This window comes from Pseudomonas sp. SDO5215_S409, from assembly GCF_054071325.1.
This window is the reverse complement of record NZ_JBSVWN010000003.1, coordinates 1-230,686: the sequence shown is the minus strand read 5'-3', so window position 1 is coordinate 230,686 and position 230,686 is coordinate 1. Positions and strand designations below refer to the sequence as shown.

The following is a 230,686-nucleotide window of genomic DNA, read 5'->3' as shown; positions in this document are numbered from 1 at the left end:
ACACCCTGGAGCTGGGCATCTCGGCCGCTATCCAGGGGCGCGGCGTGTCGATTGGCGACCTGGCGCTGGTGGGAGAAGAACTGGTCAAGGGCTCCCTGGTGCTGCCCTCAAATAAGGCTATCAGCACCGGCGACAGCTACTACCTGGTATGGCCCGCCCGCAGCGACAGAAACCCCACGCTGGAAAGCCTCAAGCGCTACCTGCTGGAGAACGTGCCGGTGATTGATGCGCGTGGCCTTGAATTCCTCAATTGAGCCACGCCGTGCTGTGTATGGCCCCCGCCTGCCATGAGCAGGCGGGCCTGACGGACAGGTCGCGGTTGGCCGCAACCCACTGATCCGTATCCCCCGCTTGTCCCCGCTTACCATGTCACGCCCTGCCCGCTGAATCCTCTACTTTCCCTCTCCAGCGCAGTGCCCGTCGGGCTCTGGCTGTGCCCGTATCTTTAAGAAAAAAGGGCGCCCCCGCGACACGCACTCGTTTTTCGAGCTCTTACGCGACAGCTGAAAACGGACTTTTCTCCTAACACGTATCCGACTCCCAAAGCAGGTTTCCCATGCAGTTCAGCAAACTATTGGCAGCTCTTTCCACCCACCCGATTCGCCTGCAAATGGACGCAGGCGACTTGATCATCCTGGGGGACGACGACGCGCTGGACGATGCGTTGTGGGACCAACTGGTGGCCCACAAACCGCAACTGCTTGAACTGGTTGCGCGCCACGGCGGCGACTGGCTGAGCCCGGCCTATCGCATCACCCCGGACATGCTGGCGCTGGTGTCACTCGACCAGCCGGCCATCGACCGCATCGTCGCCAGCATTCCCGGCGGGACCGCGAATGTGCAAGACATCTACCCCCTGGCGCCGCTTCAGGAGGGCATGCTTTACCATCACCTCTCGGCGCACCAGGGCGACCCCTACGTGCTGCACGCGCAGTTCGTGTTTGACAGCCGTGAGCGCCTGGACACCTTTGCCCAGGCCCTGCAATGGGTCATCGACCGGCATGACATCCTGCGCACCTCCATGGTGTGGGACCGCCTCGACGAACCGCTGCAAGTGGTGTGGCGCAAGGCAACGCTGGCCTGCGAAGAAGCACCGTTCGAGCCGGCCGCGGGCGATGCCATGGCCCAACTGCAGGCGCGTTTCGACGCGCGTGACTACCGCATGGACCTGGGCCAGGCACCGCTGCTGCGCCTGGTGTTCAGCCAGGACCGCGTCAACCAACGCGTGGTCGCCATGCTGCTGTTCCACCACACCATCCTCGACCACACCGCGCTGGACGTGGTGCGCCGCGAAATCCAGCTGCACCTTGGCGGCAGGGCCGACCAGGCCGGTGCGCCTGTGCCGTTTCGCGATTACATCGCCCAGGTGCGCCACGGCGTCAGCGAGCAGGCGCATGAGGCGTTTTTCCGCGAGATGCTGGCGGACATCGACGAGCCGACGCTGCCGTTTGGCCTGCAAGATGTGCAGGGTGACGGCCATGGCATCGAAGAAATCCGCTTGCCGGTGGACAGCGACCTGAGCCGCCGCTTGCGCGCCCAGGCGCGCCCGCTGGGCGTGAGCCCCGCCAGCCTCATGCACCTGGCGTTGGCCCAGGTGCTGGGCAAGGTGTCTGGCCGCGAAGCCGTGGTATTTGGCACCGTGATGCTCGGCCGCATGGGCGGCGGGGAGGGCGCCGACCAGGCGCTGGGCATGTTCATCAATACCCTGCCGCTACGGGTGGACGTCAACGAGCAAGGCGTGCGCGCCGGGGTCAAGGCCACCCATGCACGCCTCACCGCGCTGCTCAACCACGAGCACGCCTCGCTGGCGCTGGCGCAGCGTTGCAGCGGCGTGGCCGCGCCCACACCGTTGTTCAGCGCCATCCTCAACTACCGTCACAGTGATGCAGGCGACACCGCGGCGATCATCGAGATCGCCGAAGGCATCCAGGTGCTGGGCGCTGAAGAACGCACCAACTACCCACTGACCGTCAACGTCGATGACCTGGGTGAAGACTTTGCCCTCACCGTCATGGTGGACACGGCCATCGGCGCCCAGCGGATCGCGGCGTACTTGCACACCGCCCTGCACAGCCTGGCACAGGCTCTGGAGCATTCGCCGGACGCGCCGCTGCACAGCCTTGACGTGCTGCCCGCCGCCGAGCGTGCGCACTTGCTCGACACCGCCGTGCAGTCGTTTGCCGACGACGCCCTGATCCACCGTCAGGTCGAAGCCCACGCCGCACAACGCCCCGACGCCATCGCCGTGCGTTATGAAGACCTGCGCCTGAGTTACCGCGAACTGAACGAGCGCGCCAACCAGGTCGCTCACCACCTGCTCGCGCAGGGCGTGCGCCCCGATGATCGCGTGGCGATCTGCGTGGAGCGTGGCCCGCAAATGATTATCGGCCTGTTGGGTATCCTCAAGGCCGGTGCGGGTTACGTGCCGATTGACCCGGCGTACCCGCAAGAACGCATCGCCTACACCCTGCGCGACAGCGAACCCGTCGCAGTCCTGGTGCAAGGCAATACCCGCCACCGGGTGGGTGAGCTGGCCGCTATCGACCTCGACCACTTGCCCCAGCAGCCCCTGACCAACCCGGACGTGGCGCTTGCCCCGGCAAACCTTGCGTACGTGATCTACACCTCCGGCTCCACCGGCCTGCCCAAAGGCGTGATGATCGAGCACCGCAACGTCGCGCGTCTGTTCAGCGCCACCGAGCACTGGTTTCACTTCAATGCCAGCGACACTTGGGCGCTGTTCCACTCGTTTGCCTTCGACTTTTCCGTGTGGGAGATCTGGGGCGCACTGATGCACGGCGGGCAATTGCTGGTGGTGCCGCAACTGGTCAGCCGCTCGCCAGACGAGTGCTACGCGCTGCTCTGTGAAGCGGGCGTGAGCGTCCTCAACCAGACGCCCAGCGCGTTCCGCCAGCTGATCGCCGCACAAGCGCGCAGCGCTCAGGTGCACTCGCTGCGCCAGGTGATCTTTGGCGGCGAGGCCCTGGAGCCGGGCATTCTCAAACCCTGGTACGCCCGCGTCACCAACGGCGGCACCCAATTGGTGAACATGTACGGCATCACCGAAACTACCGTGCACGTGACCTACCGCGCGCTGCAACCGGCCGACGCACACCTGGTGGGCGTGAGCCCGATTGGCGTGCGCATTCCCGACCTGCAACTGTACGTGCTCGACCCGCGCCGCGAGCCGGTGCCCCACGGCGTGGTGGGCGAGCTGTACGTGGGTGGGGCGGGCGTCGCGCGGGGTTACCTGAACCGCGCCGAACTGACCGCCGAGCGGTTCCTGGACGACCCGGCCAGCGGCCAGCGCCTGTACAAGACCGGCGACCTTGGCCGCTTGCTGGCCGACGGCAGCGTCGAATACCTGGGGCGCAATGACGACCAGGTGAAAATCCGTGGTTTCCGTATCGAACTGGGCGAGATCGAAGCGCGCCTGGCCACCTGCGCCGGTGTGCGCGAAGCAGTCGTGATCGCCCGCGAAGACACGCCGGGCGACAAGCGCCTGGTGGCCTATGTGATTGCCGACCAGGCGATTGACGCGGCGGCGATGCGTGATCACCTGCTACTGTCGCTGGCTGAGTACATGGTGCCTGCCGCCTTTGTCCTGCTGGACCATTTCCCGTTGACCACCAACGGCAAACTCGACCGCAAGGCCCTGCCCGCACCCGACGCCGACGCCCTGGCGCGGCGCGGTTACGAGGCGCCGCAAGGCGCGGTGGAACAGGCCATTGCGGCGATTTGGCAAGACCTGCTGAACATCGAACAGGTGGGGCGCCAAGACAACTTCTTCGAGCTGGGTGGCCATTCGCTGCTGGCGGTCAAACTGATCGAGCGCATGCGCCAGGCAGAACTGAGCGCCGACGTGCGCGTGCTGTTCGGCCAGCCCACCCTGGCCGCGCTGGCCGGGGCGGTGGGCGGGCAGCGCGAGGTGCCGGTGCCGGTCAACCTGATCCACGCCGGTACTCGTCACATCAGCCCTGACATGCTGCCATTGGTCGACCTCGACCAGGCGGCCATCGACCTTGTCGTCGCAGGCGTGCCGGGTGGTGTCGGCAATGTGCAAGACATCTACGGCCTGGCGCCGTTGCAGGCCGGCATCCTGTATCACCACTTGGCGACCGCCGAGGGCGACCCCTACGTATTGCAGGTGCAGTTCGCCTTTGACGGCCAGGAGGCGGTGGACGGCTTTATCCATGCGCTGCAAAGCGTGATCGAACGCAATGACATCCTGCGCACCGGCATTGTCTGGGAAGGCCTCGACGAGCCGGTGCAAGTGGTGTGGCGCCAGGCGCCGCTGGCGGTGGAGCGGATTGACGCCTGCGCGCAAGCCGATGCGTTGGTGCAGTTGCAACAGCGTTTCGACCCGCGTCACTACCGCCTGGACCTGACCCGCGCCTCGCTGATGCGCTTCGCCTACGCCGAGCAGAACGGCCGCTACGTGGGCATGTTGCTGCTGCACCATATGCTGCTGGACCACACCGCACTGCAGGTGCTGGTGGAGGAAATGAGCGCCAGCCTTGCCGGGCACACCCATCGCTTGCAGGACGCGGTGCAGTACCGCACCTACGTGGCCCAGGCCCGCCTGGGGGTGAGCCAGGCGCAACACGAAGCGTTCTTCAGCGACATGCTCAAGGACATCGACGAACCGACCCTGGCGTTTGGGCTGCAGGACGTCAACCGCGACGGCAGCGGCGTCGAAGAGGCGCACCTGCCGCTGGAGCCGTCCCTGAGCCTGGCCCTGCGCGAGCAAGCGCGGCAACTGGGCGTGAGCACCGCCAGCCTGGTGCACCTGGCCTGGGCCCATGTACTGGGCCAGGTGTCGGGGCAGGAAGACGTGGTGTTCGGCACCGTTCTGCTGGGCCGCATGCAGGCCGGTGAGGGCGCCGACCGCGCGCTGGGCATGTTTATCAATACCTTGCCGCTGCGGGTCAACGTGGGCGCCATGGGCGTGCAGGCCGGGGTGCGCGCCACCCATGCGCGGCTGGCGCAATTGCTGGGGCACGAACATGCCTCCTTGTCGCTGGCCCAGCGATGCAGCGGGGTGTCGGGCGCGTTGCCGCTGTTCAGCACCTTGCTCAACTACCGCCACAGCGCGCCGGGCGAAGCACCGGGCGACAGCCCGTTCGCGGGCGCCGGTATCCAGATCCTCAGCTCCGAAGAGCGCAGTAACTACCCGCTGGTGCTCAACGTCGATGACCTGGGCGAAGGCTTTGCCCTGACCGTACAAGGCGTGGCCGAAGTGGACGTGCAGCGCGTGGGCCATTACATGCTCACCGCCTTGCGCAACCTGGTGAGTGCGCTGCAACAGGCGCCGACCACCGCGCTGCACAGCGTGTCGATCGTGCCAGCGGCCGAGCGCCACCAACTGCTGGTCGAATTCAACGCCACCGCCCGCGACTACCCGGCGGACAAAACCCTGCACCAGCTGTTTGAAGCCCGCGCGCAGGCCACGCCGGACGCGGTGGCGGTGGTGCATGGCCGCGACTCCCTGAGCTACCACGACCTCAACCGCCGCGCTAACCGCCTGGCCCATTACCTGATCGACCACGGTGTGAAACCGGGGGACAGCGTGGCGATTGCCTTGCCGCGCTCCATGGAACTGTTGGTCAGCCAGCTGGCGATTCTCAAGTGTGCGGCGGTCTACGTGCCGCTGGACATCAACGCGCCTGCCGAACGCCAGGCCTTCATGGTGCAAGACAGCCACGCCCGGCTGGTGCTGCGCGACCTGACGGCGTTGAACCTGGACGCGCAAACCTCGTTCAACCCGCAGTTGGCCCAGTCCAGCGAAGCGGTGGCCTACATCATGTACACCTCCGGTTCCACCGGCGCGCCCAAAGGCGTGCAGGTGCCGCACCGGGCGGTGAGCCGCCTGGTGCTCAACAACGGCTACGCCGAGTTCAACTTCCGCGACCGCGTGGCCTTTGCCTCCAACCCGGCGTTCGACGCCAGCACCCTGGACGTGTGGGCACCGTTGCTCAACGGCGGCTGCGTGGTGGTGGTCGACCACGCCACGCTGTTGTCCCAGGCGGCGTTTGCCACCCTGTTGCAGGAGCAGTCCGTCAGCGTGTTGTGGATGACCGCAGGCCTGTTCCACCAGTACGCCGACGCGATGATGCCGGTGCTGCGCCAGTTGCGTTACCTGATCGTGGGCGGCGACGTGCTCGACCCGCAGGTCATCAGCCGCGTACTGCAACACGGCGCGCCCCAGCACTTGCTCAACGGCTACGGCCCCACCGAAGCCACCACGTTCTCCACCACCTTTGAAATCAAGGCGGTGGGCGAGGGCAGCATTCCCATTGGTGGCCCTATCGGCAATGCGCGGGCCTATGTGCTCGATGCGCGCCAGCAGCCGGTGGCGCTGGGCGTGGTCGGTGAGCTGTACATCGGCGGCGCGGGCGTGGCCAAGGGGTACTTGAACCAGCCGCAACTGACCGCCGAAAAATTCATCGTCGACCCGTTCGGTGACGGCCTGCTGTACCGCACCGGCGACCTGGCCAACTGGCAGGCCGACGGCACCTTGCTGTACCAGGGGCGCAACGACCATCAGTTGAAAATCCGTGGTTTCCGTATCGAACCCGGCGAAATCGAAACCGCCCTGGCCACCTACACAGGCATCAAGGACACCGTGGTGCTGGCCCGCGAAGACGAACCCGGCGACAAGCGCCTGGTGGCCTACTACACCGCCGCCACGCCGCTGGACGCCCAAGCCCTGCGTGCGCACCTGCAAGGCCAGTTGCCGGACTACATGGTGCCCAGCGCGTATATGTGGCTGGAACTGCTGCCGTTGACCGCCAATGGCAAGCTCGACCGCAAGGGCCTGCCGGTGCCGGACCACAGCGCGTTGCTCAGCCGCGGTTTCGAGGCGCCCGAAGGCGAGGTGGAAACCCTGCTGGCGCAGATCTGGCAAGACCTGCTCAAGCTTGAGCGGGTAGGGCGCCATGATCATTTCTTTGAGTTGGGCGGGCATTCCCTGTTGGCGGTGAGCCTGATCGAGCGCATGCGTCAGGCGGGCTTGAGCGCCGATGTGCGGGTGCTGTTCAACCAGCCAAGCCTGGCGGCGCTGGCGGCTGCGGTGGGCAGCGGGCGTGAAATCCGCGTACCGGCCAATGGCATCCCGGCGGGCTGCCGGCACATCACGCCGTTGATGCTGACCCTGGTGCAACTCGACCAGCCGGCCATCGACCGCATCGTTGCCAGCGTGCCGGGCGGCGCGGCGAACGTGCAGGACATCTACCCGCTGGCGCCGTTGCAGGAAGGCATTCTTTACCACCACCTCAGCGCCGAACAGGGCGACCCGTACCTGCTGCAATCGCGCATGGCGTTTGACAGCACCGAGCGCCTGCACGCGTTCATGGGCGCGCTGCAACAGGTGGTGGCCCGTCACGATATCCTGCGCACGGGCGTGGTCTGGGAAGGCCTGGACCAGCCGGTGCAAGTGGTGTGGCGTGAGGCCGAACTGGTGGTGCAGCACGTGCCGCTGGACCCGGCTGATGGTGACATCCTCGGCCAGTTGCACGCGCGTTTCGACGCCCGTCACTACCGCCTCGACATCACCCAGGGCCCGCTGCTGCGTATGGTCTATGCCCAAGACCCGCAGCACCAGCGGGTGGTGGCGATCCTGTTGTTCCACCACCTGGCGCTGGACCACACGGCGATGGAAGTGGTGGGCCAGGAAATGCGCGCATTCTTGCTGGACGAGCACGCGCAGTTGCCGGCCGCCGCGCCGTTTCGCACCTACGTGGCCCAGGCGCGCCTGGGCGTGAGTACCCAAGAGCACGAAGCGTTCTTTCGCCAGATGCTGGCCGAGGTCGATGAACCCACGCTGCCGTTCGGCTTGCAAAACGTGCAGGGCGACGGGCGCGACATCCAAGAAGCCGAACAGCCACTGGACCCGGCGCTGGCCGCTCGGGTGCGTGAACAGGCGCGCCAACTGGGCGTGAGCGCCGCCAGCCTGATGCACCTGGCGTGGGCCCAGGTGCTGGGGCTGGTGTCGAACCGCGATGACGTGGTGTTCGGCACCGTGCTGATGGGCCGCATGCAGGCGGGCGACGGCGCCGACCGGGCGCTGGGCATGTTCATCAACACCTTGCCGTTGCGGGTCGAGCTGGGCACCCACGGGGTGCGCGCCGGGGTCAAGGCCACCCACAAACAGCTCAGTGCCTTGCTGGGGCATGAACATGCCTCGCTGGCCCTGGCCCAGCGCTGCAGCGGTGTGGCTGCGGGCACGCCGTTGTTCAGCGCCTTGCTCAATTACCGCCACAGCACCCCCGCTGAAATGGCGCGTGACGGCCAGGGCATTTGGCAAGGCGTGCAGTTGCTGGGCGGCGAAGAGCGCAGCAACTACCCGCTGACCCTGAGCGTGGATGACCTGGGCGAAGGGTTCGGGTTCACCGTGTTGGCGGTGGAGCAGATCGGCGCGCAGCGCATCTGCACCTACATGCACAGCGCCGTCGAGCAGTTGATCCAGGCCCTGGAGCAAGCGCCGGAGCAGGCGCTGAACCAACTGGCGATTCTGCCGCTGGCCGAGCGGGAGGCCTTGCTGCGTGCGGGCACTGCTCGTGCGTACCCGCAGGGCCACACCGTGCATGGCCTGTTCGAAGCCCGCGCCGAGGCCCAACCGCAGGCCATCGCCGTGGTGCAGGACGGCCAGTCACTGACCTACAGCCAACTCAACCGCCGCGCCAACCAGTTGGCCCAGCACCTGTTGCAACGCGGCGTGAAACCCGACGACCGCGTGGTGATCTGCTGCCGTCGCGGCCCGCAGATGCTTGCCGGCCTGCTGGCGATTCTCAAGGCCGGCGCCGCCTACGTGCCGGTGGACCCGGTGTACCCCGCCGAGCGCATCGCCTACCTGCTGCACGACAGTGCCCCGGTGGCGGTGCTGGCCGAGGCGAGCACCCGTGACTTGCTGGTGGGCGTGGACGCCATCGACCTGCACGGCGAGTATGCCGAGGCCACCAACCCGGTGGTCAGCGGCCTGACCCCGGCGAACCTCGCCTACGTCATCTACACCTCCGGCTCCACCGGCCAGCCCAAGGGTGTGATGGTGGAACACCACACCGTGGAAAACCTGGTGCACTGGCACAACGAAGCCTTCCACCAGCACGCGGCCAGCCACACCAGCAGCGTGGCCGGTTTCGGGTTTGATGCGATGGCCTGGGAAGTCTGGCCGGCGCTGTGCGTGGGCGCCACGCTGCACCTGCCACCCGCCGCGGTGGGCAACGAGAACATCGATGAATTGCTGAACTGGTGGCGCGCACAGCCGCTGGTCGTGAGCTTCTTGCCCACGCCGGTGGCCGAATACGCGTTCAGCCAGGCGCCGCAACACCCCACCCTGCACACCCTGCTGATCGGTGGTGACCGTCTGCGCCAGTTCACCCAGGAGCAACGCTTCCAGGTGATCAACAACTATGGCCCCACCGAGGCCACCGTGGTCGCGACCTCGGGCCGCATGCACGCCGGGCAGCCGCTGCACATCGGCCAACCCATGGCCAACGCCCGCGTGTACCTGCTGGATGCGCAACTGCGCCCGGTGCCGGTCGGCGTTTGCGGGGAGTTGTACGTAGGCGGCAGCGGCGTGGCGCGCGGTTACCTGAACCGTGCGGACCTGACGGCCGAGCGTTTCCTCGATGACCCGTTCCACCCCGGCCGCCTGTACCGCACCGGCGACCTGGCGCGCTGGCTTGGCGACGGCAACCTGGAGTACCTGGGGCGTAACGACGACCAGGTGAAGATCCGCGGCGTGCGCATCGAACTGGGCGAGATCGAAACCCGCCTGGCCGCCCTCGACGGCGTCAAGGAGGCCGTGGTGCTGGTGCGCGACGGGCGTTTGGTGGCCTGGTTCACCGAGCACCACACGCTGGACATCGAAAACCTGCGCGCCGAGCTGCAAGGCCAGCTCCCCGATGCGATGGTGCCGGTGGCCTATGTGAAGCTTGCCCAGTGGCCCCTGACCGCCAACGGCAAACTGGACCGCAAGGCGCTGCCCGCGCCAGACGCGGCCGCCTTGCTCAGCCGCGAGTACCAGGCGCCCGAAGGCGAGGTGGAAACCACCCTGGCGCGGATCTGGGCCGAGGTGTTGCAGGTGGAGCAGGTGGGCCGTCACGACCACTTCTTTGAACTGGGCGGGCACTCGTTGCTCGCCGTAAGCCTGATCGAACGCATGCGCCAGGCCGGCTTGAGCGCCGACGTGCGCGTGCTGTTCAGCCAGCCGACCCTGGCCGCCCTGGCCGCAGCGGTGGGCAGCGGGCGCGAAGTGGTGGTGCCCGCCAACGGCATTGCCGCCGCGTGCACACGCATCACCCCGGACATGCTGCCCCTGGTGACGCTGACTCAGGCGACCATTGACCAGGTGGTGGCCAAGGTTCCCGGCGGCGCGGCCAACGTGCAGGACATCTACCCGCTGGCGCCGTTGCAAGAAGGCATTCTTTACCACTACATCACCGCCGAGCAGGGCGACCCCTACCTGCTGCAAACCCACCTGGCCTTTGACAGCGTCGAGCGCCTGGAGCGCTTTGCCCAGGCCTTGCAGCAGGTGGTGGACCGTCACGACATCCTGCGCACGGGCGTGGTCTGGGAAGGCCTGACCCAACCGCTGCAAGTGGTGTGGCGCAAGGCCCGGTTGCAGGTTGAAGAGGTGCAACTGCACGGCGACGTCTTGGCCGCCCTGCATGAGCGCTTCGACCCGCGCCGTTATCGCGTGGACATCAGCCAGGCGCCGCTGATTCGCCTGATGTACGCCCAAGACCCGGCCAACCAGCGTGTGGTCGTGGTGCTCCTGTACCACCACATCGCGCTGGACCACACCGCGTTTGACGTGGTGCTGCGCGAAATGCAGGGCTACCTGCTGGGCCATCGCGAGCCGCTACCCACGCCGATGCCTTACCGCAACTACGTGGCCCAGGCCCGCCTGGGCATCAGCGAGCAGGAGCACGAAGGGTTCTTTTGCGAGATGCTCGGCGATGTCGACGAACCCACGCTGCCCTTCGGCCTACACGATGTGCAGGGTGACGGCAGCGATATCGAAGAACACAGCCTGCACCTGGACGCCGACCTGAACCGGCGCCTGCGTGCCCAGGCCCGGCTGCTGGGGGTGAGCAGCGCAAGCCTGTTCCACCTGGCGTGGGGCCAGGTGCTGGCCGCCACGGCGGGCAAGTCCAGCGTGGTGTTCGGCACCGTGCTGGTGGGCCGCATGCAAGCGGGCGAGGGGGCCGACCGGGCGCTGGGGGTGTTCATCAACACCTTGCCGCTGCGCCTGGACGTGGGCGAGCAAGGCGCGCGTGCCGCGGTGCGCACCACCCATGCCCGGCTTACGGCGTTGCTGGGGCATGAACACGCGTCCCTGGCGTTGGCCCAGCGTTGCAGCGGGGTGGCCGCGCCGTCGCCGTTGTTCAGCTCGATGCTCAACTATCGCCACCGGGGCAGCGCCACCCGCGCCCAAGAAGCACAGCAAGCCTGGGAAGGCATGCAGACCCTGGCCGCCGACGGGCGCACCAACTACCCGCTGACCTTGAACATCGATGACCTGGGCGATGGCTACGACGTTGCCGTGCTCACCCGGGCCCAGGTGGGCGCGCAGCGGGTGTGCGGCTACCTGCAAACGGCCTTGGCCGGGTTGGTGCAGGCGTTGGAGCAGGCGCCTCAACAGGCGCTCAATCGCGTGTCGATCCTGGGCGCCGAGGAGCGCCAGCAGGTGCTGTTCGACTTCAACGCCACGGCGGTGGATTACCCGCTCGACCAGACCTTGCACGGTCTGTTTGAAGCCCAGGTCCTGCGCACCCCGGATGCGGTGGCGGTGAAAGCGGGCGAGGCCCAGTTGAGCTACAACGAACTGAACGTGCGGGCCAACCAGTTGGCCCATCACCTGCGCGCGCTGGGCGTACAGCCGGATGCGCGCGTGGCGATCTGCGTCGAGCGCGGGCTGGACATGGTCGTCGGCCTGTTCGCCATCCTCAAGGCGGGCGGCGGCTACGTGCCGCTGGACCCGGCCTACCCGCAGGAGCGGCTGGCCTACATGCTGCAAGACAGCGCCCCCGCGGCGGTGCTGGTACAGGGTTCGACCCGGGCGCTGCTGGGTGACATCGGCGTGCCGGTGCTGGACCTGGACCAGCCCGACTGGCCACAACAACCCGTCACCAACCCCCAGGTGGCGGACCTCACCGCGCAGCATCAGGCCTACGTGATCTACACCTCTGGCTCCACCGGCCAGCCCAAGGGGGTGATCAACGAACACGCTGGCGTAGTCAACCGCCTGCTGTGGATGCAGGACGCATACGGCCTCACTGCGCAGGACACGGTGTTGCAGAAGACCCCGTTCAGCTTTGATGTGTCGGTGTGGGAGTTCTTCTGGCCGCTGTTCACCGGCGCCCGCCTGGTGATGGCGCGCCCCGGTGGGCACAAGGACCCGGCCTACCTCTGCCAGGTCATCGCCGCCGAACAGGTCACCACGCTGCACTTTGTGCCCTCGATGCTCGACGTGTTCCTGGCCCACGGCGACGTGAGCCAGGCGGCCGGGCTGCTGCGTGTGATGTGCAGCGGCGAAGCCTTGCCGGGCAGCCTGGTACGGCGCTTCAAGCAGCAATTGCCGGGTATCGGCCTGTACAACCTGTACGGCCCTACCGAAGCGGCGGTGGACGTGACCGCCTGGAACTGCTCGCGCCCGGACGTGCCCGACAACACCCCGATCGGCAAGCCGATTGCCAACACCCGCATGTACGTGCTGGATGCGCAGATGCAGCCGGTGCCGCTGGGCGTGGTGGGCGAGCTGTTCATCGGTGGCGTGCAAGTGGCCCGGGGTTACCTGAACCGCCCGGAACTGACCGCAGAACGTTTCCTCAAGGACCCGTTCACAGGCGGGCGGCTGTACCGCACCGGCGACGTCGGGCGCTACCTGCCCGACGGCAATATCGAATACCTGGGGCGCAACGATGACCAGGTGAAGATCCGTGGCCTGCGCATCGAGCTGGGCGAGATCCAGGCGCGCCTCACCGAATACCCGCAGGTCAAGGAAGCGGCGGTCATCGCCCGCGACGAACGCCTGGTGGCGTACTACACCGGCCCCCAGGCCGACATCGAACACTTGCGTGCGCACCTCTTGGCGCGCCTGCCGGACTTCATGGTGCCCGCGCTGTTCGTGCACCTGGAGGCGCTGCCGCTGAGCCCCAACGGCAAGCTCGACCGCAAGGCACTGCCTGCGCCGGGCCTGGACGCGGGTGTGGTGCGTGAATACGTGGCACCGGTGGGCGACACCGAGATCCTGCTGGCGCAGCTGTGGGCCGAGCTATTGAACGTGGAGCGGGTAGGGCGCTTTGACAATTTCTTCGAGCTGGGCGGGCACTCGTTGCTGGCCGTCAGCTTGATCGGGCGCTTGAGTCAGGAAGGCATGGAAGCCGATGTGCGGGGGCTGTTCGAAGAGCCGACCCTGGCCGGTTTTGCCGCAATTACCGAACGAATGGAGATCGTGTTGTGACCCTCACCGAACTGTTGGCGACACTCAAGTCCAAGGACGTGCAACTGGCGCTCAAGGGCGATCAACTCGCGGTGCAAGGCAACAAACAGGCGCTGACCGAACCGGCCTTGCTGGCCTCGCTGCGTGAGCACAAACCGGCGCTGATCGCGTTGATCAAGGCCGGTGACTACACGGCCACCCCGGCCGGCAAGCTGCAGGTGCCGGCCAACGGTATCGTGCCCGGTACGCGCCAGATCACCCCGGCCATGCTCACCTTGTCGAACTTGAGCCAGATGTCCATCGACCACATTGTGGCGACCGTGGACGGCGGCGCCGTCAATGTGCAGGACATCTACCCGCTGGCGCCGTTGCAGGAAGGCATCCTGTACCACCACGCCAGCGCCGGTCAGGGCGACCCCTACGTGATGCAGTCGCAATTCGCGTTTGACAGCCTCGAGCGTTTCGAGGGGTTTGCCCAGGCGCTGCAAACCGTGATGGACCGTCACGACATCCTGCGCACCGGCATTGTGTGGGAAGGCCTGGAAGAACCGTCGCAGGTGGTCTGGCGCGAAGCCCGCCTGCCGGTCGAGGCGCTGGACCTGGACCCGGCCGACGGTGACATCGCCGCGCAGTTGCAGGAGTTGTTCGACCCCTGCCACTACCGCCTCGACGTGACCCGGGCGCCGCTGCTGCGCCTGGTGCGTGCCGATGACCCGGCCAATGGGCGCATTGTCGCCACCCTGTTGTTTCACCACATGGCCCTGGACCACAGCGCGCTGGAGGTGGTGTGCCACGAAATGCAGGCCTGCCTGCTCGGCCACGCACACGCGCTGGGGCAGGCCGTGCCGTTTCGCAACTACGTGGCGCAGGCCCGGCTGGGCATCAGCGAGGCGGAGCACGAAGGTTTCTTCCGCCAGATGCTGGGGGACATCACCGAGCCGACGCTGCCGTTCGGCTTGCAGGATGTGCAGGGCGACGCACGCGGTATCCGCGAGCTCAACCTGACCCTCGACAGCGCCTTGAGCCGCCGCTTGCGCGGGCAGGCCCGGCAGGCGAGTGTGAGCACCGCCAGCCTGTTCCACCTGGCCTGGGGCCGGGTGTTGGGGGTGTTGGCCGGTAAGGAGCACGTGGTGTTCGGCACGGTGTTGATGGGGCGCATGCAAGGCAGCCACGACACTGACCGCGCCTTGGGGATTTTCATCAACACCTTGCCGTTTCGGGTCACGCTGGGGGCGCAGGAGGTGCGCGCTGGCGTCAAGGCCACCCATGCCCGCCTGACCACCTTGCTGCGCCATGAACACGCCGCGCTGGCCTTGGCCCAGCGCTGCAGCGGGGTGGCGGCGCCCACGCCGCTGTTCAGTGCGCTGCTCAACTACCGGCACAGCGCCTCGCGCGCCAGCGCCGAAGCCGTGTCGGCGTGGCAGGGGATCGCCGCGCTGCGCTCGGAGGAACGCACCAACTACCCGCTGACCCTGAGCGTGGACGACCTGGGTGAAGACTTCGGCCTGAGCTTGTTGGCCAGCGACCAGGTCGACCCGCAGCGCGTCTGCGACTACCTGCACACCGCCCTGGAAAACCTGGTGACGGCCCTTGAGCAAACGCCGGACACCGCGCTTGAGCAGGTGTCGATCCTGCCGGCCGCCGAGCAACAGCACCTGTTGTACGCGCTCAACGCCAGCCAGGCCGAGTTCCCTCAGGGCAGCACGTTGCACGGGCGCATCGAAGCCCGCGCCGAGCAGACGCCGGACGCTGTCGCGGCGGTGTCCCAGGGCCGTCAACTGACGTACGCCGAACTGAACCAGCAGGCCAACCTGCTGGCCCATCACCTGCTGGCGCTGGGGGTCAAACCCGACGACCGCGTGGCCATCGTTGCCCGGCGCGGGCTCGACACCCTGGCGGGCCTGTTGGCCATCCTGAAGTCCGGCGCCTGCTACGTGCCAGTCGACCCGGCGCACCCCGCCGAGCGCCTGAACTACCTGCTCACCGACAGCGCTCCGGTGGCGGTGCTCACCCAGCAGGACCTGCTGGAACGCCTGCCAGCACTGGACGTGCCGGTGATCCAGCTGGACCGCTACACCTGGCAGCACCACTCGGCGGCCAACCCGCAGGTGGCCGTGACCCCGCAGCACCTGGCGTATGTGATCTACACCTCTGGCTCCACCGGCCTGCCCAAAGGGGTGATGGTGGAGCACCACACCGTGGCCAACCTGGTGGACTGGCACTGCCGCGCCTTTGACCTGTGCGCCGGGCGCCACACCGCCAGCGTTGCAGGCTTTGGCTTTGACGCCATGGCCTGGGAAGTGTGGCCCGCGCTGTGCGCCGGTGCGACCCTGCACCTGCCGCCCGCCCACGACGGCGCCGAAGACATCGACGCGCTGCTGGCCTGGTGGTGCGCGCAGCCGTTGGACGTGTGCTTTTTGCCCACCCCGGTGGCCGAATACGCGTTCAGCCAGAACATTGAGCACCCGACCCTGCGCACGCTGCTGATCGGCGGCGACCGCCTGCGCCAGTTCACCCGTGCCCAGCGCTTTGAGGTGATCAATAACTACGGCCCCACCGAAGCCACGGTGGTGGCCACCTCGGGCCGGGTCGAGGCGGGCCAGGTGCTGCACATCGGCCGGCCCATGGCCAACGCGACGGTGTACGTGCTCGACGACCAGCAGCGCCCGGTGCCGCTGGGCGTGGCGGGCGAGCTGTATGTGGGCGGCAAGGGCGTGGCGCGCGGCTACCTGAACCGCCCGGACCTGACCGCCGAACGCTTCCTGGACGACCCCTTCAACCCGGGCCGCCTGTACCGCACCGGCGACCTGGTGCGCTGGTTGGCCGACGGCACCCTGGAGTACCTGGGGCGCAATGACGATCAGGTCAAGATCCGTGGCGTGCGCATCGAACTGGGTGAAATCGAGGCGCGCCTCAACCAGATTCCCGGCGTGCAGGAAGCCGTGGTGCTGGCCCGCGAAGACCAGCCCGGCCAACCCCGGCTGGTGGCTTATTTCATCCAGCAGCCGCAGTGGGACGCGCTGGACGTGGGCGAGCTGCGCGCCGACCTGGTGGCGCACCTGCCGGACTACATGGTGCCGGTGGCGTACGTGAAGCTCGACGCGCTGCCGCTGACCGCCAACGGCAAGCTCGACCGCAAGGCCTTGCCCAAGCCCGACCTGGCGGCGGTGTTCACCCGTGAATACGAGGCGCCCCAGGGCGAGATCGAAAGCGTGCTGGCGCAGATCTGGAGCGATGTGCTGCAGGTGGAGCGGGTCGGGCGCCAGGATCATTTCTTTGAACTGGGCGGGCACTCGTTGCTGGCCATGCGCATGGTGTCCCAGGTGCGCCAGCGCCTGGGGGTGGACCTGGCCTTGAGCGAGCTGTTCGCCAATGCCGAACTGGCCGCCGTCGCCCACGTACTGGCCCAGGCCGGGCGCAGCACCTTGCCGGACATACTGCCCGCCCCACGCGGCGAGCCGCAGCCGCTGTCGTTTGCCCAGCAGCGCCTGTGGTTCCTGGCCTTGATGGAAGGCGCCAACACCGCCTACAACATCCCCATCGGCCTGCGCCTGCGTGGGCAGCTGCACGTCGAGGCCTTGCAGCGGGCGCTGGCGCGCATCGTGGCGCGGCATGAAACACTGCGCAGCCGCTTTTACCAGGACGGCGACGATGCCCATGTGCTGATTGTCGCCCCGCAAAACGTACTGGCCCTGCAAGTGCAGGACCTGCGTCAGCACCCGCAGGCGCAGCAAGTGCTCGACGCGCTGATTCAAGGTGAGGCCTCGGCGCCGTTCGACTTGCAGCGCGGCCCGCTGCTGCGCGGGCGTCTGGTGGTGATGGCTGACGATCACCATGTGCTGCTGTTGACCCTGCACCACATCGTGTCTGACGGCTGGTCGATGGGCGTGCTCACCCGTGAGCTGATGGCGCTGTACCAAGCGTTCAGCCAGGGCCAGCCCGACCCCTTGGCGCCGCTGGCGATCCAGTACGGCGACTTTGCCGTGTGGCAGCGCCGTTGGTTGAGCGGGGAGGTGTTGCAGCGCCAGAGCCAGTTCTGGCAAGACGCGTTGGCCGGGGCCCCGGCCTTGCTGATGCTGCCCACCGACCGCCCGCGCCCGGCCGAGCAGGATTACGCCGGCAGCACCGTGCCGGTGTACCTGGATGAACGCCTGACCGCCGGGCTAAAAGCCTTGAGTCAACGCCACGGCAGCACGCTGTACATGGTGATGATGACGGCCTGGGCCTCGCTGCTGGCGCGCCTGGCCGGGCAGGAAGACGTGGTGATCGGCTCGCCGGTGGCCAACCGTCAACGCGTGGAGGTCGAAGGGCTGATCGGCCTGTTCGTCAACACCCTGGCGGTGCGCATCGACACCTCGGGCGAGCTGAGCAGCGAAGCGCTGCTGGCGCGGGTCAAGGCGCTGACGCTGGCGGCGCAGGCCCATCAGGACCTGCCGTTCGAGCAAGTGGTGGAAATCACCCGGCCGGTGCGCAGCCTGGCCCACAGCCCGGTGTTCCAGACCCTGCTGACCTGGCAGGACAGCGACGCGCCCGCGCTGGCGCTGGGCGACCTGACCCTGGAGGGCGTGGCCGAGCCGAGCCACTTTGCCAAGTTCGACCTGTCGCTGAACCTGGGCGAAAGCCGCGACGGCATTCGCGGCCATCTGGAATACGCGATCGCGTTGTTTGATGAGTCGACCCTGCGCCGGTATGTCGGCTACTTCGTGCGCGTGTTGCAGGCCATGGTCGACAACGATCAGGCGGTGCTTGCGCACGTGCCGTTGCTGGACGCGCTGGAGCGCGAGCACGTGCTGGTGGGGTTCAACGCCACCGACGTCGGCTACAACCTCGACCAGACCCTGCACGGCCTGTTTGAAGACCAGGTACGGCGCACCCCCCATGCCGTGGCGGTCAAGGCGGGCGAGGCGCAGCTGACCTACGCCGAGTTGAACACCCGGGCCAACCAGTTGGCCCACCACCTGCGCGAGCTGGGCGTACAGCCCGACGCGCGCGTGGCGATCTGTGTCGAGCGCGGGCTGGACATGGTGATTGGCCTGTTCGCCATCCTCAAGGCGGGCGGTGGTTACGTGCCACTGGACCCGGCCTACCCGCAGGAGCGCCTGGCCTATATGCTGCAAGACAGCGCCCCGGCGGCGCTGTTGGTACAGGGTTCCACACGGGCACTGCTGGGCGATGTGACGGTGCCGGTGGTGGACCTGGACCAGGTCACCTGGCAGCATCAACCCGCGAGCAACCCGCAAGTGCCGGGCTTGACCGCGCGCCATCAGGCCTACGTGATCTACACCTCCGGCTCCACCGGCCAGCCCAAGGGCGTGATCAACGAACATGCCGGTGTGGTCAACCGCCTGTTGTGGATGCAGGACGAGTACGGCCTCACCGCGCAGGACACGGTGTTGCAGAAAACCCCGTTCAGCTTTGACGTGTCGGTGTGGGAGTTTTTCTGGCCGCTGTTCACCGGCGCCCGCCTGGTCATGGCCCGCCCCGGTGGGCACAAGGAGCCCGAATACCTGTGTGAAATCATCGCGGCCGAGCGCGTCACCACGTTGCACTTTGTACCGTCGATGCTCGATGTGTTCCTGGCCCATGGCGATGTGAGCCAGGCCGCCGGGCTGGTGCGCGTGATGTGCAGCGGTGAAGCCCTGCCGGGCAGCGTGGTGCGGCGCTTCAAGCAGCAATTGCCGGGCAGCGGCCTGTTCAACCTTTACGGCCCTACCGAGGCGGCGGTGGACGTGACCGCCTGGGACTGCACCGGGCCGGTGACGCCGGACAACACGCCGATCGGCAAGGCCATCGCCAACACCCGTATGTACGTGCTGGATGCGCAGATGCAGCCGGTGCCGCTGGGCGTGGTGGGTGAGCTGTTCATCGGCGGCGTACAGGTCGCCCGTGGTTACCTGAATCGCCCGGACCTGACCGCCGAACGTTTCCTCAAGGACCCGTTCACAGGCGGGCGGATGTACCGCACTGGCGACGTCGGGCGCTTCCTGCCCGACGGCAACATCGAGTACCTGGGGCGTAACGACGACCAGGTGAAGATCCGTGGCCTGCGCATCGAGCTGGGCGAGATTCAGGCGCGGCTGATCGAGTGTGCAGCGGTCAACGAAGCGGCGGTCATCGCCCGTGACGACCGCCTGGTGGCCTACTACACCGGCACCCCGAGCGAGATCGACCACCTGCGCCAGCACCTGCTGCAACACTTGCCGGAGTTCATGGTGCCCGCGTTGTTCGTGCATTTGGACGCACTGCCGCTGAGCCCCAACGGCAAGCTCGACCGCAAGGCCTTGCCCGCCCCGGGCCTGGAGGCGGTGATCGTGCGTGAATACGCAGCGCCAGTCGGTGACACCGAAACCCTGCTGGCGGGCCTGTGGGCCGAGCTGCTCAAGGTTGCGCGCGTGGGCCGTCACGACAACTTCTTTGAACTGGGCGGGCACTCCTTGCTCGCCGCCAGCCTGATCGGGCGCATGCGCCGCGCCGGGTTGTCGGCGGATGTGAAAGTGCTGTTCGGCCAGCCAACCCTGGCCGCACTGGCCGCGGCGGTGGGCGGTGGACGCGAAGTGGCGGTGCCGGCCAATCGCATCGCCGCCGACTGCACGCACATCACCCCGGACCTGTTGCCGCTGGTGAGCCTGGAGCAAGCGGCCATCGACCGCATCGTCGCGAGCATTCCCGGCGGTGCGGCGAACGTGCAGGACATCTACCCGCTGGCGCCGTTGCAGGCGGGCATTCTTTACCACTATCGCGCGGTACAGCAGGGCGATGCCTACCTGCTGCGGGCGCAGTTTGCGTTTGCCGGTATCGAACGCCTCCAGGCGTTTGCACAGGCGTTGCAGGCGGTGATCGAGCGGCATGACATCTTGCGCTCGTCCATGCACTGGGAGGGGCTTGAGGAGCCAGTGCAAGTGGTCTGGCGCCAGGCATCGCTGCGCGTCGAGGCCGTCGACACCGGGGCGGGAGAGGTACTGGAGCAGTTGCAGCACGCGTTTGAAGACTGCCGCCTGGACCTGGGCCAGGCGCCGCTGATGCGCCTGGTGTACGCCGCGGACCCGGCCAACGAGCGGGTGGTGGCGCTGTTGCTGTTCCATCACCTGGTGATGGACCACGTCGCGCTGGACGTGCTGCAACACGAGATGCAGGCCTGCTTGCTTTCGCGCCGCGAGCAGTTGGCGGCGGCGGTGCCGTATCGCAACTATGTGGCCCAGACCCGCCTGGGGATGGGCGAAGACGAACACGCGGCGTTTTTCCGCGAGATGCTCGGTGACATCGACGAACCGAGCGAGCCGTTCGCCGGGATCGGCGAAGTACAACATGCGCGCCTGGCCCTTGACCCCCTGTTGAGCCGACGCCTGCGCAGCCAGGCCCGCGAGCGCGGCGTGAGCGCGGCGAGCCTGATGCATCTGGCATGGGCGCAGGTACTGGGCAAGGTGTCGGGGCGCGAGCAGGTGGTGTTCGGCACGGTGTTGCTGGGCCGGATGCAGGGCGGCGAGGGCGCCGAGCGGGCGCTGGGGGTGTTTATCAATACCCTGCCGCTGCGCGTCGACCTGGGCGCGCACAGCGTGCAGGCGGCGCTGCTGGCTACCCATCAGCGCCTCACCCAATTGCTCGGCCACGAGCACGCGCCGTTGGCGCTGGCCCAGCGTTGCAGCGGGTTGCCCGCGACCACGCCGCTGTTCAATGTGCTGTTCAACTACCGCCACAGTGCGCCGCAGGGCGGCGGCGTGTCCGAAGCCTGGCAGGGCATGCAACTGCTCAAGGCCCAGGAGCGCACCAACTACGGTTGGTCGCTGAGCGTGGATGACCTGGGCGAGGACTTTGCCCTGGACGCCATGGGGCCGGGCGCCCAGCGCCTGTGCGATTACCTCAACGTGGCCCTGGAGCAGGTGGTGCAGGCGCTTGAACAGGGCGGCGAAGCGCACATCGGCCAACTGCCGATTTTGCCTGCGCCTGAGCGTCAGCAGCTTCGGGGTTTCAATGCCACGGCCCGTGAATTCCCGCAGGCGCAGACGGTGCAGCAGGTGTTCGAGGCGCAGGTCGAGCGGCAACCCGACGCGGTGGCCGTGGTGCAGGGCGCCCAAGCGTTGAGCTACGCCCAATTGAACCGTCGCGCCAACCAGCTCGCCCATCACCTGTCTGGCCTGGGGGTGCAGCCGGGCGACCCGGTGGCGATCCTGCTGCCGCGTTCGGTCGACCTGCTGGTGGCCCAATTGGCCATTCTCAAGTGCGCGGCAGCCTATGTGCCGCTGGACATCAACGCGCCTGCCGAGCGCCAGGGCTTCATGGTGCAAGACAGCGGCGCCACCTGGCTGCTGACCCGCAGCGGCGCGTCGGTGAGTTACCCGGTGCGCAGCCTGGACCTGGACACCCTGGTCCTCGACGCGCAACCCGCGCACAACCCGCAGCGGGCGCAGTCGTCGGACGGCGTGGCGTACATCATGTACACCTCCGGCTCCACCGGCACGCCCAAAGGTGTGTTGGTGCCGCACCGGGGCATCCTGCGGTTGGTGATCAACAACGGTTACGCCGATTTCACCGCCCGCGACCGCGTTGTGTTTGCCTCCAACCCGGCGTTCGACGCCAGCACCATGGACGTGTGGGGCGCGTTGCTCAACGGCGGCCAAGTGCTGGTGATCGACCACGCCACCTTGCTGGAACCGGCCGCGTTCGGGCGTGCCCTGAAGGACGGCGGCGCGAGCGTGCTGTTTGTCACCACCGCGCTGTTCAACCAGTACGTGCAACTGATTCCCGACGCCCTGGCCGGGTTGCGCATCCTGCTGTGCGGCGGTGAGCGGGCCGACCCGGCGGCGTTCCGCAGCCTGTTGGCCCGCGCACCGGGCGTGCGCCTGGTGCATTGCTACGGGCCGACGGAAACCACCACCTACGCCACCACACTTGAGGTGCAAGCGGTGGCCGAGGACGCCGACAGCGTGGCGATTGGTCGACCCATCTCCAACACCCAGGTCCATGTGCTGGATGCACACTTGCAGCCGGTGCCCGTGGGCATGACCGGCGAGATCTGCATTGGCGGGCACGGGGTGGCCAACGGGTATTTGAACCGCCCTGAGCTGACGGCCGAAAAATTTGTGCGCGACCCGTTCAGCGCACAGGCAGACGCCTTGCTGTACCGCACGGGCGACTTGGGGCGCTGGTCGGCGGATGGCCTGCTGGAGTGCATCGGGCGTAATGACGACCAGGTCAAGGTCCGCGGCTTTCGCATTGAACTGGGCGAAATCGAAGCACGCCTGGCCACCTGCGCCGGGCTCAACGAAGTCATCGTGCTGGCCCGCGAAGACGAGCCGGGGGACAAGCGCCTGGTGGCGTACTACACCGGCGCAGACACGGCCAGCGAGACCCTGCGCGCGCACTTGCTGGCGCAATTGCCGGACTACATGGTGCCGTCGACGTATGTGTGGCTGGCGAACCTGCCGCTGACCGCCAACGGCAAGGTCGACCGCAAGGCCTTGCCGGTGCCGCCGCTGGAGGCCTTGGCCAGCCGAGCCTTCGAAGCCCCGGCCAACGCGCTGGAGCACACCTTGGCCGGGCTGTGGGCGCAGGTGCTGAAGCTTGCGCAGGTGGGCCGCCATGACAGCTTCTTTGAACTGGGCGGGCATTCGTTGTTGGCGATCCGCCTAGTCAACCTTTTGGAAGAGGCGGGGTTGCACGTGTCGTTGGCAGAGCTGTTCGAGCACGCCAGCGTCGCGGGAATCGCGGCGTTGCTGAGCCAGCGCACCGCTGCGCCCGAGCATAATCACGCGCTGGTGCCGGTGCGCACCCGTGGCAGTGAGCCGCCGTTGTTTTTGGTGCATGAGTTCAGCGGCATGGACGTGTACTTCCCGGCGCTCGGTCAACACCTGCCCGGCGACTACCCGATCTATGGCTTACCCGGTGTACCGCTGGGCGAAACCCAGCTGAACACCATGGAAGGGCTGGCGGCGCGGTTGGTGGGCATTATCCGTTCGGTGCAGCCGCACGGGCCGTATCGCCTGGCGGGCTGGTCGTTTGGCGGGGTGCTGGCGTATGAAGTGGCCATGCAACTGCTGGGGCTGGACGAGCCCGTGGCGTTCCTGGGCCTGATCGACAGCTACGTGCCGCGCATGACCGACCAGGGCAAGGCGCGCTGGAGCGGTGAGCACGCACTCAAGCGGCATTTGTTATTGCAATGCTCGGCGTACTGGGCAGCACAGGGAGGTGAGGATGAGTTGGCGAGCATTGCGCAACTGGATGCGCAGATTGGACAACTGGACTTTGCAGGGCTGCTGCAGCGCTGCCGCGATCGGCATCTGCTGTACACGCAAATGGCGCAGGCGTCGGACGCCGACCTGCTGAGTTTCATTGAGCGCGAAGTGGGCCACGGCCATGCGTTGGCGCACTACAGCCTGTTCCCGATGCCGGTGCCGGTGCACCTGTTCAGCGCACAGGAGCGCCCCACTGAATTGTCCGTGCGCAGCTTTGCGCTGGGCTGGGACGCCGCACTGGCGCCGGGGCAACTGCGCCAGGTTGAAGTGCCGGGCGATCACCAGAGCATGATGCAGGCCCCGCATATCCGCGCATTGGGCCAGGCGATGAGCGAGGCACTGGCGGTGTGTACGCAGGTGTCTGAGGCGCCGCACCAGCCGCTGCTGCGCATCCAGGGCGGCCTCTCCGGACAAGCGCCGGTCTTCTGCGTGCCAGGGGCGGGGGACAGCGTCACCGGCTTTATCGGCCTGACCGACGCCCTGGGCCGCGACTGGCCGGTGTACGGCCTGCAACCCCGTGGCCTGGACGGCCGTGGCGTGCCGCATGCCCGGGTCGAAGCGGCGGTGCAGTGTTACTGGCAAGCGTTGGAACAGGAATGCCCGCAAGGCCCGGTGCACCTGGTGGGCCATTCGTTTGGCGGCTGGATCGTGTTTGAACTGGCCACCCGCTTACAGGCCCAGGGCCGCGAAGTGGCCTCGTTGACCCTGATCGACAGCGAATCCCCCGGCGGCAACACCGTGATCGGCAGGCCCTACACCACCTCGGCGGCGCTGATGCGCCTGATCGAATCGATGCAAGTGGCGGCGGGCAAACCCATGGGCATCGAGCGTGCGGGGTTTGTGGCGCAAGACGAAGTGACCCAGCGGCGCGTTCTGCACGCCGGCATGGTGAGCGTTGGCCTGTTGCCGCAGCGCTCCAGCGCCGACGCCATGGACGGGCCGTCACGCACGTATGCCACGGCTTTGCGTACGGCGTATCGCCCGCAGCGACGGTATGCGGGCGTGGCGCGGTTGGTACTGGCCGATGACCCGACGCTGGACACGTCGGGGAACCAGCGGGAGCAGACGGCCATGATCGAAGGCTGGCGAGGGCATGTGGAGAACCTGCAGGTTTGGTATGGGCCGGGGAATCACTTCACCTTGCTCAAGGGGGAGAATGTGCGGCGGTTGGCGGCCTGGTGGCTTGAGGGGGTGGAGCCGTGAGGCCTGGATGGATAATGGGGAGCGCGCATATCCGTTATTTAGGTAACGGCGACTTAGGGTTCCGCTCTTACAGCGGGTCACTTTGGAAGAGCCCCAAAGTAACCAAAGGGCTCCTGCCCCACCACTCGGCGCCTCGCTCACGCTCGGCGTGCCCGAACGCAGGCATTCCTACACGGGTCGCCGCGATGGGCCATCCCTGGCCCAGCGCGGCTAAACCGGCCTCCATGCCGGTTTCCCCGCTCCGTAATACCTGCGTTCGGCCATCGTGGTTAACGGGGCAGGTAAAGCCAGAGCAAGATCAAAAGCAGCCGGCCTGGCAGCCGGCCCAAGCGGGGACGGGGGCTCAAGTTGTTTTGTTGTGTGGGCAACCGGCGTGTTCAGCCGGGCAAAGGCACTGCGTACAGACCAGGCATTCAGGCCGCCTTGCTTTTGATCTTGATCTTGATCTGCTTTTGATCTTAGCCGCCCCGTTAAACCACGCTGGCCGTAGGCCGATGTTCAATCGGGGGGTAAGCCGGCAGGACGCCGGCTTAGCCGCTCTCGGCCATGGATGGCCGATAGCGGCGGCCCCCCGATTGAATGTCGGACTACGGGCACACCGAGCGTCAGCGAGGTGCCGAGTGGTGGGGCGAAGCGCTTTTGGTTACTTTTGGCGCTCTTCCAAAAGTGACCCGCTGTAAGAGCGGAACCACCATCCGCCACAACCCAAATAACGGATATGTAAGCAACCCAATTACCCCAAACGGTCACTTATGGAAAAGTCAAAGTTTCGCAAGTTGGGCCTAGGCCTGACCCTGGCCATCGCCGCCGCCCTGATCATCTACACCGTCCAGGCCCCCGCCGACGCCCCCCAATACCTCACCGCCCCCGTCGAACGCGGTGAAATCGAAAACGCCGTCCTCGCCACCGGCCTACTCGAGGGCGTCAAACAAGTCGACGTCGGCGCCCAAGTCTCCGGCCAACTCAAATCCCTCAAGGTCAAAGTCGGCGACAAAGTCAAAAAAGGCCAATGGCTCGCCGAAATCGACCCCTTGATCCTGCAAAACACCCTGCGCAAAGCCCAGGTGGACGAAGAAGACCTGCAAGCCAAGCGCCGCGCCACCGCCGCACAACTCAAGCAAACCCAGGCCCTGTACCGCCGCTACCAGGGCCTGCAGGACGACTCGGCCGTGTCGCGCCAAGACCTCGAAACCGCCGAGTCCGACTTTGATGTGCAGCGCGCCAACCTGACGTCCCTCGACGCCCAGATCAAAAGCGCCCACATCCAGATCGACACCGCCAAAATCAACCTGGCCTACACCCGCATCGTCGCGCCCATCGACGGCGATGTGGTCGGCATCGTCACCCAGGAAGGCCAGACCGTCATCGCCAACCAGCTCGCCCCGGTGCTGCTCAAGCTGGCAGACCTGGACACTATGACCATCAAGGCCCAGGTGTCCGAGGCCGATGTGATTCACATCAGCCCCGGCCAGCAGGTGTACTTCACGATCCTGGGCGACCCGGACAAGCGCTACTACGCCACCCTGCGCGGCACGGAGCCTGCGCCGCAGAACTTCCTCGACACCCAGACCGCCGGCACGCCCAAGCAGAACACCGCGGTGTTCTACAACGCCTTGTTCGACGTGCCCAACCCCGGCCACCGCCTGCGCATCGCCATGACCGCGCAGGTGCGTATCGTGCTCGACACCGCAGACGACGCACTGATGGTGCCGGTGGCGGCGCTGGGCCCGCGCAATGACAACGGCAGTTACGCGGTGCGGGTGCTGGACGCCAAGGGCCACGCGGTGATGCGCGAGGTGCAGACCGGCATCAACAACAACGTCAAGGTGCAGGTGCTCGGCGGCTTGTCCGAAGGCGACAAAGTGGTGATCGGTGACGCTTTGCCTGCCGTGGCGGGGGGCTGACGGATGACCCAGCCACTGTTGGAACTCAAGGGCATCACCCGCAGCTTCATGGCTGGCGAGCGTGAGTTCATTGCACTCAAGGGCATCGACCTGACGATTGAAGCCGGAGAAATGGTCGCGATTATCGGTGCGTCGGGCTCGGGTAAATCCACGCTGATGAACATCCTCGGCGGGCTCGATTACGCCACGGCCGGCAGTTACAAGATCAACGGCATCGAGACGCGCTCGCTGGGCGACGAGCAATTGGCGGCGCTGCGCCGCGACTATTTTGGTTTTATCTTCCAGCGTTACCACTTGCTGGCGCACTTGAGTGCGTTGCACAACGTGGAAATGCCTGCGATCTACGCGGGCACCCCGCAAACCGAACGCCATGGCCGGGCCGGGGAATTACTGGCGCGGCTGGGCCTGTCGGGGCATACGAGCCACCGGCCCAGCCAGTTGTCTGGCGGCCAGCAGCAGCGGGTGAGTATCGCCCGGGCCTTGATGAACGGCGGCGAGGTGATCCTGGCCGACGAACCCACCGGCGCCCTCGACACCCACAGCGGCAAGGAGGTGATGCGGATCCTGGCCGAGCTGCACGCGGCCGGGCACACGGTGATCATCGTGACCCACGACCCCAAGGTGGCGGCCAATGCCCAGCGCATCGTCGAGGTGTGCGATGGCGAGATTGTCAGCGACCGCGCCAACCAGAGCGTGGGCCTGGAGCTGCCCGACGAGGCGGTGGTTGTGCCCAAGCGCAGCGGCGCACGGCGCCTGGTGGCCAGCCTCGGGTTGTTCAAGGAGGCCTTCAGCATGGCTTGGGTGGCGCTGGTGTCTCACCGCATGCGCACGTTGCTGACCATGCTGGGCATCGTGATCGGCATCACCTCGGTGGTGTCGATTTCGGCCATCGGCGAGGGCGCCAAGCGCTATGTGCTCAAGGACATCCAGGCGATTGGCAGCAACACCATCGATATTTTCTCGGGCACCAGTTTTGGCGACAGCCGCGCCTCGGCGATCCAGACGCTGTTGCCCTCCGATGTGACCGCGCTGAACCAGCTGTATTACGTGGACAGCGCCACGCCGGTGGTGGGGCGCAGCCTGTTGTTGCGTTACCGCAATATCGATGTGGACGCGCAGGTGAACGGCGTGAGCGACCGCTATTTTCAGGTCAAGGGCCTCAAGCTCGAGGCCGGGATTGCCTTCAGCGAAAGCGATGCGCGGCGCCAGGCGCAGGTGGTGGTGATCGACCACAATGCGCGCAACCGCCTGTTTGGCCCGGACGTGAACCCGCTCGGCAAGGTGATTTTGGTGGGCAGCCTGCCGTGCACGGTGATCGGGGTGACGGCCGACAACAAGAACATGTTCGCCGCCAGCAAGGCGCTGAACGTGTGGGTGCCTTACGAAACCGCAGCGGGTCGGGTGTTGGGCCAGCGTCACCTGGACAGCATCACCGTGCGGATCAAGGACGGCCAGCCGAGCAAAGTGGTGGAAGAAAACGTCAACAAACTGATGTTGCAGCGCCACGGCACCAAGGACTTTTTCACCAACAACCTGGACAGCATCATGCAGACGGTGCAGAACACCAGCCGTTCGCTGGCGTTGCTGTTGTCGCTGATTGCGGTGATTTCGCTGCTGGTGGGCGGCATCGGGGTGATGAACATCATGCTGGTGTCGGTGACCGAGCGGACCCGCGAGATTGGTATCCGTATGGCCGTGGGCGCGCGGCAGTCGGATATTCGTCAGCAGTTTCTGGTGGAGGCGGTGATGGTCTGCCTGATCGGCGGGATGATCGGGATCTCGTTGTCGTTTGCCATCGGCTATCTGTTTTCGCTGTTCATCAAGGAATGGGAAATGGTGTTTTCCATGGGCTCGATCGTGACCGCCTTTGCGTGTTCGACATTGATCGGGATCGTGTTCGGCTTTGTACCGGCGCGTAATGCGGCGCGGCTGGACCCCATCGAGGCGTTGGCGCGGGACTGAAGGGCAGGGCTTGCCACACGGCTGACGGTGGCAAGCCCGAGGCGTTAGAGGGTGTCGGCTTCCTCGGCCGAATACATCCAGCGCATCAACGAGTGGCGCCCGCTGATGCCGATCTTGATGGCGGCGCGCTTGAGGTAGCTTTCGATGGTGTTGACCTTGAGTGCCAATTGCTCGGCCTGTTCGGCGGCGGTGCGCCCAGCCAGCAGGCCGACGCACACTTCCAGCTCGCGGGTGGAGAGGATCAGGCCCGATTGCGCCAGGCGCTCTTCAAACCGTCGGCGCAGGGTTTCAAGGCCCTGGTTCTGCGCAAGGCCGGCGGGGTGTTCAGACGGCTGGATGGCGGTGATGTGTTTTTCGACCATGGGCAGCAGCAGTGACGAAAAGTCCTGGAGGATGCTGCGTTCCTGCGCCGAGAAATTCTCGCTGGGGTAGGAGCGGTACACCGAGAGCACGTAGCGAAAGTCGTCCTTGCGCCGGGTGAGGTGCAATTGCGCGGCGGCGTCTGGTTCCTCCAGGGTGGGCACGGAGTCGGTGTACACCGGGCTGAGCTTGCGTTGAGCATTGCGCCCCGGGTTCACGCGCAATTGGCTGATATGGGTCGCGTCCACGGCCAGTTGGGTGAGGATCAGGTCGTGCAGCAGGCGCGGGAAATGCCGGCTGCCGGTGCTGGCGATGACCTTGCCAATGTGGGGGAGCAGGTGTGGATTCATTATTTCATCCATGAGTTTCAAGGGAAAAGTCCGGGCTTTTTTATCGCCAAACAGCGCTGATACGAGCCGCCAATTGCATAACGGGCAGTGATGTCCATGACTGCCGGGTCCTATGCTAGTACAGGGTGCCATCTATCGGTGCATTTTTTTCGTGCCGGACGCGCGCGCTGGAGAATGCCCGGTAGGCGCCTACCGGGTGAGGGGGGCACGCCACGGTAGGCGCAGCCTTTGCGTCAGGCGTGATGGGCGCTGCGGCGCTCGGCGCGGACTTTGGGTTTTGCGCAGCTCAGGTGCAGGGCCTGGGTGATGTCGGCCAACAGGTCGGCCACGTCCTCAAGGCCCACCGACAAACGCACCAGCCCTTCGCTAATGCCGTGATGGGCACGCTCCTCGGGGGTGTAGGTGGAATGGGTCATGCTCGCCGGGTGCTGGGCCAGCGATTCGGCGTCTCCCAGGCTGACCGCGCGGGTGAACAGCTTGAGGGCGTTCATAAAGCGCCGACCACTGGCGAGGCCGCCCTTGAGTTCAAAGGCGATCATGCCACCGGGCTGTTTCATCTGGCGGCAGGCGAGCGCGTACTGGGGGAAAGAGGGCAGGCCGGGGTAAGTCACCCAGGCCACTGCCGGGTGCGCCTGCAACGCTTCGGCCACGGTTTGCGCGTTGCTGCAATGGCGGTCCATGCGCAGGGCCAGGGTCTTCAGGCCGCGCATCAGCAGGCTGGCGTCCTGTGGCGACATCACGGCGCCGGTCAGGTCCTTGAGCCCTTGCAGGCGGATGCGCTGGGCCAGTGCGTGGTTGCTCACGACGACGCCTGCGGTGATGTCGCCGTGGCCGCTCAGGTATTTGGTGGCCGAATGCACCACCACGTCGGCGCCCATTTCCAGCGGGCGTTGTAGGTAGGGGGTGCAGTAGGTGTTGTCGACCACCACGGTGATACCGGCGTGTTGGTGGGCGATGCTGGCCACGGCGGTGATGTCCGCCAGTTGCAGGGTGGGGTTGGCCGGGCTTTCAAAGTAGATCATGCGGGTGGCCGGTGAAAGGGCCTGGCGCAGGGCGGCCAGGTCGGTGAGGTCGACGTGGCGGACCTTGATGCCGAATTCAGCGATGCCGTGGTGCAGCAGGGCAAAGGTGCAGCCGTAGAGGGTCTGGCTGACGATCACTTCGTCACCGGGGCGCAGCAGGGTCCAGAACGTGGCGGCAATCGCGCCCATTCCCGAGCCGAAGGCGACCGCGGCCTCGCCGTTTTCCAGGGTGGCCATGCGGGATTCGAGCAAGGCCAGGGTGGGGTTGGAAATACGTGTGTAGAAATGCCCGTGCTCTTGCCCTGCAAAACACGCGGCGCCGTATTCGGCGGTGGGAAAGGCGAAAGTGGCCGACAGGTAGGTGGGGGGCACAAGCGCGCCGTGGTGGTCTTGCGGGTCATAGCCGTGGTGGATGGCGCGTGTAGAAAAGCCGAACGTGTTGTGTTTATTTTTCATGGCTTGACGCTCCTTATTTCCTACAATGCTATGCTTATAATCGTGGCTGAATGTTCCATAATTTGCGGCGATCTCCCGGTAAATTGGAACAAAAAACAATAAAAACGACTTTTTGAGGCACGGCATGCCTATAAATCTGGATCGGACGGACAAGGCACTGTTAAACGCCCTGCAGGGCAATGCGCGGTTGACGGTGGCGGAGTTGGCAGAGCGGGTGTCGCTCACGACCTCACCGTGCTGGCGGCGGGTCAAGCACCTGGAAGACAGCGGCGTGATCAGCGGGTATCAGGCGATTCTGTCGCCCAAGGCGTTGGGCTATGGGGTGACGGCGTTTGTCAGCATCATGATGGACAGTCATACGCAGGATATTGCGCGGGCGTTTGAGCAGCGGTTGTTGGAGATCCCGCAGATTGTGGCGTGCCATAACGTGTCGGGGCGGTATGACTTTTTGCTGGAGGTGGTGGCGAGGGACTTGGAGTCGTTTGGGGAGTTTGCGCGGGAGGTGTTGCAGACGTTGCCTTGCGTCAAGGAGATTTATTCGAGTTTTTCTTATAAGTCGGTTCGGGGGTTGCGGGTGGTTCCTTTGCCCTGCTGAGCGGGCGGTTTATCCGGTATTGGGGGATGGCGCAGAGTGGTTCCGCCCTTACGGCGGGTCACTTTTGGAGGAGCGCCAAAAGTAACCAAAAGCGCTTTGCCCCACCACTCGGCACCTCGCTGGCGCTCGGTGTGCCCTACGGCCAGCGTGGTTTAACGGGGCGTTTAAGATCAAAAGCAGATCAAAAGCAGATCAAGATCAAGAGCCGGTGGGCGGGTGGCCGGACTAAGGGCTTGCCGCTCCACCGCTTTTATCCCTCTAAAGCGATTTTGACTTCCGCGCATAACCCTCCGGCTTCGCGATTGCTCAGTGTCAGTGAGCCGCCGATGGCGATTGCCAGTTGTTGGGCGATGGCCAGTCCCAGGCCGGTGCCGCCGGTGCCGCGGTTGCGTGAGCTTTCGACGCGGTAGAAGGGTTGCATGACTTGCAGCAGTTCGTCTTCGGCAATGCCGGGGCCGCGGTCGAGGATTTTGATCGACAGGTCGCCTTCGGGGGTGGAGCCCACTTGCAGTTGGGCGGTGCCGCCGAATTTGAGGGCGTTGTCCACCAGGTTGACCAGTACGCGGCGCAAGGCATGGGGGCGGGTGTCCAGGACCACGGCGCTTTTGCCCGCCAGGCTGACTTGTTTGTTCATGTCCTGGTAGTCGAACACCAGGCTGTCCAGGAAGGCGTCGAGGTCGATGCGGTGGCTGGCTTCGGTGGCGCCGTGCACGCTGCGCGCGTAGGCCACGCCTTCGCGGACCAGGTGTTCCATCTCGCCCAGGTCGCTCCAGAGTTTTTCCTTGTCCACGGAGTCGTCCATGAATTCGGCGCGCAGTTTCATGCGGGTGATGGGGGTTTGCAGGTCGTGGGAGATGGCCGCGAGGATCTGCATGCGTTCCTTGAGGTATTCGGCGATGCGTTTTTGCATCGCGTTGAACGCCGCGGCCGCGTGGGCGATTTCGCTTGGGCCGTTTTCGTCGAGCGGGGTCGGGTGGGCGTTGGGGTCCAGGGTTTCGACGGCGCGGGCCAGGCGGGTGAGGGGGCGCAGGGCCAGGCGCACGGCGATGCCTGTGCACACCAGCAACACCACCAGTTGCAGCACCAGCACCACCGGCAGCCAGAACGCCAGCGGGATCGGCTTGGGGTACACGTCGATGGTGATCGGGTTGCCGTCGGCCAGGGTCAAGTGAGCCTGGAAGTGCTGTTGCAGGCCCGGGATGTCGCGAAACGTCAGGGTGTAGCGGTCACCCAGGGCGTCGGCAATGGACGTCGCGGCCATGGGCACGTCGTCGCTGGCCATGGGCTGGCCGGGCTCGCCCGCGTTGAGCAGGTAGCGGTAGGCGTTGCGGTTCAGGCGCCCGAGCCAGTCGGGGCGTTCGGCGGCGGGCAGGCGGTCGAGGATGGCGATGGAGGTGGACACGTCGTTTTCGAGGTTGCCCAGCATCACGGTGCGCGCGGTCATGTAGCGCTCGTAGAACTGCGCGCTGAACGACAGCGCGTTGGCACACAGCAGGCTCACGATAAAGATCAGCGACAGTTGCGCCGCCAGGGTGCGCGGGCGGCGAAGGGTGAAGGTCATACCGCGTCACCGAGGATTTCCACCGCCAGCGAAAACACATAGCCTTCGCTGCGCACGGTCTTGATATAGGCCGGCTCGCGGGCGTCGTCCAGCAGGCGTTGGCGCAGGCGGCTCACCAGCAGGTCGATGGAGCGGTCGAACAAGTCGGCGTCCCGCCCTTGGGTGAGGTTGAGCAACTGGTCGCGGCTGAGGACGCGCTGGGGGTGGTCGAGGAACACGCGCAGCAACCGGTATTCGGCGCCGCTCAAGGCGATCAGGGTGTCGTCTTCGTCGAGCAGGTGGCGGGCGGTGGTGTCCAGGCGCCAGCGGCCAAAGCGGATCAGCCGACCACTTTCGCTCACCACCAGGTTGGGCGGCAGCATCCGCGTGCGGCGTAGCACCGCGTTGATGCGTGCCAGCAGTTCGCGGGCGGCGAAGGGCTTGACCAGGTAGTCGTCGGCGCCCATTTCCAGGCCGATGATGCGGTCGGTTTCATCGTTGCGTGCGGTGAGCATGAGAATCGGCGTGGCTTTGTGCTTGCCCACCCGCAGTTCGCGGCACAGCTGCAAGCCGTCGTCGCCGGGCATCATGATGTCCAGCACGATCAGGTCTACGGGAGTGGTTTCCAGGAAACTGCGCATCTGGCGCCCATCGGCGACCACGGTGGTGCGCAGGCCGTTCTTCTTAAGGTAGTTGCCCACCAGTTCGCGGATCTCCCGGTCGTCATCGACAATCAGGATGTGATCGACGTGATCCATGCTGCCTTCCTCGTTGAAAAGTGATTGCTGCGCAGTCTAGCCACTGACGGCGGCCTTGCCTTGTGCCCTTTGTATTGCAGTGTATCTGGCGCTGCCGAGATACACACCGAGGTAAAAAAGCCTTGCCGTGTATCGCTGTGTATCCGCAGGCGTGCCGGATACGTTGGGATTTGACTGTGGCGGTTTCCGACACATTGGGGATACCTCGCGCGGTTCAAATAAGCCCCATCGAGGTGATCTGCCTCGGCCCTTTTTGAACCCCCTGAGGAACTGCCATGAAGATCAAATCCGCCCTGCTGTTGTGTGCCTTGAGTGCCTTTACCCTGGCGGCACAGGCCAACACCCCGTCGCCCGACATCCACCAGGTCGTGTCGATCAGCGAAGACGCCAGCAGCGGCCCGCTGTGCAGCATCGTCAATTCGCACCTGACCTACCTCGACGCCCAAGGCCAGAGCCATGTGCTCGACTACCGCAAATTCGCCAGCAATTGCCTGGAAGGCAGCTGAGGAGCGCGCCCATGAAACCCCTCAACAGCTTGCTCAGTGCCCTGGCTTTTTCCATGGCCGGTGTGGCGGCGGATGTGAACGCGTCCACCGCAAAGAAACTCACCGGCAGCGAAACCTGCTTCCAGCTCACACCGCTTGCCGAAAATGCCGGGCGCAAACGCGCGCCAACGCCCCAGACCTCAAGGTGACGCCATGACGCTACGCGCTTCTCTCCATCGCTGGCGAACGCTGCTGCGCCGCAGCGATCGTCGGCAAACACTCAGCGTACTGGCGGGCCTGGGCCTGGTGGTGGCGCTGCTGGCCGGTGTGCCCAAAACCGTGGACTACCTGGTCAACCAGGCACGCGCCGACGCATTCACGCAAATGCCGCCGCTGACCGGCGCCGTCGCGTGGCTCAACTCGCCGCCGCTGACACCCGAACAGCTCAAGGGCAAAGTGGTGCTGGTGGATTTCTGGACCTTTGACTGCATCAACTGCCAGCGCAGCCTGCCTTATGTCAATGACTGGGCGAAGAAGTACGCCAAGGACGGGCTGGTAGTGATCGGCGTGCACACCCCCGAATATGCCTTTGAAAAAGTCATCGGCAATGTGCGCGATCAGGTCAAGAAACTGGGCATCGACTACCCGGTGGCCATCGACAACAACTACAAGATCTGGCGCGCGTTCGACAATCAGTACTGGCCCGCGCATTACTTTTTTGATGCCACCGGCAAAGTGCGCTACAGCCATTTTGGCGAAGGGCGTTACGAGAACCAGGAAAAAGTCATCCAGGCGCTGTTGGAGGAAGCCCGCACGGGCCATGCAGCCACCTAGGGTCACCGGGCCCGATGGCCCCGCAGACGCGGGCGTCGGGCCTGTGGTGAGCTAGCGTTAGGTTATGTGCTAATGAATTTTTAATATTTCTGGTTATATGAAGGGCTGCGTAAAGTTGCGCATCGTCTTTCTATTCTTGCCGCCGGAAACCCTTGTTCATGAACCGTCCCCACGGGCAACCCACGCCTGTCCTGACCTTGCCCCAGGGCGAAAAGGACCCGCTGTCGATTCGCGCCAAGGCCTTGGTGTTTGCCGACCCGCGCTCGTTGCAGTTGCTCGAGTTTTTACAGCGCGTCGGCCCCGGCGATGTGCCGGTATTGATCAACGGCGAAACCGGCACCGGCAAGGAATTGGTCGCCCGTTACCTTCACACCGCCAGTGGGCGCACCGGTGCGTTTGTGCCGGTGAACTGCGGCGCCATCAGCGAAAGCCTTGCCGAGAGCGAGTTTTTTGGCCACGAGGCCGGCTCGTTTTCCGGTGCGTCTTCACGGCGAATCGGCTGGTTTGAAGAGGCTGACGGCGGCACCTTGTTTCTGGATGAAATCGGCGATTTGCCGCTGCCGCTGCAGGTCAAGTTGCTGCGCGTGCTGCAAGAGCAGGAAGTGGTGCGGGTGGGCTCGCGCAAGCCGGTCAAGATCAATATCCGCCTGGTGACGGCCACCAACATCGACTTGGAACAGGCGGTGGAGGCGGGCAATTTTCGCCTCGACCTGTTTTACCGGGTCAACGTCGCGCAGGTGCAGGTGCTGCCGTTGCGTGAACGCCCTCTGGACATCCTGCCGCTGGTGGAACACTTTCGTCGCCTGTACAGCGCCAAGCTCAAGATTGCCGAGCCGATGCTGTCCGAATCCGCCACCCAGGCACTGCTGGACTACCCGTGGCCGGGCAATATCCGCGAGTTGGAAAACGTTGTGCACCTGGCCTTGCTGGTGGCCGGTGACAAACCGATCATGCCTTCGCACCTCAAGTTTTCCGCAGGCTTGAGCGCTATGCACGCAAGCGCCAACAACGGCGCGCCGCGTATTCCCCAGGACGTGGTGCGCGAGCAACTGTTGCGGTTGTTCGAGGTGCCGGGGGACTCGTTGTTGCACGACATCGAAGACCTGATCGTGCGGGAGGCGTTTGCGTTTTGTGGGTTTAACCAGTTACGCGCCGCGCAGTTGCTGGGGGTGACCCGCAATGCGATGCGGACCTTGTTGGTCAATCATGGAATGCTCAAGGGGCGGGCCAAGCCCTGAGTCTGCGCCCCTTCACGCAGTAACGTTTCAATCGCCTGCCTGACGAGGGGCTGGTCGCTGTGCGCCACGTTAAAGCGCATGAAACCTGGCTGGGCGGCGGTGTAGCCAAACAACGCCCCGGGTGCCAGCACCACGCCCTGCGCGAGCCCGGCCTCGGCCAGGCGATTGGCATCCACCCCCGTCGGCAAGCGCGCCCAGATAAACATCCCGCCTTCATACCCCATCGGCAGTTCACACCCTGCGCGCCGCAACCATTGCTCCACCCGGCCGCCCGCTTGCAGCAGACGCTGCACCATGCGCTTGCGGTGCTTGGCGTAGCTGCCTTCGCTGAGCAGGCGGTAGACGACTTGCTCGAACAGCTCGGACGTCAGGCCGCCGCTCATCAGCTTCATATTGGTCAGGTTGGCGGCCAATTGGGGCGCGGCCACCACGTAGCTCACCCGCGCGTTGGCGGTGAGGGTTTTCGAAAAGCCCGACAGGTAGGTCACCTGCTCAAGCCCCGCCAGGGACGCCAGGCGGGGCGGCGGGTTGGGGTGCAGGTCGGCGTAAAGGTCGTCTTCGATGATGTGGCAGTGATACTGGCGCGTCAGTTGCAACAGGCTGAACGCCTGGCCGGGGCTGAAGGAATGGCCGGTGGGGTTATGCAACACGCTGGTGGTGAGGTACAGGCTGGGCCGGTGTTCGGCGAGCAGTTGCTCCAGCGCGCCAAGGTCGAGCCCGGTGGGGCGGCGTTCAATGGTGACCACCTTGACCCCGTGCAGTGCCAGGTTGGCGTGGAAGTTGAAGTAGCACGGCGCGTCCAGCAACACGGTGTCGCCGGGCCGGACGAGCAGGCGCATGAGCATGTCCAGGCCCTGCACGGTGTTGGGGGTGGTGATGATTTGCTCCATCGGCACCGCCAGGCCTTCGCCCCGCAGTTTGTGCTGCAAGGCCTGGCGTAGCGGCAGAAAGCCCGCCGGTGTGCCCAGTGGGGCAATGCGCAGGGTGGGTGAGCGCACCGCGCTGCGCATGGCCTGGCGCAGGGCATCGGTGTCCAGCCAGTCTTCGGGCAAGTGGCCGCCGCCGGGGCGCAAGTCGCCCTGGGCAAAGGCCATCGGGCGACGCAACACGCTGAGCAGGTCCTGGGGCAGCAGGTCGACCCAGTTGCTGGAAGACGGTTGTGTCAGGCTGCTGGCGACAAAATGCCCGCTGCCCTGGCTTGAGGTCAGCAGGTGCTGGCCGCGCAAACGGTCCAGTGCCTCATTGAGGGTGAACTTGCCGACACGCCATTGCTCGCCCAACACCCGCACCGACGGCAACTTGCTCCCGGCCGCCAGTTCGCCGCTCTCGATGGCGCGGGCCAGGGCATCAACGATTTGTTGCACCTTGGGGGCGCGGTCGTGGAAGTCGATCATGGGGATGGGCATGGGAGCGTCCTTGAAGTTTGCCGAAAACTTTGCCGGTAAAGTCTGCCGGAATATCGGTGGAGTTTACCTGCCGACGACACGATACGCCGCTCTAGACTGCGTCACCTTTTCTTTTGCGATGAAATCCCACGCCATGGCCAGCGCACTGACCCTGTCTTCGTTCCTGTATTTCCTGTTGTTATGCACCACGCTTGCGTTCAGCCCCGGCCCCATGACCTTGCTGTTGCTCAGCCTTGGCCTCAAGGACGGCTTGCTCCGCTCATTGCCGGCCCAGCTCGGCGCGAGCGTGTCCTACCTGCTCTCGATTCTGATTTTTGCCGTGGGCTTTTCTGAGTTGATCAGGGATTACCCGCTGATTAGCCGGGGCATTCAGGTGGTCGGCGTGGCCTATGTGCTTCACCTCTCCTACAAGCAGTGGACCAGCGGCGGGATGCAGATCGGCCCGGCCGACCAGGCGCCGGAAAACGCCCTTAGCCTGTTTACCAAAGGCCTGCTGACCGGCTTGTCCAACCCCAAGGCGATCATTTTGTTCAGCACGGTGTTCCCGCAATTTGTCGCGATGGGGCAGGGCAGTGCGACCAACGACATTGCGATCCTGGGCCTGACGTTCCTGCTGCTGCAGTTCGCCAGCGGCTGCCTGTACTGCTACTTCGGCCAGCGCATCAAGCATGTGCTGGAAAACCCACGGCGGCGCATTCTGTTGCAGCGGGCCACGGCGGTATTGCTGCTGGGCGTGGCATTGATGCTGGCGCGGGGCTTTTCCTGAGCGTGCCGTGCGAGGCGTCATCGAGGATCAACAAATCGGGATTTGTCAGGTAGGGTGTGCCGTTACCTACCCAACAAAAACAAGGATCGGTTCATGCTCTTCTCTTTTTCCCGCACGGTTCTGGCCGCTGCCCTGACGTTGTCCCTCACACTGCCGGCGGTTGCCGCCGAACCCCACAAACAGATCCAGGCCAGTGCCGAACAGTACAAGGCCGATGCCCTGAAACTGCTGGAGCGCCTGGTGAACATCGATTCGGGCTCGGGTTACGAGCCGGGCCTGACCCAAGTGCGGGACATTGCCATCGATGAGCTCAAGCAGCTGGGTTTCAGCATCGAACAGGTGCCCGACAGCGTGGCCAACAACAGCCATGTGGTCGCCACCCTCAAAGGCACCGGCAAAGCCAAGATCCTGCTGATGGCACACATGGACACCGTCTTCAAGGAAGGCTCGGCCGCCGAGCGCCCGTTCCATATCAAGGATGGCCGCGCCTACGGGCCCGGTGTGATGGACGACAAGGGCGGTATCGTCGCCGGTATCTATGCCCTCAAGGTCCTGAAAGACCAAGGCTTCACCGACTTTGCGCAGATCACCTTCCTGCTCGACGCCAGCGAAGAAACCGGTTCTGCGACGGCTTCGGAATTGATCCGCAACACTGCCAAAGGCCATGACGTGACCCTGAACCTGGAACCGGGCCGCCCGGCGGACGGTCTGGTGGTGTGGCGCAAAGGCAGCGCCACCGCCGTGGTCGAAGTCAAGGGCAAGTCGGCCCATGCGGGGGTCGCGCCGGAGCTGGGCCGCAACGCGGCGATGGAAGCGGCGCACCAGATCCTGCAACTGAGCCAGTTGGGCGACGAGGCGAAAAAGACCACCATCAACTTCACCGTGCTCAAGGCCGGCGACCGGGTCAACGTGATCCCGGACCAGGCCACCGCCAAGGCCGACGTGCGCGCGGCATTGCCCGAAGAGTTCGACCGCATCGAGAAAGACCTGGCGCGGGTGTCGGCGAACAAGCTGATCCCCGAAACCGAAGTGACCACCAGCCTGCACCGCGGGCTACCGCCCATGCCGCAAACGCCTGAGAGCGACAAACTGGTCGCCATCGCCCAGGGCATCTACGGCGAACTGGGCCGTAAATTGACCATTGAAGGCAGCGGCGGGGCGGCGGACGCCAGCTTGTCAGCCGGGGTAGGAACGCCGACGCTGGACGGCTTCGGCATTGTGGGCGGGGGTATTCACACAGAGGAGGAATATGCCGAGGTGGAGAGTGTCGTGCCGCGGGTTTACCTGCTGAGCCGGATGATTATGGAACTGTCGAAACGATGAGTTGAGCGGCCTCTGGCCCTTGGCGACGAGGGCCGGGGGGTGTTTGTTGCGCCTGGCGCCTTCTAACGGGCGTTAAACGCAACGTCCGTCGGCAATCCCTCGCGCTGTTTGATCAGGCGAAGGACTGCGAAGGGGACTCATCGGAAAACAGGCCAGCGTTATCCGGCAGGTTGGTAGGCTGGTTCGGTGGCGGTGGTCTTATCTTTGCCCAGCACCAAACTGCACAGCGCTGGCAAGAACAACAGCGTCAACACCGTGCCCACCAGCACCCCGCCAATCAGCACATAGGCCAGCGAAGACCAGAACACCGACAGCGTCAGCGGGATAAACGCCAGCGCTGCCGCCAGTGCGGTGAGGATGACCGGGCGTGCCCGGTGTACCGTGGCTTCGATGATCGCTTCACGGATCAACATGCCGTGTTCACGGTTCTGGCGGATCTGGTCGGTGAAGATCAGCGTGTTGCGCATCAGTATCCCGCCAATCCCGATCAGCCCCAGGATCGCGTTGAAACCGAACGGCTGGTTGAACAGCAGCAAGGTCGGCACCGCGCCGATCAACCCCAGCGGGGCGGTGGCGAAGACCATGAACATGACCCCGAAGGACCGCACCTGGAACATGATCACGGTCAAGGTCAGCAGGATCATGATCGGGAACAGCGCGCCCAGCGCGACGTTGGCCTTGACGCTTTCTTCCACCGGGCCGCCGATGTCGATGTGATAGCCCGCCGGCAACTTGGCGATCAGCGGTTGCAGGTCGGCATACACCGACATTTCCACGTCCGGTGGCTGGGTGCCGTCGATGATGTCTGCCCGCACCTCGATGGTAGGAATGCGGTTGCGCCGCTTGAGGGTCGATTCCTCCATCACTGGCTGAAAGTGTCCGACTTGCGCCAGCGGCACCGACACTCCGGCGCTGTTGGTCAGCGTCATGTTGTTCAGGTTGCCGAGGTTTTCACGCTGGCTGCCTTGGGCGCGGGCCACCACGGAGACGGTGCGGTTGCCTTCGCGCACTTCGGTGATGGGGTTGCCGCTGAGCAGGGCGTTGAGCTGGGATTTCACCTGGTCGGGGGTAAAGCCCATCAGGCGCAGCCGGTCCTGGTCCAAGACCAGGCGATACCCGCTGGTGCGCTCGCCCCATTCAAGAAACGCATCCTTGGTCAGCGTGTTGGCGGCCATCACCTGGCGCACGTCTTCAGACAGGCCGCGCAGCACGTTCAGGTCGGGCCCGGACACGCGAAAGATCACCGGGAACGGCACGGGTGGGCCAAACACCAATTGGGTCACACGCACCCGTGCCGACGGGAATTCGCCCGCTACAATGCGCGCCATCATGCGTTTTTTCAAGGCGTCCCGCGCTTGCGCATCGGGGGTCTGTACGATCAGTTTGGCGAAGGCCGGGTCGGGCAGCTCCGGGTTCAGTGACAGGAAAAACCGTGGCGCGCCGCCGCCCACATAGCTGTCGACCATCAAGGTTTGCGGCTCTTGCAGCAGGGCTTTCTCGACCTGCGCGGTTACCGCCTCGGTGCTCTTGAAGGCGCTGCCCGGTGGCATGTACACCTCAAGGATCAGTTCGGAGCGGTCTGAATTGGGAAAGAACTGCTTCTTCACCACGCCCATGCCCACGCCGCACAACAAAAACGCACCGATCACCAAACCGGTCACCCACCAGCGCCGGCTCACGCAGGCTGTCACCAGGCGGCGCAGTTTCTGGTAATGGCGGCCTGCGTAAATCGCCGCATGCCCGCCCGGCACCGGCTTGATGTGCGGCAGCAGCTTGACCCCCAGATACGGGGTGAAGACCACGGCCACCAGCCACGATGAAATCAGCGCAAAGCCGACGATCCAGAAAATATTGCCGGCATATTCCCCGGCAGAGGAGCGCGCAAACCCCACCGGCAGAAAGCCGATGATGGTCACCAGCGTGCCGGTGAGCATCGGCGCGGCGGTGGAGCTCCAGGCAAAGGTGGCTGCGTGGATGCGGTCAAAGCCCTCTTCGAGTTTGACCACCATCATCTCGATGGCGATGATCGCGTCGTCCACCAACAGCCCCAGGGAGATGATCAGCGCGCCCAGGGTAATCCGGTCGAACTCACGCCCGGTCATCAGCATGATCACAAACACGATGGACAAGGTCAGCGGCACCGCTGCCGCCACCACCAGCCCCACGCGAAAGCCCAGGGCCAGCAGGCTGATGACCATCACCACCGCCAGCGCCACAAAGAACTTGAGCATGAATTCGTTGACCGCCAGGCTGATGTTCTTGGCCTGGTCGGACACCTTGGAAACGTTCACGCCCAACGGCAGTTCAGCCTGGATTTTCGCTTCCTGGGCCTTGAGGCTCTTGTCCAGCTGCAAGCCGTTCCAGTGTTTTTCCATGATCACGCCCAGCATCAGCGACGGGTCGCCCTGGTGGCGGATGCGGTAGCTGGCCGGGTCCTCGTAACCGCGGCTGACGCTGGCCACATCGGCGATGCGCAACACCTTGCCATTGGCCTCCAGCGGCACGTTTTCGATCAGCGACAGGCTGTCGAACGCGCCGTCGATGCGGATATAGGCGCGGGCGCCGGCGGTTTCGACAAACCCGGAAGGCGCCACTGCGTTTTGCGCGGCCAGGGCGGCGAAGATCTGTTCGGGCTTGATGCCCAGCGTTGCCAGGCGCTCGTAGGAAAACTCGACGAAAATCCGCTGCGCCTGTTCGCCCAGAATGTTGACTTTTTTCACCCCCGGCACGCTGAGCAGGCCCTGACGCATGTCTTCGGCCATTTGCACCAGTTGCCGGTGGGGCAGGTGCTGGGCTTCCAGTGCGTAGAGGGCGAAGTAAACGTCGGAATATTCATCGTTGAAAAACGGCCCGATCACGCCCTTGGGCAGCTTCGCCGCCTCGTCGCTGAGTTTCTTGCGGGTCTGATAGAACAGGTCCTGGATCTCGCTGGGGCGCGTGGAGTCCCGGTACGTGATGCGCATCGACACAAAGCCCGGCTGGGCGATGGTGTCGACGCGGTCGTAGGAATCCAGCTCTTGCAGGCGTTTTTCCAGGCGGTCGGCCACCTGTTCCTGCATTTCCTGGGCCGTGGCACCGGGCCAGGCGGCGTTGACGGTCATGACTTTGACGGTAAACGAAGGGTCTTCGGCGCGGCCCAGTTTGCCAAAGGCGAAAACCCCGGAGGCGATGATCGCAATAATCAAAAACAGCGTGACCGCCCGGTGTTTGACGGCCAGTTCAGAAAGGTTGATCCCGCGCATGCTCAGTGTTCCTGCTGACGGTTGAGGGCCAGTGCCTGGGCCGGTAACAGGAGCACCGCGTCAGCGCTGTGCAGCAGGTGCGCGCCGAGGGCGACCACCACTTGGCCGGGGCTGACGCCGCTGGCCAGCACCGCGTCTTCCTGGCCCAGGCTCAACACCGTGACCGGGGCGAAGCTGACCCTGTTGTCGGCGCCAATCACCCACACGCCGGTGCCTTTGCCGGTGTCTTGCAGGGCGCCGATGGGCACGCGGGTCTGCTGCGCTTCGCCATTGCCTTGCAGGCGCACGGTGATGGTCGAACCCAGGGCAAAACGCTCCACGGCGCCGTGCAGCACGTAGCGGGCGCGGTAGGTGCGGGTGACCGGATCGGCGCTGGCCGACAACTCGCGCAAGGTCGCGCTCACCGCTTGCTCGGGGGCGTCGAAGGGAAACGCCAGGGCCTTTTGCGAGGCCTGGTCACGCTGGTTTTCGGGCAGGTTGACGATGGCTTCGCGGGCACCGTCATGGGCCAGGCGGGCCACCACCTGGCCTTCGGCAACCACTTGGCCGCGGTCCACGCGCACATCGGTGATGATCCCGTCGCTGTCGGCCTTCAGGATCGAATAGGTGCGGCGGTTTTCGATCTGGCTGGCATCCGATTGCGCCGACGCCAGATCGGCTTCGGCCACCCGCAGGTTGGTCGCGGACTGGTCGAAGATCTGCCGCGAGATCGCGCCGGTACTGGCCAGGCGCTGGTAGCGGTTTTCGTCATCGCGGCGCTGGCGCAGTTGCGCCTGGGCGGCCGTGACGCGGTTTTTGGCCGAGCGCAGCGCCAGTTCGAAGTCGCCGATGTCCAGCACCAGCAGGGTGTCGCCTTTATTGACGTGCTGGCCGGGGTCGACCTTGCGCTCGATGACTTTGCCGCCGACCCGAAAGCCCAGGTCGCTTTCGGTGCGCGCCGCCACCACGCCGGTGTAGGCGCTTTGCAGGTTGCCCGCGGCCTCCACTTTGGTGGCCAGGACGGGGCGGGGGGCGTGCGCATCGGCCACGGGGTCGGCCTTGCCGTTGCAGCCACTGAGCAGCATCAAGAGCGCCAGGGGCGTTAAGAGACGCAGGGGGAGAAGGTTCATGTTGGGCTCCGGGTCACGGGTACAAAAAATTATGGACATAATTTTTTACGCATATTATGGTCGAAATATAAATTAATCCAGCCCCGGAAAAACCGTATGTCGACTTACCCGACTCCCTCGCGAACATTGTTAGGCCTGCTGGTGGTGTTGACCGCCCTGGGCGAAGTCTCCACCCAACTGATCATCCCTGGCCTGGGCTCGATCGAGCAGGCCCTGATGGCGCCGCCCGGTTCGGCGCTGGCGGCGTTGTCGGCCTTTGTCGCGGCCTTTGGCCTGGGCCAATTAGTGCTCGGCCCCTTGTCGGACCGCATCGGCCGGCGCCCGGTGTTGATCGCAGGCCTGGCGCTGTACGTCGCTGCCACCCTGGGCATGTTGCTGGTCAGCAGCATGGGCGAGTTGATCTTCGCCCGTGTGCTGCAAGGCCTGGGCGCGTGCGCCGCGCTGGTGTTGGCGCGCACCGTGGTGCGTGACGTCTGGAAAGCCGAGGCGGGCCCGGCGCTAGCCTTGACGGTCATTGGCATGCTCAGCGCCATTGTGGTGTCGCCCATGCTTGGCGGGGTGCTGGTCAAATGGGGCGGCTGGCATGCACCGGTCCTGTTGGCGTTGACCCTGGGCACCGCCGCGCTGATCGCGGTGCTGCTGTTCTACCGTGAGAGCAATGAAAACCTCGACCCCAAGGCCGGCCACTGGAAGACCCTTGCCGGGCAATACCTGGACCTGCTCAAGGGCCGGGGCTACCGCACGTTTGCCGTGACCCTGGCCCTTACGTACGGCGCGATGTTTTCAGTGATTGCCGGCTCGTCGGCGATCTACATCAACCTGCTGGGCCTGAGCAGCGCGCAATACGGCGTGGTCTTTGGCGCGATGGTGTCGATGCTGATCGTGGGGGCCGTGTTTACCCGGCGCAAAATCATGCACCTGGGGCCTGCGCGCGTGGTGGCCATTGGTGTGAGCCTGGTCGCCGCAGGCGGGGTTGGCACCGTGGTGATTTTCGAGCTGTTCGGGTTGTCGGTGCTCGGCCTGAGCCTGCCCATTGCACTGGTGACCCTGGGCGGCGGGCTGGTACTGCCGGGGTCGGTGACCGGCGGGGTGATGCCCAACGCCCACCGGGCCGGGCTGGCGGCGGGGCTCATGGGCTTTTCGCAAATGTTTGGCGCTACGTTCAGCGGCATGCTGTTGAGCCACCTGCGGGACGGCAGCGCTGTACCGATGATCCTGTTGCAGGGCAGCTTCGCGCTGGCGGCGTTTGTGGCGTTTCATGTGTTGCGCGAGCGGCGGGTGGCGGTGCTATCGGTGCGTTGATTGTTCTATAGGTGGGACGATTAAGGCCGGTTTTGCCGTCTAGCGTTAAATTGCCAACAGATTTAAGGTGTATCCACAGTGGAGGAACACCATGAAAAACATCATTGGCATTTACACCAGCCCACGCGGTCACTGGGTGGGTGACGGTTTCCCGGTCCGCACCCTGTTTTCCTACGACACCTTGGGCAAACACATCAGCCCATTCCTGTTGCTGGACCACGCAGGCCCGGCCGAATTCACCCCCACCACCCAGCGTCGTGGGGTGGGGCAGCACCCGCACCGTGGGTTTGAAACCGTGACCATCGTCTACGACGGCGAAGTCGAGCACCGCGATTCCACCGGCGCCGGTGGCACCATCGGCCCGGGCGATGTGCAATGGATGACCGCGGCCAAGGGCATTCTTCACGAGGAGTTCCATTCCGCAGCCTTCGCCCGCCAAGGCGGGGCCCTGGAAATGGTGCAGTTGTGGGTCAACCTGCCAGCCCGGCACAAAATGGGCGAGGCCGGTTACCAGACGATCCTGGACGGTGATATTCCCTCGCTGCCCCTGCCGGACGGCGCCGGGCGCCTGCGCCTGATCGCTGGTGAGTTTGCCGGTGTACAGGGCCCGGCCCGTACGTTTACGCCGATTGACGTGTGGGACCTGCGCCTCAACGCCGGTAAGACGTTGACCCTGGACCTGCCCCACGGGCGCAACACCGCGCTGGTGGTGTTGCGGGGCACGGTGCAGGTCAACGGCGGCGAGCTGGCGCGTCAGGGCCAGTGGGTGCTGTTCGAGCGGGATGGCGACCAGCTGTCGCTTGCGTCCAACGACGACGCGATGGTGCTGCTGCTCAGCGGCGAGCCGATCGACGAGCCCATCGTCAGCCATGGCCCGTTCGTGATGAACACCGAACAGGAGATCCACCAGGCGTTTGTGGATGTCCAGTCCGGCCAGTTCGGCCAGATGCCGGCTTGACTGTCTGATCGTTCCTACGTTTGCGTGGGAACGATCACTCCCTTTCATCCCCATTTCATGCGATCTTCACGCCATTCGTCCTGGAGCCGCCTGAATGCCCGCCCTTATCACCGATCACCCGATGTTCTGCGCCCTGGCGCTGATACTTGTCGACATCCTGTTGTGGCGGCTGGTCAGCGCCAACGCGAACGGCTGGCGGCTGGCCATGCGGGTGATCATTTTTGGCGGGTTCAGCGCGTTGCTGTTCAACGAAGGCATGAACCCCTTGCAAGTGGCGCCGTGGCCTGAGGATGTGCCGCTGCACCTGGCGGCGACCGCGCTGCAGATCGGCTGGTGGCTGTATGCCGCACGCACCCTCACGGTGCTGTTGGGCGCGGTAATGATGCAGCGGGTCGGGCATGGCGGGAGCCTGTTGCAGGACCTGGTCGGCGCGGTGGTTTTCCTGATCGCCATCATCGCCGCCATGGCCTATGTGCTCGACCTGCCGGTCAAAGGCGTGCTCGCCACCTCCGGCGCCGTGGCGATCATCGTCGGCCTGGCGTTGCAGAGCACCCTGAGCGACGTGTTTTCGGGGATCGTGCTCAACACCACCAAGCCGTATCAGGTGGATGACTGGATCTCCATTGACGGCACCGAAGGCAAGGTGGTCGACATCGACTGGCGCGCCACGCGGCTGCAAACCGCTCAGGGCAGTATTGCGGTCGTGCCCAACTCACTGGCGGCCAAGGCCAAGATCATCAACTTCTCGCGCCCGGCCGACATGTTCGGGCTGTCGGTGAGCCTGCAAGTGAGCCCCCACGCCCGGCCGCAAACGGTGATCGAAGCGCTGGAGCGGGCGATGCAGGGCTGCCGGCCGCTGCTGGCAAAACCGGCGCCCAGCGTGGCGTTCAAGACGTCCGCCAGTGGCGGGGTGGAATACGAGATCAGCGGGTTTGTGCCCGCCATGGGCGTCAAGCGCGAGGTGCGCAACCAGCTGTATGACCTGGCGTTCCGGCATTTGCAGGCCGCCGGGGTCAGCTTGTTGTCCACCGCCGAAGCGGCCCCGCCGCCTGCGGTGTCCCCGGCCAAGGCGTTGCTGGAAAGCTCGGCTATTTTCTCGACCCTGCGCCAGGACGAGAAAGAAACCTTCAGCCAGCACATGACCCTGCAAACCTTCCGCGCCGGGGCCATGATTTTGCCGGCCGGGGAGGTCAGTGATCATTTGTTCATCATCGAATCGGGGGTGATTTCGGTGATCTTGACCAAGGCCGGGCACAAGTTCGAAGGCGGGCGAATGGGGCCGGGCGAGGTGATCGGTGAAGCCGGGATTTTGTCTGAGCAGGGCGTGCCCGCCGATTTCGTCGCCAAGACCTTTTGCAGCCTGTACCGCATCGAGCAGGAATACCTCAAGCCGTGCCTGGATGCGCGGCATGACATCGGCGAGGCCATGAAGGCGCTGCTGGATTTTCGCCTGCACGCGGCGCAAAGCCTGACTCAAGAGGCGCCGGTAGTGCCGGTCAAAAAGGGCTTTTTGCAGTGGCTGCGCAGCCGCACGGGTGGCTAGGGGCGCTGGCACGCCCCACCCACACCGGTGCGGGCGCCGACCTCAGAAGTTGACCGTGGCACTCAAGCGGGCGGTCAAGGGTGCGCCCTGGAACAGGTAGTCATCGCCCAGGTATTCGCCGGTATCGCGCCAGTAACGCTTGTCGAACAGGTTGTCGACACTCAGGCGCAGCACCGTCTCGTAGCCCTCGATTCGGTTGGTATAGCGGCTGCCCACGTTGACCACCGAATACCCCCCGGCTGACACATTGCCCACGCGGTCGGCGTATTTGCTGGCGCTGTATTGCACGCCGCCCAGCAGGGCCAGCCCGTCGACCCACGGCAGGGCGTAGTCGGCGTACAGGCTGGCGCGCAGGTTAGGCACGTTGATCGCCTGGTGCCCTTCATAGTCGGGCGTGCCGCTGTTGGTCACCCGCGCGCGGATGGCCGCAACGCTGGCGGCGAGTTGCAGGCGGGAGGTGGCCCAGCCGTTGGCAGACAGCTCAAGCCCGGTATTTTTCTGCTGGCCTTGTTGCACGTAGGTGAAGTTGCCCGCGCCATCCGGCTTGGCGTACTGGTAGGCCTGGCGGGTCTGGAACACGGCGGCGGCAAAGCTGATGCGGCGCCAGTCGTATTTCACCCCGGCTTCCAGTTGCCGGGAGACGGTCGGGGCCAGGGTTTCAAGGCTGTTGAGGGCAAACCAGGGCGCCTGGCCGCCCAGCGACAGGCCTTTGCTGTAGCTGGTATAGAGCGACACATTTTCCACCGGCTTGTAGATCAGCGCCGCTTGGGGCAAGAACACGTATTGCTGGGTATGGCGCGATGGGTCGCCCTGGGCATCGAAGGCCTGTTCATCCAGGCGCACTTCGCGCCCGCCGAGCACGGTCTGCCAGTGTTCGTTGAAGCGGATGCGGTCGGTGGCGAACAGCCCGTACTGGCGGCTGTCGAGGCGCCGGTGGCTGTCGTTCAACGGGCCGTCGTAGCGGGCAAAACTGTCCGGGTCCAGGTGAATGTTGCCGCTGCCGATAAGGGCGTTGATCGGGTCGCGCTGGTTGACCACCCGGCGGAACGCGCTGGTGCCAAACGTCAGCTCATGGCCCAGACCTGCGGTGTTGAACAGGCCGGTCATGGCCGCCTGAATCTCGTCGTTGCGCCGGGTGTCGTCAGGGCTGCGAAAATCGTAGAGGCCGTAATCGCCCTCGGGGCTGAAGTGGTTGGTGAGCCCTTGCGGGTCGCCCCAGGCAAACGAGCTGTAGTCGTCAATCACCACTTTGCTGCGCGAGGCGCTGATGCTGCCTTTCCATTGGTCGCTGAAGCGGTATTCGAACTTACCGTTGAGGTTAAGCGAATCGATGCCCACCTGATGGGCGCCGCTCTGGTGGCCCAGCAGTTTTTTCGGCGAGGCGTGGTGCGGCAGTTCGGTGCCGCCCAGCAACTGATAGCCCGGCACTGAGCGCTGGTCCTTGTTCTGGTATTCGGCGTCCAGTTGCAGCACGGCGTCGGGGCTGATGTTCCAGTCAAAGGCCAGCGACAGGAAATCGCGTTGGCCGTTGGCGTGTTCCACATACGAGTTGAGGTCTTCATGGGCCACGTTGGCGCGCAGGCCAAATTGCTGCTCGCTGCCAAACCAGCCGCCCACATCGGTGGCCACATACCCGCTGCCGCGGTCGTCGGTGGACACGGTGACCGAGCGCACATCTTCCGGGCGCTTGGTCATGTAGTTGATCACGCCGCTGGGCTCGCTGATCCCGCTTTGCAGGCCGGCCAGGCCCTTGAGCACTTCCACCTGCTGTTTATTCTCCAGCGCCACGTTCTGCTCGCCGGTGATGGTGCGGCCGTTGATTTTGTAGCTGCTGGCGGCATTGAGGGAAAAACCGCGCACCACGAAGTTCTCGTAGTAGCCCACGGGCGCGTAGCTGTCACCCACCGAGGCGTCGTTGCGCAGCACTTCGCTGAGCAGGCGGGCTTGCTGGTCCTTGATCAAGGCGGCGTTGATCACCGTGATCGAGGCGGGCGTGTCCACCAGCGGCGCTTCGCTAAAACCGGCCACCGAGGCCGTGGCGGCTTGATAACCGGACTCGTCCTGACCCTGGACTTTCACCGCTGGCAGTTCGATCTCGGCGGCCAGCGTACTGCCGCTGAGCAGCAGGCCAAGGGTCAACAGGTCGAGGGGCAAACGCGAACAAACGGCAGGACGAAAACGCAACATCATGGGGAAAAGGCCTGAGAGCGCAGAACGAGGGGCGCATAAGCTAGGCATAACGGCGGTTTTTTACAAGCGCCGGGCTGACATCAAACCGTCATCGCTTCATCGCGGCACTGACACATTGCCCCGGTACTGTCCTCGCCAATGAGATCGATCTCAAGCGAGCCACAATGCCTGACTTAAAAGACGTCGCCCGGCTGGCCGGGGTGTCGCGTGCCACCGCCGCGCGCACGTTTGCCTCCCCTGAACAGGTGCGCCCGGCCACCCGCGAGCAGGTGTTCGCGGCGGCCCGCGAGCTGGGGTTTCGTCCCAATCTGCTGGGCCGCCAGTTGCGCCTGCAAACCACGCGGTTGATTGGCGTGGTGGTGCCCAACCTGCTCAACCCGGTGTTCGCCGAACAGGTGCAGGCCATGGAACGGGCGGCGCGGCTGCGCGGTTACAGCCTGCTGCTGGCCACCACCGACTACAGCAGCGAGCGCGAAAGCGTGGTGGTGGAAGAACTGCTGCGCCAGCGGGTCGACGGCCTCGTGCTGACGGTCACCGATGCGCACAGCAACAGCGTGCTCGACAGCCTGGCCACCGAGCAAACGCCTTTTGTGCTGGCCTACCACCAACCCGACAACCCCGACCACAGCGCCGTTTCGGTGGACAACCGCGCCGGCATGGCCCTGGCCACCCGCTACCTGCTGGACGCCGGGCACCGGCGCATCGGCATGGTGGCGGGCCCGGCGTTGCAGTCCGACCGTGCCCGGCTGCGCTACGCCGGGTACTGCGATGCCATGGGCGAACACCGCATGCCGGTGATCGAAATGCCCGACCACACCCAGGCCGAGTTCGCTGCCATCGCCGCGTTGTTACAGGGCCCGCACGCGCCCACCGCGCTGGTGTGCTCCAACGATTTTTTGGCCATCAGCCTGATCGCCGAGCTGCGCCGCAACGGCTGGAGCGTGCCGGGGCAGTTGTCGGTGATGGGCTTTGACGGCATTGCCCTGGGCACCCAGATGCACCCGACGCTGTGCAGCGTGGTGCAGCCCATCGCGCAACTGGCCCACACCGTGATCGACCAACTGCTGGCGCAAATCGCCGGGCAGGCCCCGGTTTCCCATTGCCTGCCGTGCCACATTCGGCCGGGCGACAGCACCCAACCCCTTGAGGAGACACCTGATGAACGCGTTCCGTAAAACCCTGGCGACGCTGTTACTGTGCGGCGCGGCGGGCCTGGCCCAGGCCGCCGAGACGGCGATTTGCTACAACTGCCCGCCGGACTGGGCCGACTGGGGCACCCAGCTCAAGGCGATCAACGCGAGCACCGGCGTGCAAGTGCCGCTGGACAACAAGAACTCCGGCCAGTCCCTGGCCCAACTGGTGGCCGAGAAGGCCGCGCCGGTGGCCGACGTGGTGTATTACGGCGTGACCTTTGGCCTGCAGGCGCAAAAAGCCGGGGTGGTGGACGGTTATAAACCCAAGGGGTGGGAGCAGATCCCGGCCGGGTTGAAAGATCCGGCGGGCCACTGGTTCGCGATCCACTCCGGCACCTTGGGCATCATGGTCAACGTGGACGCCCTGGGCGGCTTGCCGGTGCCGCAGGGCTGGGCCGACCTGCTCAAGCCCGAATACAAAGGCATGGTCGGCTACCTGGACCCGTCCAGCGCGTTTGTCGGCTACGTCTCCGCCGTGGCGATCAACCGCGCCCTGGGCGGCAGCCTCGACAACTTCGCCCCGGCCATCGACTACTTCCAGAAGCTGGCGAAAAACGCGCCCATCGTGCCCAAGCAGACCGCTTACGCGCGGGTCCTGTCGGGCGAGTTGCCGATTCTGGTGGACTACGACTTCAACGCCTACCGCGCCCGCTATAAAGACAACGCCAACGTGGCCTTTGTGATCCCGCAAGAGGGCAGCATCAGCGTGCCTTACGTGATGAGCCTGGTGGCGAACGCGCCGCACCGTGGCAATGGCGAAAAAGTGCTGGACTTTGTGCTGTCCGATGCAGGCCAGGCGTTGTGGGCCAAGGCCTACCTGCGCCCGGTGCGCCCGGTGCCGATGCCTGCCGAGGTGGCCGCGCAGTTCCTGCCAGACGCCGACTACGCCCGCGCAGGCGTGGTGGACTACCAGAAAATGGCCGACGTGCAGGAAGCCTTCGCCGCCCGTTACCTGAGTGAGGTCAAGTAAGTGCCCAGACACGCCTCCTGGGCCCTGGCCCCGGCCTTTGCGGTGCTGCTGGCGTTCTGGCTGTTGCCGCTTGCGCACCTGGTGATGCTCGGCGGGCAGAGCCGCGACGCCAGCGGCAGCGGTTACTGGCAAGTGCTCAGCAGCGGCCTGTACCTGGGCAGCCTGGTGCAGACCTGCGTACTGGCGCTGCTGGTGACGTTTGCCGCGCTGGTGGTGGGGGGCGTTGCTGCGGTGTTTCTCGCCCGCCAGCGGTTTTTCGGGCGTTCGGCGCTGGTGGCGTTGCTCACCTTTCCGCTGGCGTTTCCCGGTGTGGTGGTGGGTTTCCTGGTGATTCTGCTGGCGGGGCGCCAAGGGTTGTTTGCCTCGCTGGGCCTGCACCTGGCCGGTGAGCGCTGGATCTTTGCGTATTCGCTGGCGGGGCTGTTTGTCGGCTACCTGTACTTTTCGATCCCTCGGGTGATTCTCACGGTGATGGCTGCCTGCGAAAGCCTCGACCGCAGCCTTGAAGAAGCGGCGCGCTCCCTGGGCGCCGGGCATTGGCGGGTGGTGTGCGACGTGATCATCCCGGGCCTGGCGCCCGCGCTGGCGTCGTGCGGGGCCATCTGTTTTGCCACGGCCATGGGCGCCTTCGGCACCGCCTTTACCCTGGGCACACAGTTGAACGTCACGCCGGTGGCGATCTACAACGTGTTCACCAACTACGCCAATTTTGCCGTGGCGGCGGCGCTGTCGGTGGCGCTGGGCGGGTTGACCTGGGCGGTGCTGCTGCTCACGCGGCGGCTGGTGAAAAACGCGGGGACGGTCCTGTGAAGCGCTCATCGCTGTTTGTGCTGCAACTGCTGTTCACCTTGCTGGTGTGCGCGTTCATGTTGGTGCCGGTGGTGATGTCATTGCTGGTGGGGCTGACGCGCAACTTTTTTGTGGGGCTATCGAGTGGGCTCACGTTCGACTGGCTGGCCCAGGTGTGGCAGGCCTATTCGCCCACCGTGTGGCTGTCGCTGCAACTGGCGCTGGCGTGTGCGCTGTGCGTTTGTGTGATCGGCGTCCCGGCGGCCTATGCATTGGTGCGGATGAACAACCGCCTGAGCCGCGCCTTTGAAGAGTTGATGGTGCTGCCGGTGGCCATGCCCGGCCTTGCCAGCGCACTGGCGCTGCTGCTGACCTACGGCCAGTTCGGCGGGTTTCGCAGCAGTTGGCTGTTCATTCTCGTGGGCCATGTGCTGTTCACCTTGCCGTTCCTGGTGCGCCCGGTGATGGCGGTGATGCAACGCCAGCAACTGCCGGTGTTGGAAGAGGCCGCGGCCAGCCTGGGCGCCGGGCCCTTGCGGCGATTTTTCAGCGTGGTGGTGCCCAACTGTCGCGCGGGCATCCTGGCCGGGGTGTTGATGGTGGTGACGCTGTCACTGGGTGAGTTCAACCTGACCTGGATGCTGCACACGCCGCTGACCAAGACCCTGCCCGTAGGCCTGGCCGACAGCTACGCCTCGGCGCGCCTGGAAATCGCCAGCGCCTACACCCTGATCTTTTTGTTGATGATCGTGCCGCTGCTGATCGCGCTGCAGGCCATCAGTGCCCGTCTGTCCCGTGGAGAGCGTCGATGACCGCAATCACTATCCGCCTGCAAGGCTGCCGCAAGGCGTTCGCCGATGGCACCGTTGCCGTGCAGGACCTGAACCTGACCATCGAGGGCGGCGAAACCCTGGCGATTCTGGGCCCGTCCGGCTGCGGCAAAACCACCACCCTGCGCCTGATCGCAGGCCTTGAGCGCCCGGACGCGGGCCAGGTGTTTTTTGGCGAGCGTGACGTGACCCGCTTGCCCATCGAGCGGCGCGACGTGGGCATGGTGTTCCAGAACTACGCGCTGTTTCCCAACCTCGATGTGGCCGGCAACATCGCCTACGGCCTGAAGATTCGCGGCATGGCGCCCGCCGAGCGCAACAAGCGCTGCGACGAGTTGCTGGAACTGGTGGGCCTGCAACAGCACGGCGCCCGCCGCATCCACGAACTCTCCGGCGGCCAGCGCCAACGGGTGGCCCTGGCCCGCGCGCTGGCGCCACGCCCCAAGGTGCTGTTGCTGGACGAACCCCTCGCAGCGCTGGACGCGCAGTTGCGCGAACGCCTGCGTAGCGAGCTGGACACGTTGCTGCGCAGCCTGGGCATCACCGCGGTCTTTGTCACCCACGACCAGGGCGAGGCCATGGCATTGGGCGATCGCATCCTGGTGATGGAGAAGGGCCGCGTGGCGCAACTGGGCAGCCCCCGCGACATTTACCAACAACCGGCCAGCCGCTTCGTCGCAGGGTTCGTCGGCAACCTGAATGCCTTCACGGTGCTCGAGCGCAGCGCCCACGGCGTCAAAGTGTACGGCGGCGAACTGCCGTGGCACGCGCCCACGCAGCCCACCACCCTGTACTGCCGCCCCGAGCACCTGCAGGTGATGGAGGGCGAAGGGCACCTGCACGGGCGCCTGGTGGCGCAGTTTTTCCAAGGGCCGCAAAGCCGCCTGCTGGTGGACGTGGGCGGCCCGCAACCGCTGCTGGTGGACAGCAGCGACGACACGTCTTACGCCGTCGGCGCACCGCTGGCCCTGGCCGTTGCGCCGCACCTGTTGTTCACCCTGCCTGTTTGAGAACCTATGTCGAATCGTCCGTTTCTTGTTGCGCAGATCAGCGATCTGCACCTTAAAGCCGGCCAGCGCCTGACCTACGGCGTGGTCGATACCCTGGGCGCGCTGCGCCGTGCCGTCGAACACGTGAACACCCGTTACCCGCAGCCCGACATCGTGGTCATCAGCGGCGACCTGGTGGACTTTGGCCGCCCCGATGAATACGCGGTGCTGCGCCCCGAGCTTGAGCGCTTGCAGATGCCGTACTACCTGGTGCCGGGCAACCACGACAGCCGCGAGCATTTGCTGGAGGCGTTTGCCGATCAAGCGTATTTGCCGCTGTCGGCCGACGCGCCGCTGGACTGGGTGGTGGATGACTACCCACTGCGCCTGATCGGGCTGGACTCGACCGTCCCCGGCGGCCACGGCGGGCAGTTGCTGGACAGCCAGTTACAGTGGCTGGACGCCCGCCTGGCGACACGCCCCGCAGTGCCGACGCTGGTGATCCTGCACCACCCGCCCTTTATCAGCGGCATTGGCCACATGGACCGCGAGCCCTTTATCAATGCGGCGGCTTTTGAGCAGGTCATCGCCGCTCACCCGCACGTAGAGCGGGTGCTGTGCGGGCATTTGCACCGGCCGATGCAGCGCCGGTTCGGGGGGAGCCTGTGTTGCGTGTGCCCGGGCACGTCGCACCAGATCGTGCTGGACCTGCAGGTGCAAGCGCCCGCGCATTTCAACCTGGAACCGGCGGGGTATCTGCTGCATCGCTGGGCACCGGGGCAGGGGGTGGTCAGCCACACGGCGGTGTTGGGCGAGTACCCGGGGCCGTATCCTTTTTATGATGCGCAGGGGTTGATTGACTGAGCAAACCTCTTCCAGACGTTAAACGTCAGCTGAGCGCCGCGTTGTTACTACTGAACATGCGCCAGTTTCAATTTTATATCATGTAGAAATTCTGCAACTTCAACGTTGTTTTGGCGTTGGGTAAGGGTGTAAAGCAATTCGTCAATCCTGTCATTAAGCTGGCGAGTGGAGGCGCTGAGACTGTTCAGTACTTCCAGGTGCTCCAGCATGTTGAGTTTCAGTTTGGTGTAGGTGGACTGTCCTGATGGCGAAATGGCTTCGTATTTAAGGATGTGTATGTGTTCAGTCGATAATTGGAAAAACTTTAAGTGGTCGCCATATTTAAAGTTTGTCGAATTGGGATCGATAATGTCGAATACGTAAGGATTTTTTCGGTCGACGGTATTGTTTTTTACGAGATTGCAGTCCATGCAGGCATAGGTAAGGTTTTCGAGTGAAAAAATTTTTTCGGGGAATTTGGTTTTTCCGGCGATGTGCTCTATGTTCCAGGATTTTCCGTGTTGCCCCATGGGTCGCTTGCAGTAGGCGCAGCGTTTGTTGATTCGTTTTTTTAAGGTCATACGTACGGCAGTGATGAGCCGTTCCATGCTGGAGGCTTCCGACTCGCTCAGGCGCCAGGACAGCTTTTTAAACTTGTGTGTTTTTTTGGGATTGGAATAGCAGGTCCAGGCCTCTACGGCCGTCATCATATCGTCGGCAACTAAACGTTCCAGGTGTGTTATGACCGTAGCGCTCGAGGCGTCGGCTAGAGAGATCATTGGGGCGCCCCTTGGAAGTGTCGTCGAATCAGAGAAATGGCTTCGTTGATGGTGTGCCTCTTCTCGTCGGGCATCCCATTTTTATTCAGCAGTTCGGTGAGTCTTTTAATTTCACGTTCGACGTTGTGTGCGGGCTCGGAGGCATCGAGGATCGCTTCTGCAATGGCCTGATCAATGGCTTTGGTGTTGTAGGTCGCCGTATCAAACAGGTCGAGGGTGAGGCCGTCGCAACTATTTATATTTTCGGAGGTTGCCGCCCGGTAGCCGATAAACTCAAGTTGTTGGTCGGACGTCACTGAACGATTGCTTTGAGCGTTGAGGACAATGATGGCGTCCGTTTCGTTATCTTTGGCGGCTTCTGACACAATCACGGGAGAGTGGGTGGCGATTAAGACATGATAATTCTTATAGTTCTCCATGATTTGGGTCATGAAGGCATGAAACTCCATTTGCCACTTGAGGTGCAAACTGATTTCAGGTTCGTCGATGAGGACCAGGCAATTGTTTTCCGCATTGGCAATTATTTTTAACGCCGTGGCAATTCTGTTTTGCTCGCCTGAACTCAAGTCGGAATATTTAAGTGGGTTCTGGCCCGTCCACGCATAAACCACTACCTCGGGATTAAGGTCGATATAGGTCTTGAGAATCGCCGCTTCTGGAATGGTTAACTTGTCTATAAACACGTCATCGCTGATCGTTTTCGCAAGCCATTTTCTTTCAATAGCGGTAAATAGCTTATTGATTTGTGTGTTCTTTAGTTTTCGGTTGTCAATGGTTTCGGAGAGCATCGTACTGGTGATTTTGTTTTTGATGCTCGCGGGAAACTGAATGGAAAACTTGAGTTTTAAAGAATCAGTCAATGTTCGTAAAAACGCCATTTTTCCCGGTTTTATCCCCTGGATCAGGTATTTGGCGATCTCACGATCCAGAGAACTTAGGAAAATCGCGTTGCCGACGGCCCTTGCACCCAGGTAGCGTCGTTTACGACCATGGGTGAACGTAAATCTGTCACTGACCGCATTGGTCACGCAAAGAACCGATTTTACCTTGGTGGTGGTCGATTTTTCATAATGGTCACAAATATTGGCAAGTAATCGGCTTTTCCCGGTTCCGTTGTTTCCGATCAGGTAAGTAATGAACGGCGGGGACCCTGTTTCTACAGAGTCTTCTATATTTTTGATCAGTTTTGTCATGACACCGCTCATGATGCATCCTTGTATTGATGTCAGTTAACACAGGTGTGAGGCCGGCTAGCCAGCGATGCAGAGGATCAGCATCGTCCGACTTTTTCGCACTGCCTGAACGAATGGATAAAGGCACAATGATATCAAGCGGCTATTTAGATTTACAGCGGTTGAAACACCTCTCCATTTTCTCTCGTCGCGATTGAGCCGCTTTGAAGCAGACGCCTTCTTATTGATGAGCACGTCATGCCCAGAGTGGACTTGCTCGTGCTGAACGAATGGCATGCACCGGCTGGCATTGTGTTCAAACACAATCGTACAAGAGGGTTTTCACGCCCCTACGTAGACTCGCGCCTCATTCGACAGCAGAGGTCAGCGATGGATATTTTTCTCTACGCCTTCAGCGTGATGTACAGCCCGGGCCCGGTGAATTTCATGGCGTTGAACGCCGGGTTGACCGGCAGGTTTCGCCAGTCCATCGGGTTTTTTACCGGGGTTGGCTGTGCGTTGCTGGTGTTGTTTGTGCTGTTTGGCTACACCGGCCAGGCGTTGGTTTCGCCGCGCATGTTGCCGTATATCTCGCTGGTGGGCGGGCTCTACACGCTGTTCCTGGCGTATCAGGTGTACACCGCCACCACGGTGGTGCCGCGTGCAGGGGAGGCGCCGTCGCCCGGTGCATTAAAGGCCCTCACGTTCTGGAACGGCTTTCTCATCCAATTGCTCAACCCCAAGGGCATCATGGTGGTGCTGCCCATTACCAGCGTGATGATGCCGGCCGCGCATATTTCGGGAATTTCCATCGCGGTGGTTTCCACATTGCTGGGTGTCGCCGGGGTGGGTGCGCCGGGGGTCTATTCGTTGCTGGGGGCGCTGCTGGGGCGGCGGATTACCCAGCAGGCGTACTTCACGCTGTTCAACCGGCTGATGGGGGTGGCGTTGGGCGTGTGCGGGCTGTTCATGTTGGAGGCGTTTTACGTTCACCTCCGGTCATGAGCCAGATTCGTGTTGGTCTGAAATAAAATGAGTTTGTCTGCGTTGCGGTGCGTACGGACAATGGCGCCCCCCAGCGCTGCCGATGGCTGGCTCGTTTTAGCTGATAAGGAATTCACTCCCATGCCTCCCGTCAACCGACCCCACCTGACCCTGCCGGACGGCGCTGACAAGCTGCTGCTGCATTCCTGCTGCGCGCCGTGCTCGGGCGAGGTGATGGAAGCCATCACCGCCTCCGGCATCGACTACACGATTTTTTTCTACAACCCCAACATTCATCCCGAGCGTGAGTACCTGTTGCGCAAGGACGAAAACATCCGCTTTGCCCAAGAGCACAACGTGCCGTTTATCGACGCCGACTACGACACCGACAACTGGTTCGCCCGCGCCAAAGGCATGGAGCACGAACCGGAGCGGGGCGTGCGCTGCACCATGTGTTTTGACATGCGTTTCGAGCGCACGGCGTTGTACGCCTATGAACACGGCTTTGGCGTGATCTCCAGCTCCCTGGGCATTTCCCGCTGGAAAGACATGCAGCAGATCACCGACAGCGGCGTTCGCAGCGCAGGCAAATACCCCGGCGTGACCTATTGGGATTACAACTGGCGCAAGGGCGGTGGCTCCTCGCGCATGATCGAGATCAGCAAGCGCGAACGGTTTTACCAGCAGGAATACTGCGGCTGCATCTATTCATTGCGTGACACCAACCACCATCGCAAGGAGCAGGGGCGGGAGATCATTCGCCTGGGTGTGAAGTACTACGGCGACGACGAATAAGCCCGGCGCAGACGCGGTGGCGAAGGGTTTCCCCGCGTAGATAACATTGTGTTTTGTGCGGGCCTGGGGTCTTATAGGCCCGCACAAATTTCCACACAAGGAGCACAACGGCATGCGTGAAACGCTTGCGCAATACGGCGGGATCACCGTAATGATTCCGGCCGCGCTGGTGATCGCCGTATGGCTCTGGTACTCGCGGCCGCTCGCGCTCAAGTGGTGGCTGGTCACCGTCGCCAGTACGTACTCCATCGTGGCGTTCAGCAAGTTGCTGTTCAAAGGGTGGGGTGTGGCGCTGCAAAGCCTGGACATCGCCGTGATCAGCGGCCATGCGATGAACACCAGCCTGATGGTCACAGTGGGCCTGGGCCTGGTTGCCCGGCGTATCAACCCGCAGCTGCGCTGGCCGGTCGCGGCGCTGGGCGTGGCGCTCACCGGGGCGTTCAGTGCTTTTTGCATCGCGCCCTACATTCACCCGCTCAATGAAGCCCTGGCCGGTTGGATGCTGGGCTCGGCGGCCGCGCTGGCGTTTCTCTGGCGGCTGGAAATGGTCGACGTCAAAGTGTCCCCCTCGCTGATCGGAGGGGGCGTGGTGATCCTGTTGTTGTGTGCGTTGGTGCCCAAGTACAACGCCGAGAAACTGCTCAATCATGTGGCCATTGCGGTGTCGGGCGCCGAGCGCGCCTACCACGAGCCGCCCTGGCGGGAAGCCTCCGGCTACCTGGACGACGAGTAAGTCACCAGGTCCAGTGCCAACTTGCTGTCTACCAGCAACTCCAGCAACACCGTCTGGGAATTGAAACGCAGGGTGTTGCCCTGGCGCTGGGCGTCTTTCATTTGCTCAAACAGCGCGTCGGTCACCTCCAGCGGCGAATTACCGCGCAACTGGTCCAGCCAGTGGGAAATGGTGCGGGTGTTTTGCGAGCGTTGTACGTCAGGTACGGGCTGGCTGCGCGCGGCGCCCACGAACCCTTCAAAGACCGTGGTCAGTTTTTTCAGGGCATGGGCACGTTTGACTTGTCCATAAAGGTTCATAGGCGCTCCTCGGTGCACGAAATGGTGGCCAGCAATTCGGCCGTCTTGGCTTGCATCAGGTGGCTGTCGCCCCGGCTTTCGACACACAGGCACACCGACAGCGGGTCGCTGACTTGCAACTTGAAGCGCCAGTCGGCAAAGACCATCGACAGTTCGGTACAGGACTCATCGGTGTCCAGGCAGTTGCCGGCATACAACACCTGCATTCTTTCAACAATCTTGGCCGGGCTTATAACGTCCACATGAATGTTTCCCGAAGAGGGGAATAAACCAATGCGCTCGACCAGTAACTTTGAACTTTTCATGGTGGCTCCCCGCCGCATTATTTGAGGCTTACTTTATTATGGTGACGGGGAAAAGTAAGGGAATGTTATTTTTAGTCGGACAATAAAGTGACTGTTATTTTGGGCCGCTTTAGTTGCCCGGTCGCTCTATTAATGTGGGGCGCGCCCGTGCACTGACATCGGCCAGCGACAGGCTGATGGGCTGTTCCCGGTGCAAGAAACGCATGAGCACCACCACACGCGCGTCACCGTCCAGGGCCAGGAACGTGGCGTCACGGCCCGCCAGCGGGCCCTCGTCGATGCGCAGCAGCTCACCGGGCGTGAACAGGGGGGCCAACAGCGCCTGATGATCACGTGCCCGAAGCGCCTGCACCAGTGCGTCGCTGACCGGCAGCGGGTAGGCGCCAAAGGTCACGACCCGCAGCACGCCGCGTGTGGAGCGCAGCGGGCTCCAGCTGGCCTGCGGGCTCATTTGAATAAACAGATAGCCTGGAAACAGCGATTCGCAGGTGGTCTGCAGGCGGCCCTTGAACAGGTGCTGGCGGGTGCAGGTGGCGCGAAAACAGGTGTAGCCCTGGCGCTGCAGATGCGCCTGGGCGCGTTCATCTTGCCGGGACTTGCATTGGATGAGGTACCAGGCATCAGGTGCGCGCATGCGAGGGGCTCCCGCTGAACAAACCGAGATAGATGGCTTACTGTAAAAGTATCGGCGGTTGAATAGGGCGGCTTGTTATAAAACGTCGAGGTTAGTGTGCGCGAGTGTTAATTAAGTAGTGGCCATATGCTGGTGTTATTTTTTGTCCGTAGATAATCGTGGGGAATAGTGAGGGGCCATGGTACTTAATATCGCCATGAAGTAAGTGCGTTCAGGGTTGTCGATGACCTGGCGTGGGTCAGGGTCGACACTCTGATGTTGCTAAGTGCCTTGTCATCGCCTCAGGAAGATTACGTTGCTTAATAGAGTGTTGATTGTATGCGTGGGCAATATTTGCCGTAGCCCCACCGCAGAGAATCTGTTGCGGGGGGCGTTGGCCAACTCCGCTATCCAGGTCAGTTCCGCCGGCATCGCGGCCATGGTCGGCAAGCCGATCGAGGCAACCGCACGGGCAGTGTTGGAGGCCCACGGCCGTTTGCCTCACGAACACGCGGCCGTTCAGCTTGAACCGCAGGCCATCAGTGAGGCCGATCTGATTCTGGTGATGGAGCAACAACATGTCGGCGCCGTGCTGAATATTGCGCCCCAGGCCAGAGGCAAGGTGTTGATGCTGGGGAAATGGCAGGGCAACCGGGAAATCAGCGACCCCTACCGTCAGGGGCGCGCCGCTTTTTTGCACGCTTATGCGTTGATTGAAGAAGCCGTAAACGCATGGGCGCAGCGTCTCGCACGCTGATCGCCATGACTTTTGAATCGAATTAAAGGCTAAGAATACGACCTATGCAGCAAGCGCCAGCAGTCACCGTACGCGAAGACGACAACGACGAGATTGATCTTCTCGGTTTGTTTGGAACACTCATCGACCATAAATGGCTGATCGCCATGGTCACCGGCGCATTCATGGTAACGGGCGTCGCGTACGCGGTGCTGGCGACCCCGGTCTACCAGGCCAACGCGCTGTTGCAGGTCGAGGCGAAAAAGAATGACCTGCTGGGCTTCTCCGATATCGGCAGCATGCTGGGCAAGGAGTCGCCGTCGGCCACCGAGATCGAGCTGATCCAGTCGCGCTCGGTGATCGGCCAGACCGTCGATAACCTCAAGCTCTACATCGTCGTACAGCCCATGTACTTCCCGGTGTTTGGCGAGTTTCTCGCGCGCAGGTTCCAGAAGACCAACCCGGGTGAACTTGCTTCCTCGTTGATGGGGTTCAACAGTTTTGCCTGGGGCGGTGAGTCGCTCAAGCTGTTCAAGCTGGAAGTGCCCGACGGGCAACTGGCCAAGAAGCTGACCCTGACCGCCGTTGAAAACGGCCAGTTCACCCTGGTGGACGAAGACGACAACCTGCTGGCGTCCGGCCAGGCAGGGCAGTTGGTCGAACAAAATGGCGTGACGATTCAAATCCAGGAGCTGCACGCCAACCCGGGCACGCGCTTTCGGGTGATTCGCAACCCCCGCCTGAACAGCATCCTGGACTACCAGGACGACCTGGACGTGGCCGAGCGCGGAAAAGATTCGGGCATGATCGGCCTCGCGCTGGAAAGCACCGACCCGGATCAGTCGATCAAGATTCTCAATGAAATCGCCTCCCTTTATGTGCGCCAGAACGTCGAGCGCACGTCGGCAGAAGCCGCGCAAAGCCTGGCGTTTCTCAAGGACCAACTGCCCAGCGTCAAAAAGGACCTGGAAAAAGCCGGCAAGGCCTTGAACGACTACCAGACCCGCAGCAAGTCGGTGGACATCACGCTGGAAACCAAAGCCATCCTCGACCAGATCGTGGGGCTCGATACCAGCATCTCCGAGCTCAAGTTGCAGCAAGCGGAAATGGACCGCAAGTTCACCCCCCAGCACCCGGCGTATCGCGCCTTGCTGACCCAGATCGGTGAGCTGACCAGCAAGCAAAAAGGCCTGGCGAGCCGGGTCGAAAGCCTGCCGTCGACCCAGCAGGAACTGTTGAGCCTGACCCGGGACGTGGAAGTGGGGACGGCCATTTACACCCAGTTGCTCAACAAGTCCCAAGAGCTGGATGTGATGCGCGCGGGCACCGTGGGCAACGTTCGCCTGATCGACACGGCAGACGTCAACTACCTCAAGCCGGTCAAGCCGAAAAAGATCCTGATCGTGTTGATCGCCACCCTGTTTGGCGGCTTTTTGGCCGTGGCCCTGGTGCTGATGCGCAAGGCGTTGAACCGTGGCCTGGAAAGCCCGGAGGCTATCGAGCAGCTTGGCTTGCCGGTGTACGCGTCGATTCCTTACAGCGTTTTGCAAGAAACCCAAGAGGGCAAGGTTTCCCGCGGGCGTTCCGCTGCCAGTTCGTTGTTGCTGGCCACCAGTCACCCCACTGACCTGGCCGTGGAAGCCTTGCGCAGCCTGCGCACCAGCTTGCACTTCGCCATGCTGGAGTCGACGAATAACCGCGTGATGATCTCGGGCCCGAGCCCCGAGGTGGGCAAGACCTTCGTGTCGGCCAACCTGGCCGCCGTCATCGCGCAAACCGGGCAGCGGGTGCTGTTGATCGACGTGGACATGCGCCGCGGCTACCTACACAAAGTGCTGGGCGTGCCTGCCAAAGTCGGGCTGTCCGACATCCTGGTCAACCAGTGCACGCTCGATGCGGCGATCAAAAAGACCAGCATCGAAAACCTCGACCTCATCAGCCGTGGGCAGATACCGCCCAACCCGTCCGAATTGCTGATGCACCGCAACCTCACCGAGCTGCTGGCCCAGGTCAGCGACCGCTACGACCTGGTGATTCTGGACACGCCGCCGCTGTTGGCAGTGACAGACGCCGCGATTGTGGGGCGCCAGTCGGGCACCAACCTGATCGTGACGCGCTTTGGCCTGAACCCGGCCAAAGAGATCGAACACACCATGCGCCGGTTTGCCCAGAACGGGATTGTACTGAGGGGCGCGATTTTCAACGGCGTGGAAAAGAAAGCGTCCGTCAAATATGGCTACGGCGATTACGGGTATTACCAGTACGACTATCAGGCCAAGCGCAGTTGATGTCGTCATGACCGGGTAACGGGGCGAGCTGTTACGCCCCGACCTTCTGAACGTCATGAACCACCGCAGGCCACAACCGTTACGTTTTCAGGAACTGAACGAACAATCCTGGGGCGGTAGCGTGTCAATTGACAACCTCGGCATAAAGAATACCCAACCATGTTCTACCTGTTATCGCTCATTGCCCTGGCGGCGGGTCTGCTGGCCGTCAAAAACCCCAAGCATTCGCTTGTGGTGTTTGGCGTGATGCTGGCGGTTATTCCGACCGGGAACTCTTACAGCGAGATCATCTCGCTGAAGGGGCTCTACTTTTTTGACTTTTACATCGTGGGCGGGTTGGGCGCGTTGTTGATTCGCCAGACCGTGGCGAGCCGAAAGCAACTCACCGTACCGGGCGGGCTGTTGTTCGGGTGCGGGTTGTATGTGGTGTTGCTGGCGTGCGGCCTGTTCGAGTCGGCCAACAAGTACCTGTTAAAGGATTTGCGGCCTTTCATCATGATGCTGTCGTTTGTGGTGCTCTCGAACATCGCCACCCTGGCGGCGAGAACCCTGACCCTCAAGACGGTGCTAAAACTGCTGATCTTGATGACCGCCTTCAACGTGCCGGACATCGCCTGGCTGCGTCTGGGCTTGTACAAGTTTCAGGACGTTTACTATGAAGAAAACGCCTACCGCTACCTGGACGGCGGGACCTATGCGGCCGTCGCTTACCTGATTTATTACTTTATCGACCCGCGCCTGTTTGACGGGCACCGCAAGTTGGCAAAGATCTGTCTGGCCACGTCCTTCATCTGTTTGTTCATCGCCAACTCGCGGTTCATTTTCGTGGCGGTGTTTGCCGGGATCCTGGTGCATCAATACACCAAACCTGCGCGAATGATCGGCATCGCCCTGTTGGGGGCGGTGGTGTTAATGGCCTTTATCGGGGTCAGTAGCATGATCGGGGCCGACCGTATCAATGACGGTTTGTCTTCGGACGGCCTGGCCGGCCAGTTGGGCAGTCGTTTCAGCCCGGCATTGGAATTGATCAGGACCATGAACCCGCTGAATTACTTCGTGGGACTGGGGGCGGGCACTTCGTTTGAAATTCCCTGGTTTGATTACCGTGGCCTGGATGACCGCAACTCGAACATCGACAGTGCCTATTTGACCTACTTCGTGAAGTACGGGCTGGTGGGGCTGTACTTGCTGCTGATTTTCATCATGTCCATTACCCATGACTTGAGAAGCCGCGTGGCGGTGTCGATCGCGGTGTTTCTGGCGGTGATGTTTGTGGTGTCGGCCACGCCGTATCAGCCGTACGCCATCGGCATCGCGTATGGCGCCATCGTTTTACGGGTGTGTGGGGAACAGCGGGCCCGGCAACGTAAAAAACTCAGTGTTTCGTCTGCGCCGCAGATAGCCACGTCCTTGCAGGTGAATGTCGGATGAACAACGCACTGTTGAAAAAATTCGTGTCCAGTACGGCGTGGAGTTTCATCTCGGCCGTGGCCACCAAAGTCTCGGTGGTGATCACCGGTATTTTGGTGGCCCGGATACTGGGCGCGCACTCGTTTGGCGAATATGGGCTGATCCAGAGTGCGATCGTGATGCTCGCCAACGTCGCCGCCCAGGCCAGCACCACCGCAACGGCCAAGCATATCGGGCAGTTCAAGGAGACGTCCGCCGAAAAGACCGGCAACGGGGTAGCGCTGACACTGATCTTCTCGGTGGGGTTCAGCGTGATGATCATTGCGGTCGCGCTGGGCTTCCCGGGGTTTTTCTCCAACTTCATCCTGGGGGCAGACAGCCTCAAGAGTGTCTCGCTGATTGTGTTGAGCACCATCACTTTCATCATTCTGGGGGGGTGGACCCAAGGCTGCCTGACCGGCTGGGGGCAGTACCGGTCCATTGCGACCATCAACGGCTCTATTGCGATTGTGGCGATCCCGGTCACGTATGTCCTGACCACGGCGTTCCAGCTCAACGGTGCCTTGTTGGGGTTGGCGGGCTCGCAATTGCTGATCGTGTTGTTCAGCGCGCTGGCCTGCCGCAACACCCTGAAGGCCAAGCACATCAGGCTGAACTTCAAACAGGCCCTGACCGAAAAACACGCGGTGCTGTCGGTGGGCCTGCCGGTGCTGTTGACCGGGCTGATGGTGGCGCCCATGAATTGGTTCGCCAACAAGTTGCTGGCGCAAACCACCAACGGCTTGGCGGCGCTGGGCATGTATGCCGCCGCCATGCAGTGGAATGCGATCTTCTCGCACGTGTCGGTGGTGTTGGGTTCGGTACTGGTGCCGATGCTGGCGGCCACGCGCGAGGGCAATAGTCGAAAACTCGAAGCGTTGAACTTCTTGTCCGGCTGGCTGGTGGTGTTGATGGTGATCCAGCCCGTGATCCTGTTTCCCGAACTGCTGGCCATGCTCTACGGCAAGAGTTTTCTCGGCCGGGATTTTGAAGTGACCTTAACCCTGGTCATTTTGGGGTCGCTGCTCAGCGCTTATAAGTCCGGCATTTCCAGAAAGATGATCGTGATGGACCTGGCCTGGTACAGCGTCATGAGCAATGTGCTGTGGGGCGTGTTCTTTATTTCGGGCGCGATCTGGTTAAGGGACGAGGGCGCCATCGGGATTGCCAAGGCGTTCATCGGTTCGCAGTTCATCCACTTTTTGCTGGGGCTGCCGTACTTCATCTACAAAAAGATCCTGCCGCTGGAGTTACTGATTTCTCCGAAACTCTTGACCCTGTGGGCCTTGCCCTTTGTCAGTTTCATCGCCAGTGCGCATGTTGAAAGTGCCCTGTATCGGTTGGCGATCATGGCGATGATCTTTATCTACATTCTGGCAACCACCGTTGCCTTGAATACCGCATTTAACGACCCCGTGGAAAATGGAAGCCCAGCATGAATGTCAGTAAAGTTTATATCCGGGGTGCTTACGGTCCGGGCAATTTGGGTGATGACATCTTGATGGTGTGTGTCATCAATATTCTTAAAAAACGCTTCAAGGAATCCGATATCGCGGTCGGGGTGGATCACCCGCAGATCGCCAAGAACTTCAACCGTCATATCAAATGGTTGCACATCAAGGAGCCGGTAAAGGCCGACCTGGTGGTATTGGGGGGAGGGGGGCAGTTCTTCTCGTTTATCCCGCCGGTCAACAAGGCCACGCCCGCGCCGTCCAAACTGGCAAGGATCCGTAAGAGCATCCGCGCGCAAACCGACCTCAAGTCCACTCTGTTGCGCTTGTATGTGGGCCTGCGCGGTGGCGTCGACAAGATCTACTTCCACCAGCGCCTGGCGGCGTTCTGCATTGGCCTGGGGCCCTTTGACGGCGGCGGCAAGCAGTTGGCGCGGGCGGTCAGTGTGATCAACCGGTGCGACTACATTTCGGTACGCGATGGCACCAGCCAACAGCACTGCAAGACCTTCGGCAAGTCGGACGTGGAGGTGTACACGGACCCGTCGCTGCTGTCCGATTTGTGGATCTCCAGCAAGGAGCTGAACGCCGCCCACCTGGAGAAAGGCAAATACCTGTCGTTTATCCTGCGCGACTGGCCGCATGACGCCAAAGGCCAGCAGTTCATCAAGGCCATGGTCCAGGCCGCCGATGCCCTCGCCAAACGCGGCGAGCGGGTGCGCCTGGTGTCGCTTTACAAAGAGCGCGACCAGCACCTGATCGACAAGTACAACACCTTTGAGTGGCTGTGCTGGGACGCCGCACTCGATACGCCGGAAACGTTCATGGCCAAGTTGATCGTCGAGTCCGACGTGATCATCAGCGCCCGTGCCCACGGCGTGTTGCTGCCGGCTTCGCTGGGGTATCCGACCATCGCGATCGAAATCGAAAACAAGCTGAAAAAAGTGCATGAAATGCTGCCGCGCGGCACCACGTTGATCAGCACCCCCGACCCTGAAGTGATGATTTCGACCATCGGCGAATTCAGAAAGACCAAGGCGCAAATGGCCGACTACCTCCAGCAGGAAATCGCGCAGCGCTCGGCCCTTGCACAAAAAGCGGTCGATGACTTTTTGCAATGGGTCGACAAGAAATAGAGCCGGGGACACACACGTGAAAAAAACAGGCGCGACGCTACTGGTTTTAGCGTTCTCTCTGCAGGCGGCCATCAGTGGTGCGTCAGAGGTCACCGACCGCTGCGACCAACCGATGGACAATGTTTACCCGTTACTGCCCGACCCGGCAGCCACGGCGCCGGACGCTATAAAAGGCCTGGTTAACCTGATCAACAATGTGGCCAGCCTGGAAGTGCGTGACGTGACCGTGCATTTTCCGGCGGGCTCCTACGATCCGGGCTCCATGGTGCGGTTGGGGTTGCCCTACGGCGGCATTGAGTTCAAGTCAGCGCTCCCGGCCCCGGGCCGGGACTGCCTGGTGCTCAGCTACGACTTGAAGTTCGACACCAACTTTGACTTCGTGAAGGGCGGGAAACTGCCGGGCCTTTACGGTGGTACCGGCAACACTGGCGGGCGGATCCCCAACGGCCACGATGGTTTTTCCACCCGGTATATCTGGAAGGAAAACGGCGCGGGCGCGGTGTATGCGTACCTGCCCACCAGTGACACCTGGGGCACCGCGCTGGGCCTGGGCACCTGGACGTTCAATGTGGGGCAGTGGCACCGCCTGGAGCAACGGGTGCAGTTGAATACGCCGGGTCAGGCCGATGGGGCGATTTCCATCTGGTACGACAAACAACCGGTGTATTCGCAAGCCGGACTGATCTTCAGGGACACGCCCGACCTCAAGATCGACGGGTTGCTGTTTTCCACGTTCTTCGGGGGAAACAACGCGTCGTTCGCCACCCCCGTCAACACCCACATTCAGTTCAGGAACCTGGTGATGAGCGCTGAGCGTCTGCCTGACACCGCTGGCCTGGCGCAGGTGGCCCGATGAAAAACGTGAAGCTCAATCTCAAGAAGGCCGCACTGGCGTTGTTCAATACGCTGCTGAGCCTGGTGATGTTTTTTAATGTGCGACGTGCATTGTTAAGAATGACGGGCAGCCGCGTCGGGGCTAACACCACGGTGCACCGCAACGTCACGTTTTTTTCATTTGGCCAACTTTCAATCGGTCAACACTGCACCATCAATTACCAGTGTTACTTGGATAACCGGGCGGGAATCCAGATTGGCGACAACGTCAATATTTCCCACAACACCCGGATTTATACCTTGGGCCACGATATTGATGACCCCTTGAGTTGCCTGGTGGGCAAGCCCGTTGTGATTGGTGACAACGCGTGGATCTTTCCCAACGTCATGATTATGCCGGGCGTCACCTTGGGCACCGGGGCCGTGGTGTATCCCGGCAGTGTCGTGACACGGAATGTCGAGGCGTATTCGATTGTAGGGGGCAACCCTGCCAAACATATCCGTTTTCGAAACAAGACGATTGAGTACACCGCCGACTTTCCGATTTGGTATGCCGTGTAACGCACGTAACGTGCCTCACTTTCTTTTATGCAGGGTGTTGAAGTGAAATCATTAATGATCGCATGGATTGGCTATCAGCGACGGGCCGATACCATGAAGCAATATTGGGCCTATGACATTTTGCACTTGCCCAATCGGTTCAAGAAAAAAGTCGCGCGCCCGCTGGACTACTTGATCAAGTCGTTCAAGACCCTGAAAACCCTGTTGGTCGGTTCGCCCGAAGTGTTGTGGGTGCAGTTGCCACCGAGCCCGGTGTTGCACATTGCACTGGCGTATAAGTTTGTGTTCAACCGTCGCCTCAAAATTATTGCCGACGCGCACAACAGTCTTTTGCGCAAACAATGGATAGGCTTCCCGGGCACCGTGGCGTTATTGAATAAAATCGACGCGGTGGTGGTGCACAACTTTAAAGTCAAAGAAGAGTTGACCGGCGCCGGGGTGCACGCCCGCAATGTGTTTATCCTGGAAGACTTGCCGTGCGACTTTAATGTGCCGCCTGTCACCGGGCACCCGACGCCTTATGTGTTGTTTCCGTGTTCGTTCGATATTGATGAGCCGATCGAAATCGTGATCCAGGCGGCGCGGGAAACACCCCACATCGATTTTTTCATCACCGGCAAATATGAAGGCAAGTTGTCCGAGGCCCTGAGGGCGTCATTACCCGCCAACATCAAGTTGACCGGGTTTTTGAGCAAGCAGGCGTTTGAGCAGTTGCTGTGCAATGCCAACGTCGTGCTGGGCCTGACCACGCGCGACAACGTCCAGCTGAGCGTGGCCAACGAAGCGGTGAGTGCGGGGCGGCCGATGGCCCTTTCCAACACAACCGTGTTGCGCTCGTTGTTTGCCGATGCGGCCGTGTTTGTCGACACATTGGACCCGTTGTCCATCAAGGCCGGGGTGTTGCAACTGATCGACAACCAAGCACTTTACGAGGAACGGTCGGCCTTGCTGAAAACCAAGCGTATCCGCCGCTGGGAAGGGCAAGCCGAGTTGTTGAAGGCGGCTGTTGTTATCTGATGAAGCTTATTAATTCTGGCAGGAAGGGAACCGTCATGCGTCAAACCTGTGATGTTTTACTGATTTGTTCTGGGGGCGGGCACTGGGTTCAGATGAGCAAACTGTTGCCGGCGTTTGAGGGGCAAAAAGTGGCCATTGCAACGGTAGACACCAGCGCACGTTCGCAGTTTGCCGACCACGACTTTGTGCAAGTACCCGACTTCAATCGCAGTGAACCGATGAAGATCGTCACGGGATTTTTTGCGATCTTCAGCATTGTTTACCGCAGCCGTGCGAAGTGCGTGATCTCCACGGGGGCCGCCCCCGGCTTGTTGGGGCTGATCGCGGCCAAGGTCATGGGTAAAAAGACCTTGTGGATTGACAGTATCGCAAACCCTAAAAAGCTCTCGCTGTCCGGCAAGATCGCTTCTTACTTTGTTGATGAATTGCTCACGCAATGGCCGACGCTGTCCAAAAGCACGCGGGCTCAATATAAAGGGAGGATTGTCTAAATGATCTTTTGCAGTGTAGGTACTCAAGCACCGTTTGAAAGAATGCTCGGTTATTTGAGTGAGTGGAGCCATGCCCACCCGCAAGTGCCTGTGGTGGCCCAAGTGGGCAATAACGACAAGGACCTGGGCCGCATCGACGCTTACAAGACCATTGCCGAGCCGATGTTTTCGCAGAACTTCAATAACTCCACGGTGGTGGTGTCCCATGCGGGCATGGGCAATATCATCCGTTCGCTGGAACTGGGAAAACCCATCGTGATTGTGCCGCGCGACAGTCGCCGCGGCGAACACATCAATAACCATCAGTTTGACACTGTCGAGAACTTTTCGACGTTCCCGTCGGTGTTTATTGCGCATGACAAAGAGGGCTTCTTTTCGGCCATCGAGTCGGCGTTGCATTACAGCACGGCCGACAGTCTTCTGGACTTTAGTGAACGGGATCGCTTGATCCATTTTGTAAAAGCATTCGCCGCTTGACCCCTGACGGTTTTAATTAACGCCCGTTAATCCACTTTCATTATCGAGTAATCGCCATGATTCCAGTTATTTTGTCTGGCGGCTCAGGCTCGCGCCTGTGGCCGCTTTCAAGAGCATTAAAGCCTAAACAGTTTATTGCCCTGCACGGCGATTCAAGTTTGTTTCAAGCCACACTTGAGCGCTTGAACGGCTTGTCCAGCGAACAACAAAGCCTTCGCCCGCCGATTATTGTGTGCAATGAGGAACACCGTTTTCTGGTGGCCGAACAAAGCCGCGCCCTGGGAGTGACCCCGCAAAAAATCATCCTGGAGCCGACGGCGCGCAACACCGCCCCGGCCATTGCCGCGGCGACCTTGGCGGCGCTCGAAGAGGGCGAAGATCCGATCCTCCTGGTGTTGGCGGCCGACCATGTGATCGCAGATGTCGCGGCATTCAGGGACGCCCTGGCGGTGGCCAGGGTGGAAGTCGACAACGGCAAAATCGTCACCTTTGGCGTCGTACCGACCAAGCCTGAAACCGGCTACGGCTATATCCGCACCCAGATAGAGGCGGGCGCCAGCGCCGGGCACGTCGAGGCCTTTGTGGAAAAACCGGACCTGGCCACGGCGCAAAGCTACCTGGCCCAGGGCAACTATTTCTGGAACAGCGGCATGTTCATGTTCCGCGCCTCGGTGATGAAGGCTGAGCTTGAGCGCTTGAGCCCCGAGATCATCGTGGCCGCCGAGCTGTCGCTCACCAATGCCTCGCATGACCAGGACTTCACCCGGCTCAACAAGGTGGCGTTCGCCAACGCGCCCGATGTGTCGATCGACTATGCCGTGATGGAAAAAACACACATCGCCTCCGTGGTGGCCCTCGACTCACCGTGGAGCGACCTGGGTGCCTGGGACTCGGTGTGGGAAGCCGGTGCCAAGGACGCGCGTGACAACTGCTCCCAAGGCGACGTGTTGCTGCACGACGTCAGCAACAGTTATGTGCACGCCAGCCATCGCCTGGTGAGCGTTATCGGGCTGAGCGATGTGGTGGTGGTCGAAACCGCCGACGCGATTTTGGTCGCCGACAAACACCACGCGCAGGACGTCAAGAAAGTCGTGTCCGAGCTCACCCGCCAAGCGCGCAGCGAGGGCGTCAGCCACCGCGAGGTCTACCGGCCATGGGGCAAGTACGACTCGGTGGACCACGGGGATCGCTACCAGGTCAAGCGCATCACCGTGAAGCCCGGGCACAAGCTTTCTGTGCAACTTCACCATCACCGCGCCGAACACTGGATCGTGGTGTCGGGCACGGCCAATGTGCAAATCGGCGACAAGCAAGTGCTGCTCACCGAAAACCAGTCCACGTTTATTCCGGTGGGGGTTGTGCACGCCCTCGAGAACCCCGGAAGAATCCCGCTTGAGTTGATCGAAGTTCAATCAGGTTCCTACCTGGGTGAAGACGACATTATCCGTTTTGAAGACCGTTATGGCCGCCTCGCCGCCGTTTAAGGAGTATGAAGATGAATGTTACTGTTTTTGGAATTGGCTATGTGGGCCTGGTACAGGCGGCTGTACTTGCGGATGCGGGTCATGATGTGTGTTGCGTCGATGTGGACGCGACTAAAGTCGAGAACTTGAAAAAAGGCATTATCCCGATCTATGAACCCGGGCTGAGTGCCCTGGTAGAGAAGTGCTACGAAGCCGGGCGCCTGCGTTTCACTACCGACGCAGCGCAAGGTGTGCAGCACGGTGAAGTCCAGTTTATTGCCGTGGGTACGCCGCCGGATGAAAACGGCAGCGCCGATATCAAGTATGTGCTGGCGGTGGCCTCCACCATTGCCCGGCACATGACGCAGAGCAAGATCATCGTTAACAAGTCCACCGTGCCGGTGGGCACCGCCGACAAAGTTCGGGCGACGGTGAACGATGTCCTGGCCTCCCGGGACCTGGAGGTGGCGTTCCACGTGATCTCCAACCCCGAGTTTCTCAAGGAAGGTTCGGCAGTGGCCGACTGCACGCGCCCCGACCGGATCATTATCGGCAGCGACAGCGCGTATGCCGTGGAGCGCATGCGCGAGCTCTATGAGCCGTTCAACCGCAACCACGAAAAAATCATCACCATGGACATCCGGAGTTCGGAGCTGACCAAGTACGCGGCCAACTGCCTGCTGGCCACGAAGATCTCGTTCATGAATGAGATGGCCAACTTCGCCGAACGCCTGGGCGCCGATATCGAAGCGGTGCGCAAAGGTATTGGTTCCGACCCGCGGATCGGCTACGACTTCATTTACCCCGGCTGCGGTTACGGCGGTTCGTGCTTCCCCAAAGATATCCAGGCACTGGAGCGCATGGCCGGCTCGATTGGCTACAAAGCCTCGCTGTTGGCGGCGGTGGAAGAGGTCAACAAGCGCCAGAAAGAGCATTTGTTCGGGCACATCCAGCACCACTTCGACGGGCAGTTGGAAGGCAAGACGTTTGCGATCTGGGGGTTGGCGTTCAAACCCAATACCGATGACATGCGTGAAGCATCCAGCCGCGTGCTGATTGAACAATTGCGCAGTGTCGGGGCGCGGGTACAGGCCTTTGACCCCGAGGCCATGGGCGAGACGCAGCGCATTTATGGCATGAACGAAGACTTGCTGTTGATGGGCACCAAAGAAGCGGCGCTTCAAGGCGCTGATGCCTTGGTGATTGTGACCGAATGGCGCGAGTTCAAAGCCCCGGACCTTGAACTGATCAAAGACAAACTGAAAACACCGGTGATCTTTGATGGCCGTAATATCTTCGACCCGGCGCGCATGAGTGCCAGTGGCTTTGATTATTACGGTATTGGTCGCGGCTTATCGGTACGGCCTGTTATATAACATACAAAGTAGTTGGGTAATAACGTTGTACAAGACTGACGATTATTAACACTGAGTCAGTTGGACGAGCAAGTGGCCGTGGACAATGAGCGCTTAAAAGCGGCTAATGATGTCCCTATTGTCTGGAAAATCTACAAAAACAATCAATCAGACTAGGTATACACACCACCTGTACGAGTGCGGTGGTCGCTGGTTTACAGTATCGACAAGTGGGATGATTCGGAAGAGGCAACAGGCTTGGTCAGTAATGTCGACAGGCCATTATGTTGCCTCTTCATCTCTGTTCCATCCCTGCTCCCTTATGAGGCATTAATAAGGGGTTAATATCGAGAAGGAGTCTGATATGAGAAAGTTGTTGTTAGCCGGCTTGCTGGCTGTTGTAAGTACTGCGGCCTTGGCCGCAGGTGAAGCACTGACAGCACCGTTGTTGTCTAGCGCCCCGCTGGCTGGGGGTGTAACGGTAGCTGACACAGTGGCGGCCGGCACTGCCGTTGCCGGCGCTGCGGCGGCCGCGTCTAACTCTGGTAGCAGCCCTGATGGAGGAACTTCCGGAACGGGCGGTACTACCGGTACTGGCGGTACGACGGGCACTAACTAGTACCCTGCAACATGTGTAGTTCAAGGTCACTCGGACATGTCCGGGTGACCTTGATTTTGACTTGCCCTCGACTAGCGTAGTGCCATTATGATCCGTAGGTTATCTGTAGTTATGCTGGCAAGTCTCGGCTTGCACGGCTGTATGTTTTCGCCTGGCCAACAGATGGATACCCATCCGATGATCAGTGCCGGCTCCCCGGAAAGTACCCGGGTGGAGTTGATTCCCATCACCCCCAAATTAATTGCCATGAACAGCGCCACGCAGGTGCGTGAAGCCGTACCGGCCGAGTTGTTGGCGTATCAACCCGGCGGTTATCGCGTGGGTGCCAATGACTTGTTATTTATTACCGTGTGGGACCATCCCGAGTTGACGGCGCCGTCGGGCCCTCAACAACAACTGGATGCCAACGGTCGTTTAGTGCGCCCGGACGGCACCTTGTTTTACCCCTATATCGGGAATATCTCGGTCGCCGGTAAAACCATTGAAGAGTTGCGCGCATTAATTGCCGAGCGCTTATCGCAATTTGTCGAAAGCCCCCAGGTGGATGTCAGCGTCTTGCGTTTTGCCAGCCAGACGGTGGTGGTGAGCGGTGCGGTGGTCAAGGCCGGTCAGCAGCCGATTACCACCACCCCACTGAGTGCGGTAGAGGCGATTGGCGCGGCCGGGGTGGACCCCACCAATGCCGACCTGTCAAACCTGACCCTCACGCGCAGCGGGCGCGAGTACAAGCTGGACCTGGACACCCTCAACCGCCAGGGCTCGCAACTGCAAGGCGTGTACCTCAAGGGCGGCGATCGCTTGTACCTGCCGTATAACGACCTCAAGCGCATCTATGTGCTGGGCGAGGTCAACCAGCCACGCGCGCTGAGCTTCAAGGGCAAGTCGATGAACCTCACCGATGCCCTGGGCACCGTGGGGGGCTTGAACCAGAACACCTCCAACGGCAACGCGGTGTACGTGATTCGCGGTGCGGAGCACCTGGACACCGAGCCGGCCAAGGTGTTCCAGCTCGATGCCGAGTCGCCTTCGGCCCTGGTACTGGCCACCCGGTTCGACTTGCAGCCGCAAGACATCGTGTATGTCGGCCCGGCCGGCGTGACGCGCTGGAACCGCTTGATCAGCCAACTGCTACCAACGGCCAGTGCCTTGGGGATCGGTGCCCGATCCTTGAACGACCTCAGCGAAGTCAACAGCAGATAAGGCGCTCTCTTGTCGTGAAAATATTGCCCACTTGCGCCGGTCTGACGCTGGCGCTCTTGTTGTGCGGGTGTAACCCGCTGATGAGAGCTTCCCTGGACACCCTCAAAACCTCTGTCACCGGGGGCGCCACTTCCATCAACCTGACGCAAGCGCAGGTCGATGCGGTGCCGTATCCCCAGATCCTGGTCACCACCGCTTCCAGCGAGGGGGTCATGGCCCTGGCGCGCCGGGAAGGGCACCTGCAGTTCTGGGTGGCCTCCGGCAAGCAAGTCGTGATGATGCGCGATGGCCTGGTGGTGCGCACCGTCGGGTTGGGGGTGGCGCTGGACGGCACGCGTTTCGACGCGCAGTTGCCGTTCAAGCGCGGCCTTCACCAGGTGCCGGACGGGTACACCAGCACCCGTTGGATCGACCTCTATGACGGCAATCGTATCGGCCTTGCGGTCAACAGCCGTTTCCGCCCCCGGGGCATCGAAAACGTCCGGATTCTGGACAAGGATTACGCCTTGCTGCGCATTGATGAGCAGGTGGAGGTGCCCGCCTTGAGTTTTCGCGCCACCAACCGCTATTGGGTCGACCCGCAGGACGGTTTCATCCTGCGCAGCGAGCAGCATTTGACCCCCCAGCTGTCGCTGAAAATCGTGCAGGTACGCCCTGATCGTGGAGCGGCCCTATGAAGTACTCGAACTTTTTATGCCTGGGCCTGCTGTTGCTGGGCCCGGGTGCGGGCCAGGCCGCTGTCGAGGTGAGTGGCGATGTGGGCAGCCCGGGCCGTTTCGAGTTGCAGCCCGGCGCACGCCTGCTGGACATGATGCGCCAGGCCCAACCCAACGCCGAAAGCTACTGGCTGGGCGCGGCCTGGTTTCACCGCTCGCTGGTGGACAAACAGGCAGGCTTGAAGGCCGGTGTGTTGTTCGACCTCAAGCTGCTGCAACAGGGGGCCTTGCTGGACGGCAACCCCCTGCGCGCGCAATGGAGTGCGCGCTGGTATGAACAGGTGCAGCGTTTGCCGGTCACCGGGCGCCAGGTGGCTGTGCTGGACCCGGTGGCGGTAGAAACCGGCTTTGCGCGCAACGGCGAGGTGGACGATGGCGACCGCCTGCTGTACCCCGAAAGACCGACCACCGTCGAAGTGCTGGGCGCGGTCACGCAGCCGTGTCAGCTGCCTTACCGGGCCCTGCAAGAGGTGCGCGATTATGTGCGCCAATGCACGCTGCTTGACGACGCCGAGCGCGATGATTTGTGGCTGATCCAGCCCGACGGCCGGGTACAGCGCGTGGGCGCGGCCCCGTGGAACCGGCAGGACGGTGTGCTGGCGGCCCCCGGCAGCAAGATCCTGGTGCCGATGCGCAGTGATGACCTTGACACACCCACCCCCGAACTCAATCAACAGCTGGCCGAGTTTCTCGCCACTCAACCCCTGGCTGAGGTGGCCCCTTGAAGCGTCCCTTGAATTTACGCGTTGCCGCGGTATTGCTCCTGCCCTGCGGCTTGGCACACGGCGCACCGCGCTATACCCAAAGTGACTTTGGCGGCGTGGGCCTGCTGCAAACACCCACGGCGCGCATGGCGCCGGCGGGGGAGTTGAGCGCCACGGCCAACCGTACCGACCCTTACTCGCGCTACAGTTTTTCGTTGCAACCGTTCGACTGGCTGGAGGGCTCGTTTCGCTACACCGCCATCAGCAACCGCAAATACGGCGCCGAGGCGTTGAGCGGCGACCAGAGCTTCAAAGACAAGGCCATCGACTTCAAGGCGCGGCTATGGGAAGAAAGCCACTGGGCGCCGCAGGTGGCCTTTGGTGCCCGGGACATCGGCGGTACAGGGCTGTTTTCCAGCGAATATTTTGTCGCTGGCAAGCGTTATGGCGACCTGGACTTCAGCCTCGGCATCGCCTGGGGTTACCTGGGTAATCGCGGCGACTTCGGCAACCCGTTGTCGGTCATCGGCAAAAAGTTCGACGACCGTCCCACCAGTACCGCGGTGGTGGCCCGTGCCGGTGAAGTGAACACCAACGCCTACTTCAGGGGGCGCCCGTCGATGTTCGGCGGCGTGACCTATCAAACGCCTTATGCGCCGCTCAGCCTGAAACTCGAATACGAGGGCAACGACTATAAAAGCGAGCCGCTGAACAACCCGCTCAAGCAAGACTCGCCGATCAACATCGGCGTGGTTTACAAGCTGGGGGACAGCGTCGACCTGAGCGCGGCGTGGGAGCGCGGCAACACCGCGATGTTCGGTATCACGCTGCACACCAACTTTGTCAGCCGCAAGGCACCGGCCAAGACCAATGACCCGATCGCCGAGCCGCTGCCGGCGCAATTGCCGTCGACGCCGGCCGACCAGGTCAACTGGGCCGATGTCTCAAGCCGCCTGCAGCAAAACGCCGGGTATCGGGTCAACAGCATCACCCAGCGTGGCTCGGAGCTGATGGTGTATGGCGAGCAGTCGCGGTATTTCTACTCGGCCAAGGCCGTCGGGCGTGCCAGTCGGATTCTCGATAACAGCGTGAACCAGGACATCGACTGGTTCACCCTGGTGAACCAGCGGTACGGTATGCCCATCGACGAAACCAGCGTGCCGCGCAGCACCTTCCGCGCCGTGGTCAACAACGATCAACCCTTGACCGACCTGCACCGCACCACCGAGGTCAACGCAGCGACCGCGCACCAGGAAACCACGCTCTACACCCAGACACCGACGCGGTTCAACTACGGCTTTGGCCTGGGCTACAAGCAGAACATCGGTGGCCCCGATGGCCTGCTGTATCAGTTCACCGCCGACGCTGACGCGCAGTACCGTTTCACCCGCAACACCTGGTGGAGCGGCATGGTCAGCGCCAACCTGCTGAATAACTTTGACAAGTTCCACTACGACGCACCCAGCGGGCTGCCGCGTGTGCGCACCGACCTGCGTCAGTACTTGACCACGTCCGATGTGACCATGCCGACGTTCCAGCTCAACCACGCGGTGCAGTTGGACAAAGACCTGTTTGGCATGGTCTACGGCGGCTACCTGGAATCGATGTACGCCGGGGTGGGCAGCGAAGTGCTGTACCGACCCATGGGCAAACATTGGTCGGTGGGTGCAGACCTGAACCTGGTGCGCCAGCGTGACTTCAACCAGGGCTTTGGCCTGCGCGACTACCGGACCATCACCGGGCACGTCACCGGCTACACGCAACTGCCGTTTGACACGCTGGCTGCGGTCAGCGTCGGGCGCTACCTGGCCCGCGACTGGGGCACCACCATCGACCTGTCGCACCAGTTCAAGAACGGCGTTAAGTTTGGCGGCTGGGTGACGTTGACCACGGCGTCCAAGGAAGAGTTTGGCGAGGGTACGTTTGACAAGGGCATCTACATCTCGGTGCCGTTCGACGAAATGATGAGCACCTCCACCATGCGCCGGGCCAACGTGGTCTGGGCACCGTTGACCCGTGACGGTGGCGCACGCCTGAACCGCGCGTATTCGTTGCAGACCATGACGGATGGGCGTGACAGCGACCTGTTCTACGACAACTTCGAGAAAATCACCGAGTAAGAAAGGGCCAAGGGCTTGCCGGTGATGGTGTTGCTTCAGCCACCTTAGGTGTAGCGGCTCGCGTTTGAAAACACGCGGGCTCGCATTCATAGGCATTTCTGGCTCACATTAACTGCAGCCAGCCGAAGCCACCGGCTCACATTAATTGCAAATGAGCTTGCATTCCACGGCGCGGGCTCGCATTTCATTGCGGCGGGCTCACATTAGCTGCAACTGATAAAGGGGCGTTCAGGCTCACAGAGGAATACCGGCAGCGAGCATCTTGTCGCGCAGCTCGGTCGCCCGCTCGGTATCCAGCGTGTTGTTGAACAGCGCCTTGAACTCGTGCGCCTTGGCGCTGAATTGCTCCACCAGGTCCTTCATACGGTAGCCATTGCGCGTCAGCGTCGGTTCCAAGTCATCAATGTGTCGTGAGAGTACCGACTCAACAACATCCACCGACACTGGCCGCTCGCCGGTCTGATATCCCGCCTCTAAGGCCAGCGTCAGGTGCAGTTGCACTTGCAGCGGTGTCCGTAGCTTGCTCGCGAGCAGGTCGATGGCGTCGTCCGTCAGAATTGACTCGCAGGCGTCTTCCGCTCCAGTGCAGGTACGTAATAACCACTCGATATACTCGCGTTGTGCCCCGGTAATGCCGTCCAACGAGAACACATCTGTACGGGCACCGATTTCCTCCATGTTGTCCTTGCGTAGGTCATTACGCAGCTTAGGGTGGCCCGCAAGCACTACCGACAGCAGTCCATCCACGTCTTCGGCCAGTTCCATCAGACGTTTCAAACCCGTGAGGGTGTGCCCATTCAAGTCATGCGCCTCATCGACGAACATGACGATGGGCTTCTTACCCTTTAAAATCATTTCTTAAAGCTGTCGGTCGCGGCGCTCGATCTTCTTAGGGATCTGTACCTGCTTTTCCGACGACAAGTCGTAATAAAGAGCCTCGATCAACGTGGCTAGCTTGATGTTGTGCTTATCCACGGCGACAGATTTGGATACGATCACTTTTTTGTCGTCTTGCATCATCTTGGTCAACCGGCGTAGCAGTACGGTCTTGCCGCTGCCGATCACCCCACAAATTGCGACCAAGCGACCTTCCTGCACCGCTCCGCGAACGTCCTTTATCAGATCCTTGTGGTGTTCAGTCTCATAGTAACCAGCCTGCTTGAACGGCACCGTCAACCCGAAATGCTGCATCACTTCAGCCCGCATGTTGAGCCCCTTTTTTATGTCGGAAATATTCGCGCACGCGCTCCAGAACGACACGGCGCATAAGCGTTTCGGCCAGCACCTGATCGATGAATACTTTGTCTTCATCCACAAGCTTGGCCAGCGGTTTGGCCAATTCGTCAGCGATGGCCAACTTGGCAGCGATCACTGTCGGATAGTGGTATTCGTGTGCATGCGGGTCGAACGGCTGACGTGGAATGTCCGCCGCAGACATGGGAGCATCAGACAAGCGCACATCGGTGCCAGATAGCGCTGCAATCGGTAATCCAAGCTGATCGGCCAACAAACGGATGCGGTCTGCCCGCTCATCTGCCTTGGTTCGTTTGAATGCCCGATACCGGCGCAGCGGAATAGGACCGTCTACCGGATAATAGGGGCCGAAGCGCTCGCCTTCATATTCGGCGTACAACTCATCGTCGAACAGGCCCCACAGCAAAATCACATAGTCGCCGGCCATGCCGGGCTCAAGCTCATACTGTGTACCATCGATGGTGATACGCGCATCAATGCCAACCTTTCGCCGTTCCGGCTCGCGAGCAAAGCGACAAAACTGCTCCCAGGTGCACATCTCACGCAGGCCATCGTCCGGCAACATAGCAAGCCAGTCCGCCATGCGGGTGCGCGACTCTGAACGATGACCTTGCTGATTGTAGGTATGCACCAGATAGTGCGACAGCCATTCGTTCGCCTGCTGCTCAGTTTCCGGCTTGTGAAAATGGTACAGAGTCTCATGCGCCTCTTTGACCGTACGAAACGGACGTTCGACCTTTCCCTTGGATCGAGCCGTTGTTCGCGTGCCATCCTTGCCGGCAGGCAGGTGCGTCTGCCATTCAATCGCAAGCGCTTGCATCACATTCTGGAACACGCGAGATTTAGCGACAGGACCATTGTCGAGGTAGATCATCTTTGGTCGGCCTTGGAATGGATTCTCCGCGTCGGCCTTTACCGCCATGGCATTGAACAGAAAACGCAATGCTGTTTCTGCATCCTCGCCGTAGATGCAGTGGTATTCCTGGTAAGCAGTACCACTGCGGTCATCGACCACACTGAAGATCGCCAGTGTAGGCTCGCCCTTACTGGGGTCGATCCAGTTTGGCTTGTCGATGCGTTTGAGATCGGACGGAGAGATGTCGAACTGCCAGCAATCGTTGCTGTGTTCTGCCTGGAAACGCACTGCAGCCGGTTCCCGCGTCAAGTGCGCATGATCCAAGTGCCAACGATCCAAATAACGATTGACGGTCGGCTTGGTCAACAGCCCCTTGGGGGCCTTTATTAAGCCTTGCTTCGTCTCAACACCGAAATCCTCCAGCAGCTTGATTGCGTTGGCTGTAGAGAGGTGGCGGTTGTTCTTGTTGGTGGTGCGCAGTTTCAACGCCGCGACCAGATCGCAATAGCGCTCTAGCTCGGCTTTTGGGAGTTTGCGTGGTTTGCCGTGGTCAGCGCGATGTACCGCGTGCGGCTTGTTGAAGGCATGCAATGCACGGTAGACCGTGGTAGACGACATGCCGTACAGCTCGGCAACGGCCTGCACCTGTCTGGCACGCTCAGGACTTTTGCGTGGAAAAAGATCCAACCGCTGCCGCAACTGCAACAGCGAGTCGACAGGAATGGAATTACGCTTGGTGTCCATGCTGAGCCAATACTCGATACACCGAGGCACGACCAACACCCAGTCTTCGCGCAATTTCCGTGGCACCTAGTTTTTCTTCAGCCCGCAAGCGTTGAACCTCCAGAGGATCAATGGACGGTTTACGGCCCCGGTAAACGCCACGAGCTTTAGCGTCAGCAATCCCCTCAAGTTGGCGCTCACGTCGCAGGTTGGTTTCAAACTCTGCAAACACGCCCAGCATGTCCAGGAAGGCTTTCCCTGCCGCGCTGAGCGTATCGATTGGTTGCTCAGTCGCTTTGAGGCTGACTCCTCGCTCTTTCAGCGTGTAAACGATGTCTTGAAGATCTTTGATGCTGCGTGCAAGGCGGTCAATGCGTGTAACCACTAGCGTATCGCCAGGGCGTAGGAAATCGAGCAGCGTCTGAAGCTCCGTTCGACCCACTCGGCTTGTCCCGCTTCCTTTTTCGGAACGAACCACGTCACAACCCGCTTCTCGCAAGGTTTTTTCTTGCAGCACAAAATCTTGGTCGCTGCTGGAGACTCGGGCGTATCCGTAAAGTGCCATGGGTGAGATTTGTCTCGTTAGGCTTTAGACGTTGTAAAGCTAGCATACCAAAATCGAAAGACAACCCTATTGAGACAAGAAAACTGTCTCACCTGAGAGTATCGGTTGGGTATACCTCAAATGGACGTCAGGCGGGTTACTCGCTTTGCGGCAAGGTAGGGCTGCTTTCTGCATTTTCTGACGCCCCGTCACTCTGATTGCAGCGACGTCAGACGGGTTTTGATAATTAGCTCAGCGCGTCATATGTCGTTTTTTTGTAGCCTCGCTCCCACTGGGCTCGGTAAACCTGCTTTAGCGGGATGCCGAAGAAAAAAGGCCAGCAGAGGTTAATAAATAACCCCGGAGCTTTACGGATGCTAACCGCAAAAAAGGAACCCTGGGACCTTGTTCACCTCTACGCTGGGCTAATACTCAGCCGCATCGCGTTTTTATCTCCGTGATGTTTCTTTCAAGGTTCGCCGGGTCGTATTCTGAAAACTGAAAGTTGAAGCCGTGGTTCTTGCGTAGATCAAGGCGCTCCGGGCGCAGCATTTTCGGGTCACCGTCAATGTCAAACAGCTTAGCAATATGCTCCGGATCGATTCGACCCTGCGACATATTCATGAAATGCGTATTGATATCATTCAGCGATACCGGGTGCGATGCTTTCTTGTTCATCCAGTCATTCAGATACAACGGTCGGGTTGCTCCCTCCCCTAAATCAGACTGATAGATGAATGCATCTCGCCTTGGGTTTGCGCTAGCAGGGAGATCAATGACGTACGCGTGCCCAAGCCCCCTGTCATTAACGCGCAAAATAAAATTTTTATGGGCCGGTAAATTTGCGAGCTGCTGCTGAAGCTGCGGTAAGGATATTGTCTGCCCGCGTTCAAAAGCATAGCTGAAGCTATCAGTGTCCAGGAACAGCTTCGCCACGTTATTGGCGGTGATACCACAGACTGGCTCTCTAATGCGCTTGCTGCTCCCCAGCATCACTTCCACCTCATGCCTGGGCATTTCCCACTCTTGGGCCGTTTGCGAGATATTATCATCAATCGCTTTTAGCAAAGCGGAGGGGCTTTTATGGTGAATTGGAATGGAGTTGTCTTCGTTGTTAAGCAACACGTTTGCTCTAAGGTTTTTGGCGCTTAGTTGCGCAAAGTCCTGCACCATGCGGGTTGAGGGATTATTTACGCTGCGGGACGACGAGGCCGTAGCAGACGTCCTGGAAGTACGGCTTGGCTTGCTATTTTGCGTCTGCAGGTGCGGGTCAGGCTGCGATGAACGAAAGGCATTAAGGATATTTCTCATCTGAGGGTATTCCACTCGTTGGATATTCGGGAGCTAAGTGTAGCGGCTCGCAATCGAAAACCGGTAGGCTCGCAATCAGCGCCGTTTTCGGCTCAGATTAGCTGCGAGTGACTATGCGGTTGGGCCCACATTATTTGCTCTTGGTCGGCACCGGTGTAATGCAGGTGAGCGTGGATGAATGCAGGTTCATTCGCAATTAACGCCGGTTCACGGGACTGGATAGACGCAATTAATGCTGGTCGAAAACTGCGCTGATTGCTGGTCGGCGGGTTTTCGTTTGCAGGTCGTTACATCTATGGGCTCAACCTTACAGGCCAAATGCTTAGCGTACGATTTTGCCCGTTTTCTCTATTCACCCCTTTAACAGCGTGGCAGGTCAGGAGCCTGGCTTCTATGTGGTGCCCAAGAGCATGACCCGCGAAGCCCTGGAGGCCACGCTTTTCCCCATGCGTGATCCGGCGGTGATGAGTAAGTTTCAGGCGCTCAACCCACATCGAGGTGACGTCAAAGCCGGCTCGATGATCGTGCTCAGCGACCCGAACAACTTTCAGTGCACCCGTGAAGAGGCGTGGCTGATGGAAGCGGCGGCCAAGACCAGCGACGCGCTCACGCCCCTTAGCGCGGACGAGGCCGACTTTAATGGCGCGCCATCACGCGGAGATTGAGGGGTTCCTGTCTCAGGGTTCTACCGCGATCGGTGCGGGGGAGGCCATGTTTGCCAGGAATCTGGAGGCCGTGAAAGGCACCCTACGTGACATCGAAGCGCTGCATCAGCGCGCCTTCCTCAAGGATGGGCACCTACGTTCACCGGAGTTTTTTGTCGAGCGCAAGCGCCTGCTCGCGCAGCTTAACACCGGTTTGACCGGGCTGGTTCGCAAGGGCATTGGCTTTCCTGATCACCCGAATTTGAAGAGCGCGCTGGGGATCTCCAGTCGCAGCCTAGTGCACCAGTGGACGAAAGCCGGCGCGCCTGAGCAGATCCCCGGCTACGCAACGCACATAGAGGGGGTGGCCAAGGCCGCCAAAGTCGTCAAATATGGCGGCTGGTTCGGCACGGCCATCGGCGGAGGGGCCTCCTACATGAAGGTTCAGGACGTGTGCTCAGCTGGTGAAACCGAGGCTTGCAAGAAGATTCGGTTCACCGAGGCGGGAAGCTTCGCCGGAGGTGTCGCTGGCGGCGCATTTACCGGGATGATCTTTACGTCCCCTGTAGTAGGTACGGTTTGCTTGGCGCTGGGTGTTCCCACTGGCGGTATGGCTACCTTGGCTTGTGGCATTGTGTTGGTCGGCGGCGCGACTGTAGCAGGCGGCGCACTTGGAGGGAGTGGCGGTGAAATGACGGGAGAAGTCCTGTACGAGATGACGAAATGAACACTGCCGAACTCGTTGTTGGGGGCCTGTGCGGCGTGGTGCTTGTCTGCATGTTCGTCTGGATTGGGGTCGCGCTGCGCGTTGGCCACGTCTACATGGATCAGATGTTGGGGCACCTCAAAAACAGCCCTTCAGTTGTGGCACTGGCAGCACTTAGAAATGGCGGTCCGTGGGGACGCTTGATGCTGATCGGCGGAATCTCCGGCTTCGTAACATTCTCCGGCTTCTACCTGAAACGCGGAGGGGTCAGCGCTGATGATATAAGCAGATTCCCTTTGCGCCTCAAGCGCAAGCTGGCCGTGCTGCAGTGGGTTTCCATCGGGTTGTTCGTCGCCCTGGCGTTGCTGGTTCTCGTCGGAAAATCCGGGATACTCAGTTGAGCCATTCCGGCCTTTTTAGGCAGCCTGCGCGGGTGAATGTTCAGTTGCAATTAATGTGAGCCCGTCGCAATGAAACGCGAGCCCACACCGTCGAATGCAAGCTCATTTGCAATTAATGTGAGCCGATGGCTTCGGCTGGTTGCAGTTAATGTGAGCCAGAAATGCCGCTAAATGCGAACCCATGTATTTTCAAACGCGAGCCGTTACACTTAGGGGGTGGCTGAGGTGTCGCTATCACGGGCAAGCCCGCGCCCATGGCGGGTGTGTGTTGTGCCCCGCCTGTTCTGTTCCAGCCCTGCAAGGCAAGCCTGCTCCCGCAAGGGGAGTGTGGTGCTTTCAAGCGGCGTGTCCTGTCTATTTCTCCCCCCACAATGCAAGGCCAGCGGGCTTGATTGCCATCGCGGCGGCTCGTCACCGGGTGTGTTGTGATCGCGAGCACGCGCGCGCCCTGATGCGGGCGTCACCTCATCAGTTCATCGATTGCTGAAGGCGGTTCACTGGGCCAGCACCACGCACGAACGGCGCTCCTGCGCCGCTCTGTGCCTTGTGTGGCGTGTTTCCTGCTTGGGGAGAGGGCTGGCGCGGCGCATAAAGCGCCTTGCCAGCAGGGGGAGGGGGTTAGTAGATGTCTTTGGACAACAGGGTGAAGGGCGTCTTGAACAGGATCTTGAGGTCCAGCCACAGCGACCAGCTGTTGATGTAGCGCAGGTCGATATCAACGCGCTGCTGCATCTTTTCCAGCGTCTCGGTTTCGCCGCGGCACCCGTTGATCTGGGCCAGGCCAGTGATGCCAGGCTTGATGCGATGCCGCGCCATGTACGCGCGAATCTTCCCCGAGTAGTAGTCGTTGTGGGCCACCGCGTGCGGACGCGGGCCGACCAGTGCCATGTGCCCTTGCAGCACGTTGAACAACTGCGGCAGCTCATCGATGGACGTGCGGCGGATGAAGCGGCCCACCGGGGTGATGCGCGAGTCGTTGCGGCTGGCTTGGCGCACGTGTTGGTCGTCGTGCACACGCATGGAGCGAAATTTCCAGACCTTGATGATTTCGCCGTTCCAACCATGGCGGTCCTGTTTGAAGATCACAGGGCCAGGGGAGGTGAGCTTGATCAGCAGTGCAAACAGCAGCAGCAACGGGCTGAGCAGGAGGATGGCCAGCAGCGCCAGGCTCTTGTCCAACAGCGCTTTGCTGAACGCCGCCGTGGGGCGGCTGGTGAGCGGGCTTTCATTGAGGAAGATGGCGGGCAAGCCGTCTACTTCGGCCACGCTGTGGTTGAGCAGGAGCATGTTGTGAAGGTCGGGCACCCAAATCACGTCCACGCTGATGTCCAGCACATTGAGGTACAAGGCCTCGATATGGGTGGCTTCCTGCAGGGAGTGGGTGATGTACAGGCGGCGAATGCCATGTTGGCGGATCAACTGCACCAGATCGGGCAGGTCGCCGAGTACCTGGGTGTGGGGGCTGCCTTGGGCGGCGGCGGTGTGTGGGCCGACAAGACCGACTAACGGCGAGCGTTTTTGTTTGGAGAGTGTGTTGGCCAAGTCGATGGCCACTTTCCCGGTGCCAATAATCAGCGATTTCTGGCGCTCGTGAAGTTGCCGATGGTAGTGCCTGGAGAGGCTATGAATGGGGATGTAGCAGAGTGCTAGTATCGGGTAACTGACCGCGGCCCACAGTAACAGGATTTCCAAGGGGAATAGCGAGTTGACATTACAGACCACTCCCGCCACAAACACGATGCCCAAGGTTAATAACCACCCCATGAACAAGCGTCCGAGCCCCACCCAAAAATCATCTTTTTTGCTATACACGTCACATAACATATAGGCCGGTATTGAGGCCAGTATTGTAAAAGATGCCAATATCCGGTAGTAGGGCTCCAGTTGTCCGGTCTTGAAAAGTACCAGCGAAAACAGAACTACCACCACCAGGCTCAAGGCGATTGCCCACTGTCCCCAAAAGGTTAAGCCTTTGGGGGTCAGGTTTCGATACATTCTCGTGTTGTTAAGCATACTTCTGCTCCCTGTGGTGTCCACTCACGTGCTGGCAGGTTAAAGCGAGGCGTGGTTTGAATGACTATCTAAGTGGCTGGCGTACGCGCGTGCGTACGCATTGATAGTAATGAACAGCAGGGAGCAATAGCTGACGACTTATAACGAAGGCGCGGTGTTATAAAAAGGCAGGTAGAAAAAGGTTTCTAATAGGCAGGGTGTAAATAAAGTGTTTAATTATTATTGTTTTAACGACGGGTGGATGAATGCTCTAGGGGCTTCTTTATTTTTTGTGTCAGGCAATAGCCACGGTTTCTCACCGCGCGAAACAGACGTTCGCCGTCGTTGTTGCGCCGGAACTTATCCTGCAGTCGGCTGAGGCACATTTCCAGGCCACGGTAACGCTCGGGTTCACGTCCGATATCACGGATCAGTTCGTCTTTACTCACCACGCGTTCTTCGTGGTGCAGCATCTTTTTAATGATCGCCGATTCCATCGCTGTCAAGGCAATCCGCAGTCCGCCTTTTACCAGTGTCCTGTCTTGCTGGGTCAACAACCAGAACTCTTGTGCCAGTACTTCAGGGCCGATATTGCCCGGGTGCGCCGTATGATTAACTTCCAGCCCAGGGGTGTCTGGATTCAACGCGGTGATGTTCGAGTGCTTGCGCGCCACATGAAGTTGGCGGGTGACACGCTCATTGGCTTCGTAGAGTTTTTTGGCCGCGACGTAGTTGCTGAGCCACAGGTTGAAGTTTTTTTGCTCGTGATTAACGGCATAACTGGCGGTGGAAGGTTCCAACTTCTTTTCGGGTGTTTCGATGCGTGGTGCGCTGTCGATGTCGTAATGCAAAAATGCCACATTGGGCGTGAAATCATGCAAAGCGATAGAGGGCGGGTTGGAAGTAAACGTGTGTTTCTTTAGAGAGCTCATGGCATTCACCGAGTGGAGGGAAGTACGGGGTTCATAAACTGTCGGCAGGGGAAAAGTAGCGGCCCTGAAAGTAGTCAAACGGCAGGCGCCTGGCCAGCAGTGCACTGTCGGCGTGCTCGACGTTGTCGGCGACGAACGACACTTTGCTGGCGCTCATCAGCCCCAGCATGCGGTCATACAGCAGGTCGAACAGGCCTGAGCGCGTGTTCAGGCTCAGCCTGAGGGCCGCGTCTGGAAACGGCATTTTTATGTAGTCATACAAGCCCAGGTCGCTCAACAGGTCGGCGGGCTTGGTCGTAAAGGTGTAATTGCTGTAGGCAAGCTTGAGGCTGCTGCGATCTTTGAGCCGATACAGTTGGTGGATCATGCGCCGACGCTCTGCCGGATCGGGGAGGGCCGCCAGCGAGTTTTCCACGCTGATAATCAGTTGTTGCTGGTGCTTTTTCAGCGTGTGGGAGGTGGCGATAATTTCTTTGACGATGTCCTCATTCATTAATAAGGACGGCTCGATTCGGAAGAATTTATACAACACCGGTTGCTTCTCCACGTGCAAACGTTTGGCTTCTTTGGTAAAGGCCGTGGGTTCAACGCGGCGCAACGCTTCGCTGTAAGCGTATTTAAGTTGCTCGAAGTAAAAAGAGTGAATGTCGTGCCGTGCACCGTCGAAAGCGGGGCTGGCATACACTTGGAGTTCACTGCCCCACAACGTACCGTTTCGCCCCAGTATGGCTTGTCGGGAGAACGTGAAATCAACGAACTCCGGTGGCAATACCTGTTGGCTATTCATAGTTCGACCGCTCCCGGACGGGGGGAAGATCATGGGTGCACACCAGGCCTTTGCTGAGTTTGTAGCCATAGCCGCGTATGTTCTGAATGATATTGCTACCGTAATGTGACTTTATTTTACTGCGCAACCGGCTGATGGATTTCTCCAACGCCCTGGAATCATAGAAGCGTGTATTAAGCCCCATCACGCTGGCAATTTCGTCATGGCTGAGCATGCGATTATTCACCAGGGCTTCCAACACTTTCATTTCGACAAACGACACTTCCAGTTTTTTGCCGCCGCCATAAATACACATGCGGTCTTGATCTAGTAGCAAATCAGCATTATTTAGCCAGTATGATTCACTGAGAAACGCGGCAAAGAGCATGAGCTTTTTTTCGGGCGCACGTTCTACCACCTGTAAGCAGTAATCGGCACCTGCCAGGTAGTACTTGGTTTTGCTCGATGTAGTGGCAAACGTCACAATCACAAAGATGGTACCGCCAGGGTTTTCGACTCGGGTTTTTTTTATGATGTCCAGCGTTTGGTGGCTGGCTGAAGGCGTGTCGATTTCTATAATGATGGCACGGTAATGTCTATTGTCGTCATAGTGGCCAATTAGTTGCCCATAGGACCGAGTGTCGACTTTTAGAGTGTTCGGAACAGTCCGAACTATAAGCTCCCTAAAGTCCTCAGATTTCGATTGAGTCCGTGCAATAGCGAGGACGTTGGAAAAATGCATCACGTTGCTCCCTTTTCCGGCGTGCAAAGCCGTCAATTCAATCGCTGCAGGCGTTTAGATGTTAATCGAATTGAATATGCCAAAATGTGACAAATTTTAACATTCAACCCATTATTTGCAGAGAGAAAATGAGTGTGCCAGAAGATATTGTGTGCGCTTTTTTGGACGGGCGTACTCCAATGCTAGTGCAAATTTTTAGTGCGCGTTATGGAATTTAGATCGACTTGATTTGTTTGGCTTTTAGTGATTTAAGCCGCTTGCGATCACGCTTTAAAAGCGGTTGTCCGCGACTATTTATAACAGTCAGGTAATGCAATAGCCGAGGGTGTGCTAGGGGGTATCCCAGCGCGGTCTGCCAAGTAGCGCGCGGGCGGTTTGCCCACGGCTTTGCGGAACATGGTGATAAAGCCGCTGGCGTTCTCATAACCCAGGTCCAGGGCCACCGTTTGCACGCTTTCACCGCGGGCCAGGCGTTGCAGGGACAAGATCACGTGCAACTGCCGGCGCCAGCGGCCAAAGCTCAAGCCGATCTCCTCCAACAACAGGCGGGTCATGCTGCGTTCGCTCATGCCGATACGCAGCGCCCATTCGCCCAGCGTGGCCTTGTCGCCCGGGTTGGCCAGCAGGCTGTTGGCCAGGCGATTGAGCCGCGCATCCCGGGGCATGGGCAAGTGCAGCGCCTCGGGTGGGGCCTGCGCCAGCTCATCCAGCATGGTTGCCACCAACCGGCCCTGGGGCCCGTCGACTTCGTACAGCGGCTCGAAACTGACGGTCTTGCTGATCAGTTCATGCAGCAACGGTGACACGGTCAGCGTGCAGCACCCCTGGGGCAGGGCACGGGCGGCGTCGGGTTCGATCAGCAGGCAATAGACTTGCGCTTCCCCGGCACCACGGGCCGCATGGGACAGGCCGCCGGGAATCCACAAGGCGCACTGGGGCGGCACGATCCAGATGCCCGCTTCGATCACGCAGTGAATCACCCCGCGCAAGGTGTACAACAATTGGCCCCGGCGGTGATGGTGCGGCGCGTGCTCCCAGCGCTCAGACGCACTCGACGCCCCCACGGCCACGACGGGACGGGGGAGCGCTTCGGCATAACGGGCCCTGGCGGGGTCGTGCTGGTCAAGACGGTGTTGAGTCATGGGGGGGATCGCAGGTTGGCTGGATTGCGAAATATTCTGGCTATTCTGTGCAATGCCGTCTAGCGGCTCGCCTATTATAGTGGGAACTGTTCTCATTTAAAGGAGCCCTGTCATGAGACTCGACAGTTCAACGTTCCCCGTGGTCACCATCGAGATCGATGCGCCCACCGGCCAATATGAAGAGAGTGGTTTTTCGCACTTCGAAGCGCTGCTGCGCCGTGAACAGCCTTTTGTTCTGCTGCACGAAAAAGGCGCGGACGAAAGCGCCCACGCGCACGCGCATGAAGCGCGCAAGCAGGCGTCGATCTGGATGAAGCACAACAGGCCGGCGCTGAGCAGCTTTGTCAAAGGCCTGATTCAGGTGGAGCCCAGCGCGGCCAAGCGCCTGGCGCTCAAGACGTTCGCCATGGCGTTTGGCAACGCGTGGGGCTACCCGTTGTTGCTGGTGGAGTCCCGCGAGCGCGCCCTGGCATTGGCCCGGGATGTGCTGGACACCGAGGTGTCGGACGTCACGTATTTCTAACGCCCGCGCGCGCGGTGCAGCCCCCGCGAGGGCTGCCGCCAGGTGTCAGTCAACGCACAGGGCGCGGCCCAGCTTGCCTTTTTCGACCGTTGCCGAGCAGCCGAAGTGGCCGTTGTCGGCCTGGCACGCCCCGGTCACAGGGCCCTTGCCGGGCTGGGTGTTGACGCTGGTTCTGCATTCGCCCTCGCACTGGCTCGAGTCGGTGCAGGCTTTACCGGCATCCTTATAAGGTGTGATGCATTTCCAGGTTTGCAACTTGCCCACTTGGGTCATCGTGCCGCCGCCAGCCAGGCAGGCTGACGCGCTGGCGTCCTGGGCAGGGGCTTGGGTGGGGGCGTTGCTGGACGGTGAGGAGCAGGCGCCCAGCAACAGCAGGGCACAAACAGCGAGCACGCGTTTCATCTGAGGAGTATCTCGACAGCAAAAGGGGGGGCGTAGGGTATCACCGATGGTCCGGCGAGTTGGCAGGCGCCATCAGCGCGTGGGCTGATGGCTGGCCAGGTGGGGGGCTTTATTGGGTGGCGATGACTTGCACGTTGCAGTAGGACTTCAAGCCTTCGACGCCGAACTCCACGCCAAAGCCTGACTCTTTATGCCCGCCAAACGGGATGTCCACACTCAGGTTGGCGTGTTGGTTGACCCACACCGTGCCCGCGTTGAGTTGGTTGGCCACCGCGGCCAGTTGCTCGGCGTCTTTGCCCCACACCGAGGCGCCGAGCCCATAGGGGGTGTCGTTGGCACGCCGAATGGCATCGTCCAGGTCGGTGTATTTCATCACCGAGCGGATCGGGCCGAACACCTCTTTGCTGACATACGTCGCATCGTCCGCCGGGTTATCCAGCAAGGTCACAGGGAAGAAGTAACCCTGCTCGGGCGCCTGCCCCTGGTAAAGCAGCGGGGCGCCGCTGGCCTGGATGGCGGCCCAGGTTTCCAGGATCCGCTCGAACTGCATTTCGTTCTGCACGGGGCCCAGGTCCGAGTCTGCGGCAAAGCCGTCGCCGGTCTTGACCTGCGCGGCGTACGCCACCAGCGCCTCGGTGACGGCCGGGTAAATGGAAGCGTGCACGTACAGGCGCTTGAGGCAGATACAGGCGTGCCCATTGAGCTTGAACATGCTCCAGAACAGTTTTTCGGCGATGGCGTGCGGGTCGGCATCGGGCAGTATGATGGCCGGGTCGTTGCCGCCCAGTTCCAGGGTGATGCGCTTGAGGGTGGGGGCCACGGCGCTCATCACGCGCTTGCCGGTCTGGGTGGAGCCGGTAAAGGTCACCTTGTCGAACCCCGGGTGCGCAGTCATCAACGGGCCCAGGGCATCACCGCCGGTGATCACGTTCAACACGCCCGGTGGCAGCAGGTCGATGAACAGGTCCACCACGCGCAACACGGTCAGCGGCGCAAAAGGCGAAGGCTTGAGCACGATCGTGTTGCCGGTGAGCAACGCCGACAGCATCTTCACGCAGGACAAAATCACCGGCACGTTCCAGGGGCTGATGGCGCACACCACACCCAGCGGCGTGTGGCGCTTGATCACCTGGCCCAGGGTGGGCGAGGCAATGTGTTCCTGCGCCAGCTCCAGGCTCAGCAGCATCGGGCCAATGCCATGCGCGACCGCGCCGACTTCCCAGGCCGAGTGGGACAGCGGCCGCCCGTTCTCTGCGGTCAACAGCGTGATCAGTTCCTGCTCATGGGCCTGGATGCGTGTCACACACTGCTCCAGCAGTGCACGCCGTTCGGCCCACGGTGTGGCCGCCCAGGCAGGGAAGGCCGCACGGGCGGCCTGCACGGCCTGGTCCAGCACGTCCTCGCCTGCGTCGGGCACCTGGGCCAGTACTTGTGTGGTGGCCGGGTTGACGACCTGCAAACGCCCCCCGGGTGAGGTGCGTTGGCCATTGATGAAATTGAAAAATCCGGCGTCAAGCCTGGCGCCCTTCAGGTGCTCGTCGCGGTTGGCTGCGGCGTTCACAAATCCAGTGGCTATTTCACTCATGCTCGTAGGCTCTCATAGAGGTCAGGTACGTCAATGCTCTACACATAACGTCCCAGAGCCCTGGAATATTCCATCGTGATCGAGAAGACGGCGCCATTAAGGTATCCTCCGCGCCCGCTCATCCACTCTCCAAGACCATGACCGCACAAGATATGCAGGCGCTGCTGGAGTCGATCCTCGACGAAGTACGCCCCCTGATCGGCCTCGGCAAAGTCGCCGACTACATTCCTGCGCTGGCCGACGTCCCGGCGCAACAACTGGGTATCGCCGTGTATGGCAATGACGGCGCCAGCTACTGCGCCGGTGATGCCCACACGCTGTTCTCGATCCAGAGCATTTCCAAGGTGTTCAGCCTGGTGCAGGCCATCGACCACGGCGGCGAAACCATCTGGGAACGCCTGGGCCACGAGCCCTCGGGGCAGCCGTTCAACTCCATGGTGCAACTGGAATTCGAACGCGGTCGGCCGCGCAACCCATTCATCAACGCAGGTGCGCTGGTGATCTGCGACATCAACCAGTCGCGGTTCGCGGTGCCCACCTTGTCCATGCGCGACTTCGTGCGGCGCCTGTCGGGCAACCCGCAGGTGCTGGTCAACAGCGTGGTCGCCGAATCCGAAGCCCAGCACGGCGCCCGCAACGCGGCCATGGCCTACCTGATGAAGTCCTTTGGCAACTTCCACAACGACGTGGACGCGGTGCTGCACAGCTACTTCAACTACTGCGCGCTGCAAATGAGCTGCCTGGACCTGGCCAAGGCGTTCAGCTTTCTGGCCAACGAAGGCCTGTGCAGCCACAGCGGCGAACGCATCCTGACCGCGCGGCAAACCAAACAAGTCAACTCGATCATGGCCACCAGCGGGCTGTACGACGAAGCGGGCAACTTTGCCTACCGCGTGGGGTTGCCCGGCAAAAGCGGGGTGGGCGGCGGGATCGTCGCGGTGGTGCCCGGGCAGTTCACCGTGTGCGTGTGGTCACCGGAGCTCAACGCAGCAGGGAACTCGCTGGCGGGGATGAAGGCGTTGGAATTGTTGAGTGAACGGATCGGGTGGTCGGTGTTTTGAGGTGCTGGGTCGGTCCCTGTAAAGGGGCCGACCCAGAGGGTTGCAGCACGTTATGGCCGTTTCTGCATACTTTCCAGCACATGATTGACCGGGTCGGCCAACCTTCGTCAACTCACATTAAGCCGATCCAACAGGCTGTACCACGCCACGCCCGCGCCGATGTAGAAGCGTTGCAACCCATGCAACGGCAAGCGCTGCAACGGCGTTACCGGGTAGGCAAACGCGGCCTGGCGGTCACACAGCCGCCCGGCCAATTGCTGGCCCAGGCTGGTGCACAGCGCAATCCCGCGTCCGTTGCAGCCCAGCGCCAAGGTGAGCCCCGGTGCGGGTTCGTGTACGTGGGGCATGAAGTCCCGCGTGATCGCGATGCGTCCGGCCCAACGGTATTCGAATTCCAGTGGCCCCAATTGCGGAAACAGCAACGCCAGCGAGCGTTCCAGGTGGGCGAAGTCCGAGGGGCCGGTGGGGTCGTTGAACAGCCCGCGCCCGCCCATCAATAAGCGCCCGTGGGCGTCTTTGCGAAAGTACAGCAGCAGCCGCTGCGCGGTGGACACGGTTTGCTGTCCCGGCAAGATGCTGTCTGCGGCCGCCCCGCGCAGTGGCCGGGTGGCGACGATAAAACTGTTGGCCGCCAAAATGCTCTGCGCCATGCCCGGCCACAAGTTGCTGCTGTAGCCGTTGGTGGCCAGTACCACCTGGCCTGCCATCACGTGCGCACCGCCTGCGGTCTGCAAGTGCCAACCCGAACCCTGGCGTTGCAAGCCGGTCACCGCGCTCTGCCCATGGATGCGCACACCTGCCGCCAACGCCGCCCGCACCAGCCCACGGGCATACGCCAATGGCTGAATCGCCCCGGCGCGGCCGTCGAGCCAGCCACCGGCAAACGCCTGGCTGCCCAGGCGCGAGGCCACGGCGCTGGCGTCCAGCCGCTGCACCGGCACCCCACGCCGGGCCCATTGTTCTGCCCGGGTGTGCAGGCCGGTCACGCCTTTGTCGGTGTAAGACACCTGCATCCAGCCCTGGCGGACCGGGGCGCAGTCGATGCCGTGCCGGTCGATGAGGTCGAACACCAGGTCGGCCGAGCCCGACACCGTCGAGATCAACGGTTCGGCGCGCTCGCTGCCGTACATCTGTACCAGTTGCTCGGGGTCATACTTGAGCGTCGGGTTGACCTGCCCACCGTTGCGCCCCGATGCACCCCAGCCCGGCTCGTTGGCTTCCAGCACACACACGCTGACGCCGCGCTCGGCCAGGTGCAGCGCGGTCGACAAGCCGGTGTACCCCGCGCCCACGATCGCCACATCCACCTTCAGCGATTCGCCCAGTGCCGGTGTCGGCACCGCTGGCGGCGCGGTTGCCGCCCACAGTGAGGTCATGAGCGGCCTCCGGTGGGGTGCAGCACGCGGCGCAAAAAGTCCTGGGTGCGCGGTTGTTGCGGGTTGCCCAGCACCTGCTCGGCGGCGCCGCTCTCGACAATGTAGCCACCGTGCAGGAAGCACACGCGGTCGGCCACTTCCCGGGCAAAGCCCATTTCGTGGGTGACCACAATCATGGTCATGCCCTCGTCGGCGAGGGTGCGCATCACCGCCAGCACATCGCCCACCAGCTCCGGGTCAAGGGCCGAGGTGGGCTCGTCGAACAGCATCGCCTCGGGTTTCATCGCCAGGGCGCGGGCGATGGCCACGCGTTGCTGCTGCCCGCCCGAAAGCTGTTCGGGGTAGGCCTGGGCCTTGGCCGACAAACCGACTTTTTCCAGCAGCACCAAGGCTTCTGCACGGACTTTGCCGACCGGCTCGCCTTTGACGTACACCGGCCCCTCCATCACGTTTTCCAGCACCGTGCGGTGCGGGAACAGGTTGAAGCGCTGGAACACCATGCCCATGCGGCTGCGCAACGCATGCACGGTGTGGCTGCCCCGCTGCACGGTTTCGCCAAACACGCGGATGGCGCCGCCGTCGTAGGCCTCCAGCGCGTTGATGCAGCGCAGCAGGGTGGATTTGCCCGAGCCGGACGGCCCGATCAGGCACACCACTTCGCCCTTGGCCACGTCCAGGTCCACGCCGTGCAGCACACGGTGGGTGCCGTAGTGTTTTTGCAACTGACGAATTTCGATCATGCTTTTTTTCTCCGGCCAAGGCGCAGTTCCATGCGGCGCAGGCCATACACCAGCGGCAGGCTCATCACCAGGTAGAGCAGGGCGACCAGGGTGTAGACGGTCATGTTTTGAAAGGTCGAGGAGGCGATCAACTGGCCCTGGCGGGTCATCTCGGCCACGGTAATGGTCGACACCAGCGACGAGTCCTTGAGCATCATCACCAGCGTGTTGCCATAGGGCGGCAGGGCGATGCGAAACGCTTGCGGCAGGATCACCCGGCGCATCATCAGCACCGAACGCATGCCCAGCGCCTCGGCAGCTTCGCGCTGGCCTTGTTCGACCGCGATGATGCCGGTGCGAAAGTTCTCGGCCTGGTAGGCCGAATAGGCGATGCCCATGCCGATCACCCCGGCCTGGAACGCGCTGAGGTGCACGCCCATGTCCGGCAATACAAAGTAGATGTAGAACAGCTGCACAATGATCGGCAGGCCGCGAATCACGTTGATCACGGTACTTGCCGCCCACGACAGCGCCTTGATCGGCGACAGCTTGAGCAGCGCCAGCACCAGGCCAATCGCGCTGCTGAGCAAAAACGACAGCACGGTGATCTGCACCGTCACCCAGGCGCCCTGCAGCAGAATCGGCAAGAAGTCCTGGGCGTTTTGCAGGAACTCTCCAACGTTCATGGCGTCACCTGGGCGTCGAGGCCCCACTTCTTGAGGATGCTGGCCAGGGTGCCGTCAGCCTTGATGCTGGCGATGGCCTGGTTCAGGCGGTCGAGGGTCTGGGCGTCGCCTTTGCGCACCACCAGGCACACTTCGCCGACGTTGAACGGCTTGTAGTCGGCGGCCAGTTTCACGCCTTTGAACAGCTTCTGGCGGATCTGGTAGGCCACCACCGGCTGGTCGCCCACAGCGGCCTTGATGCGGCCCAGGGACAGGTCGCGGACCATTTCGCCGATGGAGTCGTAGGTGCGGATCTCCTTGAAGGTGCCCATTTGCTTGAGCTTGTCGTAAAACACGGTGCCGGCCTGCACGCCGATCACTTGGTCCTTGAGCGGCGTCAGGTCGGGGTAAGCGGCGTTGTCGTCGGCGTTGATGATCAAGCCCTCGCCATAGGCGTACACCGGGTTGCTGAAGTCCACCACCTGGGCGCGCTCGGGGGTTTTGAGCATGCCGGCGGCGATGAAGTCCAATTTGCCCGAGGTGAGCGAGGGGATGAGGGCGGCAAAGTTGGTCTGCTCGATCTCACTGGTAAACCCGCCGGCCTGGCCCACCGCCTGTGCCACGTCCACCATCACGCCCTGGATGCTGTTGCTTTTGATGTCCAGGAAGGTAAAGGGCGAACCGCTGGCGGTTGCACCGACTTTGTACGAGGTCGCACTGCCAGCGTGCGCGCCGGTGGCACACAGCGTGGCGCACAGGGCAAACGCAAAGCGGCGAAACAAGGGCGAAAGACTGTTCATCGGGTTACTCCAGAAGGAAAACGGATAGTCAGCACCGCAAGCGGCTGGAAACAAAACCGCAAGTTCCAGGCCATTTCGATTTATAAAAATCGTATATCGACGTATAAAACCGAAAAAATGAACCATTCGTATCGATATGCGATTTTTAATGGTGTGTTTTTGCGTTTTCAGGTAGAAATATCGCCACGCCTGATCGACCTGCCCACGAGTTCGCCATGTCTGAAGAACGCAACAGCTTGCACAACCAATCCCTGGAAAAAGGCCTGTCGGTGCTCAAGGCATTCAGCGCCCAGCGCCGTAGCATGAGCCTTGCCGAGGTGGCCGAGGCTGCGGGCATGACCAAAAGCTCGGCCCAGCGCATGGTGTTTACCCTCGAGAGCCTGGGTTACGTTCGGAAACACTCGCGCACACGGCATTACCAACTCACCCCCCGGGTGCTGGAGTTGGGGTTCAGTTACCTGGACGCGCATTCGCTGATCGAGGTGGCCAACCCGTTCCTCTCCGAACTCACCCGGTTGACCGGCGAGACGTCGTGCCTCACCGAGCCTGCCGGGTATGACATGACCTACATCGCACGGTTTGTGAGCGCGGGGTTCGTGCCGGTGCACATGCCGATTGGTTCGCGGGTGCCGATGTACTGCACGGCGTCCGGGCGGGCTTACTTGAGTGCATTGCCGGCGGAGGAAGCGTTGGTGTTGATCGAAAACAGCCAGCGGGTGGCGCACACCAGCCACACGCTGACCGAGGTCGAACGCATTGTGGAATCGTTGCAGCAGGTGAGGGCGCAGGGGTATGCGGTTAACACCCAGGAGCTGTTCCTGGGGGACATGACCATCGGCGCGCCCGTGTTGGGTGCCAACGGTCGCCCGGTGGCGGCCGTGCATGTGGTGGCGCCCACCAGCCGCTGGAGCCAGGCAGACGCCGAACGCCAACTGGCGCCTGCGTTGCTGCAATGCGCCCGCGCCTTGAGCAACTCGGCTCGCAACCTGGAATGATTCAAGAGGGGTGTGCGGTGGAGAGGCGGCCTGTCCACGTTAGAGCGTGCAGGCCTTGGGTTTGACAGATCACGCCGCTGCAGGCGTGATCTGTCGGGAGGCTATCAGGCGATAGCGTCCCAGGCACGGTCGCCGTGCTCATCCTTGATGCGCGTGGGCAGGCCCATCACGTCCAGCGCCTTGAGGAACGGCTCGGCCGGCAACTCTTCGACGTTGACCATGCGCGACACGTCCCACTCGCCGCGCGCCACCAGCAGCGCTGCGGCTACCGGTGGAACGCCTGCGGTGTAGGAGATGCCCTGGCTGTCGGTTTCTGCGAAGGCTTCTTCATGGTCGGCCACGTTGTAGATGAACACTTCACGCGGCTGCCCGTCCTTGGTGCCTTTGACCAGGTCGCCAATGCAGGTCTTGCCGGTATAGCCCGGGGCCAGCGAAGAAGGGTCCGGCAGCACGGCCTTGACCACTTTGAGCGGGACCACTTCCAGGCCTTCGGCGGTGGTCACAGGTTTCTCGGACAACAGGCCGAGCTTGTTCAGCACGGTGAACACGTTGATGTAGTGCTCGCCAAAGCTCATCCAGAACCGCACGTTGGGCACGTCGAGGTTTTTCGACAGCGAGTGCACTTCATCGTGGCCGGTCAGGTACAGGTTTTGCGAGCCAACCACCGGCAGGTCGTCGGTGCGTTTGACTTCAAACATGGTGTTGGGGGTCCACTGGCTGTTCTGCCAGCTCCACACCTGCCCGGTAAATTCGCGGAAGTTGATTTCCGGGTCGAAGTTAGTGGCGAAATATTTGCCATGGGAGCCCGCATTGACGTCCAGGATATCGATCGAGTCAATGCGGTCAAAATGCTGTTGTGCCGCCAGCGCCGCATAGGCGTTGACCACACCCGGGTCGAAGCCCACCCCGAGGATCGCGGTGATGTTCTTCTCTTTGCACTCTTGCAGGTGGTTCCACTCGTAGTTGCCGTACCACGGCGGCGTCTCGCAGACCTTGCCCGGCTCTTCGTGGATCGCCGTGTCCAGGTACGCAACGCCCGTGTCGATGCAGGCGCGTAGCACCGACATGTTGAGGAACGCAGAACCTACGTTGATCACGATCTGCGATTGAGTTTCGCGGATCAGTGCCTTGGTCGCTTCCACGTCCAAAGCGTTCAGCGCAAAGGCCTGGATCTGGGCGGGAACCTTGAAGGCACCCTTGGCCTTGACGCTGTCGATGATGGCCTGGCATTTGGAGATGTTGCGCGACGCGATAGCAATACGACCGAGTTCGTCGTTGTGCTGCGCGCACTTGTGGGCCACCACCTTGGCGACACCTCCTGCACCAATGATAAGAACGTTCTTTTTCAATTGCTTTATCTCTCCTTTATCTGGCCGGCCTCAGGACAGGCTGGACAGGTAGTCTTCGTAACCGAACTCACGAACCATCTCGACTGTACCGTCGAGTTGTTTCACTACGATGGACGGCATTTTCAGGCCGTTGAACCAGTTTTTCTTGACCATGGTGTAGCCTGCGGTGTCGATGAACGACAGCCGATCGCCGATGGTCAGCGGACGATCAAATTGATATTCGCCGAAGATGTCCCCGGCCAGGCACGACTTGCCGCACACCATGTAGGTGTGTTCGCCGCTGCTCGGCGCCAGCTTGGCGTTGAGGCGGTAAATGAGCAGGTCCAGCAAGTGGGCTTCGATGGAGCTGTCCACCACGGCCAGGTGCTTGCCGTTGTAGAGGGTGTCGAGCACGGTCACTTCAAGACTTGCGCTGTTAGTGATCGCCGCTTCGCCCGGCTCCAGGTACACCTGCACGCCGTATTTTTGCGAGAAGGCTTTAAGGCGCGCGCAGAACGCATCCACCGCATAGTCTTCGCCGGTAAAGTGAATACCGCCGCCCAGGCTCACCCAGCTGACCTTGTGCAGCAGTGCGCCAAAGCGTTCTTCGATGGTGGTGAGCATCTGGTCGAACAGGTTGAAGTCACCGTTCTCGCAGTTGTTGTGGAACATGAAACCCGAGATCTGCTCGATCACGCCTTCGATCTTCACCGGGTCCCACTCGCCCAGGCGACTGAACGGGCGGGCGGGGTCGGCCAGCAGGTAGTCGGAGCTGCTCACTTGCGGGTTGACGCGCAGGCCGCGGGTCTTGCCTTCGCTGCGCTCGGCGAAGCGTTGCAGCTGGCTGATGGAGTTGAAAATGATCTTGTCGCAGTTATCCAGCATCTCTTCGATTTCATCGTCGGCCCACGCCACGCTATAGGCGTGCGCTTCACCGTCGAACTTCTGGCGGCCCAGCTTGAGCTCGTACAGCGAGGACGAGGTGGTGCCGTCCATGTATTGCTGCATCAGGTCGAACACCGACCAGGTGGCGAAGCACTTGAGGGCCAGCAGCGCCTTGGCGCCGGACTGTTCGCGCACGTAGGCGATCTTCTGCATGTTGACCAGAAGCTTCTGTTTGTCGATGAGGTAATACGGGGTTTTGATCATTGTTCAGAGCCTCCGGCGATGCCTGCCAAAAAAGGACACGCATTGTGCCCGCACTTGGCCGGGATCGAAAGGCTACTCGGCGGATTTTTGGGCCCGCGCGCCGTACAGGGCGTGTGGTTCAGCGGGGCAGGGTGGGGTGCTTCAGCGTCTCGCTCGGCAGCTCTTTGAACAACGCCCGATAACTGTTGGAGAACCGTCCCAGGTGCCAGAACGACCAATTCATCGCCACCTCGGCCACCGTCGCCCCTTCTGCACGCAGCAACTCGCGCCGGGCGCCGTTCAGGCGCCGCAGGCGCAACCACTGCGCCGGGCTCATCCCGGTGTAGGTCTTGAAGCCTTGCTGCAACTGGCGCAGCGGCACCCCGGCGATGCGGGCCAGCTCCAGCAGGTTGACGGTGGCGTCGGGCGCGTCCGCCGCCCATTCGCCGATGCGCGCCATCAGCGTGCGCGCCTCGGTGCGGCGCTTGAGCGAGCTGAGGTCCAGGCACACGCACGCGTTATCGAGCACGAACAGGCAGTCGTCCAGCAATTGCTGGGTGAGGGCGTCACGGGTGGCGGGGTCGATCACCGCCGACAGGCGCGTCAAGGTGCTGCTCAGCCAGCGCGTGAACAGCAGGTTCTGCTGGCAGGTCAGCGGCGCCATGAACAACCCTTCCAGCGCTGCCACCTCAAGGGCGTTGCGCTGCACGAATTGCGGCCCGAACACCACGGCCACTTCGCGGTAGTTTTCCGGGGTGATCCAGGTGTTGCGGCTTTCGCCATTGAGCAAGTAAAGCGCGTTGTCGCTGCCGTCGAAACAGAACGCCAGGGCACCGGCGGGGGCATTGAAGTTCTGCTCGACCCGGGTGTTCATCTGCTCCTCGTACACCTGCACCCCTTGCAGGTCGAGGTAGCGGATCTGCCCGGCAAAATGCCCCGGGGACATCTGTTGGTACTGCTGCACCCACCCGGGTGTCGCATTGCATTGGGCGGCCACGTCACCGGTGGTAAAGGCCTGTACGCGCAAAGCGGTTGACTGTGTCATGGGGGATCCGGGTGCACTCTATTGGTGCGTTGTGCAGCGTGCAAAGTGGATAGATGCCGGTGTGCGGCTCGCCCAAGATAGACCTCAATGCGCGGCAGGGGAAGCCTGCCGGTGCATCACTCAACCCATGACGAGGTCCTTATGAACGCCCCCTTCGATCAGCTGTCCGCCTGGCTGAAAGAACACAAGATTACCGAAGTCGAATGCGTGATCAGTGACTTGACTGGCATCGCACGCGGCAAAATCGCACCCACCAACAAGTTCCTGCATGAGCGAGGCATGCGCCTGCCGGAAAGTGTGTTGTTGCAAACGGTAACCGGGGACTTCGTCGACGACGACATCTACTACGACCTGCTGGACCCGGCCGACATCGACATGATCTGCCGCCCGGTGGCCCACGCCACCTACGTGGTGCCCTGGGCCATCGAGCCCACCGCCATTGTGATCCACGACACCTTCGACAAGCAGGGCAACCCGGTGGAGCTGTCGCCGCGCAACGTGCTCAAGAAAGTCTTGCAGCTGTACACCGACAAGGGCTGGCAGCCGATTGTGGCGCCCGAGATGGAGTTCTACCTGACCCAGCGCTGCGAAGACCCGGACCTGCCGCTCAAAACGCCACTGGGGCGTTCGGGCCGCGCCGAGAGCGGGCGCCAGTCGTTTTCCATCGACGCCGCCAACGAGTTCGACCCGCTGTTTGAAGACGTCTACGACTGGTGCGAGGAACAGAAGCTGGACCTCGACACGTTGATCCACGAGGACGGCCCGGCGCAGATGGAAATCAACTTCCGTCACGGCGACGCGCTGGACCTGGCCGACCAGATCACCGTGTTCAAACGCACCCTGCGCGAGGCGGCGCTCAAGCACAACGTGGCCGCCACCTTTATGGCCAAGCCGGTGGCCGACGAACCGGGCAGCGCGATGCACCTGCACCAGAGCGTGGTCGACCTCGCCACCGGCAAACCGGTGTTCGTGGATGAACACGGCCAAATGAGCCCGCTGTTTTTGCACCACATCGGTGGCCTGCAAAAATACATCCCGCTGCTGCTGCCCATGTTTGCGCCCAACGTGAATTCGTTCCGCCGCTTCCTGCCGGACACCTCGGCCCCGGTCAATGTGGAGTGGGGCGAAGAGAACCGCACGGTCGGCCTGCGTGTACCCACCTCCAGCCCTGACGCCATGCGCGTGGAAAACCGCTTGCCCGGCGCCGATGCCAACCCGTACCTGGCCATCGCCGCCAGTTTGCTGTGCGGCTACCTGGGCATGATCGAGCAGGTCGAGCCCAGCGCCCCGGTGCAGGGCCGCGCCTATGAGCGGCGCAACCTGCGCCTGCCCATCACCATCGAAGACGCCCTGGCGCGCATGGAGGCCTGCGACACGGTCAAGCAGTACCTGGGCGATAAGTTTGTGCGCGGCTACGTCGCGGTCAAGCGCGCCGAGCACGAGAACTTCAAGCGTGTGATCAGCTCCTGGGAACGTGAGTTCCTGCTGCTGAGCGTCTGAGCCCACACATTCAAAAACCACAGGGGTGTCGATATGCGTCTTGTCAAAAAGCTTCTTCCGCTGGCCTTGGCGGCATTGTTCAGCAGTGCCGGGCACGCGGCCCAGACGGTCAGTGTGTACAACTGGACCGATTACATCGGTGAAACCACGCTGGCCGACTTTCAGGCCAAGACCGGGATCAAGGTGATCTATGACGTGTTCGACTCCAACGAAACCCTGGAGGGCAAGTTGCTCGCCGGCCGCACCGGCTACGACGTGGTGGTGCCGTCCAACCACTTCCTGGCGCGCCAGGTAAAGGCCGGCGCGTTCATGAAGCTGGACCGCACGCAGTTGCCCAACTACTCGAACCTGGACCCCAAGCTGCTGGCGCTGCTGGAGAAAAACGACCCGGGCAACGCGCACTCGGTGCCGTACCTGTGGGGCACCAACGGCATCGGCTACAACGTCGACAAGGTCAAGCAAGTGCTGGGCATCGACCACATCGATTCCTGGGCGGTGCTGTTCGAGCCCGAAAACCTGAAGAAGCTGCACGAATGCGGCGTGGCGTTTCTCGACTCGCCCGACGAAGCCTTCCCGGCGATCCTCAACTACCTGGGCATGGACCCGCGCAGCAGCAACCCCAAGGACTACGAAAAGGCCGAGGCCAAGCTTTTGACCCTGCGCCCCTACATCACCTATTTCCATTCCTCCAAGTACATTTCGGACCTGGCCAACGGCGACATCTGCGTGGCGTTCGGCTACTCGGGCGACGTGCTGCAAGCCGCGCACCGCGCCGAGGAAGCCAAGAACGGCGTGAACATCGCCTACTCGATCCCCAAGGAGGGCAGCAACCTGTGGTTTGACTTGCTGGCCATCCCGGCGGACGCCACCGACCCCAAGGCGGCCCACGCGTTCATCAACTACCTGCTGGACCCACAGGTCATCGCCAAGGTCAGCACCTATGTCGGTTACGCCAACCCTAACCCGGCGGCCAAGGCTTTCATGCCCAAGGACCTGGTGAACAACCCTGAGGTGTACCCGCCCCAGGACGTGCTCGACAAACTCTACATTTCCACCACGCCCACCCCCGCCATCATGCGCGTGATGACCCGCGCCTGGAGCAAAGTGAAGACCAACACATGAAGCCTTCGTCCGAGCACGCCCGTTCCTACTACGCCGCCACCGCCCACGCGATGCCCGAGCGCGCGCCGCTGCACGCCGACCTCAGCGCCGACGTGTGCGTGATTGGCGGTGGCTTTACCGGCGTCAACACCGCCATCGAGCTGGCCCAGCGCGGCCTCTCGGTGGTGTTGCTGGAGGCCCGGCGCATCGGCTGGGGCGCCAGCGGGCGCAACGGCGGGCAGTTGATCCGGGGCATTGGCCATGATGTGTCGGGTTTTGCCCGCTACGTGGGCGAGGAGGGCGTGCGCTACCTGCAACAGGCCGGGATCGATTCGGTGGCGCTGGTGGGCGAACGCATTCGTCAACATGCCATCGACTGCGACCTGCGCTGGGGGTTTTGCGAGTTGGCCAATACCCCGGCGCAGTTCGCAGCCTTTCGGGCCGAACAGCACAGCCTCGCGGCCCTGGGCTATGCCCATCCCACCCGGCTGGTGCCGCCCCAGGACATGGCCCAGGTGGTGGACTCGAACCGGTACGCCGGAGGCCTGGTGGACATGGGCTCGGGGCACCTGCACCCGCTGAACCTGGTGCTGGGCGAGGCCCGGGTGGCCGAGTCGCTGGGGGTGCGCATTTTTGAACACAGCCCGGTGCTGGAACTGGTCCACGGCGAAACGGTGCAGGTGCGTTGCGCCACAGGCACGGTGCGCGCCGCCCACCTGGTGCTGGCGTGCAACGCGCACCTGGACGAGCTGGAACCGCGCCTGAGCGGCAAGGTGCTGCCCGCAGGCAGTTACATCATCACCACTGCGCCGCTGCCCGCCGCGGTGGCCGACACGTTGATCCCGCAGAACCTGGCGCTGTGCGACCAGAAAGTAGGGCTCGATTACTACCGCCTCACCGCCGACCGCCGCCTGCTGTTCGGCGGAGCCTGTCATTACTCCGGGCGCGACCCCGCAGACATCGGCGCCTACATGCTTCCCAAATTGCTCAAGGTGTTCCCGCAACTGGCCGGCACCGCCATCGACTTCCAGTGGGGCGGCATGATCGGTATCACCGCCAACCGCTTCCCCCAGGTGGGGCGGCTCAAGCAGCACCCCAATGTGTTTTATGCCCAAGGCTATTCGGGGCATGGGCTCAACGTGACCCATTGGTGCGCGCGGTTGCTCGCCGAGGGCATCCACGCCGGGCACAGCCGCGGGCTGGACGTTTTCAGCCAGGTGCCGCACCTGACCTTCCCCGGCGGCAAGGCCCTGCGTGCGCCGCTCCTGGCGCTGGGCATGCTCGGGTATCGGCTGCGTGAAATGCTGCAGTGATCAGCGCTGCGGTGCTGTCAGCACCTGACGGAAGGTTTCCACCAGCGGGCGAAGATTGATCCGATGCCACGCCGCCCACAGCGGCGTGGTGTAGGTCAGCCACGGTAATTCGCGCAGCACCACCCCGGGCGGGGCGTTGCGGCTCAAGCCCTTTTGCACCATCGCCACCCCCAGCCCCGACGCCACCAGCCCCAAGGCGGTGAAGGGCTCGCTGGCCTCCATGGGGATCTGCGGGGTGAAGCCCGCTCGGATGCAGGCCGCCACAAAATCGTCGGCGGGGCGTGAGCCGGGTTTGCGCTGCACGCCGATCCAGTGCTGCTCGGCCAAGTGCTCGGGCAACAGCACGACCTGGCGGGCCAGCGGGTGGTGTTCGGGCAGGGCCAGCAGCATGGGGTCGTCGAGCACCTGCGCGCCGGTCAGGTCGGGGTCGTCGGCGGCGGGCGGCTCGCCCACCAGCGCGATGTCCAGGCTGCGCTGGCGCAAGCCTTCAAGTTGCTCGCTGGACGCCAGGTTATACAGCGCGATATGCACGTTGGGCCGCGCATCGCGCAACACCCGCAAGGCGTTGGGCAGCACCCCGGCGTGCATGGCGTTCTCTACGTAGCCCACGCACAGGCCGCCTTCGTCCCCCCGACCCAGGCGCTTGCCCAGGGATTCCAGGCGGTTGGCGTGGGTGAGCAAGGCTTTGGTTTCGGCCAGAAACGTCTGGCCGTCACGGGTCAGGCGGATGCGTTGCTGGCTGCGCTCGAACAGGGTCAGGCCCAGGCGTTCCTCCAGTTGGGCAATCTGACGGCTCAAGGGGGACTGGGAAATATGCAGCCGCTCCGCCGCGCGGCCCACGTGTTCTTCTTCGGCGACCACTTCGAAGTAGCGCAGTTGGCGTAGATCAATCATGTCAGACCTTGTAGGACTCAAGTTGGTCGCAGTATGTCTTGGACGGTCCGATCTATGCAATCTAGGATCTGCTCAACGGTCACCGCGACCCTGAACCTTGAGTAAGGACTGCACCATGAGCTTGAAAGACAAACTGCCCGGCGCGCTGGGTTTTGGCACCGCCCCGTTGGGCAACATGTTCCGCGCCATTCCCGAGGCCGAGGCCCAGGCTACCGTCGAGGCCGCCTGGAACGCTGGCGTGCGCTACTTCGACACCGCGCCGTTCTATGGCTCGGGCCTGTCGGAAATTCGCCTGGGCCAGGCCCTGTCCAACTATCGCCGCGATGACTTCGTGCTCAGTACCAAGGTGGGCCGGGTGATTCTCGATGAAGTGCAAGAAAGCGCCCGCGATCTGGGCGAAAAAAGCGGCGTGTTCGAGCACGGTCGCCCCAACAAAATGCTGAATGACTACAGCGCCGACGCCACCCTGCGCTCGATTGAAGACAGCCTTGAGCGCCTGCAAACCGACCGCCTGGACATCGTCTGGGTCCACGACATCGCCCAGGACTTCTACGGCGACCAATGGCTGGACTACTTCAACCAGGCCCGCACCGGCGCCTTCAAGGTGTTGACCCGCCTGCGCGAAGAAGGCGTGATCAAGGCCTGGGGCCTGGGCGTCAACCGTGTCGAGCCGTGCGAATTGGTACTGGACCTGAGCGAAGCCCAACCCGACGGCTTCCTGTTGGCGGGCCGCTACACCTTGCTCGACCACGAGCGCCCGCTGCAACGCCTGATGGACGCGGCCCTGGCCCAGCACGTCGAAATCGTGGTGGGCGGCCCCTACAGTTCAGGCGTCCTGGCCGGGGGCGAGCATTTTGAATACCAGAAAGCCAGCCCGGCCATCCTGCACAAAGTCGAGCAGATCAAGGCGATTGCCCAGGCTCACGGCGTGAGCATTAAAGCCGCCGCGCTGCAGTTTTCCCTGGCGCACCCGGCGGTGGCGGCGGTGATTCCCGGTGCCAGTCGTCCGGCGCGTATTGCCGAAGACATGGCGGCGTTGGCAGAAAAAATTCCCGCCGCGTTCTGGCAGGCCCTGCGTGACGCACAACTGGTGTCGGCCCGCGCGCCGTTGCCCCTCTGACCCCAGGAGTAGAGCGATGAACATTGATGTAAGCGGCAAACTGGCAATCGTCAGTGGCAGTACCGCCGGGATCGGGCTGGGCATCAGCCAGGCCCTGGCGCAGGCCGGGGCCACGGTGGTGGTGGTCGGGCGCGACGCGGGCAAGGTCGAGGACGCGCTGGCGTCCATCCGCCACGCCGTGCCCGGTGCCCAGGTACGTGGGCGGGTGGCCGACCTTGGCAGTGCCGAAGGCGCCGCCGCGCTGTTCGCCGCCGAGCCTCGCGCCGATATTTTGGTGAACAACCTGGGCATCTTCAACGACGTGGACTTTTTCGATGCGCCGGACAGTGAGTGGAGCCGCTTCTATGAGGTCAACGTGATCTCGGGCGTGCGCCTGGCGCGTCACTACGTGCCACCGATGGTGGCGCAGGGCTGGGGCCGGGTGATCTTTGTGTCGTCGGAGTCCGGTGTGGCGATTCCGGCCGACATGATCAACTACGGCGTGACCAAAAGCGCCAACCTGGCGGTGTCTCATGGCCTGGCCAAGCGGCTGGCGGGCACCGGGGTCACGGTCAATGCGATCTTGCCGGGACCGACCTTCACCGACGGCCTGGAGCAGATGTTGGCGAGCGCGACGGCCCAGTCCGGGCGCAGCGCCCGTGAAGAGGCCGACGTGTTTGTGCGTAACGCTCGCCCGACCTCCATCATCCAGCGCGCAGCGAATGTGGATGAAGTGGCCAACCTGGTGGCGTACATTGCTTCACCGCTGTCTTCTGCAACCACAGGGGCAGCGTTACGAGTCGATGGCGGCGTTGTCGACAGCATGGCTATCTGAGTTTTTCAATTATATGGAGTCATACCGTGGCAAAAGCTTCTGCTGTTATTGAGATCCCGGTGTCGGCCGATCAGGTCTGGCAATTGGTGGGTGGGTTCAACGCGCTGCCGGACTGGCTGCCGTTTATCGTCAAGAGCGATGCATCGGAAGGCGGCCGCGTGCGGCGCCTGCAAACCGCCGACGGTGGGGTGGTGGTGGAGCGTCTGCAAACCTTTGAAAACGTGGCGCGTCGCTACAGCTACTCGATCGTCGAGTCGCCGTTTCCGGTGACGGAATACCTGTCGACCTTGCAGGTCGAGGCCTTGACCGAGCATTCGGCCAAAGTCACCTGGTCGGGTGTGTTCACGCTGGTGGCGGGCACGGACGATGCCGTGGCCGAAGAACTGTTCACCGGCGTCTACAGCGGTGGTCTTGCCGCGTTGCGCGCCAACTTTCCCGCCTGACGCCCGGCGCCCACAGGTTGACAACCTGTGGGCGTTCACCGCTTTGAGCCTTGGGGCTTACGTCTCCGGCATCAACTGTTGGCGGCATTCCAGGATCAGGCAGGCGCCGCCCAGTTCGCTGGCGCCGACTTCCAGCTTGAACCCGTGCAGGTTGATGATCGCCGCCACAATCGACAGGCCCAGGCCAAAGCCGCTGTGTTGCTGGTTGATCTCGTCCACCCGGTAGAAACGCTGGAACACCGCCGAGCGTTCTGCCACCGGAATGCCAGGGCCGGAGTCGAGGACTTCGATGCGCGTGCTGCCTTCATCGTTCACCGCCCGCACGATCACCGTGCCGCCAGGTGGGGTGAATTTGATCGAATTGCTCAACAGGTTCGACAAGGCCTCAAACAGCAAGGCCCGGTCGCCGTTGATCCACGGCAGTGCTTGCGGCACTTGCAGCAGCAGCTCCATTTCGCCTTCTTCGGCCAGCGGCAGATAGAAGTCGTGCAGTTCCTGCAGCAGCGGCCGTGGGTCGATCACCAGGAAGCCGGAGCGGCGCTGGTGGTCTTCCAGTTCGGAGATGCGCAACAACCCGCGAAAGCGCGCCATCAGGGTGTCGGTTTCGGCGATGGCGGCGTCCAGTTGCACGGCGTGCGGCGCGTCTTCGTCCGCTTGTTGCTGGATCCGGTACAGCTGCGCGCGCAGGCGGGTGAGCGGGGTGCGCAGGTCGTGGGCGATGTTGTCGCACACGCCCTTGACCTCGTTCATCAGTTTTTCGATGCGGTCGAGCATGGCGTTGACGATGGCCGCCAGCATGTCCAGCTCATCGCGCCGGTTGGACAGCGGCAGGCGGTGGGTCAGGTCGCCCGCCACGATGGCTTCGGCACTGGCCTGGATCCCGCGAATCCGCCGCAGCGGCCGGCGGCGCAATAAATGCCAGCCAGCGGCGCCCGGGATGATGGTCAGGGTGATGCCCCACAGCAAGGCGTGCAGGATGATCCGCGTCACGCCAAACAGCGAGCCGTTGGCGCGCACCAGGATCAGCCAGCGCCCGTCGTCGGTGTGGGTGGCCACGGCGTCGCAACTGTCACGGGGCAGCTTGGGGTCGTCGGAGTCGATGCAGTTGGCCAGCGCGTGGATGCGCCCGTCCATCGGCAGGTCGGGCGGTATGACGCGGACCGGGCCACTGATGGGGGTAAATTGCGCGTCGAACAGGCCGTAGGCGTCCACGCCCTTCATGTCGAAGGTCATGCTGGTGGTCAGCGCTTCCACCAGTTCCTCGCCGTCAAAACGCTGGAACAGGTGCTGGCGCTGCATCAAGGAGTGGCGTGACAAGTCGCCCAGGTAACTCGACACCTCGTAATACAGCACCCCCATGAGGATGCAGCTCCAGGCCACGAACAACGAGCTGTACAGCGCCAGCAGACGGCTGCTGGAAGAGCGCCAGCCCTTAGAGGGGTTCAGCAATGACATACCCGGAACCTCGTACCGTGCGGATCAGCGGTGTCAGGCCCGGTGGGTCGATTTTTTTGCGCAGGCGGCCAATGTGCACGTCGATCAAGTTGGTGCCCGGGTCGAAGTGGTAGCCCCACACTTCCTCGAAGATCATCATGCGCGACAGGATCTGCCCGGTGTTGCGCATCAGAAATTCCAGCAGTTTGTATTCGGTGGGCAACAGGCTCAGCGGCTGTTCGGCGCGGCTGGCCTCGCGGCTGATCAGGTTCAGTTCCAGGTCGGCCACGCGCAGGGCCGTCTCGAACTCCTTGACCGTGCTTTTGCGGCGCAGCAGCACTTCGACGCGGGCGGCCATTTCGTCGGAAGCGAACGGCTTGGTCAGGTAGTCATCACCGCCTGCGCGCAGGCCGCGTACCCGCTCGTCCACATCGGAAAGGGCGCTGATCATCAGGATCGGCGTGGACACCCCAATGGTGCGCAGGGTGGTCACGATGGCCAGGCCATCGAGTTCCGGCAGCATGCGGTCGAGGGTGATCAGGTCGTAATCCCCGCTCACGGCCCGCACCAGGCCTTCACGACCGTTGTCTACCCAGTCTACCTCCAGTCCATGGCTACTCAGCTCGGCAACGATTTCGCGGGCCGTTACAGCGTCGTCCTCGATGGTCAAAATGCGGGTCATAAGGATTACCTGGTGAGCGATTCACTGAAGTCGCGGGCATTTTGCCAAGAAATGATAGCCCGCTTCCTAAATAAAAATTCATGTTGGCATAACCGACACAATTTCCGGCCTCACCGTCAGGCGCAGCAGCTTGCGGTGCCCCTTCACCTTAGCGTGGCGAATCTGAACGAATGCTGAGGGCTGGCGTTTTTTACACATTGGATCCGTCCTACACAGCGTGCAGAACGCCCGTTGCCAACCCCCACTTCCTGCAAGTTGCACGAGTACTGAGAGTTCAATTTATTTAACTCATTGAAATATATGGAGATTTATTTTCAGGGCGACTGGCATGGTGCCTGCACTGTCTCTTTTGAGACTTGTAACACCTTTTTTCATGCCTGGAGCACCACAACAATGATGACATCCTCATCCACGCTGCAAGAGTCGAGCGCGCTCTCCGGGGTTTCCTGGGGGGCGATTTTTGCCGGGGCCGCTGCGGCGGCGGCACTGTCCCTGATTCTGGTTTTGCTGGGCTTTGGCCTGGGCTTCTCGGCGGTGTCGCCGTGGGCCGACAGCGGCATCAGTGCCAAGGGCCTGGGTATTTCCACGATTGTCTGGCTGGCGTTCACGCAAATCGTCGCGGCGGGGCTGGGCGGTTATATCGCCGGTCGGCTGCGGGTCAAGTGGGCCAATATGCATGGCGATGAGGTGTACTTTCGCGACACCGCCCACGGTTTTCTGGCCTGGGCCGTGGCGACGCTGGTGACGGCGACACTGGTAGTGGGTTCTATCAGCAGCGTGGTCGGCAGTGGCGTACAAGCCGGTGCCAGCGTGGCCTCGGGGGCCGCCAGTGCGGTGACCCAAGTGGCCGGCAGCGCGGCGCAGGGCAGTGGTGATGACGTGGGCTACTACGTTGACAGCCTGTTCCGTGACGACCGTCCTGCCGCCGTCAGCGATGACGCGGCGCACACCGTGGTGGCGCGCATTTTCGCACGCACCGTGAGCAACGACGGCCAACTCGCAGCCGAAGACCGCGCCTACCTCGCGCAGTTGATCAGCCAGCGTACCAACCTCAGCCAGGCCGACGCCGAAGCCCGCGTAGACAAGGTGTACGGCGACGCGCGCAAAGCCTTTGAAGAGGCCAAGCTCAAAGCCAAGCAAGCCGCCGATACCGCGGCAAAAGTCGCGGCCTGGACCTCGCTGTGGACCTTCGTCGCCCTGTTGCTCGGCGCCTTCTTCGCAAGTTTTGCCGCGACGTTCGGCGGTCGCCGCCGGGACGCGGTGACGTACCTGGACAGCGACATTCACACCGCCCCCATTCGTTAATTCAAGGAGAACGTCATGCGCTCATTACTGCTGTGGTTCCTCGGTGTACCGATCCCGGTGATTATCCTGATCGCGATCTTCATGCACTGATCCCGATACCCGCTCTACCCCGGCCGCGCCTGTTGTCACAGGCGCGGCTTTTTCTTGCAGGCCCCGCCAGCTCAGCAACAGCAGCGCACTGGCCAGGCACGTCATGATCACCAGCGGTCGCGAGGAGCCGTCCGACAGCAGGCCGGTGGCCCAACTGCTCACGGCGGTCAGCCCCATCTGGGTAAAAAAGAACAGCCCCGAGGCCACCCCGGCAATGGCGCCATAAGGCTGCAATACCGCAAATTGGCAGGCCGGAATGGTGATGCCCACCGACACCATGATGATCACCATGGGCACCACAATCGCCAGCCACTGGCCCGGCAAGGCGGCCGTGGCCGCCGTGAGCACGGCGCTGCCCACTAGGTTCAGCGCGATCGCAGCGCCGATCAAACGGTCGGGCGTGATGCGCGGCGCCAGGCGGCGGAACAGGTTCGAGCCGAGCATGTAGCCGCTGATGGTCGCGGCAAACACCAGCGCATAGGTGCCGGGCGACAAATGAAAGCCGCGCTGCAACAACGCGGAAGACTCGGCGATAAACGGGAAATAGGTGCTGTACACGCAGCCGATGGCCAGTGAATAGCGCATGAAGTAGCGGTCGCGCAGTAACTGCACATACACCTGCAGCAAGCCGGTTTTGGCGGCGTCCAGGGCGTGGGCAGGGCGGGTTTCCGGCAGGCGACGTTGCACCAGCAGCACCAGGCCCGCGCCGATCACCGTCAACAAGCCAAACAGCCCGCGCCACCCCAGCCACGGCAGCAACAGGCTGCCCAGCACCGGCGCGGCCATGGGCGACACGGCCATGCCCATGGAGATCAGCCCCAACAGGCGCGTCTGTTCATGGGGCTCAAAATAGTCGCGCACCACCACCCGGCCAATCATCGTGGTGCAACAGCCGCCCAGGGCCTGGAACAGCCGCGCCACAATCAACATGCCCACGCCCGTGGACAACGCGCACGCCACCGAGGCCACCACGTACAACGACAAGCCCGCCAGCAACACTGGCCGCCGACCCCAGCGGTCGCACAGGGGGCCGGCGATCAACAGCGAGATGGCCGAGCCCAGGGTGTACAGGGTCAGGGTCAGTTGCAGCTGGCTGTCGCTGGCCCCGAAGTAGTCCGCCATGGCGGGGAGGGCGGGCAGGTGCAGGTCCAGGGTGATGCGCGGCAGGGCGATCAGCAGTATCAGCAGGGTGAGCCAAAGCCAGGGGGCGAGGGTGCGTTGAGTCATGGGCAGGGTCTGTGGGGGAGGAGAGTTCGTACTCTAAGCGGGTTGTGGTTTAATCCTCAGGGCCATTTATGCTGCTGATGACTGGACCACTATGAGCCGAGGAAAAACCGCCGCCGCCCTGGACCTGCCGCGCCCCGACAGCCTCGACGCGGGCAAACAGCAGGGCGCCTACGACGCGCTGCGCCAGGCCATCTTGAGCCGCCAACTGCCCGCCGACAGCCGCCTGCCGTCCACCCGCAGCCTGGCGCAGCGCTGGGGCGTATCGCGGGGCACGTTGGAAGCGGCCTTCGACCGCCTGCACAGCGAAGGTTATGTGCAGCGCCTAGCCGGTTCGGGCACGCGGGTGTGCGCGGTGATCCCTGAGCAGTTCATTGCTGCGCCAGCCCCCACGGCCCCCGTGCGCCGCGTGGTGGAGCCCGACCAGGCGGATGCAGGCGTACAAAGCCATGTGCCGTTCGTGGCGCGGCGCCCGGATGCCGAACTGTTCGACCTGAAAAACTGGGCCCGCTGCGTGTCCCGTGGGCTGCTCGCCGGGGGCCCGGGTGTGCTGGAGGCCGCGCACCCGGCGGGTTTGCCTGAGCTGCGTGAACGCATTGCCGACTACCTGCGCAGCTTTCGCGGCATGCACTGCGAGGCGGACGAGGTGATCTTGACCACCGGCATCCGCCATGGCCTGGACCTGATCGCACGCACGCTGATCCAACCCGGCCACACCGTGTGCGTCGAAGACCCGGGTTACCTGCCCGCACGGCAACTCTTCAGCCTGGCGGGCGCGCGCGTGCAGGCCATCGCAGTGACGGCCGATGGCCTGGACACCGAGCAATTGCCGGCCGAGGCGCAACTGGTCTACGTCACCCCGGCCCACCAGGCGCCGCTGGGCATGACGCTGTCGGTGTCGCGCCGCCTGGCCTTGCTGGACTGGGCCGCACGGTGCAACGCCTGGGTGATCGAGGACGACTACGACAGCGAATTCAACTACAACACCGCACCGTTGGCCGCCCTCAAGGCGCTTGATTCGGGCGACCGGGTGATCCACTGCGGCAGCTTCAACAAGAGCCTGTTCGCCGGGTTGCGCGTGGGTTTCATGGTGGTGCCCAAGGCCCTGCGCCAGCCGTTGTTGCAACGCCTGCAACTGACCGGCCGCCTGGTGGGCGTGAGCGACCAACTGGGCTTGGTGGAGTACCTCAAGAGCGGCGCGTTCGTGCGCCACCTGCGCGCCACCCGCCAGGCCTACCAGGCCCGGCGTGACGCGTTGCTTGCGTGCCTGGCCGAACACGCGCCGGGGCGCTACCGCATCAGCGGTCAGCAGGGCGGGCTGCACTGTGTGGTGTGGTTGCCGCCGGGGATGAGCGAGGCGGACTTTCGCGCCCGGGGTGCACGGGCGGGCTTGAGCCTCCAGGGGCTTGGCGACTTTTGCCTGAACGCCGATTTGCCGCCAGCGCTGATCATCGGCTACACCGCGCTGACCCTGGCCCAGATCCGCTTTCACGGCCGGGTGCTGGCGCGGTTGCTGGCGGAAGGCTAAAAGGGTGTTTTTATTAATGGTCGCTTAATGGCGCATTCGCTAAGCTCTCGCCCCATGAGCCGTTACCTGCGTTTTTTCCTCGTGCTGCTGTTGAGCCTCGCGCTTCCCCTGACCGGGATGGCGGGTGTGCCGTCGAGCACCGAACCGTGCCCCATGCAGGTGCCTGGCCTTTCCATGATGACGGACATGTCTCCTGACTGTTGCCAGGACGGCGCCCACGGCGACCACTCCGGCAAGGCCTGCAAGCCTGGCCAGGAATGCAAGAGTGGCGTCATGCTGCAACTGTCGGTGCCGGTGCTCAAGGCGCCGCTCACCCAGGCCCTTCCAGTGGTTGCCAGCCTGTCCTCCGGTTTTATCCCCGACCGCACGCCGTCCGGCGTCTGGCGTCCGCCCCGTTCCTGAATCCTGTTGCACAAACAGCCTCGTCCCGACCCGGGACGGCCTTGCTGTGCGCCGCGTAAGGCGGCGCGCAGTGGAACAGAACAGGAACAACCCACATGAATGTCGTATACGTGCGCGCCCTGGTGGTGGGCGTGCTGGCGTGGCCTGCGTTGGCCTCTGCGCTCACCCTGGATGAAGCCCTGCGCCTGGCGCAAACCACCGCACCGTCGCTGGCGGCCGAGTCCGCCAGGTTTCAGGCCGCCACCCAGGCGGCGATCCCGGCAGGCGAGTTGCCCGACCCCAAGCTGATCGTGGGCCTACAGAACTTTCCCATCAATGGGCCCAACCGCGGCACGCTGGATGGCGACGACATGACCCAGTCCATGATCGGCATCCAGCAACAAGTGCCCAGCCGTGACAAGCGACTGGCCCGGGTCGAGCTGGCGGCGGCAACGGTGGACACCGCTGCCGCCCAAGGTCGCATCGAACGCCTGAACGTGCGCCAGGCCACGGCCCAAGCGTGGATTGGCGCCTGGGCGGTGGCGCGTAAAGAGGCCTTGTTCAAGGACTTCTACCAACAGAACCGCTTGTTTGCCGACACCGTGCGGGCACAGCTGGCCGCCGGGCGCGGGCAGCCGTCCGACGCGGTGCTGCCCAAGCAGGAAGCCGCCGACCTGGCCGAGCGCGAAGACACCCTGATCCAGCAGCGCGCCCAGGCCCGCGCTGCGCTCAAGCGCTGGATCGGCCCCGCCGCCAGCGAAGCCCCGAGTGGTTCGTTGCCCCATTGGCCGATCAATGAAGTGGGCTACAACCACAACCTGCATCAGCACCCGGTGCTGCAAGCGTTCGGGCCACGCACCCGCGAAGCCCAGGCGCGCCTGGACGAGGCGCGGGCGCAAAAGACGTCTGACTGGAGCTGGGAGGTGGACTACGGCCACCGCAGCCGCGAATTCGGCGACATGGTCAGCGTGCAGTTCACCTTCGACCTGCCGATTTTCCCCAGCCGCCGGCAAAACCCCGGCATCGCCGCCAAGCAGGCCGAGCTGGACCAGCTGGACGCTGAACGCGACGCCAAAACCCGCGAGCACACCCAGGAACTGGAAGACGACCTGGCCAACTACCAGCGCCTGGATCGCGCTGTGCAGCGCAACCAGGAGAGCCTGGTGCCGCTGGCTGACGAAAAAGTCGCCCTGAGCCTGGCCAGTTACCGCGCGGGCAAAGGTGACCTGATGAGCGTGGTCAGCGCCCGCCGCGAGCAGGTCCAGGCCCGTTTCAAACAGATTGATGCCATCGAACAACGGGCCCTTGTCGGTGCCCAGCTGTATTACGCCTATGGGGAACCTGCCAATGACTGATCGACGGATAACCGGCGCGCTGCTGGGCGGCGCCCTCCTGCTGGGCCTGGGCGCAGGTTATGGCGTGGCGCAACTGCGCACCGCACAACCGGCCATGGCGGTGCAGGCGGCTGGCGAGAAAAAGGCCCTGTACTGGTACGACCCGATGTACCCGCAGCAGCAGTTCGACAAACCCGGCAAGTCGCCCTTCATGGACATGCAACTGGTGCCCCGTTATGACGAAGGCGGTGGCAGCGCGGCGATCCGTATCGATTCCAGCCTGACCCAGAACCTGGGCGTGCGCCTGGCGAGCGTCACCCGTGGGGTGTTGACGGCGGACTTGGACCTGTCGGGCATCCTCACCTTCAATGACCGCGACGTGGCCGTGGTCCAGGCCCGCGCCGCAGGCTTTGTGCAGCGCGTGTACGCGCTGGCGCCGGGGGATGTGCTGGCGGCCAACGCGCCGTTGGCCGACCTCCTGGTGCCCGACTGGGCCGCGGCGCAGGAAGAGTTCCTGGCCCTGCGCCGCAGCGGCGACCCCAGCCTGCTGGCCGCCGCCCGCCAACGCCTGGTACTGAGCGGCATGCCGCCAGGCTTGATCGCGCAGGTCGAGCGCAGCGGCCGCGTGCAGGCGGTGACCACCCTGACCACGCCGCTGGGCGGTGCGTTGCAGGCCCTGGACGTGCGCGAAGGCATGACCGTCGCGGCCGGGCAGACGCTGGCGCGGGTCAATGGCCTGGGCACGGTGTGGCTGCAAGTCGCGGTGCCCGAGGCCCAAGGCGCGGCATTGGCCATCGGGCAGCGCGTGCAAGCCCGCTTTGTCGGCTTGCCGGGCCAGACCTTCAGCGGCGCGGTCAGCGCCATTCTTCCGGCCACCGCCACCGACAGCCGCACCGTGCAAGTGCGCGTGCAATTGCCCAACCCGGACGGCACCTTGCGCCCGGGCATGACCGCCCAGGTGCGCCTGGCCCAATCCACCGGCCAGTCCACCTTGCTGATCCCCACCGAAGCATTGGTGCGCACCGGCAAGCGCGTGCTGGTGATGCTGGCTGAAGAGGGCGGGCGTTATCGCCCGGTGCAGGTGCAGACCGGCCCCGAGAACGACGACCAGACCGTGATCCTGAGCGGCTTGCAGGAGGGGCAGCAGGTGGTTGCGTCCGGCCAGTTCCTGCTGGATTCGGAGGCCAGCCTCAAAGGCGTCACCCCGGCTGAAGCCGCGATGAACCCGCAGATGGGAGCCCGGCCATGATTGCCCTGTTGATTCGCTGGTCGGTGGCCAACCGCTTTCTGGTGTTGCTCGCCACGCTGTTCGTCACCGCTTGGGGCGTGTGGGCGGTGCAGAACACCCCGGTGGACGCCTTGCCGGACTTGTCCGACGTGCAGGTGATCATCCGCACGCCGTACCCGGGCCAGGCGCCGCAGATTGTCGAAAACCAGGTCACCTACCCGATGACCACCACCATGCTGTCGGTGCCGGGGGCCAAGACCGTGCGCGGTTATTCGTTCTTTGGCGACAGCTACGTGTACGTGCTGTTCGACGAGGGCACCGACCTGTACTGGGCCCGCTCGCGGGTGCTGGAATACCTGAGCCAGTTGCAGTCGCGCCTGCCCGCGGCCGCCAAACCGGCGCTGGGGCCGGACGCCACCGGCGTGGGCTGGATCTACCAGTACGCGCTGGTGGACCGCACCGGCCAGCACGACCTGGCGCAACTGCGCGGCTTGCAAGACTGGTTTCTCAAGTTCGAGCTCAAGACCCTGCCCAACGTCGCCGAAGTGGCGACCATTGGCGGGCAGGTCAAGCAATACCAGGTGCAGATCGACCCGCTGGCCCTGGCCAGTCGCGGTATTACCCAGGCGCAGGTGGCGGCGGCTATCGGCAAGGCCAACCAGGAAACCGGCGGCTCGGTGCTCAACATGGGTGAGTCCGAATACATGGTGCGGGCGTCCGGCTACTTGAAAAGCCTGGAAGATTTCCGCGCCATTCCCCTGCGTCTCGACACCAACAACGTGCCAGTGACTCTCGGGGATGTGGCCACGATTCAGCTGGGCCCCGACCTGCGCCAGGGCATCGGCGAACTGGACGGCGAGGGCGAAGCGGTGGGCGGCGTGGTGATTCTGCGCAGCGGCAAAAATGCCCGCGAGGCCATCGCGGCGGTCAAGACCCGCCTTGAAACGCTACAGGCCAGCCTGCCGCCGGGGGTGCAGATCGTCACCACGTACGACCGCAGCAAGCTGATCGACCGTGCGGTGGACAACTTAAGCCACAAACTGCTGGAGGAGTTTTTGGTGGTGGCGCTGGTGTGCGGGATTTTCCTCTGGCACCTGCGCTCCTCGCTGGTGGCGATCATTTCGTTGCCGGTGGGGGTGTTGATCGCCTTTATCGTCATGCGCTTTCAGGGCATCAACGCCAACATCATGTCGTTGGGCGGCATTGCGATTGCCATCGGGGCGATGGTGGACGCGGCGGTGGTGATGATCGAGAACGCCCACAAGAAAATCGAGGCCTGGCACCACGCCCACCCCGGGCGCGAATTGAAAGGTGAAGACCACTGGAACGTCATGACCGAGGCGGCGGTGGAAGTCGGCCCGGCGCTGTTTTTTTGCCTGCTGATTATCACCTTGTCGTTTATTCCGGTGTTCACCCTGCAAGCCCAGGAAGGGCGTCTGTTCGGGCCGCTGGCCTACACCAAGACCTACGCCATGGCGGCGGCAGCGGGGCTGTCGGTCACCTTGATCCCGGTGCTCATGGGCTACTGGATTCGCGGCCGTATCCCGGACGAGCAGCGCAACCCCCTCAACCGTGGGCTGATCCGGCTCTACCAACCGGCGCTGGACGCGGTGCTGCGCTGGCCGCGCCTGACCTTGCTGGTGGCCGTGCTGATGGTGGCGAGCGCGCTGTGGCCGGTGTCGCAGTTGGGCGGTGAATTCCTGCCGCCGCTGGACGAAGGCGACTTGTTGTACATGCCGTCGGCGTTGCCGGGGCTGTCCACGCAAACCGCAGGGCAACTGCTGCAACGCACCGACCGGCTGATCAAGACCGTGCCCGAGGTGGCCCATGTGTTCGGCAAGGCCGGGCGTGCGCAAACCGCCACGGACCCGGCGCCGCTGGAGATGTTTGAAACCACCATCGAGTTCAAGCCCCGCGACCAATGGCGCCCGGGCATGACCCCGGAAAAACTGGTGAAGGAACTCGACCGCGTGGTGCAGGTGCCGGGGCTGACCAATATCTGGATCCCGCCGATTCGCAACCGCATCGACATGCTGGCCACCGGGGTTAAAAGCCCGATCGGGGTAAAAGTGGCGGGCACCCAGCTGGCGCAGATCGACGCGGTGACCCAGGCGGTAGAGCAGGTCGCCAAGACGGTGCCGGGTGTGAGCTCGGCACTGGCCGAACGCTTGAGCGGCGGGCACTACATTGACGTGGACATCGACCGCCCGGCGGCGGCCCGCTATGGCTTGAACATCGCCGATGTGCAGTCGATTGTGTCGGGGGCGATTGGCGGTGAGAACATCGGCGAGACGGTCGAAGGCCTGGCGCGCTACCCCATCAACCTGCGCTACCCCAAGGCCTGGCGCGACTCGGTGCAGGCGTTGAGCAACCTGCCGATCTACACGCCGCAGGGCAGCCAGATCACCCTGGGCACGGTGGCCCGGCTCACGATCGCCGACGGGCCGCCGATGCTCAAGAGCGAGAACGCGCGGCCCTCCGGCTGGGTGTACATCGACGTGCGCGACCGCGACCTGGCCTCGGTGGTGAACGACCTGCAACGCGCCATCAACCAAAAGGTGGTGCTGCAGCCGGGCATGAGCCTGAGCTATTCGGGGCAGTTCGAGTTCCTGGAGCGGGCCAATGCGCGGCTCAAACTGGTGGTGCCGGCCACCGTGTTGATCATCTTTGTGTTGCTGTACCTGACCTTTCGCCGCTTCGATGAAGCCCTGTTGATTCTGGGCACGTTGCCGTTCGCCCTCACGGGGGGCGCGTGGTTGCTGTACGCGATGGGGTTCAACCTGTCGGTGGCCACGGGGGTGGGGTTCATTGCCCTGGCGGGGGTGTCGGCGGAGTTTGGCGTGATCATGCTGCTGTACCTGAAAAACGCCTGGGCCGAGCGCCAGGGCCGCACTGACCAGGACCTGCTCGCGGCGATCACCGAAGGCGCGGTACTGCGCGTGCGGCCCAAGGCGATGACCGTGGCGGTGATCATCGCGGGCCTGTTGCCGATTCTGCTGGGCGGCGGCACCGGCAGTGAGGTCATGAGCCGCATCGCCGCGCCGATGATCGGCGGCATGCTGACGGCGCCACTGCTGTCGCTGTTCGTGATCCCGGCGGCCTACCGCCTGATGCGCCGCCCGCGCTGATGGCGGCGCTCAGTCGTCGAAACCGACCTGCTCGTGGATCTCGTCCACTTTCAGTTCCAGGCGATACGCCACGGCGATGAACAGCGCCTGGCACAGGCACAGCGTGGCGCTCAGGGAGCGGAACGCAAACGACGACCCTTCATTGACCAACAGCACCGTGTTCGCCCGCTTGGCCAGGGGCGACAGGTTGCTGTCGGTGATGATCAGGGTCTTGGCCTGATGGTGCTGGGCAATGCGCAGGCAGTGCTGGGTTTCCTTGCCGTAGGGGGTAAAACTCACGGCAATCACCAGGTCGTTGGCGCGCACGCTGCGCATCTGCTCGCGGTAACTGCCGCCCAGGCCCGACACCAAATGAATGCGCTTGTTGGTGTGCTGCAGGTTGTAGACCAGGTACTCGGCCACGGCAAACGAGCGGCGCACGCCCACCACGTAGATGTTGTCGGCGTTGACCACCAGGTCCACGGCCTTTTCGAACGCCACGTCATCGAGTTCCTGCCCCAGCCGCTCAATGCCCGACAGCGTGGCGTTCACGCATTCACGCGCCAGGTCGCCGCTGCTGGCTTTCTGGGACTTGTTGGCGATCATGCTGCGGATGCGTTGCTGGTAGTTCTGCACCGGCGTGGTCTTGTGGGTGTAGGCCTCGCGAAACAGCGCCTGCATTTCACTGAAACCGCTGAACCCGAAACGCTGGGAAAACCGCACGATGGCCGAGGGGTGCACTTCGCATTCGCGGGCGATGTCACTGATGCGGTCGACCATGATCCGGTCGCTCTGCTGGCTCATGTAGCTGGCGATGCGCTTGAGCTGGCGGGGCAGGCTTTCGTATTCGTCAGTGATCAGTTGCAACAACCGCTCGGCGTTGATCGGCGGGGTGGCGAGGGCTTCTTCCGGGGCGCTCTGGGACATTGGACATCCTTCTTGCTTGTTCTTGCCCCGGGCAGTGGGGGCGATGGGCGCAAGTCTACAGGGTAGGCGCAAAAAAAAACCTTGGCATCCCGATCGGCTGCCTAATGGAAAATATATTCCACTAAAAATATTTATAGAATAAATATTGATTGGTGCTGCCAGACGTTCTAGTCTGCTCCCACCAAGAACGTGCGCCGCCACCCAGACGGCACACGCAGGCTGATAAAAATAACAGGAGCCAGCATGGGCCAGACTCGTTTTGCCAGTGGGCGTCATTTGGATCTGATTTGCCTGGGGCGCCTGGGCGTCGACCTTTACGCGCAGCAAGTGGGCGCACGGCTGGAGGACGTCTCAAGTTTCGCCAAGTACCTGGGCGGCTCGTCCGCCAACATTGCCTTCGGTACGGCGCGGTTGGGGCTCAAGTCCGCGATGCTGAGCCGGGTAGGGGGCGACCACATGGGGCGCTTTCTGGTCGAGTCCCTGGCGCGCGAAGGCTGTGATGTCAGCGGTATCAAGGTCGACCCCGACCGCCTCACCGCCATGGTGCTGCTGGGGCTGAAAGACCGCGAAACCTTCCCCCTGGTGTTCTACCGCGAAAACTGCGCCGACATGGCCCTGTGCGCCGAAGACATCAGCGAGGCGTTCATCGCGTCCAGCAAGGCATTGCTGATCACCGGCACTCACTTCTCCACCGACGGCGTGTACCAGGCCAGCGTGCAGGCGCTGGACTACGCCCACAAGCATGACGTCAAACGCATACTCGACATCGATTACCGCCCCGTGCTCTGGGGCCTGACCGGCAAGGCCGACGGCGAAACCCGCTTTGTCGCCAGCCAGAATGTCAGCCAGCATGTGCAGAAAATCCTGCCGCGTTTTGACCTGGTGGTGGGCACCGAGGAGGAGTTTCTGATCGCAGGCGCCAGCGAAGATTTGCTGACGGCCCTGCGCACCGTGCGCGAGCACACGGCCGCCACCCTGGTGGTGAAACTCGGGCCCCAGGGCTGCACGGTGATCCACGGCGCCATCCCGGCGCGCCTTGAGGATGGCGCGATTTACCCGGGCGTGCGCGTCGAGGTGCTCAACGTGCTGGGGGCCGGTGATGCCTTTATGTCGGGCTTTCTCAGCGGTTGGCTGAACGAGGCCACTGACGAGCGCTGCTGCCAGTTGGCCAATGCCTGCGGCGGGCTGGTGGTGTCCCGCCATGCCTGCGCCCCGGCCATGCCGACGCCTGCCGAGCTGGACTACCTGTTCAACAGCCCGGTGCCGATCACCCGGCCCGACCAGGACGTGACCCTGCAACGCCTGCACCAGGTCACGGTGCCGCGCAAGAGCTGGAAGCAGCTGTTTGTGTTTGCCTTCGACCACCGTTGGCAACTGGTGGAAATGGCGCAAAACGGCGTGCAGGACGCGGCGCGCATCAGCGCCCTCAAGCAGCTGTTCATTCAGGCCGTGGCCCGGGTCGAACACCGCTTGAGCGAGGAGGGCGTGGACGCCGACGTCGGCATTCTGGCCGACCAGCGCTTTGGCCAGGACGCGCTCAATGCCGCCAGTGGTCGGGGTTGGTGGATCGCCCGCCCGGTGGAGGTCCAGAACTCGCGCCCGTTGGTGTTCGAGCACGGGCGTTCGGTGGGCAGCAACCTGATCGCCTGGCCGCAGGAACACATCATCAAGTGCCTGGTGCAATTTCACCCCGACGACGAGCCGCTGCTGCGCCTGGAACAAGAGGCGCAACTCAAGGCGTTGTATCAGGCCTCGCAAGTCAGCGGGCACGAACTGCTGCTGGAAGTCATCCCGCCCAAGGATCACCCGTCCACCTACCCGGATGTGCTCTACCGCAGCCTCAAGCGCCTGTACAACCTGGGCATCTACCCCGCGTGGTGGAAAATCGAAGTTCAGCCGGCCGCGGTGTGGCAACAGCTCGATGAGTTGATCCAGGCGCGTGACCCGCACTGCCGTGGCGTGGTGCTGCTGGGCTTGAACGCGTCCGCCGAATGCATGGCGGACGGCTTTCGCGAAGCCAGCCAGAGCCAGACCTGCCGGGGCTTTGCCGTGGGCCGCACGATTTTCATGGCGCCAAGCCGGGCGTGGCTGTCGGGTGAGATCGATGACGAAACCCTGATCCAGCAAGTGCAGGCCACCTTTGAGCAATTGATCGAGGCCTGGCGCAGCGCCAGACGTTGAACCGCCTACCGCAGACCCCAGCCGTCCTGACAACAATAAAAGGTGCAGCCATGCCCGCCATCCGAATTGGCATCAACCCGATTTCCTGGAGTAACGACGACCTGCCGGCCCTGGGCGGTGAAACGCCGCTGAGCACCGCGCTCAGCGAAGGAAAGGACATCGGCTACGAAGGTTTTGAACTCAACGGCAAATTTCCCAAGGACGCCAAGGGCGTGGGCGATGTACTGCGGCCCTACGACCTGGCCCTGGTGTCGGGCTGGTATTCGAGCCGCCTGGCCCGGCGTTCGGTGGCCGAGGAGATCGACGCCATCGCCAGCCATGTGCAACTGCTGCGCGAGAACGGCGCGTCGGTGCTGGTGTACGGCGAGGTGGCCGATTCGATCCAGGGCTCGCCCATCCGCCTGATCGAACGCCCGCGCTTCAACAGCGAGCAGGCCTGGCAAGACTATGCCAGCAAGCTCACGGAACTGGCGCGGTTCACCTTATCCCAAGGCGTGCGCCTGGCTTATCACCACCACATGGGCGCCTACGTCGAGTCCCCGCAAGACATCGACACCCTGATGCGCCTGACCGGCCCGGAAGTGGGCCTGCTGTTTGATTCGGGCCATTGCTACATGGGCGGCGGCGAGCCTATCGAGGTGCTGCGCAAACACATCGGGCGCATCTGCCACGTGCACTTTAAGGACGTGCGCAAGCCTGTGGTGCAACTGGCGCGCAACCAGATGTGGAGCTTTCCCGATTGCATCGTCAACGGCACGTTCACCGTGCCCGGCGATGGCGATATCGACTTTGCCGAACTGCTCGATGCGCTGCTGGCGGCCCACTATCAAGGCTGGCTGGTGGTGGAGGCCGAGCAGGACCCGGCGGTCGCCCCCAGCTACATCTACGCCAAAAAAGGCTATGACACGTTGCGTGCACTGCTGGACGCGAGGACAGGGCAATGAGCTTATTGGTCAAGAGCAACAAACGCGGGCCCAGCATGGTCGCGCTGGAAGAGGGCCGTCTGGAATACGTAGGCTTTAGTGCCTACCGCCTGAGCCTGGGCGAAACGTTGCCGGTGCATGCCGGTGACAAGGAGCTGTGCCTGGTGCTGCTCAGCGGCCGGGTGAACATCGAGGGCGAGGGTTTCAACTGGCAGAACATCGGTGATCGCCAGTCGGTGTTCGACGAAAAGTCACCGTTCGCCGCCTACCTGCCGCCGGGCAGCAGCGGGCAGGTCAGCGCCTTGAGCGACGTACAGATTGCCGTGTGCGCCGCCCCCGGCGCACCGGGCTACGTGCCCCGGCTGATCCGCCCCGAGCAGTGCACCCGCAGCGTGCGCGGCAAGGGGGCCAACACCCGCTACGTGTGCGACATCCTGCCTGCCACGGAGCCGGCCCATTCGCTTTTGGTGGTGGAGGTGCGCACGCCCTCCGGTCACTCATCGAGCTACCCGCCCCACAAGCACGACACCGACGACCTGCCGCACCAGAGCTTTCTTGAAGAAACCTACTACCACCAGATCAACCCGCCGCAAGGCTACGTGTTCCAGCGCGTCTACACCGACGATCGCAGCATCGACGAAGCGCTGGCCGTGGAAAACAGCGACCTGGTGGTGGTGCCCAAGGGTTACCACCCGGTCAGCGTGCCCTACGGCTACGAGTCGTATTACCTGAACGTGATGGCTGGCCCCAAGCGCGCCTGGCATTTTTATAACGACCCGCAGCACAGCTGGCTGCTGGACCTCTGACGTTTTGCACGGAGAACCCTTTTAATGAGCAATGCCCCGGTGATCGGCCACTACCTTCACGGCCAGGTGCAGGACCGCGCCAGCGAACGTTACAGCCCCGTTTTCAACCCGGCCACCGGCGAGGTGCAGGCGCAGGTCGCGCTGGCCAGTGCGCAAACAGTCGATGAGGCCGTGGCGTCGGCACTCAAGGCGTTCCCGGCGTGGTCCGAGCAATCGTCCCTGCGCCGTGCGCGGGTGATGTTCAAGTTCAAGGAACTGCTCGACCGCCACCACGACGAACTGGCCGGCATCATCAGCCGCGAACACGGCAAGGTGTTTGCCGACGCCCGGGGCGAGGTGACGCGCGGCATTGAGATCGTCGAATACGCCTGCGGTGCGCCCGCCCTGCTCAAGACCGATTTCAGCGACAACATCGGCGGCGGCATTGACAACTGGAACCTGCGCCAGCCCCTGGGCGTGTGCGCCGGTATCACCCCGTTCAACTTCCCGGTGATGGTGCCGCTGTGGATGATCCCGCTGGCGTTGATTACCGGTAACTGCTTTATCCTCAAACCTTCCGAGCGCGACCCCTCCGCCAGCCTGCTGATGGCGCGGTTGCTGACCGAAGCCGGGCTGCCCGATGGCGTGTTCAGCGTGGTGCAGGGCGACAAAAGCGCGGTGGACGGGCTGTTGCAGCACCCGGACGTGGAGGCGATTTCGTTCGTGGGCTCCACGCCGATTGCCGAGTACATCCACCAGCAGGCCAGCGCACGCGGCAAACGCGTGCAGGCGCTGGGCGGGGCGAAGAACCACATGATTGTGATGCCCGACGCCGACCTGGACCAAGCCGCCGACGCCTTGATCGGCGCGGCGTACGGCTCGGCGGGCGAGCGCTGCATGGCCATCTCGATTGCAGTGGTGGTGGGCGATGTGGGCGACGAACTGATCGCCAAACTGCTGCCGCGCATCGACCAACTGAAGGTGGGCAACGGCCTGCAACCGGACAGCGAAATGGGCCCGCTGATCACCGCCGAACACAAGGCCAAGGTGGAGGGTTTCATTGAGCAGGGGGTGGCCCAGGGCGCCCAACTGATCAAGGACGGGCGCGGCGTTAAAGTGCCGGGCGCCGAGGGCGGTTTTTTCGTCGGTGCGACCTTGTTCGATCACGTCACCCCCGAGATGAGCATTTACCAGCAAGAGATTTTCGGCCCGGTGCTGGGCCTGGTGCGGGTGGCCGATTTTGCCAGTGCCGTGGCGTTGATCAACGCCCACGAGTTCGGCAACGGCGTGTCCTGCTTTACCCGCGATGGCGGGATTGCCCGGGCGTTTGCCCGCAGCATCAAGGTGGGCATGGTCGGCATCAACGTGCCGATCCCGGTGCCCATGGCCTGGCACTCGTTTGGCGGCTGGAAGCGTTCGCTGTTCGGTGACCACCATGCCTACGGCGACGAGGGCATCCGCTTCTACAGCCGCTACAAAAGCGTGATGCAGCGCTGGCCGGACAGCATCGCCAAGGGCCCCGAATTCAGCATGCCGACTGCCCAGTAACGCTGACACCTGTGGAGCACAACAATAATGAAGCCTCTACGTTTTGCCCTTAACCGCATGGTCGCCCCCGGTCTTTCCCTGCCGGATTTCATCGCGCTGGCGGTGGCCCTGCAATGCGATGCCATTGAACTGCGCAACGACCTTGCGGGCATCGAAATCGAAGACGGCACCCCCGCCAGCATCGTGCGCGAACTGTGCGAGAAGCACGGGGTAACGGTGCTGTCGATCAACGCGCTGTACCCCTTTGATGTGTGGAACGACGAGCGCCGTGCACAGGCGACCCGGCTGGCCATGTATGCCCGTGCCTGTGGTGCCCAGGGCCTGGTGATGTGCCCGCTGAACGAGCACGGCGACACCCGCAGCGACGCCCAGCGCGCGGCGGGCTTGCGCACCGCGCTCAGCGAACTGGCGCCGATTTTGCGCGAGCATGGGGTGCTGGGGTTTATCGAACCCCTGGGCTTTGCCGAGTGTTCGCTGCGGCGCAAGCAGGTGGCGGTGGATGCGCTGCAGGCCATCGGTGGGCGGGATGTGTTCCGCTTGGTGCATGACACCTTTCACCATCACGTGGCGGGCGAACAGGCGTTCTTTCCCGAGTTGACGGGGCTGGTGCACATCTCTGGCGTGGACGACACCCAGACGCCGCTGTCGAGCATCCGCGACGGGCACCGCGTGCTGGTGGGCGAGGGCGATATTCTGGGCAATGCCGCGCAGATCGACACGCTGCGCGGCGGCGGCTACAGCGGGTACTTTTCATTCGAGCCGTTTGCCCAGAGTGTGCATGGGCTGGCGGATATTCGGCAGGCACTGGGCGCCAGCATGGCCCACCTGCAAAAAAGATAAGGGGCGCTTCATGACCACCACCCGATTGACCATGGCCCAGGCCCTGGTGAAGTTTCTCGATAACCAGTACATCGAAGTCGATGGCGTACAGAGCAAGTTTGTCGCCGGGGTGTTCACAATCTTCGGCCACGGCAATGTGCTGGGCCTGGGCCAGGCGCTGGAGCAAGACAGCGGCGAGCTGGTGGTGCACCAGGGCCGCAACGAGCAGGGCATGGCCCATGCCGCCATCGGCTTTGCCAAGCAGCACCTGCGCCGCAAGATCTACGCCTGCACCGCATCGGTGGGCCCGGGGGCTGCGAACATGCTCACCGCCGCCGCGACGGCCACCGCCAACCGCATCCCGCTGCTGCTGTTGCCGGGGGACGTGTACGCCAGCCGCCAGCCCGACCCGGTGCTGCAACAGATCGAACAGTTTCACGACCTGAGCATCAGCACCAACGATGCCTTTCGCGCCGTGAGCAAATACTGGGACCGCATCAACCGCCCTGAGCAGCTGATGACGGCGGCCATCCACGCCATGCGCGTGCTGACCGATCCCGCCGAAACCGGCGCCGTCACCCTGGCATTGCCGCAAGACGTGCAAGCTGAAGCCTGGGACTACCCCGATTCGTTCCTGCAAAAACGCGTGCACCGCCTGGACCGCCGCCCGCCCACCGAGGCGATGCTGGGCGACGCCGTGGCGACGATCCGCGGCAAGCGCAAGCCGCTGATCATCTGCGGCGGCGGGGTCAAGTACGCCGGGGCGAATGCCGCGCTCCAGGCGTTTGCCGAGCGCTTTGGCATCCCGTTCGCAGAAACCCAGGCGGGCAAGAGCGCGGTGGTGTCCAGCCATCCGCTGAACGTGGGCGGGATTGGTGAAACCGGCTGCCTGGCGGCAAACCTGCTGGCGCCGCAGGCCGACCTGGTGATTGGCATCGGCACGCGCTACACCGACTTCACCACCTCGTCCAAGTCACTGTTCCAGCACCCCGAGGTGACGTTTCTCAACGTGAATATCAGCCCGTGTGATGCGTTAAAACTGGACGGCGTGCAGGTACTGGCCGATGCCAAGGCTGCGCTTGAAGCACTGTTTGATGCGCTTGGCGACTACCGCGCGCAGTGGGGCGGGCAGGTGAGTGAGGCCAAGGCCCAATTGGAGGCCGAGGTGGACCGCGTGTACCGCCTGGAATACCAGAGCAGCGATTTCACCCCGCAAATCAGCGACCACATGGACCCGGCCGTGCTGCGCGAATTCATCGAGTTGACCGGCTCTTGCCTGACCCAGAGCCGGGTGCTGGGCGTGCTCAACGACACCCTGGCCGATGACGCCATTATCGTCGCCGCCGCGGGCAGCTTGCCCGGCGACTTGCAGCGCAGCTGGCGCAGCAAGGGCGTCAACACCTATCACCTCGAATACGGCTATTCGTGCATGGGCTACGAGGTGAATGCGGCGCTGGGGGTAAAACTCGCCGAGCCTGCGCGCGAGGTGTACGCGCTGGTGGGGGACGGCTCCTACATGATGCTGCACTCGGAGCTGGCCACCTCGATTCAGGAGCGACGCAAGATCAACGTGGTGCTGCTGGACAACATGGCCTTTGGTTGCATCAACAACCTGCAGATGGGCAATGGCATGGACAGCTTTGGCACCGAGTTCCGCTTTCGCAACCCCGACACCGGCAAGCTCGACGGCGGCCTGGTGCCGGTGGATTTCGCCATGAGCGCGGCGGCCTACGGCTGCAAGACCTACAGGGTGAGCAGCGTGGCGCAGTTGGAAGCGGCGCTGGCCGATGCGCGCACGCAAACCGTGTCGACCCTGATCGACATCAAGGTGCTGCCCAAAACCATGCTCCACGGCTACCTGTCGTGGTGGCGGGTGGGCGTGGCGCAGGTGTCCACCAGCGAGCGCACCAACGCGGCGGCCAAACAACTCAATGAACGCCTGGCCAAGGCCCGGCAGTACTAATAACAAGAGGGGTGTTTTCATGTCTTTGAAGCTTGGCGTTATCGGCACCGGCGCAATTGGCCGGGACCACATTCGTCGTTGCAGCCAGACCTTGCTGGGCAGTCAGGTGGTGGGCGTCACCGATATCAATCTTGAACAGGCCGCCAAAGTGGTGGCCGACCTGGGCCTTGGGGCCCAGGTGTACGCCGACGGCCACGCCCTGATCGCATCGTCGCAGGTCGAGGCGGTGCTGGTGACTTCCTGGGGCCCCAGCCACGAAGAGTTTGTGCTCGCCGCCATTGCCGCAGGCAAACCGGTGTTCTGCGAAAAGCCGTTGGCGGTCACGGCCCAGGGGTGCCGCAACATCGTCGAGGCCGAGGTGGCCCACGGCAAGCGCCTGGTGCAAGTGGGCTTCATGCGCCCGTATGACGAAGGCTATCGCGCCCTGAAACACGTGATCGACAGCGGCCAGATCGGCGAACCGTTGATGCTGCACTGCGCTCACCGCAACCCGACCGTGGGCGAGCACTACAAGACCGACATGGCGATCACCGACACGCTGATCCACGAGCTGGACGTGCTGCGCTGGCTGCTTGCCGATGACTACGTGTCGGTGCAGGTGGTGTTCCCGCGCAAGTCCGGCAAGGCCCTGGCCCACCTGCGTGACCCGCAGATCGTGCTGCTGGAAACCGCCAAGGGCACGCGCATCGATGTGGAAGTGTTCGTGAACTGCCAGTACGGCTATGACATCCAGTGCGAAGTGGTGGGGGAGACGGGCATCGCCAAACTGCCAGAGCCCTCCACGGTGCAGTTGCGCAGCGGCGCTAAGTTGTCGAATGCAATCTTGATGGACTGGAAAGACCGCTTCATCGCCGCCTACGACGTGGAGCTGCAAGCCTTTATCGACGGCGTGCGTGCCGGCCAGGTCGGCGGCCCGTCGGCCTGGGACGGGTTTGCCGCAGCGGTGGCGGCGGACGCCTGTATCGAGGCGCAGAACAGCGGCCAGATCGTCAACGTCAGCCTGCCACCGCGTCCGCATTTTTACGGCTGAGCACGGGCGGGCGGTGGGAGCGGTTTCCTATAAAAACAAAAGGAATGGGCCCATGCGAATTGGACTGGTTGGATACGGCCACGGTGGCCGCTTTTTTCATGCGCCGCTGCTTGCAACGCTGCCGGGGGCGACCTTTGTGGGGGTGGTGACCCGCTCCCCCGAGCGTCGCCAACAACTGGCCAGCGACCAGCCGGGTGTCCCGGCGTTTGACTCGATGGCTGCGATCGTCGAGGCGGGTGTGGACGCGCTGGTCATCAGCACCACCCTCAAAGGCCGCCCGGCGCTGGTGCTGGAGGCCATTGAACACGGGGTGGCGGTGGTCAGCGACAAACCGTTCGCCGCCAACGCCGACCAGGCGCAGGCGCTGATCACGGCCGCCGAGCGCCAGGGCGTGTTGCTCAGCGTGTACCAGAACCGGCGCTGGGACTCGGACTATTTGACCCTGCGCAAACTGATCGACGCGGGCGCGCTGGGCACGATTACCCGCTTTGAGTCGCGGGTGGAGCGCTACCGGCCCGAGTCTGTCGGCAATGCCAGCGGCGGCGGCTGCCTGCGTGACCTGGGCAGCCACCTGGTGGACCAGGCCCTGCACCTGTTCGGTGCGGTGGACCAGGTGTTTGCCCAACTGGCGTATGCGCCCCAGGCGCCTGACCTGGACCATGGTTTTTTTGTGGCCCTGACCCACCGCAACGGGGTGGTGTCCCACCTGTGGGGCAGTGCGTTGCAAAACAGCCCGGCCCCGCGTTTTCGGGTCAATGGCACGGCGGGCTGTTACACCGTCGAAGGGCTGGACGGGCAGGAAGCCTTGCTGATGGCCGGTAAAACCCCGCGCACCGAAGGTGATCACTGGGGCGCCGAAGAACACCGGCGCTGGGGCTGGTTCGAGCAGGGCGCGGAGCGTGAGCGGGTGCCGTCGGAAAAAGGCAGCTGGAACCAGTTCTATCGGCAGTTGCAATGTGCCGTGCGGGGGGAGGGCGCGTTGCCGGTGGATGCGCGGGATGCGTTGGCCACCACCCGGGTGCTGGATGCGGCGCGACTGAGTGCGCAGCGCCAGCAAGTCATGCCAATACGGGCGTCCGACGGGGAATAAACAAAAATAGAATAAAATTCTAAAATCAGTTGATGTGGAAATTATTTTCTAATAAAGTCATTTCCAAGTTGCAGAAAAGTCCGTCGCCAGTGCCTTGCAGGCTTGTCCCGGGACTCAACAAAAACAAGATCAAAAACAACCAGGTACCGTCAGATGAAAATCTTCAACGCTGTACTGCGAGTTTTCCGTCCTGCCCCCTCGCCCCGCGGTCTGCCCCGTGCGCGGCCTTTTTACTTTGCCTTCCTCAACATCCTGTTTGTCGAAAACAAGGGCGCCCTGGTGTGCTGCATCCCGGGGGCGCCGATCGTTCGGCTGCCTGCGGCGCCCTAAGTGTTCTGAACAACGCAACGTCCAAAAAACCAACAAAAATGTGGAGACAGACCGTTCATGAAGACCCCGATCCGTTTTGCCTCGCTGGCCCTGTCGATGATGCTCGCCAGCGGCGTGGCCCTGGCCGATGTGCGCATTGGCGTGAGCATGTCGCAGTTCGATGACACCTGGCTGACCTACCTGCGCGAAGACATGGAAAAACAGGCCAAGACCTACCCCAAGGCCGATGGCGTGTCCTTGCAGTTCGTGGACGCCCGCGCCGATGTGGTCAAGCAGCTCAGCCAGGTGGAAGACTTTATCAACCAGAAGGTCGACGCCATTGTGGTCAACCCGGTGGACACGGCCGCCACCGGCAAGATCACCGCCGCTGCGACCAAGGCGGGCATCCCGCTGGTGTACGTCAACCGCCGTCCCGACCAGAAAGACCTGCCCAAGGGCGTGGTCACCGTGACCTCCGATGACGTGGAAGCCGGGAAAATGCAGATGCAGTACCTCGCCGACAAGATGGGCGGCAAGGGCAATATCGTGATTTTGCTGGGGGACCTGGCCAACAACTCCACCACCAACCGCACCAAGGGCGTCAAGGAAGTGCTGGCCAAGTACCCGGGCATCAAGATCGAACAGGAACAGACCGGGATCTGGCTGCGCGACAAGGGCATGACCCTGGTCAACGACTGGCTGACCCAGGGCCGCCAGTTTTCGGCGGTGGTGGCCAACAACGACGAGATGGCGATTGGCGCCTCCATGGCCCTTAAGCAGGCGGGCGCCGACAAGAACGGCGTGCTGATCGCGGGCGTCGACGGCACACCGGACGGCTTGCGTGCGGTCGAGAAGGGCGAGATGGCGGTGTCGGTGTTCCAGGATGCCAATGGCCAGGCGGTGGGGTCGGTGGACGCGGCGGTGAAGATGGTCAAGAAGGAAGCGGTTGAGCCGGCCATTGTGGTGCCGTTCAAGTTGATCACCCCGGACAACGTCAAAGACTTCAAGTAGCCCTCAACCACCACCATCAGTTGGCAGGGCAGACACGGCGGCCCTGCCGACGGAGTACCCGATATGCTCGCTCAAGCGACCGCTTCGCTGCACCCAGGTGCCCAGCCTGCCGCACAGGACGAGGCGTACCTGTTGGAAATCGTCAATATCAGTAAAGGTTTTCCCGGTGTCGTGGCCCTGGCCGATGTGCAACTGCGGGTACGGCCCGGGTCGGTATTGGCACTGATGGGCGAGAACGGCGCGGGCAAGTCGACGTTGATGAAGATCATCGCCGGTATCTACCAGCCCGACGCTGGCGAGATTCGCCTGCGGGGCAAGCCGATCAAGCTGGAAACACCCCTGGCGGCGCTGCAGTCCGGGATCGCGATGATCCACCAGGAACTCAACCTGATGCCGCACATGAGCATCGCCGAAAACATCTGGATCGGCCGCGAGCAGCTCAACAGCCTGCACATGGTCAACCACCGTGAAATGCACCGTTGCACGGCCGAGCTGCTGGCACGCCTGCGCATCAACCTGGACCCTGAGGAGCACGTGGGCAACCTGAGCATCGCCGAGCGGCAGATGGTCGAGATTGCCAAGGCGGTGTCCTATGACTCCGACATTCTGATCATGGATGAACCCACCTCGGCCATTACCGAAAAGGAAGTGGCCCACCTGTTTTCGATCATTGCCGACCTGCGCGACCAGGGCAAAGGCATCATCTACATCACGCATAAAATGAACGAAGTGTTTGCCATCGCCGATGAAGTGGCGGTGTTTCGCGACGGCGCCTACATCGGTTTGCAACGGGCCGACAGCATGAACAGCGACAGCCTGATCTCGATGATGGTGGGGCGCGAACTGAGCCAGCTGTTCCCGGTGCGCGACACCCCGATTGGCGCGCAACTGCTCTCGGTGCGCGACTTGCGCCTGGACGGCGTGTTCAAGGGCGTCTCGTTCGACCTGCACGCGGGCGAGATTCTCGGCATCGCCGGGCTCATGGGCTCGGGGCGTACCAACGTGGCCGAAACCCTGTTTGGCATCACCCCCAGCGACGGCGGCCAGATCACCCTGGATGGCCAGCCGGTGCGCATCACCGACCCGCACATGGCCATCGAGAAGGGCTTTGCGCTGTTGACCGAAGACCGCAAGCTCAGCGGCCTGTTCCCGTGCCTGTCGGTGCTGGAAAACATGGAAATGGTGGTGCTGTCGCACTACTCGGACAACGGGTTTATCAAGCAGAAAGCCCTGCGTGCCCTGTGTGAGGACATGTGCAAAAAGCTGCGGGTGAAAACCCCGTCCCTTGAGCAATGCATCGACACGCTGTCGGGCGGCAACCAGCAAAAAGCCCTGCTGGCGCGCTGGCTGATGACCAACCCGCGGCTGCTGATTCTGGATGAGCCCACCCGTGGCATCGACGTGGGCGCCAAGGCCGAGATCTACCGCCTGATCTCTTATCTTGCGAGCGAAGGCATGGCCGTGATCATGATTTCTTCGGAGTTGCCCGAAGTGCTCGGCATGAGCGACCGGGTAATGGTGATGCACGAGGGGGCGCTGATGGGCACGCTGGACCGCGCCGAGGCGACCCAGGAAAAAGTCATGCAACTGGCCTCGGGCCTGACGGCTGTCCGCTAAAGAACAAGAAAAGCGCGCGCCCGCCGACGGCGCGTGCCATGCGATAAAAGGTGAAGGGTTATGAACGCGATACTGGAAAAGAAATCCGAGGAAAAGACGCCGGCCACGGCGCCCACCAAGCATCGGCGGCGCATGCCGACCGAGCTGAGTATTTTTTTGGTGCTGATCGGCATCGGGCTGGTGTTCGAGGTGTTTGGCTGGATCGTGCGGGACCAGAGCTTTTTGCTCAACTCCCAGCGCCTGGTGCTGATGATTTTGCAAGTGTCGGTGATCGGCCTGCTGGCCATTGGCGTGACACAGGTGATTATCACGACGGGCATTGACCTCTCCTCCGGCTCGGTGCTGGCCTTGTCGGCGATGATCGCCGCCAGTCTGGCGCAGACTTCGGACTTTTCCCGCGCGGTGTTTCCGTCACTGACCGACCTGCCGGTGTGGATCCCGGTGGTGGCGGGGCTGGGGGTGGGGCTGCTGGCCGGGGCGATCAACGGCAGCATCATCGCGGTGACCGGCATTCCGCCGTTTATCGCGACCCTGGGCATGATGGTGTCGGCCCGTGGCCTGGCACGGTATTACACCGAAGGTCAGCCGATCAGCATGCTGGGTGATTCCTACACCGCCATCGGCCATGGCGCCATGCCGGTGGTGATTTTTCTGGTGGTAGCGGTGATTTTTCACATCGCCCTGCGCTACACCAAATACGGCAAGTACACCTACGCCATCGGCGGCAACATGCAGGCGGCGCGCACCTCGGGGATCAACGTCAAGCGGCATTTGATCATCGTCTACAGCATCGCCGGCCTGTTGGCCGGGCTGGCCGGCGTGGTGGCCTCGGCACGGGCGGCCACGGGGCAGGCGGGCATGGGCATGTCGTACGAGCTGGACGCGATTGCCGCCGCGGTGATTGGCGGCACCAGCCTGGCAGGCGGCGTAGGGCGCATTACCGGCACGGTGATCGGTGCGCTGATCCTGGGGGTGATGGCCAGCGGGTTTACCTTTGTCGGGGTAGACGCCTACATCCAGGACATCATTAAGGGCCTGATCATCGTGATCGCCGTGGTGATAGACCAATACCGCAATAAACGGAAGTTGAAGCGCTAACGCGCCGCTGTGAGTCGCAAGCTGCAAGTGGAAACGCTTGCAGCTGACAGTTGGTCGCTTACAGCGGCCCTCCAATAGCTCCCGGGCCACCTTTCTTGCTATAAACGCACTCCGATACCCGTTCGCCGAGCCCGTCCTGGTGCTTTTGGGGGGTAATTGGGAAAAATGCCTGTCATTTCAGTTGCTGAGCCCTTAACTCGGCCTTAGACTGCCGCCCCTCGTAAATTGAGTGCCGGGTGGCGCTTGAAATGGACAGCGCCTTTCCGTGGCCTGCGACGATTGGCCGGAACGCTCCCTTATTCGCCTTAATGCACGTATTTTTTATAGAGAAATCAATGACAAAGGAAAAGTTGCTGGCCATGCCGGCGGATGACTACATGAATGCCGAACAGCACGCTTTTTTCGAGAAGTTGCTGCAAGACATGAAAGTGGAGCACCACGAGCGCATTGAACAGAACCGTATCGCCATTGAAAGCCTGGACACCCCGGCCGACCCTGCCGACGCCGCGTCCGTTGAAGAAGAACGCACCTGGTTGGTCAACGCCATTGACCGCGACCAGCGCATGCTGCCGCAACTTGAGCGGGCCCTGGACCGTATCAAGGAAGATTCCTTTGGCTGGTGTGACGACAGCGGCGAGCCTATCGGCCTCAAGCGCCTGCTGATCAGCCCCACCACCCGTTACTGCATCGAGGCGCAAGAGCGTCACGAGCAAATCGACAAGCATCAGCGTCAAGCCTGATGCGCTGAAGCGGGGAGGCCGGTCGACCGGTTTCCCCCAAAAGCACAGCGGTTATCCCCCCGTTTATTGACGCACTGCACGTTACCCCACCAAAGGCGCATGGATAATGGCCGAATAGTGGCGTTTAATGCAGGCACAATAACTACAAGCAGTGGGGTAACACACATGGCTGGAGATGGATCTCTGACAGGCGCCGCCGTATCACCGCAATCGGTGGTACGCCAACCTCCCGGTTGGTTGACGCCGCTGTTGCAAAGCATTGCCCTGGGGCTATTGCTGGTGGGCATGGCGTTTGCGGGCCTGTCGCTGTACCTGTGCGTGCCGGTGGCGTTGCTGCTGGTATGGCTGCCCCGTCTCAAAGCGCGTACGCCTGTTGTGGCAACGTCCCACCGCGACGACGCCATGGGCGAGCTCACGCGCGACCTGTCCTACACCACCAGCCACAATGCGCTGTCGGCGGCGGGCGTGGCGTTTTCGGTCAAGCAACTGGCGGCTCGCCTGCAATCCCAACTGGGCGCGGCGCGGCAGATCGTCAGCAGCGCCGAAGTGATGATCGACACCGAAAAGGCCACCTCCCAGCTCAGCCGCCAGGCCCTCGGCGCGGCCAGCCAGGCGCACCAGCGCAGTACTGAAGGGCGCGAAGTGCTGGCCCACTCGATCACCCGCATGCATCAGCTCAGCCAGCGCGCCAACGACAGCCGCCAGTTGATCGAGGCCTTGAGCCAGCGCAGCGAAGAAATCCAGCGTGTGACCCTGGTGATCCAGTCCATCGCCAGCCAGACCAACCTGCTGGCGCTGAACGCCGCCATCGAAGCGGCACGGGCCGGTGAGCACGGGCGTGGCTTTGCCGTGGTGGCCGACGAGGTGCGCGGGCTGGCAGGGCGCACGGCGACGGCCACCGATGAAGTCGGCGTGATGGTGGCGGACATCCAGCAGCGCACCGCGCAGGTGGTGGAGCAGATCCGGCAGCTGTCGGCAGACCTGCACACCGGCGTAGAGCAGGTGGAACACGCGGGCCAGCACCTGGCGAGCATCGCCAGCCTGGCGGCGGATGTGGAGGGCCAGGTCAGTGAAATCGCCCAGGGCACCGACACCAACCGTGCGCAATTGGACAGCCTGTTTCATGCCGTGGAGCAAATGCGCAGCGACTTGAGCGAAAGCGACCAGCAAACCCAGCAACTGGCCAGCGCCGCTGTGCAGATGGAAGGCCAGGCCGAAACCATCAGCGAACGCTTGGCGCAAGTGGGCCTGGACGACTATCACCAGCGCATCTACGACCTGGCCCGTGAAGGCGCGAACCAGATTGCCGCGCAGTTCGAGGCCGATGTGCGGCAAAACCGCATCAGCCTGGAGCACTTGTTCGACCGCAGCTACACCGCGATTCCCAATACCCACCCGAGCAAATACACCACCCGTTTCGATGGCTACGCCGATCAGGTGTTGCCGGCGATTCAGGAGGCGCTGTTGCCCCGTCACGAGGGCCTGGTATTTGCCATTGCCTGCACGCAGCAGGGCTATGTGCCCACGCACAACAAGGCGTTTTCCCACGCATTGACCGGCGATGCCCAGGTGGATGCGGTGCAGAACCGCACCAAGCGCAAGTTTGATGACCGCACCGGGATTCGGTGTGGCAGCCATCAACAGGCGGTCTTGCTGCAAACCTATACCCGCGACACCGGTGAGCTGATGCATGATTTGTCGGTGCCCATCCGGGTCAACGGCCGGCATTGGGGCGGTTTGCGGTTGGGGTACAAGCCCGAAGGCCGCTAGGCGCGGGCCAATTGTTGCCAATCATGTAAGAAAGCTATTCCCAGGATAGCTTTTTCCGGCGAGAGGAAAACCGTAGGATGGCCCACATTGTTAGTCAGCTAACTAACTCGTTGGAGGTTTTCCATGCTGAGCAAAGTCGATGTGGCCGTGATGATTGGCAGTGGCGTTCCGGCTACCCTGCGAGCGCTGGGCCAAAAAGCCTGCTGGGTGGTCTTGCTTAACGGCGAACAACGCGGCACGGCGTTTGGCAGCCGTGGCGAGGCCGAAGAGTGCAAGGCTGCCTGGGAGGCGCTGTTGCGCCTGGAGCGCTCAGACAGCCTGCATTGAGTCACGCGCTCTGGTGCAGGCGCTGGTTCAGTTCATCCACGGCGATCGCCCAGTCGGCGTCCTCGCGTAACTCCTCCTTGAGAAAACGCGCCTGCTGCACGGTCCAGAAGGGCGCGTCGATGAGCTTCACGTCCTGTGGCAGCGGATGGTCGACGATGAAGCGGTCAATCGCCTGCGCGCTGGCTTGCAGGCCAAGCTGTTCGAACAATTCTTCAAGGGTGTGGTCCATGTCATTCTCCCGGTGAGCGTGTAGTCGCTCAACATGGGAGGGCCAGGGCGGCGCAGAGTTCGATTGGTTTATGGCGTGCAGGGTGGCTTCCAGCTCCCTGGCCAATGCACAGGCCTGGTTGTGGTTGCTGCGAAAGCCTTTGATTCGGCCACTGGGCACTTCAAGGATATGAAAGAAGTTCCTGCCGGCCGGCACGACCCGGTAAAGCGCCGGGTGCAGGCAATTTTCCATAAAAGAGGAAACGCTGCGCGAAGCTAGGGTGTTACAGTGAAGTCTTTGCATGGTCAGTCCCTGTCGATGGGTCTTCTTGACGGGCTTGCAGTATTTCGGGTGGTTTTAACCCGTGTTGCTCTTTTAGTATTGTCGCCAGCCTGCTGCTTTCGGTTCCATCCGGGGGTTTGGCAATTGAGGCTGGATGTCGGAAAGCGTCGTTTTTAACAAGGTTTTTTCTGAAGTGGGTCGGCCCGTGTTCTCTGGCCGTTGAACCTGTGATTTCCTGCACTGCCCAACGACCGGGTGACGGTACGTTGGGCGCGCCCGTACAAGTCTTGTGGCGCAGCAGCGTGGATGTTCTTCAGTTTTTTCAGTGATTTTTTCGTGTAATCGTGCCATTGCGGCCGTTTTTTGTGCTGCCCGCTCGGGCGGGCAGCATCCTTTTGATGTGGGGGCGTTTCCTTGGCAGTCAGTAATCTGGATATGCACGCGTTATTCGTGCTGGGTGATTTACGCGCAAAGTTGGTCAAGCAGTTTCAATCCCGTTTCGTCTACATCACCGAACAGACGCCGGAAGGTATTTACCTCGCCGAGATCGATACCCAGACGGCCCTGGTGGTGGACGACAAGCCTCGCCTTGAGCTCAAGGTGGGGGACCATTTTCGTGCAGCCGTACTGCCCAGCCGGGAAGGCGGCAAGTTCGAGCTCAAGTTTCGCGACATCAAGTTGACCGTGTATGGCCTGGGCGACTATGCGTTTGTGTCGTCGGCCGACGGCGAGGGCATTGTGTTCAAGGAAGGCCACAACGTGATGCTGGTGTTTGCCGCCCACGCCCAATTGCAGGAAGGCCTGACCAAGACCCTCAAGGCTGTGACCGGCAAGGCCGCCAAGTGGCGCAAGGGCGAACTGGTGAGCTTCAAGGCCAGCGAATAATCAGCGTGCGCCACTGATTGGGCGTCATCACCGGAACCTCTACTACAGTTCAGTGGACTTAAGTATTCAGAGGCTTTCGCGTGTTACGGCAAAGCCATCCCTTTTGCTGTGTGAAACACGAGGTGCAAAGGCATGAAAGGAATTCGAGGGCTGCTGGCAGCGTCGGTGGCAAGCTTGAGTCTGTCGGTGGCGGCCGCCCCGGCGCCGATTCATTTTGCCGACCTGAACTGGGAAAGCGGCAGCCTGATCACCGAGGTGCTGCGGGTGATTGTCGAAAAGGGCTATGACCTGCCCACCGACACCTTGCCCGGCACGACCATCACGCTGGAAACGGCGCTGGCCAAAAACGACATTCAGGTGATCGGCGAGGAATGGGCCGGACGCAGCCCCGTGTGGGTCAAGGCCGAAGCCGAAGGCAAAGTGGTGGGCCTTGGCGACACTGTCAAAGGGGCCACCGAAGGCTGGTGGGTGCCGGAATACGTGGTCAAGGGCGACCCGGCCAAAGGCATCAAGCCACTGGCGCCAGACCTGCACAGCGTGAAGGACCTGGCCCGCTACAAAGACGTGTTCAAGGACCCGGAAGCCCCCAGCAAGGGCCGCTTCCTCAACAGCCCCATCGGCTGGACCTCCGAAGTGGTCAACAAGCAAAAGCTCAAGGCCTACGGGCTGGACGACAGCTACGTGAACTTTCGCAGCGGTTCGGGCGCGGCGCTGGACGCGGAAATCGCGTCGTCGATCCGCCGGGGCAAGCCGGTGTTGTTCTACTACTGGTCACCCACGCCCTTGATGGGCCGCTACAAGCTGATCCAACTGCAAGAGCCACCGTTCGACGCCGAGGCTTGGAAGACCCTGACCGACGCCGACAACCCAGACCCCAAGCCCACCCGTTCGCTGGCCTCCAAGCTGAGCATCGGGGTGTCCACGCCTTTCCAGCAGGCCCATCCGCAAATCGCCGAATTCTTTGCCAAGGTGAATTTCCCGATTGACCCGCTGAATAAAGCCCTGGCCACCATGAGCGAAAACCACACACCGCCACGGGACGTTGCCCGTGCCTTTCTCAAGGACCACCCCGATGTCTGGAAAGCCTGGCTGACGCAAGACGTGGCCCAAAAGGTCGAGGCCAGTCTTCAGTAACGCTCAAGGCGGGCACACGGCCACCTCAGATGACGGGGGGCCGGTTCCCGGTGTTCTCGGCAAGCGGAAACCGGGTAGCGATCATTTCGTGTGGCACACCCAGAGGCACCGCACTGGCGCCGTTGAGACGTGTCACTTGCTCGTCCGACAGCTGCACCGCCAATGCGCCCAGCGTTGCCTCGAACTGCGCGCGGGTGCGCGGTCCCAGGATAGGTATCAACGCGGTCGTCGAGCGCCGGGCTTTTTCTCGCAGCCAGGCGATAGCGACGTGAGCAGGGGGAACGTTCAGTTCGCCTGCAACCGCCAGTAACGTATCGAGCACCGCGGTTTCCCGTGCGCTTTTTTCCCCGTGGACCAACATGCCCAGCTTGCTGGCTCGGTTGTCGTCGGCGGCATGGCGGTATTTGCCGGTCAGAAAGCCGCCGCCCAGTGGTGACCACAGGGTCGCGGCCAGGCCCAGCGCTTCGGCCATGGGCAGTAGCTCTCGGTCGGCGGTACGTTCGACCAGGCTGTATTCCACCTGGATGCCCACCAGCGGGGCAAACCCGCGTATTTCGGCCAGCAGGTCGGCTCGGGCGATGCGCCAGGCCGGGAAGTTGGACAGCCCGGCATAATGGATCTTGCCGGCGCGTACCAGGTCGTCGAACCCTCGCAAAATCTCTTCCATGGGCGTGACGTTGTCGCTGATGTGGGCCCAGAACAGGTCGATGTGGTCGGTGTTCAAGCGCTTGAGGCTTTCTTCGACCGCCCGCACCATGTTTTTCCGGTTATTGCCGACCTTCAGTTTGCCTTCGTCCTGGGGGTGGGTTTTGAGGGTGTATTTGGTGGCGACCACCAGACGATCCCGCTCGGCGGCGATAAATTCGCCCAGCAGGGTTTCGGCTTGCCCGAACTGGTAGCCGTTGGCGGCGTCCAGGAAATTGCCGCCTGCGTCCAGGTAGGCATCGAACATCTGCCTGGCCTCGTCGCGTTCGGCGCCGTGCCCCCAACCCGTCCCGAAATTGCCGGTGCCCAAGGCCAATTCCGATACCTGCAGGCCGCTGCGGCGGCCGAAAACTGTGTTACGCATGGGCTGACTCCTGACGCGTGTTTATTTAAATGTGTTGTGACATTTATTTAATATGATGCGTGTAATTTATTTCGTCAAGCGCCTTGTTGCCTGCCATGCGGCGAAGCCCTGTGGGACGTTATGGCATACTGCCGCCCATGACTTTTGACTCCCCGCTCGCCGCCTATCAACACGCCATCACCGACCAAGGCTTCGTTCCCGACGACGCCCAGTTGCAAGCGGTGCACGCCCTTCAACACTGCCATCAGGCGCTTCATCAAGGCGTCCGCCCCCTGACGGGTGTGTACTTGTGGGGGCCGGTCGGCCGGGGCAAAACCTGGTTGATGGATCAGTTCTTCGACACCTTGCGTGTTCCGGCGCGGCGCCAGCATTTCCATCACTTCATGGGGTGGGTGCATCAGCGCTCGTTTGAACTGACCGGCACCCAAGACCCCTTGCAAGCCCTGGCTCGGGAGCTGAGCCGGGACGTGCGGGTGTTGTGTTTCGACGAGTTGTTCGTCAATGACATCGGTGACGCGATCATCCTGGGCCGGTTGTTTCAGGTGATGTTCGAGGAGGGCGTGGTGATGGTCTGCACCTCCAATCAGCCGCCGGATCAGTTGTATGCAGAGGGTTTCAACCGTGAGCGTTTTGTGCCGGGAGTCGAGGCGATCAAGCGTCATTTGCAGGTGGTGGCGGTGGACGGGCAGGACGACCATCGCCTGCACCCGGGCGCGCCGCTGCAACGCTACTGGGTCAACGAGCCCGAGGCGCTGGCGCAAGTGTTTCGACAACTGAGCGCCGGGCAAACGGTGAGCGAGTTGCCGGTCGAGGTCGGCCACCGTCGGCTCAACGTGGTGCAATCGAGCCAGACGGTGCTCTGGTGCCGCTATGCCCAGGTGTGTGAACAACCCTTGGCCGCCATGGATTTCATGCTGTTGTGTGACCGGTTCAAGGCGATCTTGCTCGGTGAAGTGCCTTGCCTCAGCGCGCATCAGCGCGTTGGTGTGATTGCGCGGGGGACGGAGGACGCGGCGCAGCAGGTCCAGGCGGGGGACCGGGTGCTGCCGCAGCTGTCGATACACGATGACAGCGTGCGGCGTTTCATCGCACTGGTGGACGAATGCTACGACCGCAAAGTGCCGCTGTTCATCGACGCCAGCGTGGCGCTGGAACAGCTCTACACCGAGGGTTACCTGGCGTTTGCGTTCCGGCGCACCCTGAGCCGCCTGTTGCAAATGCAACTGCAGCGGTTTGGCTGACCTGGCGCACTTTCACGCGGGAAATTGTCGTAAATCTCCTTCATCTATCGCGGTTGGCGTGCCTACAATTGACACCTTTAAGGGGGACAACCCCCGATGTGCCGTGAATGAGGAAGGAAATGGACACCGCAGAAATACTGGTGCTGCAAGCCAGCTACAGCAATCCTGTGCATGCCGAGGCCATTGGCCAGGTACTCAACCACTACGCACAAGACCCGATGGGCGGCGGCCACAGCCTGCCTGCCGATCTTCTGGAGCAACTGCCCGCTGAGCTGGCCAAGCGCCCTCACGCGTTCAGTGTGCTGGCATTTGTCGGGGGCGTTCCGGCAGGGCTGGTGAACTGTTTTGAAGGGTTCTCGACGTTTGCCTGCCGCCCGCTGGTGAATGTGCACGACGTGGTGGTCATGGACCCGTTTCGCGGCCTGGGCCTGAGCCAGAAAATGCTGCAAAAAGTAGAAGAAATCGCCCGTCAGCGCGGCTGCTGCAAGATCACGCTGGAAGTACTTGAAGGCAATGCGGTTGCTCAGGCGGCGTATCGCAAGTTTGGCTTTGATGACGCGATGTTCGACCCCGCCCATGGCCGGATGTTGTTTTGGACTAAACCGCTTTAATTAACTCATCGTTAAAGCCGGCCCTAAAACATCAATAAAAAAGGCAATAAAAAAAGGCGCCAGAAACTGGCGCCAAGTTAACCTTTGCCATCAGAGCGGAATGGCAACGGGTATTGCGGGTGAATCAAGAGTTCGGTTGTTGCTCGACGTCTCGCTGAACGGAGGCGTCCGAAACAGGGCTCTTGCCATCGGCGGCGGCAGTGCGCTGTTCAATGTTGTGCTGTTGGGCTTGAACGAAGTTGAAGTCCTGGTAAAACTGCTTGGAGCGTTCGGCGCCGCCTTCTGCAAAGGCTGCGGCAGAGCTCAGGGTGATAAGGCCAGCAAGCATCAAAGTCGAAATTTTCATGGCAGGTATTCTCAGTAGACGTTTTAGGTATCTGCATCGTCCTTGATGAGATTCATGGGGCTAGAATGGCCTGAAGTTATTAAGTGGGAATTAACGAAAAACGCCCCAACGTTAACGATTTCGTTAACATTGGGGCGCGCGGGTTTTAAAGTTTAAAGCGTCCAGTTCAAGCCCAGCGTGACCGCCCGGGGTTCTCCCCAGTAAACGCCATTATAAAAACCTACACGTTCGTAATATTTCGTATCGAACAGATTGTTGATGTTCAGCGAGGCCGATACGTGCTCGTCGAATTCGTAACGCGACATCAGGTTGACCACCGTATAAGCCTGTTGAGTGATCTTGGTCCGCTCCGTGACCAGGCCGCCCCATTCGTTGCGGTTGCCGCTGCCGTCGGGGCGGTTGGTCAGCGCGTAGGTGTCGCTTTGCCAGTTCACCGCGCCCCCGACGGTCAATGCCCGCCATTGGCCGGGCAAGCGATAGGCGGTGGATACCCGCAACAGGTTCATCGGCTGATCCGCATTGTTGCGCTGCTTTTCGCCATTGGCCGAGTGGGTGTAGGTGTAGCCCGCTGTCAGGTTCCAGTCCGGACGGACCTCGCCGGACACTTCCACTTCAAACCCGTTGACCTTGTTGCCCTTGCCGCCGGACTTGTAGAACTCCTCGCCCGTGGTCGGGTCGGGCCGGACCGAGTCGTCCAGCTCTGCGACGTTGTCCTGCTTGCTCCAGAAGTACGCCGCGGCCAGGTTCAGGCGCTCGTCCAGCAGGCTGGCCTTGAGGCCCAGTTCATAGTTGCTGCCCACCACCGGCTCCAGGTATTTCCGGTTGGCATCCCGTTGGCTTTGCGGGTTGAAGATATCGGTGTAGCTGGCGTAGACGGTGTACTCCGGCGTCAGGTCGTAGAGCAGGCCGGCGTAGGGTGTCCACATGTCGTTGTGGGTCTGGGCGGTCTTGTCCATCTGCTCGAGCTGGTCGTTGTCCTGGTAGGTGTAGTTGGCGCTCTTGAGTTCCCAACTGCCGTAGCGGCTGCCGAGCACGGCGTGCAAGCGGTCGGTCAGGTTCAGGCGGGTGGCCAGGTAGCCCGCCTTTTGCCGCTTGCTGCTGAATTCGCCCTTGAGCCCGGTCACCGTGTCGGGGAACTTGCCGATCCCGCCCATGTGCTTCCAGTCGTCGATGGTGGTATAGCCCGGTGGCGTCGGGCCGCTGCGAATGTAGGGCGACGTGTCGCGCTGTTCGGACTCGCCATACCCCACCATCAGTTCATGATCACGGCCCAGCAGTGGGTAGGAACCGGCGAGGTTGAGATCCACCACGTCCATCTTGGCGGTGCCGAGCATGTGGCTGTTCCAGGCGGTCATCCCGCTGCGATCGGCATTCGGGAAACCGCTGCCGCCGTAGTAGACCTTGCCGTCGGTGTCGCTTTGCCGGTGGGTGTAGGCGGCTTTGAGGTGCCAGTCTGCGCCCAGCCGGTGGTCCAGGGTGGCAAAGGTGGTCTTGTCCTTGATCGGCCACGAGCTCCAGTGAGCGGCCGGGTTGGTGGAGCGGGGCAGCCTGGCTTTGTCGCCGGTGCTGGTCCAGTACGGCACGGTGCCCCAGGAGGTGCCCTGGGTGTGTTTGTTCTGGTAATCGAAACCCACGGCCAGCACGGTATCGTCTGTCAGGTCGCCTTCCAGAATGCCGTAGCCGACTTCGCGCTGCATCGCGTAGTTGTCGCGAAACGAGCGGCTGTCGCGGTAGGCCAGCACCGTGCGCCCGCGCAGGCGTCCGTCAAACGCCAGGGGGCCGCCCACGTCCAGGTAGCTGTAGTAGTTGTCATGGCTGCCAGCACTCACGCCGGTCTTGGCTTGCCACTGGGCGGTGGGACGTTTGCGCACCATGTTGACGGTGGCCGAGGGGTTGCCCGCGCCGGTGGTGAGGCCGGTGGCGCCACGGACCACTTCGATGCGGTCGTAGATGATGGTGTCGGCATCGGACTTCATGTAGCCGAACGTATTGAGCATGCCGTCCACCTGGAAGTTTTGGATGCTATAGCCACGCGCGGCGTAACTGACCCGGTCCGAATCGGTGTGCTACACCACCACGCCGGTGGTCTGGCGCAGGGTTTCGGTGAGGGTGTTGAGGTTGAAGTCGTCCATCTGTTGACGGGTGATGACCGACAGCGACTGCGGCGTTTCCTTTATCGACAGGTTCAGCCGGGTCGCCGTGCTCATGCTGCCGGTGGTGTAGGCGCCGGTGTGCTCGGTGTTGGCGCCCAGGCCTTCGGCCGAGATGCGGGTGCTGGCCAGTTCCAGCGCTCGCGGCTTGGTTTCGGCGTCGGTTTCGGCCAGCAAATCCGGGCTCAGCACGGCGCCGAACAGGCCCAGGGTCAAGGTCATGGAACGGGTTGACGGTACACGCATCACTACGAACTCCTTATCGTCTGCAAGGCTTTCCCTGGAAAAGGAAGCTTTGGCTCAAAGACGAAAGGAGGCTGAGAACTTTAGCGCTAAACGAGAATAATTATTATCTTCGTGTGTCGCTCCGCGCAAATCACTTGAGCACGATTTCCCCCGCATCAGCCTTTTTCGGCTTGATCAGGCTGAAGTCGATCAGCGATTTTTGTGGGCGCGCATAGGGGTCGCCAATCATCAGCGGACGTGGCTTGAAGCTGTCACTGACTAGGCTTTTGCTCAGGTCCAGTTCGTTGAAACGCAACCCGGCCAGTTCGGCCCAGGTGTGGATCAACTGGGAGCTGACATACGGGCGTTGCAGCGCGTCGGCAAAGTTCCAGTCATGGCTGGCGCGCCATTTGGGCGAGGCGTAGGCCATGAACGGAATGGTGTACATCGGTGCCGTCGGCTTGCCTTCGTTGCGGCCCAGGGTGGCGTGGCCCGGCGAGTCGAATACGTCTTCACCATGGTCGGAGAGGTACAGCAAGAAGCCGTTCGGATCGGTCTTGGCGTAGTCCTTGATCAGGCTCGACACCACGAAATCGTTGTACCGCACCGCATTGTCGTAGCTGTTGTAGGTCGGCAACTGGGCATCGCTGACGCCTGCGGGCACGCCCTGACGATCGGTGAACGTGTCGAAGCTGGGCGGGTAGCGGTACTGGTAGCTCATGTGAGTGCCCAGCAGGTGCACGACGATAAACTTGCGCTCGGCAGTGTCGGCCAGCGCCTTGGAGAAGGGCGCGAGCACGTCGCCGTCGTACTGGCGGGCGTTCTGGTTGCGGTTGTTGTTGAGGTACACCTGCTCGTCGGCCTGTTCGGAAAAAGTCGTGAGCATGGTGTTGCGCTTGGTCATGGTCTGCTGGTTGGTGATCCAGAACGTCTTGTAGCCCGCCTGTTTCATCACGCTGACGATGGACGGGGTCTTGAGGTACAGGTCGGGGTGTTCTTCGTCGGCAAAGGTCAGCACCTGTTGCAGCGCCTCGATGGTGTAGGGCCGCGGGGTGATGACGTTGTCGAACACGGCCAGTTGGTCGCGCAGTTTGTCCAGCTCCGGCGTGGTCTGGCGCGGGTAGCCGTACAGGCTCATGCGTTGACGGTTGGTGGACTCGCCGATCACCAGCACCAGTGTGGCAGGCTGGCCAGCCTGGCTGTCTTGAAGGTTTGTGAGTGGGGCGATTTTGCTGGCGCTGGCCAGCATGCCTTGCATGTTGTCCAGTTGTTGGGTGTAGCGTCGATACGCGACGATCATCTGCCAGGGTACGGCGGGCTCGATGCGGGTTTCAAAGCTTTCGATGGCCAGTTCCAGGCTGTCGTTCTTGGCGATCTGCTTGGCCAGCGGGTAACCGGCCACGGCCAGCACAATGGCCGCTGCCGCCAGGGCCGCCTGGCTGCGTGGCAGGTGCACGGGGCGCACGCGGGTCCACAGGAACATCGCCATGGCCGTGTGCGCGATAAACGCCAATACGATCCACCAGGCGAAGTACTGGGTGGCGTATTCACCGGCTTCGGAGATGTTCGATTCGAACATGATGAAAATGACGCTCTGGGAAAATTCCTGCTGGTAGATGAAGAAATAACCCAGGCTGGCCATGGAGCATGCCCACAGCACCACGCCGATCAGCCCGGCCAACAGGCGGGCGCGGCGGGGGAACAGCAGCATCGGTGCCAGCCACAGCGCACTCATGAAGAACGCCTGGCGAAAGCCGGTGAAACCAGAGGTGCCGGTCAGTTGGATCAGCAGTTGGGTAATACCCGAGAAGTACCAGAAGAACAGGAACTGCCAGCCCAGGCCGCCCCAATCAAAGCTTTTCGCAGTCGTGGTGCTGCGTTTGAACATCGCCATCCAGCGCTCCAACCCAAAGATTTGTCAGCTGGCGCGCAAGCGTGCGCACCCACAGAGGCCACCCGTGCATGGGGCAGCCCTTTGGCTGAAGTATCTGAAGGGCGCTGTGAAAAGTTCGTGAGTTATTTCTGAAAGAAACCTGTAATCACAGGGTCACGCAAGGCTGGGGGTGCCTTGCAGCTGGGCCTGCAAGTGAGCACGCAAGCGCAGGACCTCTTGCAAAAGCGCATCGCGTTCGTCTTTCAACTGGCGCAACTCCTCGCGGCGGACCGTGACATAGAGGGTCTGGGGCGGACGGATCATCTGTGCAGTGCTCATTGCTTACCTCGCCAATAGCCGGGTGTATCGCGGTGCCAAGCGGCTTTAAGCGGCGCTGTTGGCAACAATCGGACGCAATTTTGAATTCTTTTACGGGGCATTGGAATTTTTTTATTTTTAGTGGTCACTGTGACTTTTTTGCCGTAATGCCGAAACGCTGGCCACTTTTTGTCATGAAACTCTGCCTATCTGCTCTGGACTAACCCTCATTAGCCTCATTGCGCTATAAACTGTGTCACACATTTATTCGTAGTTAGGAGCATCAGCACATGCAACTGGGGATTATCGGACTGGGCCGCATGGGCGGGAACATTGCGCGGCGCCTGATGCTCAATGGGCATACCACCGTGGTCTACGACCGTAACGCAGCGTTCGTCAAAGGCCTGAGCGAAGAGGGCGCCACCGGCGTTGCCGACTTGCCAGCGCTGGTCGCCGGGCTGCAAAAGCCGCGCGCGGTCTGGGTCATGCTGCCCGCGGGCGCACCTACCGAAGACACCATTGAACAACTCAGCCAATTGCTGGAAGCCGGTGATGTGATCATCGACGGCGGCAACACCTACTACAAAGACGACATCCGCCGTGCCAAGAGCCTGTCGGAAAAAGGCCTGCACTACGTAGACGTCGGCACCTCCGGCGGCGTGTGGGGCCTGGAACGCGGCTATTGCATGATGATCGGCGGTGATGCCGATACCGTGCAGCGCCTGGACCCGATCTTCGCCAGCATGGCGCCCGGCATCGGTAACATCCCGCGTACCAAGGACCGTAATGCCAGCGACAACCGTGCCGAGCAGGGTTACATCCACGCCGGCCCGGCCGGTTCCGGCCACTTCGTCAAGATGATCCACAACGGCATCGAGTACGGCATGATGCAGGCCTTCGCCGAAGGCTTCGACATTCTCAAAACCAAAAACTCCGACGCCCTGCCGCCCGAAGAGCGCTTTGACCTCAACGTGGCCGACATCGCCGAAGTGTGGCGCCGTGGCAGCGTGGTGTCGTCCTGGCTGCTGGACCTGACCGCCGACGCGCTGGCCACCGACCCGCAACTGGACGGCTACTCCGGCTCCGTGGCCGACAGCGGTGAAGGCCGCTGGACCATCGAAGCCGCCATCGAACAAGCCGTGCCGGTGCCCGTGTTGTCCTCTTCGCTGTTCGCCCGGTTCCGTTCCCGCCAGCAAAGCACCTATGGCGACAAAATGCTGTCGGCCATGCGCTTTGGCTTCGGCGGTCACGTGGAGACGCCCAAAAAATGACCGCCAACGGCAAGAAACCCAAGGCCGAACCCGCTCCGCCCACCACCCTGTTTCTGTTTGGTGCCCACGGTGACCTTGTAAAGCGCCTGCTGATGCCGGCGCTGTACAACTTGAGCCGCGACGGCTTGCTGGGCAACGGCTTGCGCATCGTTGGCGTAGACCACAACGCCGTCAGCGATGCCGACTTCGCCAAGAAGCTCGAGGACTTCATTCGCACCGAGGCCGCCAGCAAGGTCAAGGGCAGCGGCGATAACGCGCTCGATCCCGAGCTGTGGGCGCAGTTGGCGTCTGGCATCAGCTACGTCGAGGGCGACTTTCTTGACGACAGCACCTATGCCGACATCGCCCGCAAGATCGCGGACAGCGGCACCGGCAACGCGGTGTTTTACCTCGCCACCGCGCCGCGTTTTTTCAGTGAAGTGGCGCAGCGCCTCGGCGCCGCTGGCCTGCTGGAAGAAACCCCCGACGCGTTTCGCCGGGTGGTCATCGAAAAGCCGTTCGGCTCCGACCTTGCCACCGCCCAAGCGCTCAACGCGTGCCTGCTCAAGGTGATGAGCGAAAAGCAGATCTATCGCATCGACCATTACCTGGGCAAGGAAACGGTGCAGAACATCCTCATCAGCCGTTTCTCCAACGTGCTGTTTGAAGCGTTCTGGAACAACCACTACATCGACCACGTCCAGATCACCGCCGCCGAAACCGTCGGCGTGGAAACCCGTGGCAGTTTCTTCGAACACACCGGCACCTTGCGCGACATGGTGCCCAACCACCTGTTCCAGTTGCTGGCGATGGTGGCCATGGAACCGCCGGCCGCGTTTGGCGCCGATGCGGTGCGCGGTGAAAAAGCCAAGGTGATCGGCGCGATCCGGCCCTGGTCGCTGGACGACGCGCGGGCCAACTCGGTGCGCGGCCAGTACACCGCCGGTGTGGTGGGCGGCAAGCAACTGCCGGGGTATCGCGAAGAGGCCAACGTGGCGCCCGACAGCAGCACTGAAACCTTCGTGGCACTCAAGGTGATGATCGACAACTGGCGCTGGGTGGGCGTGCCGTTTTACCTGCGTACCGGCAAGCGTATGAGCATTCGCGACACCGAAATCATCATCTGCTTCAAACCTGCGCCTTATGCGCAGTTTCGTGACACCGAGGTCGACGAACTCAAGCCCACCTACCTCAAGATCCAGATCCAGCCCAACGAGGGCATGTGGTTCGACCTGTTGGCCAAAAAGCCCGGGCCGACCCTGGACATGGCCAATGTCGAGCTGGGTTTTGCCTACAAGGACTTCTTCGAAATGCAGCCGTCGACGGGGTACGAAACCCTGATCTACGACTGCATGACGGGCGACCAGACCTTGTTCCAGCGCGCCGACAACATCGAAAACGGCTGGCGTGCGGTGCAGCCGTTCCTCGATGCCTGGAAACAGGACGACGGCATCCAGGCCTACAAGGCTGGCGAAGATGGCCCGGCCGCTGCCGATGCCTTGCTGGCCCGTGACGGGCGCACCTGGCACAACCTCGGATGAGCGGCGCAACGGTGCCGCCCATCCGGTTTGTGTTGAGTGATATCGACGGCACGCTGCTGGGCCCCGACCACAGCCTCAACCCGCGCACCCTGCAAACCGTCCGTGCGCTGCGCGAGGCCGGGGTGCTCTTCAGCCTGGCCAGCGGGCGTCCGCCCCGGGCCATGTTGCAGTTGGTCGAAGCCTTTGGCATCGACGTGCCGGTGGCGGGGTTCAATGGCGGTACGTTGATCAACCCGGACGGCACCGTGTTGTTGGCCCACTACCTGCCAGCGGAGGCGGCGTTGGTGACCCTGGCGTTGCTCTCGCCGGAAGCGGACGTGGAAGTGTGGCTGTTCGCCGACGGCGAATGGCTGCGCCGCGACCCGCCCGGCCCAATGGTCGGGCGCGAAGCCGATGGCCTGGGCTACGGGCCCCGGGTGGTCGAGAGTTTCGAGCCGTACCTGGACCGGGTCGACAAAATCGTCGGCGCCAGCACCAACACGCAATTGCTGATGGAGCTGGAGGCGCGCCTGCAACCCAAAGTGCAAGGCTTGGCCGAGGTGTCTCGCTCGCAACCGGTGTACCTGGACGTGACGGCCTTGCACGCCAACAAAGGCGAGGCCCTCAAAACCTTGGCGGCGCACCTGGGGGTGCCGCTCGAGCAGACGGCAGTCATTGGCGACGGCGGCAACGACCCGGCGATGTTTGCCGTGGCGGGGTTGTCGATAGCCATGGGCCAGGCGGAAGAGGCCGTCAAACGCCAGGCCAACGTGGTCACCGGCAGTAATACCGAGGACGGTGCGGCCGAGGCGATCGAGCGATTCATTCTCGCGCCACACCGCTAAACAGTTACCGCAACTTGGCCGTCCAGCGCCACGAAAATCCCGCTTGACCTGTGCCCCTGATCCGCAGGGGCCATCAATCGGGAGTCGCTGGATGAGCCACCCTTCATCGCCTTCAGTTTCTGCTGCACACCTTGCCACGGTGCAAGCCATCAAACGCAGTTTCAGCTCGCGTCCCTCCTTGCAGGAGGTGGCGGTCGATGTGTTGCAAGCCAGCCTGGGCCGAAGTTATCGCTGGCTGAACATTGACCAGGCCCAACCGGTGCTCATGGAGCCGGTTTATCGCTACGACGGTAAAACTTCAGTCCTTGAGGGGCACAACAGCCTGACACTGGTGGACGCGCTGATCGAACGTTGCGTGTCCGGTATTTTTGTCGACTACAACCAGGGCCAGATCCTCGCCGCAAGCCCCGCAGACGGCGAGCCTGCACCGCTGCACGTCAAGAGCAGCGACCTTGAAGCGGTGATCAACGAAGAAGGCAGCACGCTCATCGCGCGTTATCAGGAAGCGTTGATCCACTATTGGGTGTCCACCGACAGCCGCTTCAATGTGCGTTACCTGGACTTGGCCGACAAGCTCAAGGAGGCCTTGCTGACCGCGGCCCGAGAGCCTGGTGTGAGCCATGAATACCTGGACATGGTGGTCCAGGTGATCGCCCGGCCGGTGCCGGATTCCAATGCGCAGGGGGTGCGCGCCTACCTGGTCGATCAATGGGGCGAGGTGGGCGCAGCGAACGTCGAGGTGCTGCGCGGCCTGGTGTTGATCAAGCCGCGTGAGGACGGGCAGATCGTCCTGTTGTTTACCCTGGCCCGGGGTATTCAGGTGTTCGGCTCGCAGGCTGAACTGGGGCAGTGGCTGGTCAACCTGCTCACGCCGATCCCGCCGGGTCATCGCCAGCAGTGGCGGCTTTATCAGCCCAAGGGCAACATTTTCTACAGCTTCAGCCTGACCTTTCTGGCCAAGCAATTGGCTGACATCGAAAACGCCTTGGCGCAGGTGCGCACCTTCGACACGTCCCAGCGACTGCTGGAGCGCACCCTCAAGGTGATCACCAGTGATTTTGATGTGAGCCCCCACGACGCCACGTACCTGGCGCGTTTGCGGGCGGCCTTGCCCGCGTGGTTGCTCCAGGCCGATCCCGACCTGCAAACCGACATGAGCCAGTACGTGACCGAGTTGGCCCAGCAGATCCGCCAGCCTGGCTGGAAGCCCTTCGATGAGGGCATTCCAGCGCTGGCCGATTTCGCCCGCAGCGTATTGCAGGCCCAACTTGCCAAGGACTACCCGCAACACCCGGAACTGGACCCGGACCACATTCACCTCAAGATGGTGGCCCAAGAGCCGGACCCGACCCAGGGCCATGTGTTCTGGGCCTTGCCGCCGCTATACACCGACGCCCACTGGACGCTGAGCGAATTGGCCTGGCTGGTCTTGCCCAGCATCGACCCGCGCAAACTGCAGCGCGTGCCTGCTGAACCGGGCGAGACGGACGCGGGGTTGAGTGTCGAGCAGCTTATCGAGGTGCTGGCGCGGGCCAATGTGCGTGCCGCGTATGGCCAGTTGGTGTCGGCCAAACTCAAGGACGACGAAGAGGCAAGGTGGCGCAAGGTCCGTTTCTGCGAGCAGTGGCGTGTGCAACTGCCCAGGCTGGCGCTGGAGTACCACCTCAAGTACGCCCCGGCATTTTCGAGGCGTGCCTACCGTTACGTCGCCGCGCTGGTGCAGACCGGTGCGCGCAAAGTGCAAGGGCAGGCCATCGTGCTGCGGCCCCTGGCGTTCCAGAGCGGGCAGGGTGTGGACCGGGTGACCCACATGTTCATCATCGGCCCGCTGGACACCCAGGCGGGCCCGCACATTCTGTACCGGCCACTGGCCGGGGTGAAACTGATCGAGTTTGCAAGCTGGGACGCCTTGCTGGCGGCCTTTGTCCAGGCCGGGCCCCTGCAGTATCAGGCCATGGCGTGGTTGCCGTCGGCCACCCGCCGCCGTTACCTGGCGCCCGGCCTTGCCGTGCCTGGGCTGGCGGCGTTCGGCGTGGTGGACTTCAACGACTCGTTGTGGGCAGACAGCGGCCTCGCGTTGGGCACCGACGTTGTCGAAGGCGACTACCACGACCACCTCTTCAATAGCCTGGTAGAGGCGCTGCTGGACCTGGCCGACCCGGTGCCCGCCTCGGGCCTGGAGGCGTTCTGGGACTGGATCAAGCGGCATTTCGTGCTGGGCCTGGCGCTGGTCCTGCCCCTGGTGGGCGGCCCGGTGGGCGAGGCCGCCAGTTGGCTTTGATGGCCTGGATCGCCTGGCAGGACATCAGTGACATCCTGACCGCCGACGCCCCCGACAAGCTCACGGCGCTGGCCGACCTGCTGCTCAACATCGGCCTGTTGCTCCTGAGCCGGGGGCCGGTGGCGGCGCGTGTCGGCGCCAGCCTTGGCAGCGAAGCGCTACTGGACATTGCCGAGGGGGCCGACCTGGAAGAGTCGATCGAAATGAGCTGGTTCGAGGAACCCGAGCACCTGCTGGAGGGCGGCCAGCCCAGCAAAAACGCCGAGCCATCACAGCAATTGCCCACCAGTCAGAGCGCTTCGAGCCTGTTGCGCAGCGATGCGTTGCTGGAGCGTTCCTGGAGTGGTTTGTACAGCCGCCTTTGCGTGATTCGCCAGGCGGAACTGGCGTTGTACAAGGTCGCCCCCGTGTCTTCTGCGCGGCGCTTGCACAGCGGGGTTCATCGCGGCTTGTACAGTGCAGGCGGCGGCCTCTACACCACCTTTGAGGGCGACTGGTTCAAGGTCAAGGATCAAGAGGGCGTGGTGCGCCTGTTCAATGAAGAAATCGAGCCGCATGAGGGGCCGCAACTGATCCCCGGAAAACTCGGCGACTGGGGCTTTGCCCCCGACCTCGCCCCGCCGGCGGAGCTGCCCCAGGCCTTGGCTGTGGAGCAACAGCGGCTGGCCCAGCTGCACAGCGAAGCGCAACGGCGCGAAGACCTGGACGTCGAATACGACAAGATGTTTGCCATGTTCGACAGCCAGGTGCTGACGGACGAGGCGTCCTTGCAAAGCATCGGCGGGCGGTTACCCGAGGCGGGCAGGCAGCAGGTGTTTGACGATGAGCTGTTCAAGGCCGATGTCACGCATTGGTGCGCTGTTACGCTGATCGACGTGCTGGACCGTCGTCGCCAGCTGATGCCGTTCAGGGAGTACCGCGTGTTGTTCGGCAAGGTGTGCGCCAGTGCCGTGCGGGCCCGGCGTAATCAGGTGATGCTGTATGCCGGGCAGCGCAAGCTGATGCTGAGCCAGACCCAACTGGAGGTGTCGGTGTTTGATGCCCTGCGGTTGAAGTCGCTGGTGCTGGATACGTCGGACTGGTTGCGCACCGCCCCCTACCTGGAGGATTTTTCGGTCTTGCAAACCAAGGCCGTGACGTACTGCCAGGAAGCGGAGCAGCGCCTTGAGCACATGAAGCAGGACGCCAAGGTGGCTCAACTGTCGGTGTTGGTGCTGGAGGACGCGGCCTGGACCGGGCGGCGTGCGTCACTCAAATGGCAGGAACTGCAACTGCGAACCCTGGCGATACGCTGCTTTGGCGCCACAAGCATTGTTTATCGCGGCGCCGCCGTAGACCTCATCCAGGAGGTGACGGCGCTGTGCAGCCTGAAGCTGATGACCCGCCGCGAGTTGTTTGTCCGCGAGCGTTTCAACTGGGACCAACGCCTGCGGGTCATGAATGACGTACTCGACGCGCTGGTGCTGGCCGACAGCCGCCTGTCCTACCAACTGGCGCCACTGCCCGCGTACCTGGACGCCAAGGCCGTGGGCGAGTACCGCCTGTATGTGCGCAGCGTGTTGAAAACGCTGGAGAAGGATCTTGTCGAAGCCTACGCGCACTATGAGGGCGCGGACCACGACGCGGTGCACGGGATGGTCAACAGTCATCCCAAGCAGCTGCTCGAAGACCGTTATGACGGCCTGGTGATCGGCAATCGTCGGGAGGTCACGACAGACGGTGAACAGCAGCTTTACGTTGACGTGCTGGAGCCGTTCGATCACCGCGTGGTGTGGTCGTTCAAGCGCCATGGCGAGGGCGTAGGTGAAATCTGGCAGGCGGCGGTCGCCACCCAAACCCCGAACGTCCCAGGCCTTGAACTCCATGATCAGTTGGCAGAGATCGGCGGCGAGGCCAATCGGTTATGGCGCGATGCCCAGTTGCAATTCAAGCAGATCACCAGCCTTGAGCTGATCACCCGCATGTCGCCACGGCGCGTGCGCAGCGAATGGCTCAATTACGCCAACAAGATGATCAAGCAGCGCGACCTGCTGATCGAGGCGCTCAAGGCACCCGCCGCATCAGCGGCGCACCAGGCGCTGCTGGATTTTTTCAAGAACACGCCCAGCGCGCTGTATGACGAGATCCTGCGCTTCATGGAGCAAGGCAACCAGGCCCGCCACCGCATGATCCTGCGCGGCTATCCCACCAACGACGGATTATTGACCCTGTACAACACCTGGAAAATCAACGTGGTCGAGGTGCCGGTAACGGGCGCGTTGGTGCGCCAGTTCGAGATACACGAAAGTTCCACCGGGCGCCCCCTGTGGTTTGCGCGTTTTTACTATGAAAATCAGCTGGCTCGGGAACAGGCTTATAACTTTACCCAAGGCCACCTCAAACGGTATGTCGACCGAGACACCAGTTACGCCAAGTTAAAACAGCGTGCGTCCAACAGGGAACTTATGCTCCAGGTGCTACGCGCGAACATAGACCATGAAGTTGCACGCACGGTGTTTTTTAACGAGGCGCAATAGCCGACGTCATCCTGAGTTACTTGGGCATGGCCCAGAACTGCAACTGATAGCCGCTCTTGTCGAGTTCGGCACGGGCCTGCAACAACAGGTCTTCCAGTTGCGCGGCATCGGCGTAAGTGCCGCAGGACAAGCGGGTTGAGCCAATGCGGTTATTGGTGCGGTCGATGACGGACAGGCTCAGGGCGCCGTTGCCGTCGTGCCAGGCCACACATTGAAAGGGCTGGAAAGCACGGTCTGCGATCAAAAGAGCTTCGTTGATGCGGAGCGGGGCGTTCATGGGGTCTTCTCTCTAAGTGCCCATTCAAATGGAAGGCCGTCGGTTGGGCTGACCGTGCGGCGAGTTACTTGTACTGATGCACGCGGGTGGGGGTCGGGTCACATGTTAAAACAAGAAATTCAAACTTTTTTTGATTAACGTCATGTAAGGCGCGATTTAGAAAGGTCGCTGAAAGTTTGGCGCAGCGTCGGCCTTGTTGTGGCGCGATCCCGTACCGGGTTTGTGGACGACTTATAGCGAAACGGTACAAAGACCGCGTCAGAGTTTTGCTAGGGTTGTCGACAGGCTTTCCAAATACATGTTTTTAAATAACTTTGATGATTTTGACGCCAAGGAACAGTCATGGTCGCTACGCCTGCGCCGCGCCGTCTGCTTGTGGTCGACCCCTGTGACGACTGTCACCAGCTATTGCCGGGCCTTCGGGCGGCAGGGTGGGACGTGGACAGCTGCGCGCTGGAGGCGGTGGGCGATCGTTCCTGCGACGTGGGCCTGTTGCGGCTGCAGCCGTTTCACCTGGAGCGGCCCGAGGCGGTCAAGGAGCTGATCAGCCGCAGCGGCACCGAGTGGATCGCCGTGCTCAACCAGGAAGTGCTGCGGGTGCAGAACGTCGGCGACTTTGTGTGTGAATGGTTTTTTGATTTCCACACCTTGCCCTTCGACGTGTCGCGGGCCCAAGTGACCCTGGGCCGCGCGTTTGGCATGGCGCGCTTGCGCGGCCAAGGCAACAGTGGCCCGGTGGACGCGCCCGAGCACCCATTGCTCGGTGACAGCCGGCCGATTCGCGAGCTGCGTAAACTGCTCGCCAAGCTGGCCCCCACCGAGTCACCGGTGCTGATCCGCGGCGACAGCGGCACGGGCAAGGAGCTGGTGGCCAAAACCCTGCACCAGCAGTCCCAGCGCCATGCCAAGCCGTTTGTGGCGATCAACTGCGGGGCGATCCCCGAACACCTGATCCAGTCCGAGCTTTTTGGCCACGAGAAGGGCGCATTTACCGGCGCCCACCAGCGCAAGGTCGGGCGTATCGAGGCGGCCAACGGCGGCACGCTGTTTTTGGACGAAATCGGCGACTTGCCCATGGAGCTGCAAGCCAACCTGTTGCGCTTCCTTCAGGAAAAACAAATCGAGCGGGTAGGCGCCAGCCAGCCGATTGCGGTGGATGTGCGCGTGCTGGCCGCCACCCACGTCGACCTTGAGGCGGCGGTAGCAAAAGGCACGTTTCGCGAAGACCTCTACTACCGGCTCAACGTGCTGCAAGTGGTGACCGCGCCCCTGCGCGAGCGGCACGGCGATGTGCCGATGCTGGCCAACCATTTTTCCCGTTTCTACAGCCAGGAAACCGGCCGCCGCCCGCGCAACTTCAGCGAGGACGCGCTGGTGGCCATGGGCGAACATGCCTGGCCGGGCAATGTGCGCGAGCTGGCCAACCGCGTGCGCCGTGGGTTGGTGCTGGCCGAAGGGCGGCAGATCGAGGCCGCCGACCTGGGGTTGCACAGCCAACAGGCAATCACGCTGCCCATGGCGACACTGGAAGACTACAAGCACCGCGCCGAACACCAGGCGCTGTGTGATGTGCTCAACCGGCACAGCGACAACTTCAGTGTCGCAGCCCGTGTGCTGGGGGTGTCCCGGCCAACGTTTTACCGGCTGCTGCACAAACACCAGATCCGCTAGGGCGGGTAAAAAGAAAAGCCCCGCAACGACCCTTATCGTTGCGGGGCTTTTCCCTGTCGGCTGTGGCGTGTGGCAGTCAGAAGTAATACGGGAATTTGAGGCTGAAGCTGAACGAGGGGGCGTCCGGCGTGATCCCGATGGCCAGGTTGGGCACGATGGTCAGGTTGTCGGTGGCCGCAATGGTCATGCCGACGTTGAAGTAGCCCGCGTTGGCATCACTGGACACCAACGACTGCCAACTGCCGCCATCCTGTTTGACCTTGCTTTTGCGCTGCACCAGGTCAGACACTGAAAACGACATGCTCATCTTCTCGTTCAGCGCAAACGCCACACCCGCACCGATCTGGAAGCTGTCGCCCAACTGCACCTTGCCCGGGACTTTCTGGCCGACATTGGGGCTGATATCGCCAAAGGACTCTTCCAGGTTATGGGTGTAGGACAACGAGCCGAACAGCACCGCCGGGTCGAACGTCTTGACCAGCGAGATACCGGGCGTGATCGACCATACGCCGTTGCCGGTGGGCAGGTTTTCCGGCACGAACAGGTTGGTGTTGTTGGGCGACTGGACCAGCTTGATCCCGAAGGGGTCTTCGCCGGTCGGCGCCTTGACCCGTACCGACACCACGGCGTCTGGCAGGGAGGCTGATTCGTCGAGGAACTTGTAGGCGATGCCGAAGTTGACGTCGCCGATGGTCGGGTCACGCGACACCGATTGCTCGGAGGTGGCCTGCGGGTCGCCGCCATTGGCGCCGCCCGACTGATACGTCGACTCGCGGTACACCACCGGTACGTTAATGTCGAACTGCCAACGGTTGTCGAGGTTGTAGCGTGCGGTCAGGTCCAGGGTCCAGTTGTCGGACTTGATCCGATCCAGGTTGATGTTGCCCAGGAAGATCGAGTCCAGCGCCAGAAAGCCGTTGAGGGTCAACTGGCGGGCGTCGTAGCGCGAGTAGGTGATGCCGGTTTCTACGCTGAACTTGCCGTTGCCAAAAAAGCCGCTGGCCTCGTTATACAAGTTGCTCACGCTTTGCGCGGGCGCCGAGTCGTCCTTGAGGGCCTGCCCGTAAGAACTGCCACCGCCCGCGCCCCCGGAGGCGGCCGCAGCGCCCACGCCGGGCGTGTTGCCCGCCACCGTCGTGGCGCCTTTGCGCAAGTCGGCCGGTGACTTGACCAGCCGCCGTGGCGCCGGTGTCGGGGGCTGGTCCTCCACTTGGCGCACGCGCTGCTCGAGCACCGCCAGGGCTTTTTGCTGCACCTCGTAGCGCTGCTTGAGTTCCAGGAGTTCCCTCTTCAAGGCTTCAATGTCGGTGTCTGGCGCGGCATACAACCCCGATGCCGGCAAGACGGTGCTTAAGCAAATAACCGCACGTAACGATAACGATCGGTGCATGAAGTCAGCCGTCCCTTTTCTAATGCGTAAGTGTCGAGGCTCAGCGTAGTTCAATAACCGGCAGTGCGAAGGCCCTTGAGCTGATTCAGGTTTGTGCTCTGTGCCAGGTTGTTGAAACCGTTGTTGCCCAGCACCACGTTCAATTGCGTCATGTTGCTGACGAAGTTGCTGTTGCCCTGCAACACCGTGCCTTGCAGCACGTTGCCGCCGCCGATTTGCTGAAGGGCGTTGCCTTGGTTGTTATTGGCCAGAATCGCCATCTGCAGGCCGCCGTCCTTGGCCGACACGGTGACCTGGCCTGCGGCGGTGCCACCGGTGACCGACTGGCCGGCGAGCAGGGCCTGGCCGGACTGCGCGAGATTGGCCGCTGCCAGGCCGTTCTGGTTGACGTTGATATTCACGTTGTTGGCCGCCGTGTTGCCGTCGCCAGCGGCGCGCACGCTTTGTGTCACGCCTTGCCCGGTGCCCAGGCCTGCGCCGCCGACCACACTGCCGGTGCCGGTGGGGGTATTGGAGTGGGTGTTGCCGGGCGTGTCAGTCACCTGGACGTAGAACTGCGGGGTGAGGGTGGTCGCGCTGACATGCATGCTGGCCGTGCCCGTCACGCTTTCGCCGATGGCGTTGGTCCAGGTGCTGCTCATGACAATCCCGAAACTGACGATGCGCCCGGGCATGACATAGCGCCCGCGCAGTTCGGCCATTTCCGAGTCCTTGATCTCCACCGGCTTGAACACCGATGCGGCGTAAGCGGGCATTGCGGCTGCCAGGCACATGACCGTCAGCCAACGGTAAGTGTTCATCGTCTGCTCCTGGAGCGTCCTGCTCCTTTTGGCGACCTTTAAAAGAAGTCGCTCTGTATGAAACCGAAGTCCATCAGTTCACTGTCTCGAACCGGGGCGAATTCATTGAGCTGGTTTTTGGCGGTCAACGGCAGCGGAGGGGTGAGCAGGGCGTTGCCCTTGTCGTAGCCTTCACCCAGTACGGCAAACACAATGCCGTTCCAGCCTTTGACGAAATCGTTGTGGCTGTAGCGTTTGTTGCCCAGCACCGGGTCGCCCACGTACACCCACTCGCTGTCGGCGCGTTGCATCACCACGAAGTGCTTGTAGCCGCGTATTTCCAGCAGCACCACCACGGGGATTTTCACGGTGACCAGGGTTTGTGGCGCAATGCGATAACCCCGGGCGCGCATGCCGATGCTTTCCAGGTAGCGCTTCATGTCCAGCATCGAGAAGCCCTGGGTGCGTACCAGGTCCTGGTCGGCATTGACCAGCATGCCTTTGATCACGTGTTCTTCATCCACGTCCATCCAATAGGCCTGGCGCAGGATGGTCGCCAGTGACGCGGCGCCGCAGCTGAAATCGGTTTTCTGTTCCACCAGGTTGGAGAACTTGCGTTCGCGGATGCTTTGGACCTGCTTGTAGATCAGCCCGCCACCGGGCATGACGATTGCCACTTGCCCCGCCCAGGTCGGGCCGGTGAGTGCTGACAGCAGGAGGAGGGCAACGAGGCGCATGAGCGTATGACCTGTTGGACGCGGGAATAAAAAGGGGCCTTGTCGCCAAGGCCCCGTTGCATCAGAAGCGCACCGACGAGATCGCAGTGCTGTTGCGCTGTTGGTTGCCGGCGCCTGCGGAGATGTTGGCCCCCAGGTTGCCCGACGAGCCGTTGAGCGAGTTGTTGGCGCTGGCGTTGTTCACCACCGGCAGGTAGGTCGGGCCGAAGAGGCCTGGTTGTGCGGCGACGGTGTTCAGGTAGGCGTTGTCGACGCTCGATTGCACGGCGGTGCTGCTGGCCAGGGACGATCCGGTCCGGCCGCTGGCGATGGTCAGGCCATTGCCTTGTTGGTTGAAGTTGCCGCTCGACACGTTCACGCCCAGGTTGCCGGAGCTGAAGTTGGCCGAGTTGTTGAGCGAGGCGTTGTTGTGCGTGGCCACTTGCGCGGAAATGTTGTTGTGGTTGTCCTGGCCCGAGGTGTCGGCGGCGAAGACAAGGTCGGCATCGTTGCCTGAGGCAATCGCCGTGCCGTTGGCTTGTTGGTTGCCATCACCTGCGGCGATGTTGGCCTGTGCGTTGCCGTTGCTGAAATTCAGCGAGTTGTTGGCCGAGGCAGTGTTTTGAGTGCCCAGGTTGAGCACCCCGTTGCCGTGGCTGGTTTGACCATCCGTAACAGCCGCGCCGATCACGGGCGCAGCGTTTGCAGCAACAGCCATGAGCGCAGTCAGAGCGAAAACCAGTTGTTTGAGGGCCAGTGTAGGTTTCATGGTGTATCTCCTTGCTTCTAATAGGTTGGTTAAGTGTTGGTACGGTCCAGCAATCAGCTCCAATTCATCATTGGATCTGCACATTCAGGGCGTTAGCCATACGGTTCCCCACCCCGGCACTCTGGTTCACCTGTACCACTCCACGGCTGCCGGTGAAGGCCTGGTCGCTGGTAACGACCTGGCGGCTGCCAGTGGTAGAGGGGTTTCCCGAGTTTGGTGAAAGCGCCACGTTCTGTTGCGACATGACGCTGTCGTCGATGCTTTGCGGGCCGACGTTCACGCCGATCCGCACCGCATTGATCATCTGGTTGCTGGCCCCGGCCGACTGGTTCACGCCCAGTACGCCGGTGCCGTTGCTGAACGAATTGCCCTGGATCGCCGCCTTGGCATCAAGGGAGGGGTCGACGGCTGCGCCGCCGATGAACTGGGCCAGGCCACCGCCAGCCCCGGCGTTGGCGCCCGCGGTCACGGTGCGGCTGTTGAGTTGCTGCTGCTGGTAGCCCGCGGCCTGGTTGACGGAGGCCACGCCTTTGTATTGCGTGCCCGAGTTGTCGATCACGGCGTTGTTGTTGCTGTCGGCCATCGCCGTTGAGGCACTGAGAAGGGCAAGCACGACCCATAAATGCTTCATCTCAGCGGCCCCCCATCATGTCGCCGATGCTGTTCAAGGGCGCCATGCCCCGCGCGATCGACCCGTTGATCTGACCGCCCAGGCCCGCGTTGCCGCGGCTGCCTGCGCCGCCACCGCCCAGGTTGACCGCGCCACCTGGGTTGCCAAGGCCGGGCAGTGTGCCGCTCGGCAGGAGGTTGCGGTTGAGGCTGGCGCCGCTGCTGATGCTTGCAAAATCGGTGTCGCCCAGCTCGCCGGTGGCGCGCAGCACGTGGGCCGAGGGATTGGCGTTGACGGTGGTGGGGTTGGGGTCGACGCCGGGCGAACGCCCGACCATGTGGCCTTGTACGGTGCGCTCGATCACGATCACGCCGTCGCCTGCTGCGAGCGCTTCCAGGCTCGCGCCGGTACTCAGTACACAGCAGATCAGCAGCAGGCTCAGTGAGCCGGAGTTGAGCGTCTTCACGGCAATATTCCTTATTTTTTGACGCTGACCCTAAACAGCGTCGTCAGGAATAGAGCAGGGGCTGTGCCACTTTTGATTTGTCGTGGTTATTCAACGGGTTGGGGCGTTGCGCCAGGGCCACGCGGCGCGGGCTGTTTCAGGCGCGAGACACCTGACGCGTTGCCAGCAGGTGCGCGTGCTGTCTCATGGATGAAACAGGTGGCGTGGCAAAACGCTAAAACCGCAGCGGGTGGGGCGTTGCGCGAGGGCAGGTGTATCAGAAACGGACACCCAGGCGGGGTGTTCAGCCCTTGGGCGCTTTGCGCGGTATGGCGTTGAGCACCGGGTTGCCGTCCTGGTTCTGGGTCAGGTAGACCGGCAGCACCTTGGGCAGGGAGCGGACGAGGTTGGCCATCTCGTTGATGTTGTAGATACCGCCGATACGGATGGCGCCGGTGCCGGCATCGGCCAGCATCACGGGCTTGTTCAGGTAGCGGTTGATCAGCGGCAGGGCGTCGCTCAGGGCCAGGTTGTCGAGGATCAGCTTGCCGTCACGCCAGGCCAGGGCGGTGTCGTCGGGGTCAATGGCGCCAATGTGTGGGCTGGCGTCGCCACGGTGGTAGCTGGCCTGCATGCCGGGCGTCAGGCTCGAGCCTTTGTGGGTGGCGTCGCTTTTGACCTGCACCGAGCCTTCGAGCAGCATCACTCGCACCAGATCGTCGTATTTCCACACATTGAACTGGGTGCCCGTGACGCGGATCTGGCCGTCGCCCGCCTGCACGATAAACGGGTGTTCGGGGTCATGGCTGACCTTGAAAAACGCCTCGCCCTTTTTCAGGGTGACGCGGCGTTGGTCCTTGAAACGGGTGTAGACCAGCTCGGTGCCCAGGTTCAATTCCAGTTGCGAGCCATCAGACAAGGTGACCTTGCGCAAGCTGTCGCCGGCTTCCAGGTGTTGATAGGCGTTCGGCAACCAACCCGCTTCCCAGCCGGTGAACGCGGCGAGCGGCAGCGCCACCAGGCACACGGCCGCAGCAACGGCATAGGCGCGCAGGCGACGACGGGGTTTGAACGGCACCACTGGCGGTGCAGGGCGGGGGAGGTGGTCGGCGACGTCCCAGATTTCGAGCATCGCCGCGTACTCAAAGGCGTGCAGCGGGTGGGCGTCGTGCCATAGCGTAAAGTCCCGACGTTCGGCAGCCGTGCAGTCGTCGGCATGCAAACGCATGCACCAGTGCGCCGCGGCATCGGTGATCGCGTCATATTCGGCTTCTGAAAAGGACTTTTCGCTCATTCGCACTTCCTGATTTCGCGCATTCTAACCTCCCTGGCGCGGTGGCGAGAACAGGGTCATGGCGATTGCATATCAAATGGAACTAATTCTCGTCTCCCAGACCCTAAAAAATCAGGACCGGTTAGTTTCAATCCCTGAAGGAGTACGAATATGTTGAAGAAAACCTTAATGGCCCTGTGTGCAACCACCGCGCTGCTGGGCGCTGGCGCCGCGTTCGCCGACCGCCCCGGTGCGGGCTGGATCACGATCGAGAAAGCCATCGAAGTGGCCAAGACCAAGGCCGGGTATGTGGAGGTGTATGCCGCCGAAGCCGATAACGACGGTTATTGGGAGGTCAAGGGCCGCAAGTCTGACGGCGTGGTGTACGAGGCGCGTATCGACGGCGCCTCGGGCAATGTGCTGCGTGACCAGAAAGACTGACCCACCCCGCCGGGGGCCGCCTCAGGCCCCCGCATCCAGTTCCCGCCCCAACTGCGTCATCAGGTAGGTCAGCGAGTCGGCATTGGCCAGGATGATGTCGATACGCTTGTCCTCGTCAGTCATGAAGGTTTGCCGCGCTTGGTCCAGTGTTTTGGCGCCGGTGATCTGCAAAATCCGTTTTTTGGCCGGACGCGTGTTCTGGACGCTGCCCAAGTCGTGCCAACTGTCTGAATACTCGCTCCAGGTGCGAAACAGCATCGTGGCCGGGGTGAGGGTGGACAAGGCGGTGCGGCGCAGCGTCGAGAGGTCGGTCCGCAGCACACTGGCGCCCGAAATCGCGGTATTTATCAGGTCATGGAACGGCCGCATGCTGTCTACGTAAGCGATGTCTTCGGTGTTGGACACCACGTGCGTCAACTCATGAATCAGCGTGGAGGCGCGGGCGTGGGCCGACAGGTCGAAGGGGGCCGTGAGGCGGTTCTGGTAGACGTCCATGCGCGGGTCAAAAAACCGGTCCAGCAGGTAAATCGTGTTGTAGGCGTCGTCTGGCAGCGTGAAGGCGTATGTGTCGTCCGGATGCCAGCGGCTGGTGCCGCATACGAACCGTGTGGAGTCGGGGCGGGTGAGGGTGGGGTTCACCAACTCGTTGAGCACCTCATCGATCTTTTTTTCGACCCGGGCCAATTGCTGCGGCGTGAGGCGATGCACGCCAAACAGTTCGGTGAAAAACCGCCCCGCACGGCTGCCCGGTTCGCGCAGGGCCCGAAACAGCGCGAGGTTGCGCTTGCAGTTGACTGCATAGTACGTCGCCACATTCAGCGCCTCGTTGATGCATTGCGCTTTCCAGCTCGACAGCGCTGCAATGTCACGCATCCCGCTGGCTTGGACATTAATGATCTCGCGTGCGGCGAACCGCGTGCTCAACCCCCCGGTATAGCGCGACAGGGTCTTGCCGTAGCGCGGGTGGTGGCGGCTGAGGTCCAGCACCCATTCATTCTGGGCATTGCGTTGCACAAAGGGGCCGTCGCGGTCGTCCCGGGTGAGATACCAGCGGTCATTGATCCGCTTGACCGGGTACACCTTGCCCGCCACGGGCACGTAGCTGCGCAAGGTGGTGTCGTCCCGATAGGTGTGGGTCACGGGGTTTTTCACCAACCCGTCCAGGGCAATGTCGTGGTCTTCAAAGGCCTGCATCCGCGTGCGGCGGGGCTGGGTAATATCCAGCGTGTCCGAGGTCATGGCGGCGAGTGGCGGCGCGTCCAGCCAGGTGCTCACCGGCAACTGTGCCGGTGCGGGCGTGTCGTCCAGTAGCGTGTCGAGTTCCTGGCGCAATGTGGCCAATTGCGCCACTCCCTGCACAAAGGTTTTCAAGCCGTCGCGCCAGCGGTGTTGCTGCAGGTTTTCAGCCGATGCCTTGAACAGCCTGTAGCTGCGCCACACCGTCAGTGGCCAGGCCAGTTTGCCCGCCATGAACTGCAAGGCCTTGGGAATGCCCTGGTCCAGCACGCGTGTGACGGTGCTCCACGCTGCCCGGCCCAGCGCGTCGAACTGGCAGGCGAGCATGTGTTTGAGCTGGCTGAGGTTGTCGTTGAACAGCCGAAACAGCACGTTGCCGGTAATCGGCGCCGCGCCCAGGTGGATGTCCTTGGCACCGGGCTGCGCCCTCGTGTGCCACAGGTTGCGGTAAGTGGCCTGATGGGCTTTTTCCAGGTGCTGGCTGACCCAGTCCTGCAAGTGGCCCGGGGTGCCGAGGTCTTGCAGCAGGTCTTCCTCCCGGAGGTATTCCTGAAACACCCGTTCCGGCCGGTAGGGGCTATACAGCACCCGAGGGCCGCTGTGCCCCGCGGGTGGGCCGATCACATACAGCCCGAGGGCCTGGGCACCGGGGGCGCCCGCGGTGGCTACCAGTTGCAGGGGCTTGATTATCGCCGTTACGCCGCTCACCCCGGCCCGGGCCACGCCGTCGGGCATGTCGAACACTTGTTGGATAGACCGCCAGGCCGCCGCCGACAGCCGTTCTTCCAGGCACTCTTCGTGCGCGTGGCACAGCAGTTGCCAACGCAGTTGTTGGCAGAACAGCTGCCGACGCTGACGGGCGTCATCGGTATCGGCCCCCAGGTGTGTATCGAGCAGCGTGTGGTACACCTGCTTGAGGTTGAGTTGCTGCACCAGTTGCACCACGGCGTGGGCGTCCAGTGCGTCCGGCAACGGCGTGGTGGTGCGCGAGCGCAGTTGCAGGGTATCGGCCGTCAGGTCGGGCAGGTGGCGCAAGGCAAAATCGGTCAGCGACAGAGCCGGGCCGTCGAAGGGCTGGCGGGTGGCGACGCGTACGTCCTTGGGGTCAATCGCCACGTCGGTAAAACGCGCCTTGAGCAGCGCCGCCAAGGCACTGGCCACGTGTTCACGCAGGGGCGTGAGGCTGTGCAGGTAGTCGTTCTCGTCCGGCGCACTGAGGCGGTATTGCTCAAGCAGTTCGGCGTGCAAGCGCTGTTCTTCGGCAGACGCCATGCCCAGCCAGGCGGGCAGTGCCTGCTGATGAATAATCGCCTCGGCCAGCCTGGTGGCGCGGGCCAGGTTGTTAGGCGCCGGTTGTTGCAGCAACGCGTCGAGGCTGTCTTGCAGCGCCCGGGCACCCAGGCCCATGGCGAGCCGGTAATCGATGCCGTCCAGCACCCCGTCACAGTAGCTCTGCTGGCGGTTGTCCAGCAGGTGGTCGTCGATACGCTGCAACGCACCGGGCTGCCACGCCTGATGCGGCACGCGCTGGCGCTCGGGCAGGTTTTCCAGCAAGTGCAGGCGGTGCAGCGGGTGGTTCAGGCGCTGCGCCAGCGCCTCTTGCAGGTGCTGCACCGAGGCAAACGTTTCGTGGCCACGGCCCGGTGTCCACAGCACGGCCAGGCCGGAGTGCTGCGGGTCGGTGCCACCGCGTTCGGTCAGCACAAAACAATTGGCCAGGCCGAGGGGGGCGGAGTGCGCGGCGGTGTTTACGCTCAGGCTGAAGGCATCTGGCAGGAACCCGTTCAGGCCATGGCGCGTGAGCCGGGTGAGGCTGTCGCCGTCGAGCACGCTGTGCAGGATGTCGAGGCTCTGGGCCCCTGGCGTTTTGTTGAGTTGTCGCAACGTCGCCTCGCCGCGCAAGCCCTGCAACAGGCCCTCGTGGAGGCGTTGATGATGCGTGAGCTGGAACAGTTGCGGCAGGGCGCGTACATCGTGGCGAGCAAAGTCGTGCATGACCGCTTCGATGATGGTGTTGAACAGCGCGGTGCTCAGGCTGTTGATCTTATAGGCCGCACCTTGCTGGCGCGGGCCATAAAACCAGGTGCGCGGCGAGTCGGGCTGCGGCCCGGTTTCATCGGCCAGGCGCTGGATAAAATGCTCGACCATGGGCACGGTCTGCGAAGGGATACGCTCTTCGCGCTCCTGAGCGGCGCTGGGGTAGGTGTTGAGGTAGATCTGGTCGGCCAGCAACGCCAGTTTGTGTTGTTGCAATTGCTGGTCCAGCGCATGCGCGGCCAGGCGCCGGAACGTCGGCTGATCGCGGCGCAGCGCCGCCAGTGATGTTTGCAGGTGGCGCAACGGCGGCAGCAGGCGTTTGGCCTGTTCGGCCTTGACCGTGGACGGGCGCCCGTCCTCGTTGGAGACCGGGTGCACGCTCCAGCGCCCACCGGCGTCCAGCGTGTGCAGGCGGGCGTCGAACAGGCTGCGTACATCCAGCGCGCAATCGAGCAATGCCCCGGGGTCGATACGCCCGTCGTTGCGTCGATAAAGGGCCAGGGCGTGTTCCAGGTTGCTCGACTGCTTGGCCATGATGTCATCGACCGCGCCTGTGAACGCATTGCCGCTGACGGGCACACCGCTGACCTGCACCGGGTCGAGGCCGAGAAAGACGCTGCGCTCCTCCAGCGACAAAAAGTTGAGTAACTCGTCCTGATGCCCGGCGGCCTTGAGCATGGCCAGCAAGGTGGCGTTCAGGTCGTCCAGGTTTTCGAGTATTTGCAGGCCGCGCAGCGCGGTATACAGGTACGCGTGGCTGTTGCAGGTCATGAAGGTGCCCGCCGGTGTCACGTAATGCTGGTAGGGCGCGTTGAACCGCACTTTCTCCAGGTACAGCCCGTCGGGGGTTGGCGCCGGGCCTGTGAGAAAGAGCCTGAGCAGTTGCTGGCTTTCATCGGTCGACAGCAAGCCGTTCTGGCGCTTGAGCAGCAGGTCGAGGCGAAACGTATCGCTCATCACCTCGGCAAAAAAATCAAGGCGCGGCTGGCCGTGGGCCGCGTCTTCGTGCCAATAGCTTGTCAGCAGGCTGCCCAGCAACCGCGAAAAAACACCGCAGGTCTGTTCCACCAGGCTGTGCCAGCGTTCCTGCGTTTGGCTGCGTTGTACGGGCGTCAGGCCTGTAGTGAGGTGACGGGGATGGGTGAAGGTTCGGGTTTGCCCAGCGGGCCAGGTTTGCGCCACGTAGAACTGCAACACGGCCTGGCTCAACGGCACCGAGGCCACCCACTGACCCGTGGCGAGGTAGCTGTTCACGCGGGTGTCGCGTTGGTCCAGGCCCGGGAAATACGGATGCGCCATGATCGACAGCACGGTGGCCAGCATCCCGTCCAGGGTGGGCGTCTTGCGCAGCTCATTCAGCAGCGCCAGCAGGTTGTGTTGCCGGCTCGCTTCAAGGGCCTGTTCCTGGTCTTCAAATACCGCACCGTCCACGGCGCGGGTGAGCAGGTCCAGGCGGGCGCCAGTCAATACGCTGTGACGGGCCTGGACTGACAGAAAATGGATCAGGACGGTCCGTTTTTGCACATCGCGGATCCGGCTTTCAAGCTCTTCGAGCAAGGTGTCCCGGTCGGCGAACACTTCCAGCCCACCGTAAGGGCTATACAGCAGCGCTTTGGCGTCGTCGGGGCAGGGGCTCATCATAAAACTGCCCGCCAGCGGTGCTGTGAACTGGCCGTCCACCTGGATGGAGAACGTCTCTACGCGCATCGGATGGCCCCGCAATGCCGTGTTCTGGCGGGCCTGGTCGGTGGCGTAATACAGCGTGTGCAGCCAGTCGAGGTCCTTGAGCGTCAAACCCAGGGCGCGTTCACGGGTGGACGGTTCGTTGCGTTTGAGGGGGAGCAGGAACTCGTCAAAAAAATAGGGGGGCGTGACCTGGGTCATGGCGCGGTGTCCGTTGTGTCACAGGAGGGACCCGCAGGTTAGGCGTGTGGCCGCGACTGCCGGAGGTAGATAGCTGACGCATGTGCAAATTTGCCGTCATCGGCATTGACAGCAGGCGCCGCCCGCGTTGTTTAATCGGGGTCCTGGATTTCACGCTGGTTGCCCCCTCCAATCATAAAATCGGAGCTTCAGATGTCTGCCCAGTCCCCGGTCGTTGACAGTGCTCACGCCTCTATCGGTTTTGTTGACCTGGTCGCCTTGCTACAGGCGATCTTTGTGCGCCACGGCACCTCACCCGACGTGGCCGCCATCCTGGCGCACAACTGCGCCAGCGCCGAGCGCGACGGCGCCCACAGCCATGGCATTTTCCGCATTCCCGGCTACCTCAGTACCCTGGCCAGTGGCTGGGTCGACGGCAAGGTCAGCCCGCTCGTCACGGACGTGGCGTCAGGCTTTGTACGGGTCGATGCGGGCAACGGGTTTGCCCAGCCGGCGCTGGCTGCCGCCACGCCACTGCTGATAGAAAAGGCCCGCAGTGCCGGGATTGCCTTGTTGGCGATTCACAACTCCCATCACTTCGCCGCCTTGTGGCCCGATGTCGAGCCGTTCGCCGACCAGGGCCTGGTGGCGTTGAGCGTGGTCAACAGCATGACCTGCGTGGTGCCCCATGGCGCCGACCGTCCCTTGTTTGGCACCAACCCCATCGCTTTTGCGGCGCCCCGGGCCGATGGCCCGCCGATTGTGTTTGACCTGGCCACCAGCGCCATCGCCCATGGCGACGTGCAGATCGCCGCGCGCAAGGGCGAGCGCCTGCCGCCGGGCATGGGCGTCGACAGCCTGGGCCAGCCCACCCAAGACCCCAAGGCCATCCTTGAAGGCGGCGCACTGCTGCCCTTTGGCGGGCACAAGGGCTCGGCGTTGTCGATGATGGTCGAGCTGTTGGCAGCGGCGCTCACGGGCGGCAACTTTTCATTCGAGTTCAGCTGGGCCGACCACCCCGGCGCGCGCACGCCGTGGACGGGCCAGCTGCTGATTGTGATCGACCCGAGCAAGACCGCCGGGCAAGCGTTCGCCGAGCGCAGCCAGGAGCTGGTGCGGCAGATGCACGCGGCGGGGCTGCGGCGGTTGCCGGGCGACCGCCGCCATCGTGCACGCACGCGGGCCGAGGTGGAAGGCATCAGCGTGGACGCGCAAGAGTTGGCGCGTCTGCGGGAACTGGCGGCTCGCTGAACCCTGGGCGTGATGCCCTGAAAAGTGCGCTTATACGTCCGGTGCGAAATCGGTGCCGCAGGTGACGCTTTCCCAGTCCAGGATGTCGTCCAGCAAGCCGTTCAGTTTTGCCTTGACGTGCAAAAAGGCGTCCTGGCCCAGCAGCAGGTGAGCGGGCGGCTCACTCGAGGCCACGAGCTGCATCATGGCCAGCGCGGCCTTGGCCGGATCGCCCGCTTGCCGACCATTGCGCTCCAGGCGCACCCTGCGGACTTCGTTGAAGGTCGCGTCATAGTCGGCGATGGAACGCTCGGCCCTGACCATCGAGCGGCCGGCCCAATCGGTACGAAAGCCCCCTGGTGCGACGGCCGTGACGAAAATCCCGAAGGGCCTGACCTCTTTGCCCAGCGATTCGGAAATGCCTTCCAGGGCAAATTTGCTGCCGTGGTACACCCCAAGGCCGGGAAAGGTGGTCAGGCCGCCCATGGAGGTGATGTTGAGGATGTGCCCGGCGCGGCGCTCACGCATGTACGGCAGCACGGCTTTGATCACCGCCACGGCGCCGAACACATTGACTTCAAATTGCTGGCGCACGTCCTCCAGTGAGGACTCTTCAAGCACTCCTTCGTGCCCGTAACCGGCGTTGTTGACCAGCACGTCGATGGCGCCGATGTGTTGCTCGACCTCGGCGATGACTTGCGGCACGGCCGCGTTGTCTGTGACGTCCAGCAACCGTGCGAAAGAATAGCCGGGTTTCAACCCCTCGAATTCCACGCGGGCTTCTTCACTGCGTAACGTGCCGACCACACGCTCACCGGCGGCCAGGAGGGCGCTGGCCAAAGCCTTGCCGAAGCCTGAGCTGACGCCGGTGATCAGCCAGGTTTTTGGGTGGTGGTTTTGCAGGTCTTGGTTGGACATGGTGGTTCCCCTTTTTGAGAAACCCCAGTCTTGGCGCTTGGCAGGGCACGCGACAATCCGCCCGGGACTGTGAAGGCCATGAAGGCTGGCTTAACAATCCCGGGCGGTCGATTCAGCGAGGCCGGTTGAGCTGGATCTGTTCCCTGGCCAGCTTCACCACGTTCTCCACGGTAAACCCGTATTTGGCCTGCAACTTGGCCAACGGCGCCGACGCGCCGAAGCTGTGCATCACCACCAGCGCGCCGGTGCATCCCACATAGCGGTCCCACCCCAGGGGCCCGGCCTGTTCCACCGCGACCCGGGCTTTGACCGCCGGGGGCAAGACGCTGTCGCGATACGTTTGTTCCTGCTCCTCGAACAGTTCCCAGCTGGGCATCGACACCACCCGCGCTGCCACGCCGCTGGCGCTGAGTTGCTCATAGGCCTCGACCGCCAGGCTCACCTCGCTGCCGGTGGCGATCAGAATGACCTCGGGGTGCTCGGCGCCTGCCAGCACATACGCGCCACGGCGGGTGCCGGACGCCGCCGCGTAGAGGCTGCGGTCCAGCGTAGGCAGCGGCTGGCGCGACAGCACTATGCAACTGGGGCGGTGGGTCTGGGCCAGGGCGAGGGCCCAGGCTTCCAGCGTCTCGTTGGCGTCCCCCGGGCGCAATGTCAACAGCCCAGGCGTGGCGCGCAATTGGGTGAGGTGTTCGATGGGTTGGTGGGTGGGCCCGTCTTCGCCCACGCCGATGGAGTCGTGGGTAAACACGAACACCACCGGCAGCTCCATGATCGCCGCCAGGCGGATCGGCGGTTTCATGTAGTCGCTGAACACCAGAAACGTCGAGGTGTAGGGCCTTAGGTAGGACAGCGCCATGCCATTGGCGATGGCGCCCATGGCGTGTTCACGGATACCAAAATGCAGGTTGCGCCCGCTGTAATCAGCCGCGCTGAAACGCCCGGCACCGTCAAAAGTGAGATGGGTTTTTGTGGAGGGCGACAAGTCCGCCGAACCGCCCAGCAGCCATGGCACCTGCTGCGCCAGGGCGTTCAGCACCTCGCCGCCGGAGGCCCGGCTGGCGATGCCTTTAGCGTCGCTTTTGAACGTCGGTATATGTTGCTGCCAGTCCTGCGGCATCTCGCCTGCGCGCATGCGCTGCAGCTCGTCAGCCAAGTGCGGGTCGAGGCTGGCCAGGGCCTGGTTCCACTGATCGAACAACGGGGCCGCGCGCTCCAGCAGTGCGTCCTTGAGCACGCTGCGCACCTCGTCGGGCACCAGAAAGCTTGAATCTTGCGGCCAGCCGTACGCGGCCTTGGTCAGCCGGATTTCCTCCTCCCCCAGCGGCTCGCCGTGGGCGGCAGCGGTGTTGTGTTTGTGCGGTGAGCCGTAGCCGATCACGCTGTCCACCACGATCAGCGTCGGTGCGCCGGTGTTGCGCTTGAAGGTGTCCAGGGCGTTGCCCAGGGCAGTGAGGTCATTGGCGTCGGTGACGTGCAGCGTATGCCAGCCGTACGCCTGGAAACGCTTGATCACGTCTTCGCTGAACGCAAGTTCGGTGTGGCCCTCGATGCTGATGGTGTTGTTGTCGTACAGCCAGCACAGGTTCTCAAGCTTGAGGTGGCCTGCCAGGGACGCCGCTTCGCTGCTGATGCCTTCCATCATGTCGCCGTCGCCGCACAGGGTGTACACGTCGTAGTCGAACAGCACGCGGCCGTCCGCGTTGAAGCGCTCGGCCAGCCAGCGCCCGGCCATGGCCATGCCCACGCTGTTGGCGCAGCCCTGGCCGAGCGGGCCGGTGGTGGTTTCCACGCCCGTGGTCATGCGGTACTCGGGATGGCCCGGGGTCTTGGAGCCCATCTGGCGGAACTGCTGGATGTCTTCAAGGCTCACTGCCGGCTGCCCGGAGCGCTTGCCGTGTGCATCGATTTCCACCACGCCGGCCAGGTGCAACAGCGAGTACAGCAGCATCGAGGCATGCCCCACCGACAGCACGAAACGGTCGCGGTTGGGCCAGTCGGGCTGCTCGGGGTGGTAGCGCAAAAACCGGCTCCACAGGGTGTAGCCCACCGGCGCCAGGCCCATGGGGGTGCCGGGGTGGCCGGAGTTGGCCTTTTGCACGGCGTCCATGGCCAGGGTGCGCAGGGTGTTGATGCATTGGGTGTCGATAGCGTTGGTGGCGTGATTCATGAAACCGGTCTCCCTCGGGTGGCGATCTACAGTGGAGGACCCGGGCAGGCAAAGGTTTGATCCGCTTGCCGCTGGCGCGACGAACGGGAATGAGTGGCTTGCACACATGACAACACCCCCCGGGATGGGCTAGGTTCAAAGGGCATCGGTTATTGAACCCACTTTCGGAGGTACGCCATGCCAGTGAAACACGATCTGTATCAGGACCTGGGTGTGAGCAAGGACGTCATTCACGCGCGCAGAGGAGGGGACAGTTACCTGGATTCGTTGCTGCACCAATACGACAGTGCCGACAAAGACGTGCTGGCGTTGGAGGCATCGGGTGGCGAAGACGACGAGCTGGAAAAACTCAAGCGCAAGCGGCTCTTGGTCAAAGACAAAATCGTGCAGCAACTGGAGAAAGCGCCCTGACGGCAGATTTGTTCAGAATTGCCTGAAAGACAGCCCGCCACGCGCTGCCTATCATGCCAGCCGTTCGCCCGGCCTGGGGCACAGTGAGGCGCATGGAATGCGCCATCGTGCCGGGCGGACACCTCATTTACACCCGCAGCGTTTGCAGGCATTCGTCGATCGAGCGCTGCTGGGTATCGCGGTACAGCGCTAATTCATCCATGGTCTGGCGGCCCAGGGCTTGCTCGAACTGCTGCTGGTTCGAGTGGGCGGCGTAATGGCTCTGGGCGCTGTCCCCCAGGTTGGACTGAAAAATCCCCGCAGCACTCACCGGCAGAAAATCTTCATACACCAACGGCTCCACATCGATGTGCCCGGCCTGGATCAACCCCTCCAGTGTGGTTGGCTGCCCGGCCTGGCCTTGTGCCGCCTGGCCCGCGTCGGTGACGAAGTAGCGAAAGTAGGCCAGCTCCTGCTCGCGCAGTTGGGGCAGGGTGTCCGGGAACGCCGCAAAGTGCTGCTCCATCAGCGCCGTGTAGCGTTCAGCGTTGGCTTCGCTGGGGAACGCGCCCAAGGCGTCCCGCGCGGCGTTCAGCAACTGGTCATACAGGCTGCGGCCCTTTGGCGTGAGCGCGGCGCCGCGCTGTTCGATCTCACCAAAACGCGCGCTATGGCTGCCTTGGGCATCGGTAAAGGCGATAGGCTCGTCGAGGGCCTTGAAGCTGGTCTGGCGCAAGAGAATAGGGCACCGACGGCGGGGCGGGCCTTCGATCACGGCTTTGGGGGTGATGCCGTTGCTGGCCATGGCGGCCTGCACCTGGTCGATGTCCAGGGTGCGCGGGGTGAGGTGGTTGATATGCGGGCCACGAAACGCCACCACATCGGCGATGAGGCGGTGCTGGTCGCTTAGTTGTTGGTACTCGGCGGCGGTGACGGTGGCGGTGGGGTGCCAGCGAAATGTTTCCAGGGCCTGGGCGATGAACTCTTCGGCGTGGGCCGCATCCAGGCCGCCGCTGGCTTCGGCGTGTTCGATCAATTCAAGGACCCTGGGGGTGAAAATCGAGCGCTTGGCCAGGGCGGTTTCGGCAAAGGTGCGCAGTGCGGTGTTTTCGATCAGCTCCAGGCGCAGCAGCGAGGTAAACACCCGGAACGGGCTGGCGTGCAGGGCGCTTTCGTGCAGGGCGCGAAAGGCGGTGGAGTGCACCGGCACCCCGGCGGGGGTCAGGTCGTAATAGCCCACAGGGTGCATGCCCATCACCGCGAACAGGCGGCTGATGGTCGCCAGTTCCTGCGCCGTGCCCAGGCGGATGGCGCCGTGGCGCTCCATGTCCAGGCGCTGGAGTTCGCCGGTGCGCTGCAGGTGGTGCGCCACGCCTGCGTCGGTGGCCAGCACTCGGGCGTTGGTGTCGGCCACCAGCTCCAGCAGCGCGCCGTACAGCGGCACCTCGTCGCGGTACATGTCGGACATGGCTTTGGAGAAGCCCTGGCGGATTTCGTCAGGGCTGACAGGGCAGGGGGTCGACATAGAAAAATTCCTGGCTGATAAGCGGCTAAAAGCGCCTGTGCACCGATTCTGTTGGGCGCGGGGCCGCCTTGCAAACGAAGAATCCTCTGGACTTCATTCTGCAAATGAATGAGTGCAACTTATCGGCCTTGCTGTGCATCTCAGATTGCAACGGCTCTACACTGCCCCTCTCCCCGAACGCGACGGAAGACTCGATGACGGCCACGCCTGCGACGAACATTCTGCAAACGATTGAAGGCCAACGCCTGGCAACCCAAGACGCCGAACGCTGGCGCGACTGGGGCCCTTATTTGAGTGAACGCCAATGGGGCACCGTGCGTGAAGACTACAGCGCCGACGGCGACGCCTGGCGCTACTTCCCCCACGAACACGCGCGCAGCCGCGCCTATCGCTGGGGCGAGGACGGCCTGGCCGGGTTCAGCGACAAGGCGCAGCGCTGGTGCCTGGGCCTGGCGCTGTGGAACGAGCGCGACCCGATCATCAAGGAGCGCCTGTTCGGCCTGAACAATGCCGAGGGCAATCACGGCGAGGACGTCAAGGAGCTGTACTTTTTCCTCGACGGTGTACCGAGCCATGCCTACATGCGCATGCTCTACAAATACCCGCATGCGGCGTTTCCCTACGACGACCTGATCACCGAAAACGCCCGTCGCGGCCTGGGCGATGCCGAATATGAAGTCCTCGACACCGGCGTGTTTGAAGACAACCGCTATTGCGACGTCACCGTCGAATACGCCAAATACCAGCCCGACGATGTGTGCATGCGCATCACCGTGCTCAACCGCTCGGACCAGCCCACGCGCGTGCAGGTCATGCCGCAACTGTGGGCGCGCAATGACTGGAGTTGGACGACGGGGGGGCCCAAGCCGCAGCTCAGGCTGGAGGGGGAGCAGGTGCAGGCCCGTCATTCCGAGCTGGCCGACCGTCACCTGAGTGCCTGGGGGCAAGAGGGGGTCGAGTGGCTGTTTTGCGAGAATGAAAGCAACTTCCCCAAGCTGAACGGGCAGCAGTCGCCGGGGCCCTTCAAGGACGGGATCAACGATTACGTGGTGGCGGGCATGCAGTCGGCGATTCGCCGGGACGCGGGCACCAAAGTCGCAGCGCGTTTTGTGGTGGACCTCGACGGCCTGCAAAGCAAGACCCTGTACCTGCGGTTCGCCCCCACGGACGCCCCGCCGATCAACGCCCGCAAGCTGTTCGAGCAACGGCGCCAAGAGGCGGATGACTTCTATGCGGCCCTGCAACATGGCATGCCCGATGCCGACGCGCGCAATGTGCAGCGCCAGGCGCTGGCGGGGCTGCTGTGGTCCAAGCAGTTTTACGACTTCGATGTAAACCAGTGGCTGGACGGCGATCCCGCCCAGCCCAGCCCGCCGTCCGAACGGTTGCACAGTCGCAATACCCATTGGCGGCACTTGTCCAACTTCGACATCGTGTCCATGCCCGACACCTGGGAGTACCCCTGGTATGCCTCGTGGGACCAGGGTTTCCAGGCGGTGGCCGTTGCGCTGATTGACCCAGGGTTTGCCAAGCAGCAATTGCTGCTGCTGGTGAAAGACCGCTTCATGCACCCCAATGGTCAACTGCCGGCCTATGAATGGCGTTTTGACGATGCCAACCCGCCGGTGCACGCGTGGGCCAGCTGGCGGGTGTATCAGCAGGACAAGGCGCTGCACGGCGTCGGTGACCTGGATTTTCTGGAGCGGATTTTTCACAAGCTGCTGTTGAATTTTTCCTGGTGGGTCAACCGCAAGGACGCTGAAGGTCGCAACCTGTTCCAGGGCGGCTTTCTGGGGCTGGACAACATCGCCTTGTTCGACCGCTCGGCGCCCCTGCCGCCGGGGTACAGCCTGGATCAGGCCGATGGCACCGCGTGGGTCGCGGCCTATGCGCTGGACCTGATGCGCATGGCGCTGGAGCTGGCTAAGCGCAATGCGGTGTACGTGGACATTGCGGTGAAGTTCTTTGAACACTTTCTTTACATTGCAGGCGCGATCAACCGGGTCGACAACGAGGCCGAAGGCCTGTGGGACGAGGGCGACCAGTTCTTCTACGACGTGCTGCACCGTGCCGACGGCCAGAGTGAGCCGGTGCGCCTGCGCTCGCTCGTCGGGCTGATGCCGCTGTTTGCGGTGCTGGTGCTCGAACAACGTGAACATGAGGGGTTGGACGGCCTGCGCGAGCGTTTGCTGGGGTTCATGAAACATCGGCCGGACCTGGCGCAATTGGTGTCGCGCTGGAACGAACCGGGGCAGGGCAACCGACTGCTGCTGGCGCTGCTGCGGGGCGAGCGCACCAAGGATTTGCTCAAGCGCATGCTCGACGAAACCGAATTTCTCTCGGCGTTTGGCGTGCGCTCCTTGTCCAAGGCCCACGCCGAACAGCCCCTGGCGCTGAAGATGAACGGCAACACGCTGTGCGCCCGTTATACGCCGGCCGAGTCGGATTCGCGGTTGTATGGCGGCAATTCCAACTGGCGCGGGCCGCTGTGGATGCCGGTCAACTACATGCTGATCGAGTCGCTGCGCGAGTTTCATCGTTACTACGCACACAACTTCTCGGTGGAGTACCCCACGGGCAGCGGGTATCTGTCATCGCTTGATGAGGTGGCCGACAGCCTCAGCCAGCGCCTTACCCACTTGTTCCTGCAGGATGAAAACGGCATGCGGCCTTCGATGGCTGGGTATGCGCAACTGCAGGCAGACCCGGCCAGCCGCGACCTGGTGTTGTTCCATGAGTACTTCCATGGTGAGACGGGGCGCGGCCTGGGGGCTTCGCACCAGACCGGGTGGAGTGCATTGGTGGCGCTGCTGTTGCAGCCCAAGCCGTCAGCGCCGGGTTGAGCGCGCCTGGGGAGGGGATTTGCGGGCAAAAAAAATCCCGCCGGTGAGGGCGGGATGGGTCTGTTCGGGCAGGCGCCGTATCAGGCCGGGAACAGCTCGCTCAGCTTCATCGACAGCATCATGTCGCCTTCGACGCGCAGTTTGCCGCCCATGAAGGCTTGCATGCCGTCGGTTTCGCCGCTGACGATGCCGGCCATGGTTTCGCTGTCGGTCACCAGGGTCACGTTGGCGTCAGGGTTTTCGCCTTCCTTGAGGTCGCAGGTGCCGTCTTTCACGATCAGGGAGAAGTGCTTGCTGTCGTCGATACGAAAACCAAACACCACGTCCAGGCCCTGGGCAGCGGCCGGGTTGAATTTGGCTTTCATGGTTTCTACAACTTTAGCTACGTCAGTCATGGTTTCGATCCTTTTAGGTTGAGTCCAGTGACCTTGGGGTCACGGTTGGCCGCAGCTCATCGGTAGGTGATGAGTTGCGGCGCCTTCAGCAGTTGCAGGTGTACATGACTGTTGAAGGAAGCCAGCGCCACCTCGCGACCACGGAATTTCAGCTGGTGGAGCGAGGTGTTGACGATTTGCCAGTTCAGTTCGAAAGCCTGCGCGGCGGGCATTCGGGTGATCAGGTGGAGCAGGGCGGTGATGGTGCCGCCGGAGGTGAACACGGCGATTTTGTCGTGCTCGCCTGCTGATTCCAGCAAGCGCTGCAAGCCGCCTTGTACGCGTTCGACGAAGCCCAGCCAGCTTTCCAGCCCCGGCGGGTCGTAGGTGCCGGCCAGCCAGCGGTCGATGATCTGGGCGAAGATGCGCTGGAACTCGCTGCGGTTCTGTGCCGCGTTGCGCAGGATCTCCAGGGCGTGGGGCTCGCTGTGCAGCAGGTCGGGAAGCAGGGCGCGGATGACGGCTTCGGCGTCGAACTCGTTGAACGCGCTGTCGGTTTCCAGGAGGGGCACCGGCAGGCTGAGGGCGCTGTAGTGTTCGAAGGCGGCGGTAGCGGTGTGCTGTTGTCGACGCAGGTCACCTGCCACGCAGCGGTCGAACGTCAGGCCCAGTTCGGCCAGGTGGCGGCCAAGGACTTGCGCCTGTTGTACGCCAATGGGGGACAGCACGTCGTAGTCGTCTGCACCAAAGGAGGCCTGGCCATGTCGAATCAGGTAGATGCTACCCACGTCCGTTTTCCCGGTACGTTGAAAGTCTGGCGAGGTTATGGGGATGCCGGAGAGCTGTCAATGAAAAAACATACGCTCGTTTTAAAAGCTTGTTAGAGGGCGGTTGCAGGCCGTTTGATCGCTGGCCCCCTGGCGGTCCCGCCGGTATGCTTGGCCAATCCGCGCCTGGCGCATTGTATCTGTAAGGAGCCTCATGGATTTTCTGGCCGAGTACGCCGTTTTTCTGGCGAAGACCGTCACCCTGGTCGTTGCCATCCTGGTGGTACTGATCACCTTCGCCGCCTTGCGCAGTAAAGGCCGTCGCAAATCGTCGGGCCAGTTGCAGGTGAGCAAGCTCAATGACTTCTATAAAGGCCTGCGTGAGCGCCTGGAGCAGACCCTGCTCGACAAGGACCAGCTCAAGGCGTTGCGCAAGTCCGAAGGCAAACGTGAAAAGAAAAAGGGCAAGAAGGAGCCCGAGCCCAAGCCACGGGTGTTTGTGCTGGACTTCGACGGCGACATCAAGGCCTCGGCCACCGAGAGCCTGCGCCACGAAATCACGGCGCTGCTGACCCTCGCCACCCCCAAGGATGAAGTGGTGCTGCGCCTCGAAAGCGGCGGCGGCATGGTGCACAGCTACGGCCTGGCCTCCTCGCAACTGGCGCGCATCCGCCAGGCGGGCGTGCCGCTGACCGTGTGCATCGACAAGGTCGCGGCCAGCGGCGGCTACATGATGGCGTGCATCGGCGAGACGATCATCAGCGCCCCCTTCGCCGTCCTGGGCTCCATTGGCGTGGTGGCGCAGTTGCCCAACGTCAACCGCCTGCTGAAAAAACACGATATCGACTTTGAAGTGCTGACCGCCGGTGAATACAAACGCACCCTGACGGTGTTTGGCGAAAACACCGAGAAGGGCCGGGAGAAGTTCCAGGAAGACCTGGACATCACCCATCAGCTGTTCAAGAACTTTGTCTCGCGTTATCGCCCGCAACTGGCCATTGATGAAGTGGCCACCGGCGAAGTCTGGCTCGGCGTTGCGGCGCTGGACAAGCAACTGGTCGACCAGTTGCAGACCAGCGATGAGTACCTGGCCGACAAGGCAAAAACGGCCGAGGTGTTCCACTTGCACTATGCCGAGCGCAAGAGCTTGCAGGAACGCGTTGGCCTGGCCGCCAGTGGCTCGGTGGACCGGGTGCTGCTGAGCTGGTGGAGCCGGTTGACCCAGCAGCGGTTCTGGTAACCCGCTCAGGCGGTTGCCACTGAAGGCGGCGTGGGGGCCGGGATGGGGTGGCGCATCAAGGTGCCCACCACGCAGGCACCGAGCAACCCCAGCAGCCCCGCCACCCACAACACCACGCTGAACCCGCCGACAAAGGCTTGCCGCGCCAGCGGTTGCAGCGTCGGCCGGGCCGCCTCCGGCACCTGCGCCATCGCGGCCGGCATGTCACCGGCCACCACCCGCGAAGCGATGCCCGGCACCTGGGCCTGCCAGTGCGAACCCAGGCTTGCCTGTAGCAAGTGTTCGCTGTGGCTGCTCAACAGCGCCCCGTAGATACCGATGGCCAGCATGATCGCGCTGAAACGCATGGTGGTGCTGATGCCCGAGCCCATTCCGGCGCGGTCGCGGGGGACGCAGGCCATGATGTTTTTCTGGGTATCGCCGTTGAGCAGGCCAGCCCCGGCCCCCGTCACCGCAATCGCCAGGGCGAACGGCAAGTAGCCGCCGACCTGCACCGCCCAGGCACTGAGCAGGTTGCCGCCGCCCACCAGTGCCAGCCCGGTGGCCATCAGGGTGGCCGGGGCGAAACGGGCGGCCAGGCGTGCGCCGATGCGTGGGCCGATCAGCATGGTCAGTGCGAACGGCAACATGCCCAACCCCGAACTGATCGCGGAGAATCCCAAGCCGTTTTGCAGGTAGAACGGCAGCAGCGTCATCATCACCTGAGCGCAACCGGCATAGGCAAACATGCCCAGCAGCGCGCCGATAAACCGTGGATGGCGAAACAGCAGCAGGTCCACCATTGGCCGTTGTTGCACGCGCTCGACCAGCACGAATGCACCCAGCAACACGGCGCCGCCGAGCAGGCGGGCGTAGGTCAGCGGGTTGTCCCAGCCAATGCGATTGGCCTCGATCAAGCCCCAGATCAAGCACAGCAGGCTGGCGCTGAACGTGAGGCTGCCCCATGGGTCCAGGCGCGAAGACTGGGTGTCCCGGGACTGTGGAATGGCCCGCAGCACCAGCCCCATCAACGCCAGGCCAATGGGCAGGTTGAGGTAGAAAATCCAGCGCCAGCCCAGGTAGTGGGTGATCAGCCCGCCCAGGGTGGGGGCGGCGGTCATCGCCACGCCCATGCAGGCACCCCAGAAGGCCCAGGCCTTGGCGCGCGCCACCTCATCGTGAAAGGTGTGGCCGATGGAGGCCAGTGCCGACGTCAGCAACAAGGCCGCGCCCACCCCCTTGATGGCCCGGGCGATGTCCAGAAACAGCGCATTGGGCGCCGCACCGCAACCGAGGGACGCGAGGATAAAAATGCTCAGGCCCCAGACCAGCGTTGTCTTGCGCCCAACGCGGTCGGCAATGCTCCCGGCGGGCAGCAGCAGCGCGGCGAACGCCAGCATGTAGGCGCTGACCACCCATTCGATATCGGCAAAATTGGCCCCCAGGTCGCGGGCAATGCTGGGCAAGGTGACGGCGACGATGTTGGTGTCGAGCACAATCAGCGAGCAGACCCCCGAGGCGGTCAACAACGTCAAGCGTGGGCTGACCTCTCTCATGGCCGGATTACCCCGCAGGCAATAGCAGTGTTGGATTTGACGGGCATCTGAAACTCTCTCACTCTGGACGTCTTGCCAGCTTATTCCCCGGCGGCGGTTTGTTTGTTAGCCGGGGTGTGGCACTTCATTACCTTTGAGCTAACGCTGTGATGGACATACGTCATTTCCGCTACTTCCTGGCGGTTGCCCGGCACCGCAACTTCACCCGCGCGGCCGAACAACTGGGCATTGCGCCGCCGACCCTGAGCCGCCAGATCCAGGACATGGAAGGCCTGCTGGGTACGCGTTTATTTATTCGCCAGCAACGCGAAGTGAGCCTGACCGAAGCGGGTGCCGCGTTATTGCTCGAGGCCGAGGCCACCGTGCGTCAGTTCGAGTCGGCCCAGCGCAATGCCCAGCGCGCCGGGCGCGGCGAAACCGGGCATATCGAGTTGGGGTACGTGGCGTCGGCCGTGTATTCGGGGCTGTTGCAGCGCCAGGTGCAGGCGTTCAGCGGGCAGTTCCCGGATGTGAGCCTCAACGTACGGGAAAGCCCCATGGCGACGTTACCGACGCAGGTGGCTGAAGGGCGGTTTGATATTGGTTACGTGCGCTCGCCCATGGCACTGCCCGATGGCGTGGAAGCCGTAAGGCTGGACAGTGAAGGGTTTGTACTGGCGTTGCCGCAGGGCTCCTGGCTGCTGGGGTTGAAGGCAATTACCTGCCAGCACCTGCAAAACGAGACCTTTATATTGCCCGAGCAAATCAGCGGCACCCTGCACGTGGCCGCCCAGGGCGGCTATGCCCCGCGACTTGGGCCGCAGCCGGGCGGGTTGGTGGCGGTGATCGCCCTGGTTTCATTGGGGCAGGGCGTGGCCGTGGTGCCCGAGTCGGTGGTGGGGCACGTGAACTTGCCGAATGTGGTGTACCGCGCGATTCAGGGCAGTGAGGCGTCGTCGTGGCTGTCATTGATTCATCGGCGGTTCGAAAAGGCGCCGGCGGTGGCGCGGTATATCCAGCAGGTGAAGCGAGAGGCGAAGGGGGGACAGATCTTGTAATAGTTTTACGTGTAAGGAATTTTGCTTTCGGTTGTAGGATTCAAGTCCTTTTTCAATTACAGGACCTGCATGAACACCCTCTCGGAGCCTCCCAGTCGTCTTTCCCAAGACCGCCCTCTGACGTCCCCGCTCAAGCACCCCGTTTTCCGCTGGCTACCCTTTACTCGGTCACCTGACCGCGTCTTGCCGTGTCTGGCGTTCTGAAATTACTGATCGATCGAGAATTTTCAAATGGAATGGTTAGCGGATCCAACGGCCTGGCTCGGCCTGTTGACTTTGATTGTGCTGGAGCTGGTGCTGGGTATCGACAACCTGGTGTTTATTGCAATCCTTGCCGACAAACTGCCTCCCGAGCAGCGCGACCGGGCGCGCTTGATCGGTTTGTCGCTGGCGCTGCTGATGCGCCTGGGCTTGCTGGCGAGTATTTCGTGGCTGGTCACATTGACCCAGCCGCTGTTCGAGGTGTTCGGCAAGAGCTTCTCCGGCCGTGACCTGATCATGCTGTTTGGCGGCGTGTTCCTGTTGTTCAAGGCCACCATGGAGTTGCATGAGCGGCTTGAAGGGCATGTTGCCCAGCGCACGGGCGGCGCGGTCTATGCGATGTTTTGGCCGATCGTGGCGCAGATCGTGGTGCTGGACGCGGTTTTTTCCCTCGACGCGGTGATCACTGCCGTGGGCATGGTGGACGAGCTCGCAGTGATGATGATCGCGGTGATCATTTCCATTGGCCTGATGATCGTTGCCAGCAAACCGTTGACCCGCTTCGTCAATGCCCACCCCACCGTGATCATGCTGTGCCTGGGCTTTTTGATGATGATCGGCTTTGCGCTGACGGCTGAAGGCCTGGGCTTTCATATCCCCAAAGGCTATCTGTATGCGGCGATTGGTTTCTCGATCCTGATCGAGGTGTTCAACCAGATCGCCCGGGCCCGTCGCAAGAAGTCCATGCAGGGTGCGCGCCCAATACGTGAGCGCACGGCCCATGCGGTGATGCGCTTGCTGGGCGGGCGCAGCCTGGCGGTGGAGGAAGTGGGCGAGGAGGTGGCCGACCTGCTGGACGGCCCGGGCCCTGACAGCGGGCCGCTGTTCGACCGGCGTGAGCGGGTGATGATCAGTGGCGTGCTGCAACTGGCCGAGCGGCCGATCCGCACCTTGATGACGCCCCGCGCGCAGGTGGACTGCATTGACCTGGCGGATGACCCCGACACCGTTCGCTTGAAGCTGATGCACTCGTCCTACTCGCGGCTGCCGTTGATCCGCAACGGCGCGGTGGATGAGCCGCTGGGCTTCGTGCATAAAAAAGAATTGCTGCGCGAGTACCTGGCGGGCCGTGAGCCGGACCTTGAGCCGATGGCGCGCCGGGCGATCAACCTGCTGGAGAGTTTTTCGATCCTCAATGCCCTGGAGCAGATGCGCCAGGAGTCGACCCACATCGCGTTTGTGATCAACGAATTCGGCGACTTCATGGGCGTGCTGAGCATGACCGATATTCTGGAGTCCATCGCCGGTGAGCTGCCGGACGCCAGCGAGATCGGCGGGCCGGAAATTGTCCAGCTGGGCGAGGGGTTCCAGGCGAGCGGCGCGGTCAACCTGGGCGTGATCCGCCAGCGCACCGGCTTCAAGGCCGTGGCCACCGAGGATTACCAGACCCTGGCGGGGTTGGTGATGAGCCTGCTCGACCGCCTGCCCGTGGTGGGCGACAGCCTGGAACACCAGGGCTGGCGCCTGACCGTGGCGGCGGTGCAAGAGCGCCGGGTAACGCAGGTGGTGCTGGTGCCGGTGTAAGGCACGGTCAAGGGGCGCCGGGTAGCCCGGGCGGCTGGGCGTAACGGTTGAACAGGTCGTTGACGGTTTGCTCCTGGCTTTCCCAGGGGCCGAACCCCTTCATTTTCTCGACCATTTGACCGTTGCGAAAAATCAGCAGTGTGGGCGTGCCGGTCACGGCCTCGTGCCTGGGGGTTTGGGCCGTATCGAGCACCATGCTTTTCACCGCCTTGGCATGCGCGGCGCCGATACGCTCAAACAGCGGCCCGGATTCGGCGCAGGCAGGGCAGTGTTGTGAGACAAACAGCATGAATAGCGTGTGATGTGAGGCCAATGCGTGCTGGTAAGCCTCGGCAGTGGCGATGACGTCGGTTGCGATCCCCATGATGATCTCCTTGAGCAACGGGCCAAATGGTCCTGTTGCCCACGCTAAGCCAGGTGATCGGCACGGTCTACTGTCAACATTTACAGGTCTTCGCGGCGTTCCGCCCGTTCCCGGGCCTTTCTGGCCAGGTCCACGCACTTTTTATAGTCCCCGTCATAACGCGCGTCCTTGGCGCGGCGGTAGCCGTGGTGGTTCTGGTTCATGTAGTCGTTAGAGAAGGCGGCCTTGAGCCGGGCGAGCTCGGCCTTGCATTCGCGGCGGTCATCCTTGGCGAACGCGGCACCAGTGAACACCAGGGTGAACACGAGGAGGGTGAGGCGGGTTTTCATCGAAGTGCTGTCCATCGCCGGAGTTGATCTGCCAAGGCTAGCCCAGGCCTGGGATTTTTCCATGGGGCATGCTGCACCACTTTTGTGCGCGGTAACAGCCGGTGGGTGCACTTGAATGTGACATGTCACCCCGTGGTGTGGCCGACGGTAGCACTGCGGCGTGAGGTGGTGGCGCAACGCCGCTTTTTTAATATTTCGTATCTATATGATTTTTATAACATTTATTTATTCGATAGTGACCTGTTAAGGCGTATGGCACACTTTCTGCTGTCTATTCCGTTGTTACATACCAAGTTCCGGTATAGCGGAATACACAACTCCTGGAGTGCCTGTCATGCAGCAACGACCTTCCGTGTTCAAAGCGTGTGTTTTTCTCTTCGCCGCATCGGCTTCCCTCGCCAGCGTAGTGCATGCGGCGGACAGCAAGCTCGACGATGTCCTTAAACGCGGCCATCTGATCGTGGGTACAGGCAGTACCAATGCGCCGTGGCATTTCCAGGGAGCGGATGGCAAGTTGCAAGGTTTTGATATCGACATCGGCCGCATCGTGGCCAAGGGCCTGTTCAACGATGCGAGCAAAGTCGAGTTTGTGGTGCAGTCCTCCGACGCCCGTATTCCCAACCTGCTCACCGACAAAGTCGACATGAGCTGCCAGTTCATCACCGTCACGGCAAGCCGTGCACAGCAGGTGGCCTTCACCCTGCCGTACTACCGCGAAGGCGTGGGCCTGCTGTTGCCCAACAACAGCAAGTACAAGGAAATCGAAGACCTGCAAGCGGGTGGCGATGGCGTCACCGTGGCCGTGCTGCAAAACGTCTACGCCGAAGAGTTGGTGCACCAGGCGCTGCCTAAAGCCAAGGTCGACCAGTACGACAGCGTCGACCTGATGTACCAGGCCGTGAACTCCGGCCGTGCCGATGCCGCTGCCACCGACCAGTCCTCGGTCAAATACCTGATGGTGCAAAACCCCGGCCGCTACCGCAGCCCGACGTATGCCTGGAGCCCGCAGACCTACGCGTGCGCCGTCAAGCGTGGCGACCAGGACTGGCTGAACTTCGTCAACACCGCCCTGCACGAAGCCATGACCGGCGTGGAATTCCCGGCCTACAAGGCCTCGTTCAAGCAATGGTTCGGTGTGGACCTGCCAGAGCCTGCGATTGGTTTCCCGGTTGAATTCAAGTGATGTGTAAACCTGGGGCGCCACTTGAGGCGCCCCGACTCGGGTACTGCTTACCATGAACTATCAGTTGAACTTTGCCGCGGTATGGCGCGACTTCCCCAGCTTGCTGGCGGGGTTGGGCCTTGGCCTTGAACTGGCGCTGCTGTCCATCGCCATCGGCTGCGTGATCGGCCTGTTGATGGCGTTTGCCATGCTGTCCAAACACCCGGCGCTGCGCGTCATGGCCTCGGTGTACGTGACGGTGGTGCGCAACACGCCCATCCTGGTGCTGATCCTGTTGATCTACTTTGCGTTGCCGACCCTGGGCATCCGGCTGGACAAGATCCCCTCGTTCATCATCACCCTGTCGCTGTACGCCGGTGCTTACCTGACCGAAGTGTTCCGCGCCGGGTTGCTGAACATTCCCAAGGGGTTGCGTGAAGCTGGCCTGGCCATTGGCCTGGGCGAATGGCGCATCCGGGCCTACATCACCGTGCCGGTGATGCTGCGCAACGTGCTGCCTGCGCTGTCGAACAACTTTATCTCGTTGTTCAAGGACACCTCGCTGGCCGCCGCGATCGCGGTGCCGGAGCTGACCTATTACGCCCGCAAGATCAACGTCGAAAGCTACCGGGTGATTGAAACCTGGCTGGTCACGACCGCGCTCTACGTGGCCGCCTGTTACCTCATCGCCATGCTGCTCCGCTACCTGGAACAGCGCCTGGCCATCCGTCGTTAAGGAAGGTTTCCATGTACGAATCCCCCAGCTGGCTGCATGAGTTGTGGATCGCCCGGGACACCCTCTGGGCGGGCTTCCAGACCAGCGTGTATTGCTCGATTCTGGCGATTATCGGCGGCACGTTGATCGGCATCGTCGCCGGGTTGATCCTCACCTACGGCAAATTCTGGATGCGTGCGCCGTTTCGGCTGTACGTCGACCTGATCCGTGGTACGCCGGTGTTTGTGCTGGTGCTGGCGTGCTTTTACATGGCACCGGCACTGGGCTGGCAGATCAGCGCGTTCCAGGCCGGTGCCTTGGGCCTCACTCTGTTTTGTGGCTCCCACGTGTCCGAGATCGTGCGCGGTGCGCTGCAAGCCATCCCCCGTGGGCAACTGGAAGCGGGCAAGGCCATCGGCCTGACCTTTTACCAGTCCCTGGGCTACGTGCTGCTGCCTCAGGCGCTGCGCCAGATCCTGCCGACCTGGGTCAACTCGTCCACCGAAATCGTCAAGGCGTCCACCTTGCTCTCGGTGATCGGCGTGGCCGAACTGCTGCTCAGTACCCAACAAGTGATCGCACGGAACTTCATGACCCTGCAGTTCTATGTGTTCGCCGGTTTGCTGTTTTTTGTCATCAACTACGCCATCGAATTGTTCGGGCGCTACATTGAAAAGCGGGTGGCCTTGCCATGACTCAAACCCCAACAACCCAACCGCTGCTGAACATTCGCGGCCTGCGTAAACAATACGGCCCGGTCGAAGTGCTCAAGGGCGTCGACCTGTCCATGCAGCGCGGCAACGTCGTGACGCTGATCGGTTCCAGCGGCTCGGGCAAGACCACGCTGCTGCGCTGCGTCAACCTGCTGGAAGAGTTCCAGGGCGGGCAGATCACCCTGGACGGCGAGTCCATCGGCTACAGCGAAATCGCCGGCAAGCGCGTGCGCCACCCCGAAAAAATCATCGCCCAGCACCGCGCCATGACCGGCATGGCGTTCCAGCAATTCAACCTGTTCCCGCACCTGACGGCCTTGCAGAACGTCACCCTGGGCCTGCTCAAGGTCAAAAAGATGGGCAAGGACGAAGCCGTGGCGCTGGCCGAAAAATGGCTGCAGCGCGTGGGCCTGCTGGAGCGCCGCAATCACTTCCCCGGCCAATTGTCCGGCGGCCAGCAACAGCGTGTGGCGATCGCCCGGGCCATTGCGATGAACCCAAGCCTGATGCTGTTCGACGAAGTCACCTCGGCCCTGGACCCGGAGCTGGTGGGCGAAGTGCTGAGCGTGATCAAGGGCCTGGCCGAAGAAGGCATGACCATGTTGCTGGTCACCCACGAGATGCGGTTTGCCTACGAGGTGTCGGACAAGATCGTCTTCATGAACCAGGGGCGCATCGAAGAGCAGGGCGGGCCTAAAGATATTTTCGAGCGCCCGCAATCGCCACGCCTGGCGGAATTTCTCAAGAACATTCGTTTTTAATCAGGAGCACTCTTATGAGCATTACTCGTTACGGCGCCGGCAGCACGGCCGGCGGTGGCCAACCGCGTCCTTTCGCCCGCGCGGTGGAGGCGGATGGCTGGCTGTACGTGTCCGGCCAGGTGCCTGCGGTGGACGGTGAAATCATCACCGGCGGGATCGTCGAGCAAACCCATCAGACCATGCGCAACGTGGTGGCCATTCTCGAAGAGGCTGGCTACGCCCTCGAAGACGTGGTGCGCGTGGGTGTGTGGCTGGAAGACCCGCGGGACTTCTGGAGCTTCAACAAAGTGTTCGGCGAATACTTCACCCCTGAGCACGCGCCAGCGCGGGCCTGTGTGCAGGCCAACATGATGGTCGACTGCAAGGTCGAGATCGATTGCGTGGCCTACAAGAAAAAAGGCTAAATGCCCGACCGTTCCCGCGCCTGGCGCGGGACCGTCCTTATCTGTAACGGGACTTGAAACTGCCATGACCGAAGACACCATCAAACGCCGCGCCAAGGGCCTTGACCGAGCGTTCGATATCCTCGATTTTCTCAAGGAAATCGGCCAGCCCCTGCGCCCGAATGACATCGCCAGCGGCATTGGCAGCCCCAAGTCCACGGTCTACGAACTGGTGGCTTCGCTGCTGGAACGGCGCATCCTGGAACCCGTGGGCAAAGAGGGGCACGTGTACCTCGGTCGCCAGTTGTACTTTCTCGGCCAGGCCCATCTGCGGCATTTCGACCTCACCCGCGAAGCCGATCAGGCCCTGGAAGAAATCGTCAGCCAGACCCGCGAAACCGCGCAGATGTGCCTGCTCAACGGGCGCAAATACACCGTGGCCCTGATGCGCGAGGGCGAGCGGCATTTTCGGATCTCGTCGGACATCGGTGAAAACGCGCCCATTCCCTGGACCGCCTCCGGCCGCTTGCTGCTGGGCCACCTGAGCGACCAGCAAATCATCGACCTGATCGACTACGACGACTTCATCCTGCCCGGCGGCGAGCGCCTGGCGCTGGAGACGTTTCTCGCTCAGATCCGCCAGGCCACCCTCGACGGCTTTTTTTCCTTCGACAGCGTGGCCGACACCTTTACCCATTGCTTCGCCGCCCCGGTACGCGATGCCAAAGGCATCAGCATTGCCACGCTGTGCATCGTCGCCCCGCGTGAAGACGCCAAGCGCAACTACAACGACTACCGCCGGGTGCTTATCGACAGTGCCAACAACCTGGCCCGTCGCATCAACGAATAGGAGTTTTTCATGTCTGCCTTCAACGCCGTTGACAAAGGCGCCGCCGCTGCCGGTGCCCACCTGGTACGCGACGTCAGCCTGCCGGCCCTGGTGCTGCACCGTGACGCGCTGGAACACAACATCCGCTGGATGCAAACCTTCGTCAGCAACAGCGGCGCCGAGCTTGCGCCCCATGGCAAGACCAGCATGATGCCGGCGCTGTTCCAGCGTCAGATCGCGGCAGGCGCCTGGGGCATCACCCTGGCCAACGCGGTGCAGACCCGCGCCGCCTACGCCGGTGGCGTGCGCCGCGTGTTGATGGCCAACCAACTGGTGGGCGCGCCCAACATGGCGCTCATCGCCGAGCTTTTGGCCGACGCGACGTTCGACTTCCATTGCATGGTGGACCACCCCGATAACGTCGCTGACCTGGGCGCGTTTTTTGCCGCCCGTGGCCTGCGTTTGAACGTGATGATCGAATACGGCGTGGTCGGTGGCCGTTGTGGTTGCCGCAGTGAACAGCAAGTGCTGGAACTGGCCCAGGCCATCAAGGCCCAGCCCGCCCTGGCGCTGACCGGCATCGAAGGTTACGAGGGGGTGATCCACGGCGAGCACGCCATCAGCGGCATCCGTGCCTTTGCAGCCAGCCTGGTGAGCCTGGCGGTGCAGCTGCAAGACAGCGGCGCCTTTGCCCTCGACAAGCCCATCGTCACCGCCTCGGGTTCGGCCTGGTATGACCTGATCGCCGAGTCGTTCGAAACGCAAAACGCCGCGGGCCGCTTCCTTAGCGTCTTGCGCCCGGGCAGCTATGTGGCTCATGACCATGGCATCTACAAAGAGGCGCAGTGCTGCGTGCTCGACCGGCGCAGCGACCTCAACGAAGGCCTGCGCCCGGCGCTGGAAGTGTGGGCGCATGTGCAATCGCTGCCCGAGCCCGGGTTTGCGGTGATCGCCCTGGGCAAGCGTGACGTGGCCTACGACGCCGGCCTGCCGGTGCCGCTCAAGCGCTACAAGGCGGGCGTCGTTCCAGCAGTGGGCGATGACGTGAGTGGCTGCAAGGTTACGGCGGTGATGGATCAGCACGCTTTTATGGTGGTGGCGCCGGGGGTGGAACTGCGCATTGGCGACATCATTTCGTTCGGCACCTCGCACCCGTGCCTCACCTTTGACAAATGGCAGGTAGGTTGCCTGGTGGATGAGCAGATGCAGGTGATTGAGTCGCTGACTACCTGCTTCTGACCGCGAGCCCCGAACCCTGCCCGAGAATGCCAGCATGACTTCCACCGCCCGCATCGCCCTTATCGGCGAATGCATGATTGAACTGCAACACCGCGCCGATGGCTCGCTGCACCAGAGCTTTGGCGGCGACACGCTCAACACCGCCGTCTACCTGCGCCGCGAACTGGGTGGCAGCAGCACGGTGGATTACGTCACCGCGCTGGGCGACGACAGCTTCAGCGACGCCATGTGCACACACTGGGCCGACGAAGGCCTGGGCCTGGGCATGGTCCAGCGCCTGCCTGGGCGCCTGCCCGGTTTGTACTGCATCCAGACCGACGCCCGGGGCGAGCGCAAGTTTCTTTATTGGCGCAATGAAGCTGCCGTGCGCGACTGCTTCACCACCCCGGCGGCCGAGCCGATCCTGGCGGCCTTGCCCGGCTATGACGTGGTGTATTTGAGCGGCATTACCCTGGCCGTGCTCGGCGAGGTGGGGCGCGAGCGCTTGCTGCAGGTGTTGGTGCAGGCGCGCCAGCGTGGCGCCAAAGTAGTGTTCGACAACAACTACCGGCCGCGCTTGTGGGCCAGCCTCGACGCGGCGCGGGTGGCGTATCACCAGGTCATGGCCCACGTCGATATTGCGTTGCTGACCGAAGACGACGAACGGGCGCTGTTTGGTTATGCAGACAGCGAGCAGGTGTTTGCCGCCTACCCGGCACTTGAAGAAGTGGTGCTCAAGCGGGGCGCCGAGGCCTGCCTGATTCGTGCCGGTTCAGAGCGGTTCAGCGTACCTGCCCTGGTGGTGGAAAGCGTGGTGGACACCACGGCGGCAGGCGATTCGTTCAGCGCGGCGTACCTGGCGGCGCGACTCAAGGGCGGTACGCCGGAGCAAGCGGCAGTGGCCGGGCACCGGCTGGCGAGCCAGGTGATCCAGGTGCCGGGGGCGTTGATTCCCAAGGCGTGAGGCCGCGGGCGCGGGCGGTCAGTCGCGGTAAAACACCTGCACCAGGTGATAGCCGAATTTGCTCTTGATCGGCCCGTGCACCACCCGCAGCGGCTTCTTGAAGATCACCGCGTCAATCGCCCCCACCATCTGGCCGGGGCGAATTTCGCCCAGGTCGCCGCCGCGCTTGCCCGACGGGCAGGTGGAGTACTTCTTGGCCAGCACGTCAAAGGCTTCGCCCTTGGCAATGCGCTGCTTGAGCTGTTCGGCTTCTTCGCTGGTCTTTACCAGGATATGGCGGGCTTGGGCTTTCATCGGTCATCTTCCGGCGGTAAAACGGCGCGCGATTATGCCTGAACCTCGGCGTCATCGCTGATCATGCTGCGGATTTTGGTGGCCAAAAGGTCAATCGAAAACGGTTTGGTCACCATGTCCATGCCATCTTCCAGAAAGCCCTGGCGCTCGGCGGCGTTTTCGGCATAACCGGTCATGAACAGCACCTTGAGCCCGGGTCGTTGCTGGCGGGCGATTTCTGCCAGTTGCCGGCCGTTCATACCGGGCAGGCCCACGTCAGTCACCAGCAGGTCCACGCGCAAGTCCGACTCCAGCAACGGCAACGCCGCCCGCGCATCGGCGGCCTGGTGGGCGGTGTAGCCCAACTCGTCCAGCACGTTGACCACCAGCATGCGCACTGCCGTGTCGTCTTCGACCACCACCACGGCTTCACCGGCCCGCGCCACCGGGGCTTCGCCCAGGCTTGGGGGCGCGGTTTTTTCCAGTGCCGTGCCGTGCAGGCGCGGCAGGTACAGGCGCACGCAGGTGCCCTGGCCGGGTTCGCTGTGAATGGTCACATGGCCGCCCGATTGCTGGGCAAAGCCGTAGATCATCGACAACCCCAGGCCGGTGCCTTGGCCGATAGGTTTGGTGGTGAAGAACGGGTCGAACGCCTTGGCGAGAATCTTGGGCGTCATGCCCGCGCCGTTGTCGCTCACGCCGAGCATCACGTAGTCACCGGCCTTGACCGGTTCCAGGGTGGTGATGTCGGTGCCGTCCAGGTAGCTGTTGGCGGTTTCGATCAGCAGTTCGCCGCCGTCGGGCATGGCGTCGCGCGCGTTGATCACCAGGTTCAGCAGGGCGTTTTCCAGCTGGCTGGCGTCGGTGTTCACCGGCCAGACATCGCCGCCCAGCTGCACCCGAAGCTCGATGTGCGCACCTTTGGTTCGGCGGAACAGGTCTTCCAGCGAGGCCACCAACTGGTTGGGGTCGATGGGCCGGCGGTCCAGCGACTGGCGCCGTGAAAAGGCCAGCAGCCGGTGGGTCAGCGCGGCGGCGCGGTGGGCCGAGGACACGGCGGCGTCGGTGAAGCGGCCGATCTCTTCACTGCGCCCGGCGGCGATGTAGCGCTGCATCAGGTCCAGGCTGCCGATGATGCCGGTGAGCATGTTGTTGAAGTCGTGGGCGATGCCGCCGGTAAGTTGGCCCACCGCTTCCATCTTTTGCGCGTGGCGCAGCGCGTCTTCGGCCCGCTCGCGCTCGAACATTTCGTTTTGCAGGCGCTGATTGGCCTCGGCCAGGGCCTGGGTACGCTGGCCCACGCGCTCCTCGAGGTTTTCGTTGAGGTGGCGCAGGGCTTCTTCGGTGAGTTTGCGTTCGGTTTCATCGATCACAAAAATATAGAACCCGTTCACCGAACCGTCGGCGCTGAACCGCGGCAGGTACTTCATCAAGGCGTGGCGGGGCCGGCCATCGCGGTGCGGGGACACGGTGGTAAAGCTGCAGGCCTTGCCCTTGAGCGCCGCCTCGATCTTGTCGACGCGGCCCACATACACCTCGTCGCCGACCACTTCGCGGATGGTCTTGCCGTACAACTCCTGCGGGGTCATGCCGTACCAGTCCAGGTAGGCGCTGTTGTTCAAGCGAAAACGCTGCTCGTGGTCCACATAGCCAATCAACACCGGCATGGCGTTGATGATCAGCTGCAATTCGGTCTGGCTCTGGCGCAGCGCCTGTTCGGTGTGCTTGCGCTCGGTGAGGTCCAGTGCCGCGCCCAGGAAACGTGCCGGGCGGCCCAATGCGTCCTTGTAGCAGCGGCCCCGGGCGAACACCCAGCGCAATTGCCCGTCGGGTTGCAGCAGGCGGTATTCCTCGGCGTATTCGGTGCTGTAGGTGATGCAATGCTTGATGCTGCGCGCCACCAGGCCACGGTCTTCGGGGTGCACGCCTTGCAGGTAAGCGCTAATGGGCAAGAGGCCCGCGTCATCCGGGTCGACGCCGTGCAGCAGGGCAAAGTGCGCGTCGGCGATGAAGCGGTCTTCGCCGATGTCCCAGTCCCAGGTGCCCACCGCGTCGGTGGCGGCGAGCGCCAGTTGCAGGCGTTGCTCGGTATTGTGCTGGGCCTTGAGGCTGTCTTCGGAGCGCTGTTGCAGCTCATGGGTCACGCGGCGGCGTTCGTTGGTTTCGATGGCGGTGACCAGGATCCCGGCGACTTCGCCGCGCTCGTCGCGGATCGGGCTGTAGGTCAGGTCCAGCCAGATCTCGGTGTCGCGGCCCTGGCGTTTGAGCACGAAGGGCTGGTCGCTGAAGCTGCGCACCTGGCCGCTCAGCACGGCGCTGTAGATCGGGTCGGTGAAGCTTCTGAGTTCGGGCCAGATCAGGTGCGCGGGCTGGCCGAACGCGGCCGGGTGCTTGTTGCCGGCCAGTTTGGCAAAGCTGTCGTTGTAGAGCTGGATAAGGTCCTGGCCCCACAACAAGAGCATGGGCATGGGTGAGTGGATAACGATGTCGGCTGCCGTTCGAAGGCTTTGCGGCCAACCCTTGGCGTCACCGAGGGGGCCGTTGCCCCAGTCCAGCTGCGCAATCAGTGCTGCGGCTTCGCTGCCGGTGGGTGATCCGTTCATGTAAATGCCCTGCGCGTAACGCTTTGAAAAATAACAAACGCCGATTATCCCTTGACTCGGGAAGGGTGGCCACCCACGAAAAATAGCACGCTTGGGCGGTTTGTCTGCAAAACGTGACGTGCGTGCTGAAACCTTTCATCTTCACGCCAGCTCCGGGCGGTCGCGAAATTGCGCCAGGGCCTGGGGGTTGGCCAGGGCGTCGGTGTTCTTGACCGGCTCGCCGTGCACCACGTTGCGCACGGCCAACTCGACGATCTTGCCGCTCAAAGTGCGCGGGATGTCCGTGACGGCCAGGATTTTGGCCGGCACATGACGCGGCGTGGTGTTGGCACGGATGACCTGGCGGATCTGTTGTTCAAGGGCCTCATCCAGCACAAGGCCGTCCGCCAGGCGTACGAACAGCACCACCCGCACGTCGTCCTGCCAACGTTGGCCGATGGCCAGGCTTTCCAGCACCTGCGGCACTTTTTCGACCTGGCGGTACAGCTCGGCCGTGCCGATGCGCACGCCACCGGGGTTGAGCACTGCGTCCGAGCGGCCGTGGATCAGCAGGCTGCCGTTGGGCCGTTGTTCGGCGTAGTCACCCTGGGCCCACACCCCCGGGAACAGGCTGAAATACGACGCCTTGAGTGCGCGTTGGTCAGGGTCGTTCCACAGCCCCACGGGCATCGCCGGGAAATGCCGCGTGCACACCAGCTCGCCTTTTTCACCGACCACCGCGCGGCCCTGGTCGTCCCAGACCTCGACGGCCATCGCCAGGCTCTTGCACTGCATTTCGCCCCGGCGCACCGCCAGCACGGGGTTGCCGATCACAAAGCAGGAGACGATGTCCGTGCCGCCCGACATCGACGACAGGCACAGATCGGCCTTGATCTCGCGGTACACGTAGTCATAACTGTGTGGCGACAGCGGCGAGCCGGTGGAAATCAGGCCCTTGAGGCTGCCCAGGTCATGGCTCAGGCGCGGTTGCAGGCCGTGTTTTTCCAGGGTCGCGAGGTACTTGGGGCTGGTGCCGAACACGCTGATGCGCTCCCGGTCGATCAAGTCGAGCAGGCGCGCAGGCCCGGGGTGAAACGGCGAGCCGTCATACAACACCGCCGTGGCGCCCAAGGCCAGGACCGACACCAGCCAGTTCCACATCATCCAGCCGCAGGTGGTGTAGTAGAACAGGCAGTCGTGCTGCGACAGGTCGGCGTGCAGGCCGTGTTCCTTGAGGTGAGTGAGCAGTACACCGCCGGTCGCGTGGATGATGCATTTGGGAATGCCGGTGGTGCCGCTGGAATAGAGGATGTACAGCGGGTGATCAAAGGGCACGGCGGTGAATGCCGGGCTGCCGCCCGGGGTGTAGAAGGCGTCCCACAAGGCCACGCGGGCGTGCGTTTGATAATCCTCACAGCGGGCCAGGGGCAGGGCGTACGGCACGATGATCAGCTGTTGCAGCGACGGCAGGCGTTCAAGGACCTGATTGAGCTTGTCGGTCTGCTCGATCAGCGTGCCCGCGTAACGGTAACCGGCGCAGGCGATGAGCACCTTGGGTTCGATCTGGCCAAAGCGGTCGATGATGCCTTGGGTGCCGAAGTCGGGCGAGGAGCAGGACCAGATCGCCCCCAGGCTTGCGGTGGCGAGCATGCCCACCAGGGTTTGCCAGGTATTGGGCATGCAGACCGCCACGCGGTCGCCGGTGCCCACCCCGGCGGCGCGCAGGCTGCGTTGCAGGCCCGCCACGTGCTGCGCCAGTTGGGCGTAGGTCAGCTGTTCGCGGGCGCCGTCTTCGGCGATGGCGACCACCGCCGGGTGTTCGTCGCGGCGGCGCAGCAGGTGTTCGGCAAAGTTCAGGGTGGCGCCGGGAAACCACTGGGCGCTGGGCATCTCGGCGTCTTCGATCAGCACGGCGTGGGGCGGCGTGTGGAACTGCACCTCGAACACATCGACGATGGCCCGCCAGAAGTCGGGACGCTGGTCGATGCTCCATTGGTGCAGGGCGGCGTAGTCGGCCAACTGCACGCCATGGCGGTCGTTGATAAAGCGTCGGAACTGGTCCATGCGCGTGGCGCGGATGCGTTCGTGGCTGGGCTGCCAGAGGATGTCGGACATAGCGGTATCTCTTCCTGTTCCCGGGTGGCCGGGGGTTATTGGGCCAGCCAGCCGCCGTCGATGTTCCAGGCCGCGCCGCGCACTTGGCTGCCGGCCTCGCTGCACAAAAACAGCACCAGTTCACCCAGCTGGGGCGGCGTGACAAACGCCAGCGACGGCTGTTTTTCCGCCAACAGGTCGCGCTGGGCCTGCTGCGGGTCAACCCCGGCAGCCGCCCGGTCATCGATCTGCTGTTGCACCAGCGGCGTCAACACCCAGCCCGGGCAGATGGCGTTGCACGTCACGTTGCTGGTGGCCGTTTCCAGCCCCACGACTTTGGTCAGCCCGATCACCCCGTGCTTGGCCGCCACGTACGCCGCCTTGCCCACCGAGCCGACTTGCCCATGAACCGAGGCGATATTGACGATGCGCCCCCAGCCCTTGGCCTTCATGCCCGGCAATGCCAGGCGCGTGCTGTGGAACACCGACGACAGGTTGATGGCGATGATCGCGTCCCAGCGTTCCACCGGAAACTCGTCGACCGGGGCCACGTGCTGGATGCCAGCATTGTTGACGAGGATGTCGATGCCGCCAAATTCCCGCTCGCCATAGGCGATCAGCTCGGCAATCTGCGCAGGGTCGCTAACGTCCGCCGGGTGATGCGCCACCTTGCCCCCCAGGGCGGCGACCTCGGCCACCGCCGCGTTTGCGTCGCCAAAACCGTTGAGGATCAGGTGGGCCCCAGCCTTGGCCAGGCTCAGGGCGATGCCCAGGCCGATGCCGCTGGTGGAGCCGGTGACCAGGGCTGTCTTGCCGTTCAACGTCGTCATGAATACCTCACACAATGCCAGTGGCGTAGAAAGTACCGATCACCACGAACACCGCCAGGGTCTTGATGAGCGTGATGCCGAAAATATCCTTGTAGGCTTCGCGGTGCGTCAACCCGGTGACCGCCAGCAGCGTTATGACGGCGCCGTTGTGGGGCAGGGTGTCCATGCCGCCGCTGGCCATGGCGGCCACGCGGTGCAGCACCTCAAGGGGAATATTGGCCGCATGGGCCGCCGCAATAAAGCTCTCGGACATGGCCGCCAGCGCAATGCTCATGCCGCCGGAGGCGGAGCCGGTGATACCGGCCAGCAAGGTGACGGTAATGGCTTCGTTGACCAGCGGGTTGGGAATGCCCTTGAGCCAGTCGGCCAGCACCAAAAAGCCCGGCAAGGACGCGATCACCGCGCCAAAGCCGTATTCGGATGCGGTGTTCATCGCCGCCAGCAGCGCGCCGCTCACCGCGCTTTTGCTGCCTTCGGCGAGTTTGCTGCGAATCGCCGAAAAGCCGAACACCAGCACCACAAAAATCCCCACCAGCAAGGCGGCCTGCACTGCCCAGATCGCCGTGAGCTTGGCGATTTCGGTCTGCACCGGGGCGCTCATGCCGGGCAGGCTCAGGGTGTGGGTCTTGCCGTACCACTGTGGGATCCAGTGGGTGAACAGCAAGTTCATGACGCCCACCAGCAGCAACGGCGACAGGGCGATCCACGGGTTGGGCAGCTTCAGGTCGGCGGCGGTTTCCGGCTCGTTGCGCAGCTCCGTGCCATAACCTTCACCGGCTCGCAGCGCCTTGTTGCGCTGGCGCACCAGGTACAGCATACCGGCGCAGAACACGAACACCGTGCCGATCACCCCCAGCCAGGGCGCGGCCCAGGCGGTGGTGTTGAAGAAGGTGCTGGGGATGATGTTCTGGATCTGTGGCGTGCCGGGCAGGGCGTCCATGGTGAAGGAAAAGGCGCCGAGGGCGATGGTGGCCGGGATCAGGCGCTTGGGGATGTTGCTCTGGCGGAACATCTCGGCGGCAAACGGGTACACCGCGAACACCACCACAAACAGCGACACGCCGCCATAGGTCAGCAGGGCGCACACCAGCACAATCACCAGCATCGCCTGGCGCGTGCCGAGCAAGCGGATGGCGGCCGCGACGATGGAGCGCGAGAAGCCGGACAGCTCGATCAACTTGCCAAACACGGCGCCGAGCAGGAATACCGGGAAATACAGCTTGATGAAACCGACCATTTTTTCCATGAACACCCCGGTAAACGCGGGGGCGACGGCGGACGGGTCGGTGAGCAGCACGGCGCCAAGGGCGGCGAGGGGGGCAAACAGGATGACGCTGTAGCCTCGGTAGGCCGCCAGCATCAGCAGCGCGAGGGCTGCCAGGGCAATGATCACACTCATGGTGTGTCTCCGAAGGGGATTGTTATTGTTGTGGGTGCCGCGTTCGGAGGGCTATAGCGGGAAGCGTGCCAAGTCTATAACTTGTTGATATTTAAGTGTTTTTGTCGATGCATGCCGAGCCAAGTCTCTCTTTTGAGACAGGCGGGATCAAAGTGGAATCAGGCTGGCGGTCTGCCTGCACGGAGAATCGACCGCTATTGCAGGCACGCCAGCTCCAACTGCGCGTGTCTTGATAATGAGAATAAAGTCTCTTTATTGAGACGGTTCGATGCCCAAGGCGACCATTTTCTTGTACAGCGTCGACCGTCCAAGCCCCAGCCGTTTGGCCGCCTCAATCACATTCCCGCTGCACGCCGTCAATGCCGCGCCGATCACCTGCCGATCGAACCGATCCCGCGCCTCGGCAAAACGTTCACCCTCGACTGCCTCCACCGCCTCGCGCTGCACCGGGCTGAAGGTGCCGATCGCTGCGCGAATCTCGCGAGCATCGAGCATCAGGTCATCACTGAGCAGCGCTGCACGCTCCAGTACATTGCGCAGCTCGCGAATATTGCCCGGCCACGCATGCCGCGCCAGCAGCGCAAGCGCCTCGGGGTGCAGTTCATGCTGGCTGCGCAGGTCTTCCAGAATCGCCTCGCTCAGCGCGGGCAAATCGTCCAGCCGCTCACGCAATGGCGGCACTTGGATCGGCAGCACATTGAGCCGGTAGTACAAGTCGGCCCGGAACTCGCCGCGTTTGATCGCCGCTTCCAGGTCCAGCGAAGTCGCGGCGATGATCCGCACGTCGCTGTGGATGATCTCGTTGGAGCCCACCGGCTCGAATTCTTTCTCTTGCAGCACCCGCAGCAGTTTGCTTTGCAAGGGCAGGGGCATGTCGCCAATTTCGTCAAGAAACAAGGTGCCGCCCTGGGCGATCTGCAACTTGCCGGGGCGGCCCTTGCGGTCGGCCCCGGTAAAGGCGCCGGGGGCGGTGCCGAAAAACTCGGCTTCCAGCAGGTCCTGGGGGATCGCCGCGCTGTTGACGCTCACAAAGGCCTGGTGCGCACGGGGCGAGGCGCCGTGAATGGCCTGCGCGAGCAGTTCTTTGCCGGTGCCGGTTTCGCCCAGCAGTAACACCGGTGAGTCGGTGCTGGCGCTGCGTCGGGCCCGGCGTTTGACCTCCAGGCTGGCCGCGCTGGTGCCGATAAAATGCGCGAAGTTGTACTTGCTCTGCCGCGAGCGCAGCAACGAGCGGGTGGAGGCCAGTTCCTGCTGCAGGCTCAGGTAGCGCTCGATCATGGGCGACAGGTTGCGCAGTTGATCGAACAGGGCAAACCCGATGGCGCCGATCACCGCGCCGGTTTCGTCGTGGATCGGCAGGCGCATCACCACCAGCGGGTCTTTGGAGGTGTCCTGAATGTCCAGCAAGATCGGCTGGTCGCTGCCCACGACCTGGCGCAACAGGCTGTTGGGGATGACTTTTTCGCACGGCTGGCCGATGGCCTCGGCGGCGCTTTTGAGGCCAAAGCGGCGGGCGTAGCGCTCGTTCATCCACACGATATTGGCGTCTTTGTCGACAATCACCGTGCCTTCACTGGACTGCTCGATGATCTCGAACAACGACTGGATCGCCAGCCCGCGAACCTGCTGGTAGTCCTCAAGGCGCGTGCTCATGGGTGCGCCGCCGCCAGCAGTTCACGGGTGTAAGGGTGGGCGGGCGCACTGAACACCTCGTCACTGGGCCCGCGCTCCACCACTTTGCCGTCCTTGATCACCAGCACGTCATGGGCCAGCGCGCGCACCACGGCCAGGTCGTGGCTGATGAACAGGTAGGTCAGGCCGTACTTTTCCTGAAGCTCGCGCAACAGCGCCACCACTTGTTTTTGCACGGTGCGGTCCAGGGCCGAGGTGGGCTCGTCCAGCAGGATCAGCGCGGGCTTGAGCACCAGCGCACGGGCGATGGCGATGCGTTGGCGCTGGCCGCCAGAGAATTCGTGGGGGTAGCGGTGGCGGCTGGCGGGGTCCAGGCCCACGTCCTGCAACACGCGGATCACCTGGGCTTCCCGCTCCTCGGGGCGGCACGGCGCGTGCACCTCCAGGCCTTCGCTGATGATCTGTTCCACCGACATGCGCGGGCTGAGGCTGCCGTACGGGTCCTGGAACACCACCTGCATCTGTTTGCGCCACGGCTGCAACTGCTTGCCGCTGAGCCCGTCCAGCGCCTGGCCCTGGAAGCGGATGTGGCCGGTGGAGTCGAGCAAACGCAGGATCGCCTGGCCCAGGGTGGACTTGCCCGAGCCGGACTCGCCGACAATCCCCAACGTCTTGCCCCGTTGCACGTTCAGGCTGATGCCATCGACGGCGCGCAGGTACTGCTTGCGCCGAAGCAAGCCGCCGCCCAACGGGAACTGCACGCTCAAATCGTCCACTTGCAGGACCGTCTCGCGTTCGTCGCGGCACAACGGCGTTCCCGCAGGTTCGGCGTCCAGCAGCAGGCGGCTATACGGGTGTTGCGGGGCGCAGAACAAGCTTTCGCAGCCCGCCTGTTCGACGATTTCCCCGGCGCGCATCACGCACACGCGCTGGGCGATGCTGCGCACCAGGTTAAGGTCGTGGCTGATCAGCAGCAGCGACATGCCCAGGCGTTGTTGCAGGGATTTGAGCAGCAGCAGGATCTTGCGCTGCACCGTCACGTCCAGCGCGGTGGTGGGCTCGTCGGCGATCAACAGCTCCGGCTCGCACGCCAGGGCCATGGCGATCATCACCCGCTGGCGCTGGCCGCCGGACAGTTGATGCGGGTAAGCCTTGAGCCGCGTTTGAGGGTTCTGGATGCCCACCAGGTCCAACAGCTCCAGGATGCGTGCCTGCGCCGCCTTGCCGCCCAGGCCCTTGTGCAACAGCAGGGTTTCGCCGATCTGTTTTTCGAGCGTGTGCAGCGGATTGAGCGAGGTCATTGGCTCCTGGAAAATCATCGCGATGCGGTTGCCGCGCAGTGTTTGCAGAGTCCGGGTGCTGGCGCCCAGCAGTTCCTGGCCGCGATAACGCACGGAGCCGGTGGCGTCGGTGCCGGCCTCGGGCAGCAGTTGCAGGATCGAATGGGCGGTCACCGACTTGCCCGAGCCCGACTCACCCACCAGCGCCAGGCACTCGCCAGGGTGTATGTCCAGGCTCAGGTTGCGCACCGCAGGCTGGCCGTTGAAGGCCACGCACAGGTCGCGGATTTCGATCAGGTTGTCACTCATGCCAATTCACTCACGATCGTGGGTCGAAGGCGTCACGCAACGCCTCGCCGATAAACACCAGCAGCGACAGCAGCAGCGCCAGGGTGAAAAACGCCGTCAGGCCCAGCCACGGCGAGAGCAGGTTCTGCTTGCCCTGGGCGATCAGTTCGCCCAGCGAGGCACTGCCTGTGGGCATGCCGAACCCCAGGAAATCCAGCGCGCTCAAGGTAGAAATAGCCCCGGTGAGGATAAAGGGCAGGTAGCTCAGGGTGGCGGTCATCGCGTTGGGCAGGATGTGCCGACGGATGATCTTGCCGTCGCTGAGCCCCAGCGCCCGGGCGGCCTTGACGTATTCCAGGTTGCGCCCGCGCAGGAACTCGGCCCGCACCACGTCCACCAGCGCCAGCCAGGAAAACAGCGCCATGATCCCCAGCAGCCACCAGAAATTGGGCTCGACGAACCCCGACAGGATGATCAGCAGGTAGAGCACCGGCAGCCCCGACCACACCTCCAGAATCCGTTGACCGAGCAGGTCGACCCAGCCGCCGTAGTAGCCCTGCAAGGCCCCGGCGGCGATGCCGATGGCGGCGCTGATGGCGGTGAGCGCCAAGGCAAACAGAATCGAGACCCGGGCGCCAAAGATCACCCGGGCGAGCACATCGCGGGACTGGTCGTCAGTGCCCAGCCAGTTCACCGCCGAGGGCGGGCTGGGGGCCGGGCGGGTCAGTTCGTAGTTGGGCGTGTCGTCGCTGAACGGGATCGGCGGGAAGAGCATCCAGCCACCGTCTTTTTTGATCAACTGCTGCACGTAGTCGCTGCGGTAATCGGCCTGGAACGGCAGTTGCCCGCCAAACTCCACCTCGGTGTAGCGCTTGAACACCGGGAAATACAGCTGGTGCTGGTAGCTGAGCACCAGCGGTTTGTCGTTGGCGATCAACTCGCCACCCAGGGTCAGGATGAACAGGCCGATAAACAGCCACAGCGACCACCAGCCGCGCCGGTTCTTCTTGAACCGCTCGAAACGCCGACGTGCCACGGGAGACAAATTAAGCATCAGGCGTTCCTCGCGGCGAAGTCGATACGCGGGTCCACCAGGGTGTAGCACAGGTCACCGACCAGTTTTATCAGCAGGCCGAACAGCGTGAAGATGAACAGCGAGCCGAACACCACCGGGTAGTCGCGCGACACCGCCGCTTCGTAGCTCATGCGGCCCAGGCCGTCGAGGGAGAAGATCACTTCGGTCAACAGCGAGCCTGCAAAAAACACGCTGATGAACGCTTGGGGGATGCCCGAGATCACCAGCAGCATGGCGTTGCGAAACACGTGGCCGTAGAGCACGCGCCGCTCGCTGAGGCCTTTGGCCCGGGCGGTGACCACGTACTGGCGGGTGATTTCATTGAGAAAGGAGTTTTTGGTGAGGATGGTCAGCGTGGCGAAACCGCCGATCACCAGCGCGCCGACCGGCAGCACCAGGTGCCAGAAGTAATCGGCGATTTTGCCCACGGTGCTCAGTTGGTCGAAGTTCTCCGACACCAGCCCGCGCACCGGAAACCAGTTCAACGAGGTGCCGCCAGCAAACACCACGATCAGGAACATGGCGAACAGAAACGCGGGCATCGCATAACCGATGACGATGGCGGTGCTGCTCCACACATCAAAACTGCTGCCGTGGCGCACGGCCTTGCGGATGCCCAGCGGGATCGACACCAGGTAGGTGATGAGCGTGGCCCAGAGCCCCAGGGAAATGGTCACCGGCATTTTTTCCAGGATCAGGTCGGTCACGCTTTTGCCGCGAAAAAAGCTGTTGCCCAAGTCCAGCCGGGCGTAGCTCGTGAGCATCAGCCACAGGCGCTCGGGGGCGGACTTGTCGAAGCCGTATTGTTTTTCGATGTCTTTGATCAGCTTCGGGTCCAGCCCGCGACTGGCCCGCGAGCCGGTGCTGGCGCTGTCTGCCGCGCTGCTCAAGCCCCCGCCGCCGATGCCTTGCAGGTGCGCGATGGCTTGTTCTACCGGCCCGCCGGGCGCGGCCTGCACGATGGCGAAGTTCACCAGCAGAATAATCAACAGGGTGGGAATGATCAGCAGCAGGCGCCGCACGGTATAGGCAAGCATCAGTGGGCACCTGTGCGGGTTTTCATTTGCTCGGTGGTGAGCGGGGTGGGGCTGATTTCCCACCAGGTTTCCAGGGCTTCTTCATTCTTGGCCTCGATGGTCGGGCGGCCAAAGCGGTTCCACCATGCCGCCGAGGTGCCGGGCGGGTAGTAGTTGGGGATCCACAGGTAATTCCATTGCAGCACGCGGTCCAGGGCGTGGGCGTAGGTGAGCATCTGCGCCTGGGTGTTGGCCTTGACCAGGCCGGTGATCAGGCGGTCGACGGCCGGGTCTTTGAGGGCCATGTAGTTATTGGCGCCGGGGTCGAACGCGGCCGCTGAGCCAAAGTAGTTGTACAGCTCGGTGCCGGGCGAGGTGGTGACGGGAAAGCCGGTGACGATCATGTCGTAGTCGCGCGCCATCAGGCGGTTGACGTACTGCGACGGGTCGATGCGGCGGATGTTCAGCGTGATGCCGATCTGCGCCAGGTTGCGTTTGTACGGCAGCAGCAGGCGTTCCATGCCGCTTTGTGCGTTGAGGAAGGTAAACGTCAGCGGCTCGCCGGCGGCGTTGACCAGCTTGTCGCCGTCGGGTTTCCAGCCCGCGTCTTCGAGCAACTTGAGGGCTTGCAGCTGTTTGTCGCGGATCATGCCCGTGCCGTCGGTGGTGGGCGCCTTGAACACCGTGGTGAAGACTTCATCGGGCACCTGACCGCGCAAGGGCTCGAGGATCTTCAGCTCTTCGGCGGTCGGCAGTTGGGTGGCGGCCAGCGGGGTGTTGGAGAAAAAGCTCTGCTGACGGATGTACAGGTTGCGCATCATCTGCCGGTTGGCCCATTCAAAGTCCCACAGCATCGCCAGGGCCTGGCGCACGCGGCGGTCCTTGAACAGCGGGTTTTGCACGTTGAACACATAGCCCTGGGCCGGTTGCGGCCCATTCGGGGCCAGGTGCGCGCGTTGCAGGCGACCGTCGTCCAGCGCCGGGCCGTTATAGCCGATGGAGTAGCCGGTGGCGGAAAATTCGCGGTTGAAGTCATAGGCGCCGCCGCGCAGGACCTGGCGCGCCACTTCGGTGTCGCCGAAGTACTCAAGGCTCAGGTGCTTGAAGTTGTAGAGGCCGCGGCTGACGGGCAAGTCCTTGCCCCACCAGGTGGGGTCGCGCTGGAAGGTGATGGTGTTGCCGTTGTCCACCTTGCTGACGGTATAGGGGCCGCTGCCCAGCGGGATTTCATAGCCGCCGCCATTGGCGAAGTCGCGGGTTTTCCACCAGTGCTCGGGAAACACCGGCAGGGTGGCGACATCCAGGGGCAGGGTGCGGTTTTCGTTGCTGGAAAAATCGAAGCGCACCTGGCGCGGGCCTTCAACTTCGACGTGTTTGACGTCGGCGAACAGGGTGCGGTAGCGCAGGCTGCCTTGGGTCATCAGCAGGTCGAAGCTGTAGCGCACGTCCTCGGCGGTGATCGGCTGGCCGTCGGCAAAGCGCGCCTTGGGGTTGAGGTAAAAGCGCAGGGACAGGCCGTCGTCGGCGCGCTCCATTTTTTCCGCGACCAGCCCGTACACGGTGTAGGGCTCGTCCAGCGAGCGTTGGGCCAGGGGCGAATACAGCCAGCCATCGACCTGGCTCACACCGATGCCTTTGTCGACATAAGGCAGCACATGGTCATACCGGCCGATTTCCAGGGCCGAGCGGCGCAGACTGCCGCCTTTGGGCGCGTCGGGGTTGGCGTAGTCGAAATGGCTGAAGCCGGGCGCGTATTTGGCCGGTTCGCCGTACACGGTCAGCGAGGCTTGCGGTGCGGCAATCGCGCCTGTGCAGGCCATCAGCAGGGCCAGGCCACATGAAGTGAAAAAATCCAGTCGCATTGTCAACCTTGGGCGCCGGGCAAAGAAGGTTAGGGACTTGTACGCTAACGGTTTGAATGTCGCCAGTCACCCCATGCACAACGGCCCACCAAAGGGCGGGCCGTTATTTGAAGCGCAAGCGTAGGACGGGATCAGTCCTGGCGGCTGGTCACTTCCAGCAGGTGGTAACCGAACTGGGTCTTGACCGGACCTTGCACGGTGTTGACCGGGGCGCTGAACACCACGGTGTCGAATTCCTTGACCATCTGGCCTGGGCCGAACGAACCCAGGTCACCGCCTTGGCGGCTGGACGGGCACGAGGAGTTGGCTTTGGCAACTTCGGCAAAATCGGCGCCGCCTTCGATTTGGGCCTTCAGTTCGTTGCACTTGTCTTCAGTGGCAACCAGGATGTGGCGGGCAGTGGCTTTGGCCATGGGGGAAACTCCTTAGGGTAAAAAAATGTGAGCCTACCGGATTCGGGTCGTAATTTCCCGGCAAAGTTCCCTTCGGCAGGTCGGCCGTGGGGCATCAGGGCAGCACGATGTAGTCGTTGCGCTGCACCACGGGGCGATGGGGCGCTTGCACCAGGTGGATGTAGCGCCCATCCACCAGGTCGATGGGCAGGCAGTCGTCGATATCCAGCACGGCATCGGTGTGGGGTTGGGTCCAGGTGGCGAGCATCTGCCGCTTGCCTTGGGCGGCGGCCTCTTTTGCGCTGCGGGCCACCACCAGCCGGTAGTGGTGGGCCTCGCCAAAGCTGCCCGGCTCATACCCTCCCAAGTTGAGAAAGTATAGGCGCGGGTCGCCGGCATTGGGCGCCAGGTGGCTGAGTTGGACTTTCCAGCCGTCTACGCCGTCGACCTCCATCCACGCGTCGACATGCACGCCCTTGGGGCTGGCGAACCACGCGTCGCGCAATTGCGGGTAGGCGTCTTGCAGGGTGTTTGCCACGGCGAACACCACATCATGCACTTCGATTTTTGCCCGGGGGTGCTTGCCCCCGAGCATGACCACAAACAGCATCGTCCATTCTTCCTGATGTTTTCGTACAGGGCTGCCACCCTACCGCGATTGAAGCCTTTTGTGCGTTCCGGTGATGGTTCAGCGGGCCCTGCGCCCGGCGCGCCGTTGCTGTCGCAGCACGAGCCGGGCGTGCAGCGGTTCAAGCAAAAAGAACATGAGGTAGGCTGCCAACACCAAGGTCAGGTCGATCCAGGTTTCGGCGATGGGCCCTTGAACCTGTTCGATCACCGCCTTGATCACAAACAGCAGGGCGACGCCGCACAGCCACAGTGACAGCGTGAAGAACAACGGGCGTGTTCGGTTGGACAGCTTTGCAGGCATAGGGATGGGTTTCCCGGGTCGCTTGGGTGCTCGGTGATTCAGTCAAGGAGCAACCCCTGTCCCTTGGCCGATGATGAGCTGACTGACGTGACCGGCCCAGGTTCCTCTTGATTGCCCGTAAAACGCTGGACGGTCATGATTCTGAATAATTGCATTCCTGCCCGCAAAGGCCTTTCGCGCCGTGCCTTGGGGCGTGTAGCGTTGTCACCGTCGTTGACGGCAACGGCGCAGGCGGGGTTCCGGCCGGGAACCCAATGCGTAGGCAGAGGGACAAGTCATGGCGCAACCGCTGTTCAAACTGTTCTTTACACGGCGGCTGGCGGCCCTGGCCAGTGCCGAGTCGTTGCGGGCGATACGCGAGGGGCTGCTGTGGATTCTGCCGTGCCTGCTGGTGTCAGCGGCGTTTTTGATCCTGTCCGAGTGCGCCCGGGTGCTGGGGCTGAATGCACAGGTGGTGGCCTTTTTGGCCGGGCTGCACAACAAAATGAGTTCGGTGATCCCGCTGCTGGTGGCGGCGTCCATCGGCTACCGGTTGGCGATCCAGCACCGCTTGCCACCGTTGCCGGTGTCGTTCCTGTGCCTGGCCCACGTGGTGATCGCCACCTACACCCTGCACAGCTTTCCCCGGGCGGCGGCGACGTTCGTATTGTTTATCGCCATTGCTTCGCCGTTGATCAATGTACCGGCGGTCGCCTGGCTGCACCGTCGGCGCTGGACCCGGCTGGTCAATGAAGACCTGGTCGGGCACAACCTCAAGGGCACCATCAATATGGTGGTGCCGGGTGTCATCACCGCCGTGGTGCTGGTGGCGCTGTTGTCACTGCTGTTGCAGGTGCCGCACGTGGCGCAGTTGCAAGGGCCGCAGGTGCTCGACGTGCTGCGCACGCCCTACGGCAGCGGCGTGTTTGTGACGCTGATGAACTCGCTGCTGTGGTTTTTTGGTATCCACGGCGTCTACGCCATGCAACCGCTGTTCGACGTGCTGGACCAGGCCGTGGTGCTCAACGGCGCGGCGTTGGCCGCGGGTGAGCCGGTGACGTATTTGTTGAACAGCGGGCTGCTGGGCAGCTTTGCGTTCATTGGCGGCTCGGGCGCTTCGTTGTGTTTGTTGGTCGCGATTCTGCTGTTTTCCAAAAGCCGCTCCATGCGGTTGCTCGCGGTGGCGAGCTTGCCGCTGTCCTTGTTCAATGTCAGTGAAGTGCTGCTGTTTGGCCTGCCGATCATCCTGAATCCACGGCTGTTCGTTCCCTTCCTTATCGTGCCCGCGGTGAACACCCTGTTGGCCCTGACCTTGGTGCAGGCGGGCTGGGTGTCTCCGGCGGTGGTCAGCGTGCCGTTCACGGCGCCGGTGTTGCTCAATGCCTACATGAGCACTCAAGGCGATCTGGCAGCGGTACTGCTGCAACTGGGGCTGTTGGGGCTGGGAACGCTGATCTACGCCCCCTACGTGCGGGCGATCCACCGGCAAACCGCTGACGGCGCGACGGTGTACCTCAAGTCGCTGGACATGACCTTTCGCGGCCTGGAAGAAAAGGGCCGTTTGCTGGAGATGGACCCCGTGCTGGCCTCTCACAAGGCCCTGGCGCGCCAGGCCAACGAACTGAGCCGTATCCAGCAGATTTGCGATTATGAGTTTTACCTCGAGTTCCAGCCGCAGATCTCCACCCGCACCGGCCTGTGCACCGGCTGTGAGGCCTTGATGCGCGCGCGTGACGCCGACGGCGTGGTGCATTCGCCCTGGGAGTTCCTGCAATGGCTGGCCCAGGCGCGCCTGATGCCGGACGTGGACGTGTGGGTGGCGTCGCAGGCGGTGCGGCAGTACCAGAAATGGCAAAAGCTGGGTTTTGCGCTGCCCATGACCATCAACGTGTCCAGCGCCACGTTGACGTGCCGGGCCTATGGGGACCGCCTCGTGGAAATCCTCGCCCAGGCCCAAGGCCAGGTGTCTGTGGAAATCACCGAGGACGCGCTGGTGGGGGACATCCAGGTGGTCCGGCAGATGATTCAGCGGCTCCAGGGGATTGGCGCCAAGGTCTACCTCGATGACTTCGGCACCGGTTTTTCGGCGCTCAGTTACCTGCACCAGTTTCCAGTGGACTTCATCAAGATCGATCGCAGTTTTGTCGTGGCCCAGTGCGACCCCAAGGGCGCGCGGGTGTTGACCGGCATGTTGAGGTTTTGTGAGGCGCTGAACCTGGGCGTGGTGGTGGAGGGCGTGGAAACGGCGGAGCAACTGGCCTTCCTGACGTCGGGCCCCGAACTGATCATTCAGGGCTGGTATTTCAGCAAGGCGCTGCCGGGGGATCAGTTACCCGCGTTTGTACAGGCACAAGCCCGCCGGGCCCAGGGCTAGAGGTGCGCCAGGCTGACCCAGCGCTGCTCCTGGGCCGCCACCCGAATGGCCGTGGCCAGGCGCTCGGTCTGCCAGGCGGCCTCGAAGTCGGTGCCGTCCGCGCCTTGGCCTGCCAGCGCCATGATCAGTTCCTGAACTTCCAGCGTCTTGAGCTCGTTGTAGCCCAACTGATGGCCCGCCGCCGGGCTGAACGCGGCGTAGCCGGGCAATGCAGGCCCGGCCAGCAGGCGCTGGAAGCCGTCTTGCCCGGCCCGGAACAGCTGCAACTCGTTCAACCGCTCCTGGTCGAACGCCAGCGTGCCTTGTGTGCCGCTGATCTCGAAACTCAGGTGGTTCTTGTAACCCTGCTTGAGCCAACTGCTGCTGACCGTGCCACGTGCGCCGTTGGCAAAACGCAATAGCGCATGCACCTGGTCGTCCACCGCGATCTGGCGCAGCTCGGTGCTGCCCGCGCTGGCGGGGCGGTGACGGTGCACAGTGTGAGTGTCGGCGCTGACGCTGTGTACATCGCCCATCAAAAAGCGCGCCATCGACAATAAATGGCTGCCCAGGTCTGCCAGGGCGCCACCGGCATGCCCCACTTCGCAGCGCCAGGAAAAGGGCGAGGCGGCATCGGCCATGAAGTCTTCGCTGAATTCACCCTGAAAGCTGATGAGCTCGCCCAGCTCGCCGCGGGCGATGAGTTGCCGTGCCAGACCGATCATCGGGTTGTGCTGATAGTTGTAGCCCACCCGGGTCACCACGCCGGCCTGGCCTGCCGCGTCGCGCATGGCCTGCGCCTGTTCAAGGCTCACGGCCAGCGGCTTTTCGCAATACACCGCCTTGCCGGCCGCCAAGGCGGCCATGGCCATGGGGTAGTGCAAGTGGTTGGGGGTGGTGATGGCGACGACATCGACCTCTGGGTTGTCGATCAATTGCTGCCAGCTGTCATGGGCTTGCGCAAACCCCCAGTCGGCGGCGCAGCGCCGGGCGCGCTCGGTGTCGGCGTCGGCCAGGGCCGCCAGCCTCAAGGTGACGGGCAGTTCAAACACCACGCGGGCGTTATTGAATGCCAGGGCGTGGGCACGGCCCATGAAGCCTGTGCCGATCAGGCCGATTCCAAGTTCGCGCATTGACGTTTCCTTTGAATTATTGTTTTGGGGAGCGCCACTTATGGAATAAAAATTCTCTTAATGCAATATGTGGAATAAAAATTCATTTATGTTCGGTCTATCATTCCGACGAATGCCGCTATATTCAGCCGGTACGGGTCACCGCCTCAGTTAACAAAACATAACGTAGCGCCGATTGTCAGACGATTCCAAAGCCCGATAGGATGGCCGCTGCTCTGACAAGACGCTCTAGATTGCAGGTTTCAGCGCCTCGGAAGGCAAGACCACCTAACAATAAAAAAAGGGGAGAAGGGTCTATGAGTGAGCCTGTCATGGCTGGGGCGCCTGGCCGCCCGTGCGCAATGCGCCGGGTTGCATGGCTGGCCACAGCGCTCTCGCTGCTGGGCGGGGTCGCTCTGTCGACACCGCTGCTGGCCGCCAGCGACACCACCGCCGCGCCGGTATTTGCCATTGAATCGCCCAAGGCCGCCAAAGGCCTGATGATCGACGTCGTCCACGCGGGCAAGCGCCTGGTGGCGGTCGGGGATCGCGGGCACATCCTCTATTCCGACGATCAAGGCACCACGTGGGCCCAGGCCAAAGTGCCGACCCGGCAGTTGCTCACGGCGGTCTTTTTTGCCGACGCGCAGCATGGCTGGGCCGTGGGCCACGACGCACAAATCCTGGGCAGCACCGACGGCGGTGTAACCTGGACCCGCCAATACCAGGACCTCAAGCGCGAAGCCCCGCTGCTGGACGTGTGGTTCAAGGACGCCAGCACCGGTTTTGCCGTGGGGGCCTACGGTGCGCTGGTGCACACCACCGACGGCGGCACGACCTGGGAAGAGGTCGGTGACCGTCTCGACAACGAAGACCAGCTTCACCTCAACGCTATTGCCCACGTCAAGGACGCCGGCCTGTTCATTGTGGGCGAGCAGGGCAGCATGTTCCGTTCCCGCGACGACGGGCAAACCTGGGAAAAGCTCGAAGGGCCCTACGAGGGGTCGCTGTTTGGTGTGATCGGTACTGCCCGGTCGCAAACGCTGCTGGTGTATGGCTTGCGCGGCAACCTGTACCGCTCCACCGATTTTGGCGACACCTGGGAGCCGGTGCCGTTGCTCGCCGCCCGGGGGGCGCTGGAGTTCGGCCTGTCGGGCGCGAGCCTGTTGGATGACGGCTCGCTGGTGGTGGTCGGCAACGGCGGCAGCGTGGTGGTCAGCCACGACGATGGCTTGACGTTCAGTGTCTTCAATCGCCCGGACCGTATTTCGCTGTCGGCGGTGACGGCCGCAGGCAATGGCAACTTGATCCTGGTGGGCCAGGGCGGCGTTCACATGGCCACGCCCGCCGGGGCCGAGCTGACAAAATAATAAGAAGGCGGGGATTCAATGAGCAGTCATCACAACGATAAAGCGACCTTTCTCGAGCGCCTGATTTTCAACAACCGCCCGGCCGTGATCACGATTTGCCTGGTGGTGAGCCTCTTTCTGTTCTGGCAGGCGACCCTGATCCGGCCGTCCACCAGCTTTGAAAAAATGATCCCGCTCACCCATCCCTTCATCGAGCGGATGATGGAGCACCGCAACGACCTGGCGAACCTGGGCAACACGGTGCGCATCGCGGTGGAGGCCAAGGACGGCGACATCTTCACCAAGGACTACATGGAGACGCTGCGCCAGATCAACGACGAGGTGTTTTACATCCCGGGCGTCGACCGCTCCGGCCTCAAGTCTTTGTGGAGCCCCAGCGTACGTTGGACCGAAGTGACCGAAGAGGGGTTTTCCGGCGGCGAAGTGATCCCGCAAAGCTACAACGGCTCGCCCACCAGCCTCGACCAGTTGCGCAACAACGTGCTCAAGTCCGGGCAGGTGGGGCGCCTGGTGGCCAACGACTTCAAGTCGAGCATCGTCGACATCCCGCTGCTGGAGTCTTACCCCGACCCGCAAGACCAGGGCAAGTTGCTGGCCCTGGACTACCAGAAGTTTTCCCACGAGCTTGAAGACAAGATTCGCACCAAGTTCCAGGAGCAGAACCCGAATGTGCAGATCCACATTGTGGGGTTCGCCAAGAAGGTCGGTGACCTGATCGACGGCCTGGTGATGGTGGTGCTGTTTTTCGGTATCGCCTTCGTGATTACGCTGGTGTTGCTGTACTGGTTCACCTGGTGTATCCGCAGCACCATCGCCGTGTTGATCACCACGTTGGTGGCGGTGGTCTGGCAGCTGGGGTTGATGCACGCCGTGGGGTTTGGCCTGGACCCTTACTCGATGTTGGTGCCGTTCCTGATCTTTGCCATCGGCATTTCCCACGGCGTGCAGAAAATCAACGGTATTGCGCTGCAGTCCAGCGATGCCGATAACGCGCTTACCGCTGCCCGCCGTACGTTCCGCCAGTTGTTCCTGCCGGGCATGATCGCGATCCTGGCCGACGCCGTAGGCTTTATCACCTTGCTGATTATCGACATCGGCGTGATCCGCGAGCTGGCCATCGGGGCGTCCATCGGCGTGGCGGTGATTGTGTTTACCAACCTGATCCTGTTGCCGGTAGCGATCTCCTACGTGGGCATCAGCAAACGCGCCATCGAACGCAGCAAAAAGGATGCGCACCGCGAGCATGGTTTCTGGCGCTTGTTGTCGAAATTTGCCAGCCCCAAAGTCGCGCCTGTCTCCATCCTGCTGGCGCTGATCGCGTTCAGCGGTGGCCTCTGGTACAGCCAGAACCTGAAAATCGGCGACCTGGATCAGGGCGCGCCGGAACTGCGCCCAGACTCGCGCTACAACAAGGACAACAACTTCATCATCAGCAACTATTCCACCAGCTCCGACGTCCTGGTGGTGATGGTCAAGACGCCACCCGAAGGCTGCTCGCGCTACGAGGCCATGGCGCCTATCGATCAATTGATGTGGAAGATGCAGAACACCGAGGGCGTGCAATCGGCGATCTCGCTGGTGACCGTGTCCAAGCAGATGATCAAGGGCATGAATGAGGGCAACCTCAAGTGGGAGTCGCTGTCGCGCAACCCCGACATCCTCAACAACTCCATTGCCCGCGCCGACGGCCTGTACAACAACAATTGTTCGCTGGCGCCGGTGCTGGTGTTTCTCAACGACCACAAGGCCGAAACCCTCGACCGTGCGGTACACGCGGTGCAGGAATTTGCCCAGCAGAACAACCGCGACGGCTTGGAGTTCATCCTGGCCGCTGGCAACGCCGGGATTGAAGCGGCCACCAACGAGGTGATCAAGCAGGCCGAGCTGACCATCCTGATCCTGGTGTACCTGTGTGTGGCGGTGATGTGCATGATCACCTTCCGCTCGTGGGCGGCGACCCTGTGTATCGTGTTGCCGCTGGTGCTGACCTCGGTACTGGGCAACGCGTTGATGGCCTTCATGGGCATCGGCGTCAAAGTCGCGACCTTGCCGGTGGTGGCCTTGGGCGTGGGCATTGGCGTGGACTACGGCATCTACATCTACAGTCGCCTGGAAAGTTTCCTGCGCGCCGGGTTGCCGTTGCAGGAGGCGTATTACCAGACGCTCAAGTCCACGGGTAAAGCCGTGCTGTTCACCGGCTTGTGCCTGGCCATTGGTGTGTGCACCTGGATTTTCTCGGCCATCAAGTTCCAGGCCGACATGGGCCTGATGCTGACGTTCATGCTGTTGTGGAACATGTTTGGTGCGTTGTGGCTGTTGCCAGCGCTGGCACGCTTTCTTATCAAACCGGAAAAACTGGCGGGGCAGAAGGGCAATTCGTTGTTTGCCCACTGAAGGGCAAGGGCACGCAGGACGCCTGCGTGCGTTACAGGGAGGTGTTTGAACAGTGTGGCAGCGGGCAACTCCGCTGCCACATTCGGGCCCGCCTTACAGCTTGAGGAACAGTTTTTCATCCAGCGGTGGTGTGATGCGTGAGCGAATGATTTGCTCCACCACCCGGTTGTTTCCCGCCTCGGCGATCAGGTCTTTCTGGGTCTTGGTGCGTTGCGACGGAATTTTCAGGTGCGCCGCCGTGTAGTTGCTGCGCGGTGCGCCTTTTGCCGCGTAGTGGAAGTGGGCATACCACAACACATCGGGCTTGCCTTTATCCCGCACCGCGTATTCGGTGAACACATCACCACTTTTGGTGCGCACGTCCCGTTGCGAAAGGTTGATGTCGACAAACCCGTAGCGCCACAGGAAATCGACGTTTTCAGGCTTCGGTGGCTGTACTCGGTAGCCGTCCGCCGCGTGTTGCCGGGCCTTTTGCACTAATTCGTCCGCCGTGTTTCGCCAACGCGCGATCATCGCCGCGGCTTCCGGCTGGGTGCCATGATCGGTTTCGGTTTTGCGCGCCACGTCCCTGAGTTTGTTGGCTTGGGCTTCCAGCATGTCGTGCCAGTCCAGCGGGTTGAGCGTGTCTCTGCGCAGGGGATCGGTGAGTTTTTTCTTCTGGAATGCGATGGTGCGTTCGATCGCGTCACCTTCTTCGATCAGTTTCTTGATTTCGTTTTTGTATGTCGCCAATGCCTTGGGCGTCGTGGCCTGGGGCAGGGGCTCGGGTTGTGCCCGGGTGATCTTTACCCACTCGTGTTCGGCGGGGTGTTCGCTGTAGCTGTCAATCGGGCGGCCGGTTTGTGGGTCGAGGACGTCGATGATGTTGTTGCGCCCGGCTTCGGGCGGGCGAAGCGTACCAATCAGGGTTTGTTTGTCGCGGGTATTGAACACCCGTTGGTTCTGCGGTTTGGGTTGACGCTCCTTGTGCGTCGGCTGTGGGGGCGTCAGTTGTTGTTCTTCGCGAACCACGTCCGCCAGGTCGGCTTCGGCGTCGGCAATGATTTCGCCCAAACGCTTGATGAACAACTGATGGTATTCGGCGCGAAACAAGGTCGGGTAGGTTTCCTGCAAGAACGTGCCGTCGCTCATCGACTGTTTGTACGCGTCGATGATGGTGTTCAGCGTGGCTTTGCGTTCGTTGAGGGTATAGCCCTGGTATTCGCGCTGCTCCATGAAGGCCCGATTGACCGGTTCCAGTGACGTGTTTCCAAACCGCGTCAAGAGCAGTTGCAAACCGGGCCCCACGGCTGAACTTGTTCGGTTGATGCACAGCTCCTTGAGGTTGGTCAGGTTGCCAAGCCTTGCCACCAATGCATCGATTGCGGGTGGCCTGGCGTACTCCTTGACCATTTCCAGGGCTTGTTTCTTGCCGTAGGGTGAATCGCTTTTCCATTTCTCAAACAGGTCACTGATCTCCTGTTTGACTTCCCAGACGGTTTCGCGGTCGCGATAGGTGATCTTGAATGCTCCGACCAGTTCATCGTAGGCGGCCTTGAAACCGGTTTTGGCCTTATTGACCAGTTCGACCAGCGGCGCGCCCGAGCTGGCGTACTGGTTGCTGTCGTTGAACAGCGCCCGGTGAAAATCCTCCAAGTCTTCGACGGCCTTGATCATGCCCCGGTATTCCAGCGTCCGGTTTTGTTTGTATTCGGACAGGTCATCCACGCCGCCGAGCTTTTTGGGGGTGATGGTACGAAGGGTGGCTTCACTGGCGTCGATGAACGATCGGGTCAGTTGCTTGAGCTCTTTGAGCCCCTGGTCCACGGCGGTGCGCAACGCCAGGGTGGTTTTTAGCTGCTGCTCGTACTGTGCGGTGAAGCGGCCCGCCGACTCAGGCGCATTGGCCAGGCTCCACAAGGTTCTGAGTTTTTTGCGCGCGCTTTCGTAGTCATTGAAGGTTTTGCCGACTTTCGCCTGGGCCTGCCCGCGTGCCTCCGCGACTTTTGCACCCTCCAGAAAGGATTGCTCATACAGCGCATCGGTCTGAGCCTTGGCCTCAAGGTTTTTCTTCAGGGTATTTTCCACGCTGCCGGTCTTGGGCATGCCGCCCCGCAGCTTTGGCCCCAGGTCGAAGTCCCAGCGGCCCTTATCGTTGCTTTTAATCGGTGGGCCGGTGCGGGCCTTGTTGCGCTCATCGATGACAAACAGGCCGTCCAGGTCACGGGCCACGCGATACCAGTGGTTATCGATCAACGCGTGCAGTTTTCCATCGATGGCATACAGGCCCTTGGTCACACCCTCGGCGATGGGCGGCACCTGATGGTGCGGTGCGCGAATGCTGAACGAGTGGATCTGCGCCTTCTGGGCGGCGCTCAACCCGCGCGGGCTGGCGAACGACAGGTCAAGCGCCGTATTCAACGAACCTTGGGGCGCGATTGACGCAGCCTCCTGCACCCTGATCTGGGTGGAGGCCGGCTCATGGGGCGTGCGCCTAAACGCGTCGGGATGATCGCTACCGTGAGTTTTTTCGGACGGCTGCGCGGGCTGTTCACCGGCGCCGGTGTGGCCTAACACCATGGCCATGTTGACCAGCATGTCTACCACGGCCGCCGAGGGATCCGGGTTGGCGGGGTTGATGGTTTGCCGAATGTCGCTTTCCACGCTGGACATCTGTAACAACCAGCCCGCCATGGCACCGGGGCCTCTCAGCACCGGGAGCAATGTGTTGAACAGTAACCAGCCCAGTTCCTTGTGGGACGCCCAGCGACTTTCGGCACTGGAGGTGGATTGACCTTCTGCCAGGGTGGCCAGGCTGTGGGCGTTGCTGTTGAACAGGCTGTGCATCAGGTGGCCCTCGAGCAGGTTCTGACGCAGGGTAGTCGCCACGTTGTAACCGTCGACTGCCAGGGCGGTCGGCTTGGGGGTGGCAGGCGGATCAAACTCATTGAATCTGCTGTAGCGGGCGATATTGGGGATGTTGAAGCCGCCGTTGCCATACACGGCCCGACCCCGGTCGTTGGGCAGCCAGGCGAGAATGCTCTGTTGCAGCGGGCCGGGCTCGCGGATGGCCTTGAGCAGCGCCTTGCGGTCGGCGAATTCTTGCAGGGGTGGCGTCAGTTGGGGCCGGTACAGCAAGTGGGGGCCTTGCGTGGCGTCCAGCGGTTCGATCAGGAACATGTTGTCGACCACGTCCGGCGTCGCGCCCGGTTTGCGTACGAATGCCAGGGGGCGCAGGGTGATCTCCTGGCCATCGACCTGTTTCACTCCGGCGCCGGGCTCAAGCACGGCCTCCAGGTAGTGGTAGCCACGGGCGGTGAGGCCCGACTCACCCTTGAGCTTGAGTTCCAGGGCCTGCATGGCGAGTTGGATGGGCACCTGTTCGGCAAACTGCGCCTCGCGCTCGTGGGCTTTTGCGGTATCGCTCAGCAGCTCACGGTTGATCAGGGCGGGGTAGTGCTTGCCGATGTCGACGTTGTCGATCAGCCGCTTGAGCATGGGCCCCGTGGTGGCATCGTCGACCCGCTCGCCCCGCACATACACGTCCATTTCCCCCTTGGGCAGGCCCGCGAGGTTTTCCAGCGCCATGTCGGTCAGGCTCATCCTGACCCGTTCTATGTAGCCGCCACCCAGGGTGCCCACCGCCACCTTGAACACCACCTCCACGTCGGCGGCGGTATAGCCATCGCGTGCCAGGTGCGGGTCCAGTTGTTGACGGGCAAAGGTGCGGATGTCTGCAATACCGTCAAGAAAGGTGTGGCCGTGATTGCGCTGTACGCTACGCGCCAGGGCCAGGGTGTGGCGTTGGTAGGCGAAACGCTCGGCATCGCTTGCGTGGTGCAGCCAAGCGGGCAACGTGCTGTTCAGGCGCTGTGCATCAGCTATCGGCAAGGCCGGTGCGCCAATAAACGCAGCGCTGGTGTCGCAGGCGTCCGAGAACTGGCGTTGCAGGTCGTCGCGGGTTCCGTTGCCAGGCACTGGGATGGCGCTCAGTCTCTGGAGTTGCCCGTTGAGGATAAGGGCTGCCTGGGCGTCGAACACATTGCCTTCAAGCGCGGTGCGTTGCCAGGTCAGTTGATCGAAGCTCAAGGGTTTGGCGAGGCGCTGGCTCCAGGCAGTCGCGAAAGCGTCCATCGAGGGGTAGGGCGTGATGACGCCAGCGGTGGTGGTATGCAGGATAATCTGCCGCTCGCCGACCTGACGGGTGATCAACAGGTCGGTGCCGAGGCTGCTTGAGGTGGCACCAGCCTTGTCCAGGGTGGTGTTGATCGCGTAGACCGTCGCTGCCTCATGGGCGGCCATCCGCGTGCGGTCGGCGCTATCGGGGTAGCGGGTGACCTGGTCGAGGGTCTGGCGCTGCTGTTCGTCCAGCGTGGTGGTTTTGATGGCCGAAGTGCTGAGGGTGTTGTTGAGTGTGTCGCTGAGCCAGCACCAGCGGCTGGTTGCAGGGTCGGCATTGAATGCATCGGCCCCCCAATAACGGCTCAGGGCCGCGGCGAAACCGGCGTTGAGTTCTTGGGGCAGGCTGCGGATTGCCAGTTCGATCTTGCGCATGTCCAGTTCGACGCGCCGCTCGCCCGAGGGCGCACGAAGGGTGGCCGCTGTGGTGCTGTTGACCAGTTTGCAGGGGGTGGCGTGTTTGTCGGTGAAGTCCGGCTCGGTGCCGTTGGCCAGGTAGTCGAGGGCGACGTCCAGCAGGGGCGTGAGCGTGTATTGCAACGAGCTGGTCTGCTGCGGGGTGGCCAGGGAAACCTGTCGGGTGTCGACGTTCAGCCCGGGGTAAAGGGTGCTGATGGCGTTTTGCAACAGTTGCGCGACCACTGTGCGCAGGGTGGGGCGCGCGGCGAATTGGCTGTGTACCGCGCCCGCGTCCGGCTCTGCCGGTGGCGCCGCCAGGTCGCGCCGTATGCGGGCGGGGGGCGCCTTGACGCCGCTGGGTGACGTGGGCTCGGCCGTCAGTGGCGGCGCGGGAGGCGCCGTCGTCACGGCGTGGCTGGCGAGTGGCACATTGACGGGGCGGGCAGGGGGGCTGATCGATAACATAGGTGCGCTTCCATAGCGGGATCGGGGTAAATCAGGCCCGGGAAATTACCGCTCTGCCACGTCGCGGTGGGCCGCAATGCGTTATCAACTGTTTCGCCGCCGCGCTGCGCTTACCCCGACACCTGATCGCCCGTGGCCTTGGGGCCACTATTTCAGCTTGTGAATACAGCTCATGGGCTATCATTGGCGCTTTCCCGCAAATGATTGATTGCCATGACTGCCGATAACCTGACCACCGTCCTTGCCACCACTGACATGCTGGAGATCGATGGGCTTTACGCCTTTGATTTCAAGCTTGATGAGCAAAAGCTGCTGATCATCGCCATGGACGGTCGGGCCGAAAAGCGCTGGCATTTCAGCCGTGAGCAGGTCAGTGCCGCACACTTTGATGACACCCTGCAAAGCTGGACCCTTACCGGTGATTCGGGCGAGCACCGCCTGGTGTGCATGAGCGCGTTCACCGGCAACAATAACGACGAGGACGAAGCGGATGATGATGCGTAAATTCTGGCCCCTGCTGATGGCTGGCAGCGTGGGGGCGATGTCGGTTCAGGCGGCTCCAGCGGACACGTTTGACTTGCTGGTGGGCAGCTACACCGCCAATACCAGCGAAGGGATCTACCGCCTGCAGTTCGACAGCCGCACCGGGCAGTTCAGTGGCAAGCCGGTGCTGGCCGCCAAGGCACAAAACCCGTCCTGGCTGACGTTTTCCAACGACCGCACCTACCTGTTTGTGGTCAACGAAAATGGGCCGGGCCAGAAAGACCCGGTAGGGCGCGTGAGCAGCTACCGCATTGATCCGAAAACCCACCAATTGACCCTGATCAATCAGGCTCAAAGCCTGGGTAACGAGCCGACCCACTCCAGTGTGGCCGCCGATGGGCGTTACCTGTTTGTCGCCAACTATTCGGTGCTGGAAGACCCGGGCGGCACGCTGGCGGTGCTGCCGCTGGGCGCAGACGGCACGCTCTCATCGCCCGTGCAACTGAGCGCGCACCCGGCCAGCCGCGTCAACCCTGAGCGCCAGGCGTCCAATCACGTGCATTCGGTGGTGTCTTCGCCAGATGGTCGCTATGTATTTGCCAATGACTTGGGCGCCGACAAGATCTTTGTCTACCACTACGACCCCAAGGCCAACCCGCAAATGCCGCTGACCCCGGCCAACCCGGCCTCGGTGCAATTGCCTGCGGGCAGTGGGCCGCGGCATTTGCTGTTCAGCGCCGATGGCAAGCATGCCTGGCTGACCACCGAGATGAGCGCCCAGGTGGCGGTGTTCGACTGGCACGACGGCACGCTGACCCAGACTCAAATAGTGGGGTATGCCGACGGGCAGCCGGTGTCGGACAAGGCGGGTGCTGCCTTGCATGCGTCCGCGGATGGCAAGTTTCTGTATGTCAGCAACCGGGGCACGGCCAACCAGATCATCGTGTTCAGCGTCGACCCGGCCACCGCGCACCTCACGCAACTGCAACGTCGCTCGGTTGAAGGCGACCATCCCCGGGAATTCAGCCTGGACCCGACCGGCAAGTTTTTGCTGATCGCCAACCAGAAAAGCAACGAAATTGTGGTGGTGGAACGAGACGCCAAGACAGGTTTATTGGGCAAAACGGTGCAGAAACTGCCGATTGATGCGCCTAGCGATCTGAAATTCGTGGTGCGGCAATAAGCCACAGGCCCCGTTATTCGGGGCCTGAGCGCTGTTATTAATATTATTGATAGAGGCTAGTGTTTCAAAGCATTTCTAGGCGCCAGCCCCCAGGCGTAAGTTTGATTCCAAGGCCTTCCCAGGCCACTCAAACGAACGAACACAAGGGTTACCGCCATGAATCTGAATCTTTTCTCCATCATCGCCGCTTCCGCAGTTTCCGCGACCGTTGCCTTGCCTGCTGCCGCCAGTGTTGAAGTCACCAGCAAAAAATCCAGCACCAGTGCCTACACCCAGAAATACCTGCAACAGAGCGCCAACTTCTACGCAGCGCTGGATCACAAAGTTCAGAACTGAGCGTTGAACGATCGTTTTAGCGCGATCAATGCGAGAACGGGCTTGCCTGCAACAGTGGACTGATCAATAGACCGCTGTTGCAGGCAAGCCCGTTTTCGCATTTTTGGGTCTGCTGGTCTGCTTGTCATTTTTCCTACTTAAAGCTCCGTCAGGTTTATAGGAAGCGTCCGGCATCGATTTTTTCGCAGCCTTGTTAGCGTGGTTGGAATTTGGCGTTTGCCTCTTTCCCCGCTCAAGGATAAGCGTATGTTCGAACCGGCCCCTGCTGCGCGCTTCGCGTTACTGATTCCGTCTGTTCGCAACGACTTCAAGGTGCTGGCCTTCAACGGCACTGAAACCATCAGCCTGCTGTATGAGATCCATGTCGAACTGGTCAGCGAGTTTGCTGATTTCGACATCGAGCGCCTGCTTAACCAACCGGCATTTCTCCAGTTCGGCCCGGCAGGCGAGGGCATTCACGGGCATATCGACAACGTTCGCATCGGGACGTGTGGCAAGCGTCTGACCCGTTACCACGTGCATCTTGTTCCGGTGCTGCATTACTTGCAGTTCAGCCACGACCGGCGGATTTTCCAGCACCTGACGGTGCCGCAGATTATCGCTCAGGTGCTGCAGGGCCATGGCATTCACGCTGATGCCTATGCCTTTCACGTGGGCGCCCGCCCTGGGCGTGAGTACTGCACGCAGTATGGGGAAAGTGACCTGGCGTTTATCCAGCGGCTGTGCAGTGAAGACGGCATTTGCTGGCATCACCAGCACCACCGCGACGAGCACCGACTGGTGTTCACCGACGATCAGACCTTTTTTCCCAAACTGGGTAAAACCGCCTATCGGCCGGGCACTGGCCAGTTAGCGGATCACCCGGTGGTCGACCGCTTTTCCATAGGCTTCAGTACCCGCACCAGCGTGACCACGCGCCGAGGTTATGACTTGGAGCGCCCAAACGCTTTGCCGCAAAGTCGGTTTACCGCTGACTTCACGCCTGTGCTTGAAGACTACGACTACCCCGTGGTCGTCGAAAACGAAAGGCTCGACAAACAAATGGCCCGCCGTGCACTTGAGCGCCATCGCAGCGACTATCAAGTGGCCGAAGGCGAAAGCGACCAGCCGCTCCTGCGCAGCGGCCACTTCTTTGATCTCGTCGGCCATCCTCACCCGCAGTGCAACGATTTGTGGTTATTGCTCAGCGTGAACCATGTAGGAAAACAGCCACAGGTGCTGGAAGAGTCGACGCCCCATGACCTGAAAGCCGACGACGGTTTTGCCCAGGGCTACCGCAACAGCTTTCGCGCAACGCCTTGGGATGTGTTCTACCGGCCGCCACGGGTCATGCGAAAGTCCCTGCTGGTCAGCCAGACCGCACGGGTGACCGGGCCCGCCGGAGAGGACATCTTCTGTGACGCGTTTGGCCGCATCAAGGTCGAGTTTCACTGGGACCGCGCCGGGCTTGGCAGCGACAAAAGCAGCTGCTGGCTGCGGGTGTCATCCAGCTGGGCGGGGGACGGGTTTGGTGCGGTGACCCTGCCGCGTGTGGGCATGGAAGTGGTGGTGACCTTCCTGGAGGGCGATCCCGATCAACCGCTGGTGACCGGCTGCGTGCCAAACAAAGCGATGCCGGTGCCGTATCCGTTGCCCGCCCATAAAACCAGAACCGTGCTGCGTAGCCACAGCTCGCCCGCCCAGGGTGGGTACACCGAGCTGTCGATTGAAGACCGCGCCGGGCACGAAAAGGTCTACTTGCGGGCCCAGCGCGACCTGGAGCAGTTAGTGCTCAACGACCGTATCGAGCAAGTCAACCACAACAGCTCCAGCCTGATCCAAGGTGACGAGCTGCACACCACTTTGGGCCTGCGCAACAGCCATATCGGGGGAGATGACCTGACCGTGATCACGGGAAACAGCAGCACCCGTGCTGGCGGCGCCTTGATGATTCAAGCCAATACGAGCCTGACACTCAGTGCCGGTGGCCATCATCTGTTCATTACCCCAGGCGGGATTTTCAGCAGCGTGCCCATCGTCGAGGGCGGCGCCCCCCAGGCCAGCGCTTCGTCGAGCGGGGCATTGCCAGCCAGTGCGCTGTCGATCATGGCCACCGCCAGGCAGCTTTCGCTGAGCGACTGCCCGTTGTGTGAGGCCTGTCGCAACGGCTTGTGCAATGTCGGAGATACCCTATGAACACGCTTGAGCAATGGCTACAAGAACAGACCCGGCAAGGGCGGCACCTTTACCTGATATTGGATGCCGACGGTCATTTCGACGAGCGCACCGCATTGATCAAAGGGCTTGGGCTGGAGCAATGCCGCAACCTTTACGTCGGCACTGCGGCCGAAGCGCTGGCGAGTGTTGCGCCGTATATTTTCCTGCTGGACTCGGTGGCTCATCCGACCCTCCAGCACTTGCTCAGCACCCCCTCGCGCCACTGGGGCTGGCTGGCCAGCGCCGTCAGTGGTGACCTCGCTATGTTGAGCCAGCATTGGCAAAGCCTGCTGGTGAGGGGCGAGCCTGCGCATCAGGTCATTCACCGTTTTTACGACAGCCGTGTGTTCGCCCGCACGTTGGCTTTCCTGCAACCCCAGCAGCGTTCGGACTACCTCGGGCCGGTGAGCAGCGCGTGCTATTGGCAGGATGAGCACTGGGGGGTTATCGACAACCCCGACCCGGGTGTGCGCCCGTTGCCTGCGGATGCCGCCTGGCTGAATGTCCCCGACGCGCAGGGCACTGACGCCCGCGTCCAGTACGAGAACGTTCGCCGCTACCTGGTGGGCATGCATACCGAAGCCATGGGGGACCTGGCCAGGCATCTGGATATAGACACCTGGTTGCACGACCAACTCGAGCGCGCCCGTCAATGGGGCTGGCAGGCACCTCAAGAGCTGCACTTTTTGCTCATGCAAAGTCTGCGATTGCAGGGGGAACCGTGGCCATCGGCCTGGTTGCCAAGGGCCGGTGACACACCTTCGATACATTTTGAACGCGTGTACCGGGAAGTGCAGTTCTGGCAGGGAGATATTCAACGATGAACCGTTACGTTCGATATGGGGTGATGGGGCACTTCGTGGTTATTGCCGGTTGTGCTGTAGCCGATAAGCCCGACAGCTTTACGTTTACCGCAGACCTGCCACCTGACTTTTACTATAAGGCCACCGCCGTTTACGTCCCCGCCCAAGGGGAAACCTGCCGCGTGCAAGGCGGTAAAAGGACCAAGGTGCAGTTCAATCGGAACTGGCGCAAGGAGTCCCAACCCACGGCTGACGTGAAACTGTACAGGACCGTCAGCGGCTGCCCGCTGGTACTGCGTCGCGTAGAGGTGGACATCTATGGAACTTACAGTGACAGCATCAATGACTTCGGCGCTGACTATGGAAAGGTCGCGGTGAGTTACACCCTGCCTGAGGACCATAAGGGCACGTTCAACGACAATGGGGAGAGTGCATTTTATGCGCGGTGCCAATGGCTGTTCCGCACCGTCGGGCCCCAGCGTTACATCACCAAGATCCTTGACTGTAAATATACCGACGCTCAGGGGACGTTGACGCGGTGGCGTCCGTTTGCGGCGTATACCTTGGATCAACTACCGGGCAAGACAGTGAGATTGAACGTCAAGTTGGCCGATGAGGAGCGCCCCTATATGGGCGACACCTGGGTCAAGGTGCCAGGTGGTTGGAAGCGGTGCCTGGGGGATGGGTTGGAAGATCAGTACGGCTTTTGTTTCGGTAACTACAAGGACTTCAGCACCTTCAGGATGTCGGACGATCGTGTATGCACGATTTACCCCGGGTGCACCGAGAATAAGGAGGTGACGCCATGAGCCTTATTCCTCTTCAAGAACGTGACCGGCCGTTCATGCAAGGCGAGCAACTGGCGTGCCCGGTGTGGGG

At 62.5% G+C, this 230,686-nt stretch carries 177 protein-coding genes and 4 pseudogenes (1 of these 181 cut by a window edge); 106 read left to right on the top strand and 75 right to left on the bottom strand.

From position 1 onward, the window contains the following. From ACW9H9_RS02840 to ACW9H9_RS02820, 5 genes and pseudogenes are all read left to right on the top strand, one after another. Nucleotides 1–254 carry the end of a LysR family transcriptional regulator gene (locus ACW9H9_RS02840; RefSeq protein ID WP_457341501.1) on the top strand. Its footprint begins 667 nt before the window's first position, so the window shows 254 of its 921 coding nt (coding positions 668–921); its start codon lies beyond the left edge, outside the window; the stop codon is at nucleotides 252–254. A 302-nt stretch (nucleotides 255–556) separates the two neighbouring features. Further along, nucleotides 557–13,465, top strand: a pseudogene (locus ACW9H9_RS02835) (amino acid adenylation domain-containing protein); the annotation flags it as partial. Then, the gene (locus tag ACW9H9_RS02830) at nucleotides 13,465–24,879 is read left to right on the top strand and encodes an amino acid adenylation domain-containing protein (RefSeq protein WP_457370520.1); all 11,415 of its coding nucleotides are present in this window, start codon (nucleotides 13,465–13,467) and stop codon (nucleotides 24,877–24,879) included. The pseudogene ACW9H9_RS02835 and the gene ACW9H9_RS02830, both read left to right, overlap by 1 nt. A gap of 752 nt (nucleotides 24,880–25,631) precedes the next feature. Next, nucleotides 25,632–26,783 (top strand): macrolide transporter subunit MacA, encoded by a 1,152-nt coding sequence (gene macA, locus ACW9H9_RS02825; RefSeq protein ID WP_457341488.1) that lies wholly within the window; start codon nucleotides 25,632–25,634, stop codon nucleotides 26,781–26,783. A 3-nt stretch (nucleotides 26,784–26,786) separates the two neighbouring features. Continuing rightward, on the top strand, nucleotides 26,787–28,745 hold the full coding sequence (locus tag ACW9H9_RS02820; RefSeq protein WP_457341487.1) for a MacB family efflux pump subunit: 1,959 nt from the start codon (nucleotides 26,787–26,789) through the stop codon (nucleotides 28,743–28,745). Nucleotides 28,746–28,789: 44 nt separating this feature from the next. On the opposite strand, the gene ACW9H9_RS02815 is transcribed toward ACW9H9_RS02820, so the two are convergent. Continuing rightward, complete coding sequence (locus ACW9H9_RS02815) at nucleotides 28,790–29,467, bottom strand: helix-turn-helix transcriptional regulator (RefSeq protein ID WP_457341500.1); 678 nt, start codon at nucleotides 29,465–29,467, stop codon at nucleotides 28,790–28,792. Between the two features lie 221 nt (nucleotides 29,468–29,688). Further along, on the bottom strand, nucleotides 29,689–30,933 hold the full coding sequence (locus ACW9H9_RS02810) for a methionine gamma-lyase (protein ID WP_457341486.1): 1,245 nt from the start codon (nucleotides 30,931–30,933) through the stop codon (nucleotides 29,689–29,691). A 124-nt stretch (nucleotides 30,934–31,057) separates the two neighbouring features. Between ACW9H9_RS02810 and ACW9H9_RS02805 the strand changes: the two genes are divergently transcribed. Next, complete coding sequence (locus tag ACW9H9_RS02805; RefSeq protein WP_457341485.1) at nucleotides 31,058–31,528, top strand: Lrp/AsnC family transcriptional regulator; 471 nt, start codon at nucleotides 31,058–31,060, stop codon at nucleotides 31,526–31,528. Nucleotides 31,529–31,778: 250 nt separating this feature from the next. Here the strand turns inward: ACW9H9_RS02805 and ACW9H9_RS02800 are convergent, their stop codons facing one another. Together ACW9H9_RS02800 and ACW9H9_RS02795 are read right to left on the bottom strand one after the other, a co-directional pair. After that, nucleotides 31,779–33,089: an ATP-binding protein gene (locus tag ACW9H9_RS02800; protein WP_457341484.1), complete on the bottom strand. Its 1,311-nt coding sequence runs from the start codon at nucleotides 33,087–33,089 to the stop codon at nucleotides 31,779–31,781. Further along, complete coding sequence (locus ACW9H9_RS02795; protein ID WP_457341483.1) at nucleotides 33,086–33,826, bottom strand: response regulator; 741 nt, start codon at nucleotides 33,824–33,826, stop codon at nucleotides 33,086–33,088. The genes ACW9H9_RS02800 and ACW9H9_RS02795 overlap by 4 nt, the downstream gene beginning before the upstream one ends. Nucleotides 33,827–34,101: 275 nt before the next feature. Between ACW9H9_RS02795 and ACW9H9_RS02790 the strand changes: the two genes are divergently transcribed. The 4 genes and pseudogenes from ACW9H9_RS02790 to ACW9H9_RS02775 all read left to right on the top strand — a co-directional run bounded on the left by ACW9H9_RS02790 (nucleotide 34,102) and on the right by ACW9H9_RS02775 (nucleotide 36,383). Beyond that, nucleotides 34,102–34,332, top strand: coding sequence for a DUF2790 domain-containing protein (locus tag ACW9H9_RS02790; protein ID WP_457341482.1), 231 nt, complete (start codon nucleotides 34,102–34,104; stop codon nucleotides 34,330–34,332). Nucleotides 34,333–34,343: 11 nt separating this feature from the next. Further along, nucleotides 34,344–34,520 carry a hypothetical protein gene (locus tag ACW9H9_RS02785; protein WP_457341481.1) on the top strand — a complete coding sequence of 59 codons (177 nt, stop codon included), beginning with the start codon at nucleotides 34,344–34,346 and terminating at the stop codon, nucleotides 34,518–34,520. Nucleotides 34,521–34,626: 106 nt separating this feature from the next. After that, nucleotides 34,627–35,145, top strand: a pseudogene (locus tag ACW9H9_RS02780) (thioredoxin family protein); the annotation flags it as partial. A 158-nt stretch (nucleotides 35,146–35,303) separates the two neighbouring features. Continuing rightward, complete coding sequence (locus ACW9H9_RS02775; RefSeq protein ID WP_457341480.1) at nucleotides 35,304–36,383, top strand: sigma-54 interaction domain-containing protein; 1,080 nt, start codon at nucleotides 35,304–35,306, stop codon at nucleotides 36,381–36,383. On the opposite strand, the gene ACW9H9_RS02770 is transcribed toward ACW9H9_RS02775, so the two are convergent. Further along, nucleotides 36,350–37,789, bottom strand: a complete 1,440-nt coding sequence (locus tag ACW9H9_RS02770; protein ID WP_457341479.1) for an aminotransferase-like domain-containing protein — start codon at nucleotides 37,787–37,789, stop codon at nucleotides 36,350–36,352. The two genes, ACW9H9_RS02775 and ACW9H9_RS02770, sit on opposite strands and share 34 nt — an antisense overlap. 133 nt (nucleotides 37,790–37,922) lie before the next feature. On the opposite strand from ACW9H9_RS02770, the gene ACW9H9_RS02765 reads away from it, so the two are divergent. Further along, the gene (locus ACW9H9_RS02765) at nucleotides 37,923–38,555 is read left to right on the top strand and encodes a LysE family translocator (RefSeq protein ID WP_457341478.1); all 633 of its coding nucleotides are present in this window, start codon (nucleotides 37,923–37,925) and stop codon (nucleotides 38,553–38,555) included. Nucleotides 38,556–38,648: 93 nt separating this feature from the next. Further along, nucleotides 38,649–39,878, top strand: a complete 1,230-nt coding sequence (locus tag ACW9H9_RS02760; protein ID WP_457341477.1) for a M20/M25/M40 family metallo-hydrolase — start codon at nucleotides 38,649–38,651, stop codon at nucleotides 39,876–39,878. Between the two features lie 158 nt (nucleotides 39,879–40,036). On the opposite strand, the gene ACW9H9_RS02755 is transcribed toward ACW9H9_RS02760, so the two are convergent. Together ACW9H9_RS02755 and ACW9H9_RS02750 are read right to left on the bottom strand one after the other, a co-directional pair. Next, entirely contained in the window at nucleotides 40,037–43,120 is a 3,084-nt protein-coding gene (locus ACW9H9_RS02755) for an efflux RND transporter permease subunit (protein WP_457341476.1), read from the bottom strand. A 2-nt stretch (nucleotides 43,121–43,122) separates the two neighbouring features. Next, entirely contained in the window at nucleotides 43,123–44,229 is a 1,107-nt protein-coding gene (locus tag ACW9H9_RS02750) for an efflux RND transporter periplasmic adaptor subunit (protein WP_457341475.1), read from the bottom strand. 96 nt (nucleotides 44,230–44,325) lie between these two features. Between ACW9H9_RS02750 and ACW9H9_RS02745 the strand changes: the two genes are divergently transcribed. From ACW9H9_RS02745 to ACW9H9_RS02735, 3 genes are all read left to right on the top strand, one after another. Further along, nucleotides 44,326–45,531, top strand: a complete 1,206-nt coding sequence (locus ACW9H9_RS02745; RefSeq protein ID WP_457341474.1) for an MFS transporter — start codon at nucleotides 44,326–44,328, stop codon at nucleotides 45,529–45,531. A gap of 91 nt (nucleotides 45,532–45,622) precedes the next feature. Beyond that, on the top strand, nucleotides 45,623–46,489 hold the full coding sequence (locus ACW9H9_RS02740; RefSeq protein ID WP_457341473.1) for a pirin family protein: 867 nt from the start codon (nucleotides 45,623–45,625) through the stop codon (nucleotides 46,487–46,489). Nucleotides 46,490–46,583: 94 nt separating this feature from the next. After that, nucleotides 46,584–48,032, top strand: coding sequence for a mechanosensitive ion channel domain-containing protein (locus ACW9H9_RS02735; RefSeq protein WP_457341472.1), 1,449 nt, complete (start codon nucleotides 46,584–46,586; stop codon nucleotides 48,030–48,032). Nucleotides 48,033–48,074: 42 nt separating this feature from the next. Here the strand turns inward: ACW9H9_RS02735 and ACW9H9_RS02730 are convergent, their stop codons facing one another. Next, nucleotides 48,075–50,222, bottom strand: a complete 2,148-nt coding sequence (locus ACW9H9_RS02730) for a TonB-dependent siderophore receptor (RefSeq protein WP_457341471.1) — start codon at nucleotides 50,220–50,222, stop codon at nucleotides 48,075–48,077. A 164-nt stretch (nucleotides 50,223–50,386) separates the two neighbouring features. Here ACW9H9_RS02730 and ACW9H9_RS02725 point away from each other — a divergent pair, with 164 nt between their 5' ends. The 6 genes from ACW9H9_RS02725 to ACW9H9_RS02700 are packed head-to-tail and all read left to right on the top strand — an operon-like array spanning nucleotide 50,387 to nucleotide 55,857. Next, nucleotides 50,387–51,397, top strand: a complete 1,011-nt coding sequence (locus ACW9H9_RS02725; protein WP_457341470.1) for a LacI family DNA-binding transcriptional regulator — start codon at nucleotides 50,387–50,389, stop codon at nucleotides 51,395–51,397. Beyond that, complete coding sequence (locus ACW9H9_RS02720) at nucleotides 51,381–52,385, top strand: ABC transporter substrate-binding protein (protein WP_457341469.1); 1,005 nt, start codon at nucleotides 51,381–51,383, stop codon at nucleotides 52,383–52,385. The genes ACW9H9_RS02725 and ACW9H9_RS02720 overlap by 17 nt, the downstream gene beginning before the upstream one ends. After that, on the top strand, nucleotides 52,386–53,195 hold the full coding sequence (locus ACW9H9_RS02715) for an ABC transporter permease (protein WP_457341468.1): 810 nt from the start codon (nucleotides 52,386–52,388) through the stop codon (nucleotides 53,193–53,195). Beyond that, nucleotides 53,192–53,986 carry an ABC transporter permease gene (locus tag ACW9H9_RS02710; protein WP_457341467.1) on the top strand — a complete coding sequence of 265 codons (795 nt, stop codon included), beginning with the start codon at nucleotides 53,192–53,194 and terminating at the stop codon, nucleotides 53,984–53,986. Before ACW9H9_RS02715 ends, ACW9H9_RS02710 begins: the two co-directional genes overlap by 4 nt. After that, nucleotides 53,983–55,014 (top strand): ABC transporter ATP-binding protein, encoded by a 1,032-nt coding sequence (locus tag ACW9H9_RS02705; protein ID WP_457341466.1) that lies wholly within the window; start codon nucleotides 53,983–53,985, stop codon nucleotides 55,012–55,014. The genes ACW9H9_RS02710 and ACW9H9_RS02705 overlap by 4 nt, the downstream gene beginning before the upstream one ends. Before the next feature lie 6 nt (nucleotides 55,015–55,020). Next, complete coding sequence (locus ACW9H9_RS02700; RefSeq protein ID WP_457341465.1) at nucleotides 55,021–55,857, top strand: phosphodiesterase; 837 nt, start codon at nucleotides 55,021–55,023, stop codon at nucleotides 55,855–55,857. Between the two features lie 47 nt (nucleotides 55,858–55,904). Here ACW9H9_RS02700 and ACW9H9_RS02695 read toward each other — a convergent pair whose 3' ends face one another. Beyond that, on the bottom strand, nucleotides 55,905–56,615 hold the full coding sequence (locus ACW9H9_RS02695) for an HNH endonuclease (protein ID WP_457341464.1): 711 nt from the start codon (nucleotides 56,613–56,615) through the stop codon (nucleotides 55,905–55,907). Then, nucleotides 56,612–57,808 carry an AAA family ATPase gene (locus ACW9H9_RS02690; RefSeq protein ID WP_457341463.1) on the bottom strand — a complete coding sequence of 399 codons (1,197 nt, stop codon included), beginning with the start codon at nucleotides 57,806–57,808 and terminating at the stop codon, nucleotides 56,612–56,614. Before ACW9H9_RS02690 ends, ACW9H9_RS02695 begins: the two co-directional genes overlap by 4 nt. 369 nt (nucleotides 57,809–58,177) lie before the next feature. Here ACW9H9_RS02690 and ACW9H9_RS02685 point away from each other — a divergent pair, with 369 nt between their 5' ends. The 3 genes from ACW9H9_RS02685 to ACW9H9_RS02675 all read left to right on the top strand — a co-directional run bounded on the left by ACW9H9_RS02685 (nucleotide 58,178) and on the right by ACW9H9_RS02675 (nucleotide 60,299). Next, nucleotides 58,178–58,792 carry a LysE family translocator gene (locus ACW9H9_RS02685; RefSeq protein WP_457341462.1) on the top strand — a complete coding sequence of 205 codons (615 nt, stop codon included), beginning with the start codon at nucleotides 58,178–58,180 and terminating at the stop codon, nucleotides 58,790–58,792. A 120-nt stretch (nucleotides 58,793–58,912) separates the two neighbouring features. After that, nucleotides 58,913–59,566, top strand: coding sequence for an epoxyqueuosine reductase QueH (locus ACW9H9_RS02680; RefSeq protein ID WP_457341461.1), 654 nt, complete (start codon nucleotides 58,913–58,915; stop codon nucleotides 59,564–59,566). Nucleotides 59,567–59,678: 112 nt separating this feature from the next. Next, the gene (locus tag ACW9H9_RS02675; RefSeq protein WP_457341460.1) at nucleotides 59,679–60,299 is read left to right on the top strand and encodes a hypothetical protein; all 621 of its coding nucleotides are present in this window, start codon (nucleotides 59,679–59,681) and stop codon (nucleotides 60,297–60,299) included. On the opposite strand, the gene ACW9H9_RS02670 is transcribed toward ACW9H9_RS02675, so the two are convergent. The 3 genes from ACW9H9_RS02670 to ACW9H9_RS02660 all read right to left on the bottom strand — a co-directional run bounded on the left by ACW9H9_RS02670 (nucleotide 60,281) and on the right by ACW9H9_RS02660 (nucleotide 61,537). After that, the gene (locus ACW9H9_RS02670) at nucleotides 60,281–60,598 is read right to left on the bottom strand and encodes a hypothetical protein (protein ID WP_457341459.1); all 318 of its coding nucleotides are present in this window, start codon (nucleotides 60,596–60,598) and stop codon (nucleotides 60,281–60,283) included. The two genes, ACW9H9_RS02675 and ACW9H9_RS02670, sit on opposite strands and share 19 nt — an antisense overlap. Then, nucleotides 60,595–60,903 carry a phosphomannomutase gene (locus ACW9H9_RS02665; protein ID WP_457341458.1) on the bottom strand — a complete coding sequence of 103 codons (309 nt, stop codon included), beginning with the start codon at nucleotides 60,901–60,903 and terminating at the stop codon, nucleotides 60,595–60,597. Before ACW9H9_RS02665 ends, ACW9H9_RS02670 begins: the two co-directional genes overlap by 4 nt. Nucleotides 60,904–61,012: 109 nt before the next feature. Beyond that, nucleotides 61,013–61,537 carry a transcription termination/antitermination NusG family protein gene (locus tag ACW9H9_RS02660; RefSeq protein ID WP_457341457.1) on the bottom strand — a complete coding sequence of 175 codons (525 nt, stop codon included), beginning with the start codon at nucleotides 61,535–61,537 and terminating at the stop codon, nucleotides 61,013–61,015. 307 nt (nucleotides 61,538–61,844) lie between these two features. Here ACW9H9_RS02660 and ACW9H9_RS02655 point away from each other — a divergent pair, with 307 nt between their 5' ends. The 17 genes from ACW9H9_RS02655 (at nucleotide 61,845) to ACW9H9_RS02575 (ending at nucleotide 80,133) form a co-directional block, all read left to right on the top strand. Beyond that, complete coding sequence (locus ACW9H9_RS02655) at nucleotides 61,845–62,273, top strand: low molecular weight protein-tyrosine-phosphatase (RefSeq protein ID WP_457341499.1); 429 nt, start codon at nucleotides 61,845–61,847, stop codon at nucleotides 62,271–62,273. Nucleotides 62,274–62,317: 44 nt separating this feature from the next. Continuing rightward, on the top strand, nucleotides 62,318–64,540 hold the full coding sequence (locus ACW9H9_RS02650) for a polysaccharide biosynthesis tyrosine autokinase (protein WP_457341456.1): 2,223 nt from the start codon (nucleotides 62,318–62,320) through the stop codon (nucleotides 64,538–64,540). Between the two features lie 159 nt (nucleotides 64,541–64,699). After that, on the top strand, nucleotides 64,700–65,971 hold the full coding sequence (locus ACW9H9_RS02645; RefSeq protein ID WP_457341455.1) for a DUF6369 family protein: 1,272 nt from the start codon (nucleotides 64,700–64,702) through the stop codon (nucleotides 65,969–65,971). Beyond that, nucleotides 65,968–67,428 carry an oligosaccharide flippase family protein gene (locus ACW9H9_RS02640; protein ID WP_457341454.1) on the top strand — a complete coding sequence of 487 codons (1,461 nt, stop codon included), beginning with the start codon at nucleotides 65,968–65,970 and terminating at the stop codon, nucleotides 67,426–67,428. Before ACW9H9_RS02645 ends, ACW9H9_RS02640 begins: the two co-directional genes overlap by 4 nt. After that, entirely contained in the window at nucleotides 67,425–68,576 is a 1,152-nt protein-coding gene (locus ACW9H9_RS02635; RefSeq protein ID WP_457341453.1) for a polysaccharide pyruvyl transferase family protein, read from the top strand. The genes ACW9H9_RS02640 and ACW9H9_RS02635 overlap by 4 nt, the downstream gene beginning before the upstream one ends. A 16-nt stretch (nucleotides 68,577–68,592) precedes the next feature. Then, entirely contained in the window at nucleotides 68,593–69,432 is an 840-nt protein-coding gene (locus ACW9H9_RS02630; protein WP_457341452.1) for a polysaccharide lyase, read from the top strand. After that, a complete protein-coding gene (locus ACW9H9_RS02625) occupies nucleotides 69,429–69,971 on the top strand; it encodes an acyltransferase (protein WP_457341451.1) in 543 nt (180 codons plus the stop codon). The genes ACW9H9_RS02630 and ACW9H9_RS02625 overlap by 4 nt, the downstream gene beginning before the upstream one ends. A gap of 93 nt (nucleotides 69,972–70,064) precedes the next feature. Next, on the top strand, nucleotides 70,065–70,988 hold the full coding sequence (locus ACW9H9_RS02620; RefSeq protein WP_457341450.1) for a glycosyltransferase family 1 protein: 924 nt from the start codon (nucleotides 70,065–70,067) through the stop codon (nucleotides 70,986–70,988). A gap of 35 nt (nucleotides 70,989–71,023) precedes the next feature. After that, on the top strand, nucleotides 71,024–71,479 hold the full coding sequence (locus ACW9H9_RS02615; RefSeq protein WP_457341449.1) for a polysaccharide biosynthesis protein: 456 nt from the start codon (nucleotides 71,024–71,026) through the stop codon (nucleotides 71,477–71,479). Next, the gene (locus ACW9H9_RS02610; RefSeq protein WP_457341448.1) at nucleotides 71,480–71,956 is read left to right on the top strand and encodes a glycosyltransferase; all 477 of its coding nucleotides are present in this window, start codon (nucleotides 71,480–71,482) and stop codon (nucleotides 71,954–71,956) included. Nucleotides 71,957–72,012: 56 nt separating this feature from the next. Then, complete coding sequence (locus tag ACW9H9_RS02605; RefSeq protein ID WP_457341447.1) at nucleotides 72,013–73,440, top strand: mannose-1-phosphate guanylyltransferase/mannose-6-phosphate isomerase; 1,428 nt, start codon at nucleotides 72,013–72,015, stop codon at nucleotides 73,438–73,440. Between the two features lie 11 nt (nucleotides 73,441–73,451). After that, nucleotides 73,452–74,795 (top strand): UDP-glucose dehydrogenase family protein, encoded by a 1,344-nt coding sequence (locus ACW9H9_RS02600; protein WP_457341446.1) that lies wholly within the window; start codon nucleotides 73,452–73,454, stop codon nucleotides 74,793–74,795. Between the two features lie 343 nt (nucleotides 74,796–75,138). Then, nucleotides 75,139–75,393 (top strand): hypothetical protein, encoded by a 255-nt coding sequence (locus tag ACW9H9_RS02595; RefSeq protein ID WP_457341445.1) that lies wholly within the window; start codon nucleotides 75,139–75,141, stop codon nucleotides 75,391–75,393. A gap of 87 nt (nucleotides 75,394–75,480) precedes the next feature. Next, nucleotides 75,481–76,593, top strand: a complete 1,113-nt coding sequence (locus tag ACW9H9_RS02590; RefSeq protein ID WP_457341444.1) for a polysaccharide export protein — start codon at nucleotides 75,481–75,483, stop codon at nucleotides 76,591–76,593. 14 nt (nucleotides 76,594–76,607) lie between these two features. Continuing rightward, a complete protein-coding gene (locus tag ACW9H9_RS02585; protein ID WP_457341443.1) occupies nucleotides 76,608–77,270 on the top strand; it encodes a YjbF family lipoprotein in 663 nt (220 codons plus the stop codon). Beyond that, a complete protein-coding gene (locus ACW9H9_RS02580) occupies nucleotides 77,267–78,034 on the top strand; it encodes a capsule biosynthesis GfcC family protein (RefSeq protein ID WP_457341442.1) in 768 nt (255 codons plus the stop codon). The genes ACW9H9_RS02585 and ACW9H9_RS02580 overlap by 4 nt, the downstream gene beginning before the upstream one ends. A gap of 8 nt (nucleotides 78,035–78,042) precedes the next feature. Beyond that, on the top strand, nucleotides 78,043–80,133 hold the full coding sequence (locus ACW9H9_RS02575; RefSeq protein ID WP_457341498.1) for a YjbH domain-containing protein: 2,091 nt from the start codon (nucleotides 78,043–78,045) through the stop codon (nucleotides 80,131–80,133). A 234-nt stretch (nucleotides 80,134–80,367) separates the two neighbouring features. On the opposite strand, the gene ACW9H9_RS02570 is transcribed toward ACW9H9_RS02575, so the two are convergent. The 5 genes from ACW9H9_RS02570 to ACW9H9_RS02550 form a co-directional block, all read right to left on the bottom strand. Next, on the bottom strand, nucleotides 80,368–80,958 hold the full coding sequence (locus ACW9H9_RS02570; protein ID WP_457341441.1) for a hypothetical protein: 591 nt from the start codon (nucleotides 80,956–80,958) through the stop codon (nucleotides 80,368–80,370). A 33-nt stretch (nucleotides 80,959–80,991) separates the two neighbouring features. After that, nucleotides 80,992–81,339 (bottom strand): ATP-binding cassette domain-containing protein, encoded by a 348-nt coding sequence (locus tag ACW9H9_RS02565; RefSeq protein ID WP_457341440.1) that lies wholly within the window; start codon nucleotides 81,337–81,339, stop codon nucleotides 80,992–80,994. Next, complete coding sequence (locus tag ACW9H9_RS02560) at nucleotides 81,329–82,966, bottom strand: IS481 family transposase (RefSeq protein WP_457341497.1); 1,638 nt, start codon at nucleotides 82,964–82,966, stop codon at nucleotides 81,329–81,331. The genes ACW9H9_RS02565 and ACW9H9_RS02560 overlap by 11 nt, the downstream gene beginning before the upstream one ends. 4 nt (nucleotides 82,967–82,970) lie before the next feature. Beyond that, a complete protein-coding gene (locus ACW9H9_RS02555; RefSeq protein ID WP_457341439.1) occupies nucleotides 82,971–83,531 on the bottom strand; it encodes a recombinase family protein in 561 nt (186 codons plus the stop codon). A 411-nt stretch (nucleotides 83,532–83,942) separates the two neighbouring features. Then, nucleotides 83,943–84,821 carry a cycle-inhibiting factor gene (locus ACW9H9_RS02550; protein WP_457341438.1) on the bottom strand — a complete coding sequence of 293 codons (879 nt, stop codon included), beginning with the start codon at nucleotides 84,819–84,821 and terminating at the stop codon, nucleotides 83,943–83,945. 371 nt (nucleotides 84,822–85,192) lie between these two features. Here ACW9H9_RS02550 and ACW9H9_RS02545 point away from each other — a divergent pair. Both ACW9H9_RS02545 and ACW9H9_RS02540 read left to right on the top strand, forming a co-directional pair. Continuing rightward, a pseudogene (locus ACW9H9_RS02545) lies at nucleotides 85,193–86,192 on the top strand (hypothetical protein); the annotation flags it as partial. Continuing rightward, nucleotides 86,189–86,572 (top strand): hypothetical protein, encoded by a 384-nt coding sequence (locus tag ACW9H9_RS02540; protein ID WP_457341437.1) that lies wholly within the window; start codon nucleotides 86,189–86,191, stop codon nucleotides 86,570–86,572. The pseudogene ACW9H9_RS02545 and the gene ACW9H9_RS02540, both read left to right, overlap by 4 nt. 618 nt (nucleotides 86,573–87,190) lie before the next feature. Here ACW9H9_RS02540 and ACW9H9_RS02535 read toward each other — a convergent pair. The 5 genes from ACW9H9_RS02535 to ACW9H9_RS02515 all read right to left on the bottom strand — a co-directional run bounded on the left by ACW9H9_RS02535 (nucleotide 87,191) and on the right by ACW9H9_RS02515 (nucleotide 92,146). Beyond that, nucleotides 87,191–88,585 carry an undecaprenyl-phosphate glucose phosphotransferase gene (locus tag ACW9H9_RS02535; RefSeq protein ID WP_457341436.1) on the bottom strand — a complete coding sequence of 465 codons (1,395 nt, stop codon included), beginning with the start codon at nucleotides 88,583–88,585 and terminating at the stop codon, nucleotides 87,191–87,193. 227 nt (nucleotides 88,586–88,812) lie between these two features. After that, nucleotides 88,813–89,496, bottom strand: coding sequence for a winged helix-turn-helix domain-containing protein (locus ACW9H9_RS02530; protein ID WP_457341435.1), 684 nt, complete (start codon nucleotides 89,494–89,496; stop codon nucleotides 88,813–88,815). Between the two features lie 31 nt (nucleotides 89,497–89,527). Continuing rightward, nucleotides 89,528–90,283 (bottom strand): hypothetical protein, encoded by a 756-nt coding sequence (locus ACW9H9_RS02525; RefSeq protein ID WP_457341434.1) that lies wholly within the window; start codon nucleotides 90,281–90,283, stop codon nucleotides 89,528–89,530. Then, the gene (locus tag ACW9H9_RS02520) at nucleotides 90,276–91,004 is read right to left on the bottom strand and encodes a winged helix-turn-helix domain-containing protein (protein WP_457341433.1); all 729 of its coding nucleotides are present in this window, start codon (nucleotides 91,002–91,004) and stop codon (nucleotides 90,276–90,278) included. Before ACW9H9_RS02520 ends, ACW9H9_RS02525 begins: the two co-directional genes overlap by 8 nt. Before the next feature lie 290 nt (nucleotides 91,005–91,294). Beyond that, complete coding sequence (locus ACW9H9_RS02515) at nucleotides 91,295–92,146, bottom strand: AraC family transcriptional regulator (RefSeq protein WP_457341432.1); 852 nt, start codon at nucleotides 92,144–92,146, stop codon at nucleotides 91,295–91,297. Nucleotides 92,147–92,258: 112 nt separating this feature from the next. Between ACW9H9_RS02515 and ACW9H9_RS02510 the strand changes: the two genes are divergently transcribed. Next, entirely contained in the window at nucleotides 92,259–92,669 is a 411-nt protein-coding gene (locus ACW9H9_RS02510) for a hypothetical protein (RefSeq protein ID WP_457341431.1), read from the top strand. 45 nt (nucleotides 92,670–92,714) lie between these two features. Here ACW9H9_RS02510 and ACW9H9_RS02505 read toward each other — a convergent pair whose 3' ends face one another. Together ACW9H9_RS02505 and ACW9H9_RS02500 are read right to left on the bottom strand one after the other, a co-directional pair. After that, nucleotides 92,715–93,071 carry a hypothetical protein gene (locus ACW9H9_RS02505; RefSeq protein ID WP_457341430.1) on the bottom strand — a complete coding sequence of 119 codons (357 nt, stop codon included), beginning with the start codon at nucleotides 93,069–93,071 and terminating at the stop codon, nucleotides 92,715–92,717. A 109-nt stretch (nucleotides 93,072–93,180) separates the two neighbouring features. Beyond that, nucleotides 93,181–94,656 (bottom strand): aldehyde dehydrogenase family protein, encoded by a 1,476-nt coding sequence (locus tag ACW9H9_RS02500; RefSeq protein ID WP_457341429.1) that lies wholly within the window; start codon nucleotides 94,654–94,656, stop codon nucleotides 93,181–93,183. A gap of 152 nt (nucleotides 94,657–94,808) precedes the next feature. Between ACW9H9_RS02500 and glsB the strand changes: the two genes are divergently transcribed. Further along, nucleotides 94,809–95,717: a glutaminase B gene (glsB, locus tag ACW9H9_RS02495; protein WP_457341496.1), complete on the top strand. Its 909-nt coding sequence runs from the start codon at nucleotides 94,809–94,811 to the stop codon at nucleotides 95,715–95,717. 107 nt (nucleotides 95,718–95,824) lie between these two features. Here glsB and ACW9H9_RS02490 read toward each other — a convergent pair whose 3' ends face one another. Genes ACW9H9_RS02490 through ACW9H9_RS02475 form a run of 4 tightly spaced genes read right to left on the bottom strand, consistent with a single transcriptional unit; the run spans nucleotide 95,825 to nucleotide 99,277 of the window. Then, complete coding sequence (locus ACW9H9_RS02490; RefSeq protein ID WP_457341428.1) at nucleotides 95,825–97,093, bottom strand: NAD(P)/FAD-dependent oxidoreductase; 1,269 nt, start codon at nucleotides 97,091–97,093, stop codon at nucleotides 95,825–95,827. Next, entirely contained in the window at nucleotides 97,090–97,833 is a 744-nt protein-coding gene (locus ACW9H9_RS02485; RefSeq protein WP_457341427.1) for an amino acid ABC transporter ATP-binding protein, read from the bottom strand. Before ACW9H9_RS02485 ends, ACW9H9_RS02490 begins: the two co-directional genes overlap by 4 nt. Further along, nucleotides 97,830–98,498 carry an ectoine/hydroxyectoine ABC transporter permease subunit EhuD gene (gene ehuD, locus ACW9H9_RS02480; protein WP_457341426.1) on the bottom strand — a complete coding sequence of 223 codons (669 nt, stop codon included), beginning with the start codon at nucleotides 98,496–98,498 and terminating at the stop codon, nucleotides 97,830–97,832. Before ehuD ends, ACW9H9_RS02485 begins: the two co-directional genes overlap by 4 nt. Next, entirely contained in the window at nucleotides 98,495–99,277 is a 783-nt protein-coding gene (locus tag ACW9H9_RS02475; RefSeq protein ID WP_457341425.1) for an ABC transporter substrate-binding protein, read from the bottom strand. The genes ehuD and ACW9H9_RS02475 overlap by 4 nt, the downstream gene beginning before the upstream one ends. Nucleotides 99,278–99,492: 215 nt before the next feature. Between ACW9H9_RS02475 and ACW9H9_RS02470 the strand changes: the two genes are divergently transcribed. Beyond that, on the top strand, nucleotides 99,493–100,272 hold the full coding sequence (locus ACW9H9_RS02470) for an IclR family transcriptional regulator (protein WP_457341424.1): 780 nt from the start codon (nucleotides 99,493–99,495) through the stop codon (nucleotides 100,270–100,272). A 104-nt stretch (nucleotides 100,273–100,376) separates the two neighbouring features. Here the strand turns inward: ACW9H9_RS02470 and ACW9H9_RS02465 are convergent, their stop codons facing one another. The 3 genes from ACW9H9_RS02465 to ACW9H9_RS02455 form a co-directional block, all read right to left on the bottom strand. Continuing rightward, complete coding sequence (locus ACW9H9_RS02465) at nucleotides 100,377–101,621, bottom strand: saccharopine dehydrogenase family protein (RefSeq protein WP_457341423.1); 1,245 nt, start codon at nucleotides 101,619–101,621, stop codon at nucleotides 100,377–100,379. A gap of 30 nt (nucleotides 101,622–101,651) precedes the next feature. Next, nucleotides 101,652–102,749, bottom strand: a complete 1,098-nt coding sequence (locus tag ACW9H9_RS02460) for a carboxynorspermidine decarboxylase (RefSeq protein WP_457341422.1) — start codon at nucleotides 102,747–102,749, stop codon at nucleotides 101,652–101,654. A gap of 118 nt (nucleotides 102,750–102,867) precedes the next feature. After that, complete coding sequence (locus tag ACW9H9_RS02455) at nucleotides 102,868–103,773, bottom strand: helix-turn-helix domain-containing protein (RefSeq protein ID WP_457341421.1); 906 nt, start codon at nucleotides 103,771–103,773, stop codon at nucleotides 102,868–102,870. 141 nt (nucleotides 103,774–103,914) lie between these two features. Here ACW9H9_RS02455 and ACW9H9_RS02450 point away from each other — a divergent pair, with 141 nt between their 5' ends. The 3 genes from ACW9H9_RS02450 to ACW9H9_RS02440 are packed head-to-tail and all read left to right on the top strand — an operon-like array spanning nucleotide 103,915 to nucleotide 107,687. Further along, entirely contained in the window at nucleotides 103,915–105,273 is a 1,359-nt protein-coding gene (locus ACW9H9_RS02450; protein ID WP_457341420.1) for a glutamine synthetase family protein, read from the top strand. A gap of 33 nt (nucleotides 105,274–105,306) precedes the next feature. Beyond that, the gene (locus ACW9H9_RS02445; RefSeq protein ID WP_457341419.1) at nucleotides 105,307–106,395 is read left to right on the top strand and encodes a polyamine ABC transporter substrate-binding protein; all 1,089 of its coding nucleotides are present in this window, start codon (nucleotides 105,307–105,309) and stop codon (nucleotides 106,393–106,395) included. Next, the gene (locus ACW9H9_RS02440; RefSeq protein ID WP_457341418.1) at nucleotides 106,392–107,687 is read left to right on the top strand and encodes an NAD(P)/FAD-dependent oxidoreductase; all 1,296 of its coding nucleotides are present in this window, start codon (nucleotides 106,392–106,394) and stop codon (nucleotides 107,685–107,687) included. Before ACW9H9_RS02445 ends, ACW9H9_RS02440 begins: the two co-directional genes overlap by 4 nt. Here ACW9H9_RS02440 and ACW9H9_RS02435 read toward each other — a convergent pair whose 3' ends face one another. Beyond that, on the bottom strand, nucleotides 107,688–108,581 hold the full coding sequence (locus ACW9H9_RS02435) for a LysR substrate-binding domain-containing protein (RefSeq protein WP_457341417.1): 894 nt from the start codon (nucleotides 108,579–108,581) through the stop codon (nucleotides 107,688–107,690). 115 nt (nucleotides 108,582–108,696) lie between these two features. On the opposite strand from ACW9H9_RS02435, the gene ACW9H9_RS02430 reads away from it, so the two are divergent. The 3 genes from ACW9H9_RS02430 to ACW9H9_RS02420 are packed head-to-tail and all read left to right on the top strand — an operon-like array spanning nucleotide 108,697 to nucleotide 110,958. After that, nucleotides 108,697–109,701: an aldo/keto reductase gene (locus ACW9H9_RS02430; protein ID WP_457341416.1), complete on the top strand. Its 1,005-nt coding sequence runs from the start codon at nucleotides 108,697–108,699 to the stop codon at nucleotides 109,699–109,701. Between the two features lie 16 nt (nucleotides 109,702–109,717). Next, nucleotides 109,718–110,515, top strand: coding sequence for an SDR family NAD(P)-dependent oxidoreductase (locus ACW9H9_RS02425; RefSeq protein ID WP_457341415.1), 798 nt, complete (start codon nucleotides 109,718–109,720; stop codon nucleotides 110,513–110,515). Nucleotides 110,516–110,541: 26 nt separating this feature from the next. Further along, nucleotides 110,542–110,958 carry an SRPBCC family protein gene (locus tag ACW9H9_RS02420; protein ID WP_457341414.1) on the top strand — a complete coding sequence of 139 codons (417 nt, stop codon included), beginning with the start codon at nucleotides 110,542–110,544 and terminating at the stop codon, nucleotides 110,956–110,958. A 57-nt stretch (nucleotides 110,959–111,015) separates the two neighbouring features. Here the strand turns inward: ACW9H9_RS02420 and ACW9H9_RS02415 are convergent, their stop codons facing one another. Together ACW9H9_RS02415 and ACW9H9_RS02410 are read right to left on the bottom strand one after the other, a co-directional pair. Further along, the gene (locus ACW9H9_RS02415) at nucleotides 111,016–112,413 is read right to left on the bottom strand and encodes a sensor histidine kinase (protein WP_457341413.1); all 1,398 of its coding nucleotides are present in this window, start codon (nucleotides 112,411–112,413) and stop codon (nucleotides 111,016–111,018) included. Next, complete coding sequence (locus ACW9H9_RS02410) at nucleotides 112,391–113,074, bottom strand: response regulator transcription factor (RefSeq protein WP_101269235.1); 684 nt, start codon at nucleotides 113,072–113,074, stop codon at nucleotides 112,391–112,393. The genes ACW9H9_RS02415 and ACW9H9_RS02410 overlap by 23 nt, the downstream gene beginning before the upstream one ends. A 393-nt stretch (nucleotides 113,075–113,467) precedes the next feature. Between ACW9H9_RS02410 and ACW9H9_RS02405 the strand changes: the two genes are divergently transcribed. Next, nucleotides 113,468–114,379, top strand: coding sequence for a hypothetical protein (locus ACW9H9_RS02405; protein WP_457341412.1), 912 nt, complete (start codon nucleotides 113,468–113,470; stop codon nucleotides 114,377–114,379). A 24-nt stretch (nucleotides 114,380–114,403) separates the two neighbouring features. Here the strand turns inward: ACW9H9_RS02405 and ACW9H9_RS02400 are convergent, their stop codons facing one another. After that, nucleotides 114,404–115,696, bottom strand: a complete 1,293-nt coding sequence (locus tag ACW9H9_RS02400; RefSeq protein WP_457341411.1) for a multidrug effflux MFS transporter — start codon at nucleotides 115,694–115,696, stop codon at nucleotides 114,404–114,406. A gap of 91 nt (nucleotides 115,697–115,787) precedes the next feature. Here ACW9H9_RS02400 and pdxR point away from each other — a divergent pair, with 91 nt between their 5' ends. From pdxR to ACW9H9_RS02375, 5 genes are all read left to right on the top strand, one after another. After that, complete coding sequence (pdxR, locus tag ACW9H9_RS02395) at nucleotides 115,788–117,221, top strand: MocR-like pyridoxine biosynthesis transcription factor PdxR (protein WP_457341410.1); 1,434 nt, start codon at nucleotides 115,788–115,790, stop codon at nucleotides 117,219–117,221. A 54-nt stretch (nucleotides 117,222–117,275) separates the two neighbouring features. Further along, nucleotides 117,276–117,623 (top strand): hypothetical protein, encoded by a 348-nt coding sequence (locus tag ACW9H9_RS02390; RefSeq protein WP_457341495.1) that lies wholly within the window; start codon nucleotides 117,276–117,278, stop codon nucleotides 117,621–117,623. 95 nt (nucleotides 117,624–117,718) lie between these two features. Continuing rightward, nucleotides 117,719–118,957 (top strand): TolC family protein, encoded by a 1,239-nt coding sequence (locus ACW9H9_RS02385; RefSeq protein ID WP_457341409.1) that lies wholly within the window; start codon nucleotides 117,719–117,721, stop codon nucleotides 118,955–118,957. Beyond that, a complete protein-coding gene (locus ACW9H9_RS02380; protein ID WP_457341408.1) occupies nucleotides 118,950–120,185 on the top strand; it encodes an efflux RND transporter periplasmic adaptor subunit in 1,236 nt (411 codons plus the stop codon). The genes ACW9H9_RS02385 and ACW9H9_RS02380 overlap by 8 nt, the downstream gene beginning before the upstream one ends. Beyond that, nucleotides 120,182–123,292, top strand: a complete 3,111-nt coding sequence (locus tag ACW9H9_RS02375; RefSeq protein ID WP_457341407.1) for an efflux RND transporter permease subunit — start codon at nucleotides 120,182–120,184, stop codon at nucleotides 123,290–123,292. Before ACW9H9_RS02380 ends, ACW9H9_RS02375 begins: the two co-directional genes overlap by 4 nt. Nucleotides 123,293–123,301: 9 nt before the next feature. Here the strand turns inward: ACW9H9_RS02375 and ACW9H9_RS02370 are convergent, their stop codons facing one another. After that, complete coding sequence (locus ACW9H9_RS02370; protein WP_457341406.1) at nucleotides 123,302–124,198, bottom strand: MurR/RpiR family transcriptional regulator; 897 nt, start codon at nucleotides 124,196–124,198, stop codon at nucleotides 123,302–123,304. A 243-nt stretch (nucleotides 124,199–124,441) separates the two neighbouring features. Here ACW9H9_RS02370 and ACW9H9_RS02365 point away from each other — a divergent pair, with 243 nt between their 5' ends. The 14 genes from ACW9H9_RS02365 (at nucleotide 124,442) to ACW9H9_RS02300 (ending at nucleotide 141,409) form a co-directional block, all read left to right on the top strand. Then, the gene (locus tag ACW9H9_RS02365; RefSeq protein WP_457341405.1) at nucleotides 124,442–126,379 is read left to right on the top strand and encodes a bifunctional 5-dehydro-2-deoxygluconokinase/5-dehydro-2-deoxyphosphogluconate aldolase; all 1,938 of its coding nucleotides are present in this window, start codon (nucleotides 124,442–124,444) and stop codon (nucleotides 126,377–126,379) included. A 50-nt stretch (nucleotides 126,380–126,429) separates the two neighbouring features. Further along, nucleotides 126,430–127,323 carry a myo-inosose-2 dehydratase gene (iolE, locus tag ACW9H9_RS02360; protein ID WP_457341404.1) on the top strand — a complete coding sequence of 298 codons (894 nt, stop codon included), beginning with the start codon at nucleotides 126,430–126,432 and terminating at the stop codon, nucleotides 127,321–127,323. After that, nucleotides 127,320–128,108 carry a 5-deoxy-glucuronate isomerase gene (iolB, locus tag ACW9H9_RS02355; protein WP_457341403.1) on the top strand — a complete coding sequence of 263 codons (789 nt, stop codon included), beginning with the start codon at nucleotides 127,320–127,322 and terminating at the stop codon, nucleotides 128,106–128,108. The genes iolE and iolB overlap by 4 nt, the downstream gene beginning before the upstream one ends. Before the next feature lie 24 nt (nucleotides 128,109–128,132). Continuing rightward, a complete protein-coding gene (locus ACW9H9_RS02350) occupies nucleotides 128,133–129,635 on the top strand; it encodes a CoA-acylating methylmalonate-semialdehyde dehydrogenase (RefSeq protein ID WP_457341402.1) in 1,503 nt (500 codons plus the stop codon). Nucleotides 129,636–129,659: 24 nt separating this feature from the next. Continuing rightward, nucleotides 129,660–130,475: a TIM barrel protein gene (locus tag ACW9H9_RS02345; protein ID WP_457341494.1), complete on the top strand. Its 816-nt coding sequence runs from the start codon at nucleotides 129,660–129,662 to the stop codon at nucleotides 130,473–130,475. 10 nt (nucleotides 130,476–130,485) lie between these two features. Next, complete coding sequence (gene iolD / locus ACW9H9_RS02340) at nucleotides 130,486–132,417, top strand: 3D-(3,5/4)-trihydroxycyclohexane-1,2-dione acylhydrolase (decyclizing) (protein WP_457341401.1); 1,932 nt, start codon at nucleotides 130,486–130,488, stop codon at nucleotides 132,415–132,417. A 19-nt stretch (nucleotides 132,418–132,436) separates the two neighbouring features. After that, entirely contained in the window at nucleotides 132,437–133,447 is a 1,011-nt protein-coding gene (locus tag ACW9H9_RS02335; protein WP_457341400.1) for a Gfo/Idh/MocA family protein, read from the top strand. A gap of 52 nt (nucleotides 133,448–133,499) precedes the next feature. Then, entirely contained in the window at nucleotides 133,500–134,537 is a 1,038-nt protein-coding gene (locus ACW9H9_RS02330; RefSeq protein ID WP_457341399.1) for a Gfo/Idh/MocA family protein, read from the top strand. Between the two features lie 387 nt (nucleotides 134,538–134,924). Further along, nucleotides 134,925–135,857 carry a sugar ABC transporter substrate-binding protein gene (locus ACW9H9_RS02325; protein ID WP_457341398.1) on the top strand — a complete coding sequence of 311 codons (933 nt, stop codon included), beginning with the start codon at nucleotides 134,925–134,927 and terminating at the stop codon, nucleotides 135,855–135,857. Nucleotides 135,858–135,920: 63 nt separating this feature from the next. Beyond that, the gene (locus ACW9H9_RS02320; protein ID WP_457341397.1) at nucleotides 135,921–137,474 is read left to right on the top strand and encodes a sugar ABC transporter ATP-binding protein; all 1,554 of its coding nucleotides are present in this window, start codon (nucleotides 135,921–135,923) and stop codon (nucleotides 137,472–137,474) included. Between the two features lie 60 nt (nucleotides 137,475–137,534). After that, entirely contained in the window at nucleotides 137,535–138,572 is a 1,038-nt protein-coding gene (locus ACW9H9_RS02315) for an ABC transporter permease (protein ID WP_457341396.1), read from the top strand. A gap of 335 nt (nucleotides 138,573–138,907) precedes the next feature. Continuing rightward, nucleotides 138,908–139,312: a TraR/DksA family transcriptional regulator gene (locus ACW9H9_RS02310; RefSeq protein WP_457341395.1), complete on the top strand. Its 405-nt coding sequence runs from the start codon at nucleotides 138,908–138,910 to the stop codon at nucleotides 139,310–139,312. Between the two features lie 99 nt (nucleotides 139,313–139,411). Beyond that, nucleotides 139,412–141,082 carry a methyl-accepting chemotaxis protein gene (locus ACW9H9_RS02305; protein ID WP_457341394.1) on the top strand — a complete coding sequence of 557 codons (1,671 nt, stop codon included), beginning with the start codon at nucleotides 139,412–139,414 and terminating at the stop codon, nucleotides 141,080–141,082. Between the two features lie 123 nt (nucleotides 141,083–141,205). After that, on the top strand, nucleotides 141,206–141,409 hold the full coding sequence (locus ACW9H9_RS02300) for a hypothetical protein (RefSeq protein ID WP_457341393.1): 204 nt from the start codon (nucleotides 141,206–141,208) through the stop codon (nucleotides 141,407–141,409). A gap of 1 nt (nucleotide 141,410) precedes the next feature. On the opposite strand, the gene ACW9H9_RS02295 is transcribed toward ACW9H9_RS02300, so the two are convergent. Next, nucleotides 141,411–141,638 (bottom strand): DUF2789 domain-containing protein, encoded by a 228-nt coding sequence (locus ACW9H9_RS02295; RefSeq protein ID WP_457341392.1) that lies wholly within the window; start codon nucleotides 141,636–141,638, stop codon nucleotides 141,411–141,413. Between the two features lie 696 nt (nucleotides 141,639–142,334). Here ACW9H9_RS02295 and ACW9H9_RS02290 point away from each other — a divergent pair. Next, entirely contained in the window at nucleotides 142,335–142,784 is a 450-nt protein-coding gene (locus ACW9H9_RS02290) for a hypothetical protein (RefSeq protein WP_457341391.1), read from the top strand. Nucleotides 142,785–142,916: 132 nt separating this feature from the next. Then, nucleotides 142,917–143,918 carry an ABC transporter substrate-binding protein gene (locus ACW9H9_RS02285; RefSeq protein ID WP_457341390.1) on the top strand — a complete coding sequence of 334 codons (1,002 nt, stop codon included), beginning with the start codon at nucleotides 142,917–142,919 and terminating at the stop codon, nucleotides 143,916–143,918. A 25-nt stretch (nucleotides 143,919–143,943) separates the two neighbouring features. On the opposite strand, the gene ACW9H9_RS02280 is transcribed toward ACW9H9_RS02285, so the two are convergent. Then, the gene (locus tag ACW9H9_RS02280; RefSeq protein ID WP_457341389.1) at nucleotides 143,944–144,987 is read right to left on the bottom strand and encodes an aldo/keto reductase; all 1,044 of its coding nucleotides are present in this window, start codon (nucleotides 144,985–144,987) and stop codon (nucleotides 143,944–143,946) included. A gap of 137 nt (nucleotides 144,988–145,124) precedes the next feature. Between ACW9H9_RS02280 and zapE the strand changes: the two genes are divergently transcribed. Both zapE and ACW9H9_RS02270 read left to right on the top strand, forming a co-directional pair. Further along, nucleotides 145,125–146,228, top strand: a complete 1,104-nt coding sequence (gene zapE, locus ACW9H9_RS02275) for a cell division protein ZapE (RefSeq protein WP_457341388.1) — start codon at nucleotides 145,125–145,127, stop codon at nucleotides 146,226–146,228. A gap of 119 nt (nucleotides 146,229–146,347) precedes the next feature. Next, nucleotides 146,348–146,839 (top strand): GNAT family N-acetyltransferase, encoded by a 492-nt coding sequence (locus ACW9H9_RS02270; RefSeq protein ID WP_457341387.1) that lies wholly within the window; start codon nucleotides 146,348–146,350, stop codon nucleotides 146,837–146,839. A gap of 124 nt (nucleotides 146,840–146,963) precedes the next feature. Here the strand turns inward: ACW9H9_RS02270 and ACW9H9_RS02265 are convergent, their stop codons facing one another. From ACW9H9_RS02265 to ACW9H9_RS02250, 4 genes and pseudogenes are all read right to left on the bottom strand, one after another. Next, a complete protein-coding gene (locus ACW9H9_RS02265; protein WP_457341386.1) occupies nucleotides 146,964–147,185 on the bottom strand; it encodes a hypothetical protein in 222 nt (73 codons plus the stop codon). Nucleotides 147,186–147,337: 152 nt separating this feature from the next. After that, nucleotides 147,338–149,581 (bottom strand): annotated as a pseudogene (locus ACW9H9_RS02260) (TonB-dependent siderophore receptor). A 130-nt stretch (nucleotides 149,582–149,711) separates the two neighbouring features. After that, nucleotides 149,712–151,454, bottom strand: a complete 1,743-nt coding sequence (locus tag ACW9H9_RS02255) for a phosphoethanolamine transferase CptA (protein WP_457341385.1) — start codon at nucleotides 151,452–151,454, stop codon at nucleotides 149,712–149,714. 153 nt (nucleotides 151,455–151,607) lie between these two features. After that, nucleotides 151,608–151,772 carry a DUF6026 family protein gene (locus ACW9H9_RS02250; RefSeq protein WP_457341384.1) on the bottom strand — a complete coding sequence of 55 codons (165 nt, stop codon included), beginning with the start codon at nucleotides 151,770–151,772 and terminating at the stop codon, nucleotides 151,608–151,610. A 269-nt stretch (nucleotides 151,773–152,041) separates the two neighbouring features. Here ACW9H9_RS02250 and gnd point away from each other — a divergent pair, with 269 nt between their 5' ends. The 5 genes from gnd to ACW9H9_RS02225 all read left to right on the top strand — a co-directional run bounded on the left by gnd (nucleotide 152,042) and on the right by ACW9H9_RS02225 (nucleotide 160,163). Continuing rightward, complete coding sequence (gene gnd / locus ACW9H9_RS02245; RefSeq protein ID WP_457341383.1) at nucleotides 152,042–153,022, top strand: phosphogluconate dehydrogenase (NAD(+)-dependent, decarboxylating); 981 nt, start codon at nucleotides 152,042–152,044, stop codon at nucleotides 153,020–153,022. Beyond that, nucleotides 153,019–154,542 (top strand): glucose-6-phosphate dehydrogenase, encoded by a 1,524-nt coding sequence (gene zwf / locus ACW9H9_RS02240; protein ID WP_457341382.1) that lies wholly within the window; start codon nucleotides 153,019–153,021, stop codon nucleotides 154,540–154,542. The genes gnd and zwf overlap by 4 nt, the downstream gene beginning before the upstream one ends. Next, the gene (locus ACW9H9_RS02235; RefSeq protein WP_457341381.1) at nucleotides 154,539–155,366 is read left to right on the top strand and encodes an HAD family hydrolase; all 828 of its coding nucleotides are present in this window, start codon (nucleotides 154,539–154,541) and stop codon (nucleotides 155,364–155,366) included. Before zwf ends, ACW9H9_RS02235 begins: the two co-directional genes overlap by 4 nt. A gap of 91 nt (nucleotides 155,367–155,457) precedes the next feature. Further along, the gene (locus tag ACW9H9_RS02230; RefSeq protein ID WP_457341380.1) at nucleotides 155,458–157,647 is read left to right on the top strand and encodes a dermonecrotic toxin domain-containing protein; all 2,190 of its coding nucleotides are present in this window, start codon (nucleotides 155,458–155,460) and stop codon (nucleotides 157,645–157,647) included. Then, on the top strand, nucleotides 157,647–160,163 hold the full coding sequence (locus ACW9H9_RS02225) for a hypothetical protein (protein ID WP_457341379.1): 2,517 nt from the start codon (nucleotides 157,647–157,649) through the stop codon (nucleotides 160,161–160,163). The genes ACW9H9_RS02230 and ACW9H9_RS02225 overlap by 1 nt, the downstream gene beginning before the upstream one ends. 16 nt (nucleotides 160,164–160,179) lie before the next feature. On the opposite strand, the gene ACW9H9_RS02220 is transcribed toward ACW9H9_RS02225, so the two are convergent. Beyond that, complete coding sequence (locus tag ACW9H9_RS02220; protein WP_457341378.1) at nucleotides 160,180–160,440, bottom strand: hypothetical protein; 261 nt, start codon at nucleotides 160,438–160,440, stop codon at nucleotides 160,180–160,182. A 342-nt stretch (nucleotides 160,441–160,782) separates the two neighbouring features. On the opposite strand from ACW9H9_RS02220, the gene ACW9H9_RS02215 reads away from it, so the two are divergent. Further along, on the top strand, nucleotides 160,783–162,111 hold the full coding sequence (locus tag ACW9H9_RS02215; RefSeq protein ID WP_457341377.1) for a sigma 54-interacting transcriptional regulator: 1,329 nt from the start codon (nucleotides 160,783–160,785) through the stop codon (nucleotides 162,109–162,111). Nucleotides 162,112–162,187: 76 nt separating this feature from the next. Here ACW9H9_RS02215 and ACW9H9_RS02210 read toward each other — a convergent pair whose 3' ends face one another. The 7 genes from ACW9H9_RS02210 to ACW9H9_RS02180 form a co-directional block, all read right to left on the bottom strand. Next, nucleotides 162,188–163,501, bottom strand: a complete 1,314-nt coding sequence (locus ACW9H9_RS02210) for a hypothetical protein (protein WP_457341376.1) — start codon at nucleotides 163,499–163,501, stop codon at nucleotides 162,188–162,190. 50 nt (nucleotides 163,502–163,551) lie between these two features. Further along, a complete protein-coding gene (locus ACW9H9_RS02205) occupies nucleotides 163,552–164,301 on the bottom strand; it encodes a hypothetical protein (protein WP_457341375.1) in 750 nt (249 codons plus the stop codon). A gap of 38 nt (nucleotides 164,302–164,339) precedes the next feature. Continuing rightward, the gene (locus ACW9H9_RS02200) at nucleotides 164,340–165,017 is read right to left on the bottom strand and encodes a C39 family peptidase (protein ID WP_457341374.1); all 678 of its coding nucleotides are present in this window, start codon (nucleotides 165,015–165,017) and stop codon (nucleotides 164,340–164,342) included. Nucleotides 165,018–165,078: 61 nt separating this feature from the next. Beyond that, complete coding sequence (locus ACW9H9_RS02195) at nucleotides 165,079–165,753, bottom strand: hypothetical protein (RefSeq protein WP_457341493.1); 675 nt, start codon at nucleotides 165,751–165,753, stop codon at nucleotides 165,079–165,081. 79 nt (nucleotides 165,754–165,832) lie between these two features. Further along, on the bottom strand, nucleotides 165,833–166,396 hold the full coding sequence (locus ACW9H9_RS02190; protein WP_457341373.1) for an adhesin: 564 nt from the start codon (nucleotides 166,394–166,396) through the stop codon (nucleotides 165,833–165,835). A 1-nt stretch (nucleotide 166,397) separates the two neighbouring features. Continuing rightward, nucleotides 166,398–166,841, bottom strand: a complete 444-nt coding sequence (locus ACW9H9_RS02185; protein ID WP_457341372.1) for a hypothetical protein — start codon at nucleotides 166,839–166,841, stop codon at nucleotides 166,398–166,400. 283 nt (nucleotides 166,842–167,124) lie between these two features. Next, entirely contained in the window at nucleotides 167,125–168,114 is a 990-nt protein-coding gene (locus tag ACW9H9_RS02180; RefSeq protein ID WP_457341371.1) for a FecR family protein, read from the bottom strand. A 150-nt stretch (nucleotides 168,115–168,264) separates the two neighbouring features. Here ACW9H9_RS02180 and ACW9H9_RS02175 point away from each other — a divergent pair, with 150 nt between their 5' ends. Then, nucleotides 168,265–168,534 carry a PepSY domain-containing protein gene (locus ACW9H9_RS02175; protein ID WP_457341370.1) on the top strand — a complete coding sequence of 90 codons (270 nt, stop codon included), beginning with the start codon at nucleotides 168,265–168,267 and terminating at the stop codon, nucleotides 168,532–168,534. 21 nt (nucleotides 168,535–168,555) lie between these two features. On the opposite strand, the gene ACW9H9_RS02170 is transcribed toward ACW9H9_RS02175, so the two are convergent. After that, nucleotides 168,556–173,691: a dermonecrotic toxin domain-containing protein gene (locus tag ACW9H9_RS02170; protein ID WP_457341369.1), complete on the bottom strand. Its 5,136-nt coding sequence runs from the start codon at nucleotides 173,689–173,691 to the stop codon at nucleotides 168,556–168,558. A gap of 192 nt (nucleotides 173,692–173,883) precedes the next feature. Between ACW9H9_RS02170 and ACW9H9_RS02165 the strand changes: the two genes are divergently transcribed. Beyond that, a complete protein-coding gene (locus ACW9H9_RS02165) occupies nucleotides 173,884–174,921 on the top strand; it encodes an Ldh family oxidoreductase (RefSeq protein WP_457341368.1) in 1,038 nt (345 codons plus the stop codon). A 30-nt stretch (nucleotides 174,922–174,951) separates the two neighbouring features. Here ACW9H9_RS02165 and ACW9H9_RS02160 read toward each other — a convergent pair whose 3' ends face one another. Continuing rightward, on the bottom strand, nucleotides 174,952–175,818 hold the full coding sequence (locus ACW9H9_RS02160; protein WP_457341367.1) for an oxidoreductase: 867 nt from the start codon (nucleotides 175,816–175,818) through the stop codon (nucleotides 174,952–174,954). A gap of 112 nt (nucleotides 175,819–175,930) precedes the next feature. Then, a complete protein-coding gene (tkt, locus tag ACW9H9_RS02155) occupies nucleotides 175,931–177,988 on the bottom strand; it encodes a transketolase (RefSeq protein ID WP_457341366.1) in 2,058 nt (685 codons plus the stop codon). 177 nt (nucleotides 177,989–178,165) lie between these two features. Between tkt and ACW9H9_RS02150 the strand changes: the two genes are divergently transcribed. Next, nucleotides 178,166–178,399 carry a YdcH family protein gene (locus tag ACW9H9_RS02150; protein WP_457341365.1) on the top strand — a complete coding sequence of 78 codons (234 nt, stop codon included), beginning with the start codon at nucleotides 178,166–178,168 and terminating at the stop codon, nucleotides 178,397–178,399. Between the two features lie 127 nt (nucleotides 178,400–178,526). On the opposite strand, the gene hglS is transcribed toward ACW9H9_RS02150, so the two are convergent. Next, a complete protein-coding gene (gene hglS / locus ACW9H9_RS02145; protein WP_457341364.1) occupies nucleotides 178,527–179,903 on the bottom strand; it encodes a 2-oxoadipate dioxygenase/decarboxylase HglS in 1,377 nt (458 codons plus the stop codon). A gap of 194 nt (nucleotides 179,904–180,097) precedes the next feature. Here hglS and ACW9H9_RS02140 point away from each other — a divergent pair, with 194 nt between their 5' ends. Next, on the top strand, nucleotides 180,098–182,746 hold the full coding sequence (locus ACW9H9_RS02140; protein WP_457341363.1) for an MGH1-like glycoside hydrolase domain-containing protein: 2,649 nt from the start codon (nucleotides 180,098–180,100) through the stop codon (nucleotides 182,744–182,746). 80 nt (nucleotides 182,747–182,826) lie between these two features. Here ACW9H9_RS02140 and ACW9H9_RS02135 read toward each other — a convergent pair whose 3' ends face one another. Further along, complete coding sequence (locus tag ACW9H9_RS02135) at nucleotides 182,827–183,141, bottom strand: SCP2 sterol-binding domain-containing protein (protein WP_457341362.1); 315 nt, start codon at nucleotides 183,139–183,141, stop codon at nucleotides 182,827–182,829. 56 nt (nucleotides 183,142–183,197) lie between these two features. After that, entirely contained in the window at nucleotides 183,198–183,908 is a 711-nt protein-coding gene (locus ACW9H9_RS02130; protein WP_457341361.1) for a histidine phosphatase family protein, read from the bottom strand. Between the two features lie 193 nt (nucleotides 183,909–184,101). Between ACW9H9_RS02130 and sohB the strand changes: the two genes are divergently transcribed. After that, on the top strand, nucleotides 184,102–185,127 hold the full coding sequence (gene sohB, locus ACW9H9_RS02125; RefSeq protein WP_457341360.1) for a protease SohB: 1,026 nt from the start codon (nucleotides 184,102–184,104) through the stop codon (nucleotides 185,125–185,127). Between the two features lie 5 nt (nucleotides 185,128–185,132). Here the strand turns inward: sohB and ACW9H9_RS02120 are convergent, their stop codons facing one another. Further along, nucleotides 185,133–186,662, bottom strand: coding sequence for an MFS transporter (locus tag ACW9H9_RS02120; RefSeq protein WP_457341359.1), 1,530 nt, complete (start codon nucleotides 186,660–186,662; stop codon nucleotides 185,133–185,135). Nucleotides 186,663–186,811: 149 nt separating this feature from the next. On the opposite strand from ACW9H9_RS02120, the gene ACW9H9_RS02115 reads away from it, so the two are divergent. Both ACW9H9_RS02115 and ACW9H9_RS02110 read left to right on the top strand, forming a co-directional pair. Then, a complete protein-coding gene (locus ACW9H9_RS02115) occupies nucleotides 186,812–187,699 on the top strand; it encodes a LysR family transcriptional regulator (RefSeq protein WP_457341358.1) in 888 nt (295 codons plus the stop codon). A gap of 231 nt (nucleotides 187,700–187,930) precedes the next feature. Continuing rightward, a complete protein-coding gene (locus ACW9H9_RS02110) occupies nucleotides 187,931–189,484 on the top strand; it encodes a TerC family protein (protein WP_457341357.1) in 1,554 nt (517 codons plus the stop codon). Nucleotides 189,485–189,491: 7 nt separating this feature from the next. Here the strand turns inward: ACW9H9_RS02110 and ACW9H9_RS02105 are convergent, their stop codons facing one another. Together ACW9H9_RS02105 and ACW9H9_RS02100 are read right to left on the bottom strand one after the other, a co-directional pair. Next, complete coding sequence (locus tag ACW9H9_RS02105; RefSeq protein WP_457341356.1) at nucleotides 189,492–189,848, bottom strand: thioredoxin family protein; 357 nt, start codon at nucleotides 189,846–189,848, stop codon at nucleotides 189,492–189,494. Between the two features lie 80 nt (nucleotides 189,849–189,928). Beyond that, on the bottom strand, nucleotides 189,929–190,177 hold the full coding sequence (locus ACW9H9_RS02100; RefSeq protein WP_457341355.1) for a hypothetical protein: 249 nt from the start codon (nucleotides 190,175–190,177) through the stop codon (nucleotides 189,929–189,931). Between the two features lie 334 nt (nucleotides 190,178–190,511). Between ACW9H9_RS02100 and ACW9H9_RS02095 the strand changes: the two genes are divergently transcribed. The 8 genes from ACW9H9_RS02095 to ACW9H9_RS02060 all read left to right on the top strand — a co-directional run bounded on the left by ACW9H9_RS02095 (nucleotide 190,512) and on the right by ACW9H9_RS02060 (nucleotide 196,922). Next, nucleotides 190,512–191,360 (top strand): transporter substrate-binding domain-containing protein, encoded by an 849-nt coding sequence (locus ACW9H9_RS02095; RefSeq protein ID WP_457341354.1) that lies wholly within the window; start codon nucleotides 190,512–190,514, stop codon nucleotides 191,358–191,360. Between the two features lie 52 nt (nucleotides 191,361–191,412). Next, nucleotides 191,413–192,075 (top strand): amino acid ABC transporter permease, encoded by a 663-nt coding sequence (locus ACW9H9_RS02090; RefSeq protein WP_457341353.1) that lies wholly within the window; start codon nucleotides 191,413–191,415, stop codon nucleotides 192,073–192,075. 11 nt (nucleotides 192,076–192,086) lie between these two features. After that, nucleotides 192,087–192,749: an amino acid ABC transporter permease gene (locus tag ACW9H9_RS02085; protein WP_457341352.1), complete on the top strand. Its 663-nt coding sequence runs from the start codon at nucleotides 192,087–192,089 to the stop codon at nucleotides 192,747–192,749. After that, nucleotides 192,746–193,528 carry an amino acid ABC transporter ATP-binding protein gene (locus tag ACW9H9_RS02080; protein WP_457341351.1) on the top strand — a complete coding sequence of 261 codons (783 nt, stop codon included), beginning with the start codon at nucleotides 192,746–192,748 and terminating at the stop codon, nucleotides 193,526–193,528. The genes ACW9H9_RS02085 and ACW9H9_RS02080 overlap by 4 nt, the downstream gene beginning before the upstream one ends. Nucleotides 193,529–193,542: 14 nt before the next feature. After that, a complete protein-coding gene (locus ACW9H9_RS02075) occupies nucleotides 193,543–193,932 on the top strand; it encodes a RidA family protein (RefSeq protein WP_457341350.1) in 390 nt (129 codons plus the stop codon). A gap of 64 nt (nucleotides 193,933–193,996) precedes the next feature. Then, entirely contained in the window at nucleotides 193,997–194,761 is a 765-nt protein-coding gene (locus tag ACW9H9_RS02070; protein ID WP_457341349.1) for an IclR family transcriptional regulator, read from the top strand. 9 nt (nucleotides 194,762–194,770) lie between these two features. Next, nucleotides 194,771–195,979, top strand: coding sequence for an amino acid deaminase (locus tag ACW9H9_RS02065; protein ID WP_457341348.1), 1,209 nt, complete (start codon nucleotides 194,771–194,773; stop codon nucleotides 195,977–195,979). 34 nt (nucleotides 195,980–196,013) lie between these two features. Next, nucleotides 196,014–196,922 carry a sugar kinase gene (locus tag ACW9H9_RS02060; RefSeq protein WP_457341347.1) on the top strand — a complete coding sequence of 303 codons (909 nt, stop codon included), beginning with the start codon at nucleotides 196,014–196,016 and terminating at the stop codon, nucleotides 196,920–196,922. Between the two features lie 18 nt (nucleotides 196,923–196,940). Here ACW9H9_RS02060 and ACW9H9_RS02055 read toward each other — a convergent pair whose 3' ends face one another. From ACW9H9_RS02055 to ACW9H9_RS01995, 13 genes are all read right to left on the bottom strand, one after another. Further along, entirely contained in the window at nucleotides 196,941–197,216 is a 276-nt protein-coding gene (locus tag ACW9H9_RS02055; protein WP_034098324.1) for a peptidylprolyl isomerase, read from the bottom strand. 32 nt (nucleotides 197,217–197,248) lie between these two features. Next, on the bottom strand, nucleotides 197,249–199,798 hold the full coding sequence (locus ACW9H9_RS02050; RefSeq protein WP_457341346.1) for a PAS domain-containing protein: 2,550 nt from the start codon (nucleotides 199,796–199,798) through the stop codon (nucleotides 197,249–197,251). Between the two features lie 141 nt (nucleotides 199,799–199,939). Next, entirely contained in the window at nucleotides 199,940–201,892 is a 1,953-nt protein-coding gene (locus ACW9H9_RS02045) for an acetoacetate--CoA ligase (protein ID WP_457341345.1), read from the bottom strand. Between the two features lie 35 nt (nucleotides 201,893–201,927). Further along, complete coding sequence (gene hbdH / locus ACW9H9_RS02040) at nucleotides 201,928–202,701, bottom strand: 3-hydroxybutyrate dehydrogenase (RefSeq protein ID WP_457341344.1); 774 nt, start codon at nucleotides 202,699–202,701, stop codon at nucleotides 201,928–201,930. A gap of 7 nt (nucleotides 202,702–202,708) precedes the next feature. Continuing rightward, nucleotides 202,709–204,100, bottom strand: coding sequence for a GntP family permease (locus tag ACW9H9_RS02035; RefSeq protein WP_457341343.1), 1,392 nt, complete (start codon nucleotides 204,098–204,100; stop codon nucleotides 202,709–202,711). A 252-nt stretch (nucleotides 204,101–204,352) separates the two neighbouring features. Further along, entirely contained in the window at nucleotides 204,353–205,753 is a 1,401-nt protein-coding gene (locus tag ACW9H9_RS02030) for a sigma-54 interaction domain-containing protein (protein WP_457341342.1), read from the bottom strand. Next, nucleotides 205,750–207,321 (bottom strand): ABC transporter ATP-binding protein, encoded by a 1,572-nt coding sequence (locus tag ACW9H9_RS02025; RefSeq protein WP_457341341.1) that lies wholly within the window; start codon nucleotides 207,319–207,321, stop codon nucleotides 205,750–205,752. The genes ACW9H9_RS02030 and ACW9H9_RS02025 overlap by 4 nt, the downstream gene beginning before the upstream one ends. A 10-nt stretch (nucleotides 207,322–207,331) precedes the next feature. Further along, a complete protein-coding gene (locus ACW9H9_RS02020; RefSeq protein WP_457341340.1) occupies nucleotides 207,332–208,354 on the bottom strand; it encodes an ABC transporter permease in 1,023 nt (340 codons plus the stop codon). Then, a complete protein-coding gene (locus ACW9H9_RS02015) occupies nucleotides 208,354–209,412 on the bottom strand; it encodes a microcin C ABC transporter permease YejB (RefSeq protein ID WP_457341339.1) in 1,059 nt (352 codons plus the stop codon). Before ACW9H9_RS02015 ends, ACW9H9_RS02020 begins: the two co-directional genes overlap by 1 nt. Next, complete coding sequence (locus tag ACW9H9_RS02010) at nucleotides 209,412–211,253, bottom strand: extracellular solute-binding protein (RefSeq protein ID WP_457341338.1); 1,842 nt, start codon at nucleotides 211,251–211,253, stop codon at nucleotides 209,412–209,414. The genes ACW9H9_RS02015 and ACW9H9_RS02010 overlap by 1 nt, the downstream gene beginning before the upstream one ends. A gap of 131 nt (nucleotides 211,254–211,384) precedes the next feature. Next, the gene (locus tag ACW9H9_RS02005) at nucleotides 211,385–211,666 is read right to left on the bottom strand and encodes a peptidylprolyl isomerase (protein WP_003208024.1); all 282 of its coding nucleotides are present in this window, start codon (nucleotides 211,664–211,666) and stop codon (nucleotides 211,385–211,387) included. 94 nt (nucleotides 211,667–211,760) lie between these two features. Beyond that, nucleotides 211,761–212,255, bottom strand: coding sequence for a DUF1543 domain-containing protein (locus ACW9H9_RS02000; RefSeq protein ID WP_457341337.1), 495 nt, complete (start codon nucleotides 212,253–212,255; stop codon nucleotides 211,761–211,763). A gap of 78 nt (nucleotides 212,256–212,333) precedes the next feature. Then, complete coding sequence (locus tag ACW9H9_RS01995) at nucleotides 212,334–212,576, bottom strand: hypothetical protein (RefSeq protein WP_457341336.1); 243 nt, start codon at nucleotides 212,574–212,576, stop codon at nucleotides 212,334–212,336. A gap of 277 nt (nucleotides 212,577–212,853) precedes the next feature. Here ACW9H9_RS01995 and ACW9H9_RS01990 point away from each other — a divergent pair, with 277 nt between their 5' ends. After that, a complete protein-coding gene (locus ACW9H9_RS01990; protein WP_457341335.1) occupies nucleotides 212,854–214,929 on the top strand; it encodes a PTS sugar transporter subunit IIC/EAL domain-containing protein in 2,076 nt (691 codons plus the stop codon). Here the strand turns inward: ACW9H9_RS01990 and ACW9H9_RS01985 are convergent. Further along, on the bottom strand, nucleotides 214,926–216,041 hold the full coding sequence (locus ACW9H9_RS01985; protein WP_457341334.1) for a Gfo/Idh/MocA family protein: 1,116 nt from the start codon (nucleotides 216,039–216,041) through the stop codon (nucleotides 214,926–214,928). The two genes, ACW9H9_RS01990 and ACW9H9_RS01985, sit on opposite strands and share 4 nt — an antisense overlap. A 296-nt stretch (nucleotides 216,042–216,337) precedes the next feature. Between ACW9H9_RS01985 and ACW9H9_RS01980 the strand changes: the two genes are divergently transcribed. Further along, nucleotides 216,338–217,390 (top strand): WD40/YVTN/BNR-like repeat-containing protein, encoded by a 1,053-nt coding sequence (locus ACW9H9_RS01980; protein ID WP_457341333.1) that lies wholly within the window; start codon nucleotides 216,338–216,340, stop codon nucleotides 217,388–217,390. Nucleotides 217,391–217,408: 18 nt separating this feature from the next. Further along, nucleotides 217,409–219,784: an efflux RND transporter permease subunit gene (locus tag ACW9H9_RS01975; protein WP_457341332.1), complete on the top strand. Its 2,376-nt coding sequence runs from the start codon at nucleotides 217,409–217,411 to the stop codon at nucleotides 219,782–219,784. 93 nt (nucleotides 219,785–219,877) lie between these two features. Here the strand turns inward: ACW9H9_RS01975 and ACW9H9_RS01970 are convergent, their stop codons facing one another. Further along, nucleotides 219,878–224,806 (bottom strand): dermonecrotic toxin domain-containing protein, encoded by a 4,929-nt coding sequence (locus ACW9H9_RS01970; RefSeq protein WP_457341331.1) that lies wholly within the window; start codon nucleotides 224,804–224,806, stop codon nucleotides 219,878–219,880. 213 nt (nucleotides 224,807–225,019) lie between these two features. Here ACW9H9_RS01970 and ACW9H9_RS01965 point away from each other — a divergent pair, with 213 nt between their 5' ends. The 6 genes from ACW9H9_RS01965 (at nucleotide 225,020) to ACW9H9_RS01940 (ending at nucleotide 230,616) form a co-directional block, all read left to right on the top strand. Next, nucleotides 225,020–225,310, top strand: coding sequence for a DUF5629 family protein (locus tag ACW9H9_RS01965; RefSeq protein ID WP_457341330.1), 291 nt, complete (start codon nucleotides 225,020–225,022; stop codon nucleotides 225,308–225,310). Beyond that, nucleotides 225,297–226,472, top strand: coding sequence for a lactonase family protein (locus tag ACW9H9_RS01960; protein ID WP_457341329.1), 1,176 nt, complete (start codon nucleotides 225,297–225,299; stop codon nucleotides 226,470–226,472). The genes ACW9H9_RS01965 and ACW9H9_RS01960 overlap by 14 nt, the downstream gene beginning before the upstream one ends. Nucleotides 226,473–226,628: 156 nt before the next feature. Further along, the gene (locus ACW9H9_RS01955; protein ID WP_457341328.1) at nucleotides 226,629–226,808 is read left to right on the top strand and encodes a hypothetical protein; all 180 of its coding nucleotides are present in this window, start codon (nucleotides 226,629–226,631) and stop codon (nucleotides 226,806–226,808) included. A 246-nt stretch (nucleotides 226,809–227,054) separates the two neighbouring features. Then, nucleotides 227,055–228,983 carry a type VI secretion system tip protein TssI/VgrG gene (gene tssI / locus ACW9H9_RS01950; RefSeq protein WP_457341327.1) on the top strand — a complete coding sequence of 643 codons (1,929 nt, stop codon included), beginning with the start codon at nucleotides 227,055–227,057 and terminating at the stop codon, nucleotides 228,981–228,983. Next, entirely contained in the window at nucleotides 228,980–229,828 is an 849-nt protein-coding gene (locus ACW9H9_RS01945) for a DUF4123 domain-containing protein (RefSeq protein ID WP_457341326.1), read from the top strand. The genes tssI and ACW9H9_RS01945 overlap by 4 nt, the downstream gene beginning before the upstream one ends. After that, nucleotides 229,825–230,616 carry a hypothetical protein gene (locus tag ACW9H9_RS01940; RefSeq protein WP_457341325.1) on the top strand — a complete coding sequence of 264 codons (792 nt, stop codon included), beginning with the start codon at nucleotides 229,825–229,827 and terminating at the stop codon, nucleotides 230,614–230,616. Before ACW9H9_RS01945 ends, ACW9H9_RS01940 begins: the two co-directional genes overlap by 4 nt. The last annotated feature ends 70 nt before the right edge of the window (nucleotides 230,617–230,686 follow it).

Bases quoted from the DNA above. Each gene is read 5' to 3' on its own strand.
- macA (WP_457341488.1), top strand. From the start codon at position 25,632: ATGGAAAAGTCAAAGTTTCGCAAGTTGGGCCTAGGCCTGACCCTGGCC.
- ACW9H9_RS02820 (WP_457341487.1), top strand. From the start codon at position 26,787: ATGACCCAGCCACTGTTGGAACTCAAGGGCATCACCCGCAGCTTCATG.
- ACW9H9_RS02815 (WP_457341500.1), bottom strand. From the start codon at position 29,467: ATGGATGAAATAATGAATCCACACCTGCTCCCCCACATTGGCAAGGTC.
- ACW9H9_RS02810 (WP_457341486.1), bottom strand. From the start codon at position 30,933: ATGAAAAATAAACACAACACGTTCGGCTTTTCTACACGCGCCATCCAC.
- ACW9H9_RS02805 (WP_457341485.1), top strand. From the start codon at position 31,058: ATGCCTATAAATCTGGATCGGACGGACAAGGCACTGTTAAACGCCCTG.
- ACW9H9_RS02800 (WP_457341484.1), bottom strand. From the start codon at position 33,089: ATGACCTTCACCCTTCGCCGCCCGCGCACCCTGGCGGCGCAACTGTCG.
- ACW9H9_RS02795 (WP_457341483.1), bottom strand. From the start codon at position 33,826: ATGGATCACGTCGATCACATCCTGATTGTCGATGACGACCGGGAGATC.
- ACW9H9_RS02790 (WP_457341482.1), top strand. From the start codon at position 34,102: ATGAAGATCAAATCCGCCCTGCTGTTGTGTGCCTTGAGTGCCTTTACC.
- ACW9H9_RS02785 (WP_457341481.1), top strand. From the start codon at position 34,344: ATGAAACCCCTCAACAGCTTGCTCAGTGCCCTGGCTTTTTCCATGGCC.
- ACW9H9_RS02775 (WP_457341480.1), top strand. From the start codon at position 35,304: ATGAACCGTCCCCACGGGCAACCCACGCCTGTCCTGACCTTGCCCCAG.
- ACW9H9_RS02770 (WP_457341479.1), bottom strand. From the start codon at position 37,789: ATGCCCATCCCCATGATCGACTTCCACGACCGCGCCCCCAAGGTGCAA.
- ACW9H9_RS02765 (WP_457341478.1), top strand. From the start codon at position 37,923: ATGGCCAGCGCACTGACCCTGTCTTCGTTCCTGTATTTCCTGTTGTTA.
- ACW9H9_RS02760 (WP_457341477.1), top strand. From the start codon at position 38,649: ATGCTCTTCTCTTTTTCCCGCACGGTTCTGGCCGCTGCCCTGACGTTG.
- ACW9H9_RS02755 (WP_457341476.1), bottom strand. From the start codon at position 43,120: ATGCGCGGGATCAACCTTTCTGAACTGGCCGTCAAACACCGGGCGGTC.
- ACW9H9_RS02750 (WP_457341475.1), bottom strand. From the start codon at position 44,229: ATGAACCTTCTCCCCCTGCGTCTCTTAACGCCCCTGGCGCTCTTGATG.
- ACW9H9_RS02745 (WP_457341474.1), top strand. From the start codon at position 44,326: ATGTCGACTTACCCGACTCCCTCGCGAACATTGTTAGGCCTGCTGGTG.
- ACW9H9_RS02740 (WP_457341473.1), top strand. From the start codon at position 45,623: ATGAAAAACATCATTGGCATTTACACCAGCCCACGCGGTCACTGGGTG.
- ACW9H9_RS02735 (WP_457341472.1), top strand. From the start codon at position 46,584: ATGCCCGCCCTTATCACCGATCACCCGATGTTCTGCGCCCTGGCGCTG.
- ACW9H9_RS02730 (WP_457341471.1), bottom strand. From the start codon at position 50,222: ATGATGTTGCGTTTTCGTCCTGCCGTTTGTTCGCGTTTGCCCCTCGAC.
- ACW9H9_RS02725 (WP_457341470.1), top strand. From the start codon at position 50,387: ATGCCTGACTTAAAAGACGTCGCCCGGCTGGCCGGGGTGTCGCGTGCC.
- ACW9H9_RS02720 (WP_457341469.1), top strand. From the start codon at position 51,381: ATGAACGCGTTCCGTAAAACCCTGGCGACGCTGTTACTGTGCGGCGCG.
- ACW9H9_RS02705 (WP_457341466.1), top strand. From the start codon at position 53,983: ATGACCGCAATCACTATCCGCCTGCAAGGCTGCCGCAAGGCGTTCGCC.
- ACW9H9_RS02700 (WP_457341465.1), top strand. From the start codon at position 55,021: ATGTCGAATCGTCCGTTTCTTGTTGCGCAGATCAGCGATCTGCACCTT.
- ACW9H9_RS02695 (WP_457341464.1), bottom strand. From the start codon at position 56,615: ATGATCTCTCTAGCCGACGCCTCGAGCGCTACGGTCATAACACACCTG.
- ACW9H9_RS02690 (WP_457341463.1), bottom strand. From the start codon at position 57,808: ATGACAAAACTGATCAAAAATATAGAAGACTCTGTAGAAACAGGGTCC.
- ACW9H9_RS02685 (WP_457341462.1), top strand. From the start codon at position 58,178: ATGGATATTTTTCTCTACGCCTTCAGCGTGATGTACAGCCCGGGCCCG.
- ACW9H9_RS02680 (WP_457341461.1), top strand. From the start codon at position 58,913: ATGCCTCCCGTCAACCGACCCCACCTGACCCTGCCGGACGGCGCTGAC.
- ACW9H9_RS02675 (WP_457341460.1), top strand. From the start codon at position 59,679: ATGCGTGAAACGCTTGCGCAATACGGCGGGATCACCGTAATGATTCCG.
- ACW9H9_RS02670 (WP_457341459.1), bottom strand. From the start codon at position 60,598: ATGAACCTTTATGGACAAGTCAAACGTGCCCATGCCCTGAAAAAACTG.
- ACW9H9_RS02665 (WP_457341458.1), bottom strand. From the start codon at position 60,903: ATGAAAAGTTCAAAGTTACTGGTCGAGCGCATTGGTTTATTCCCCTCT.
- ACW9H9_RS02660 (WP_457341457.1), bottom strand. From the start codon at position 61,537: ATGCGCGCACCTGATGCCTGGTACCTCATCCAATGCAAGTCCCGGCAA.
- ACW9H9_RS02650 (WP_457341456.1), top strand. From the start codon at position 62,318: ATGCAGCAAGCGCCAGCAGTCACCGTACGCGAAGACGACAACGACGAG.
- ACW9H9_RS02645 (WP_457341455.1), top strand. From the start codon at position 64,700: ATGTTCTACCTGTTATCGCTCATTGCCCTGGCGGCGGGTCTGCTGGCC.
- ACW9H9_RS02640 (WP_457341454.1), top strand. From the start codon at position 65,968: ATGAACAACGCACTGTTGAAAAAATTCGTGTCCAGTACGGCGTGGAGT.
- ACW9H9_RS02635 (WP_457341453.1), top strand. From the start codon at position 67,425: ATGAATGTCAGTAAAGTTTATATCCGGGGTGCTTACGGTCCGGGCAAT.
- ACW9H9_RS02625 (WP_457341451.1), top strand. From the start codon at position 69,429: ATGAAAAACGTGAAGCTCAATCTCAAGAAGGCCGCACTGGCGTTGTTC.
- ACW9H9_RS02620 (WP_457341450.1), top strand. From the start codon at position 70,065: ATGAAGCAATATTGGGCCTATGACATTTTGCACTTGCCCAATCGGTTC.
- ACW9H9_RS02615 (WP_457341449.1), top strand. From the start codon at position 71,024: ATGCGTCAAACCTGTGATGTTTTACTGATTTGTTCTGGGGGCGGGCAC.
- ACW9H9_RS02610 (WP_457341448.1), top strand. From the start codon at position 71,480: ATGATCTTTTGCAGTGTAGGTACTCAAGCACCGTTTGAAAGAATGCTC.
- ACW9H9_RS02605 (WP_457341447.1), top strand. From the start codon at position 72,013: ATGATTCCAGTTATTTTGTCTGGCGGCTCAGGCTCGCGCCTGTGGCCG.
- ACW9H9_RS02600 (WP_457341446.1), top strand. From the start codon at position 73,452: ATGAATGTTACTGTTTTTGGAATTGGCTATGTGGGCCTGGTACAGGCG.
- ACW9H9_RS02595 (WP_457341445.1), top strand. From the start codon at position 75,139: ATGAGAAAGTTGTTGTTAGCCGGCTTGCTGGCTGTTGTAAGTACTGCG.
- ACW9H9_RS02590 (WP_457341444.1), top strand. From the start codon at position 75,481: ATGATCCGTAGGTTATCTGTAGTTATGCTGGCAAGTCTCGGCTTGCAC.
- ACW9H9_RS02580 (WP_457341442.1), top strand. From the start codon at position 77,267: ATGAAGTACTCGAACTTTTTATGCCTGGGCCTGCTGTTGCTGGGCCCG.
- ACW9H9_RS02570 (WP_457341441.1), bottom strand. From the start codon at position 80,958: ATGTTCGTCGATGAGGCGCATGACTTGAATGGGCACACCCTCACGGGT.
- ACW9H9_RS02565 (WP_457341440.1), bottom strand. From the start codon at position 81,339: ATGCGGGCTGAAGTGATGCAGCATTTCGGGTTGACGGTGCCGTTCAAG.
- ACW9H9_RS02555 (WP_457341439.1), bottom strand. From the start codon at position 83,531: ATGGCACTTTACGGATACGCCCGAGTCTCCAGCAGCGACCAAGATTTT.
- ACW9H9_RS02550 (WP_457341438.1), bottom strand. From the start codon at position 84,821: ATGAGAAATATCCTTAATGCCTTTCGTTCATCGCAGCCTGACCCGCAC.
- ACW9H9_RS02540 (WP_457341437.1), top strand. From the start codon at position 86,189: ATGAACACTGCCGAACTCGTTGTTGGGGGCCTGTGCGGCGTGGTGCTT.
- ACW9H9_RS02535 (WP_457341436.1), bottom strand. From the start codon at position 88,585: ATGCTTAACAACACGAGAATGTATCGAAACCTGACCCCCAAAGGCTTA.
- ACW9H9_RS02530 (WP_457341435.1), bottom strand. From the start codon at position 89,496: ATGAGCTCTCTAAAGAAACACACGTTTACTTCCAACCCGCCCTCTATC.
- ACW9H9_RS02525 (WP_457341434.1), bottom strand. From the start codon at position 90,283: ATGAATAGCCAACAGGTATTGCCACCGGAGTTCGTTGATTTCACGTTC.
- ACW9H9_RS02520 (WP_457341433.1), bottom strand. From the start codon at position 91,004: ATGCATTTTTCCAACGTCCTCGCTATTGCACGGACTCAATCGAAATCT.
- ACW9H9_RS02515 (WP_457341432.1), bottom strand. From the start codon at position 92,146: ATGACTCAACACCGTCTTGACCAGCACGACCCCGCCAGGGCCCGTTAT.
- ACW9H9_RS02510 (WP_457341431.1), top strand. From the start codon at position 92,259: ATGAGACTCGACAGTTCAACGTTCCCCGTGGTCACCATCGAGATCGAT.
- ACW9H9_RS02505 (WP_457341430.1), bottom strand. From the start codon at position 93,071: ATGAAACGCGTGCTCGCTGTTTGTGCCCTGCTGTTGCTGGGCGCCTGC.
- ACW9H9_RS02500 (WP_457341429.1), bottom strand. From the start codon at position 94,656: ATGAGTGAAATAGCCACTGGATTTGTGAACGCCGCAGCCAACCGCGAC.
- glsB (WP_457341496.1), top strand. From the start codon at position 94,809: ATGCAGGCGCTGCTGGAGTCGATCCTCGACGAAGTACGCCCCCTGATC.
- ACW9H9_RS02490 (WP_457341428.1), bottom strand. From the start codon at position 97,093: ATGACCTCACTGTGGGCGGCAACCGCGCCGCCAGCGGTGCCGACACCG.
- ACW9H9_RS02485 (WP_457341427.1), bottom strand. From the start codon at position 97,833: ATGATCGAAATTCGTCAGTTGCAAAAACACTACGGCACCCACCGTGTG.
- ehuD (WP_457341426.1), bottom strand. From the start codon at position 98,498: ATGAACGTTGGAGAGTTCCTGCAAAACGCCCAGGACTTCTTGCCGATT.
- ACW9H9_RS02475 (WP_457341425.1), bottom strand. From the start codon at position 99,277: ATGAACAGTCTTTCGCCCTTGTTTCGCCGCTTTGCGTTTGCCCTGTGC.
- ACW9H9_RS02470 (WP_457341424.1), top strand. From the start codon at position 99,493: ATGTCTGAAGAACGCAACAGCTTGCACAACCAATCCCTGGAAAAAGGC.
- ACW9H9_RS02460 (WP_457341422.1), bottom strand. From the start codon at position 102,749: ATGATCAAAACCCCGTATTACCTCATCGACAAACAGAAGCTTCTGGTC.
- ACW9H9_RS02455 (WP_457341421.1), bottom strand. From the start codon at position 103,773: ATGACACAGTCAACCGCTTTGCGCGTACAGGCCTTTACCACCGGTGAC.
- ACW9H9_RS02450 (WP_457341420.1), top strand. From the start codon at position 103,915: ATGAACGCCCCCTTCGATCAGCTGTCCGCCTGGCTGAAAGAACACAAG.
- ACW9H9_RS02445 (WP_457341419.1), top strand. From the start codon at position 105,307: ATGCGTCTTGTCAAAAAGCTTCTTCCGCTGGCCTTGGCGGCATTGTTC.
- ACW9H9_RS02440 (WP_457341418.1), top strand. From the start codon at position 106,392: ATGAAGCCTTCGTCCGAGCACGCCCGTTCCTACTACGCCGCCACCGCC.
- ACW9H9_RS02435 (WP_457341417.1), bottom strand. From the start codon at position 108,581: ATGATTGATCTACGCCAACTGCGCTACTTCGAAGTGGTCGCCGAAGAA.
- ACW9H9_RS02430 (WP_457341416.1), top strand. From the start codon at position 108,697: ATGAGCTTGAAAGACAAACTGCCCGGCGCGCTGGGTTTTGGCACCGCC.
- ACW9H9_RS02425 (WP_457341415.1), top strand. From the start codon at position 109,718: ATGAACATTGATGTAAGCGGCAAACTGGCAATCGTCAGTGGCAGTACC.
- ACW9H9_RS02415 (WP_457341413.1), bottom strand. From the start codon at position 112,413: ATGTCATTGCTGAACCCCTCTAAGGGCTGGCGCTCTTCCAGCAGCCGT.
- ACW9H9_RS02410 (WP_101269235.1), bottom strand. From the start codon at position 113,074: ATGACCCGCATTTTGACCATCGAGGACGACGCTGTAACGGCCCGCGAA.
- ACW9H9_RS02405 (WP_457341412.1), top strand. From the start codon at position 113,468: ATGATGACATCCTCATCCACGCTGCAAGAGTCGAGCGCGCTCTCCGGG.
- ACW9H9_RS02400 (WP_457341411.1), bottom strand. From the start codon at position 115,696: ATGACTCAACGCACCCTCGCCCCCTGGCTTTGGCTCACCCTGCTGATA.
- pdxR (WP_457341410.1), top strand. From the start codon at position 115,788: ATGAGCCGAGGAAAAACCGCCGCCGCCCTGGACCTGCCGCGCCCCGAC.
- ACW9H9_RS02390 (WP_457341495.1), top strand. From the start codon at position 117,276: ATGAGCCGTTACCTGCGTTTTTTCCTCGTGCTGCTGTTGAGCCTCGCG.
- ACW9H9_RS02385 (WP_457341409.1), top strand. From the start codon at position 117,719: ATGAATGTCGTATACGTGCGCGCCCTGGTGGTGGGCGTGCTGGCGTGG.
- ACW9H9_RS02380 (WP_457341408.1), top strand. From the start codon at position 118,950: ATGACTGATCGACGGATAACCGGCGCGCTGCTGGGCGGCGCCCTCCTG.
- ACW9H9_RS02375 (WP_457341407.1), top strand. From the start codon at position 120,182: ATGATTGCCCTGTTGATTCGCTGGTCGGTGGCCAACCGCTTTCTGGTG.
- ACW9H9_RS02370 (WP_457341406.1), bottom strand. From the start codon at position 124,198: ATGTCCCAGAGCGCCCCGGAAGAAGCCCTCGCCACCCCGCCGATCAAC.
- ACW9H9_RS02365 (WP_457341405.1), top strand. From the start codon at position 124,442: ATGGGCCAGACTCGTTTTGCCAGTGGGCGTCATTTGGATCTGATTTGC.
- iolE (WP_457341404.1), top strand. From the start codon at position 126,430: ATGCCCGCCATCCGAATTGGCATCAACCCGATTTCCTGGAGTAACGAC.
- iolB (WP_457341403.1), top strand. From the start codon at position 127,320: ATGAGCTTATTGGTCAAGAGCAACAAACGCGGGCCCAGCATGGTCGCG.
- ACW9H9_RS02350 (WP_457341402.1), top strand. From the start codon at position 128,133: ATGAGCAATGCCCCGGTGATCGGCCACTACCTTCACGGCCAGGTGCAG.
- iolD (WP_457341401.1), top strand. From the start codon at position 130,486: ATGACCACCACCCGATTGACCATGGCCCAGGCCCTGGTGAAGTTTCTC.
- ACW9H9_RS02335 (WP_457341400.1), top strand. From the start codon at position 132,437: ATGTCTTTGAAGCTTGGCGTTATCGGCACCGGCGCAATTGGCCGGGAC.
- ACW9H9_RS02330 (WP_457341399.1), top strand. From the start codon at position 133,500: ATGCGAATTGGACTGGTTGGATACGGCCACGGTGGCCGCTTTTTTCAT.
- ACW9H9_RS02325 (WP_457341398.1), top strand. From the start codon at position 134,925: ATGAAGACCCCGATCCGTTTTGCCTCGCTGGCCCTGTCGATGATGCTC.
- ACW9H9_RS02320 (WP_457341397.1), top strand. From the start codon at position 135,921: ATGCTCGCTCAAGCGACCGCTTCGCTGCACCCAGGTGCCCAGCCTGCC.
- ACW9H9_RS02315 (WP_457341396.1), top strand. From the start codon at position 137,535: ATGAACGCGATACTGGAAAAGAAATCCGAGGAAAAGACGCCGGCCACG.
- ACW9H9_RS02310 (WP_457341395.1), top strand. From the start codon at position 138,908: ATGACAAAGGAAAAGTTGCTGGCCATGCCGGCGGATGACTACATGAAT.
- ACW9H9_RS02305 (WP_457341394.1), top strand. From the start codon at position 139,412: ATGGATAATGGCCGAATAGTGGCGTTTAATGCAGGCACAATAACTACA.
- ACW9H9_RS02300 (WP_457341393.1), top strand. From the start codon at position 141,206: ATGCTGAGCAAAGTCGATGTGGCCGTGATGATTGGCAGTGGCGTTCCG.
- ACW9H9_RS02295 (WP_457341392.1), bottom strand. From the start codon at position 141,638: ATGGACCACACCCTTGAAGAATTGTTCGAACAGCTTGGCCTGCAAGCC.
- ACW9H9_RS02290 (WP_457341391.1), top strand. From the start codon at position 142,335: ATGCACGCGTTATTCGTGCTGGGTGATTTACGCGCAAAGTTGGTCAAG.
- ACW9H9_RS02285 (WP_457341390.1), top strand. From the start codon at position 142,917: ATGAAAGGAATTCGAGGGCTGCTGGCAGCGTCGGTGGCAAGCTTGAGT.
- ACW9H9_RS02280 (WP_457341389.1), bottom strand. From the start codon at position 144,987: ATGCGTAACACAGTTTTCGGCCGCCGCAGCGGCCTGCAGGTATCGGAA.
- zapE (WP_457341388.1), top strand. From the start codon at position 145,125: ATGACTTTTGACTCCCCGCTCGCCGCCTATCAACACGCCATCACCGAC.
- ACW9H9_RS02270 (WP_457341387.1), top strand. From the start codon at position 146,348: ATGGACACCGCAGAAATACTGGTGCTGCAAGCCAGCTACAGCAATCCT.
- ACW9H9_RS02265 (WP_457341386.1), bottom strand. From the start codon at position 147,185: ATGAAAATTTCGACTTTGATGCTTGCTGGCCTTATCACCCTGAGCTCT.
- ACW9H9_RS02255 (WP_457341385.1), bottom strand. From the start codon at position 151,454: ATGGCGATGTTCAAACGCAGCACCACGACTGCGAAAAGCTTTGATTGG.
- ACW9H9_RS02250 (WP_457341384.1), bottom strand. From the start codon at position 151,772: ATGAGCACTGCACAGATGATCCGTCCGCCCCAGACCCTCTATGTCACG.
- gnd (WP_457341383.1), top strand. From the start codon at position 152,042: ATGCAACTGGGGATTATCGGACTGGGCCGCATGGGCGGGAACATTGCG.
- zwf (WP_457341382.1), top strand. From the start codon at position 153,019: ATGACCGCCAACGGCAAGAAACCCAAGGCCGAACCCGCTCCGCCCACC.
- ACW9H9_RS02235 (WP_457341381.1), top strand. From the start codon at position 154,539: ATGAGCGGCGCAACGGTGCCGCCCATCCGGTTTGTGTTGAGTGATATC.
- ACW9H9_RS02230 (WP_457341380.1), top strand. From the start codon at position 155,458: ATGAGCCACCCTTCATCGCCTTCAGTTTCTGCTGCACACCTTGCCACG.
- ACW9H9_RS02225 (WP_457341379.1), top strand. From the start codon at position 157,647: ATGGCCTGGATCGCCTGGCAGGACATCAGTGACATCCTGACCGCCGAC.
- ACW9H9_RS02220 (WP_457341378.1), bottom strand. From the start codon at position 160,440: ATGAACGCCCCGCTCCGCATCAACGAAGCTCTTTTGATCGCAGACCGT.
- ACW9H9_RS02215 (WP_457341377.1), top strand. From the start codon at position 160,783: ATGGTCGCTACGCCTGCGCCGCGCCGTCTGCTTGTGGTCGACCCCTGT.
- ACW9H9_RS02210 (WP_457341376.1), bottom strand. From the start codon at position 163,501: ATGCACCGATCGTTATCGTTACGTGCGGTTATTTGCTTAAGCACCGTC.
- ACW9H9_RS02205 (WP_457341375.1), bottom strand. From the start codon at position 164,301: ATGAACACTTACCGTTGGCTGACGGTCATGTGCCTGGCAGCCGCAATG.
- ACW9H9_RS02200 (WP_457341374.1), bottom strand. From the start codon at position 165,017: ATGCGCCTCGTTGCCCTCCTCCTGCTGTCAGCACTCACCGGCCCGACC.
- ACW9H9_RS02190 (WP_457341373.1), bottom strand. From the start codon at position 166,396: ATGAAGCATTTATGGGTCGTGCTTGCCCTTCTCAGTGCCTCAACGGCG.
- ACW9H9_RS02180 (WP_457341371.1), bottom strand. From the start codon at position 168,114: ATGAGCGAAAAGTCCTTTTCAGAAGCCGAATATGACGCGATCACCGAT.
- ACW9H9_RS02175 (WP_457341370.1), top strand. From the start codon at position 168,265: ATGTTGAAGAAAACCTTAATGGCCCTGTGTGCAACCACCGCGCTGCTG.
- ACW9H9_RS02170 (WP_457341369.1), bottom strand. From the start codon at position 173,691: ATGACCCAGGTCACGCCCCCCTATTTTTTTGACGAGTTCCTGCTCCCC.
- ACW9H9_RS02165 (WP_457341368.1), top strand. From the start codon at position 173,884: ATGTCTGCCCAGTCCCCGGTCGTTGACAGTGCTCACGCCTCTATCGGT.
- ACW9H9_RS02160 (WP_457341367.1), bottom strand. From the start codon at position 175,818: ATGTCCAACCAAGACCTGCAAAACCACCACCCAAAAACCTGGCTGATC.
- tkt (WP_457341366.1), bottom strand. From the start codon at position 177,988: ATGAATCACGCCACCAACGCTATCGACACCCAATGCATCAACACCCTG.
- ACW9H9_RS02150 (WP_457341365.1), top strand. From the start codon at position 178,166: ATGCCAGTGAAACACGATCTGTATCAGGACCTGGGTGTGAGCAAGGAC.
- hglS (WP_457341364.1), bottom strand. From the start codon at position 179,903: ATGTCGACCCCCTGCCCTGTCAGCCCTGACGAAATCCGCCAGGGCTTC.
- ACW9H9_RS02140 (WP_457341363.1), top strand. From the start codon at position 180,098: ATGACGGCCACGCCTGCGACGAACATTCTGCAAACGATTGAAGGCCAA.
- ACW9H9_RS02135 (WP_457341362.1), bottom strand. From the start codon at position 183,141: ATGACTGACGTAGCTAAAGTTGTAGAAACCATGAAAGCCAAATTCAAC.
- sohB (WP_457341360.1), top strand. From the start codon at position 184,102: ATGGATTTTCTGGCCGAGTACGCCGTTTTTCTGGCGAAGACCGTCACC.
- ACW9H9_RS02120 (WP_457341359.1), bottom strand. From the start codon at position 186,662: ATGAGAGAGGTCAGCCCACGCTTGACGTTGTTGACCGCCTCGGGGGTC.
- ACW9H9_RS02115 (WP_457341358.1), top strand. From the start codon at position 186,812: ATGGACATACGTCATTTCCGCTACTTCCTGGCGGTTGCCCGGCACCGC.
- ACW9H9_RS02110 (WP_457341357.1), top strand. From the start codon at position 187,931: ATGGAATGGTTAGCGGATCCAACGGCCTGGCTCGGCCTGTTGACTTTG.
- ACW9H9_RS02105 (WP_457341356.1), bottom strand. From the start codon at position 189,848: ATGGGGATCGCAACCGACGTCATCGCCACTGCCGAGGCTTACCAGCAC.
- ACW9H9_RS02100 (WP_457341355.1), bottom strand. From the start codon at position 190,177: ATGAAAACCCGCCTCACCCTCCTCGTGTTCACCCTGGTGTTCACTGGT.
- ACW9H9_RS02095 (WP_457341354.1), top strand. From the start codon at position 190,512: ATGCAGCAACGACCTTCCGTGTTCAAAGCGTGTGTTTTTCTCTTCGCC.
- ACW9H9_RS02090 (WP_457341353.1), top strand. From the start codon at position 191,413: ATGAACTATCAGTTGAACTTTGCCGCGGTATGGCGCGACTTCCCCAGC.
- ACW9H9_RS02085 (WP_457341352.1), top strand. From the start codon at position 192,087: ATGTACGAATCCCCCAGCTGGCTGCATGAGTTGTGGATCGCCCGGGAC.
- ACW9H9_RS02080 (WP_457341351.1), top strand. From the start codon at position 192,746: ATGACTCAAACCCCAACAACCCAACCGCTGCTGAACATTCGCGGCCTG.
- ACW9H9_RS02075 (WP_457341350.1), top strand. From the start codon at position 193,543: ATGAGCATTACTCGTTACGGCGCCGGCAGCACGGCCGGCGGTGGCCAA.
- ACW9H9_RS02070 (WP_457341349.1), top strand. From the start codon at position 193,997: ATGACCGAAGACACCATCAAACGCCGCGCCAAGGGCCTTGACCGAGCG.
- ACW9H9_RS02065 (WP_457341348.1), top strand. From the start codon at position 194,771: ATGTCTGCCTTCAACGCCGTTGACAAAGGCGCCGCCGCTGCCGGTGCC.
- ACW9H9_RS02060 (WP_457341347.1), top strand. From the start codon at position 196,014: ATGACTTCCACCGCCCGCATCGCCCTTATCGGCGAATGCATGATTGAA.
- ACW9H9_RS02055 (WP_034098324.1), bottom strand. From the start codon at position 197,216: ATGAAAGCCCAAGCCCGCCATATCCTGGTAAAGACCAGCGAAGAAGCC.
- ACW9H9_RS02050 (WP_457341346.1), bottom strand. From the start codon at position 199,798: ATGAACGGATCACCCACCGGCAGCGAAGCCGCAGCACTGATTGCGCAG.
- ACW9H9_RS02045 (WP_457341345.1), bottom strand. From the start codon at position 201,892: ATGTCCGACATCCTCTGGCAGCCCAGCCACGAACGCATCCGCGCCACG.
- hbdH (WP_457341344.1), bottom strand. From the start codon at position 202,701: ATGACGACGTTGAACGGCAAGACAGCCCTGGTCACCGGCTCCACCAGC.
- ACW9H9_RS02035 (WP_457341343.1), bottom strand. From the start codon at position 204,100: ATGAGTGTGATCATTGCCCTGGCAGCCCTCGCGCTGCTGATGCTGGCG.
- ACW9H9_RS02030 (WP_457341342.1), bottom strand. From the start codon at position 205,753: ATGAGCACGCGCCTTGAGGACTACCAGCAGGTTCGCGGGCTGGCGATC.
- ACW9H9_RS02025 (WP_457341341.1), bottom strand. From the start codon at position 207,321: ATGAGTGACAACCTGATCGAAATCCGCGACCTGTGCGTGGCCTTCAAC.
- ACW9H9_RS02020 (WP_457341340.1), bottom strand. From the start codon at position 208,354: ATGCTTAATTTGTCTCCCGTGGCACGTCGGCGTTTCGAGCGGTTCAAG.
- ACW9H9_RS02015 (WP_457341339.1), bottom strand. From the start codon at position 209,412: ATGCTTGCCTATACCGTGCGGCGCCTGCTGCTGATCATTCCCACCCTG.
- ACW9H9_RS02010 (WP_457341338.1), bottom strand. From the start codon at position 211,253: ATGCGACTGGATTTTTTCACTTCATGTGGCCTGGCCCTGCTGATGGCC.
- ACW9H9_RS02005 (WP_003208024.1), bottom strand. From the start codon at position 211,666: ATGGCCAAAGCCACTGCCCGCCACATCCTGGTTGCCACTGAAGACAAG.
- ACW9H9_RS02000 (WP_457341337.1), bottom strand. From the start codon at position 212,255: ATGCTGTTTGTGGTCATGCTCGGGGGCAAGCACCCCCGGGCAAAAATC.
- ACW9H9_RS01995 (WP_457341336.1), bottom strand. From the start codon at position 212,576: ATGCCTGCAAAGCTGTCCAACCGAACACGCCCGTTGTTCTTCACGCTG.
- ACW9H9_RS01990 (WP_457341335.1), top strand. From the start codon at position 212,854: ATGGCGCAACCGCTGTTCAAACTGTTCTTTACACGGCGGCTGGCGGCC.
- ACW9H9_RS01985 (WP_457341334.1), bottom strand. From the start codon at position 216,041: ATGCGCGAACTTGGAATCGGCCTGATCGGCACAGGCTTCATGGGCCGT.
- ACW9H9_RS01980 (WP_457341333.1), top strand. From the start codon at position 216,338: ATGAGTGAGCCTGTCATGGCTGGGGCGCCTGGCCGCCCGTGCGCAATG.
- ACW9H9_RS01975 (WP_457341332.1), top strand. From the start codon at position 217,409: ATGAGCAGTCATCACAACGATAAAGCGACCTTTCTCGAGCGCCTGATT.
- ACW9H9_RS01970 (WP_457341331.1), bottom strand. From the start codon at position 224,806: ATGTTATCGATCAGCCCCCCTGCCCGCCCCGTCAATGTGCCACTCGCC.
- ACW9H9_RS01965 (WP_457341330.1), top strand. From the start codon at position 225,020: ATGACTGCCGATAACCTGACCACCGTCCTTGCCACCACTGACATGCTG.
- ACW9H9_RS01960 (WP_457341329.1), top strand. From the start codon at position 225,297: ATGATGATGCGTAAATTCTGGCCCCTGCTGATGGCTGGCAGCGTGGGG.
- ACW9H9_RS01955 (WP_457341328.1), top strand. From the start codon at position 226,629: ATGAATCTGAATCTTTTCTCCATCATCGCCGCTTCCGCAGTTTCCGCG.
- tssI (WP_457341327.1), top strand. From the start codon at position 227,055: ATGTTCGAACCGGCCCCTGCTGCGCGCTTCGCGTTACTGATTCCGTCT.
- ACW9H9_RS01945 (WP_457341326.1), top strand. From the start codon at position 228,980: ATGAACACGCTTGAGCAATGGCTACAAGAACAGACCCGGCAAGGGCGG.
- ACW9H9_RS01940 (WP_457341325.1), top strand. From the start codon at position 229,825: ATGAACCGTTACGTTCGATATGGGGTGATGGGGCACTTCGTGGTTATT.